Consider the following 230686-nt stretch of genomic DNA (forward strand, 5'->3'; position numbering starts at 1 on the left):
GTGGCTGCCCGACCCCGGGCCAACAGGCCGTCGGTCATTATTATGGTGGGCGTCAACGGCACCGGCAAGACCACCACGGCGGGCAAGCTGGCCAGGCTTTTCGTGGCCGATGGCAAGTCAGTGGTCATGGGTGCCGCCGATACCTTCCGCGCCGCCGCCGCTGACCAGCTGGAAACCTGGGGCGGCAAGGTGGGTGTGCCCGTGGTCCGCAGCGACCGTGACGGTGCTGACCCTGCCTCCGTGGCCTTCGAAGCCGCCGAACGAGCCAAAAATGATCAGGCAGATGTTCTCATTGTGGATACGGCCGGCCGTCTACAGAACAAGGCCAATCTGATGGACCAACTGGGCAAGATCCGGCGGGTGATCGAGAAGAACCTGCCCGTGGACGAGGTCCTGCTGGTTTTGGATGCTACCACCGGGCAGAACGGGATGATCCAGGCCCAGGTTTTCGCCCAGGCCATCGGGGTCACGGGCATTGTCCTGACCAAGCTGGACGGCTCGGCCAAGGGCGGCATTGTCATATCTGTCCAGCGGGAGCTGGGTGTGCCAGTCAAGCTGGTCGGGCTGGGTGAGGGCCCTGACGATCTGGCCGTTTTCGACCCCGAGTCCTTTGTCGACGGCATTCTGGGAGACGAGTAGTCCGGTCCGTTGGTCATAAGGTGGTCATCCAATAGTCACCCGGAGGTAATGCGACGGTGACCTGACCGTCATCCTCTTCCTGTTTGATGAATCGGGAAGTGGAAGAGAATCTGACGTAGGCTGTCCGGAGGGGAGTCCCCTTTATCGGGGATTGCTCGCCCGGATGGGGAAAAGAGAGGTGTAGGCATGGATTCTGGAAATGCTGCCTGGATGCTGATAGCGGCATCCTTGGTTTTCCTGATGACTCCAGCAGTGGCTTTCTTCTATGGGGGTATGGTCCGAGCCAAGGCTGTGCTCAACATGATGATGATGTCCACGCTGGCCATTGCTGTGACCGGGTTCATTTGGACCCTCTGGGGATGGTCGATTTCCTTTGCAGGCAAGGATATCGGAGGTGTCTTCGGCGACCCTATCACCGGTTTCCTGCTCAAGGACACGGTCACAGCCAAGGATGGGGTCTTCACCTCGCTTGATTCTGCAAACGCTGCCTACCCGCATACGATAGACATCGCCTTCCAGGCCGCCTTTGCCATGATCTGCGTGGCTCTGATCTCGGGAGCCCTGGCAGAGCGAGTCAAGATCAGCACCTGGATGATCTTCGTGGCCCTCTGGATCACCTTGGATTACGCGCCCATGGCCCACATGGTCTGGAATCACGGGCTTTTGGCTGCCGATGGACCCATCTCCAACGCCATCGGAGCTCAGGCGCACGACTTCGCAGGCGGTACGGTCATTCACATCAACGCTGCAGTGGCAGCCCTGGTCATTGTGCTCATCATCGGCAGGCGAATCGGCTTCCCCAAGGAGTCAATACGCCCCCACAATGTGCCCATGGTCATGCTGGGTGCCTTCCTGCTCTGGTTCGGCTGGTTCGGCTTCAATGCCGGGTCTGCCTTCGCCGCCAACGGCACGGCTGGATATGCCTGGGTTTCCACGACCATAGCCGCCAGCGGCGCCACCTTGGGCTGGCTCTTTACTGAACGGATTCGCAGCGGGCACTACACCGCCATGGGTGCCGCATCCGGCATGGTCGCCGGTCTGGTGGCCATCACTCCGGCAGCTGACGTGGTTTCCCCGCTCTGGGCCATGGTCATCGGCCTCTTGGCTGGTTTCGTCTGCTGCCTGGCCTGCGGGCTCAAGTTCCGTTTCGCCTATGACGACTCCTTGGATGTGGTAGGCATCCACGGTGTGGGTGGTTTCTTGGGCACTGTGCTGATAGGCTTCTTTGGTACCGGCACGGGCTTCCTGGCCGGCGGCAATTTCCGGCAGCTGCTGGTTCAGTTCCTGGTCGCGGTGATTGCGATCATCTACGCAGCGGTAGTCACTGGTGTGATCGCCTTTGCACTGGAGAAGACCATTGGTTGGCGGGTCAGCAAGGATCAGGAGGTCATCGGCGTCGATCAGAGCGATCAGGGTGAGAGCGCCTACGACTTCGGGTCCATTCTGAACTGATCAGAAAGGAAGGCAGCATGAAACTCATTACCGCCATCATTCAGCCTGGGCGGCTGGATCAGATTAAACAGGCCCTGAGTGAGGTCGGCGTGCACGGCATGACCGTCTCGTCAGCCCAGGGCTATGGTCGGCAAGGCGGCCATAAGGAGGTCTACCGGGGCAGCACTGTCAAGGTGGATCTGGTTCCCAAGGTGCGCCTGGAGGTGCTGACCGAGGATCAACGGGTCGACGAGCTGGTCGACACCATCGTCCAAGCCGCCGCCACCAACACCGTGGGTGACGGCAAGGTCTGGGTGCAGACCCTGGACTCGGTTATCAGGGTTCGTACTGGGGAGACCGGCGTAGACGCCATCTAAGACAGCCACCTGCTGCCGTCTGTATGGTCGTTTTCCTGTGCTGACCAGTTTCGCAGGATCTCGTCGCTGTGGCCAATTTCATGGTCTAGCTGTCGGGATCCTGCTTTTTCTATGTCTGGGATTTCCTTGTCTGAGTCGTTGAGAATGGCTCTTCACGCTTGGCTGGTCTGGTCGATTGTCCCCATCCAGACATCAGTGCGCGTTCTCAAGCCATTGCAGATGGCCCTGACGCCGATGAAGAGGACATTGAGAACGGCCCAGAGCATGGCTATCCGCCAGGTGGGTATCCAGTTCATGGCCAGAGTCGTCATGCCCAGCAGTCCGATCACATAGATCACAGCCGTCAGGGAGCAGGTGGCTGCCAGGTAGCGATAGTCCCCGGCCCCGATCAGAATCCCGTCCAGTGCCCACATCCATCCGGCGACGGGCATGAAGACCCCTTGGACGATCATCCCTACGGTGATCAGCGACCTGATGGCTGGCGTTGGACTAAACAGTGGAGCGGCGAAGAGGCCCAGAGCGATCATGACCAGTCCGACCAGCACTCCCATGGCCATGCCGGCCTTGGCTGACAGATCGGTCATGACCCGTGCCCGTGACCGCTGTCCGGCACCCAGCTCGGTGGCTACCAGTGACTGACCGGCGATGCCCACGGCATCCAACATGTTCAGTCCGAAGTTCCAGGCTGAGTTGACCCCCTGGTAGGCAGCCAATACCTGCTCGCCCAGGTGGGCTGCAGCCACCACGGTCATGAAGAGGCAGACCCGCAGGGCCAGGGTCCGCAGGAAGAGCGGGAAACCGTCGCCCATGCTGGCCGCCATTCCTGAGAGCCGAGGCCGCAGTTGGGCGCCTTCCCGACGGGCCCAGACCAGGGCGGGGATGGTCAGGAAGAGCCCCATGGCCCACTCGGCGATCAGGGTGGCCAGGCCGGAGCCCAGAATGTCCATGTGCAGGCCGAAGACCAGAAGGACCTCCAAGGCGGTGTTGAGGATGGCGCCTGATACAGCGGCCACCAGGGTGATCTTTACCTTTTGCAGTCCCCGGAAGATGCCGTTGGCCGCATAGACCATAAGCATGGCCGGAAGACCGAAGACCAGGGCATTCAGGTAGGTCTGCGCTGCCTGCAGGACCGGCCCGCGGGCTCCCATCAGGCTGCAGATGGGCCGGCTCAGAGCCAGGAGCAGGGCGCAGACGACCAGGCCGATGACGAAGGCCAGCCACATGCCGTCCACGCCGGCCTGCATGCCCTCCCTGCGGCGGCCTGCGCCCATGAGTCGGGCCACCTGGGAGGTGGTCCCGTAGGCCAGAAAGATGCACAGGCCCACGGTGGTCAGCACCACAGTGGATCCGATGGAGAGCCCGGCCAGGGCCGAGTCGCTGATGTGGCCCACGATGGCGGTGTCGATCATGACGAAGAGCGGGGAGGCGATCAGCTGGCCGAAGGTGGGTATGGCCAGTCCGGCAATGGTCCGGTAGGTCGCCCGCCGCTCTTCCGGCGTGATTGATCCGGTCTTGGTTTCGGTGATGTTCCTGTGGCTGCGCATGGACGCCATGCTAGTGCTCTGGACTGAAGACACAACCCCTGAAAGCCAGTCCATGGACGCCCTGCCGGCAGATGACGTATCACCAAACAGCCCTGAGTGCAAGCTGGATTGATGATGTGGAAGACTGTCCCCAAGTTTTGCACAGAGTTATACCCATGAGGTGGATAAGTTGCACACATGTCCTCTAGGACACGCCTTGAATGTGGATAACTTATTTTTCTGTACACATACAGGAGCAGCCCTGTGCCCGTCCAGTACGGTCGGCGCGTCCTGGTGAATGCCTTGGGTGAAATACGTTTCTTAGAGCTGTCAAGGACGGTCCTCTTCGTAGAATCGTGGCTATGGCTTCCGACGACTACACCGACTACACCCATCCCGAACAGCGTCCAACCGATCATGCCCAGACCGGCCGTGACATGCTCTTCGATCGGGTGCCCCCGCATGACGACGATGCGGAGATGGCTGTGCTGGGCGGCATGCTCATGAGCAAGGACGCCATCGGCGAGGTCAGCCAGATGATCGAAATATCCGACTTCTATCAGCCCAAGCATCAGACCATCTACGAGGCCATCGTCACCCTCTTTTCGGCCTCTCAGCCGGTGGACGCGGTCCTGGTGGCCAACGAGCTGCTCAAGTCCGGCGACCTGGAGAAGGTGGGGGGCACCGATTATCTGCACTCCCTGGTGGCTTCGGTCCCCACGGCCGCCAACGCCACCTACTATGCCGAGATCGTCCACCAGCGGGCCATCCTGCGCAATGTGATTGCGGCCGGCACCAAGATCGCCCAGCTGGGCTATTCGGCCGAGGGCTCCCAGGCGGAGGACATCGTCAACCTGGCCCAGGCCGAGGTCTACGAGATGAGCGTGGGCAGGGTCCGCCAGGATTACGAGGCCATCGGTCCAGTCGTCCATGACACCCTGGATCAGCTGGACAAGCTGCAGAACGGCGACTTGGAGCGGGGCGTGCCCACCGGTTTCAAGAGCATCGACGACGTGACCCAGGGCCTGCAGCCCGGGCAGATGATTGTGGTGGCAGGCCGCCCGGCCATGGGCAAGTCCACCCTGGGCATCGACTTCGCACGCGCCGCAGCCCTCCACAACAACATGACCACGGTGGTCTTCTCCCTGGAGATGAGCAAGACCGAGCTGGCCCAGCGCATCATCTCGGCCGAGACCGACATTCCTCTGGTGGCCCTGCGCCGGGCGGATGACATCACCCCTGAGCGCTGGAACACCCTGAACACCTTCTGGAGCAGACTCCAGGACGCCCCGCTCTTCCTGGACGATTCGCCCAACATGAGTCTGATGGAGATCCGCGCCAAGTGCCGCCGGCTCAAGCAGACCAACGATCTGAAGCTGGTGGTCATCGACTACCTGCAGCTGATGACCTCGGGCAAGCGGGTCGAATCCCGCCAGCAGGAGGTCTCCGACTTCTCGCGCGCACTGAAGCTGCTGGCCAAGGAGCTGGAGGTTCCGGTGGTGGCGCTGAGCCAGCTCAACCGTGGTCCTGAGATGCGCAACGACAAGAAGCCCATGCTCTCCGACCTGCGCGAGTCCGGTTCCATCGAGCAGGATGCCGACGTGGTCTTCCTGGTCCACCGACCGGACTTCTACGACAAGGAGGACCGTCCGGGCGAGGCCGACATCATCCTGGCCAAGCACCGCAACGGCCCCACCGACACCTTCAAGCTGGCCTTCCTGGGCGAGAAGTCCAAGTTCAAGGACATGCCCCAGGACTACCAGCAGGGAGGGGTCTGATCATGAGGTCCACGACTTCCAAGGCGCAGCCTGCCGATCAGCCTGATCGTCCCCGTCGGCCTTGGCGTTCGCTCCTGGCGCTTCTGGTCGGCAAGGCGGTGCGCCTCGTTTCACGGCTATCCCATCATGGCGGTTCGGCCCTGCCTGGCAAGGTGGTGGAGCGGATCGACCCGGGCTTCCTGGCCAGGACCCTGTCGGGGCTGCCCCGTGGTGTGGTTTTGGTATCGGGGACCAATGGCAAGACCACCACCACCAGGATGGTGGCCTCCATGTTGGAGTCCCTGGGCCTCAAGGTCTTCACCAATCCGACCGGGTCCAACTTCACCCGGGGCGTGGTCTCGGCCTTGGTTTCCACTCTGGGGCTCTCCGGCCGGCTGCATGCCGATATTGCCGTCCTGGAGTTGGACGAGGCCTATGCGGTCCACTTTGTGCGGCAGGTCAAGCCCCGCTACGCCCTCCTGCTCAATGTCATGCGTGACCAGCTGGACCGGTTTGGGGAAATCGATACTACTGCCCAGTTGCTGGGTCAGGTGGCCCAGGCCACCACGGGCACGGTGGTCCTCAACCGGGAGGATCCGCGCGTCGCAAGCCTGGCCGCCCAGACGCCGGCCCAGACCGGTGTGGCCTACTTTGGTCTGTCGGACGATCTGCTGAGGTATTTCCCCACCGATGACGATATGCATGCCTCGGATCGGGATGCTGATGGCGCCCGTGCGGACAGCGCTCCCCGTCCGGTCCGCCATGGTCACCGGCTGCCAGCCGAGGTGACCCTGGAACGGGTCATGGACCACAGGGCTGCCTTTCGCCTGGACGGACGGATCCTGGAGACCGACCTGCGTCTTGAAGGTGTCTATAACCTCTACAATGCGGCTGCTGCTTTGGCGCTGGTGAGAGTCGTTCTGGAGGACAGGGAACCTGATGATGCAGCGCTCATGGATGCCCTGTCCAAAGTGACGCCCGCCTTCGGCCGCGGGGAGGTCATCACTTATCAGGGCGCGCCGGTTGAGCTGGTCCTTGTCAAGAACCCCATGGGCTTCCGACTGGCCCTGTCCTCCTTCGACCCCTCCGGCCAGGACACCATGATCGCCATCCGGGACGAGTATGCGGACGGGCGTGACATGAGCTGGCTCTGGGATGTGGACTTCACCTCGCTCAGGGATACCGGCGTAGCTATGGTTTCCGGCACCCGGGCCTATGACATGGCCCTGCGTCTGGCCTATGACCAGGTGCCCACGGATGCGATTGAGACCGACCTGGATCGGGCGCTGACGGCCTTCCTTGAGGTGCACCCAGGGCGGCCCAAGCGAATCTACTGCACTTACACCTCCATGCTCCGGCTTCGATCAGCCCTCGGCAGGATCACTAGCGTTGACGATGCCGGGGTGGGCGCATGAGCGAGCGAACCGGAAGGAGCGCAGGAATGCCGCAGACTCAGGATAGGGCCAAGGTCGAGGCCCTGGGAGACCATCCGCCGCTGCAAATCCTCTCCCTCTACCATCGTGACATGAACATCTATGGGGATTCGGGCAACATTCTCAGCGTGACCCGTAGGGCTGAGCTGTATGGGTTCCGCCCCATGGTCCGCTATTACGATCCTGGCGATGCCTGGCCGGAGCGGATTGATGTGATTCTGGGCGGCGGCGGTCAGGACCATGGCCAGGAGCGCATTATCGACGACCTGCGTGGGCGGGGCGGGCTTCTGCGCGATCTGGCCGACCAGGATGTGCCGATGCTGATGATCTGCGGACTCTATCAGCTTTTCGGCCATTATTTTGAGACCTCAGACCATGAGCGCCTGGAGGGGGTCGGCATCCTTGACGTGCATACCATTGCCAAGTCCGAGCGGATGATTGGCAACCTGGTGGAGCAGGCAGAGGACTTCGGCAGGGTGGTCGGGTATGAGAACCACTCTGGTCTGACCTACCTGGGGGAGGGGGCCCATCCACTGGGCATGGTGACTGAGGAAGGCCGCGGCAACAACGGCAGGGACCACACCGAGGGTGCCCGATGGAAGAAGGTCATCGGCACCTACATGCATGGGTCGCTGCTGCCGAAGAACCCGGCCATTACGGATTTCCTCATCGAGGGTGCAGCCGACAGGCGGTACGGCCAGGGCACCTTCGTCCAGATGAAGACTGCCATGGACGAGAAGAGCCGGAGCGAACTGGAGCGTCTGGATTCCCTGGCTGATCAGGCCAGCCGTATCGCTGCCTCCAGGCCCAGATAAAGAGGAACCTGCGGTTCCGTCTGCGGGTCCTGCACAGATTTTGATGAGCGATCGTAGGGTAATGCCAGGGGAAAGGCGTTGCGGTTCCTCTTGCCACGGTGTCGAATCGGATTGGTCAATGATAACCAGCTAGACTGTAAAGAGAGACGGCCGCTCGTCTCTTGGCGGTCTAAAGGGCCCGGTACTTCAAGGGCGTATGAATGCTGGGAGGCATATCATGTCGGATTTGCATATCGGTGATGGATTGCACAAGGTACTTCTGGCTGGCATCGGAGCGCTGGCCACAGGCGTGGAGAAGGGCCAGGAGGTCATTGACAACCTGGTCAAGAAGGGCGAGCTGACGGTCGAGCAGGGGAAGATTCTCAATACTGAGCTCAAGCGCAACAAGCAAAACCGTCCCGCTCCAGCACCTGCACCTGCACCTGCTGACAGTACACCTGCTGCTCCGGCCCCAGCTGCCGGAGCGCCCAGGCCTGCGACTCATGTTGCTCCTGATTCCCGCCGTCCCGACCACGAGCCCCTGGCGCCAATGCCGAATCGTCGGTCCGGGTCCATCCCCATCACCTCCAATGATCCCATCGCAGGTCAGCAGGGCTGAAAGCAGTCGATTACTGTCAGCGTCGGTCGTCTGCGTCGGAATGTCTGCCGCTGGTCGGTCATGCGGATAAAGGACGCAGGTGAGTGGTGAGTATGGATGCCATGAACGGACATGATGCCCCGGTACAGACCATTGGCCTCTTCGGGGTCGGCACGGGAGAGCAGCAGGGGGCAGCGGGAAGGATTCGTCACAGGCGTGGCAGGGCTCGCCGACTGGCCGAGATGATCCGCATCGCCAACCGGTTCGACATCATCCACGGCCTGACCCCGGTCACCATGCGCCGCATGTTCGAGGCGCTCGGGCCCACTTTCGTCAAGGTGGGCCAGATTCTCTCCATGCGTTCGGAAATCCTGCCGGAGGCCTTCTGCCGTGAGCTCTCCAAGCTGCGCGCCGACGCGGATCCCATCCCTTATTCGGTGGTGACCGGAACCCTGGCCGCCGAGTATGGCCGTCCACTCGACCAGATCTTCTCCTCCATAGACCCTGTTCCGCTGGGGTCGGCTTCCCTGGCACAGGTACACCGGGCCCGCCTGGTCAGCGGTGAGGACGTGGCCGTCAAGGTTCAGCGTCCAGGGATTCAAGAGACCATGGCCCAGGACATTGACATTATGCGCAGCATTGTCAAGTGGGCATCCCGGTTCATCCGCAGCACCCAGGTGATTGACATTCGCGGGGTGGTCGAGGAGCTCTGGGAGACCTTCCAATCCGAAGTCGATTTCCAGCAGGAGGCTGAGAATCTGGCGGAGTTCAAGGATTTCTGTGCCTCATACGCCTACATCGACTGCCCGAAGCCCTATCCCGAACTGTGCACCAGGCATGTGGTGGTGATGGAGTACATCGACGGGATATCCCTCTCACGGCCTGCCCAGCTGGTGGCCCAGGGCTATGACCTGAAGGAGATCGGCACCAAGCTGGTCGACAACTATGCCACCCAGATCATGGATCGGGGCTTCTTTCACGCCGATCCTCACCCCGGCAACATCATCATCCGCGATGGCTGCATAGTCCTGATCGACCTGGGGATGGTCGGTCGCCTGGACAAGGTGACCAAATCTGCCCTTAAGGACATGATTTTTGCAGTAGGCCGTGAGGATTCACCAGCCCTGGCCCAGGGGCTGCTCCGCTTCGCCGGCACGGGAGAGGCCCGGGCCGAGGATTACCCCTATCTCCTGGCCGACCTGGATGCGGTCGTCCAGCGGTTCGGCAAGCTGGACCTGGCCGATTTGGACATCGCCGAATACGTCAATGCCGTGATGAAGCTGGCCGCCCGGCATGGCATCAAGGTGCCGGGGTCGGTGACCATGGTGGCGCGGTGCCTGGTCACCCTTGAAGGACTCTTGGATGAGTTCCTGCCCGAGGCCAATATCGTGCAGATCATCACCGATCATGTCGTCTATAGCATGGGCACGGGATCCATCCTCAAGGAGGAGGCCCGGAAGCTTGGCATCCAGAGTGACCTGGCTCTGCATGGCCTTTTGGGCGCCCTGGCTGAGTCCCAGACCGCAACCAAGATGCTGACACGGGGGCAGCTTCGGGCCAATGTGCAGCTGGTAGGCTCCGAGGAGCCCTTGCAGCAGCTGTCCGACATGGTCAACAGGCTGACCATGGCCCTGATCGTCGTCGGCCTCTATGTGGGCTCTTCAATCGTCTACTTCGCCCGCATCAAGCCGGTGGTCTTCGGTATCCCGGTGGTCAGCATGCTGGGCTATGTGGTGGCTTTCATTCTTTCGGTCTGGATAGTCCTGGACATCCTGATCAAGCACCGGGCCCTCAAGCGTCGGCGACGCAACGGCGAAGCCTAGGCTGAGAGCCCGTCCATCCTGCACAGATATGGATATAGAACTGTCTGATGCTGAATCAGCCGGCGAAGTCCTCCACGGTTTCAGGTGATTCGTGGTTCATGAAGGCGGATTTGCCGGTGTCCATGGCCCGCAGCCGGTCCATCTCCTGGTCGCTGAGCTGGAGGTCCCAGATGTCGAGGTTCTCGCGCATGCGCTCGCGGTGGGTGGTCTTGGGGATGACGATGACCCCGTCCTGAACCAGGAAGCGCAGGGCCACCTGGGCTGCGGTCCGGCCGTGCGCCTGCCCGATCTCGGTCAGGGTCGGGTTGGTGAACATCCCCTGGCGGCCTTCGGCGAAGGGTCCCCAGGATTCGATCCGGGTGCCGTACTTATCCATGTAGGCGCGCTCCCGGGGACGCTGGTGGAAGACGTGGGTCTCCAGCTGGTTGACAGCCGGGACGATTCTATTGAACTTGACCAGGTCCACATACCGGTCGGCATAGAAGTTAGAGACGCCGATGGCTCGCAGGACCCCCTGGTCGTAGAGGTCCTCAAGGGCGTGCCAGGCTGCGTAGTAGTCGTTGAAGGGCTGGTGGAGGAGGACCAGGTCCAGGTGGTCAGTGCCCAGCTTCTTCATGGACTCCTCGACCGAGGCCTTGGTTTTGTCGTATCCGTAGTTGGTGATCCAGACCTTGGTGGTCAGGAAGACCTGGTCGCGGTCGAGGCCGCTCTGGGCCAGGGCCTCTCCGACGGCCTGCTCGTTTCCATAGGCCTGGGCCGTGTCGATGGCCCGGTATCCGGTCTCCAGGGCATCCAGGACTGAGCGGCGGCATTCGTCCAGGTCGGCGATCTGGTAGACGCCGAAGCCCTCCATGGGCATGAGGACGCCGTTGTTGAGCTTGACGGACGGGACGGAAGTGGATGAATCATTCTGCATGGTATTGTGCTTCTTTCTTGTCAGATTGCTTGGCTGAACTGGCTGAGGGGCAGAGAATGCCTTTGTGGTCTGCTGGTTCAAGGATAGGGCCTTGAAGCAGTCTGAAGTCAAGCCGGCAAAGCGCGTCCAGCCTCCTGCGATGCTAGCGTGGGTAGTGGAATAGCTGATGGCTGGAGGCGATGATGGGGTCCAAAGTACGATTGGCCGGCAAGGTCGCGCTGGGTCTGGGATTGGGGGTTTTGGGGGCCTGGTGCTGGGCCCTGGCTCCTGGCCTTTCGGTGGTCGCTGGCAGGAGAAAGCCTGTCGGACTGTCGCTGCATCCATATGCTCATAGGGGTCTGCATGATGCTGGCTCTGGGATGGAGACGACCAATCCCAATCCTGGCCAGTCCGCCTACCTGCACCGTATTCATGAATGCCTGAAGGTTGCGTCCGGCAGGCCCTTGGGCAGGCATGCCTCGGCTCCGGCCAACCCACGTCGGGTGGTGGCGCCCGAAAATTCGCTGGCTGCCTTCGAAGCGGCCTGCAGGGCCGGCTATGGAATCGAGTTGGACGTTCATCTCAGCCGGGACGGCCAGGTGGTGGTCATCCACGATGGGGACCTGCGGCGGGTGGCTGGCGTCAACCGAGCAGTGGCGGACCTGACCTGCGATCAGCTGCGGAGGATCCCCCTGTCCCCAAGCCCTGCCCAGGCTCTTGAGTCCGGGGAAGGAATTCCTGGCTCTGCCGACCACGATGGCGGTCCCGAAACGGAGGGCGGGGACGGGGGCCTCAACGATCCCGAGGCGCAGCATGTGCCTCTTCTGTCCGAGGTGCTCGCTCTGGTGGATGGCCGGGTGCCCTTGGTCGTCGAGATCAAGATGGACAGGGGCTTGGATCGGGAGCTCATGCGTCGGACCGATGCCCTCCTGTCCAGGTACCAGGGCCCCTATGTAATTGAGTCCTTCAACGTCCTGGCCCTTGCCTGGTATCGGGTTCACCACCCAGGCGTCACCAGGGGGCAACTGGTCGTCCCCTACCATGGCCGGGTGGACTCCCGCTCATCGGCCCTGCGCTGGATGGCCGGGTCCCTCCTCTTCAACTGGTTGGGGCGGCCGGACTTCGTGGCCTGCGAGTGGCACAGCGGGCACTCACTGCCCATGCGTCTCTATCGGTTCCTAGGTGGAACGCCCATTGCCTGGACCGTCCGCTCCGAGCATGCGCAGGAGGAGGCCAGTCCGGACTTTGATGGGATTATCTTCGAGTCGTATCTGCCCGAGAGCTGAACCAGCTATACAGGCCTGAGGCCGCAGCGGCCAGGCCTATCGCCCAGAGGGCCATGATTAGGAAGTAGCCGTAGGGGAGAGGCACGGCGCTCATGTCTATCTGGTCGGACAACTGGTGAAAGATGACGGCCAGTACCCCCGCCATGGCCAGGGCCGAAAGAAGGATGGCCGAAAGGGCATCGATTACTGACTCCCAAATCGAAGAGCAGACCAATGTTCCACGTGAAACACCAGCAGCCTGCATTCTCCGATTCTCCTGGCGACGCTCATTGACTGCGATGGTACATGCCTGGATCAGGAATATGGCCGTCAGGACGATGGCACCGTTCGCTATCTGGGGCATGGCCCGTTGCACCTTCTGTGACCTTTGGATGTTGGAACGAATGTACTCCTTCTTGGTGCAGGCCTTGATGCCCTTCCTGTCCCATGAAGCATTGAGTTGACTGATCAGATTGCCTGTCCGAACTCCTGGGGCGGTCCTGGCTAGGGTGGTCGATCCACTGTTGTCGGGCGCCAGTTGCGACAGGTCTGCATCCGTCATCAGGTATTCGCCCGTCTGCCCTGTCGGGGTCATATCGACTACGGCGGTGATGGTCAGCGTATGGCCTTTGTCGTACCTGTCGATCAGAGTCAGCTTGCGACCAATAGGGTTTTTCTCCTGGGTGCGGCCACTTGCAATAACGGCGATCTTGCCCGGCCCCAGGTCAGCAGCGGAGCCCTTGATGAAGATCGGACTAATGGTATTGACGCTCTTGCCTGCTTTGTTGACGTGCATAGCCATGACGGAAGGTTCGTCATTGCCGCCATTATCTTCCTTGTCCGCAGTTGTCCAGGATCCCTCGCTATAGGTGACTGCGGATTCGATGTCTACAATGGACCGAAGTCGGCGATCCAGGTCTCTTGGATCATTGGTCTCTGCGTTGATCATGGTTTCGGCAGCGATCGGCTTATACCGGCTTATGGCTTCTTGTGCCCAGCCGGATCGTCCCAGGGCTATAAATCCGGTTACGATGACCAGCATCAGTATGATCGGCACTGCTACGGCGGTGGAGCTCCGGTTTTCCTTCCGCGCCCTTTGCCGCGCCAGGAGACCGGCGCCTCGGAAGGCCAGTTGGAAGGGGATGCCGATCAGGTTGGCACAGGCCGGAACCAGGACAGGGGCCAGGGCGCCGATGATGACGAGCAGACAGCCGGTCGAGGCCATGATCTGGATTTCAATGTCCATGCCCTTGAAGCGATGATAGACCATGGCCAGTCCTCCAGCCAGGCCGGCCAGGGCGATTATCAGGCGAAGAGGACCGATTGACTTGGTCCCTGACCGATTTCCCGAGTCCTGCAGGGCCTCGATGGGAGAGATCGCGGTAATCCTCCTGGCAGCGAACCAGGTTCCCAAGAGGCCTGCCAGGAGTATCCCTACGAAAGTGAAGAAAATTCCCATGGGGTGGGGATGCGCGGTCATTTCCAGCGCTTCAAAGCCTGAGTTGATTAGGGACTTGGCGAATGCGGGCACCAGCAGGCATCCCGCCAAACTGCCCAGGAGGGCGGCCAAACCTACCGGAATCATGAATTCCAGTAGGGAGATGAATCTCACGGTCCTGGGAGAGGCGCCTGAAAGCCGCATCATGGCATACTCGCGACGACGGCGCTCGATCAGGAACCCCACAGAAGTGATGACCAGGAAGATGGAGACGAACCCGCATATGCAGGCGTACCCTATGGATATCAGTGCAGCGCCGTCTTGGAAGGACAGGGTCATAGCGCGGTCGTAGGAATTCATTGCGCGTGTATCCGGCATTCCGTCGCCCTTCCGAGCGGCAATGGCTACCTGGACCCAGGCGCTGGTAAGGACCGAAGCGGCCATGACCGCCAGGACCATGACCGTGTAGGAGGACCGATGCTCATGCAGGAAGGAACGCACCAGGGAGGCTAGGCCAGGAGTGCGTGCCTCGGTTCGACCTGCGGTTTGCGAGCCGCCCCCGCCCACCGGTCCTGAGGCACCGGTTCCTGTGATTGATCCACCCAGGGAAAGGGACTTGCCCTCCATGGTGTGCTCCTTTCTCGCCCTTGAATGCTGCTGTTCTTATTGCAACACCGGGAGATAGCCCACTCAGGGTGTTTTCAGGGTCAGACCAGGGGGAGAACCAGGGTGGCGATCAGCGACTAGGTATTCTCGTGCGAAAGGTAAGTGCAAGTGGCAAGAAAAAGAAGGCGGGAGGATTGCAGATGTGATGACTGATTCACTAAGCTCCATGGCATTGCAGAGCCGGCAGTTTCTATAGCGACGACTTCATAGCGAACCTATCCTCGCTTACGGGGTAGGGGAGGGAAGCCTAGTCCATTTTGCACAGCATCCGCCGGGACGGCCATCGAACACCGTTGAAAAAAGGACCCGAATCGTGCAGATTCGGGTCCTAGTCAGGTATGGGGTTCGTGCCCCGTCAGTTCGTTGGATCAGTCGATGACGCCGTAAAGGCGGTCGCCGGCATCGCCCAGGCCAGGCACGATGTAGGCGTGCTCGTTCAGCTTCTGATCGACTGCGCAGACCACCACCTTGAGGTTGATGGAGGGGTCCATCTCCTCCTTGAGGCGGTTCAGGCCCTCGGGAGCGGCCAGAATGTTGATGGAGGTCACGTCCTTGGCGCCGCGCTCGGCAAGGTATTTGGTGGCGGCGATCAGGGTGCCGCCGGTGGCCAGCATGGGATCCAGCAGGAAACACTGACGCCCGGAGAGGTCCTCCGGCAGGCGGTTGGCGTAGGTGATGATGTCCAGAGTGTTCTCGTCGCGCTTGAGACCAAGGAATCCGACCTCGGCGGTTGGCAGCAGCCGGGTCATGCCGTCAAGCATGCCCAGTCCGGCGCGCAGAATGGGGACCACCATGGGGCGTGGGGAGCAGAGCTTCTTGCCCACCATGGGAGCGACAGGGGTCTCGATGGGGTGATCTTCGATGTCCAGATTGCGGGTGGCCTCGTAGGCCTCAAGCATGACCAGTTCGCTGATCAGCTCGCGGAAGGTGTTGGAAGGGGTGTTTTTGTCCCGCAGTACGGTCAGCTTGTGCTCGATCAGCGGGTGTTCCAGTACGTGAAGTTCCATACCTCTCAGCGTAGCTCAGCGGGTCGGCTTCTGGTAGCGACCGGCAAGCCATGCTGCCTTTGATTTGGGAATGGAAATGAAAACGCCGAACCATGCAAGCGCCTGTCGGCGCAAACGCCGCTCGCAGCGGCAACAAACGGAGCCCGGGGCTTAACCATGATCCGGCGCAGTCCCCATTGTAGGGCATGCCGGGGTCTGATCTGTGTTCACGGCGCGCTTACGCTTCCGGCTTGAAAGGGTGGCGGGTTCTACTCCAGCCGTCCCCGCCGCCAGAGTGAGGCGCCACGCATGAAGTCGCGGGCCGTCTGATTGAGGGAATTGACGGTGCGCTGCGCCGCATCCACCTCCTTGGCCTCCTGGTCGTCCAGCTGTCGGTTTTGGGCATCCCGGATGGTGGTCTTGATGCCGCGGGTGATTACGTCGCAGAAGGCTCCGGCCCGTTCCAGGGCTATGGCGAAGTCGCCGGTGAAAGCTCCGGAGAGGATGGAGTCGGCGGTTCGGATGATGTCATCGGCCTCCGGGGCCTGATCCACGCCGGCGATGGCTGATGCTGCGGTGTCTGTGGGTTCGCCCAGCCGCCACAGGCGGCTGATTCCATCAGCGTCCTTACGCATCCAGCTGCGAAGCATGTAGAGCCGCCAAAGAATGCCAGGCAGAGAGTCGGGGTCACTGTCGCTCCAGAGCTCGGCCACTATATCCACGCCCTCTCGGTCGACCAGGGTCAGGACTCGTTTGACGATGGCCGGGTCGGCGCTGTGGTGGACCCGGTCCAGCAGGGAGGCTGCTGACACATGGCTCATCTCGCTGATCTGCTGCGGGTCCATACCTCCGGAGAGCTGGTCGGCGATGGCCGGATCCAGCTGGCCAGGGCGTGAAGGACGCGATGCTCCGGTGCCGGAGGCTACGAATCCCGTGCGGGAGGAGCGGATTGAGGATGAACCGATTCTGGAGTTGCTGTCAGTAGACAATGGGAGTCACCTTCTGTATGTCGATGATGGTCGGATGATTGGGGTCGCCGGTCAGACTGAGGACGACGGCGTTGCCGGTGGGCATGAAGGGGGAGTCATCGGGCAGCCGTTTGGACAGCGATCCGCTGGAGCATAGCCCGCGCAGCTTCTCGAAGACTCCTCCCAGGACAGGGCGATGCATGCAGATCATGATGGTTCTGTTACCTGTCAGCAGGTCGGCCATCTGCCCGTCCAGCCAGGTGTGGGCCTGGTCTGGGCGTCGGTGGTAGGAGGACTCCGTCAGACAGGTCACCATCTCTATGGGCAGGCCTACCTCGTCGGCGTAGGGTCGCAATGTCTGCACACAGCGGATCCAGGGGGAGGACAGGAGGTTGTCGGGCGCGAAGCAGGCCAGCTCACGAGCCAGGGCATAGGAGGTGCCGGCACCCCTGGGGGTCAGGGGACGATTCGCGTCCTTGCCTGTCCACTCCTTCCGGGCCACAGCCTTGCCGTGGCGGACGATGATCAACTGACGAGCCCGGATGCCTCCCTGCTCCACCCGATCCACGAAGGCGTCCAGTATGGTTCTGTCGCTGGGGTGGGTCAATAGTTTGCGGGCTTCTGAGGCTCCAACCCATCGTATCTGGTCGACTTCCCTGGAATCAGGCCGGTGGATAGGTCCCAGTAGTGCACTTTGACCGGCGGCGTGCTCCGAGTCGGTCGGCGTGGCCATCCAGTAGCAGATGTGTTTGAGCCTGCCGCCTTTGCCGCCCCGACTCCGGCCCTCGTTGTTCAGCGGATATTCGGCATCTCCCAGGTATGGCCCCAGCCGGACAAGACAGCCGGTCTCCTCGCCCACCTCGCGCACGGCCGCCCGCATGTGGGTCTCACGGTTCTCCAGCTTGCCCTTGGGCCAGCTCCAGTCGTCGTACTTGGGACGATGGACCAGGCAGAGCTCCAGCTCATCGAGGTCGGAGCGTGGGCTGGCTCCTGGTGCTGCTCGGCCGTCGTCGCTGAATTTCATCCATCCCTGGAAGCTTGTGCGCCACCGGTAGAGGATGGCTCCGGCTGCCTCGACCGTCCTGCTCATGGCCGGGCGCCATCCCAATCGTCCGCATTGGCGGCGGACCGGCCGGTCGGGAGGCGCATCATCATCTCCTGGCCCTGGGGGTTCGGGTGTGACGGTCGATCAGGTACTCCTGGGAGTCGACCAGAGGCCGGCCCTGATCATCGCGGCTGTGCCGCACATAGGTGCCGTCGGGCTGCATGTGCCAGGAGCTGGTGGTGTCGGCCATCTGCAGATCGACGTAGTCGATCAGTCCCTGCACCTGCTCGGGCGCAGTGATGCGGACAAGCGCCTCCACGCGGCGGTCCAGGTTGCGATGCATCAGGTCGGCGGAACCTATCCAGACCTCTGGCCCGGCCAGAGGACCCTCGCCGATCTGGGGGCCCTGGGAGTTGGCGAAGGCGAAGATGCGGCTGTGCTCCAGGAACCGGCCCAGGATGGAGTGGACTCGGATGTTCTCGCTCAGTCCGGGCACGCCAGGTTTCAGGGAGCAGATGCCACGCTCCACGATGTCGATGCGGACCCCCGCCTGGCTGGCCCGGTAGAGGGCGTCGATGATCTTTTCATCCACCAGGGAGTTGACCTTGATTCGTATCCATGCAGGCTTGCCGTTCAGGGCGGTCTCTTCCTCGCGGGCGATCCGCTGCAGCAGCCCGGAGCGGACTGTGCGTGGGGCTACCAGCAGGCGGTGGAAGGAGGACTTGGGCGCATAGCCTGACAGCTGGTTGAAGAGCCTGGTCAGGTCCTGTCCCACCACTGGGTCACAGGTCAGCAGACCAAGGTCGGTATACTGGCGGGCGGTCTTAGGGTTGTAGTTGCCGGTGCCTACGTGGCAGTAACGACGCAGGCCGTCCTGCTCCTGACGGACCACCAGGGAGAGCTTGCAGTGGGTTTTCAGGCCCACAATCCCGTAGACCACATGGACACCGGCCCGTTCCAGCTGACGAGCCCAGGCGATGTTGGCCTCCTCATCGAACCGGGCCTTGATCTCGACCAGGGCCAGGACCTGCTTGCCGGCGTGCGCGGCATCCACCAGGGCATTGATGATGGGCGAGTTGCCCGAGGTCCGGTAGAGGGTCTGCTTGATGGCCAGCACTCGCGGATCGGCTGCCGCCTGCTCCAGGAAGGCCTGAACTGAAGTGGAGAAGGAGTCATAGGGGTGGTGAAGGAGGATGTCATGCTCGCGGATGGCGGCGAAGATGTCCTGGGCCTGGCTGGATTCCACCTCGGCTATCTGCCGGTTGGTGGTGGGAATGAATGGGCGAAACTTGAGGTCGGCACGATCGATGGACTGCAGTTCGAACAGGACGGTGCAATCCAAGGGGGCGGGTAGCCGATATACCTCCTCCTGATTGACTCTAAGCTTGCTGGCCAGCAGCTGGGAGAGGAAGGGAGAGGCGGAGTCGGAAATTTCCAGGCGGATGGGCGGTCCGAACCGCCGTTGCAGCAGCTCCTTCTCCATGGCGTTGAGCAGGTTTTCGGCGTCGTCCTCCTCGACGTCAATATCCTCGTTGCGGGTGACGCGGAAGGAGCGGGCCTCCTTGATGATCATGCCTGGGAAGAGGTATTCCAAATGGGCGATGATCAGGTTCTCCATGGTGATGAACCCGTAGCGTTCCTCCCGGCCCTCTTCGTCGGTCAGATCGTCCACAGGAACCAGGCGGGAGAGATTGTCGGGAATCTTGACGCGGGCGAAGTGGGTCTTGCCCGAGGTGGGGTTCTCCACCAGGACCGCCAGGTTCAGGGAGTTGCCTGAGATATAGGGGAAGGGGTGGGCCGGGTCGACGGCCAGCGGGGTCAGGACCGGAAAGACCTGGTTGCGGAAGAAGTTGGTGAGCCGTTCCTGCTCCTGACTGCTCAGCTGTGTCCAGCTCAGAAGGATGATGCTTTCGGCCGCGAGATCAGGCAGGATGTGGTCGATGACATAGTGGGCATGCTCGTCCTGAAGCTTGTGCGCCTGCTCGGAAATGGCCCTCAGTTGCTGACGGGGGCTCATTCCGCTGGCTGCCGTCACAGCGATGCCGGTGTCTACGCGACGCTTCAGACCAGCCACGCGAACCATGAAGAACTCATCGAGATTGCTGGCGAAGATGGCGGCGAAGTTGGCGCGCTCCAACAGGGGCACGCTCTCATCTTCGGCCAGTTCAAGCACGCGTTTGTTGAACTTGAGCCAGCTCAGCTCCCGGTCGAAATAGCGATCCTCAGGCAAGGGCGAGACCGGGTGATCCGAGTGCCTGGATACGTGCCGTGCCTGGCCGTCGGTCTCGGCAATATGCTCCGCGATCTGGCTGCGTAGCAAGGCCTTGGAGGGTGCGTCAAATTTCTGAACCATACCATAGCACTCTATTCGCAGGTGCCGTCCTCTGCAATCATTGATAGAGCTTGTGGATAAATAGGGACGGCCCCCCGCAGGAGGCCGTCCCTACAAGGTCGGTCCAGATGGAATCTCTGCACAACATCATCGTTGCAACGGTCAAGTCCTATACACCCGTCCAACGTATCGGTCCTGGTGGCCATACACTTTGTGGGCTTCCGTGCTCTTGAACCGTCCTTGTATATGCCATTATGCCAGTTTTGTGGCCGATGGCAAGATATTCATGGGGTTAGAGCCGAGAAGGTTGCTGGCTTGAACTTTTGTGCGGTTGCGTGCATTGAGCTAGGTAGAAAGTGCCGGTTTTGGAGGAATCTGTCGCTTCCCTGTGAGCATCTGTGGCATTCCATGGACATGGGCTTAAAAATGGTGCAATTTCAGGCGTGTCGTGGGTTTGACGCATGTGTTCACACAGAGGGTGAAGCGATGTGGAGGCATAGGGTCATTCGACCACATCGGTTCCGGATACTGGTGCTGACGTCAAAAGGTGGATGTACTGGTAGCCATGACTGGAATGAGTGCAGGCAGACCGCCGACGATGATAAAAGGCGGCATGAAAGGGCGGGAACCCGAATGGACTCCTCACTCCTTTGATTCGTTCGGGTTGTCTTCGGAACGTCGGCCAGGGAGGGTGACTGGCGAAGATACCGGCATCGGGCAAGGTGGCTCAGAAGTCAAATACGGGTCCGCTGTGACGGGGCTGGTCTTTCTCTCGGCTTCTGGAGGAATTGGGCTGACAACCATGACGGCCCTGATGGCCAAACAGCTTCGGAACATGGCCCTGTCATGCGCTCTGGTGGATTTGGACCTGGATGGAGGAGGGATGGATGTCCTGGTCGGCATCGAGGGGGCGCCTGGCATGCGATTGGGGCGGATTCGTGCTCCCCTGGGCCGGGTGGATCCTCAGGCCCTTCGTGAAGAGCTGCCGGTCTGGGATGGCATCCCGCTGCTCAGCAACGATCCCTGGAGTGCTCCGCCACAGGGCTGGTGGGACATGGACGCAGCTGTCAGCGCGATGGCAGGATTTGCCGATTTCCTGCTGATTGATGCCGGTCGGGGCCAGGGTCTGGGTAATTTGCGCTCGCTGAAGGGACTGCCTTCGCTGTTGATGGTGGACATGACCGTGCTGGGCCTTGCACGGGCGAAGGCACTTCTCCATGCCCTGAATGCCCACAGGGATGCTGATGATCGAACTCAAGACAGCCCATTGATCTCGTGTAGGCCTCCTATGGCTCTGATTGGGATGATGCCCACTCGGCACCGGGTCAGTCATGGTGTCGACCCGGAGCAGGCGGAGGAGTTTCTGGGCCGATCGGTGGACGTGGTTCTCAAGCCACAACCGAGACTGTCGGCATCCGTCCTGGACGGGCGCGGCCTGGAACGGGTGCCGCGCACTTACGCCCGGGCCCTTCATCCCCTGGCAGAGCGGATCGCGGGGATGGTCGTCGTCGGCGCAAAAAAGGAAGAGCGGGTCTCTTCTGGCGGATTGGCTCGGTCCGAGGCTGTCAAATGATCACGGGGAACGGGAAAAGCCTTGAAGGTTCATTCCCTGACGACTGTTCGTCTCAACCGCCCACTTTCGGCTACCTGGATGGGCTGGTGAGTGATCCTGCGGTGACTGACATCGCGGTGACCGGGCAGGGCGATGTATGGATCGACCGGGGCGCGGGGATGGAGGAGGTTCTGCTTCGGCCCGGGTTCACCGGACCTCGGGCAGTAAGGGACTTTGCTGTGCAGTTATGCGCTCAACTGGGGCGTCGCCTGGACGATGCCCGGCCCATGGCTGATGCTTCCAGCAGGGAGGGGATCAGAGTCCACGCCGTGCTTGCCCCGCTCGTGCCCGAGGGCGCAGCCATTTCCATCAGACTGCCCAACAGACACCCGCCAGGGCTGGAGGAGCTGGCTGCTGCTGGGCTGTGTCCCGCCAGCTGGCTCTTCATCCTTCGGGCGCTGGTGGTCAATCGGGCCAGCATTCTGGTGACTGGCGGCACGGGTGCCGGCAAGACCACACTTCTGCGGGCCCTGCTGCGCATGTGTCCACAGGAGCAACGGCTGGTCGTCGTGGAGGAAGTCCGTGAGCTTGGTCGTATCGACGGTCACAGGAATATGGTTTCCCTGGCTGTCAGAGAGTCCAACATTGAAGGGGCAGGAGGTGTGGGGTTGGTCGATCTGGTCAAGGCCACACTGCGTATGCGGCCCGATCGGATCATCCTGGGCGAGTGCCGGGGTGAGGAGATAGCTGATCTGTTGCGGGCTTTCAATTCCGGTCATCGGGGCGGGATGGCCACGCTGCATGCCGACAACGTGGAACGAGTTCCAGCCAGACTGGCGACTCTGGGGCTGCTGGCGGGGCTGCAGCCGAGGGCACTGGCAGCTCTGGCCCAGGGGGCGTTTGACGCTGTTGTCCATCTGGAACGTTCAGGCGGTCATAGACATATCGCTCAGATTGGTCGACTGACGACGGCCGCTGACGGCCGGCTTTTGGGGGAGGCTGTCTGTACTTGGCCGGGCCGAGGGACCGCTACGTATGGAACAGCTTGGTCGAAGTTTGCCAGGCGGTGGGGCATTGTGACCAGCGCCCCGGCGGGCGTTCCGTAGTTCGAGGTGGATTATGAATGACGAGACTGCAGCCTGGTTGGCTGCGATGATGACGGCTTTTGCCTGTCTGGCCCTGCTTCCGTTGAGAGGCGACACGGCCGCAAGGCTGAAGGCCATGTCGGTCAAGCCCTCCGCACAGTCGGATCGGCCCGGACTGGCGGTGCTGATCGCTTCCCTGCTTGCTTATGTCGACAATGGAGGCGGTCTGGTAGAGGCTTTCGAAGAGGCATCCGGACGGCGATTCGCCACCCGTGAGGTCACGCGGGAACGTGTCATGGTCATGTTGGAGAACCGGTGCTTGCCCCAGGAACGAGGGCCGACTCTGACGATTATGGCACAGGCTCTGATGGCCTGTTATGGGCTCAGCGCCATCCTGGGGTGCCGGGCTTCGGATGGGCTGCGCACCGTGGCAGCCATGCAGACGCGGCGGGCGGCTCTGGATGAGGCCCGGGAAAAAGCTTTTGCTGTGCCCAAGGCCACGATTCGCCTCCTGTCGACCCTGCCAGCGTTGACAATCATCATGGGGGAGTTCATGGGAGCGCGACCGTTGGCTTTCCTGTGTCGCTCAGGACCGGGAACCATCTGTCTGATCCTTGGAGCGGCCTTCTATGTTCTTGGTCTGGTTTGGATGCATCTGCTGATGAATGATCTGGGCAGGGAGAATCCATGGATCTGAAACCACTGATTGCCGCTCTGTCGACCATAATGGCCTTTCTGCTTATGAAATTTGACGGCTCGGATGAGCGATTGGCTGATGAGCAGGTCTCCACGCCGCCCTTGAGTCTGGTATTGGCTTTGCTGGGAGTCGCTGTTCGTCAGGGAGCTTCACTGCCCAGGGCTTTGAGCGTGGTTGGCGGGCTGCTGCCAGGCCCTTATGGGCTTCGGATGGTTCGCGTGGCTCACCTGCTCAGACGTGGTAATGGATGGGATCTGTCCTGGTCGGGAGCAATCGGTGATCCTGGTTACGGACGGTCCATGCAGGTCCTGGCTGACTGTCTGGAGCCGTCCTGGCGTTTGGGATCATCGCCTCTGACGCGTATCGGGACGACCATGCGCCAGCTGGATCACCATGCCCGCAGCATGCTGGCCCGGGCCACAGCGACGATAACCGTCAGGCTGTTGGTGCCGACAGGACTGTGCATTCTGCCGGCCTTCGTCCTGATTGGAGTCATCCCCTGCATTGCGGCTTTTGCGGGTGGGATGTCCTGAGGATATGGAGCTCTTACGGGCACAGTTTTCCACAGGTCGACGATTTGGCTCCGCTCGTCCACATGTATCTGACAAGGCAACCGAGACGGACTGGAACGGGCACAGTGAAAGGTACCGGATGCCGGATTCCTCAGGAACGGTCATTCGCCGGGGCGGGGAAGACAAGGAAAGGCAAGGGTGAGAACGATGACATACTCACAGCAGATTGCGACGGTTTTCCATCTGCGGACCAGGCAGGCAGGAGGCCAATTGGTGCCGGTTACGACACGGTCTGCTGCAGGTGTCGGTTCCGGGTGGTTGCAAAGAATAAGACAGCGTTCCAACCGGTTCATGACAGCTTTGTACGTTCGAATCAGTCAGGCTATGGATTCTGGAGTGCGTGCCCTGCATGCGCGGCTGAGCGTGGTGCTGGCTAGGCCTGAATCAGGGGCCATCACTGCAGAATATGCCGTGATCATGGTGGCGGCCGCCACGCTGGCCGGCGTACTGCTGGCCATTGTCAAATCCTCTTCCACACGCACTTTGCTGATGGGGCTGGTGAAGAAGGCGCTCAGTGCTGTCGGCTGAAAGGCGGTCCGGGTGTGGAAGACGGTGGCGATCCGATAAGGGCACGATAACGGCCGAGTTCGCCATCGTGCTTCCCGCAGTCATGACCCTGGCTCTCATACTGCTGACGCTGACCCAGACAATCAGGATTGGCATGGTCTGTCAGGATGCGGCCAACGCGGCAGCAAGAGACCTGATCGTCACCCGGGGCAAGGGCGATTCCCAAAAACTGGTGCGCCGGATGGCCGGGCCGCATGCCCAAGCGAGGTTGAGTCCATCAGCAGGACAGACGGCAGTCAGGGTGTCGTGCCCAGTGGTTTCCGGCCCAATGGGTGTGCTGCCTGCACAGGTCCATGGCGATGCTGTAGCCATATTGGAGGAATGAGTCATGCCCGGACATGCCAGGAGGACGCACGTGGAGCGTACCGGTTCATGGATAAGGGGTTCGGATACGGGCTCCGGCACGGTTCTGGGCATCATGCTGATGACTCTGGTTGGTCTGGGTCTGGTTCTGGCGGCATTGCTGGGCAATCTCATGATCTGCCGGACCCGTGCACGCACCGGCGCCGATGTTTCGGCGCTGGCTGCAGCTTCTGCCCTGGACGAAGGACCGGCGCAGCCCTGTACTCTGGCCTCCCGGGTCGCCCGTCTAAACCGTGGCGTCCTGACGGACTGCCAGGTGGATGAAGGCGACGTAAAGGTCTCGGTGGGGGTAGACACCGGAGTCCCGATGATGCCCCGCCTGGTCCAGTCTGCCCGGGCAGGCCCCGAACCCTGTGGATGAGAGGAGAAAGCGGGGCAAAAGCCTTAGGAAGGAAAGCGGACGTGTCTAAAGAAATGGATAGCCTTGAACCATGGCACTAGCACTCTATCGGCGGTATCGGCCTGACACTTTTGACGGCATCATCGGTCAGAAGCAGGTCACGGTGCCCCTTACCCGAGCTCTGGATGAGAATCGGCTGACCCATGCCTATCTCTTCTCCGGTCCTAGGGGATGTGGAAAGACCAGCAGTGCCAGGATTTTCGCCCGCTGTATTAACTGTGCCAAGGGACCGACCAGCCATCCCTGCGGCGAATGCGACAGCTGCAGGGATCTGGCCACCGGAGGCCCCGGTTCCATTGATGTGGTGGAGATTGACGCCGCCAGCCATAATGGCGTTGACGATGCGAGGGAACTCAGGGAGCGAGCAGGTTTCGCCCCCGTGCGCGACCGGTACAAGATCTTTATTTTGGATGAGGCTCATATGGTCACCCAGCAAGGATTCAATGCCCTGCTGAAGATCGTCGAGGAGCCGCCGGAACACGTCATGTTCATCTTCGCCACCACAGAGCCGGAGAAGGTGATCGGCACCATCCGCTCCCGCACCCACCATTACCCCTTCCGTCTGGTGCCCCAGGAAGTCATGGGGCCTTACTTGGAGGATATTTGCGAAAAGGAGGGCATCAAGGCCGAGCCTGGTGTGCTCAAGCTGGCCATGCGGGCTGGAGGCGGTTCTGTGCGTGACACCCTTTCCGTGTTGGACCAGCTCATGGTAGGCGCCGACGAGCACACCATCACCTATGGTGCGGCTGTAGCTCTGCTGGGGTTCACTCCTGCCACACTGATCACCGACGCCGTGGATGCGCTGATCGCCCACGATGGAGCTGACCTCTACGGGGTCATTCAAAAGGTTGTCGTCGGCGGGTTCGAGCCCCAGCGCTTCGTCGAGGATCTGCTAGCCCATGTCCGCGACCTGCTGGTTCTCAAACTGGCGGGAGACCGGGCTGAAAGCGTGCTTAGCGAGGATGCCGACGACGACCAGGTGGCCGATCTGCATCGGCAGGCGGATGCATTGGACCTGCAGGTCCTGACCAGAATGGCTGACATCATCAATGATGCGCTGGCGGGAATGAATGGAGCCACCTCGCCCAGGATGCGCTTGGAGCTGCTGGCTGCCAGGCTGCTGGCAATTGGTTGCGAGCATATGGAGCAGGCACCGGCCGCAGGGGCAACTTCCACCGTTGGTCCGACCCCAGCGCCAGCCCGCAGCGGGTTCATCGGCGCTGACAGGTCTCAGCAGAACGGTCGGCCGTCCAGAGCATCTCAGCCTGGTAGTGCTGACAGCGTTGATCGCCCTGAACAACCTGGCAGAACAGGATCGTCGTCTGCAGCAGCGCCCGCTTCCTTTGCCGGACCACAGAACATAGCAGGTTCCCATTCCGATTCCTCAGCCGGCGGAAAGCGAGAGGGCGAAGGACGGCGCACCCATTCAGGCTCAGGCTCTATCCAACCCGAGCACAAGCAAGCCCCCTCCTCGCCGACTGGGCAGACGGCGGGGCAGGTCGGATCATCCAATCCTTCCGGACCCGCCCGGTCTCCGGAACCGCTTCGGTCTGTACAACCGCAGGCTATGCGAGGACAGGAAGCAGAGATTCCAACTGGTACGGAACTGGATAAGCGCTGGGATGCCCTGGTGGCTGCCCTGCCGGATGAGGTCCGCCAATATGTGGTGCGGGACCGTGTGCCTACTGTGGCCATGAAAGCAGATCCCTCAGGCCGCAAGCGACTGTCCATGACCTTCGACCGTCCGCTCAGCCAGCATGCTTTCGCCATGGCCGTGGCTGCGCAGTCGGTTGACGGGGAGACCAAAGTTCCGCGTATTGTCATGGTCCGCGCTCGCCAGGAGTTTGGACAGGCCACCATGATCGCCCCATCAGGGACGGCTGCCAACGGCGAAACGGTAGAGTCTGTCAACAAGATGTCTCCTCAGCGTCGAGCAGAGGTCAAGAAGGAAGTGGCTCTGGCACGGGCCGGCTTGGCCACCATGAACCTTGGAGCGGCGGTCATGCCTCATGCAGCTACGGAACAGGGGCATGCCCCTAGGGAGATGACAGCCTCGGCTGGTCATGAGGGTGAGACTGGAGCATCGGCACCTGAGGAGAGGTCCACCCCTGGAGAAGCTTCAGGTGATGGGAACTCCGACGACGCCCACCACCCGGTCGGCGGTCCGGTCCAGTCGTCTTCGGAACCCCTGCCGGCGGCGGGCTTTGGCTCAACTGCTTCTACGGTATTGCCGGACGATGATCCCTGGGCACATCCCATGCCAGCGACGCATACGCCGCAAAGGGTCTGGCGGTCCGGTGAGGGTAGCGACGGATCCGATGGTCAGAAAGACCATGAGTCCAAAAAGGTAGCTCTGCCCGACATGAGCGATGACACGGATCCTTGGGCCGTGCCCGATTCCGGGGCCAGTGCCGCAGCCCCTGCAGAGTCCTCTGGCAGTCAAGGCCATGAGACTTCGAATCAGAGGCTTGAAGTTTCGAAGTCGGTTGATTCATCTGGTCAGGGAAGCGTCTCGAGTGCAATCTCGGCTCCGACATTGGAGACCGGATCGGTTTCCGATGAAGGGGCCATGGCGACTGGCATATCAACCTCGTCGGACGTGCAGAGCGACGATCACGGCTCTGATGCCGCCGGCGGCTTGGTTGGCATCCAGGCAGCGGCAAAGGTCCCTGGAGCTGAGGACAGGAGAATGCCCGCAGGCTTCGCTGGTCCGGCTTCCGGTGGCCCCAGTCAGGATGGAGCCTCGTCCGCTGCTGTTTCCTCCCAGGCTCCAAGGCCGTCCGTGGATCCCGAGGACGACGTCTATTCCATGGACGATGCCAGGCTTGGGGCGGACAATGCCATGAACCAGGATGAACTGACCAAAATGTTCGACGTGACCAAGGTAGAGGATTTTGCTGCTGACGACCCCCAGAATCCGATCAACGTCCAAAAGCGCCGGCAGGAACAGGCGCAGCGACAGGGAGGTGAATGATGGCTGCTACCTATGATGGGGCCATTCAAGAGCTGATCGATGCCTTTGCCCAGCTGCCTGGCATCGGTCCCAAGGGTGCACAGCGCATCGCCTTTTACATTCTGGGGGCCGATCGGCGCAGCGCTCAGGATCTGGCCGATGCCATTGTCGCCGCCAAGGAGAAGGTTCGGTTTTGCGAGATCTGTGGCAATGTCTGCGAGACCAGCCCATGCCCCATCTGTCAGGATCCGCGTCGTGACCGCAGCATCATCTGCGTAGTCGAGGAGCCCAAGGACGTGATGAGCATCGAACGTACCGGAGAATACCGGGGTCTATATCATGTGCTGGGTGGGGCCATCGACCCCATGTCCAACGTCGGGCCAGGCGATCTGCGCATTCCCGAGCTCTTGAAACGGTTGGGCACGGATCAGGTCAAGGAGGTCATGCTGGCACTGGATCCCAACATCGAAGGCGAAGCCACCACCACCTACCTGGGACGGTTGCTGGGTCCTCTGGATCTGCGGGTCACCAGGCTGGCCAGCGGCCTGCCTGTCGGCAGCGATTTGGAATATGCTGACGAGATCACCCTTGGCCGTGCAATATCCGGTCGCCGCGATCTGTAAGGTCCGCGCTCATTGTTTCGCATGTTGGTGGAGGGGGTCTGATAGAACGGTGTCGTTCGTATAATCCGTGTAATCAATATGTTGCAGATGATGGTCTAGTGGCTTAACCGTCGCGGGATGGAACAGCAGTGGCACTTATCGTTCAGAAGTATGGCGGGTCCTCGGTGGCGGACTCGGACTCCATCAAGCGTGTGGCCAAGCGTATCATTGATACCAAGCGCGCCGGCAATGACATCGCAGTGGTGGTTTCCGCCATGGGCGACACCACTGATGACCTGATCGATCAGGCCATGGATGTGGATTCCAATCCTCCTGCCCGTGAGATGGACATGCTCATGACGGCGGGGGAGCGTATCTCCATGAGCCTGCTGGCCATGAGTATCCATGCGCAAGGCGAGCACGCCCACTCCTTCACAGGTTCGCAGGCTGGATTCATGACTGATGCACGCTACGGCGCAGCCCACATCCGTCATGTCCGACCCCAGCGAGTCATGAAGGCCTTGGACCGAGGCGAAGTGGGAATCGTAGCAGGCTTCCAGGGGGTCAACGCCGACGGCGATGCCACCACCCTGGGCCGAGGCGGCTCTGACACCTCGGCTGTGGCTCTGGCTGTGGCGCTCAATGCGGATGTCTGCGAGATTTATACCGACGTGGACGGCGTATTTACAGCCGATCCGCGCATTGTGCCCACCGCTCGAAGAATTGCCCGCATCTCATACGAGGAGATGCTGGAGATGGCCGCCGCCGGATCCAAGGTGCTGGCCCTGCGCTGCGTGGAGTATGCGCAGCGCTTCCGCATGCCCATCCATGTGCGCAGTTCCTTTTCCCACCGTCCGGGCACGCTGATCATGCCCGACGATGTCGATGTCGACAAGATTCCCAATCTGGAGACCGGCCAGTTGCCGGATCGCCCCGCTGCACATACCGACAGGCAACGGGATATGACGGAAGGAAGGTCATGACCAACGGCGAATCCATGGGCGACTTGTTCCCGGACCTGAACGGTCCCGAGTCACCCATCATCTCAGGGGTTGCCCACGACCGTAGCGAGACCCAGGTCAGCCTGCGGGCAGTGCCTGATCGACCTGGCGTAGCCGCACAGCTCTTCACCATACTTGCCGAGGGCGGCATCAACATCGATATGATCGTCCAGGCTGGGGCGGCCACCGGAACCGTGGACATTTCCTTCACTCTGCCGTCCGCTCAGGCTGACCAGGTGGTCCCCATGCTGGATGACTCCCGCGAGCAATTGGGGTTCCGCTCGGTCGACATCAATCCCGAGGTGGGTAAGGTGACCCTGGTAGGGGTGGGCATGAAGACCCATTCGGGTATCACGGCCACCTTCTTCCGCGCCTTGAGCGACCGGCATATCAACGTGCTTATGATTTCGACCTCCGAGATTCGCATCTCTGCCCTGGTGCCTATCCAGGACCTGGATGAGGCGGTGCGGGCCATCCATACGGCCTTCCATTTGGATGCCGACCAGGTCGAGGCGGTCGTTTATGGCGGCACGGGTCGCTGAGCGGAGAGGAGAGAGCAATGACGGATAAGGCTGATTTAGCGAACAACGGTCGCCGTGGCATCAATGTAGCCGTTCTGGGTGCCACCGGTCAGGTAGGCATGGTCATGCGCCGCATGCTGGACGAGCGGGACTTTCCTGTCGCCGACCTGCGATTCATGGCCTCGTCTCGTTCTGCCGGAGAGCAGCTGCGCTGGCGTGACAGGACCATTACGGTCGAAGATGTGGAGCAGGCCGACCTGAGCGGGATTGATCTGGCCATCTTCTCCGCCGGCGGTTCGACCTCAGGAACCTGGGCCCCACGCTTTGCCGAGGCCGGAGCCTACGTGGTCGACAACTCCTCCCATTGGCGGATGGATCCCGAGGTTCCCCTGGTGGTGTCTGAGGTCAACCCCGAAGACCTGGATCTTATCCCCCGGAGGATCGTGGCCAATCCCAATTGCACCACCATGGCCTGCATGCCCGTGCTGAGTCCCTTGGCCAAAACATACGGTCTGCGCCGCCTGATCGTCTCCTCCTACCAGGCTGTGTCGGGGGCTGGTCGTGCCGGTGTCCTCCAGCTGCGCGACGAGGCCAAAACAGCCGTGGAGCAGGGTGCTGATCGTTTGGTCTTCGACGGATTGGCCATTGAGTTTCCCCCGCCCACCAAGGTGGTGCGCACTATAGCCTTCAACGCCGTTCCTTTTATAGGCGACTTGGTCGATGACGGCAGCGGGGAGACCGACGAGGAGCAGAAGCTGCGCAATGAGAGTCGCAAGATTCTCCACCTGCCTAATCTGGCTGCCTCCTGCACATGCGTGCGGGTAGGAGTCTTCACAGCCCACGGCATGAGCATCAATGCTGAGTTTGATCACGATGTCACTCCTGATCAGGCCCGCGACCTGCTGTCCAAGGCCCCCGGGGTAAGTCTGGCGGAAATACCCACTCCTCTGGACGCAGCCGGCAGGGACCCCAGCTTCGTGGGCCGCATTCGCCAGGACCAGGCCGTGGAAGGCAAGAAGGGGTTGTCCATGTTCGTGGCCAATGACAACCTGCGCAAGGGAGCCGCCCTCAACGCCGTGCAGATCGCCGAGCTGATCGCCCGCAAGCACTTTGCTGACAGGATTTGATGGTGCATCTGGGCTGATCGGCTCTACCAGGCCCCGTCTGCCTGATGGCCTTCATGCAGGGTCAGCCCTGCTTGGCCTCTGCTCGGCTCGAGGCTCGTGAGACTTGTCTGCCTGCTTTTCTCTGCTGTTGATCCAGCTCAAGTATCCCCTCGGCCGTGTCGCGGTCGGTGGCTAGTGCAGAGATAAGTCCGGCCCGCAGACAGGCAAGGATGCTGGCAACTTTTTGCGGCCCCCAGGCCACGCCTATGACCAGGGGGATCCGCTTCAGGCGTTCGAATTCAATCGAAATAGTGCGTTCGCACAGGCTGGTTTGGATGTGGCGACCCTGGGCGTCGATGTGGTGCCCGCAGATGTGTCCCACAGCTTTGAGCTCGGTCACCTCTTTGATGAAAGCCGCATTCTCGTAGTCTTTGAAAATGTGCCCTGATCTTCCCTCCTTGACAGACCCGACTCCTACCACCGCAACATCGGCATGTCCGCCCAGGGTCAGAGTGTCGGCGATCTGGCGTTCTTTGCGCATGGCTTCAGCCACGGGGGTTGAAGAAAGGATCATGGGCACTGGCAACGTCGAATAGCTGCCGCTCAGACGTTGGGCCAGCATGCGGCATATCTCGGGGGAATCCGTCATGGGATTGGTTGGCGACAGGGAACCGATCATCTGCACGACCTTGGACTTTGCCCAGTTTTGCAGGGGAACTTCTCGAACCGTGTAGGCGACTGCGTTGCCATTGGAGACGGTTATCAAAGAGTCGGGCCTGGTCTGCTCAACCAGGAGAGATGCTGCGCTTCGGGGTACGACGTCATATCCGGTGCATCCCTGTGGCGGTTCCGAGACCCGAGCGCAACGAAGGTTGAATTGTCGGATCAGCCTGGACTCCAGTTCCTCCAGCCGCTCTAATGGATTCTCAATGGAGATCTTCACCAGTCCTCGCTCCTGGGCCTCTTTCAGCATCCGGGAGACGGAGGGGCGGGAATAGCCTGTCACTGTGGCAATCTGGGACTGCAGCATGTGATCCTGGTAGTACATGCGGGCTATGCGAAGAAGCAGCTGAACCCGCTTGCGGGCATCCGAAGTGGTCATCATCTGTAGATCACTGAACATATGTACATATTATCAGACTCAGTAAAAAACCGTTTATCCACTTTCCTAGGTCTGAAAATACAGGTTTTCTAAGGTAAAAAATGAAATTTACGTAGATCTATAACCATCGATAAAGTACATATGTTCATCAAAGTCCTTGTTGTTCTGTAATTGCTCACATAGGCTGTCTCCTGTCAAAGGCACCGGGAGGAAGAGTCTGAAGACCGGTGCCGCGAAGTCGCAGAGCACAAACAACAAAGGAGTTCACATGGCATTCGCACGAACCATTCTGGGAGATGTCGATCCGAGCACGCTTGGCGTAGTCAACAGTCACGACCATCTGATCCGGGTGGGAGCCGGTGAGGTCTATCTGGACAAGGACCATCAGCTGGATTCAGTCGAAAAGGCAGAGACCGAGGCCGGCTATTTCGCCAAGGCCTCGCTGAAGTGGAGCAAGCAGGGCGGCACCGTAGTGGATATGTGCCCCATCAACTGCGGCCGTGACATCGAGAAGCTGGCCGAGGTGGCCCGCTCGGTGGAGAATCTGCAGATCATAGGGGCCACCGGCTTCCATCGTGAGCATGTCTACCTGGAGACCCAGTCCCACTGGATCAACCGCTACAGCGTGGATCAGATCGCCGATCTGGTCATTGCTGATATCCGCGAGGGCATCGACCGCAACGATTACACCGGTCCTCTGGTAGATCGCAGCCCTTATAAGGCAGGCGTCATCAAGATCGGCACTGCTTACGGAGAGATCACGCCCTTCGAGCACAAGTGCATGGAGGCTGCTGCCAAGGCGGCCATCGAGACCGGCGCTCCCATCAACACGCACACCACGTATGGAACATGTGGTCTGGAACAGGCCCAGACCCTGATCGGACTGGGGGTTCCCGCCGACCAGATCGCCATCGGCCACATCCAGCGCAACGCTGACGTCTACTACCTGGAGGAGATCCTGGATCTGGGCGTCTATCTGGAGATCGACGGCACCAACAGGATCAAGTATCAGCCCGATTCCAACAGGATGATGGAGCTCAAGGCTTTCAAGAAAGACGGCTATGAGGACCGTATCCTCCTGGGCACGGACTCCGGCAAGCGCTCCTACCAGAAGGTCTACGGGTCTGTGAGCGGCGTGGACTACAACCCGGCAGTGGACGGTCCCCGCATGATCGCCGAAGGCTTCGATCCCGACTACGTGGACAAGCTGCTCATCCGCAACGCCCACACCTTCTTCACCTTCCGTAAGGAGGCCTGAACGCAATGGCAGCCGACAAGACCCTGGAGCGCCCCCAGCTCCAGATCGCTCTGGACACCTTTGACATGCCTTCGGCTTTGAGGCCTCTGAACGCGGCCATCAGCCAGGTCGATGTCATCGAGTGCGGAACCGTCCTGATCATCGCCGAAGGACTAAGGGCCGTGCGCGAGATTCGTGCCCTCTATCCCGATAAGACCATCCTGGCGGATGTCAGGATCGCCGAGGCCGGAGCGGTCATCTCCCGCGCCTGCTTCGAGGCGGGTGCCAGCTGGGTCTCGGTGGTAGCCGGTGCCAGCATGACCACGGTCGAGCAGGTGGTGAAGGTGGCCCAGGAGTTTGGCGGCGAGGTCCAGATTGAGCTTGGCGAGACCTACGATCCCGAACAGGCGAGCGAATGGCGGCGGCTTGGAGCCACCCAGGTCATCGTCCACCGTTCTCGCGATGCCGAAGTGGCTGGAAGGCTGACCTGGGGGGAGGACGACAAGGACCGTATCCGTCAGCTGCATCAGATGGGCTTCAAGGTCACCGTGACCGGCGGGGTCACGGCCAAGGACTTGCCCTTCTTCCAAGGAGTTCCCGTCGGAGTGGTGATTTCGGGTCGTGGCATCGTCAAGGCTGATGACCCCCTGGCCGCTGCTACCGAATTGCGGGAGACCATCGGCAGGGTGTGGCCGCAATGAGTGGCAGCGTCACCCTGGGCATCTATGAGAAGGCCCTGAAGTCCCCCGCCGAGCCGGATGACTGGGATGCATTCATGACCCAGGTGGCGGCTGATGGATTCACCTTCATGGATTTGTCCATTGACGAAAGCGACAAGCGGATGGCCCGCCTGGACTGGACGGCTGCCCAGGCTTCCGCATTCCGCCAGGCTGCTGACCGCCAGGGCGTCCAGGTCGGAGGAATCTGCCTGAGCTGCCACCGCAAGGTCGGCCCCGGTTCGGCCGATCCTGCTATCCGCCGTCGGGCCTACGAGATCTTCCGCAAGGCGATTGATCTGGCTCATGAGGCGGGTATCCCCCTGATCCAGGTCGCCGGTTACTACGCCTACTACGAGGACCCTGATCCCGATCAGCGTGCCAGGTACGTGGAGGTTCTGGCCAGGGCTGCTGAGTATGCGGCCCAAGCCGGCGTCATGCTGGGCATAGAGAATGTGGACGGCAATGACATCACCTCCATCACCAAGGGTCTGTCCATCTGTGATGAGGTCGGGTCCTCCTGGTTGAGCATGTACCCGGATATCGGCAACCTTTACGAGCAGGAGCTGGATGCCGTGTCTGAGCTCAGGGCTGGAGCTGGCAGAATGCTGGCCATCCACGTCAAGGATGTGCTCCCGGGGCAACCGCGTCGCATCACCATGGGCGAGGGCTGCGCCGACTTTCCCGCGGCTTTCGCCGAGCTGGCCCGGCAGTCCTGGTCGGGGCGGATCATGCTGGAGATGTGGAATGATGATTCGGACCAGGCCGATCAGATAGTCGTGAATGCAAGGAAGAAAGTGGAAACCTGGCTGCGTGGAGCCGGCATGGAAGTGCTTGACCCTAGAGGCTGAGGCAAAGGTCGGCAGCCGTCACGGCTGCCGATTCGGGGGGTGGTTGCGCCGGTCCTCCACCCCCTTGGCATCGGCAGGGAGGCTATGATGCCAGCGGTCGTCCCTGGAGGGTCGACCCGATCGGTGCGAGTTTAGATGTGACAGGTCGTAATACGGACTGAAGCGGACGTCGTGGTCCATGCTGAAAAACGACCGTGTAGACAAGGAGCAAGTGATGGCAGAACATGCATATGACCTTTCGACCATAGGAGAGGGGCAGATCAGGCTCACGGTCAGGAGGGGGGAGCGGCTGCTGAACGCCCGGTCAATCCTGATGAATCCCGCCTGTTCAGAGGCGAATGTGGCTGGAGTTTTGGCCCAGCTTCAGCGCAGGACCCTGTGGACCTCTTCGCTGCCGGAGGGGGACTTGGGCGAATACGTCCTGAGCGAGTACAGGTCCGTGGGCGTTGATCTGAGCACCATGGTCCGCAAGCCGGCCAGCCGAATCGCCCTCTACTTCATGGAGCCGGGCGAGCCGCCGATGCCGGCCAACGTCATCTACGACCGTGAGTACACCCCCTTCAGGTCGACGGGGATTGAGGATTACGACTGGGATCGGATGCTGGACACCCGCCTGCTCTTCCTGACCGGCATCACCGCGGCCCTGACCGATACCACGGCCGGGGTGGTGACCTACGCAGCCGAGCAGGCGGAGAAGCGCGGCATCGACATTGCCCTTGACGTGAACTTCCGCAGCAAGCTCTGGACCGGTGACCAGGCCAGAAAGGTTCTGGAGCCCATTGCTCATAAGGCCCGCATTCTCTTCTGCTCCATCAAGGATGCCAAAAGCGTCTTCGGAATCGAGGGGACTGGCGAGGAGGTATGCGAACAGCTCTATCAGCACTTCGGCAATGAGTACATCGTTTCCACCAATCACCTGGATGGTCCTTACCTGAGAACCTCCAAAGGAATCAAGAAGTACGTCACCACCACGGTTCCGGTGGTGGACCGCCCCGGTGCCGGGGATTCCTTCGTGGCCGCCACCCTCCATGGCTTCCTCTCCGATGATGTGGAGTGCGGTGTCAGGTGGGGACAGCGGGCCGCCGAATACGCCCTGACACATATGGGCGATCTGACCCGTATCCGCGCCCAGGAACTGGATATTCCCTTGGGCGGGGACATCAATCGCTGACATCTCCTTCATGATCCAGGCCCGTCACAGCATTCTCCAAGGACGGAGAAGGCGGCCCGGACCATCCGGCCCGACCCATACCGGGGTCGGGACACCATCATCATGATCATCCGAGAAAGAAAAGCAACCCATTATGAGTGATACACATGTCACACAGGCCGGGGACGCACTGACCGCTTACGAGCAGATAGACGCTCGTCCCCTGACCGGACATCAGAAAAGCATCATCGGCCTGGCCATAGCCGGCAACATATCCGAATTCTTCGATATGTTCCTGATTGGTTTTGTGGTCTCCCTCCTGACTTCGGCCTGGCACCTGACCGGGGTTTCCGCTGGAATCATCCTGGCCTGCTCCGGGCTGGGCACAGTCATCGGTTCCATTCTCTGGGGACGTTTGGCCGATCGCTTCGGCCGCAAGCATGCCTTCCAGTGGTGTGTTCTTTGCTTCGTGGTCTTTACGGCCCTGTCGGTATTCCTGCCTGACGGTGCCTGGATCCTGCTGGCCATCCTGCGCATCGGCGTGGGTGTCGGCGTAGGCGGTCTTAACATCATCTCCATCCCCTATGTCCAGGAATTTGTCCCGGCCAGGCAGCGCGGCATGCTCTCCGGCCTGGCTTCGGTCTTCATTCCTATGGGACTGCTCCTGGGATCCGTCTCGCAGAGCCTGATCGGCGACAATTGGCGCGTGCTGGTGGCCCTGGGCGTTATCCCCGTCCTTCTTCTCTTCTGGTTGGCGACGGTGCCTGAGTCCCCCCGTTTCTACCAGAGCGTGGGACGTGACGATGATGCCCGCAAGGCCTTGGCGTGGGCTCTCGAGCTCCCCGTGGACCAGGTCGGCGCCCTGCCCAAGGTCGAGCAGGAGCAGAAGGCCAGCTACCGTCTGCTTTTGTCCAAGCATCTAAAGCCGCTGGTCATCATTTCGGTCGGGTCCTTCTGCTTCATTCTGGGTTCCTTCGCCATTCAATCCTGGGGTCAGACGCTGATGAAGGATGCCTTCGGCTTTTCAACGCAGATGGTGGCCTACCTGTTCATGGGCGTCTCCGTGGCCGACTGCATAGGCAGATTCGGCTCTGCCTGGCTAGCTGACATCATCGGCAGGCGTTGGACCATGTTCTCCTTCGGCATCATCGGGGCCTTGGGATGCTTCTATGCAGCCTTCTTCCACAATTCCGGCTGGCAGTTCTACATCGCCGTCCTGGTCATCATGACCTTCGCTGACGGTGTCTTCGGCATTCTCAATGCCTTCGGCGGCGAGCAGTTCCCCAACGATGTTCGCTCTACCGGACTGGGACTAGGATACGGCATCGGCGCCACGGCCAAAATCGTAGGCCCTATATTTATGGGGCTGCTGGTGGGCGGCGACTATGTCTCCCAGCACATCAACATCGGCGTTGTCACCACGGCATTCACCTTCTTCGGTGTCTGCCTGGTCATCGGTGCTGTCATATACCTCTTTGCCCAGGAGACCAAGGGCAAGGATCTGGAAAGCCTGTGAGGATGCGCAGCTTGGTCTGCACACGCAGGTAAGCAAACCGGGCCGGCTTTTCGCAGGAAAGGTCGGCCCCATATCGGGAATGGTGGTGGTTCTTATGACGTCCTTGGCTGATTTTCCTGACGAGGTACGTGTCGAGGTAGATCTGGTCCGCGAGCATGTTGCCGCCCTGCACGAGCAGCTGATCAAGTGGGGGCTGGTGGTGTGGACGGCGGGGAATGTCTCACAGCGTCTGCATTCGGCCGACTTGCTGGTGATCAAGCCATCCGGGGTGCGCTATGAACAATTGACGCCGGAATCAATGGTGGTCACGGATCTTGAGGGGCATGTGGTGGACGGATCTGCAGCCCCCTCCTCGGATGTGTTTTCACATGCCTACATCTATCGGCACATGCCTGAAGTGTTTGGCGTGGTGCATACGCATTCCACTTTTGCGACGGCCTTTGCCGCAGTGGGCCGGCCAATTCCATGCGTATTGACGATGATGGGTGACGAGTTCGGCGGCCCAGTGCCGGTGGGTCCCTTCGCCTTGATCGGGTCAGATCAGATAGGTCGTGGGGTGGTCGAGACCTTGGCGAAGCAGCCGGGCTGCCCCGCAGTGCTCATGCGCAATCATGGCCCCTTCACGGTTGGTGTGGATGCTGAAGCTGCGGTAAAGGCGGCGGCGATGACGGAGGAAGTGGCGCGTACGGTATGGGCTGCTGAGCAGATCGGTACGCCTGTGCCCCTGTCCGACGAGGATGTGGCCAGTCTGAACGACCGATACCAGCACGTGTACGGCCAGCACTGAATCTGAATACGGTGCCTCGCCCCGGCATGCAGGTGTCGACAGTGCAGGTGCTCGCCGCAGCAGATTCGAATTAGACTGGAGGCCATGACCAGATCTTCCCAAGAAGTGCAGCGGCAACTTGATCGGATCGTGGCCCTGGGCTATCCGGATGTGGCGGACATCAGCGCCGCCGCTTTCAGAGCCTTGGCCCAGCCCCTGATCTCCGCGCTGGAGTCCACTGAGCTGGGTGAGCAGATTCTGCTCATCCCTACCAGGGAGCTGGTCTCGCCCGAGTCGCTGATCGCCCGGACCAGCATCAATCGCATGGCCGGTTTTACCACTATGCCGCCGCGCGACATCGCCAGCTTCCTGCCTCAGAACGGATTCGAGCCGCCTGAGGGACCTTTCTACATCGTCCTGGATCCGCATACCGGCACCTGCTACACCAACCGCGAGCCGGACGTGGCCCGCAAGCTGATCGACTCCGACGACCGGCTCCCTCTGACCTTGGAGGAGGGCCTGGCCATCGCCACCCAGCATCCCGACTGGTTGGCGGTCAAGAACGGTTTCAACCTCCTGGGTTCCCACAGCGCCGATGGGCGCGTGCCCAGCATCTGGATGAGCCAGAACGCCCCCCGTCTGGGCTCGGTCTGGCCTAACTCGCGCCATACCTGGCTGGGCAACGCCTACTGCGAGGGCCGTCGCGGTGTCTCACTCTTCCAGTGAATCCCTTCAACTGAATCTTATGCGGTGAGCACTCTGTAAGTGCTTGCACGGTCTGGAGCTTGCAACTTGGGTAACCTTGCGAATCATGCCAGACCCTGTTCCCTCGCCTTCCCCTGCGTCGTAATGCGGACCCGGACCGCATGTCCCGGCTCTCCTCCGGTAAAATAATGGCACCCCCGGTACGGTTTCGGCCTGCCCGAACACCCATGGCCGGGTGATATTGCGGTTTCCGACGAACGAAAGAAGGAGGAGAGATGGATCAGGATCGTGCATCCGTGTTTGATCTTGCGGCCCAGGCCGCGGCGTCCAATGGAGGGAACAACGACCTGCTGCTGCCTCCCCCCAGGTTTGTGGGTTCGCCGCAAAAGCCGAGCGCCATGCCCTACAACAAATATGTGGCCTACAACAAGCAGGTGCCATTTGACTATCCACAGCGCACCTGGCCGGGCAAGACCCTGAAGCGGGCGCCCCGCTGGTGCTCGGTCGATCTTCGCGACGGCAATCAGGCCCTGGTCGACCCCATGGATTCCGAGCGCAAGCTGAGATTCTGGAATCTGCTGATTTCCATGGGCTTCAAGGAGATTGAGGTGGGCTTCCCCTCGGCATCCGAGACCGATTACGACTTCATCCGCCTCCTGATAGAGCGCGAGCTGATTCCCGACGATGTGACCATCGTGGTCCTGACCCAGGCTCGCGAGCACCTGATTCGCCGTACCTACGAGGCCCTGCGTGGAGCCAAGCGGGCCGTGGTTCACTTCTACAATTCGGTTTCGGTCCTGCAGCGGGAGGTGGTCTTCCACAAGGACAAGGCCGGGATCAAGAAGCTGGCCACCGATGCAGCCGAACTTTGCCGCTCCCTGGAGGCCGATGCCGGAGGCACTGATCTCTCCTATGAGTATTCGCCCGAGTCCTTCTCCGGCGCGGAACCCGAGTATTCCCTGGAGGTCTGCAACGCGGTCATCGACGTGATCCGGCCTACGCCGGAGCATCCCATGATCATCAACCTGCCCAACACCGTGGAGATGACCACCCCCAACGTCTTCGCTGACGAGGTGGAGTACATATCCACCAACCTCAAGGACCGGGATGCGGTGGTGCTCTCTCTGCATCCTCACAACGACGAGGGCATGGCCGTAGCCGCCACTGAACTCAGCCTGCTGGCTGGGGCTGACCGGGTGGAGGGCTGCCTGCTGGGCAATGGCGAGCGCACAGGCAATGTCGACATTTGTACGGTGGGGCTGAATCTGCTGGTCCAGGGAATCGATCCCCAGCTGGACTTCTCCGACATGCCCGGCATCCGTCGGACGGTGGAGTACTGCAATCAGATCGCCGTCTCCGAGCGGCATCCCTACGTCGGCAACTTCGTCTTCACGGCCTTCTCCGGCTCCCATCAGGATGCCATCAAGAAGGGGTTGGACGCCCGGCAGCAGGCGGCTTTGCGCGCCAACGCCAATCCTGACGACTTCCTCTGGCTGGTGCCCTACCTGCCCATCGATCCCAAGGATGTGGGCGGCAACTACGAGGCCATCATCCGGGTCAACTCCCAGTCGGGCAAGGGCGGCATGGCCTACCTGCTCAAGGCAAACCATCATCTGGATCTGCCTAAGCGCCTCCAGGTTGAGTTTGAACGGCTGGTCCAGGGCTATGCCGACAGGACCAAGCGCGAGGTCAAGGATGCCGACATCTGGCGCCTCTTCAAGGATGAGTACCTGCCCGTGGAGGCTGGTGGAAGCGTGGTCGGCGGCGAGTCCATGGCCGATCAGTGCGACGAGACTCTGCGCCAGTGGGGTCGTTTCAAGCTGCTGAATGTGGCAGTCACCTCCGGTGAGGACGGCTCCGACACCGCCCTGGATGCCACACTGCTGGACCGGGGGCTCGCCCCAGGCGACCCTGAGGAGCGTCGGCGTGTCCAGGGGCATGGGAACGGGCCTATTGCGGCCTTCCTGGATGCGCTCAAGTCCTTGGACCAGACCGTCTCGGTCCTGGATTACGCCGAGCACGCCATGACCGCCGGCACGGATGCTCTGGCAGCTTCCTACGTGGAATGCCGGGTGGGCGAACCGGCCAGGTCCCGGGTCATCTGGGGCGTGGGCATCGACTCGTCCATCTCTACCAGCTCCCTCAAGGCCATCATCTCGGCCCTCAACCGTTTCCAACGAGGCTAGAAGTCATAGAGTGGGCGCAGCTCCCGTCAGCCTCACGGCCCGATCCGAACGCAGCTGATTGGGCCGGATCGGGCCTGGTTGTCCAACGTGCCAGGTTGTCCACACTGGTTTACTGCTGGGATGACTCTGACTCGGAGTTGCCCCCAGTGGTTCCGCTCTTGCTGTCCTCGGTACCACCTCCATTGCCTGAACCGCCTCCATTGCCTGAACCTGAACCGTTGCCGGCTCCTGACTCCTGCTGGGGAGCTGTGTGCTGTTGGCTGCGTTGCTGAGGCACATATCCATAGTTGTAGCTGCGCTTGGGCGTATAGGAGTAGCTCTGCCTATATCCGGTGCCCCAGCTGCCATCCGGCCCGCCGATCTTGCCATGGTCTTCGGCCGCAGGGAAGCGCTCCACTGGGCTGTTGCCCAAGGCCGACTTCATGTACTGGGTGAACAGCGGGACCGGTAGAAACTCATTCTGATAGACCTCGGGCACCTTGAGTGCGCTGCCGTCCTGCCCTTGGTTCCAGACAGCGAAGGTGGTCAGAACCGAGGGGGTGAATCCGACGAAGGATATGGCTGTCTGGTCGTTGGCCGTGCCTGTCTTGCCGGCGATGGGCCTGCCCAGGGAACGCGCATAGGTGGCGGTGCCGTATTGAACTGTGGTGCTCATGGCTTTCTGCAGCAGGGCCACCTGGTCGGCGTTGAAGACCTGATCCGACTGGATCGCGGCCGTGTAGAGCTCCTGATCCTTGGCATCCTTGACCTGGGCCACCAGATGCAGCTGTGGCCGCTTGCCTCCATTGGCCAGAGTGGCATACCCCTGTGTCACATCATAGACCGAGAGGGCATCCAGGCCCAGGGTGTCGAAGGTGGTCGTGTCGTCGATCTTGCCGGTGATGCCAGCTGTGTGGGCCACCTGGGCGATTTTTTGTGAGGTCACGTGTTCGCCCAGGTCCATGAAGACCGTGTTGACCGATCTGGCGAAGGCCGAATAGAGATTGATGTATCCGTAGCTGACGTTTCCGTCGTTGGCGACGGACTTGCCTACGCTGGAGAAGGTGCGCGGTGAATTGCCGTTGAAGACCGTGTTCAGGTTGACTCCATCCTGGATGGCGGCCAGGAGCGTGTAGGCCTTCATGGTCGAACCCACCTGGTAGGTCGCCTGATCCACGTTGTTGAGCGGGTGGGTCAGGTAGTCGTCACCGGCATACAGGGAGATGATGGCCCCGGTCCTGGGATCGACCGAGAGCCCACCGGTCTGCAGGGTGGGTGGCTGACGCTTGTTGCCTGTGGATGGGCTTGCCACCTGGAACATCAGATCCTGCTTGTCCTTTTGGATGGTGGTGATGATTCGGTAGCCGCCAGTATCCAGATCGTCCGCGGTAAAGGGGGCCTTTTTGCCGGAGGCCAGCTCGTTGCGGACCATACGCAGCAGATAGCCGTTGGGCCCCTGATAGACGTTCTGCGGCGAGTACTTGATGGTCTGGGGCATCTGGGCGCCGACCCGGTCCTGGCGGCTGATGTAGTGGTCCTCCTCCATTATGCCCAGCACCCTGTGGAAGCGCGATTCGGCCTGCTTGGGGTTGATCGCCGGATCCCAGGAGGCCGGGGCGGGGATGATGCCGGCCAGCATGGCCGACTCGGGCATGGTCAGGTCCTTGGCGTCCTTGCCGAAGTAATTCTGGGCGGCGGCCTGGATCCCGTAGGCGCCGCGGCCGAAGTAGATGGTGTTCATATAGTTGCACAGGACCGCGTCCTTGCTCTCGGTCCTGGAAATCTTCAAAGAGAGGATGGCCTCGCGCAGCTTGCCCTTGTAGGAGGTGGTCTCGCCCAGATAGTAGCGCTCAGCGTACTGCTGGGTGATGGTGGATCCACCCTGCCGGGTGCCCTTGGTCACGTTGTTGAGCAGGGCACGGCCGATGCCTTTGAGGTCGATGCCGTTGTCCTTATAGAAGGAGCGGTTCTCCGAGGCGACGACCGCATTGCCCACATACTTGGGCAGGACAGCGCAGTCGATGATTTCCCGGTTCTGATCGGCGTAGGTTCCGATGGGTGTTGTGCCGTCCGCATAGTAGACCGTGGTTTTTTGTGCCAGGGCCTGCTTCTCCGGTGGGATGATTTCAGTGGTCAGATACAGGTATGCGAAAGCCGCCGCCCCGGCGACCAGCACCAGTCCCAGCAGGGCCAGGGTCCACTTAAGCACACGATGTGACTTCTTGTGGGGCCGCCTGCGACGAGGTCCGCCGCCCCGGGGATTCCGGTCGGCATGCCGCGAGGTGAGCCTGTCGGCGCGATTCCTGCCCCCACTCGCTCCGGACTGGATCCTGCGTGTGGGCGAGGTCGAACTGACTGAACGAGTCTGATTGGCCATGCCAACCACGCTATCCGGCAGGGCTGAAAACTGTTCGACCTAGGGCTGAACGTTCATCATTTTCGTACGTTTGCACCATCCTTTGGGGTCTATACTGCCAGCGGGCGCGCATATGAAGCCCGATTCCACCATGCCATCCATCGGGAGAAGGTATGCTTAGGTTGGAATAACTCAGTAAATCAGAGGAGTTTGTATGAGCATCCGTGTAGCTATAGCGGGCGTGGGTAACTGCGCTTCCTCGCTGGTACAGGGAGTCGAGTATTACAAGGACGCCAAGGATGATGACAAGATCCCCGGCATCATGCACGCCAATTTCGGTGGCTACCGCATTCGTGACGTGGAGTTCGTGACCGCTTTCGATGTGGATTCACTCAAGGTCGGCAAGGATCTGAGCGAGGCCATCTTCGCCTCGCAAAACAACACCTACAAGTTCTGCGACGTTCCCAACAAGGGCGTGGAGGTCCTGCGCGGGCCGACCGGCGACGGGCTGGGCGAGTACTACCGCAAGATGATCACCGAGTCGGATGCCGAGCCCGTGGATGTGGCCCAGGTTCTGCGCGACAAGAAGGTCGATGTGCTGGTCTCCTACCTGCCCGTCGGCTCTGAGCAGGCCGACAAGGCCTACGCCACCGCCGCCATCGAGGCCGGTTGCGCCTTCGTCAACTGTCTGCCCGTCTTCATCGCCTCCGACCCCGAGTGGGCTCAGAAGTTCCGCGATGCCGGGCTGCCCATCGTGGGTGACGACATCAAGAGCCAGGTGGGTGCCACCATTACGCACAGGGTCATGGCCCGTCTCTTCGAGGACCGCGGTGTGCGCCTGGACCGCACCTATCAGCTGAACGTGGGCGGCAACATGGACTTCATGAACATGCTGCAGCGTACCCGTCTGGAGTCCAAGAAGGTTTCCAAGACCCGTGCGGTCACATCCATTGTTCCTCACGACATGGATCCCCACAACGTCCACATCGGTCCCTCGGACTATGTGGCCTGGCTGGATGACCGCAAGTTCGCCTTCGTGCGTCTGGAGGGCACCACTTTTGGAGATGTCCCGCTGAATCTGGAGTACAAGCTGGAAGTCTGGGATTCACCCAACTCGGCCGGTATCGTCATCGATGCCCTGCGCGCCGCCAAGATCGCCCTGGACCGCCACCTGGCCGGTCCGGTGCTGGCGCCCAGCTCCTACTTCATGAAGTCGCCCGCTGTCCAGCATGAGGACAACGAGGCCCGCCAGCTGGTCGAGGATTACATCACCGGCAAGGTGGAGGGCGACGAGAGCGCCCTGGATGCCGATGTCAAGGCCGCCAAGGAGAACGGCAAGGACGTCTGGCACGCCTGAGTAGAGTCAGTCGGGCGCTGTCAGGCGCCTGATAAAGCATGTGGCCGACCTCTTTCGGAGGGTCGGCCACATGCTGTTTTATATGTTTGAACGGCGGATTGCGGGCATGGTGCCCAACCTGCCGGTTGATGCTTTCCGCTGTCAGACCATGGCCAGGTCGAGCACATTCACTGAGGCCGGATCCAGGCGGACCGTAATTTCACGTCCTTCGGGGATGTCCGAGACATCGACCCGGCGAGCCCTGACCTGGTTCGGGTCCGATCGGGTATTGCAGGCATGTGGATCCTGCGTTGAAAGGCTTTGCATGCCTACAGGACGCACAGGCTCAGGCAGGGTCAGCCTCGCTTCGGTGGCGGAGGCCATGTCGGTGTTGACCAGGTCCACCATGATGTGTCCGTTCTTGACCGAGGCAAAGACCTTCAGGGACGGGTTGTCGGCTTCCGGCAGGCTTTGGATTGCGCGGGCCCCCTGGTGGCACCGGTACATCATGAAGACGTCGTAGTTGGGGGTCAGGATGGTGGCTTCGTCCTCGGTCAGGATCAGCGAGTTGAGGACGTTCAGGGTCTGTGCGTTGCAGGCCATGGAGACCTTGTCGCACCTGGACTGAAGGATATCCAGCGTCAGGGCCGAGGTGACCGCGTCGCGCATGGTCACCTGCTGCCGGAGCGCCGGACGTGCAGTGAAGGCATCGCCATGCCAGTTGCCCCATTCACCCATGACCAGATCGACCTTTGTCAGCCTGGAATCCATGGTGCTCTCAGGGTGGGGCATGGCGGCCAGGCAGGCCTGCATCAGATTCCACTGCTGGTCGATGACCTCACCGAGCTCGAGGGCGCCTCGAATCACACGATCCCAGCCATCCTGATCGAATCGGGTGGAAGTGTCGTCGGGGTGGTCGATGTTCCAGTTGTAGAAGTGCAGGTCGTAGGCGGCGATGGGCGGCTGGCGGTACTGGGCCAAAGCCTGGAAGAAGTCCCTGGTCCAGCGCACTCGTTCCATAGGCTTGTTTCCGTCTGGACCGCAGGCGATGGGCCGGATCATCGGGGGCTGGTCCGCGTTCTCGGCGAAGGAGGGCATGGCCGAGGCGAACATCCGATAGCGGTCCGCGTACATGGACGGGGTCATCGTCCCCCCGCCGGACCAAGGCTCGTTCCCCAGACCCCAGAACTTCACGCCGTATGGGGAGGGGTGGCCGTTGGCGGCACGCATGGCTGACATGGCCGTGCCCGATGGACGGTTGCAGTACTCCATCCAGTCGCGCATCTCGGCCACGGATCCACTCAGCATGTTCACGTTGATCCAGGGTTCGGCCCCAATGGCCTGGCACAGGCGGAGGAATTCGTCAGTGCCGAAACCGTGTCCGTCAGGTTGGTAGGTGCCGAAGTTCTCGTTGTATCCCACCGGACGCTGATTGCGGGGCCCGACTCCCTGACGCCAGTGGTAGGTGTCGGCATAGCAGCCGCCGGGCCAGCGCAGCAGGGGAGGCTTCAGTGCTTTCAAGGCCTTGAGGGCGTCCGTGCGGATGCCATTGGTGTTGGGGATGGATGAATCCGTGCCCACCCATAGTCCCTGATCTATGCACTCGCCGAGGAATTCAATGAACTGGCCGTGCAGGTAGGGGCTGATGGTGCCGGTGGTCAGGCGCGGGTCGATGTGGATGCTCAATGTCTGGACTCCTTACTTGATGGTGCGGATTCGGCTGATGAAGATGCAGGCCAGCAGCACCAGGACGATGGCGGTGGGGAAGACCAGCTGGTAGGACTTGGTCACCGAGACGATCAGCGAGGTCACCATGGGCCCCACCATCTGACCCAGGGTGGTGGCGATGTTGAGGATGCCCAGATCCTTGCCGGCCTCCTCGGCATTGGGCAGAACGTCCACGTTGAGTGCCTGGTCGACCGACCCATACATTCCGTAGCCGAAGCCGCCGATGGCGGTGAACAGGATCATGCCCACGGGGCTATGGATGATCCAGGGCATGGCGTAGCCCAGGGCCAGAAGCAGGCTGGCAATGACCACGGGCATCTTCCTGCGGCCGATTCTGTCGGAGATCGGCCCTGCTCCCAGGGCCGCGATCATGGAGACCACAATCAGCACCAGGGACATGGTCGACATGGTGGCCGCCGAGTCCTTGACGGACTGGCCCATGTAGTCCTGGAGGATGAAGAGCTGGTAGTTGAGAATCATGTAGTAGCTGAACAGGAGCAGGGACCGCCCCGCAAAGGCCAGCCAGAAGTCGGGTGCGTGGCGAGGCGGGCGGAAGGATTCCAGGATGGAGCGCAGGCTGCTGCTCAGAGCGGGCATGTCCTTGGAAGAGGGTTCCTTGGGCCAAATGACCACTGTGACAAGGCCGGCCACGCCCATTACCAGGCCGGACATGATCCAGCCGGGGATTTGCATAGTGATGAACCGGGCGCCGACCAAGGTGCCCAGGGAGTTGCCCACCAGATTGCCCGCCGATATAAATGCCGACATGGTGGCCCGTTGTGATTCGGGAACACGGTCGGACAGGGAGGCGACTACTGGCGAGATCATCATGTTCAGGCCGACCATGGCCAGGCAGTAGAAGATGCCGATGATCCAGACGTTGGCAATGATACCCATGAGGAAGAGTGAGATGCCGGCTATAAGGCCGCCGGAAACGACCCAGGGGGTTCTGCGGCCGAAGATGGAACGGGTCCTGTCGGACAGGTTGCCCACGATCAGGTTGGATACCAGGGAGGTTAGAGCCGTGGTGGCGTTGAAGACCCCGGATATGGCAACCTTGGATCCCGGAGCGATGTCGGTCAGGCGTTGGGGCAGCAAGACCGAGGCGACGATGGACAGGGCCATCATCCAGAACAGATTGAAAATGAAGAAGGCAATGCAGTATCGGCTTTTGGCTGCGGTGCCGAGCTCCTGCCCGCCTGCTGAATCGGCTTGTGTCATTATCCGACTCCCTTTCTTTTGGTGCGTCTGTGCACAGTGGGGAAGCGCCGTGCTTCCCATATTGTTTTATATCTTAAATATATAAAACAAGCAAGAGAGCAGGTAAGCATGGGCGGTTCCCATTTTGGGAACGGGGTAGAGAAAGGGGCTATGCACGGCCTAGGACGGTCTGTCGGCCAACGGTATGATGATTCTGATGAGTGATGCGAACAGGAAGACCAGCAACAGGGCGGGCGGCGATCAGGTCGGACGCCTTCCAGGGCGCCCGATCGGGGCTCGTCGGCGGATGCCCCCTGATGAACGTCGCAGACAGATAGCCCGGGTCGCCGCCCAGATGATCGCCTACTACGGTACCTACGGCGTCTCCATGCAGGCCATTGCGGATGCAGTGGGTCTGACCTTGCCGGGATTGCGTCATTATGCCCGCACGCGCGAGGAACTGCTCTCTTTGGTTATCCAGGTCTACTACGATCAGGGTTCTTTCACTTTTGGATCAAAGCCCGGCGAGCGCGATGAACTGGCCATTGGTCGAGACCAGGAGGGGCATTCCCTCTATTCGTTGCCTGGTTACCTGCGTCGTCTGGTCAAGGAGAACGCCGAGCGTATGGTCCTGGTCATGCTCTTCATGCATTTGGCTGTGGAGGCTCACGATCCTGCTCATCCCGCACACGAGTACTACCGTGATCGCCATGCCCGGATGATTGACTTCATGGACGGGATCCGCTGGAAGTTGCCTGAGCCCTATCGGGATCGGTCGGCCTTCCACCGGTTGATCAGAACCGTTTATTGTACCATGGATGGGGTGCAGATTCAGGCGCTGACCAATCCTGACGACGACATGATCGCCCTGTGGGCAAAGGCGGAACCCATTCTCTTCCCGTCACCCCAGTGGGATGATTGCCGCTAAAGTGTCGGCACGAATCGGGTTCGGTCTCAGTCCTTGACAGGGCCTACCAGTGGAGCGATCCGCTTGTCCCAGGCATCCAGGGCCGAGTTGATGACCTGGTGCATGTCGTAGTAAGCGTAGGTGCCCAGGCGGCCGCCGAAGACCACCTTCGGCTGCTGGGTGGCCAGTTGTTTGTACTGGGTATAGAGGGTCCGGTCGTCGCTGGTGTTGATGGGGTAGTAGGGTTCGTCGCCCTTGCCGGCGAATCGACTGTATTCCTCCCAGACCACGGTCCGCTCATGGTTCTGCCGGTCGTAGCGTTCGGGGTTGAAGTTCTTGAACTCGATGGCGCGGGTGTAGGGCACATCAGGATCGGAGAAGTTCATGACCGGGCAGCCAAAGTGGTCGTCCTCGTCGTAACGGCGCTCCTTGAAGTCCACGGTCCGCCACTTGAGCTCGCCCAGGCGGTAGTCGAAGTAGCGGTCGACCGGGCCGGTGTAGACCACGGGGACCTGGCCCACCAGAGCATCCCGGTTCCAGGGCTGTGAGTTGTCGAAGAAGTCGGTTTTCAGGCTCACCTGGATGCGCGGATCGTCGATCATCCTCTCGAACCAGGCTGTGTAGCCGTCCTTGGGCAGGCCCTCCCAGGTGTCTTTGAAGTAGTGGTTGTCGTAGTTGAACCGCACAGGCAGCCGCTTGATGATTGAGGCGGGTAGCTGTGAAGGGTCGGTCTGCCATTGCTTGGCCGTGTAGTTCTTGATGAAGGCCTCGTACAGGGGTCGGCCGATCAGAGAGATACCTTGGTCATTCAGGTTGCCCGGGTCGGTCCCGGCCAGCTCGCCGGCCTGCTCCCGGATCAGTTCCCGGGCCTGTTGGGGGGTGTAGTGGGCGTGGAAGAACTGGTTGATGGTGCCTAGATTGATGGGCAGGGGGTAGACCTCGTCCTTGTGGGTGGTGTAGACCCGGTGGGTGTAGTCGGTGAATTCGGTGAAGCGATTGACGTACTCCCAGACCTTGCGGTTGGAGGTGTGGAAGAGGTGGGCCCCGTACTTGTGGATTTCGGCCCCGGTCTCCTCGTCCATGTAGGAGTAAGCATTGCCGCCGATGTGGTCGCGCACGTCGATGATCCGCACCCGGGCCCCGCTGTGCTCGACCGCCTGCTGGGCCACGGTCAAACCGAACAGGCCAGCGCCCACAATCACCAAATCAGCATCCATATCAGCCATTCGTCTTCAGCCATCCATCCCTTGTCGCTATGATGCCGGGTCGTCTGCTGTCTATTGCCAGGGTCCGGCATGATTCCGTGATCAACCGCTGGAGTACGGCGATCCTGTTGTCTACATGCTAGCGGACAGGTCTGGTCAGGGAAGCAGCGGGCGGCAATATCGACCGAATAGGCACCTGGCATGGATGGGTTGGCGCTTTCCAATGGACAAGTGGAGCCTGTCTGCTATCATGGTGACTTGCTCTCACGTGGCGTTATGTCACCCAATCCCCCCAGGGCAGGAATGCAGCAAGGGTAAGTGGCCTCTGGCGGGTGCGTGGGAGTTTTCCATATTTGCACCGCCTGGGCTGGCTGAAGTCGTGAAAACAACGCATTCGTCGGACAGGGTGTCGGCTGTCGACCCAGGGATTGGATAGAGTCTTGAGGTATGACCAACAAGCGCAAGCAGGGCGAAGCACAGCAGACCTGGTACCGGAGTCCGAATGAGCAGACCGAGGCGGACGGCAGCCATGTCGACCAGGATTCCCTGACGTCTCGCCCCCGGATTTCAGCCCTGGTTCTGTGCCTGGTCGTCGGCCTGGCCTGCCTGGGTCTGGCGGCTTTGGTCTGGTGGGCGGCCGTCTGGACTGTTCCCGGGCAGACCTATGACGACATGGCCCTGACCAACTTCCGAGGATTTCTTGACCAGGCGCCCCTGGTCAAGGCTTATCTGGGGCTGTTCACCATTCCCTATGTGACTGTGGTGATCTGCGTGGTGCTGGGTCTTGCGGCCCTGGTGGTTGTTCTGGCTCGGCACCGGTGGTGGCTGCTCGGCCAGGTTGCGGTTTATGCTCTGGTGGTCTACGTGGCGGCGCGCATTCTCAAACGCATCCTGCCCCGCCCTGTGCTGATCCATGCTCAGGCCTCCACAGCCAACTCAGCCCCCTCGGGACACACCATCCTGGCTCTTGCGGTGGTACTGGCCCTGCTCTGTGTGGTGCCCCGCATTTGGAGGGCCCCGGTCGCCTTGGTGGGGTTTGCCTTTGACCTGTCCGTGGGCTGCTCGCTGGTGCAGGGTGGCTGGCACCGCCCCTCGGACGTGGTCATGGGCATTCTTATTCCGGCCGGTCTCTGTCTTATTGCTCTGGCCGCCACTCGGGGAAGCGGGATGGATGTCCCTGGGACCAGAATGTCCTCGGCTTCTATTCAGATTGTCTCCACCCTGATGTTGGTAGCGGGGTTTCTGGGGGTTCTCTACGCTTGCTATGTCATCTGGCAGATCAGCCCTGGTCTGGAGATCGGCGCCCGGTGGACGGCCTACGGGGTTCACTGCTCGGCTGTCATAATGATGGCCTCTGTTCTGTCGCTGACCCTGGGGCTGGTTCTGGCGATGAGGCAGATCACGGCCTCGCCTCTGACCAGGATGGGACTTGTAGGTCGGCCTCCGGCTCCGCCCCAAAATGACTGAAGTCGATCTCTGGACGTACTGAACATCTCTGATTCATACCCCCACCTGACCCAGGGATTCACATCCATGCACATGGCCCCTTGATTTGCATGGTGACGGAACCTCGTGAGTAAGATGGCGTGCGAAAGACCACAATATAAGGAGAGGCCATGGCATCCGGCAATAAGCTCGTCATTGTTGAGTCGCCAACCAAGGCAAAGAAGATCGGCGGGTACCTGGGCAAGGGCTACACGGTCATGGCCTCGGTGGGCCATATCCGCGACCTGGCCCAGCCATCGCAGATCCCGGCCTCCCAGAAGAAGGCCTATGGCAAGTTCGGCGTAGACGTGAACGATGGCTTCAAGCCCTACTACATCGTGGACGATAAGAAGAAGCATACGGTGTCCGAGCTCAAGAAGGCACTGAAGAACGCCGACGAGCTCTACCTGGCCACTGATGAGGATCGGGAGGGGGAGGCCATCGCCTGGCATCTGGTCCAGACCCTCAAACCGAAAGTGCCGGTAAAGCGCATGGTCTTTCATGAGATCACCCCCGAGGCCATCAAGAATTCGCTCAAGCACACCAGGGACGTGGATGCCCACATGGTCGATGCCCAGGAGACCCGCAGGGTTTTGGATCGTCTCTATGGCTACGAGCTTTCACCGGTACTCTGGCGCAAGGTGGGTCCGGGGCTGAGCGCCGGGCGCGTCCAGTCTGTGGCGACCCGGCTGATTGTGGAGCGCGAGCGTGAGCGCATGGCCTTCGTCAAAGCCTCCTACTGGGATCTGCTGGTGCGTCTGGTGCAGGAGGATACCGGGGAATCGTCGTTGTCAGGCGGTTTTCAGGCGCGGATGATCAGCCTGGGGGAGCAGCGGCTGGCTGTCTCCAAGGACTTCACATCCAAGGGTCGGCTGACGGAAACGGCCGCCAAAGAGCAGGTCCTGCAGCTGGATGAAAAGCATGCCCGGAACCTGGCTGAGACGTTGAAGGATCAGGACTTCACGGTGACGGGTATGGAGACCAAGCCCTATCGGCGGCGTCCTCAGCCCCCATTCACTACGTCTACCCTGCAGCAGACGGCTGGCAACCGGCTGGGCATGAGTTCGCGGGCCACCATGCGTGCCGCCCAAGGGCTCTATGAGAACGGGTTCATCACCTACATGCGTACGGATTCGGTCACCCTCTCCCAGGAGGCCATTGCCGCTGCCCGAAAGGGGGTCGAGCGTGAATACGGGGCGGAATACCTTTCGACCGAGTCCAAGCAGTATGTGACCAAGACTGCCGGCGCCCAGGAGGCCCACGAATGCATCCGGCCCGCAGGCTCCACCTTCCATAGGCCCCAGGATCTGGCCGACCGTCTGGCTCCTGACCAGCTCAAGCTCTATACCCTGATCTGGCGGCGCACCCTGGCTTCGCAGATGGCCGACGCCACCGGGTCCACAGCCACCATCCGCCTGTCGGCGCAGGCGGGCAAGGAGGGTACGGCCCTCTTCCAGGCTTCAGGTACCGTCATCAAGTTCCCTGGCTTCCTCAAGGCCATGGACGCAGGCTCTGAGCAGACCGATGAGGGTTCTTCCCTGCCCCCGCTCCAGCAGGGGGACGTGCTTCGTGCTGCCTCCGTCGATCCCGAGGGTCATGAGACCCAGCCGCCGGCCCGTTATACAGAGGCCTCTCTGGTCAAGACCCTGGAGGCCAAGGAGATAGGCAGGCCTTCCACCTATGCCAGCATCATCTCGACCATCATCGATCGCGGATACGTCTATGAGCGCGGTCGTGCACTGATCCCCTCCTGGCTGGCATTTTCGGTAGTCGGATTGTTGGAGACCAATTTCCCCAAGTATGTGGACTACCAATTCACGGCACAGATGGAGAATGGCCTGGACATGATCGCCCATGGCAAGGAGCGAGGCAAGGACTGGTTGACCCGGTTCTACTTCGGCTCGGGCCCGGGCGCTGCTCAAAACGCTGACGAGGCTCATCAGGGCCTGCAGGAGCAGGTGGCACAGCTGGGAGACATCGACGCCCGCAAGATCAACACCATCGAGATTGGTGATGGCCTGCAGGTAAGGGTCGGTCGTTACGGTCCTTATCTTGAGGATACGGCCGACCTGGATGCCGACGGCAACCCCAAGCGGGCCTCCTTGCCGCCCACCATGGCTCCGGACGAGCTGACTGTGGCAGCGGGACATGAACTGATTGCAGCCAATGCCGGCGGTCCCCGTCAGCTGGGCAAGGATCCGCAGACCGGCGGTCGGGTCGAGGTGCGTAAGGGTAGATTCGGGCCCTATGTGGCCCTGATCAGCCCCGAGGAGGAAGCGGCCGAGCAGAAAAAGCCGGCCGGTAAGACTGCACGAACAACCAAGCAGACCGGCCCTAAGCCCAAGATGGCCTCGCTCTTCAAAACCATGGATCCGGACACGGTCACCTTGGAGGATGCTCTGAAGCTGCTCAGCCTGCCCAGGACGGTGGGCAGTATCGAGCTGACCGATGCCAAGACGGGAGAAACCGACCAGGCCACCGTCACTGCCAGCAACGGCCGTTATGGCCCCTACCTGACGGCCACCAAGGCCGACGGCGGCACCGAGACACGCTCGCTGACCGACGAGGGGCAGATTTTCACCATCGATCAGGCCGGGGCCAAAGCCCTCTTTGACCAGCCCAAGTACGGACGGCGTTCCCGGAGCGCGGCCAAGCCTCCTCTTCGTGAGCTGGGTACGGACCCTGACAGCGGCAAACCCGTCACCATCAAGGACGGGTTCTACGGTGTCTACATCACCGACGGGCAGACCAACAGGACCCTGCCCAAGCAGTACACGGCCCAGTCCATCGAACCAGAGGTGGCCTTCCGCCTGCTGGCAGAGAAGCGCGCGGCCGGACCTGCCAAGCGGCGTGGTCGGACCACCCGCAAGTCTGCTGCACGAAAGTCCACTGCTCGCAAGTCGGCATCCGGCAAATCCACAGCTGGAAAGTCGGCCACTCGCGCCCGCAAAACCACAAAGAAGACTAAAACCACCAAGATTTCCAAGACTACGGAGTATCAGGCATGAGCGATGGGTTGTTCATTTCCTTCGAGGGCGTGGATGGTGCAGGCAAAACCACCCAAGTCCAACAAGCACACAACTATCTGCAGGAGCGTGGACTACGATCTTTGGTTACCCGCGAGCCAGGCGGAACCCCTGTCGGATTGACCATCCGGGAACTCGTCCTTCACGGCTTGGCCGCTTTTCCCTCGGTGGCTGTGACCGGAGGTACCGACGTGGTTGATGCCTCCGACGATCTGGCCCCCAGGACCGAGGCCCTGCTCTATGCGGCGGATCGGGCAGAGCACGTGGCACAGGTAGTTCGTCCGGCTCTGGATCGTGGAGACATTGTGCTCTGCGACCGTTACCTGGATTCCTCAGTGGCCTATCAGGCCGGAGGCCGTGATCTGTCGGCGGATGTGATTCGTCGGTTGAGTCTGTGGGCCAGTCAGGGCCTTCTGCCCAAACGTACCTACCTGCTGGATGCAGATCCGTCTCAGTCCAAGTCACGTCTGGACCATGAGCCCGATAGACTGGAGTCGGCTGGCGACGACTTCCAGCAACATGTGCGTCAGGCATTTCTGCAGTTGGCTCAGAAGGAGCCCGACCGGTTCCTGGTTATCGATGCCACCCAATCCATCGACCAGGTCTGGCAGATCATCCAAGACGATTTGGACAAGTTGGTCGAAGGGCGCGAGCCGGATCTGCCACAGGTCGATGACGATCTCCCGGATGCAGATGATGAGAATGGCGACGCTGACGGTCAGGACGATGCCGACGAGGATGAATCGGCAGCAGGCTATGAGGACGATGAGCAGGGTGCAGAGCCGGACTGGATTGAAGCTACGGATACGTCCGATCAGGCATCGGAGGCTGAAGTTGACCAGGATGACCAGCCCATGGAGACAGGAACAGTAGGCGGGGATGCTGATGATGATTCGGTTCCTGTGGGTTCCCGCGCTCGCTGGCTGCTCCGGTCCCGGCTCCTGCGGAAGACCCGATGAGCGTCTGGGATGCCATTGTGGGCCAGCAGCCCACGGTCGAGCTACTTGAGCGGACGGTGGCGGCCCAGGCGCAGGGACATGACGAGGTGGCGCAGTCCTGGCTGATCTGCGGCCCTCCTGGATCGGGGCGTTCCAATCTGGCACGGGCTTTCGCGGCGGCCCTGATCAGCCCTGACCAGGGATTGAACGACCAACCCACCCGCGTCACTCAGCAGGTTCTGGCCGGAACCCATCCGGATGTGACCATACTATCCACCAACAAGGTCACCATCGGCATCAACGAGGTCAGGGAGTTGATCATGACCTCGGAACAGATGCCTTCGACCTCGCGATGGCGGGTCATCATCATCGAAGACGTGGATCGGATGCTGGAGCGGACCACCAATGTGCTGCTCAAGGAGATCGAGGAGCCGGCCGAACATACCGTCTGGCTTTTGTGCGCACCCAGCGCTCAGGATGTGCTGCCTACCATCCGTTCACGGACCAGGGTGCTCAACTTGGCGGTGCCGTCCAACACCGCAGTGGCCGATTTCCTGACTGACCAGGTGGGGGTGGACCGGGCCCTTGCCGCCAAGGCCGCCCGTCTGGCCCAGGGGCACATCGGCATCGCCCGTCTCTATGCCACCAGGGATCAGGTCCTGGCCGACCGTGATGAGCTGGTGGTGGGCCTGCTGGGACTTAGACGCGCTTCGGATGCCGTGATTCTGGCTGGCCGGGTGGTGGACGCGGCTCGGGATCAGGCCACCGCCACCGTGGACGATGAGGTGGCCAAGGACGAGCGGGAGTTTCGGCAGATTAACGGGCTTAGGGACAAGGAACGCATTCCCCGGCAGTTGCGTGGGGCCTATCATGCCTTGGGGGGCAAGGATCAGGTTCGCCGACGGGTCACCAGACTGACCCGGGATGTGCTGGACCGTAACCTGAGCACCTTGTCCAGCGTCTACCGAGATGTGGGCGTCCTACAGAACGGTGCCGAGGAGAAGGCCGGCTTGGTCAATTTGGAGAATCGGGCGGCAATTGCTGATTTGTCCGTCAGACTCTCCAGACAGGGGGCAATTGATCGCATTCAGCTGATTGGCCGGGCTCGCAGGAGACTGGCTGCCAACGGTTCGCCGCTCCTGGTCTTCGAGGCCCTCTTCTGCACCCTGCTGGTCTGAGTACGAATTAATTTCTGGTCAAGAACGAGCTTGACCTCGTCGGCTGGGCGGGCGAGAATCGAATCATGAGGATTATCACTGATTTCGGCACTATTCCCGATCGGTACGCCAAGCGCGCCCCTCAGTCCCTTACCCGCAAGGGACGTCCTGTTGTTTCCTTCCCATTCCGGCTTGAAGGGGTGCCCCAGGAGGCCCGGTACCTGCACTGGATGCTGGTGGATCCGGACTCCGTGCCCGTGTGCGGCTTCCCTTGGATCCACTGGTCCCTGGCCAACCTGCCCATCGAGGCTTTGCTCGCCTTGCAGCCTGACGGGACCGAAAGCTCCGTTCTGGCGATTCCGGAGGACTTCTCCAGAAATCTGTCTAATCTGATTCCCGGCGTGCCCCAAGGGCGCACCTCGGCGGCCTCGCCTCTGGTCATGGAAGAGGAGATCGCCGACGACCCTGGCGTACTTATGCGTTACAACGGCCCCACGCCTCCGGACCAGGTCCATGATTATGTGCTGTCGGTCTGGGCCACACAAGGGGCCTTGCCCGGACTGGAGGAGGGGTTCTGGCTCAATGCCCTGGCCCATGCCATCCATTCCGCCCAGCCGGTGGCCGCAGCGGCTCGGGCCTGGTTGCCGGCTGATGCCTGACCTGGTATTGGGACGGTCTAGCACTAGAGTGAGGCCGTGCCCCAAGTGCGCAGGCAGCCGTCATCCCTGCCTGCCCACGCAGTCGGGTGTAAAGGCATCCCCCGACTTCCGGACTGGTGATGACAGTTGACCGCGACCAGACAAAGGAAGACGCTTATATGCCCTGCACCACGCTTCTGATAGGCAAGAATGCCAGTTACGACGGGTCCACCATCATCGCTCGGAATGAGGATTCAGCCAACGGGGAGTTCCGTCCCAAGCGTTTCGTATTAGTCGCTCCTGACCAGCAGCCCCGGCACTACCGTAGCGTGATCAGTCACTTGGAGATGGATCTGCCCGAGGATCCCATGCGCTATACCTCGGTGCCCAACGCCGTGCTCGATCAGGGGCTCTGGGCCGAAGCAGGCGTTAACAGCGACAACGTGGCCATGTCAGCCACCGAGACCATCACTACCAACGAGCGCGTTCTGGGTGCCGATCCGCTGGTGGAGCCCACCCCTGCTCAGGGCCGCCCCGGCGATGAAGGCTATCTGGCCGAGGTGCCTGGAGGTATCGGCGAGGAGGACTTGGTCACCATCGTCCTGCCCTACATCCATTCGGCTCGGGAGGGCGTCCAGCGGCTGGGTTCCCTGCTCGAGCGCTACGGCACGTACGAGATGAATGGCATTGCCTTCAGTGACGTGGACGAGATCTGGTGGATGGAGACTGTTGGTGGCCATCACTGGATCGCCAAGCGCGTGCCTGATGATTCCTACGTGACCATGCCCAACCAGCTGGGCATTGACGAGTTCGATCTGGACGACGCCTTCGGAGACCAGACCGACCACCTTTGCTCGGCCGACCTGCGGGAGTTCATTACCGATAACTTCCTGGACCTGGCCGTGGAGTCGGCTTCACCCTTCAACCCCCGTGATGCCTTTGGTTCCCACAGTGATTCGGACCATGTATACAACACGCCTCGGGCCTGGTACATGCAGCGTTTCCTCAATCCCTATGACGAAATCTGGGACGGGCCGGACGCCGACCACACTCCCACCAGCGACAACATTCCCTGGTGCCGTCAGCCTGAGCGCCTGATTACCGTGGAGGATGTCAAGTATCTGCTCAGCTCCCACTACCAGGGCACACCCTACGATCCCTATGGGCGGATCGGCGACGAGCACACCAAGGGGCTCTACCGGCCCATCGGCATCAACCGCAACGACCAGCTGGCCCTGATCCAGCTGCGCCCCTACCGGCCTGAATCCTGCCGGGCCATCCAGTGGATGTCCTACGGGTCCAACGCTTTCAATGCCCTGGTTCCCTTCTATGCCAATGTGGGACGGATGCCTGATTATCTCGCTAATGCTACGGATCGTGTCTCCACCGACAGCCTCTACTGGTCCGATCGGTTGATCGCTGCACTGTGCGACTCGGCCTTCGCCGGCACTTCAGCTGCAGTTGAACGCTACCAGCAGAGCGTTGGAGGCGTGGGCCATCGTCTGATCGCCGCTGCAGACGAACAGGTGGCCAGGCTGGAAGGCGCCGATAAGGGCACGGATAACCCCGAGGTCCGCCAGGTTCTGGAGGCTGCAAACCAGGACATGGCCGACCGTCTGCGCAAGGAGACCGATGACCTGCTGGGCCAGGTGCTTTATACGGTCAGCATGGGCATGCGCAACGGCTACCACCTGTCCGACAACTGAGCCATCCGATTGACAAGGATCATAAAGGAGGAGAGCCTCATGACGGGCTTCGACGATTACGTCAGGCCATACGGCCTGTTTGACAAGATTGATGCCTTCGGCTACCTGAAGGATCTGCAGGATCATCCGGATATGCCGCGCAAGCACGGCCGGGTACTGTTGGTCACCGCAGACACCCCGCTGAAGGCCTCGCGTGGCGAGGGCAAGACAACCACCACCATCGCCCTGATCGACGCCCTGCGTGCCCGGGGGGTGGACGCCGCGGCAGTCCTGCGTCAGCCCAGCATGGGCATCACCGCTGCCGGATCCAAGGGTGGCGCTTCCGGCGGCGGCAAGTCCTCGCTGACTCATCCTGAGCTGGTGGACTGGGGTCTGTGCGGGGAGATGGCGGCCATCGAATCCGCCCAGAACCTGCTGGTTTCCTTTGCGGAGAAGGCTGTGGACGAGGGTCGATTGGACACCGTTCTGGTGCCCCGGGTCAGCGAGGTGCCCTCGCGGTCTCTGAGGCAGATCACTGTGGACCGAGGCAAGGGCGATCTGCCTGAGCGGACCGTGCTGACGCCCACCTGCGAGCTCATGCAGATTGTGGTGCTCTCCCGGAGCATGGAGGAGATCGAACGGCGCGTGGCCGCCATGGTCGCGGGAACCCTGGATGGCCGTCCGGTCACCTTCGGGGAGTTCGTGGACCTGTGGCGGATCACCGGCATCCTGACCGATGCGGTCAAGCCCGCTTTTACACAGACCTTGGAGGGCTCTCCGGTCTACGTGCATGGCGGGCCGTTCGCCAACGTCTCCATCGGCATTCCCAGCCTGGTGTCCGTGGAGATGGCCTGCGCCCGGCATGACGTGGTCGTCGTCGAGGCGGGCTACGGAGCCGATGCCGGTGCCCAGAAGTGGCTGGACATCGCCGCCCGCGAGTATGGAGCCCAGTGGCCGGCCGCCGCCGTGGTCGTTACACGTGCCACCACCTGGCGGGACGATCCCAAGTTGAGCTGGCGTTACCCCTTCCACGTGCATCGTCTGGAGGGACTGGGCATCCCCACCTTCCCGCTGATCAACCTCTGGGAGGGCGAGGACGACCAGGTGGATTCCTTGCGGGAGACCGCCGACGGTCTGGGCTTCCGCAGACCCATAGCGGGCAACCTCTTCCGAGACGGGGGCAAGGCCCTTGAGCCTCAGCTGGACGATCTGATCAAGGCCCTGCAGGAGCCCGTGAAAGCCGAGGCGGATACAGCCAGCCTGCATGATATGTCCGTGCCGGATCGGATTCGCTGGATCGCCCAGAGCGCTTACGGTGTGCCGGCTGATCGGGTCGTCGAGCGTGAGGGATTCCAGGACAGTCTCCAGGCGGCCTCCGACCTGTGCAGCAAGGCGGGCATTTCCCTCGAGGATCTGGTTGTAGTTGCGGTCAAGTCGCCGGCTACCATGACCGACGATGACCGGGCCGACCAGGACAGGCGCACAGTCACTCTGAAGAAGGTCGAGGCTCATACGGGTGCCGGCCTCCTGCAGGTGAACCTGACCACCTCCCTGACTACTCCCATGCCCAAGATCGTCTGAGCAGGCCATGCTTGGATTCTGCAGACCTGTGACGCGCCGTGTTGCGGGCCTGCCGAAACCGTGTATAGTATCTACTTGGCTCTTGAAAGTGCCCTGCCCCTATAGCTCAGTTGGCTAGAGCAGCTGACTCTTAATCAGCGTGTCCGGGGTTCGAGCCCCCGTGGGGGCACAGAGTCAAAGCCCTACAGTCGCAAAGGCTGCGGGGCTTTTCCTTTGTCTGCTGCCACCGCCACGATTTCGGTTTTGTTGGATATTCGTTGGATAAAAGTGTCCACAAAAGAAAAGCTCCGCCGAAGCGGGGGTGCAAAACCTGTCTATCACCAGAAGTGTCGCTTTCGTCGCGTTGGTCTCGAGCCCAGAGAACAGCGTGAACTGTCAGAATACAGGGGCTCGGCGTCTGAAGACACCGAGCCCGAGACCACATAGAGCCTAAATCAAGAGAACACCCGCTAGTTTTGATAAAAACCCAGCGGCAAAGATATTTTCTCTGATTACTAGTCGTCCCTATGCTTTCCCCCCCCCCCCCCCCCCACACACACACACAGATAGCCCAGCAAGCTACCTAGGAGGGTTCCGATGAAGACAATCCACCCCATGCTAATTCCCTTTTAATAGTATTTACTTTGAGGACCTCTTCATGGTCGCCCCTTCCCTTATGAGACTTCACAACTTCGTGGAATCTACACTCATGTTGTTGAAAACTACGTAGCAGGCAATATTAACCTACTAATTTGAATACGATAATAATTCTGAATTAGTTAAAATTCAATGATTGTAACTTATGGAGAAAAGAGCCGCTGCCCGAAGGCATCGGCCACCTAGGGAGAAGACAGCGTGCGACTATCTCCTTGCATTGGACCAACCGGTCAGGTACTTGCGATGCACCTTCAGCCCAAGCAGCGGCCCAAGCTCGGACTCGATCGGCTTAAGCACGTATCTGTTCAATTCGCTAGACCTGTATGACTTCAGCGCTTCGAGCAGTCGGCGGAAGTCCTCAAGGCCGGCTTTCCACACGCCGGTCTTTCTGAATTGCTTCAGCCCCCTGTAGCGCTCTTGGCGTAGCTGGAACACAGTCCGGTGAACTCGGCCAGCTCGTTGAACAGAAACGCGTAACGCTGGTTGACCGCTAATCAACGGACGGGTTTCTCAAGTCTTCTGTCTCTTGCTTTCCTCGGACAACGATCTCATCCTTAGTGCAGCTTTCCGCGCGCATACTCGGCACGGATGCCTGCAAAAACAACAACCGGTCATTCCAAACCAGTAGAAGATTATGTGAGCCCTGTGCCCGCCAGTTAAGCGGGCGCATGCGTAAATGGGCGTGAGCTGCTTCGATGATCTGCCGAGAGTATGAAATCCACCCGGGACACGGATGGTGGTGCATGGTTCTCAATGCGTCAAAATCAGCAGTGGCTGGCATAGAATATTTATGCCGGTTTAAGTGCGGTCGTGTTGATGGTGACACGCGGTTGGGGCTGGCGCGATATCGGATTTCAACGAATCACTTGAATCAATGGAGATCATGAGCGCTTCTCGGCTTAGTGTCATCACCTGTTTTTATTGAATGATGCCCGTGCCTTGACCCCTGTATGACCGGTTGGGAGGAGGGGGCTCCAAGACGGCATTAAGAGAGGGGTGAAGGGCTGAATGGAATATTCGCTCATGACCAAGCTGGCCGCTGAATGTGTCGGCACTGCCATATTGATGATCTTCGGCAACGGCGCGGTCGCCGATGTGGATCTGGAGGGCACCAAGGGTCACCATTCCGGCTGGCTCACCATCGCCATGGGATATGGCTTCGGAGTCATGTTTCCTGTGCTCATGTTCGGTGGTGTGTCCGGGGCCCATATCAACCCGGCCATGACTCTGGGGCAGGCCGTCATCGGCATCTTCCCCTGGAGCCAGGTTCTGCCTTATATTCTTGCGCAGTTGATTGGAGCAGCTCTGGGCCAGCTGGTCGTCTATGCCTGCTATTTCCCGCACTACCGCATGACCAAGGAGCCGGCACCGATTCTGGGCACCTTCTGCACTACCGATGCCTCGGGATCACCGGTCAATTATTTTATCAATGAGTTCTTCGGCACGCTGGTGCTGGTCCTCGGAGCCCTTTGCTGCCTACAAGGTCCGTGGGGGTCTAAGGGGTTGGCTGCCGCCTCCATAGTTGTCGGCTTGATCGTTTGGGGGCTGGTCACCTCTCTGGGCGGTCCCACCGGCCCTGGCCTGAACCCCGCACGTGACCTGGTACCGCGCTTCCTGCACTGGATTTTGCCCGTGCCCAATAAGGGGGACTCACGCTGGAACGAGGCTTGGATTCCGGTGGTGGCCCCCATCATTGGTGCCATCGTCGGAGCTGTGATTTTCAAGAGTCTTTTCGCTGCCTGATCGGCTGCTCGGTGAGAACAAGGTCCCGGATCCCATCTTGGAGGCTCAAAACCTTATCTATCGCGTTGCCACGCTTGAATGGTTCGTCCTGCCATGGATATGATTGACCATATATGCCCGATTCCTCGCAATGAGTGCATCGGAGATGGGAAGGCAGGTACGACCATGGGGCGTCTTCAAGGTAGGAAAGAGCGCGAGCCGTTTGTGCTCGAGCATGCCAGCATCGCGACCGGTGATGAAAAAGGCACGGTCCAGAAGGATATGTCTGTTCTGGTGTCCGCGGACGGTCGGATAGAGCAGGTCTGCCCGACTCCGCTGGCTTACGTGCCTTCCGGATATCACCGGATCAACGCTACGGGCAAGTTTGTGGCCCCTGGACTCATCAATGCCCATACCCATCTCTTCGCCGATGGCAAGCCCTTGTCTGGCGGTACGGATCTGTCACCGCGTGTGGTCGATGCCGGTTTGAAGGTGGTGCACAGCCCCGCCGGCAAAGTCCTGATGGATGCCAGGATCAAGGGCAATGTCTCCACGCTGCTGAACTCGGGAGTAACGACCATTCGTACCCTGGGCGATGTGGGCTATGAGGCGGTTCGCCTGCGTGACAAGATTGATGCCGACGAGCTGACCGGCCCGCGCATGCTGGCTGCCGGTCCCCTCCTGGCGATTCCCGGGGGGCATGGCGATCCCTTCATCGCCCTGTCCTGCTCCTCTCCCGAAGAGGCCAGACGTCGGACCAGGGAGAACCTGGATCATGGTGTCAATGCCATCAAGGTGGCTGCGACCGGCGGTGTGACCGATGCCACCAAGCTTGGCGAGGCCGGCAGCCCACAGATGACCGAAGAAGAAATGGCCGCTGTCTGCGATGAGGCCCACGAGTTTGGTGTGCTGGTTGCAGCACACGCCCAGAGCCCCGAAGGAGTCAAGGCCGCTCTCAAGGCGGGCGTGGACACCATCGAGCATGGCAGTGCTCTCGACGACGAGATGATCGGGCTCTTCCTCGACAATCCGCGCTCGCTTCGTGGTTTCTCTGCCCTGGACCCCACCCTGTCCGCCGGATTGCCGCTGGTCAAGATCAGCCAGCAGGAGCTGGGAATCAACGACATAGTCCGTGGCAATTCCGAGCTGGTAGTCGACGGCATGGTCAAGAGCGCCAAGCAGGCTCATGAGAACGGTATTGCCGTCGGCGTCGGCACCGACACCGGCATGACCTTTGTGCCCCAGTACGGCACTTGGCGAGAACTCGACTATCTGGTGCGGTACGCTGACTTCACCCCGGCTCAGGCCTTCCACGCTGCCACACAGGTCAATGCCCGAAACCTGGGCTTCGACAATGTCACTGGTTCGGTCGACACGGGCAAGGATGCGGATCTGATCGTCCTTGACGAGGACCCTGCCAAGAATGTGCGGACCCTGTCTGATCCCAAGCTGGTCATCGTCCGCGGTAAGCCGGTCTGGCGGCCCGAGGTCAAGCATTTCGAGGAGATTGATCGCCTGCTCGATAGCTTCTGATCCTCCGGGGCCCCGTGGATAGCACCATAGGGATTTGATGATCACACCCTGATCAGCTATGCCTGTATCTTAGCTGGCCTGATCGGGGTGCAACTTTTCTTTGCATTAGCCAGCCTTCCTATCGAGAAGTTGGATTTTCAGGATGGACTGCCTTTGGCGTTTGTTGTGCGTATTAGCCTGGTCAGTTGAGCGGTAACTGAGCGGGAGCCTTTATTGTCATCGCCAATCAACCCTGCTGTTTTCGCGGCTCATTGTTTTGAGAGATTCAACCTTTGGCAACAGACTATGCACCAATGTGCATAATATGAATGCGCATTCATCTATCACGAGATGCTCAATTCTTGACATTATGCTTATTTCTTCGTATGGTGATAATGCAATCGCAACCACTTTAAAGCGCGTTGCTATAAAATCCGGATGGAGGACTCAATGATGAGTAGCAGACAAAAGGGAACTACTGCAATTGCAGCAGTTCTTTCAGTATTAACACTTACAACCATGTCGGCTTGCGGTAAAGTCGACAGCTCAAAAGCGAGTGGAAACGTATCTATCGCATGTTCCCAGCAGGAGGATTTCTGCCAGGCAATCACCAAAGCATTTGCCAAGTCAAGCGGTATAAAGACCACGTATGTGCGCTTGGGTGCTGGTGAAGTACTGGCCAGGTTGGCAACGAATCCTGGTGAGTTCGATGTCTGGGCGGGCGGTCAGGCTGAAAATCACCTGTTGGCCGACGACAAGGGTTGGATCGAGCACTATGTGCCGAAAAACACCACCACCCTCCCTGCCGAATACAAAGATGCCAAAGGAGCATGGACTGGTTTCTATACTGATTCAATCGCCTTTTGTTCCAATACTTCCGAACTCAAAAAGAAAGGCACAAAGGCTCCTACCTCTTGGAATGATCTGTTGACCGATAATCTGAAAAGCAGTGTGGCCATGCCTCATCCGGCTACTGCAGGCGTGGGTTATATGGCTATGTACACTCAGGCCCTTCTGCACGGCGGGGATCGGCAGGCAGCTGTCGACTACTTCAAGAAGCTTAACGGCAATGTGATGCAGTATTCCAAGTCCGCAGCCACAGGAACCGAGCAGGCCGGTCGTGGGGAAGTGACAGTGGCAATCGCTCTTGATTCCGACTGCCAGAAAGCCATCAAGGCAGGGTACTCGGATCTTAAGACCACATATCCTGCCGAAGGAACTGGTTATGAGGTCGGTGCCCTCTCCGTTTTGAAGAATGCGCGGAACAAGGCCAGCGCCCATACTTTTGCTGACTGGCTGATGTCGACCGATGCGCAGAACCTCTACGCAGGTGTGCCTTCTTTTGCGGCCCCCACGAACCCCAAGGCGAAGATCAGCAAGGATGTGCTCAAGCAGGACACTGTCAACAAGGTGAATTGGGACGTCCGCAAAGCAGCAGATGCCCGTGATGCCTTTATCAAGTCCTTCGAGAGTGAAGTTGCATCCTCCAAGGACGCCAAGTGATGAAAGTGATGAATAGACGAGACAAGCGACCTCGGGAGAGTGTCTCTGTCTGGGTCATTCTTGCCTGCGTCCTGGTTGTTCTGATTCTGATTTTGGGCATTCCGGTCATCAGATTGCTAACGGCTGCCTTCGGGGTCACCGGGCGTGCTGCCATGGTTGGAGCCTTTGCCAATCATGGCGAAACCTTCGTGCATAGTATCGTTCTGGGACTTTTGGTTGGTGTCTGTGGGACTTTTCTGGGCTTTGTCTGTGCCTATGTTCAGACTTTCGTCAAGATACCAGGCAAAAAAGTATTGCACTGGTTGACCTTGCTCCCCACAATCTCACCTCCTTTTGCTGCAGCCACAGCCATCATCACACTTTTCGGCAAGCGGGGTATGGTGACTAACGGGCTTTTTGGCTTGGAAGTGAATATCTATGGCCTACCCGGACTCGTCATGGTCCTCACCATGACTTTTACCCCGGTTGCCTATCTGAACATCAAAGGCATGTTTGAGAATCTGGATCCTGCCACCTTCGAGGCAGCATCAAGCCTGGGTGCTTCAGAGTTCCAAACCTTGTTCAAGGTCACCATACCCATGGTCCTCCCTTCGATGTTGTCGTCATTCTTGGTCCTGTTCGTGGAGGGTATCGCTGACCTGGCCAATCCTCTTGTCATCGGTGGCGATTACCGGGTGTTGGCTAGCCAGATCTACTTCGCAGTCGCAGGGTCCGGCGACGTGGCAGGTGCAGCCGGTGTTGCTTTGGTGCTCCTTGTGCCGGCTTTGACGGTATTCTTCATACAGAAGTACTGGGCCAACAAGAAGTCAGTCGTGACTGTAACAGGCAAGCCGGCCGGCTCATTGAAGCCGGTCAGGTCCAAAACCGTGCTGACACCCATGTTGTTGTTCAACTTCTTGTGGATACTCCTGGTAGCCATGGTGTATCTGACTCTTCTGGTCGGAGGCTTCGTCAAGATACTGGGAGTGGATAATACGTTCACCTGGGATCATTTCACCTTCGTTCATTCTTTGGGTGCTGATGCCATCGGAACAACTCTCATCCTGACGCTTATCGCGGCGCCTCTGGCTGCCTTGTTGGCCCTTGCTATTGGCTGGTTGGTGGTTCGCCATCTGCCCAGGTTCGGACGTTTGCTTGATTTGTGGGGAATGCTGGGTGTTGCCATTCCTGGAACCGTTTTGGGTCTGGGATTTGCTTTGGCCTATTCCCAGAGCACGGTCCTGTTTGACTATGAGATACTGCCGCCATTGGCTGGAGGGCTCGCAGTCGGGGGTGGAGCTATCGCCATTATTATGGTCTTCGTTGCTCGTGGTGATCCTACGGGACAGCAGGCATTCATCTCGGCTCTGCAGCAGATCAATCCACAAGTGGAGGAAGCGGCCACCTCGCTCGGGGCCAGCCCGCTCACCGTAGTCCGCAAGGTCACGCTTCCTCTGATGAGTTCAGCCTTGGTCACGGCCATAACCTACGGCATTACCAAGTCCATGACGACTATAACGGCGATCATCTTCATAACGACCCCTGAAACCAAGGTCATGACCTCTCAGATTCTCGATGAAGTGGATGCAGGGCGATTCGGCAATGCATTCGCCTATTCCAGTCTGTTGATCGTCCTGGTGCTGGTCGTACTGGGTATAGCCAATATTGCTCTTCGTCAACTCAACCATTCAACGAGGTCTGTATCATGACAAGTTCAGAAAAAACTATTCGGAAAGGCAGCGCGCAACTGTCCGAAAGCAATAACAAGGTCGGAACCTTGGTGCTCAAAGGCATTTCAAAGGTGTATGCGTCGAAAAAGGGAGGTTTCCGGGCAGTTGATCACACGGATTTGACGATTGATCCAGGGACTTTTGTCACTCTTTTGGGCCCTTCTGGCTGCGGCAAGACCACAACGCTGCGTATGATCGCTGGATTCGAACAGCCGACCGAGGGCGACATACTTCTAGACGGTAAAAGCATCCTGGATATAAGCGCTGACAAACGGCCCATGTCCATGGTCTTCCAGTCATATGCGCTTTTCCCTCATTTGACCGTTCGTGGCAATGTGGAGTTCGGGCTGAAACTGAAGCGGATGGACAAACAAGCTCGTCGAGTCAAGGTCGACGGAGTGCTCGACATGATGGGCATCAAGCACTACGCTGAGCGCTATCCCGATCAGCTCTCGGGGGGACAGCAACAACGTGTGGCTCTGGCTAGAGCACTGGTCATGGAGCCTAAGATCATTCTCTTCGACGAGCCCCTCTCCAATCTGGATGCCAAGCTTAGGGTCAAGATGCGCGCGGAAATCCGCGATCTTCAGCGTCGTCTTGGCTTAACAGCCATCTTTGTCACCCACGATCAATCCGAGGCATTGACCATGTCAGATGTGATTGTTGTCATGAGCGCCGGAAAAGTCGAACAGGTGGGCACTCCTTGGGGGATTTACCATAGGCCTGCCAACAGATTCGTTGCCTCATTCCTGGGGACCGGCAACTTCATTCCCGGTATTGTTCAGGAGGTTCTGGATACCGGTCAGGTTGATGATGGGAACGTCGCTCAGGGTCTGCCTCCGGCCGCTTGCTATAGGTTAGATACGGATTTAGGGACCATGGAAGTTAGCGGCGTCCCAGGATTCGCTCCTGGTGACCAAGTCGAGGTCATAATCAGGGCTGAGAATTTGCTGGTAGGTGCGCAGTCCGAGGGAGATGGCGTAAAGATACCTGGGGCTGTCGTATCTTCGGCTTTCGACGGTGAGGTGGTTCATTATCAGGTCAAGACCCAGGCTGGTGAGTTGACGGGTAGCGCGTCTGGTGCTGATATACCGGTCTCCGCCGGGACCAAGCTCCCCTGTGTTGTTGAAACACGCGCACTGTGGGCTGTAGCTGACCAAAGGAGTGGTCAGAAGCAATGAAGCGGTTTTTCGATCGGCCTGATACCAAGTGGCGCAATTTGTCCGGGGCATTGCATCTTTATGCGTTACCGGATGAGACCGATCCCGTGCTATCCAGGCTGAGCCAGGAGGATGCACGGATCGGCCAGTGGCCTGGTCTGTCCCTGCAGCCCCCTCGCTTCATACATATGACCATGCAACGTTTGGATCTGTATCGTGAAGACCTAGATCAAGTCGCTTGGGAGCGTATGCTCGAATCTTTGGGAAGAGCCAGCTCCAATATTGACCCCTTTGTCATCCATTTCGCCCGACCCTGTATCAGGGATACGGCAGTTGAAGCTCTGGGGGAGCCTGTCGCACAATGGCAGAAGGCCGTTGCTGCTATACGAGGTGCCTTATGTTCCGCTGGACTCGAGAGTGCATTGACCGATGAACCGTTCGGTCCTCATTACACCTTCGCCTACTGTCGGAAAGATACCTCGACTGGTCAGGATGCACAGTTGGCGGAGAAGCTGGAACGTAATTGCGAGCCCCATACTTGGCAGGTTAATACTATATATTTAGTGGCTGTGGAGCAGTATCTAGATGAAGGCGTCTTCCGCTTTGAACGGCTTCATTGCTGGCCATTGGGCATATGATTATGAAATAAGGGCGAAAAGCAGGGGGAGCGCAGTGGAGCATCAGCACCGTGTGAGTATGGCGGATATAGCCCGTGTGGCCAAGGTGTCGCCATCCACGGTGTCGCGGGCTCTAAGCGGCCATCCGAAAGTCAGTGATACGGCTAGGAAGCTGGTATTGGAAACCGCGGATCGGCTGGGGTATGTTCGCAATTTGGGTGCCGCCTCCTTGGCCTCTTCCAAGTGTGATGCCATTGGTCTGCTGATTCGTGATGTGGGCAATGAATTCTATGGCGGCCTGGCTTCCTGCGTGCAGTACGAGACTGACGACACTGGTCTTAGCTTGCTTCTGGCGCTGAGTGAGGACAGTCTGGAGAGTCAATTGGCCGCTGTGCGCAACCTTCTTGGACATGGCGTGGGAGGTATCATCATTGCTTCCGGCCGTATCTCCTCGCAGACAGCGGATTATGCTGCAAAATTCGTGCCTACTGTCGTACTGGCGACTGGTTATGATATGCCATCTTTTAGCTCCGTTCGTATAGATCCCAGGTGCGAGGGGAGTCTTGCCAGGCGTGTTGTGGAGCAGGGCCATAAAAAGGTGGCCGTGACGGCTTCGGCCGATGTTCTCGCTTCGGCCCTGCACGCCAGGACGGCTAATTTCTTGACTGGATTGGTGGTTGCTGGCGCGCAAGCCACGATCCTTTCCCTGCCTTCGCATGTCGAAGATGTAATTGGTGCAGAGGTGGACAAGGCCATTGATTCCGGTGTGACTGCCATTATGGCCGGTAATGATTCCATTGCGCTCTCCATCCTGGAGCATCTTGATGCAATTGGGGTCAGTTGCCCCGGGTATGTATCGGTCACAGGATTTGATGGAGTAGGCACGTACCGATCCCCGTTATTGGGGCTGACGACCATGGAGCAGCCGGTTGGTGAGCTGGCTCGGGCTGCGGTATCCCTGATGAAGGATCTTCTGGACAACGATTCTGGACAACCTCATCAGGTGTTGGTTGACGGCAAATTTGTTGTTGGAAGGACGCTAGGTCCCGTGAGGAGCGAGCAATAGCCGATCTGTCTGATGGTTCCCCGATGACCGGATGGTATGTAAGCATGTCTGTATGCACAAGGGAGAACCGAGAACGGACCAGATCGACAAAGCCATGGTCGTAGGAAGGTTGGCACCTTCGCCGACTGGACGGATGCATCTGGGCAATGTCTATGCATGTCTGGCGGCCTGGCTGGGTGTCAGGTCGCAAGGGTCTGGCGGGGTCCTGTGGCTTCGCATCGAAGACATAGATACGCCGCGGGTGGTCAAGGACGCTGATCGTTGGATCATGGATGACCTGGTCTGGCTGGGATTGGATTGGGATGGCGAGGTGGTCTACCAGTCCCAGCGCGCCGATGCCTACAGCCAGGCATTGAAGTTGTTGGAAGCGCAGCAATTGGTCGGCGGGCAGCCCCTGATCTATCCCTGCTTCTGCTCCCGTGCCGACATCCGCGCGGCATCGGCACCCAATGAAGGCGACGGGTTCATCGTCTATCCAGGCACCTGCCGAGGACTTTCCCCTCAGGTGGTCAGTGAGAGGCTGGCTCGGGCGCAGAGGCACAGCCTCCGGATTGCAGTCCCTGATCAGCCCGACGAGTCGGATGCCGTCTGTCGCTTCGACGATCTGATTTTTGGCCCGCAGTCCTTCAACTTGCCCGGGCAGGTCGGTGATGTGGTCGTCAGACGTTCGGACGGCTTGGTTTCCTACCAGTTGGCGGTGACGGTGGATGACCTGGCCATGGGCGTCAATCAGATTGTGCGTGGACGGGACCTGCTGAGGTCCACGGCCATTCAGATGTGGATCCGGAATCATCTTCAGCCGCAGGCTCCTGGTGTTCAGTACGCGCATTTGCCGCTGATCGACGGCGTGGACGGCAGGAGGATGTCCAAGCGCTTCGGATCGCCGGACCTGGGGTCACTCAGGAGGGAAGGCTGGTCGCCCAGGCAGGTATTGGGGGTCTGTGGCTGGCTCATGGGGCTCTTGGACCGTCCTAGACCTGCAAGCGCGCAGGAACTGCTGGATGGTTTCACGTGGAACACCCTGGCCGCTGACCGCAAGGACCGACAGCTAAACCTGAGCGAGCTGAACGTTTCTGATGTAAAGCCGAGTCTGTAAGCTCTTCAATCCTGAATTTCGTTCCTCCTCTCTGGCATCTGCATTCTCCCGGGCTTGTGGACTGGCCGGTATGAGCCACTGGCTACCATGGCCTCAGTCAAAGCTTCCGGATTTTTAAGGAGGTAGCGGGACATGGTCGCCTATATGGACCACAAGGATCTGGGCAATCGGCGGATTAGCAGGGAACGGGCCGTGCAGATCGCGGATGGGGTCAAGCGAGTGGCTGAAAGGATCGCCAAGGCGGAGGACTCCGCCGGTCGAAAAGAGGGTTCGGTGACTCTGCTGGCGGCCACCAAGACACGCGATGTGGGCGAGATCATGGCAGCCATTGATGCCGGGGTGCGTCGGATTGGCGAGAACCGTCCACAGGAGGTGACCGCCAAGGCCCAGGGATTGCTGGAACTCTGTCGGGACAGGGGGTTGGCCCTTGGTGTTGATGTGACAGACAATGATTCATCCAGCCTGGGCTTCCATCTTATTGGGCAGCTCCAATCCAACAAGATCAATAAGATCCTGCCATATGTCGATACGGTCGAGTCGGTCGATGGGCCCTCGCTGGCCCGAAAGCTGGCCGCGCGGGCACAGGCTGCCGACAGAACCGTGGGCATACTTCTGGAGGTCAACGAGTCCGGCGAGCAGGCCAAGTCGGGATGTGCCCCCGACCAGGCTCTGGATCTGGCCTATGAGCTGGCCGCTGTGGAGGGAATCCGGCTTAAGGGTCTGATGACCGTCGGTGCACATGTGGACGATGAGGCCGTCATCAGGCGCGGATTCGCCCATTTGCGCGGCCTGCGCGACCGCATCAGGGATTCTGGGGAGTCGGGCACTGACACCTGCACCATGCTGTCCATGGGAATGACCGGAGACATGGAGTATGCGGTGGCTGAGGGATCGACCGAGGTCCGTGTAGGCACAGCCATCTTCGGCCCGCGGGCTTTTATCTGAGCAGACACTGTCTGTTTCGGAACCCGATCCTGTCAAGAGGCCCCGCCTGGGGCTAGACTGTGCCCTATGAGAATCGCGCGTTTTTCCTACAAGGACACCCCACGATATGCTTTCGTCCAAACTGACAAGCAGGACGGCAAGGACTACCTGGTAGAGCTAAGCGGCTACCCCCTGACCGGTCAGCAGGTCGAACCCACCGGCAAGCGCTACCCTCTGGACGACGAGGATGTGCGGCTGCTGGCCCCGGTCATCCCCTCCAAGATCTACGGAGCAGCCAAGAACTACCGCGCTCACGCCGCCTACATGGCCGAACATGGCCAGTCCTCGAATCCGGAGCCTCCAGAGAAGCTCATGCTCTTCATGAAGCCTTCCACCTCGGTCATTGGTCCTGACGACCCCATCGTCAAGCCCTCTTATAGCAAGGACATGAACTACGAGCCCGAGGTTGCCGTCGTCATAGGCAGGATGGCGCGGAAGGTGAGCGTCAACGAGGCCATGGATTATGTGCTGGGCTACACCTGCGTCAACGATGTGACCCTGCGCGATCTGCAGAAGAACGATCCTATGTGGACCCGTTGCAAGGGTTTTGACACCGCCTGCCCCCTCGGGCCTTGGATCGAAACCGACCTGGATTATCGGGATGCGAAGATATCCTTCAAGCTCAACGGGGAAGAGGTGCCCGAGGCCAGTGGCACCACCGCCAACCTGATCCACTCCATTCCCGAGCAGATTGCCTTCATTTCCAGCTTTGCAACCCTGTTGCCCGGCGATGTCATCATGACCGGTACCCCGCACGCCACGGGTTCCTTGAAAAACCGGGACGAGGCCACGGTCCAGGTAGAGGGAATCGGCTACCTGCGCAATGTGGTCATCGACGAGTAGCAAGTAGCAGGAAAACAAATAAGGTAAAAAACTTGAGTCGAATGGGCTCAAGTTTGGGAATAGGTGTCCTCCTTCTGCTGTTGTAGAAGACAGATGAACCCGTGACGGGGTCTGATTGAGTAATTCGGCTGGCCCCGCCGAAGAATGTTGGAGGATGCTCTATGAACGAAAACTTCACCACCATGGCTCAGCAGGCCATCGGCGATGCTATCCAGTCGGCCTCGGCGGCCGGCAACCCCCAGGTGGATGTGCTCCACCTGCTGGACTCTCTGCTGCGTCAGCAGTCCGGCGTGGTGCCTGGACTGATTCAGGCCGCAGGCGGTGACAGCCAACGAGTGGGCGCCGAGGTCCGTCAGGCCTTGGTGGCTCTTCCGTCAGCCAGCGGATCCACGGCCTCGCAGCCTGATGCCAGCCGTCAGCTCAGCATGGCCCTGGCCCAGGCCGAGAAGGAAATGCAGGCCATGGGGGACGAATACGTTTCAACCGAGCATCTGCTCATCGCCATAGCCCAGGGTCCTTCGCAGGCTGCCGATATTCTGAATCGGAACGGTCTGCAGGCCGATACCCTGCGCAAGGCCGTGCCCCAGGTGCGCGGTGGCGCCAAGGTGACCAGCCCCGATGCCGAAGGCACCTACAAGGCCCTGGAGAAGTACTCCACCGATCTGACCGCCCAGGCCAAGGAGGGCAAGCTGGACCCGGTCATCGGCAGGGACCAGGAGATTCGTCGTGTCATGCAGATCCTGTCCCGGCGGACCAAGAACAACCCTGTCCTCATCGGCGAGCCCGGTGTGGGCAAGACCGCCGTGGTCGAGGGTCTGGCCGAGCGTATCGTAGCGGGGGATGTGCCCACCACGCTACAGGGCAAGAGGCTGATCTCACTGGACCTGAGCTCCATGGTGGCCGGCAGCAAGTACCGCGGTGAATTCGAGGAACGACTCAAGTCTGTCCTCAACGAGATCAAGAGCGCCAACGGTCAGATCATCACCTTCATCGACGAGATCCATACCATCGTCGGTGCTGGTGCAGCCGAGGGATCCATGGATGCGGGCAACATGCTCAAGCCCATGCTGGCCAGGGGTGAACTTCGCCTGATTGGCGCCACTACCTTGGACGAGTACAGGGAGAACATCGAGAAGGACCCGGCTCTGGAGCGCCGCTTCCAGCAGGTCTTCGTGGGTGAACCCTCTGTGGAGGACACCGTGGCCATCCTGCGCGGTCTCAAGCAGCGTTACGAGGCCCACCACAAGGTGACCATCGGGGATGATGCCCTGGTGGCTGCGGCCACCCTGTCCAACAGGTACATCTCAGGTCGTCAGTTGCCCGACAAGGCCATCGACCTGGTTGACGAGGCCGCTGCCCACCTGCGGATGGAGTTGGACTCACAGCCGGAGGAAATCGACGAGCTTCAACGTCGCGTCACCCGTCTGGAGATGGAGGAGATGCAGCTGAAGAAGGCCGATGATCTGGCCTCCAAGGACCGTCTGAGTAAGCTGCAGGCCGAGCTGGCGGACTCCCGCGAGAAGTTGGGTGGTCTCAAGGCCCGTTGGGAGAACGAGAAGGCCGGCCACAACAAGGTCGGCGACCTGCGTGCCCAGCTGGATGCCAAGCGGGTCGAGGCTGACAAGGCCACCCGTGAGGGGGATCTGGAGAAGGCCTCCCGCATCCTCTACGGGGAGATTCCCGGCATTCGCAAGCAGCTGGCCCAGGCGGAGAACGCGGCCGAGCAGGCCAAGAACGCTTCCAATGACGCTGGTCCCGATGGAGCCGACATTGCCGGAGGTCCGGCCCAGGAGCCCATGGTTCCTGACCATGTTGATGCGGATTCCGTGGCGGAGATCGTCTCCGACTGGACCGGCATCCCTGTGGGACGGCTCATGGAGGGCGAGAACGAGAAGCTCCTGCATATGGAGGACTACCTGGGCAAGCGGGTGGTCGGCCAGCAGGAGGCCATCCATGCAGTCTCCGACGCTGTTCGGCGCTCGCGTGCCGGCATCGCCGACCCTGACAGGCCCACTGGATCCTTCATGTTCCTGGGTCCCACCGGCGTTGGCAAGACTGAGCTGGCCAAGGCCCTGGCTGACTTCCTCTTCGACGACGAGAAGGCCATGGTCCGCATCGATATGTCGGAGTATATGGAGAAGGCCTCGGTCTCTCGCCTGATCGGCGCTGCTCCAGGCTACGTGGGCTACGAAGAGGGTGGCCAGCTGACCGAAGCCGTGCGTAGGCGGCCCTACTCGGTGGTCCTCTTCGACGAGGTGGAGAAGGCCAACCCTGAAGTCTTCGATCTGCTCCTGCAGGTTCTGGACGACGGAAGGCTGACCGATGGCCAGGGCAGGACGGTGGATTTCAAGAACACCATCCTGATCATGACCTCCAACCTGGGCTCGCAGTTCCTGGTCCGGGACGACCTGGACGAGGAAGGCAAGCGCAAGGCCGTCATGGATGCTGTACAGGCCAACTTCAAGCCCGAGTTCATTAACCGGCTGGACGATCTGGTCATCTTCCATCCGCTGACCCGCGACGAGCTGGGCTCCATTGTGGACATCCAGGTCAAGCAGGTGGCCCAGCGGCTGACCGACCGGCGCATCACCCTGGATGTCACCGACTCCGCTCGGGAGTGGCTGGCCAACATGGGCTATGACCCGGCCTTCGGCGCCCGACCTCTACGTAGGCTGGTGCAGACCGAGGTCGGTGATCAGCTGGCCAGGATGCTGCTGGCTGGCAAGGTCCACGACGGCGACACGGTTCTGGTGGACCAGACCGGCGGCGACCATCTGGAGCTGACCGCTTGGCCCACCGAGAATCTGGTCGACGACTCGGTCACGGTCGACGATGTGACGGCCGATGGCGATGCCGATGCTGATGCCGGCGATGGCGGACGTGATGGTGGTCGTGGCCGTCATGCCGCACGGGGCGACGATCAGGGTCAGTCCCAGTCTCGCTGAGATCGATTAGGGCCGGTACCCGGATAATTTCCGGGTGCCGGCCCTTTTTGTATCATGTATTGTGCTCTGTGGATTCAGTCCATAGCGGCCGCTGGATCCCTGCCCTCTTGTATGGACTCCCACTGGCTGTCAACGATGACCTGGGGGCGACGCGCCGCGACTGTCGGAAGCTGGTCCGTGTCGATCAGGGCCAGGTGCAGCCAGCGACGGCGCAGGTGCCGCAGCCGGTGCAGACGGCGAACGTTGATCATGGCCAGGATAGTGGATAGGGCCCCTGTTACTGCCGCAATCATTGGATTGAGCATCCAGCCTAAGAAGGGTTGGCAGATTCCGGTGGCAATCACCAGGGCGATGATGTTGTAGACAGTGGACCAGGTCAGGTTCTGCCTGATGACCCGGGTGGTGGCTCGGCTCAGTTCTATGGCCCTGCTGGTCCCGTCCAGGTCGCCCTGGTGCAGGATCAGGTCCAGCTGCGGCAGGTCGATGTCGTCCGAGGCATCGTCCGTGTCGGTCTGGAGTTTTGGACCCAAAGTGATACCTACCTGAGCCTTGGTCATCAGTTTGGGATCCGCTGTGGTCCCAGCCGCCAGAGCCACCAGGCTGGTTCGGCCCTGCCTCCCGGCGGATTCGGTGTCTTGACCGGTTCGATCCGCTGGAACGCCCCTGCTGGTCCGGGTCAGGTCGTGATTGAGCCGATCCATGCACTCGCGCTTGCGCTCGGGGGTCAACCGGGTGATCAGCATATCTACGCCCGCCTGACGGGCGGCCCGTTCAATCCTGTCGTCCGGCTGGCGGCTCCCATCCAGGATCAGGCTGCTTACTCGCAGGGAGCGTAGATGGGTGGCGGTCCGGGTCAGGGATTCCGTGTGGACACCTTGGCCCTCCGAATCGTCAGGATCCAGCAGAGAGGAGTCGTCCAGAATCAGCGTGCGCACCCGGCCCAGGTGGTTCATGGCTCGTGGCGAGGTGAAGAGCAGACCGTGGGCCAGGCCGGTCTCCAGACTGGTTCGGAAGGCCATGGGGATGGTCATGGCTGCGACGGCAGGACAGGCGATGGTCAGTACACAGACGGCATTGCCTACAGCATGGGCCAGGTGGGGCTGCGGACCCAGCATGAGCCAGACCATGAATGTCCATATGGCCACAATCATGATCAGGGCGATGGCTGTGTGGACGATCCGATCCATCCTGCGCATGTCGGGGGAGCGTTCGACCAGGGCCTGGGGGATGATCTTGACGAGCCTGTCTGCATAGGTGTTGTCGCCGGCGGCATCCACGCGGATGGACAGTCGACCTTCCAGAATCTTGCTGGAGGCCAGGATCCGGTCGCCGGGTCCACATGGCCGGGGTCGGTCGCCGCCGGTCAGCTCGCTGTCGTCCACCAGGGCCGATCCTGACTCTACAACACCATCGGCGGCCGGGCGCTCTCCCGTGCGCACCAGGAGTAGATCGCCTGGGTGAATCCGGTCACGTGCAAGGATCTGGGCGGGGACTGTCTGCGGATGCTCGGAATCGGCCACCAGCCCTGAAGCTGGCCGTATCTCCGTCAGATGGTTCAAGGAGGCCACTAAGGATGCTTCCATTCTGGTCCCGATGACCCGGGCCAGCAAGAGGAGGGTGATGACCACGCCTATCAGATCGAAGTATGGGGATCGGGAGCCCTCCGGCAGCAGGGATCCGGCCAGACAGGTGGCCAGGCTGTACAGGTAGGCCAGGCTTGTGGCCAGCATGGCCAGGAGATCGGGGCTGCAGCGGTGCTGGGTCATGGCCTTCCACCCGTCCATGAGTATTCTGCGGCCGCAGTAAAAGATGACCGGGGTTATCAGAATAGCCTGGACCCAGGGGCTGGTCAGCCAGGAGGGAATCAGATCGGGGCCGAAACGATCGAACAGATCCAGAACCAGAACAGGCGCGGTCAGCAGGGCGCTTACGATGGTCGGCCTGAGCAGGCGGTGGCTGCGAGAGTCCAGATCGGCCCCCCATTTGCCCCAATCCTCGGGATCACGCCAGGGACGGTTGGCCGTGGAGTCTACGGCTGCATTCTGGTCGCTGACATGAGCCGACGGCATAAGGAAGTACCAGATGATCAGCCAGGTGACCGCACAGGCCACGACCAGATCGGCTATCGCCAGGAAGATATCGATACCCACGGATCTCCTTCGGTCTTGCTCCAACCCCTCAATATTTCCTATTCTGCCCGTCACTGCGGCCCGACACCGGACTTAAGGCCGATTCCTTGCGGAAAAAACGAATTCTCGAATTATCGCCGACTGGTCACCGTGTCGACTTGGCTTTCGGGTCCAGTACTGGAGGTTTACTAGAACATATGTTCGATTCTACGTCATCAGTGGTCATGGTGGTGCTTCTCCTGCTGATTGGTATTTTTTTGGGAGGACTGGCCGGGTATGTGCTGGGTCGCGCCCGGGGTCGGAGGGCCGTCGGCACGGGGTCTGACAGCCAGGTGGATGAGCTGCGCTCGCAGCTGGACCAGGCTCAGGAACGGCTTCACGGATCCGATGCGGCTCTGGTGGAGGCGCGGACCAAGGTGGACGGTCTGAACCGCGAGCTCTCCTTTGTCAAGTCCCAGCTGGCCCAGGCCCAGCAGGCCGAGCAGATCAGAATCGAGCAGGAGCGCCGCCGTGCACAGGCTCAGGAAGAGGAGAAGAGACGTAGGCAGGCTCAGAGCATGGAGGAGGAGAGCAAGGTGCTCTCGGCCCTGGCCCCCGTGCAGAAGAATTTGGACGCCCTCCAACACAAGGTGGCCCAGATCGAAGAGGGCCGCAAGCAGGAGATGGGCTCCCTTGGACAGCAGCTGAAGAGCCTGGGCGAGCAGCAGGGGAGGCTGGACAAGGAAACCAGCTCTCTGGCTTCGGCCCTGCGCAACAACAAGGTGCGCGGCGCCTGGGGCGAGGCTCAGCTCAGGAATATCGTCGAGTCCGCTGGTCTCTTGGAGCATGTGGACTTTGACACCCAGGTTGTGGTCACCGCCTCGGATGGCCGCGTCCTGCGCCCCGATATGGTGGTCCACCTGCCAGGCGGCAAGACCATTCCCATCGATGCCAAGGCCCCTTATTCCGACTACCAGCGGGCCTGCGAGATTCCCGACACCGCTTCGGATGATGAGCTGCGCCGCCGGGACGAACTGCTCAAGGCGCATGCCCGGGCCCTGCGAGAGCACGTCAAGGCCCTGGCCGACAAGGAGTACTGGAACGCCTTCGAAACAGCCCCGGACTTCGTGGTGGCCTTCATACCCAACGACTCCCTTCTACAGGCCGCACTGGAGGTGGACCCCACCCTGATGGACGATGCTTTTGCCCAAAAGGTGGCTCTGACCTCGCCGGTGACCCTTTGGGCTGTGCTCAAGTCGGTGGCCTACGCCTGGCAGCAGCAGAACCTGTCTGAAGACGCCCGCACCCTCTTTACGTTGGCCCATGAGCTCTATGACCGCTTTGTGGTCCTGGGTGATCGGGCCAACAAACTGGGCCGTTCCATCACTGCCACGGTGACCGCCTACAACAAGTTCGCCTCCTCTTTGGAGTCGCGCGTTCTGGTTACCGCCCGCAAGCTGCAGCAGATGGACCCCTCCAAGGTCATCGATTCGGTCGACATGATCGATTCAGACAAGGGCAATATCAGGGAGCTGACCGCGCCGGAAGTTTTGTCCGACCAAGGGCAGTGAGTGCCGCTTAGGGGCCTCCGGCGCTAGTCTGATAAGCATGAACGAGGCAACGAAGAGACAAGAGGGTTCATTCTTCAGACCCACTGGATCACCAGATCTCGTCGGGCGCAGATCCGACATGGATCTGCCCGAGCCGGTCGATCAGCTGCGTGAACTCCTGGCCCGGGAGATCGGCGGGCGTCCCTTCACCGAGCTGAGCGGGGTCACCTTCCATCACCGCGGGGCCGAACTTGCCGGTCATGTTCTTCTGGACACCCTGGAGGATGCAGGCTATTCAGTCGACGACTTCGATGCGGTCGGGGCCCTGACCGCCGCTGCCGTGCCACTGGCTGATGCCATGCTCCATGCCGCAGCCTCGCGTGGGCAGGATCTGGACGCTTTCGTCATGGACTTCGTCTACCCCTCCATCAAGGGTCCGTCCATCGAGGGCAGGAGGGTCATCCTGCTGGATGCCTGGCTGGGCCGAAAATCCTACGTGCAGACCTCGTCCTTGGTTACCTTGGGCAAGAATAACGAGCTCAATCTTGACTGCGGGATTATTCAGCGTCAGGGCGCGAAGACGCTGGCCATCGCCTCGCTGGTGGGTGGTCGGACGGACGGCAGCATTCAGGTGGTGGATCCGGTGGACGGGTCCCGGCAAAGGCTGCCTTTCATCTGTGCCTACCAGGAGGATCAGTTCGTCGGCACGACCGACGATTCCCCGGAGCGATCATGAGGGAGCCTGATCCAGTGACCCGAGCGGCCATGGCCTCGGATGAGCCGGTCTTCCGCGAGGTGGGGGTCGGCCCCTGGCAGGAGGAGCATCCTGAGCTGCCCATGCCGACGGACCCGCGCTATGACTCTGAACTGCTGGAGCAGGGGGATCGCCGCAACGTCCTGGATCGGTACCGCTACTGGAAGGTTGAGGCCATTCGGGACGACCTGGATCGCCGGGGCCGTCATGATTTCGAGGTGGCTGTGGAGAACTGGACCCACGACTTCAATATCGGATCCATGGTCCGTACAGCCAACGCCTTTGCCGCACGCCGCGTCCACATAGTCGGTCCTCACAAATGGAACCGTAAGGGCTCGTTGATGACCGAGCTTTACCAGCACGTGGTTCACGACCCCGACATAGCAACCATGACGGCCAACCTGCGAGAAGAGACAGCTGGGCTGGGGGAATCCATGCCCCGTATGATCGCCATCGACAACGTGTCCGGGGCCGTCCCAATGGAGACCTACCGCTTTCCTCGTCACTGCCTGCTCATGTTCGGTGCCGAGGGGCCTGGCCTGTCTGAGAAGGCCTTGGAGCTGGCGGACGATGTGGTCTACATCTCCCAGTTCGGATCGGTCCGCTCCATCAACGCCGGTGCCGCGGCTGCCGTGGCCATGCACTCCTGGATCTGCCAGCATGCCGGGGTGGCGGGTCAGTCAGAGCAGGGGACCCTGCCATGATTGTCGTCGACTCGCTCACCAAGCGCTTTGGCTCCCGCAAGGCACTGAACCGTGTCTCCTTCACGGCCAGGGACGGTCGGGTGACCGGGTTTGTGGGGCCTAAAGGCGCCGGCAAGTCGACCACACTGCGCATTGCACTGGGGCTGGTTCGTCCTGATTCGGGCAAGGTCCTGTTCGATGGCCAGCCCTTCGTCCGGCTCTCATCGCCCATGCGGACAGCGGGAGCGGTACTGAATCCACGCAACGCCCATCCTGCCTGCAAGGCCAGGGAACACCTGATGGCACTGGCTGCGGTCAATGGCATTGATCACCACCGGGTGGACCGGGTGGTGGAGATGGTTGGCCTGCAATCGGTCGCCGACAGGCCGGCGGGTTCCTTCTCTCTGGGGATGAGTCAGCGACTGGCCCTGGCCGCAGCCCTTCTGGGTGACCCACACAACCTGGTTCTGGATGAGCCCCTTGATGGGCTGGACCCGGAGGGAGCCGAGCGGATGAGGGGCATCTGGCGCGGTCTTGCCTCACGGGGCAGGGCAGTCCTCCTAAGCTCCCGTAAGATAGACGAGATGGCTCAAATCGCCGATGATCTGGTCATCGTCGCCAAGGGACGGATCCTGGAGAGAACGACGGTGGCCCGGTTCATTGGTGAGCACTCCTGTGACTCTCTCTATGCGGTGACGCCGCAGCCCGACCAATTAAAGGCCGCCCTGGCCACGGCGGCCGGAATCAGCATCACCCGTCTGCCGCCAGACGAGAGCTGTCCGCCGGATGCCGCCCGCTTCCGCATCCAGGGTGCGCCCCTGGCTTCCACAGCCTCGATTCTGGCCCAGGAGGGTGTGGTGCTCTATGAGTTTCAGCAGGAGGAGGTTTCCCTGGAACAGGCCTACAAGGAAGTCATCCATGGCAGAGGGGATGCGCGGCCATGAGTGCCGACAACGGTCGCCAAGTCCGCCGGAGCCGACGAGAGGTACCCACGGGACCTGATAAAGCAACCCCACGGCATGGCTCCGCCTTTACCCGGTTGCGTCGGACCTCGCGGCTGTCCCTCCTGGATTTGCGTCGGCCCTCCGGTCAGTTGACCCTTTCAGGGGCGGTTCGAGGGGAGCTGCGCAAGATGTTCTCCCTGCGATCGACCCGGGTTCTGCTCCTGATTGTCATGTTCCTGCAGCCGTTGAGCACCGGTCTGATGGCTGGCCTGGATCGGCAGACCGATCACCTCCTGGCTCACCTCCTGCCTGCCTCCAGTGGCCTTTTCTGGACGTCAGCCGTTTTCGGCCTGTTTCCGGGCATGTTTGTGGCGGGCATTCTGGGGGTTTTGGTCCTTACGCGTGAGTTTTCCGGCGCCACCATTGAGAGCACGCTGACGGCCAATCCTCGTCGGGGCATGGTTCTGATGGCCAAGGGCTTTGCCTTGGCCTTGCTGACTTGGTTAGCGGCACAAGCGGGCCTGCTGCTCAGCTGGATCCTGGCAACACTGCTTCTGTCAGGCAGATCTGTTGCCTTGACCGTCTCCAAGCCCGGGCTCGCTCTGATTGATCTGCTGGGGGGACCGCTCATGCTGGTCCTCTTTGCTTTGATGGGCCTGGGTCTGGGTGCCTTGAGCCGATCCAAGGTCGGCGGAATCGGCCTGTTCCTGGGGCTGACCTTGATCCTGCCACTGATTCTGGGCCTCCTGCGGGGTTTGAGCCTTCCTGTCGGCTGGCTGCGGATCCCCTTCAGGCTGACCCCAGCCAGCCTGCTGGGCACCTTCCTCTCGGGCATGGGCCGGGTGTCAGGGACAGGCATCGGATGGTGGCCGACATGGTGGCAGGCGGGCCTCATTATGATGGTCTGGACGGCTCTATCCTGTGCTTTGGGAACCCTGGTCTTCCGGCGCGTAGACATCGGTTGAGCCTGCCTTTTGCGTGTCATAGAGCACCCATATGATAAGAGGTATGCCAACTTTTACACGTGAAGAGATCAAGCACTTGGGCGATCTGGCCCGTATTGCTTTGACCGATCAGGAGGCTGACCGCCTCAAGGGCGAACTCAACGTGATCGCCGATTCCATCACCAAGGTTCAGGAGGTGGCCGGCGACGACGTGCCCCCCACCGCCAATCCCATTCCTCTGGAGGCCTATCTGCGCCCTGATGAGGCTGAGGAACCGCTGACCCAGGAGGCTGCACTTTCAGGGGCTCCGGTCACCGAGTCGGGCATGTTCGTGGCCCCGCGCATTCTGGGTGAGGAGTGAGACGATGAGCGCACAGGAAGAATTGGTCAAGCAATCCGCCTCCGATATGGCCGCACAGTTGCGGTCGGGGCAGGTCTCCAGCCGTGAACTGGTTCAGGCTCATCTGGATGTGATCGAGGCTGCCGAGCCCAGCATTGATGCATTTCTGCACGTCAGCGCCGATCAGGCCCTGGAGCAGGCTGACGCCTTCGACCAGCGCCTGGCTCATGATGGGGCCGAGGGGCTGCCGGAACTGGCCGGCGTTCCCATTGCCATCAAGGATATGATCGTCACCAAGGGCATTCCCACCACGGCTGCCTCCAAGATCCTCGAGGGATGGGTGCCGCCTTACGACGCTACTGTCATCAAAAAACTCAAGGCCGCGGGCATGCCTATTCTGGGCAAGACCAACTTGGATGAGTTCGCCCAGGGGTCTTCCACTGAGCACTCGGCCTTCAAGCCCACACACAACCCCTGGGACACCGAACGGGTCCCAGGCGGTTCTGGTGGCGGCTCGGCCTCGGCTGTCGGCGCTTTTGAGGCTCCGCTGGCCCTGGGTACCGACACCGGCGGGTCCATCCGCCAGCCCGGATCTCTGACCGGCACCGTGGGGGTCAAACCCACCTACGGTGGTGTCTCCAGATTTGGGGCCATAGCCATGGCCTCCTCCCTTGATCAGATTGGTCCGGTTTCCCGGTCAGTGCTGGATGCGGCACTGCTGCAGGAGGTCATCGGTGGCTATGATCGTCGTGACTCCACATCCATTCCCAAGCCGGTTCCCCCTCTGGCCCAGGCCGCGCGGCAGGGTCAAAAGCGTGACCTGAAGGGCCTCAAGGTGGGTCTTGTCAAGGAGCTGGGTGGCGAGGGCTACCAGCCAGGCGTCGAGGCCCGCTTCAACGAGGCTGTCTCGCTACTGGAATCCATGGGCGCTCAGGTGGTTCAGGTCTCCTGCCCGCACTTCCCCTACGCGCTGGCTGCTTACTACATCATCATGCCCTCCGAGGTCTCCTCCAACCTGGCACGTTACGACGGCATGCGCTACGGCCTGCGGGTCATGCCCCCCGAGGGCGTCCCCCAGACGGCCGCCAACATGATGGCCGCTACACGCGAGGCCGGGTTCGGCGACGAGGTCAAGCGCAGGATCATCCTGGGTATCTACGCCCTGTCCGCCGGGTACTACGACGCCTGGTACGGCTCGGCCCAGAAGGTCCGCACCCTGGTCATCCGCGACTTCGAAAAAGCCTTCGAGCAAGCCGATGTCCTGGTATCGCCGACTTCGCCGACCACGGCCTTCCGTTTCGGCGAGAAGATGGACGATCCGCTGGCCATGTACCTGAACGACGTGGCCACCATTCCGGCCAACCTGGCCGGAACCCCCGCCATGTCGATTCCCGCCGGGCTCAGCGACGACGGGCTGCCTGTCGGCTTCCAGTTCTTCGCCCCCCAGATGCGCGACGAGGTCATGTACAGGCCTGCCGCTGCACTTGAGGCGGCCCTGGAGGAGCAGTGGGGAGGGCCCATCTCCCGGAAGCTGTCCACCCCCTGGCTGGATGGCCTGGATCAGGGATCGACCAAGTAGGCATCGGAAGGAAACGGAATCATAATGGCTGAAAAACTGATGAAGTACGCCGATGCCGTGGCCAAGTATGACCCGGTGTTCGGTCTGGAGGTCCATGTCGAGCTCTGCACCAACACCAAGCTCTTCTGCCCGGCCCATATCGAGTTCGGCGGCGAGCCCAACACCCAGCTGACCCCGGTCTCCCTGGGCCTGCCTGGCAGCCTGCCCGTGGTCAACAAGACCGCCATCGACTATGCGGTCAAGCTGGGTCTGGCCCTGCACTGCCAGATCAACGAGTGGAGCCAGTTCGCCCGGAAGAACTACTTCTACCCGGACATGCCCCGTGACTATCAGATTTCCCAGTACGACAAGCCCCTGAACGGCGAGGGCTATCTGGACGTGGAGCTGGACGACGGCAGCATCTTCCGTGTGCCCATTGAGCGGGCCCATGTGGAGGACGACGCCGGCAAGAACACCCACGTGGGTGGGGCCGACGGCCGTATTGAGGGCGCCGACCACTCCCTGGTGGACTACAACCGTGCCGGTGTTCCTCTGGTTGAGATCGTGACCAAGCCCATCGAGGGCGCCGGGGCGCGCACCCCCGAGGTGGCCGGGGCCTACGTCCGGGCCATCCGCGACATCGTCCGGGCCCTGGGCATCTCCCACGCCCGAATGGAGCAGGGCAACATGCGCGCCGACGTCAACGTCTCCCTGCACGCCGGGCCGGACGCCCCTCTGGGAACCCGGTCGGAGACCAAGAACGTCAACACCTTCAAGGGCATCGAGAAGACGCTGACCTACGAAATCCGCCGTCAGGCGGCCCTGCTGGAGTCCGGCGGGGAGGTGCTGCAGGAGACCCGTCACTGGGATGAGTCCACGCAGACCACGGCAGGCGGCCGTGTCAAGACCGATGCCAACGATTACCGGTACTTCCCTGACCCTGATCTGGTCATGGTCCATGTGACCAAGGACCATATCGAGGAACTCAAGGCCCAGATGCCTGAGATGCCGCGTGAGCGCCGCGCCCGTCTCAAGAAGGAATGGGACTTCACCGACCGGCAGATGCAGGACGCGGTCAATGCGGATGCCGTGGATCTGATCGAGGATACAGTCAAGGCCGGCGCCACGGCTGCCGGAGCCCGCAAGTGGTGGCTGGGCGAGATCTCCCGCGAAGCCAACGCCCGTGGGGTCAGCCTGCAGGAGCTGTCTATCTCGGCTCAGGATGTCGCCGATGTGGAACAGCTGATCGCTGACGGAAAGCTCAATGACAAGTTGGCCAAGCAGACCGTCTCCGGTGTGTTGGCCGGCGAGGGCAAGCCTGCCGAGGTCGTCAAGAAGCACGGCTACCAGGTGGTTTCGGACGATGGGGCTCTGGATGCCGCCGTCGATCAGGCCCTAAAGGACAACCCGGACATCGTGGCCAAGCTCAAAGGCGGCAACATGAAGCCCATGGGCGCCATTATCGGAGCGGTCATGCGGGCCACCAAGGGCCAAGCCGATGCCAAGGCGGTCAGCAAGATTGTCATGGAGCGCATCGCTAAGTCCTGACCGCGCCCGGTCCGCCGGCCTTGTCCCATCGGGTTCGGACCGGCGGACCCGCCCGGCCTCTCATGGTTTTCCCAGGGGCGAGGGATTACAATTGATTGCCATCGCAGGGTGGCGATCATGGAGGTGACGTGATGTCTATGAGCGGCAGGGGCAATGACCGACCGCAAACGCAAAGCGAGGAATCTGACGATGTGGCGAGCAGGCAGCTGCCCGACCGGATTGAGATTCCCTACATCCGGGGCGAGATGTTGCACCTGCGTCCTGCGGTCATCGCCGACTTGACGGCAATGGATCAGCTGGAGGCCTTCTACAATTCCACCGGAATCACCGGCAAGGGGCCTAGCGCCGAACGGGCCGTGGTCAACGCCTGGGTGCGTCGGTCGGTGGCCTGGTCCAAGGGTCTGGCCGCCCGTGATTCGGGCGTGGGCGATCCAGAGTCCCGCCGTACCCTGGCCTGGGCCATGGTCACTGATGCGGACACCGACCAGGACGGCTCGCCCGATGCCGATGCCACCAAGGGGGTCATCGGCATGATCTTCCTGATTGATGTGGACGGCTGGTCCCGCTCGGCCAGGATTCAGGTGGTCCTGGGCAGGCATTTCCGCGGGCGCGGCTACTCCCGTGATGCCATGCCCAGAATCATGACCTACGGGTACGCGGCTGCTCCTACGGGTCTGGGCCTGCACCGGATCTGGGTGGCTGTGCCAGAGAAAAACACACGTTCCATCTCCGTCTATCAGTCCCTGGGCTTCATGATCTCGGGTACCTCGCGTGATGCGCTCTGGGATGCCGAGAACGGCAAGTATCAGGATCAGATTGTCATGGACGCCCTGGTCGACGAGTATGATCCCATCCGTTCTTTGAATGCGTTTGGCATGCATGTCATCCGCGAAAATCCTGGTGTGGCAGAAGCCCTTGTTGCACATGGATACGCCGCGGATGAGGATGGTGGTATCAGCGAAGCCGGGTCCAAGGAGGCCACCCCGGCATCGCATGACACGCAGGCATCAGGTGACAAGGCCAATCAGGCCCCGAAGGATGGTCCGCGTTCAGGAGAAGTTGCTGAAGGCCATGCAGGATCCGGCGGATGGAGTGATGAGAAGACGGGCTCTGGTCAGACGGACGCCAAGGATGCGGAGGAGTCTGGTTCCAGGGGGTCGACCGCCGAGCAGCCTGGCGAGGAGCATACGGCATCGGATTGGGCCTATGGGTCGTCTGAGTCCAAGCGCTCCAAGCGCGCCTGGTGGCGTACGCTTGGCCATGGCCGTGATCGCGCGAATGGAGGTAGTCGATGAGTGCCGAGGATCTCGACAATTACGAGACCAACGCCGAACTGGCCTTGTATCGCGAGTATAGGGACGTGATCAAGCTATTCACCTACGTGGTCGAGACCGAGCGGCGGTTCTACCTGGCCAACAAGGTGGACTTCAACGTCCGATCCGCCGGGCAGGACGTCTACTTCGACGTCCGGCTGACCGATGCCTGGGTCTGGGACGTCTACCGGTCCAGCCGGTTCGTCAAGAACGTCCGCATCGTCACCTTCAAAGATGTCAATGTGGAGGAAGTGCAGAAGACGGACATCGACATCCCCGATTCGTTGGGCTAAGCGGTGAAAAGAATGGTTCTCATTACGTTTACTCCACGCAATGGCGGGAATTCGTGTGGGAAGTCGATTGGAAACCTGGGTTTATGGAAGGCCTGGATACAGTAATAATGATTTTATTTGTCTTCAGGAGGATGGCATGGAACACAAACAGTCTGTAGTCGTCATCGGCGGTGGTCCTGCCGGTTTGACGGCGGCATGGGAACTGGTCAAGGATGGCGGTGATAAGCAATATGATGTCACCGTTTTGGAAGCCACTGAGCAATTCGGCGGCATCTCCCGCACGGTTCGACACAACGGCAACCGCATGGACATCGGTGGCCACAGGTTCTTCTCCAAGGATGACCGGATCATGGACTGGTGGAAGGATGTCCTGCCTCTGCAGGGGGCACCCTCCTATGACGACAAAAAACTTGGTCGCCACCACGACCTGGAGCCTGGTGGCCCTGATCCGGAGAAGACCGACCGGGTCATGCTCAAGCGTCACCGAGTCTCCAGGATCTACTGGAACCACCACTTCTTCGACTATCCCATTTCCCTGACGCTCAACACCCTCAAGGCCATGGGCTTCAAGCTGACCATGCAGGCCGGGTTCAGTTACCTGAAGTCCGTCGTCCACAAGCTGCCCGAGGACAATCTGGAGAACTTCTATATCAACCGCTTCGGCCGCAAACTCTACTCCATGTTCTTCGAGGGATACACCGAAAAGCTCTGGGGTCGCCATCCCCGCGAGATCAGCGCCGACTGGGGCGCCCAGCGGGTCAAAGGGCTCAGCATCATGGGCGTACTCAAGAACGCCTTCCAGAAGCTGCTGCCCAAGAAGCGTGATGCCCATCAGGTCGAAACCAGCCTGATCGAGGAGTTCTGGTATCCCAAGCTGGGTCCAGGGCAGCTTTGGGAGACCGTGGAGCGGCGCAATGTGGAGCATGGGGTCCACGTGATCACCGATGCCCGCGTAATCGGACTGAACCAGAGCGATGGCCACATGACCGGTGTGATCTATCGCAACGCTGATGGCAAAGAGGTGACCCTGAAGGCTGATCAGATCATCTCTTCCATGCCCATCAAGGACCTGGTGGAGGCCATTGCCCACGAGGAGCCCTCCACCGATAAGGAAATGGTCAGAGTGGCTCAGGGTCTGCCCTACCGCGACTTCGTGACCGTTGGCCTGCTGGTCCGCCACCTGCGCATCCGCAACACCACCTCCATCAAGACCCTGGGCGATCCGCCCATCGTTCCTGACTGCTGGATCTATGTGCAGGACCCCGGCTACAAGATGGGCCGCATCCAGATCTTCAACAACTGGAGCCCCTACATGGTCAAGAATGTGGACGGCACTGTCTGGATCGGTCTGGAGTACTTCTGCAAGGAGGGCGATGACTTCTGGAGCATGAGCGATCAGGAGACCACTGACTTCGCCATCAAGGAGCTGACCCGGATGGGCATCATCAACGGCCCTACCGACGTGCTGGACTCGCACCGGGAGCGGGTGGTCAAGGCCTACCCGGCCTACTTCGACACCTACGCCCAGATGCCGGAGCTGGTCAAATGGCTGGACTCCTTCGGCAACCTCTACTGTGTAGGCCGCAACGGGCAGCACCACTACAACAACCAGGACCACTCCATGGCCACATCCATGGAAGCCGTGGCCAACATCAAATCGGGGCGTACTGACAAGACCAACGTCTGGAACGTCAACACCGAGAAGTCCTATCACGAGGAGAAGTAGACAGACCTCTGCCTTCGTTTCCTTTCAAGCCTCCGACTGCAGGGTCGGGGGCTTTGTCATTTACGACAGGGCGATGGCCGGTGCCTTCAGGGGCAGGCCCAACAGCTGCGAGAAGAAGGCCACACTCTCGCGAACACGTTGACGGACCACCTCTCTGATCTGCGGGTGGCCTGCCGCTCCTCTGCCGTTGCTGACGATGGACGAGAGCCCGTCGGCCATCAGCCAGGCCACAGTACGGGTGCCGGCTGTTTGGATCAGCTGGGTCCGCGGCAGGTCGCCCCGATCCAGCCATCGGTCCAGGGCCCTGGTCAAAGGGTCGATGATCTGCCTGACGAAGCCCTCCATCACATTGCTGTTGGTGCTCAGGTAGTTGTACCAGTTGGCCTTGTCCGCGAAGATGACATCCATCTTCCAGATGGCCCTTATCAGATGCGGGCAGATGTCATCCAGCGCCTCTTGAACGCTCAGGTCAGGATTCTGCAGGATGTCGACTACATGCTCCACGTAGGAGGCCAGGTAGGTACGCACACAGGCATCTACCAGGTCGTCCTTGGATTTGAAGTAGTAATAAAAAACGCTCATGCCCACGCCCTTACCGTGGTTCATGGCATGGATTACGTCGCGCAGGGATGTGTTCGCAGCGCCTTTCCGGTCGAAGACCCGCATGGCGGTGGTTACGAATTCGCTCCGCCGCTGTTCACGCAGAGATGATCGATCATTCATATGCCCAGTCTAGAGGTTTACCTGTGATTTCTGGACACGCAGGCCGGTTCTTGCACCCGTCGGCCGCACGTTGTAGGCTTATGGAAGTTCGATAAGCCGAGTCGGCATCGAATTTTCATGAGCGGTACCCCCGCACTATTCTCAAGCTATTTGCCTAGCTAATTAGGTATAGCGAAGGAAAGGCATTACAACAGTGGCAACAAGCCAAGATATTCATTCCATGAAGCTGCCCGAACTCAAGGAATTGGCCAGGCAGCTGGGGTTGCGCGGTATTTCCGGCATGCGCAAGCCAGTCCTGATCGAGACGATCGAGGCGGCACGCTCGGGCGGCAAGGCCCCTGAGGGAGTAACCGTTGGTAAGCCCAAGGCTGCGGCCGCCGTGGCCAAGGGGAGCCATGACGCCAGTCAGCAGCCGGCAGGGCAGGCGACGAAGTCCTCCGCGGAAGGTGGACAGGAGTCCACCGAAACCGAAGAATCTAAGGAATCCAAGGATGAGCGTCCTGTCGGAGACCTCTTCGACGTTTTGGGCATTGACGCTCATAAGAGCGGCCATACCGAGCACAGGAACCGCTTCCCCCATACCGTTGCCGACGAGGAGAACGTGGTCATATCCCGTCGCCGTCACCGCAACACGGATTCATCCCGAGGCTCCCACACCAACCGTGGCCGGAGCGAGCGTGAGCATGGTGAGGAGCGCGAAGGTTCCGGCTCCGGTTCAGTGCGTAACTTGGACGACATTCTGGCAGCACTGCCCTCACGAAATGACCGGCCCCGTCGGCGCAGCTATGAGGATCATAGCGAGGATGGGCGTGACTACCGTCACAACGGCTATGATCGCCGGAACCGTGGCGATCGCAATGACCGTAACGATCGCAATGACCGCAATGATCGACGCAACCGCAACAATCACCGTAATGCCGTCCGTGATCGCGACTATGAGCCCAGGGAGAATTTCAAGCCCGAGGATCTGGTTCCTGTAGCAGGCATTGTGGATGTGCTGGACTCCTACGCCTTTGTGCGCACCTCCGGCTACCTGCCTGGTCCCAACGATGTCTACATCTCCATGGGCCAGGTCAAGAAGTACGGCCTGCGCAAGGGCGATGCCGTGCATGGCTCCATCCGTCCTCCGCGCGAGGGCGAGCACCGCAATCAGCGGCAGAAGTTCGTCCCCCTGCAGGCCATTGACACCATCAACGGCATGAGCGTGGAGGACGCTGCAGGGCGGCCCCACTTCAACAAGCTGACCCCCCTCTACCCGCAGGAGCGCATGCGGATGGAGACCCAACCCAAGAACATCACCGGTCGTCTGATCGACATCGTCGCCCCCATTGGCAAGGGCCAGCGCGGCCTGATTGTGTCACCACCCAAGGCCGGCAAGACTCTGACCCTGCAGTCCATCGCCAACTCCATCACCGCCAACAACCCCGAGGTGCACCTGATGGTGGTCCTGGTGGACGAGCGGCCCGAGGAGGTCACTGACATGGAGCGCACGGTCCAGGGTGAGGTCATCTCCTCCACCTTCGACCGTCCCGCCAGCGATCACACCACTGTGGCCGAGTTGGCCATCGAACGGGCCAAGCGCCTGGTGGAGCTGGGGCAGGATGTGGTGGTCCTTCTGGATTCCATGACCCGCCTGGCCCGCGCCTACAACATCTCGGCTCCCGCCTCCGGCCGCATCCTCTCCGGCGGTGTGGATGCGCAGGCACTCTATCCGCCCAAGCGTTTCTTCGGTGCAGCCCGCAACATCGAGAACGGCGGCTCCCTGACCATCATCTCATCGGCCCTGGTGGAGACCGGGTCCAAGATGGATGAGGTCATCTTCGAGGAGTTCAAGGGCACCGGCAACATGGAGCTTAGGCTGACCAGGGATCTTGCCGACAAGCGCATGTTCCCCGCCATCGACATCAACGCTTCCGGCACCCGGCGCGAGGAGCTGATCACCGCGCCCGAGGAGTTGGCTGTGGTCTACCGTCTGCGTCGCCTTCTGGGCGGTATGGAAACCGAGCAGGCCTACCAGACCTTGGTGCCCAGGCTGAAGAAGACCGCCACCAACCGGGACTTCCTGGCGGCCATCAACCAGTCCATGCTGGCTCAGAAGTGACTCGGGCCTGATATCTGGCCCGCTTATTGGGTCCCATCCGCGATTCAGTTCGCGGATGGGACCCAATGCATAGGCAGCGACGAAACAATACGGCCGTTTAGGGCGATGATCTGTTCGAAGCCTTAGCCTTTGTTTTTCATAGTGTCGTCGCCTCTCTGTCATGCTGCCATCCTGCTCTCCCGCCACTGAAATCTGCAGGCGCGTCCTTGGATTCGGCCAAGAATGCAGGATTTGCGCCTTCTGTGGTATTGCTCCAGTTTAGGATGCACCGGTACCGACGCTGATCTGCCTGACAGCAAACCCCGTCGGCAGTCCGTTGGGAAAGGCCAATAGGGCTGGGACTTTCTTGCTCTCATGCTTGACCTGTCCCCAGGTCCAGATGCGTTGCCGGGAATCCAGGGCCAGAGCCTGATGGTCTCCAGCGCTGATTGACCAATCTGCAGGCCAATCATGCTGAAGGCGACCAAGACGTAGCATAGACTGACGAGTACTGTGGCGCCACGACTACGTACCATCTTCATGTGAAGGCATCCTCACCCATGCGTCCGGCACTTGCATAGGTAGGTGTAGGCGAACGAGACTCTCACCAAGAGTCAATAATCCCATCCATTCCAATAACACCAGTGTCAAGGTGGAGAGGAGCCCGGCATAGTCGCCTAGGACGCTTGATTAGACTGGTATTTTATGAGCGATGCGAAGATGGAAACAGTGATCGATGACCAGGTGCAGAGCGGGGGTCCACAGGCCCAGGCTGCCCGCCAGGTGGAGGAACTGCGTGCCGATGTGGACACCATCGATGCCGCCATTGTCGCCATGCTGGCCGAACGGTTCAGGGTGACCCACCGCATCGGGCTGCTCAAGGCCCAGGCAGGATTCGCCTCGGCGGATATGCGCCGGGAGAGCACACAAATAGCTACCTTGCGAGACAAGGCTGATGATTACGGGCTGGACCCGGATCTGGCTGAGGCCTATCTGCATCTCGTGGCCGATGCCGCCAAGCGCGACCACGAACGGCTGGCCGATCAGGCCAACTCACACTGAGGAAATCCATCGTATGGTCATGGCCGACGGCTCGGATCAATTCCTATGCCATCGGCCACAAGGTATCAGCGAGTGCTGGTTAGAGTCTGACGAGCCATTTCCAAGTAATGCTGTCTTGCTGCCAGGACAGTCACCGTTATGAAAAGTCCGACAAGCAGCACGATGAGCAGACCCTGGCTACCGGTCAGAGGCAGAATATCCTTGTAGGTAAAGGGCAGATTCTCGGTTTGAGGGTTGCCTTGGCCCACATTCCAGGTGACGTTGACTGTTGTCCGGCCCGCCTTGAAGGCTGGGGTATAGAAGGTCCAGGTATTCCATGATCCCCATGCGTCGGCTGTGCCGCTCCGGGTCAGTTCAAGAACTGCGGCAGTATCCGGATCCGTGCCGACTGTGACCGAGCTGATGGTCAATTGCGGCGGGCAGACCAAGGTGGCTGCCTTGACGGAAGTGCTGTCCAAATTGGTTCCTAGCTGTCTGCTGCTGTTGTCGCCCCAGCCATAGGCCATGTCGTTGGAGTCGATGACCAGGACTTGGCGCTCGCCTGCACTGATCTGTATGGTGCTGCCGTCTTTGCTCACCAGAACGGGGGATGCGCTGATGGATCCCGTGACGGAGATATTGCCCAGGGCGTTTTGACCGTTGTTTCCCCAGGTGTATATCTTCCCTTTGTCGTCGATTCCTGCGCAGAACCATCCTCCGGCGCTGATCTCGGTGGGTTTGAATCCATCGCTGCCTCCGTCGGGATCGGCCACCAAGGTTGGTATTGCGGCATCATTGGTGTCTCCGGTGCCCAGTCGTCCGTCGGTATTCGCACCCCAGGCGTACGCTTTGCCGTCTCTGCCGATGGCCAGGGAGTGCGAGCCTCCTGCGCTGACCTGGGTGGCGAAGAATCCTGTCGATCCGTCCTCGTATTTCACGGGTGACGACACCGACACAGGAGTGGCCTGTGAGGATTTGGCATTGTTGCCCAGTCTGCCGCTGTCGCCGTATCCCCAGGCGTAGGTTTGTCCGCTTATGCCGATGATCAGAGAGTGCTGGTATCCCGCACTGACCTGCCTGACTTGGAACCCAGGACTGGTGGCGCTTGCGTTGACGGCTACAGGAGCAGGGGCGTTCCCGGTCGTGTTACCGTCGCCCACCTGTCCGCCGTTGCTCCTGTCCCCCCAGGCATAGGCCTGATGATCCTTGCCGACGGCCAGGGAATGATAGCCTCCTGCGCTTACCTGGGTGTAGGCGAAGTCAGTGCCTGCGCCGGAGGGCTTTTTCACTTGGACGGGCGTCGTATTGGTGCCGTCTGCAGCGCCCTTGCCAAGCTGCCCCCTGCCGTTGTCTCCCCAGGCGTAGGCATTACCGTCACTTCCGAGGGCCAACGAGAATCCATATCCTGCGCTTACCTGGGTGTAGGCGAAGTCGGTACCTGCACCGGATGGCTTCTTCACTTGGACGGGCGTCTTGCTGCTATCCTTGCTGCCGTTGCCGAGCTGTCCCGTGCTGTTGTTTCCCCAGGCGTAGGCGTTGCCGTCGCTGCCGATGGCCAGGGTATGGTTTTTGCCTGTACTGACCTGGGCGAAGCGGATGCCGCGCTGCGAGGGCGGAGTGATGGTGACCTGGTATCCGCCAGTAGATGGACTGACGGTTGGGTCGACAGTAGTTGGAGCCGAAGGCGTCCAGTGTGCGACCAGGGTCAACGGGTCCGTGACTGGCTTGCCGAAGTCGTAGGCCACATTGGAGCTGCCGTCATCCGCTTTGACGAACCACCCGTCAAAGAGGAACCCCGTCTTGGCCAGGGTCTGTCGGGGTACCAATTCACCTTCCTCGATGTCTTTGCTTGTCCATGCGGCTCCAGTACCTCCCTCAGGGTCAAGCGTTATGCGCTTCTTGGTTCGATCGAAGGTGTAGTCGAACTGCTGCCTCTGCCTTGAGTCTCCGGTATCGTCGGCAATAGTCCATGTGATGGTGAAACTGGAGGGGCCGTACGGGTACGCGGGTGTGACGAAGGTCCAATCCCGGTTTGCATCCCAGGTGTCTTTGCCTGTCTGGGTCAGGTTTGTGGCTGGCTTGGTGCTGCTGGCCATGGTGCCGAAGATGACCTTAATCAGGGTGATCTGCGGCGACTGTGTAGTGCCAGGCACTGAGGTCGCTCCGGTTCGTCCGAGCTGGTTGTAGTAGCTGTATCCCCAGGTGTAGAGCAATCCGTCAGACCCAATGGCCGTCTGGTGATGGCCGGAGGTGGACACTGCGGAAGCCTTTACCGACTGGGCCAGGGTGATGGCTTTCGGATTGGTCTGCCATGCCGTATTGTCGTTCACGCCATTGCCCAGCTGGCCGTAGCCCTCCTTGCCCCAGGTATATATCCTTCCGCTATCGTCTATGGCTTCCGATCCATCATCGCCCGCGCTGATGGAGGTGATGTTGACAGGCTCGTCTCCAAAGCTAATCGCGGTGGATCCTCTCGTACTGACATTGGTATCTGTAGTGGAGCCGATGGCGGTGCCGGAACCCCATCCATAGAGGTCATGATCCGTATCCAGCGCCAGCACGTGCTGGTAGCCCGCGCTAATGGCGATATAGAACCGGGTATCAGGCTGTCCGGTGCCCAGGTCTTGAACACGTGTCGGAGTCGGATTGTCAGCAGGGGCGCCGTTGCCGAGCTGCCCCTTGTCGTTCTTGCCCCAAGTCCAGACATGGCCTTGACTGTCCAAGGCCGTGCCTGTGGTGAACCCTGCGCTGATGGCGGTGATGTCGGACAACGCCGTGACCTTGGCGGGGGAGGAATGGCTGCCCTTGTCTGAACTGCCGATGCCGAGCTGGCCTTCGACGTTGCTGCCCCAGGTGTAGACCGTGCCGTCCGAGGCCAAGGCCATGGCGTATGCCCGTCCTGCGCTGATGGCGGTGATTTTGGCATTGCCTGTCTGTGCCTTTACTGGTTCGCTGGAATAGCTTCCGGCAGTGCCGTTGCCGAGCTGGCCTTTGTCGTTGCTGCCCCAGGTGTAGACCGTCCCGTCGGAGGCCAGGGCCATAGAGTAAGTGTCGCCGGCGCTGACGGCTATGAAGATCTTTCCTTTTATGGCATCATTTTCGGCTATTCGCACCGGAGTTGTTGCCGTGCCTGAGTCTTTGCTGTTTCCCAGTCCGCCGCTGGCCTGATTCCCCCAGGCGTAGACGTGTCCGTCAGAACCCACAGCCAGGGTGTGGTAGCGCCCGGCGCTGGCCTGGGCAAACCTCACTGCTCTGGGTTTGGGGGGAGTCAGGGTGATTTTGGAGCCTCCGGTGTCGTCGCCATGGAGGGCATCCGAGGTCTTCCATTTCATATCTGACGAAGACCAATGCGCTTTCAGATTCAGTGGCCCGGTGACCGGACTGCTGAAGTCGTAGGCCACATTGGAGCTGCCGTCCGCCTCCTTGATGAACCAGCCGTCGAAGAGGAAACCTGCCTTGGTGACGGTGGGAGGTGAAGCCTGCTTGCCTGCGGTGACGAACTGGTCCGAGGCTGATGAGCCTCCGTCCGAATCAAAGGTGATCTTCTGGGCAGTGGGTGTGAATGTATAGTTGCCGATGCTTTGCCCCTGCTGTGCGGCGCCGCCAATGGACCATTGACCGTCGTTGATTCTGATCTTGGTGGTTCCGTAAGTGTGGTGCGGGGTAGTGACCGTCCATGGGGTATTTGAACTCCAGGTGTCGTCGCCTGCTGAAGTTCGGCTGATTGGGCTGTTGCTGTCGGTCTTGGCTACATCCGTCCTGCCGAAGGTCACCTTGGCCAGATCTGTCTGGGGTGGGCTGACCGCTGCAGGCTTGGTCTGCGAACCGCTTTGAGGCCCGCTGCTGCCCTGTCCCAGCTTGCCGCTTTTCGCTTCCCCCCAGCTGTAGGGGAGCCCGTCCGAGCCGATGGCCAGACTGTGCCGGCAGACATCGAATGCGGCGACTGTGACGCCTGTCAGGCTCACCTTGGTCATGATTGATTTAGGTTTTGTGGTTCCGTCGCCCAGCTGGCCGCTGGAATTGCTGCCGAACATGTACAGGCTGCCCGCAGAGTCGACCACCGCAGAGGAGTAGTCCCCGGCGCTGACTGAAACAGGCGTCGCCGCTCCCGGTTGCAGGCTTACCAGACTGGGATAGAAGGAGTGAACGCTGTCGGCATTGGGGTCATCTCCTTTGGTCAGGGGATAACCCCAGTAATATACCTTGCCTGAATTGCTCAGTGCCAGGACGTGCAGGTACCCTGCATCGATGTCGGTGTAGACTGTGCTGTCTGGGTTGCCGGTCGAGTCGCCGTAAATGCGCGATGGAGTGTAGACATTGGAACCACTGCTGGTGCCGTCCATGGTGCCGATGCTGAGCTGGCCGCCCTGGTTGCGTCCCCAGGCGTAGGCATGTCCTTGGCTGTCCAGCGCCGTTTGAAAATCGTATCCGGCGCTGATGGTGGTGAAGGTGACGCCGGATGAAGAGACCGCTGCTGGTGAAGCGTTGACGTTGACACCCGTGTGCCCGTTGCCGAGCTGGCCGTATTCGTTGTCTCCCCATGTGTAGATCGTCCCGCTCGAGGACAGGGCCATGGCATGCCAGTATCCGGCGCTGATGGCGGTGATGGTGGCGTTGAGATTCGCCTTTACCGGTACTGAAGAATTCGTGGTGGACCTGTTGCCGAGTTCGCCGCGACTGTTGTCGCCCCAGGTGTAGACGGTGCCGTCCGAGGCTAGGGCCATGGAGAATGTGGTTCCCGCGCTGACGGATATGAAGGTCTTTCCCTTGATGGCCTCGTTTTCGGTAATGCGCACTGGCGTGTTTTTGTTGATTGTGGTGCTGTCGCCAAGCTCGCCCTTGCTGTTGTCGCCCCAGGCGTAGACGTGGCCGTCCGAACCTACGGCCAGGGTGTGGTCGTGGCCGGCGCTGACCTGTGCGAATCTGACCCCTCTGGGTTTGGGGGGAGTCAGGGTGATTGCAGAGCCCCCGGTGTCGTCACCGCTGACGTCGGCTGTCGTCCACTGGGCGTCGTTGACCGACGACCAATGGGCCGTCAGCGACTGCGTGCTGGTGACCGGCTTGCCGAAGTCATAGGCTACATCGGAGCCCTTCAGGAACCATCCGTCAAACAGGTAGCCTGATTTGGTGACGGTAGGAGGAGATGCCAGATGACCTGAGGTTACTGTCTGGCTCAGGGCTGGCGAGCCGGATACCAGCGAGCCCCCGTCAGGCTCGAAAGTGAGGGTATATGAGGATGAATCCCTGGTCTGTGGCGACTTGGCTCTCGGTGAGCTGTTCCTGATGGGTTTGTCTGTCTTTTTCTCGTTGAACGGTAGGATGGACTTGAAAGGCGAGGGATTGTTGCTGGCCAGCGGTGATGGTGTGGCGGTCGGAGCAGCGGCCCCGGCCTGTGCTTCGCCGCCCGTCCTGAGCAATGGACTCACGCTGCTGTACGGGCTGGGAGAGGGCGTTTCCGTGGTAGGCGAAGGCGCCGTATCGCCTGTGGTTGCGTATGCTCCTGTTGATGCGCCGATCAGTGCCAACCCAACCATGGCTGTCAGCGTCATCAGTCTGCGGATGCCATGAGCATTCCCCATTCGATTCTTCCTCCCCAAGCGTGCCGATTCCCCGGGTCGTAACCCCAAAATCTGCGTCGGTGCACACTAAAATAAAGTCCCTCTATAACTTCTACTGTAGCATTGCAATCTTCGAGCAGTTCATAGTGTCGTGATCAGGCCCTTGCAGGACAAATTCGTTGCAAGAGGCCATGCCGTTGATTGTGGAGGCTGCACTTTTTGCATGAGCGCCGAAGGTTCGATTGGCATTGCGGATTGCCACGATGGTTGCACTGATAACGGCCTTGTCACCAGTGACGCCGATAAAAAACCGGGGCGGTGCCTATGGCTGAACCGCCCCGGTTGCATTGGGAATTGTGAAGCCTACTTGCGAGGCTTCTTGGCGGGGGGCTCGCCCAGCTGGCTGGCGGTCACCCGGATGCCCGCTTCATCCTCGCCGGCTCGCGCCGCCTCGGACTGAGCGGGCTCCTCGACCAGATCCAGATCTCCGGTGACCCTGCCTGCTTCCGCTATATCGTCCAGGGCGGCCTTGACGGCTTCCAGGCCCTCCGGCGCCACGCTCAAGGATGCGGAGAGGATGGGGGTCTTCATGGAGACCTTGGCCTCGGACTTGATCCGCCGCAGTGATGCCAAGGCCATGCCTGCCCAGGCCAAAAGAGCTGGATCCTGGCCCTGGGCAGCTGCCCGGTAGGATTCTGGACGTGGCCAGGAGGCCCGGTGAACCGATCCGTCTCCCTGGTGCATCCACTGCCATGCTTCCTCGGTGGCGAAAGGCAGGAAGGGGGCCAGGAGACGGTCGAGAGCGTCCAGGACCAGTCCCAGGGTCGTGCGGGCGCTGAGCACCTGGGCCTCATCAGGGGTCCTGCCGGTGGCATCCGCAGTTCCGTAGGCTCGGTTCTTGGCCAGTTCGATGTAGTTGTCGCAGAAGTCCCAGAAGAAGGACTCAGTCACCTCCAGGGCCTTGGAGTGCTCGTATGATTCCAGGGCCTTGGTGGCCTGGTCGATCACCTGGGCAAGGCCGGCCAGGACCGCCCGGTCCAGCGGGACCGTGACGTCAGCGGGGTTCCAGGTGGCCTCCGCTGCCTGAGTGACCTTATGATTCTCATCCTCCCGCCCGATGGCCAGGGCGAACTTGACGGCGTTGAGAAGCTTTACGGCCAGGCGGCGGCCGATCTTCATCTGCCCCTCATCGTAGGTGGCGTCCAGACCCAGCCGGGCGCAGGATGCCCAGTAGCGCACGGCATCGGCTCCATACTTCTTGATGGGTTCGTCCGGCACCACCACATTGCCCTTGGACTTGCTCATCTTCTTATGGTCCGGGTCCAGGATCCACCCCGACAGGGTGGTGTCGCTCCAGGGTAGGCAGCCGTTCTCCAGGTGGGCGCGATCCATGGAGCTGAAGAGCCAGGTGCGGATGATGTCCTGGCCCTGGGGACGCAGATCCATGGGGAAGGTGGCCTTAAAGAGGGCCTGGTCCTGCTCGCCCGGCTCGGCCCAGTGGGTCACGATCTGGGGGGTCAGGGAACTGGTGGCCCAGGTATCCATGATGTCCCTCTCGGCCGTGAAGCCGCCGGGCTGGTCGCGTTGTGACTCTTCGAAGCCCTCGGGTACGTCGCTGCTGGGATCGATGGGGAGCCTGTCCTCGGCCGGGGTGATGGGATGGGCGTAGTCGGTCTCGCCGTTCTCCTTGACCGGGTACCAGAGAGGGAAGGGAACTCCGAAGAAGCGCTGGCGGGAGATCAGCCAGTCACCGTTTAGGCCTTCGACCCAGTTGTTGTAGCGCACCCGCATGAAGTCCGGGTGGAAGTTGAGCTCCTTGCCACGCTCCAGCAGCTCCTGGTTCAGTTTCTGATCGGTGCCGCCATTGCGCAGGTACCACTGACGGGAAGTGACGATCTCCAGGGGCTTGTCGCCCTTCTCGTAGAAGTTGGTCATGCGCTTGGTGGGCTTGGGCTCGCCGTCCAGGTCGCCGGACTCGCGCAGGGCGTCCACGATGATCTTGCGGGCGGAGAAGGTGGTCTTGCCCTCGGTCTGCTTGAAGATTCGCCGTCCGCCTTCGTCGGTGATCCAATCCGGCACGTCCATCACGATTCGTCCATTGCGCTGGATGATGGACCTGGTGGGCAGGTTCAGATCCCGCCACCACTGCACGTCGGTCACGTCGCCAAAGGTGCAGCACATGGCGATGCCGGCGCCTTTGTCCATTTCTGCGGCGGGGTGGGCCAGAATGGGCACCTCCACCTTGAACAGGGGGGAGTAGACCTTCTGCCCGAAGTACTTCTGGTAGCGCTTGTCGTCCGGATGGGCGATCAGGGCGCCGCAGGCCGCCAGCAGCTCAGGCCTGGTGGTCTCGATGTATATTGGCGTGCCGTCCGCAAACCGGAAGGCCACACGATGGTAGAAGCCGTCGTACTCGCGCGACTCCAGCTCGGCCTGGGCCACGGCGGTCTGGAAGGTCACGTCCCAGAGCCCGGGGGCCTCCTTCTGGTAGGCCTCGCCCCTGGCCAGGTTCCGCAGGAAAGCCTTCTGCGCCACCCGGCGGGGATGCTCGCCGATGGTGTGGTAGGTCTGCGACCAGTCCACCGACAGGCCCAGCGACCGCCAGAGCTGTTCGAAGAGCTTCTCGTCCTCGGCGGTCAGTTCCTCGCAAAGTTCGATGAAATTCTGCCGAGAGACCGGCACCTGGTCCTTGGCGCTGATCTTCCTGCCCTTGGTTCCGTGGAAGGGGGGTTTGAAGTCCGGATCATACTTGAGCGAGGTATCCACGCGAACCCCGTAATAGTTCTGGACCCGTCGCTCGGTGGGCAGGCCGTTGTCGTCCCAGCCCATGGGGTAGAAGACGTCATAGCCCTGCATCCGCTTGAACCGGGCGATCACGTCGGTATGGGTATATGAGAAGACGTGTCCCACATGCAAATGCCCGGAGACCGTGGGCGGCGGGGTGTCGATGGAGTAGACGCCGGAGCGCTCGCGGGTGTTGCGGAAGCGATAGACGCCGGACTCGTCCCAGTCGCGGCACCACTTTTCCTCCAGGCCATCCACGCCCACCCTGTCGGGCAGGGGGGTCAGATGGGCATTGACGATTCCTTGGTGTTCAGCAGACATACCAGCATTTTATGGACGAACAGTGACAAGGGGCACCGGCCTCCTTACCCCTGGACGCGCAGGTTCCACAGGGGCAGGTAGCGGTCCAACAGAGAGCTGGGCATGCCCTGGAGGCGAGGGGCGGTGAGGACCAGGGGCATACGCTGATAAAGCCAGTCGCTGGGGGAGAGGTCGCTGACCTGTCGGGCAAAGGCCCGCAGTCGCTCGGCATAGGTGTTCTGGTCGGTGCAGTCCGTCACCTGCTTCCAGGAATTCTGAATATCGACGTTGTCGAAGAGCATGGTGGAGGCGGGGTCGGCGAAGCGGTCGATTTCATCATTGTCCATGACCAGCAGGGCCATGTCATAGTCGTGGTGGTTGAGCACCTGGTCGCGGAATGCAGCCTGGTCCACCATGGAGACCTGGCTGGGGATGCCCACCGCCTTCAGCTGCGTGCGGATCAGATCACCCGCCTGGCTACCGAATTCCTGGGGGTAGACCAGGCGCAGACCACCGTGATAGTAGGACTGGGCGTAGTAAGAGGTTCGACGGGCCGCCTGGGTTCGGTCGAAGGGGAAGGCCTGCAGACCGGGATCATAGCCGGGGCTCAGCGGGTTGAGCGGCCCGCCCAGAGCTTTGGCTTCGCCGCCTTCCAGATCGGCCAGCGCCTGGCGGTCCAGGGCATAGCGGACGGCCTCGCGCACATGCTGGTCGGACAGCAGGCTGGATGCCTCGTTGTTGAAGGCCAGGACCACATTGTCTGTGCTGGGCGTGGCGGTCGGTGCCTTGCGTCCCTTGGCTGAGGATGTTTTGCGGGCCTGGTCGGCGGTGGCCGGGTCCATGTCCACCACAGCGTCCAGGCGTCCCTGGTCCAAATCCTTGATGGTCTGCTCGGGGCCGCCGGCGTAGCTGAAGATCACCTTGCGAATAGCGGCCTTGTCCGGGCCTCGGTAGGACTTGTTGGCGGTCAGGGTCAGGCTGGTGCCCGGCTGCCAGTCATCCACTTGGTAGGGGCCTGAACCAGCTGATCGAGTGGAATAGTTTACCCGGGCCTGGCGGTCGTAGACTATGCCCGCCCGACCGCTCAGGGCTGTCAGCAGTCTGGCGTTCGGGCTCTTCAGACCGATTACCAGTGTGGCATCATCGGGGTTGGTGACCCTGGCCAGTCCGTCCAGGTCCCGATGGCCCTGGTACTGGTGGTCGATGATTTGCTGCAGGGACCAGAGGGCATCCTCCGAGGTCAGGCGGCGTCCGTCAGCGAAACGGGCGTCATCGCGCAGATGAAAGGTATAGAGCAGCCCGTTTGCGGAGACCTCCCAGTTCTGAGCCAGGCCGGGTGTCGGACGACCTTTTGCATCAGGCCTGGTCAGGGTCTGGTAGACGTTGCCCATCAGGGCCTGGTCGGTGGCGTGTCCGGGTTCGGTACGAATATCCAGGGATACAGGGGCCTGGCGGGCGCGGATGCGCACGATTTGGCCCGAACCGCCCTGGGCCCAGGGCAGCTGCCAACCTCCTTGTCCTGTCACAACTGGCCAGGCTATGTAGGTGCCCGCGGTCAGGACCGCCAGTACCAGGAGAAAGATGACTCCGGATTTGATCTGTTTGTGTCTGCCGTGTGCCATGGTCTTGATTCTACCGAGAGGCCGGTCCGGCCAGGAGCTCGGCGCTGGGACATGTTTCGGCCAGGGGGCAGTGGAGACAGTCGGGCTTGCGGGCGTGGCAGGTGGCCCGGCCGTGGAGGATCAGCCTGTGTGACAGATTGGTCCAGTCCTCGGGCGGGAAGCAATCGCAGATCTCATGCTCGATCTTTACCGGATCGGGGTGGGCGCTTCGCCAGTCGGTTCGCCAGCGCAGGCGTCCGGTGACCCGGGTGACGTGGGTGTCCACCGGAAATCCGGGAATGTTGAAGGCGTTGCCCAGGACCACGTTGGCCGTCTTGCGCCCCACGCCGGGCAGGCTGGTCAGCTCCTCCATGGTCTGGGGGACCTTGCCGCCGTAGTCTTCGGTCAGCATCAGGGAGAGCCCCAAGAGGTGGCGGGCCTTGGCATGGTAGAAGCCCACCGGGTGGATGATGGCCTCCAGTTCGGCAGGCTGGGCCTGGGCCATGGTCGCGGGGTCGGGGTAGCGCTCGAAGAGTTCGGGGGTCACCGAGTTGACCCGCTTGTCGGTCGTCTGGGCGCTCAGGACCGTGGCAACCAGCAGTTCAAAGGGGTTGCGGAAGTGCAGGGCGCAGACCGCCTCGGGAAAGACCTGGCAGAGGATGCGGTACTCCTCGTGCATGCGGGCCAGGCGTCGGGCCTTGCTTTCCCTGCCCTGAGGGTGCTTTCGATTTGATGATGCATCAGTCACTATGATTGGTTTTCTTCTTCTGGGAATCCTGGGATTGTTCCGACTTGCTGTCCTTTTGCTCGGCTGGGTCTGGGCCGGTCTCGGCATCCGGCTCGGACTTGGGGACTGAGGCCGTCCGTGCCGACGAGGGCGGATCGAATCGGTAGCCCACGTTGCGGACCGTGCCGATCAGGTGCTCATACTCGCTGCCCAGCTTGGCCCTGAGCCGCCGCACGTGCACATCCACCGTTCTGGTGCCGCCGTAGTAGTCATAGCCCCAGACCTCCTGGAGGAGCTGGGCTCTGGTGAAGACCCTGCCTGGATGCTGAACCAGGTATTTGAGCAGCTCGAACTCCTTGTAGGCCAGGTTGATGGGCTGACCGTGGATCCGGGCCGTGTAGCTCTCGGTGTCCACAACCAGGTCACCCGAGCGGACCTGACCGGTGGGCACCTGGTCCTCCACCTCTTCTGGCTGGACATCCGGCTTGCGTGTCGGTGTCACGCGCTGGCAGACCAGACGCAGCCGGGCCTCGACCTCCGCGGGGGATGCGGACTGAATGATAATATCGGCCACGCACCAGCCGGCATTGACCACGGTGAAGCCGCCTTCGCTCAGAATCAGGATGATGGGTGTGGACAGGCCCGAGGCTCGGGTCAGGCTGCAAAGGGTCTTGGCCTCGGCCAGGTCGTCGCTGGCATCAATCAGCAGCACCGTATCCTCCGGCATTCTTACCAGGGAGGCGGCATCCAGGGGCAGAACGCGCACTCGATGGGAGAGCAGGGCCAAGGCTGGCAGAACCGATGCCGGGTCCTCGGCGCAGGTCATCAAGGTCAGATCCGTCACGGGGGTACCTTCTTCCCTGTCCGTTCGTCCATAGCGGGGGTGGATTCGTTGAACAGTGGTCATCATTGTACAATCGGCCCGTCACAAGGGCTCCGAGTTCACAGGATGGCCTTGCCCTAGGATGTGACGTATGGCTCCCCGACGGGGACAGGCAGGAGGACCCATGGCGCAGACCGTAAAAGAAACCCGGGATGGGCACGCACCCGCTCTGACGCAGCTGCTGGCCCTGACGGCCCTGGTTCTGCCGGGCGTGGTGACGGGTTTGCTGATCGAGCCCCGGGTCGCTCGATGGGTGCAGGCTGTTCTGGTTCTGGTGCTGGTCCTGGCCCTGTTGGCCTCTTGGCCCTTGGTGGGCCGGGGCATCCGATCAGGTCCTGACCGAGCCGTGTCCGGCCTGCTTGCCTTGGCCTGCCTGGTGCCGACCCTGGTTGTGCAGGGGCCTGGTGCCCTTTGGGCCTGGCTGTCGACTGCGGCATTCCTGCTGGCCCTCCTGGCCGTGTTCATGTTCGTCCGGCAGATGCTGCGTCGGGACCGACGGATGGTCATCCGTGGTATTTCTGCAACCGCCATGGGCGGGGTGACCGCCGTCGCCGCCTCGGGATGGGTCTTCCTGCCAGAGTTGATTGGAGGCCTGTACCCTGACCTGATGCCGATCCTGGTGGTGCTTGTGGCCCTGCTGCTGCTGGTCGGGCTCATGACCTCGGGCCATCGCTGGGCACAAGAGGCAGTTGATCGGCGTGGAGCCATTGGCCTGGCGCTGATGTCGGTTCTTCTGGCCGGATCCATTGTGGTTCTGGCTGCCATGGTCTTGCTCACGACGTTCTGAGTCAGGCATTCATCAGATGATCCAGAAGAATCTGGATGCCCATGACGATCAGAATGATGCCGCCGGCGATTCTTGCAGGCTTGCGCCAGCGGGACCCGACAGCGTATCCGATGCGCAGCCCCAGAATGGAGGCCGCAGCCGTCACCAGTCCGATGACCAGTGCGGACAGCCAGATGTTGATACCCAGCAGGGCCAGGCCTGCGCCCACGCCGAATGAGTCAATGCTTGTGGCGATGGCTGCAGGGAGCATCTGCCGCCAGGAGAAGCTCTCTTCGCTGTTCGATTCCTCTTCCTCGCCGTAGACGCCCTCTCGGATCATGTTGACCCCGATGGCTGAAAGGATGCCGAAGATAATCCAGTGATCCACGGCGGCCAGAGAGTCCTGCAGCATGGAGGCGGCGAAGTATCCCAGCAGGGGCAGCAGAGTCTGGAATCCGCCGAACCAAAGTCCCACCAGCCAATGATGGCGCGCCCGCAGTCTGTCCACGGACAGTCCCTTGCTGATGGAGACAGCGAAAGCGTCAGAAGATACACCTAAAGCGATAAACAACAGTCTTAAGAACACGGCATTCCTTGAAAGGGTTCATCCCCGGCGGGATGGGCCTCGACCAGGTCTCCTCAAACCCGCCTACGCCTCGGGAGCGTCGAGCGCGGAACTGCCGATTGGAGTCGGCTTTGAATTCGTTGAATGCCGTTCACATGCTACGCCATAACAATATGGACATGGATTTTACCTGTCAGCGCCGGAACAATCAAGCATGGCAAACTATTGAATCGGCCCGTTAATGAGCCATAGTCACCGTCAGGCTGCCTCCTGCTGCATGGATGGCGCTACTTGTCCTGGTAGGTGACGGCGTAGAACTCGCCGTTCTGGTATCGGGCCATGTACACATCGCTGACCTTGTGTATGCCCTGCTTGGCCAGCTGCCCGTCGAGCCAGTCCTCGTCCCGTCCCATGGTGTCAAGAACGTCGGGATTGACCCGCCCGTCCATGACCACCGGATAGCGCACGTCCTTGTCGCCTTCGGAGATGATGGTCAGACTGCCGTTCTGCTCAACGATGCCCCGCTTGACGTCGCGGATGTCGTTGATGCCCTTGGTGCGCAGTTTGAAGTCCACTTCCTTGGCGGTCAGGTTGACCTTGAGGCAGTTCTGGACCAGCAGTTTGCCGTTCTTGATGATGGTGACCGGTTCGCCGTCGATGTACTTGCCCACGGCGTGGATGTGGGTCTTGGCATACCTGGTGATGAGAATCAGCGCCGCCCATATCAGCAGGATGACAATGTACTGGGCCATGGAGATGCTGTCGCTGTAGATGACCCCGCCGATGATGCCGCCCAGGACGTAGTTCTGCAACTGGTCCATGGGCGAGGTGGGTGCCAGGTTCCCCTTGCCGGTCACGTTGATGAGCAGGGTGATGAAGAGCAGTCCGACGATCAGCTTCAGGGCCACGTTGACGTAGAAATTGATATCCATGGGTCACTCTCCGATCACGGTGATGTCTGGGTGGTACAGATCGGCACGCTGCAGCAGGAATTCGGAGCCGGAGCTGTTGAATACCAGGGTGTAGTAGCCCTTGGGGGTCTTGATGATCATGTCGTTGTTGCGCGAGGTGTCGTTGATGCTGATCTGCTCAGGATTGACCTTGAGCTTGGCGGCGGATTTGTCGATGACCGTGGTCAGCTGTCCGCTCTGCAGGCTGGCCGTACGCAGATTGGTGTAGTCACTGTACTGGATGGCCGCAGCCAGCAGAAGCAGGGTGGCCAGGATGATGGACAGATCCTTGTACTTATGGTTCCAGCGGTGGCGGGAGTACATGAACAGGAAGAAAAGGAAGGCCAGGGCCAGAACGACGACCACGATGATTCTGATCATGGTCCAGTTGGTCTGTCCACCCTTGAGATATTGGTACGTATAGAAAGTCATAGCCGCTCCTGCCCTTGCGCGCGCGCACCCGCAATTGGCAATCGTAGACGGCCGGACGCGTTTTGGGAGGATTTGGGCATGCAAAACCCCGGTTCAGGCGCTCCATTGGTCCCTTGCCGGGGTGGTTATGACCGGTGGTCGTTCTTGAGAGGTCAGTGCTGGGCGGCCAAGCGCTCGCGTGCAGCCTTGATCTGGGTCTCGGCGGCCTCAGCATTGGTCCAGTAGTCGCCGGGCATGACCTCCTTGCCTGGCTCCAGAGCCTTGTACTGCTCGAAGAAGTGCTTGATCTCCTGCTTGTGGAAGTCGGAGACATCGTCGATGTCCTTGATGGCGTCGAAGCGAACGTCGGCGGGCACGCACAGGACCTTGTCATCCCCGCCGGCCTCGTCGACCATGTGGTAGAGGCCCACGGCGCGGCATTCGACGATGCAACCCGGGAAGACCGAATCGGGAATCATCACCAGAGCGTCCAAGGGATCCCCGTCCTCGCCCAGGGTGCCGTCGATGTACCCGTAGTCATCGGGGTAGCCCATGGAGGTGAAGAGGGTGCGGTCCAGCCTGATATGGCCGCTGTTGTGGTCCATCTCGTACTTGTTGCGGGAGCCCCGGGGAATCTCGACCAGCACGTCGAATGTCTCTGCCATTGTCCTGTCTCCTTTTCGGTCTGGACGGCATAGGTATGTCTCATACACAGCATAACCGTCCCGCAGCACATTCGACCACAGTCGCTCGCTCGCGCACCCATATGCCCTGCGGTCACTCATACTCAAGGCATGGAGCGGGCGAAGAGTGAGGACGAGTATGAACAAGCATAGATGGATCGGCCTGTTGACGGCTCTGGCTGCCTTGGCGGCCCTTGCCGGTCCGGCGGCTCCTGCCATAGCTGGGGGAGGATCAGGCCATGCCGGCGGCAGACCAGTGGCCCCGGGCGACGAAAACATTCAGATCTGGCAGGGTTGGGCCTACAAGGATGATGAACAAGGCGCCTTTGGCGGCTATGCTATAGGCAGCATCGACAAGGCGTTCTCCCAGTTGGGGGTTGTGGACAAGGGCAATGCCAATACGGCCCGGGTCAAGCGGCAGGCTCTAGACGAGGCCAATGGCAACTGTCAGGCGCGCTTTAATGAGGCCCACGCCGACCAATCCGGACAGGGTCACTGTCGGGTGACCGGCGTGGGAGTGGTTGCCACCTACCGTGGATCCCAACGTATCTTTGACGGAATCTCCGTGGCTATTCACAAGTATTGGATGGATAACTGGCGCAGCCAGGTGGCCAACACCACCTTCAGCAACCGTGGAGTGACCTATCGGACCAGCGACTCCTTCTGGGATCAGTCCAACGACAATCTGGACAAGTTCGCTGACGAGTATGCAGGCAACGAGAAGGGCATCTCCCTGGTGGTGATCATGCTCAACGACTACGAGCCCAAGCCGGCCGATCTGCCACCGGATCCACCCGATAAGCAAGTAGGTCGTGGCACTAGCGCGGATGGGATGACCAATCGCACCCATATCGTCACTGGAACCGGTCGGGGTGGGCGCGAACTGACTTTTAGTGATGTCTTCAATCCTCAGGGCAAGCAGTACCGTATCAGTGGTCAGCATGTCAGGGACCAGACCAGCGGCGAAGACCTGACCGACAAATTCGTTTTCAACACCGCCGAAGGGGATAGGCCACCTGGGGACCGGGCCACAGCCACCTGGAAGGGTGGGGCTCTTCCTGAGGAACATCGCTGGGCGTGGCAGCTGGACGTGACTGTCGAGCAACCGGAGACCGGACTGATTCTGGACCAGGGTGCAGTCCATTGGAAGGGCGCTGCCCGGCAGGTTGACCAGTCGACCCCGGAGCGTCGTACACCCACCTGGAAGCCCAGGCCGGACAAATCCTGGATCCTGCGGGATGCCGCCACGGGGGTGTGGAAGAGCGTCGTAGACCCCCAATGGAGTAACAAGACTGGTGCTGACGGACATGTCTTTTTGGACGGCGACCGGGTGGGGTCGGTGGTCAACGCCACTGTCGAAGCCCATCTGGCCGAGGCTCCTAAGGTTTTCGCCCTGACTGACGACTGGAGTGCCGCCGATTATCTGGTTGATCAGGACGGGGCTGGGGCAATTCGCATATTCGTTGCCAAAGCCAAGGCTGATGCAGACGGGCACTACCGCCACAGCAGCGTCGGAGACATCGTGGCCATGGGCAGGGACGTGACCGACCGTTTCCAAGTCAGCGTGAGCGGCACTCGGGCGCGGGCTCAGGCCAAGAGCGGGTGGTTGAACGGCCTCAAGGGGATGGAGGACCCCATGCAGGTCACCATGCTGGTACCATTCACGGTTCGCTTTGCCAATGGCGGTGGTGCGTCCCAGGTCCGCAAGGACCTGGGCGGAACACCGGATCAGGAGCTGACCTTCTGCAAGGCGCCGGACGGCCATGGCCACCAGGGCGAGGCTCTGACCAACTCGGGCTCCCAAACGGTCAACACGCAGAGTGTACAGACCAATAAGCCAGGCATCTGTGGATACCTGCCTCCGGTGCGTAAGGATGTCATCTCTGAGGCTGGCCAGGGCGGGGAGCAGGCCAGCGTTGACGGCAAGGTGGTCTTCCCTGGTCAGCGGCTGGAGTATCAGCTGGATACCCAGCCCAGTCTGCCTGACAATCTGGCTTATCCTGTCAAATCAATCATTCTGACGGATGTATATGACCGCTGGTTTTTGCCTGACAAACAGACCCTTGAGGTGACTGACCTGCAGAGTGGTGATGTCATCGCCAAGACCGGATATGCCACAAAGTGGAAGGACAAGGACCATGGCCTGCGGGTGACCATTACCGACTCCGCCCGTATCAGCCAGTGGCGTGCCGGGAGCAACCCCAGAATCCGTCTGCGCTTCGAGGGCAGGGTTGATTCCAAGGCCCCGACGGATCATCAGGTGGACAATCAGTGGGTGTTGACGTTGAACAATTCACTGACCCCCTCCAACCAGGTAAGCAATCCGCCCGCCGACTTCCATCCTTCTAAGAGCGATGTCAGCGCGCATGATCCAGGTATCAGCATCGACGGCAAGGTGCTCTTCGTGGGCGACCGTGGAGTTTATCGAATCAGTCTGGACGCCCGCCGCAGAAATACCGCCTATCCGGTCTGGCGACTGGGCATGACGGATGCCTACGACGCTCGTCATCTGGATATCGATCCCAAGAGCATCGAGGTTCTGGGCTCCGACGGTCGCGATTACACCAAGGCTTTCAATATTCAGGTCGCTGATGGTGTTGTCCTCGTCTTCGCCAAAACCGTGGATACCTATGTTCCTGCTACAGGCGTGACTCTCGAAGGGGATCCCCAGCCTGCGGATCTGGTTGCCTATGCCGCTGACCGAGGCCATAATCCCCTCAGAGAGCCGGCTATTGACCAAGGGCTGCTGGGGCGTACCTACGATCTGGTCCTGCCCTACACGGTCATCCGCGCAGAACCCGGTCACGTGGTGCGTAACCAGGCGACCCAGATCGTCAACGACCTGCACATAGCGACCAACGTGGTCGCCAATCCGGTCAAGCCGCTCAATCCCGCCAAGGATGTGGTAGTCGCTGTGGGCGGGGGAAGTGCACATGGCGGCAGCATCTACCGTGACCGACTCTTCCTTTATCGTCTGGACTCCAGTCTGCTGCCGGCCGGACGTGCCTATCCACAGGTGAAGACATGGCGGATCGAGGATCGGCTAGATCCCACGGTGGATCGGTTTACTGGCCATTGGGCCGTCTACGCCACCCAGGACCTCTACGAGAATGGGCGCATCCTGATTCATCATGGACGGATCATGGCTGGTTCGGACATGTCCGCAGATATCCATGGCGGCCCTTTGTTTACGATGACTGAAGACCCTGCAGGTCTGGTCAAAGTGGAGGCTACACCACGGTATCTGGCCCTGGTCAGCGCTTCAGGTGACCGTCCGGTCGGCTGGAGGGCCTACCTGCAATGCAGACGGCTGAAGAAGGTGGAACGTCACGAGAACCGATTCACTGAGTTCTATCAGGACAAGACCCTGGTCTCCAACACGGTCTGGACCAGAACGCCCGATATGACACCGGCTCTACACATTGAGAAGTTTGATCAGGCTGGCGGTATGCCCAAGGGTGATCGGGATCAGCCGGAACAGGCCCTCCGGACTCGTGACGACGTTCCCATTGTCTTCCGGATCACCAATGATTCGCCACGGGATCCCGGCGATGGGACGGGAGCTGTTTTCCTGGCTCGCCAACTGCATTTGGAAGATCGGACAGTCGTCGGTCAGGGGCGGGTGACCGGGATTCGCTATCCCGACAACTGGTCGACCCTGATGCTACGACCTGGCCAGTCTGTGGACGTGCATGCCACGGTGACGGGCATATCAGGTCGGCACACCGACAGGGCCAGGGTCATCGGCAGTCCTTTGGTGCCCTGTCCGGTAGATGATGCGGCGGCCCTTCCTGAGCGGGAAGATGCCGACAGGGCTTCTCTACAGCCAAATTCCCAGGGCGTGATGGTCGACGGCCGTCTGTTGTGCTCGGATCGGGCTGTCCGTTCAAATAGCGACGATTGGAACGCACTGGAGGAAGCGCTGCCCAAAACCGGGGCAGCAGTGGCTCTTCCTCTGGCCATCCTTGCAGCGGCAGTCATGACCGGCTCGCTTCTCTCCGGCCTGATCAGGCGGGTGTCCAAGAGCCCTAAGGGACGGCGATGACCGTTGACCTCAGGTTTCCAGCCCACACGTGTCCACTGGTCTGTCGTCTTTCTAACGGGGCCACTGCCCATCCAAGGGCGGCCGTGATCCGTCACAGGCCAGGTAGACACGTGCGATGCGCATGCCGGCCCGTTCCGGCTCCAAGGTCAGGACGTGCCGACCGCCGGTCAGCTGGACGGCGGTCATCTCCGACCATCCCCAGACATGCTCGGTGGCAAAGGTCATCAGTCTTCCCCTTCGGGGGAAGAGTTGGGCAGGGGCCAACGGCTGGCCGTCCAGAATCAAATGGCAGGAGTCCTCCAGCTCGGAGGCGAACTGGGCCAGGAGCCAGATTCCATAGTTGCCTGACCTGCCAACCGGGAAGGCCAGGTTCATGCCGGGAGCCCGACCAGGATCGGGCCAGAGCTGTTGCCTTGGCTCGGCCCGCATGGCCAGGCCCCGGCCCCCGTAAATGGGGGCGTCGGTGGGGACCCAGCAGCCTTTCCGAGGCTTGCCATTCTGTGGCCCAGACTGTGAAAACCAGGCATTTTCGTCCTGTCTTAGGCAATCGGCGGTCTCAAGGTAGATGCGCTCTGAAGTCTTGCTGGCGTCATTGTTCTGGCTGAGCTCCTGCTCGTGCTGGTGTCCGGCAGGCCAGACCAGCTTCGGTCGCGTATACAAACCGCCGTGAAGCCAGTAGTCCCGGTCAAAGTAGGGTACAGGTTCGTCCGGGGTATGGCCCGGATCGATTCCGTAGTCTTCGATGGCCAGGTTCCGCAGGGGGCGGTCCAAGGCATCGGTCGTGGGCGTTGGCTGATGGTCTGTAATCTGATTGCTGGTCTGATCTATGTCTATGTGAGATGTGTGAGAGTTTCCGTTATCAGCCCCTTTGGAGGTCCGGCCATCTGCCACCCAGGTACTGAAGGCCGGTCCCAGCCGGCTGGGCCGTTCCCGACCGGTGTTGATCACGACTTTGTCGATGCCGAAGGAGTCGTCCACGGCAATAAGTTGCAGCTGGTGGGGTCCTGCCTTCAAATAAGGCGGGATCATGGTTAGTTGCTCGGCGTTGTATACGATGGTCTCCTGCCAGTTGCCACGGAATTCGTCAGTGGTGGGCGATTCCAGGATTTCGCCTCGGTTGCCATCCAGGCTGACACGCAGGCGTATTCGCCCACGTGAGTTCAGGGTGGGCATCCGGTGAACCTCTAGATGGTGGCGGCCGGGGGTCTTCAGCCAGAAGTCCAGACTCAGACAGGCCCCGCTTCCTGAATCCGGGTCGCTCCAGCCCCTGGTCTGCATCAGGTCCGAGCCGAAACGCCCAAGGTCTTGGGTCGCCAGCCAAGTGGTGGCCTTCGTGAGGTCGGGGTTGACGCGTCCGCGTGAGGGGTCCATGCTGATGTGACCATCCGCCTCGACGTAGCCGGTGAATCCTTCTTCGAGGCGAGGATCCTTGCCTACTAGAACATCGACCCTGATCGGGGTCGACCAGACTTTTTCGGTTGCCTCCGGCTTACAGGGGCGGGTGATGATGGTCAGCATACCCTGACGACCAGCATGGGCTGAGGCGTTATCGACCTGTACATGGATTCGCCACTCGTCCTTGACGACCCGCTCCTTCTCCGGCAGGCGGATCCAGTCCTGATCGGCGCAGATGCGCACTTCCTGTGCAGGGCTGCCCTTAAGGTCCAGGTCAAACCACTGGTCGGAGATGCCGTAGGGATCAAAGACCAGCCTGGCGTGATTGTTATCGCCGGGAACCTTAATGCTCTCCTCTGCTCCCTGTGGCGTAAGGATCAGCCCCTGGTCCGGTTGGACCTTCACCGGTCTGCAAGCCGGGTACTGAGGCAGCGTAGGAGGAGGGAACCTGTTAGGAGTGAGAATGCCGTCCCAATCGCCTTGCGCCAGCTTCCTGTTGTACCAATGGAGCAGAGCCCGGATCATCCCCTGGAAAAGATGAGAGATTCTCATCTGCCTGTCGGCGGCCGGCAAGGCGCCTCGGGCGGCCTCGAGTCGGCTGCGGTCCGCATGGTAGAACTGGGCGTTAACGTAGTAGGTCATGGCGATCTTCAGGTCCACCAGCGATCGGTATGCTTCACGAAACTCTGGCTTCATGCTCCTGCCAAGATTGTGTGAGCGCTCAGCCAGCTCCCGTAAGGCTGCCAGGCGGCCGCCGGCCTCGTCGTCGTAGCCTGTCTGGGTGAAGGAGTCCTCGTGCAGGTGTTCGATTTTGGTCTGATTGTTGATCCGGTAGTAGCTCATGCACAGGTCGGCAGCTTCAGAGCCACGCTTGTCAGCGAAGGTCTGGTCGAACCAAGAGGCTATGAAGTCCCGGGCCGACAGACTGTGGTGATCCTTGTCTGCATTCCAGGCCAGGTGGAGGAAGTAGGATCCCTCCAGCTCCAGGCGCTTGATGGCCCCCAGATTATCCACCCACACCCGGCGGATGCCCCGATCCCAGCACTTGCCCAGCTGGTCGTTCATCAGAGCCAGGGGAGTGGATGAGGTGCAGCGGTAACTGGTCCTCGGTGGCGCCCAGTAGGAGCTGTGGTAGTAGACCCCATTGCCTCCCCTGCGTGCCCGTTCGGCCTGATTGGGGAAGCGACGCATATACCCGTAGTTGTCGTTGACCCACATGATGGTCACGTCTTCGGGCAGGTCCAGGCCCGCGTCATAGAGGGGCAGCACCTCCTTGTAGGGAATGAAGAGCTGGGGTACCTCCTGTGGAGGTCGACCCAGGTGCTGACGCAGGATGTCCCTCTGGTCGCGAATGACCCGACCGAGCAGATCGACCCGCGCTCGCAGACGACCCTCCTGGTCCAGGTTCGGATCCTCGTCGATGGCGCGCGTGGTCAGGCCCGTGTCGTGTATACCGCGCATGCCCAGGGTCCAGGTGACCTCGTAGTTCCGGTTCATGTCCACGCTCTGCGACCAGTAGCGCCGAATCATATCCCGGTTGTGTCCGGGCAACGAATAGTCATAGTCCACATGTCCGCCCTGCGAGGCCACCCAGGGGTCCCACTCATGCTGGTTGCTCCGCAGGAGCATGTCACAGTGGCTGCTTCCGATGACAATCCCCATGCTCTGGGCAAGCCTGCCGTTACGCGGATCGGCATTGAAGGCGTTGACGTGCATGGCCGGCCACAGATAGTTGCCGCCCAGCCGCAGAATCAGGTCAAAGACCTTTTCGTAGGTCGTTGGTCCGATGGTTCCGTCCGGGGTATGCAGGCGGGCCCAGTCGTCCAGCTCCTCCTCGTCGTTGATGAAGAGGCCCCGGTATTTGACCGAGGGCCAGTCGAAGACGCGCAGGTCGCCGGGCAGGCATATCCGTTCATGGTGACGTGCCGGCACGTTCCCCCACCAGTGCAAGGGTGAGATGCCGATGGCCCGGCTGAGAGCGTAGATCCCGTAGATGGTTCCGCGCCGATCAGCCCCGGCGATATAGAGGGTGCCGTCGATGACCTGCAAGGTGAAGCCTTCCCAGCGATACTCTCCCTGGGGGTCCTTGAGCGGGGTCAGATCGAGCTGGTCGGAGCAGACAGCCGAATCGATCCAACTTGAATGGCCCAGGGTGCCCAGGCAGATGGTCAGGCTATTCTCGTCGATCAGGTTGGTCGGTCTCTGGGTCCGGCCGGTGACGGTCGCAAAATCCCTCATCAGATTGCTTGCCGCAATTTGCACAGCCGAATCCTCACCATGATCCAGCAGCCAATTGGGCCGGACCCTTGAATCGGCCAGAACTGCGCCCGACCCGGCGGTCACTGGGATGGTTCCGGGCTGGGGATGAAACAAGGTGACCATGGTGGCGCTCCCACTGTCTGCTGATCTGGCGGATGCTCTGCCGCCTGTGTTCGGACACCCATAGGCTAACACCTGATTAGGAAAATTTTCAATGAGAAAAAAATGAATACGACTGACAGGGTTCGATGGCCGTCTCACTCCATTACCATAGTTGGAGACGCTCACAGTCCAGCAGAGCCGGGAGGCGATCCGATGAGCAAGAAAGTGACGCTGGCCGACGTGGCTGCCAAGGCGGGGGTTGCGGTGTCCACAGCCTCCAAGGCGCTACGCAACAGCGCACAGGTCAGCGGTCCGACAAGGGCCAAGGTGTTCAAGGCCGCGGCAGAGCTCTCCTTTTCGCTCAATGAGCGTCAGAAACAGTCCCAGCCTCCCAGCCTGCCCAAGTCGGTGGGGCTGGTCACTTCGGACCTGGACGGTCAGTTCTCCATGCCCATCCTGATCGGTGCGGAAAGCTACTTCGGGGTCGAGTCCATTCCTGTTTTTCTCTGCAACGCCGGCAGGGACCCGGCTCTTGAACAGCACCATATAGATAATCTGCTGGCCTACGGCGTCAAAGGTCTGCTCATGGTCGGATGGCGCACCGATCCGCGGCCTGCGCTGGCCAGCTGTCCGGTGCCGGTTGTCTATGCCAACCAGGCGTCCCTGGATCCCCATGACTGCTCGGTCGTCACCGACAACGAGGATATCGGGCGGCTGATGGTCCGGCATCTGGTCGAGGGAGGATCCAAAAAAATCGTGCTGATCGCCGGCGATCCAGCCTTCCAGTCCTCGATCAGGCGACTTAAGGGCGAGATGGCCGAACTGGACAGCCGTGGTTTGGCTGCCGTGCGTACCGTTCGGTATGGGGGCTGGAACGAAGAGACCGGGCGTCGCACCATGATTAGCTTGCTGGATGAAGGAGTCGACTTCGACGGGGTGGCTTGCGGCAACGACGAGATAGCCCGGGGGTGCCTGGATATTCTGCATGACCGGCATGTTTCCGTGCCGGATAGGGTATCGGTGGTCGGGGTTGACAATCGGTCGGTCATTGTCGGCAATTCGCGTCCTCCGCTGACCAGTGTCGACCTGAATCTGAAGGCCATCGGCACCAGGGCGGCCAGCTGCCTTGCTGACATGCTGGACGGCCGGGGTCACCAAGGTATCGAATGCGTCAAGGGCACGCTGGTCCAGCGCGCCTCTACCAGAATGCCCTTGTAAGGCCGTTCGTCGGCAGATTTCCGAAGGTCGTACAATCCAGATCTCACTGACACAAGCGAAGCTTTCGTCCTCTAACTTTCAGTAACTTTTTTGCTCGAAAAACTTTCTCTTATCATGACCAGTGTCGGAGTGGTCGCTAGGAATCAGGGCCGCCGGCCATCTGGTCCGGTTTCCGGTGTGGACGAGGTCATTCCTTTCAACGCCTGCATATCCCACTCAATGGAGAAGGGGCATTTCATGACCTTGCATCGCACACGGATGCCTTGGGTGGAGACCGCGGCTCATCCCGGTACCGGGGGAATCGGCCCTTTGGCAGGCGTCGGCGCCGTTGTCAGAGCATCGGTGAATATGCTCTGCTCATCGTTGCTGGCCCTTGTGGGCGATGGTGCTGCCTGCAGTCGTCTTTGTGGCCAAGCACCCTCTGACGTAGAAGATGGCCCAAGAAGGCCTGGCCTGTGTAGGTTGAGAAGGGGCGCGGCTGCCGAATCAACTGGCAGGAGGAGAGCTCCGACTGGGATCAGTACCTGGATACCCCAAGAAAGCCTATCTGGACCAGAACATCGGGTTGAAGCAGGAGGCCTACGACGAGTACTACAACAAAGTGAACCCTCAAGTAAGCAAATGATTGAGCTGTTAGTACCTCACAGAAAGCATCCAACGGTTGAGGTGGACGATCCCTTAGCGGGGCATCCGTCCCGTGCTTGGCCTACTGATGTCAGTTCTGCAGCGCCTCTGATCTCCGCACGACTGGGAAAGTCGGCCTCGGAGTGTCTGCTGTAGAAAGTCCTGATGCGTGGGTGGAGGTGGTGGTTGATGGTGTCAATTCTCCTCCGCGTCCAGCAGTACTACACCCTGGGGCGGATTGCTGTCGATGGCTCCCACGGTCTCATGTGGCAGGTAGGGCTCCTCCATGGATGCGATCTCCTCAGGCGTCAGCTCCAAATCCAGCGCAGCCACTGCGTCGTCAAGATGCCGGGCCTTGGTGGCTCCGATGATTGGTGAGGCAACGCCTTTGGCCCACTGCCAGGCTATGGCTACCCGGGCCATGGGAACATTGTGTCGTTCTGCCACTTTTTGCACGCGGCCGATGATGGCCAGGTCATTGTCTTCGGCCCGGTCGTACTTGCCGCGCGAGACCTTGTCGGTGGCGCTGCGCAGGGAGTCGGCGGTCCAGGTGGGCCGTGTCAGATGGCCGGCAGCCAGAGGGCTGTAAGGCATGAGTGAGACGCCCGTCTTTCTGCAGAAGGGGATCAGGTCCTTCTCGTCCTCCCGGTAGAGCAGGTTGTAGTGGTTCTCCATGGCGCTGAAGGGGGTCCAGCCGTTGTCTTGGGCGACTTTCTGCATGTCCTGAAATTGGCCGGCATACATGGCCGAGGCACCCAGCGCTCGCACCTTGCCGACCTGGACCAGATCGTTCAGCGCTTCCATGGTCTCCTCGATTGGCGTTTCATAGTCGAACCTGTGGATGATGTAGAGGTCCAGGTAGTCGGTGCCAAGTCGCTTGAGCGTCCCATCAATCTCCCGATGGATGGCCTTGGATGAAAGTCGCCCCTCATTGAAATAGACCTTGGATGCAATGACCACCCGGTCGCGGCTTGTATGCTTTCTCAGCGCCTTTCCCAGATATTCCTCACTGGTCCCGGCGGAGTAGCCGTTGGCCGTATCGAAGAAGGTGATGCCCAGATCCAGTGCGTGCGCAACGACCGCGTCGGTTCCTTCTTCGTCCAGTGTCCAGTCGTGCATGGTGCCTGGTTTGCCGAAGCTCATGCATCCCACGCAGATCTTCGATATGTTGATGCCTGTTTTTCCCAGTTGTGTGTATTGCATGATGAGCCCCCTTGGCCTTCCTTGGTGCGGATGCAATCATGCTAGCAAGTTCGAGTCGGTGGAAGTCTACTTACGAGATAGTCGCGGTGTTTAAATCACTGAGCGGAAGATGTTCTATGTTTGATGGACGCTGAAGCCTACTCTGATGTGCTCCGAGCCAGTTCAATTTGAAAATTACATTTGTGCATTATTGATATCAACCATGTTGATGTACTTCCATTAAAGTTCAAGCGAGCTTTTCAAAATGCACGTTAAAAAGAGTAATGGAAGTACATCGTTGAACTTCTACAGTGCTTCGGTCATTGCTGCATCATTCAATAGCCCTTGACCATAAAGACAGATATACGGGAATGTTCCCGCTTATGGATAGCTTAGTTCCATTAAGCGAGGAAGTACTCTGGTCAATGGACAAAGTGGATTTGAATTCCTTCACCAGGGTATAGATTCCACGGTATAACCAATAGATATGATGATTTTCAGGACAGACGTAATAAGAGAATAAGTGCACTCTGCTTTCTGCAATTGTATCCAAATAGGGAAGAGACTGACTAATGAAATAGCTGGTTTTAGAAGTATCGGGATTATTGGAAGTGGAGGAACAAACTGTATTGTCCTTTCCTGGGAACAGCACAAAACATGTCTCGTTTTTAGCCGGACCATGTATTCGCCAAACTACATCACACATACCAGAATCATAAAGTGGTGATTCATTCGTAATTAACTTGTCGGCCTCTTTGTTTTCAGTCATGAAATCGATAGCAAGCGACGGCTTTGTATAAGGCTGATTAATGGGTGGCACATTTATTTCCACTTGTGCATCGACGGAGAGTAGTTGCATCGCTTTGCCCCTTCTTTATCATTATGATTTACTGCATTCATTCGAGTGTTTTTGTAGCATCACTATGAATCATCGTGATGGTGCAACGCTGCCAATTCAATTATATCGTATCTATATCGCTCGGGAACGCATGATAACGGTGTCTGAATATTTATATTATTAAGCTTAAGTGAGCTACTGCTGTTTTCGTCTAGGGTTCATTATCCATCAACCATGGGTTCGATGCGTATTTCCGACGCTCAGGCGATCTTGATAGCGATTTAAAAGATGTGCATCTACCAAGAAGTGGTTTTATAGGAAAAACCGCTTCGAAATTAAAGATCAGCTCAGCAGTCACGCGATCAGTCAATATCAAAAAGGCTAGAGCGAAGAAAACTCCTAAAGCTCTACCTATGTCGATGGTCCAGCATGCCAGACTCGCGAAAGCATATGCTGCTCTTTTCAGGATGAGTTTGTAGGCGCAATGCAATGTGCGGGCTGAGGGTACTGTATCGACCAGACACCTACAAGAGCCACGGCAAGTGGGCCCAGAGTATTTTCCTTTGCATGGTGTTTTATGGTGACACTGGTGAAAATGCCGGGGACCCAAGCGCACCCGGTTGGAAATCAGGTAGTAGGCACAAACCCATCTCCCAGTCTCATGGATGTGGCCTGAGCAATGCCTTCGGACTAATTGCCGACTGCGCATGCCATTATTTCCCGCTGATACAATTAACGTAAAAGTTGAAGTTAACCTTTAATGAGGAAGGCTCACGTGGCAAGTGGAAACGATATGAGCTGTGCTGCTTTTTCGCATTTGTCGCGTTTCAAGCGTTCGCATTATCCGTATTCCGATAGGTACCTTAGCGAGGTGCAGAATTCGCCGGATACGCATGCAAGAACAAAAAAACAGCATATGGTGCAGTGGTTTGCAGATAATGCAACCCATGGATTGGGCGCCTATTCCCGGCAGAGGCCGAATAACAGTGCTAAAAATTGTTATAACAAATTGGAGAACACTGCGTCGCTGCTGTGGATTGCCGAGGCGGCTGGCCTTGAAGAGTCCGTCGTAGCAGCAGCTTTTGAGGCTGCAAGGCAGGCGGGAGACCATCGCCGAGCTTGCGGCGCAATCCGCAGGATCGTCACCTGGTCCATGATTATTGAATCCTTGTAATGGCATTAACGTAAATCAAATATAGTTTTAATAAGTGTCTAAGTGTCGTAGGTACTCGGCTTTCAGTGGAGACTGTTTAGAGCAAGGGTAGTTTTTTACACAGGTTCGTAAAGAAAGGGTTGCATATGCCCGAGATTATTTGTCCCAAATGCGGAACCGCATTCACCATTGACGAGGCCGGATATGCCGATATCCTGAAGCAGGTTCGTGACAAGGACTTTGACAGGCAGCTTCATGAACGGCTTGAGCAGGCCAAAAGGGAGAATAGCAAGATCCGCGAACTTGACCAGGCGCAGGCCGAGCAAACCCTGCAAAAGACCAAAAGTGCAAAGGATGCCCAGATACAGGAGCTGCAGGCAAAGCTGGAATCCGAGCAAGCCGCTAAGAAACTGGCTGTTTCGGAAGCCTTGAGGAAGGTCGAGAAGGAGAAAGACGATCTGAGTGCCAAGCTGGACAAGGCCGAGTCGGAGAAGCAACGGGCGCTCGATCTGGCAGAGGCCAATTCGAAAAGCGAGCTGCAGAAGGCGGCTGCGGACAAAGATGCCGAGATCGTCAAATTGCAGAATCAACTGGATGCTTTTGATTTGCAGAAGAAGCAGGAGCTTGCCCAGGCTCTGGGTCCGGTGGAGAAGGAGAGGGATGATTTCAAGGGCAGGCTTGAGAGGCTGCAGCTTCAGAAGGAGTCGGAGGAGAAGCTCTCCAAGGAGCAGCTGAAGTCGCAGCTGCAGGAGGTCGTCGCGGACAAGGATTCCGAGATAGCGGAGCTGAGGAGCAGTCTGGACAAGGCGGAGCTGCAGAGCAAGGTCGAGGCCAGGTCCCTCAAGGAGCGTTATGAGGTCCAGATCCAGGATCGCGACGAGCAGATTGAGCGGCTGCGTGATCTGAAGGCGAAGCTGTCCACCAAGATGGTGGGGGAGACGCTTGAGCAGCATTGCCAGATCGAATTCAACAAGCTGCGGTCCACGGCCTTCCCCAATGCCTACTTCGAGAAGGACAACGATGCCAGGACGGGCAGCAAGGGCGACTTCATCTTCCGCGACGAGGATGATTCCGGCACGGAGATCGTGTCCATCATGTTCGAGATGAAGAATGAGACGGACACCACCTCCACCAAGCACAAGAACGAGGACTTTTTCAAGGAGCTCGACAAGGACAGGCGGGAGAAGCACTGCGAGTACGCCATCATGGTCTCCCTGCTGGAGCCTGACAGCGACCTGTACAACACGGGTATCGTGGATGTCTCCTATCGCTACCCGAAAATGTATGTCGTACGTCCACAGTTCTTCATACCGATAATCACCCTGCTTCGTGATGCCGCCAAGAACTCTTTGCAATACAAGAACGAACTTGAAGAGTTGAAGGCACAGAACATCGATATAACGCATTTTGAGGACGAGTTGGAGTCTTTCAAGAGTGCTTTTGGCCGCAATTATGATATCGCCTCGAAAAAGTTCAAGACCGCAGTGGAGGAGATTGACAAATCCATCAACCACCTGAACAAGATCAAGGATGCCCTGCTGGGCTCCGAGAACCAGCTTCGTCTGGCCAACAACAAGGCGCAGGACGTGACCATACGAAGACTGACCAGAAACAATGAGACCATGAAGGCCAAGTTCGACGAAGTAAAGAAGTCCAAAGCCATAGGAGACTGAGACCAGGAACGGTGCAGCCATGTGAGGGGTTGGATGCAGACGGTTTCTCCGATTTTGCAGTAGGGATGTCCAACCATAACTGGCTGCACCATGTCAGTAACTGTTCTGATCTTCCGCGAATATGCTGAGATAGAAAAACAAAAGACTCGGAATCCAAACGGTTCCGAGCCTTACTGGTAGCGGGGTCAGGATTTGAACCTGAGACCTCTGGGTTATGAGCCCAGCGAGCTACCGAACTGCTCCACCCCGCGTCGGCTGTTCAACACAGCAATTATCTATGTTACGGATTCCAGCGCACTTGTCAAGTCCGTGTGTGGGAAGGCCTACGCTGGGCCATAATGGAATCATGCCTATCACCATCCCCACTGGATTGCCAGCCAGATCCATCCTCGATTCGGAGCGCATCTTCGCCCTGGAAAGCCACGAGGCGGAGCGCCAGGAGATGCGTCCGCTCAGGCTGGTCATCCTCAACCTGATGCCTACCAAGGTGGAGACCGAGACACAGTTGCTGCGGCTGATCTCCAAGTCACCGCTTCAGGTGGAGATTGACTTCATGAAGACTTCCACCCATCAGGCCGCGCACACCAGCATGGATCACCTGGTTAAGTTCTACGAGAATCTGGATTCCTTCAAGGACAACTGTTATGACGGTCTTGTCGTGACGGGCGCGCCGGTGGAGCAAATGGACTTCGAGCAGGTCGACTACTGGGAGGAGCTGACCCGCATTTTGGATTGGGCGTCTACCCACGTCTTCTCCACTATGTATCTGTGCTGGGGGGCCATGGCCGGGCTCTACTACCGCCACGGCATCGCCAAGCGCAACCTGGATCGCAAGGTCTTCGGGGTCTTTCCTCAGTATCTGCAGGACGAGTACTGCTTCATCACCAACGGCTTCGACGAGATCGCCCTGCAACCCCACTCCCGCTGGGCCGGGATGGACGAGGACCAGGTGCGGGCCTGTCCTGATCTGCAGGTGCTGACCTGGGGTCCCCAGTCGGGTTCAGGGCTTATCTGCACCCAGGATTTCTCGGAGATCTTCGTGCTGGGCCACTGGGAGTACGACCGTGACACACTGGCCCACGAGTATCAGCGTGACATGGCCAAGGGCCTGGATCAGGTGCCTTTTCCGGTCAACTACTATCCTCACGACGATCCGACATTGGAGCCGGTCTTCTCCTGGCGGGCCCACGCCAACCTGCTCTGGCGCAACTGGTTGAACTGGGTATACGAGACCACCCCTTATGATCTGGACCAGGTGCCGACTCTACGGGCGGCGGGTCAACTAGGCACCGACCGATCCATCAGACACACTCCTGGATGTCCACGCGCTGATGGGTATCGTCCCTTGTCTGGTGACGGGTACGGGCTTATTCCCGGCGTTGTTAATAGTTAATGACGTTTGGATTAAATTCGTTATCAACCTGTCCACACCGCGGGGCGGATTCGACGTGTGGCCACTATCTGTGACACACTGGATGAATCCATGGTTACCGTGGCTCTTGGTGTGGGCTACACTACCCATACGGTGCAGCCATGAGTCGCGTGCGCGCTATAGTGTTCACTGTGTCGTTCAGGAGGCGATAGATGCTAGAGGCAATGGGAAGTGAAGCTTTCAGTCTGGCCATGGCCAAGCCGAGCGAGCTACCCACCATCGAAGATTTCCTGCCTCCTGAGATTCTTTTCCAGGGAACGCCCTTTGCCATGAACCGGATCATCCTGATCAGGTTCGTGGCCATGGTCATTATCCTTCTGGTGCTGGGAATCACGGCGGCAAGGGCCAAGCTGATTCCCTCCCGCTGGCAGGGGGCCATCGAGTGGGTCATTGAGTTCATCCGTGACTCGGTCGTCTATGACACCCTGGGCGAAATTCGTGGCAAGCGCTACGTGCCCATGATCACGACAATTTTCTTGACCATCCTGGTCTTCAATCTCTGTGGCATCGTGCCAGGCATGAACATAGCGGCCACGGCCACTATCACCATGCCTCTGGTCTTCGCCATCTGGACTTTCTGCCAGTACATGGTAACGGGATTCCGGGAGCAGGGCGTCTGGGGCTACTTCAAGTCGGAGCTCTTCCCAGCGGGTGTGCCATGGCCTCTCTATATTATTCTGACGCCCATCCAGTTGCTGGAGATGGTCATCGTCAAGCCGGCCTCCCTGACCATCCGACTCTTCGCCAACATGATCGCCGGCCATCTGCTGGTGGCGGTCAGTCTGGCCTTCACCCAGTTCTACATCATCGAGGCCAGCAACAAGCTCTTGGCCCTGGCTGGCGTGGGCTGGTTCGTTCTGGGCTTCGCCCTGACAGCCTTTGAAATTTTCGTGGCGGCCCTTCAGGCCTATATCTTCGCCATCCTGACCACGGTTTACATCTCCATGAGTTACCCTGAAGAAGGTTGAGCGAAAAGTAAAAAGCCGCGGTCGGCGCTTCAGGCGGTCGCAGCCCACATATTCGTCGGTTCCGACCGGTAGACGGGGGTCGGGGCCGAACCACAATCCAAGAACCGGCAACGGTGGAGGAAAGGAAAATAAATGGACATCATCACACTTGCTGAGGTCTCCGGCAATCTGAGCATCCTGGGATACGGCATTGCAGCTCTCGGCCCCGCGCTGGGTCTGGGCATCGCCGTCGGCAAGACCGTTGAGAGCATGGCTCGCCAGCCTGAGATCAGCGGACAGCTGCGCACCACCATGTTCATCGGCCTGGCTCTGATCGAGGTGCTGGCCCTGCTGGGCTTTGTGGCACTCTTCATCGCCTGAGCCGTGTGATTCTTGCATGATCCGGCTTCGATAAAGGAAAGGAGGAGCCAATGTACGCTCTAGCGGTAGGCAAAGGGATCAAGCTGTTTATTCCTCCGATTTACGACATCTTCTGGTCGCTGGTCATCCTGGTCATCCTGGCCGTCTTCTTCTACAAGTTCTTCATGCCCAAGTTCCAGGCCATCTTCGATGAGCGCTCGTCCAAGATCGAGGGCAACATCCAGAAGGCCGCCAAGGCTCGTGAAGAGGCGGATCAGGCCCGTAAGCAGTATCAGGATCAGCTGGGCAAGGCTCGTGTTGAGGCTTCCCAGATCCGGGATGACGCCCGCGCCGAGGCCTCCAGGATCGTGGCCGATGCCAGGACCCGGGCAGAGACTGAGGCCAACCAGATCACCGAGAACGCCCAGAGATCCCTCAAGTCCCAGCAGCAGCAGGCGCTGGTCTCGCTCAAGGGCGAGGTGGGCACGCTGGCTACGGCTCTTGCCGGTAAAATTCTGGGCTCGCAGCTTCAGGATGATGCCGTGCAGTCCTCCATGATCGACTCGATCATTGCGGACCAGGGTGGCCAGTCCTCGGACAAGCGGCAGGCATGATGACTGATTGGCGGACGATGGGTACGTTGATTCCGCGAAAGGGGAGGTGACATGCGAGGAGAGACTTCGCTGAGCTCCGACAAGGAGACCAGGGCCAAGTATGCCCCTTTGCTCAAGAGCAAGGGGAAGGATGCCCTCCGCGTGGCCATGGAGCTCTATACCTTCGTGACCCTGCTCGATGCCAACAGGCCCCTGGAGCGTGCGCTGACCGACCCTTCCCGTCCGGCTGAGGACAAGTGGCGGGTGATCGACACCATCCTGGCCGACAAAGCCGATCCGCTGACCGTAGACATCCTCCATGACCTGACCAATCATCAGTGGAGCCGTGTAGTGCACATCGCCAATGCGGCCGAGGATATGTCCGTGGATGCCACCGCCTATTACGGCGATGCTTTGGGCATCACCAACCAGGTAGCCGGCGAGCTGGCTGAGATTCACTCGGCCCTGCTCGGGATGCCTCTGGTGCTCTTCCGGCTCTCGGACGAATACAGCGATTCAAGGGCTCGAGCCGAGTTGCTCAGGGCTCTCCTGGCTGGGCAGCATATGCATCCGGTCACCGAGCAGATGGCCCTGAATGCCACCATCGATCTGCGTGGACGTCGCTTCCCTGACACCATCGTTTGGCTGGTGGATCGTTTCTCGGAACACATGGACCAGGTCATGGTCACCGTCACCACGGCGGTCTCCATGAAGGACGAGCAGATCAGCCGCCTGCAGGAGGTCTACGGGCGCAAGCTGGGCAAGCCGGTCCACATCAACTCGGTGGTTGACCCCTCGGTCATAGGCGGCATGAAGGTCCAGTACGGCTCGGTCTCCACCGACGGCACGGTGGCCACCCAGCTCAAGCACCTGAAGCGGCGGATGGCCGTGGCAGGATGAGCGGAGAACCGACAGACTTGAACAAGAACAGAAATAAGGAGTGATCATGGCAGAAATGACCATTGATCCCGCCGTGGTGCGCAAGGCGCTCGACCAGTTCGTCGAGTCCTACAAGCCGACGGACACCCCCACCCAGGAGGTGGGCTACGTTCGTACGGCCGGTGACGGCATTGCGCATGTGGAGGGACTGCCTGGTTGCATGGCCAACGAGCTGCTGACTTTCGAAGACGGCACGCTGGGACTGGCCTTCAACCTGGACGCCCGAGAGATTGGCGTGGTCATCCTGGGCGACTTCGCAGGTGTCGAAGAGGGCCAGGAAGTCCACAGGACCGGTGAGGTGCTTTCAGTGCCCGTCGGCGACGGCTATCTGGGGCGTACGGTCAACCCTCTGGGCGAGCCCATTGACGGCCTGGGCGAAATCAAGAGCGAGGGCCGCAGAATCCTGGAGGCTCAGGCCCCCGATGTCATGCACCGGCATCCCGTCGACGAGCCGCTGGCCACCGGCATCAAGGCCATCGACGCCATGACACCCATCGGACGCGGTCAGCGTCAGCTGATCATCGGCGACCGTCAGACCGGCAAGACGGCCATCGCCATCGATACCATCATCAATCAGAAGCGCAACTGGGAGTCCGGAGACCCCAAGAAGCAGGTGCGGTGCATCTATGTGGCCATCGGCCAGAAGGGCACCACCATCGCCTCGGTCCGTTCCTCTCTGGAAGAGGCCGGCGCCATGGAGTACACCACCATCGTGGCCTCCCCGGCTTCCGACTCCGCAGGCTTCAAGTACATTGCCCCCTACACCGGTTCGGCCATCGGCCAGCACTGGATGTACGGCGGCAAGCACGTCCTGATCGTCTTCGACGACCTGAGCAAGCAGGCCGAGGCCTACCGGTCCATCTCCCTGCTGCTGCGCCGTCCGCCGGGGCGTGAGGCTTACCCAGGCGACGTCTTCTACCTGCATTCGCGTCTGCTGGAGCGTTGCGCGAAGCTCTCCGATGACCTGGGCGGCGGATCTATGACCGGTCTGCCCATCATCGAGACCAAGGCCAACGACGTTTCGGCCTACATTCCGACCAACGTGATCTCCATCACCGACGGCCAGATCTTCCTGCAGTCCGATCTGTTCAACGCCAACCAGCGTCCCGCCGTGGACGTGGGCATCTCGGTCTCCCGCGTGGGCGGTGCCGCACAGACCAAGGCTCTGAAGAAGGTCTCCTCAACCCTGAAGATCTCCCTGGCCCAGTACCGCTCCCTGCAGTCCTTCGCCATGTTCGCCTCGGATCTGGATGCCGCCTCCAAGGCACAGCTGACCCGTGGCGCCAGGCTGACCGAGCTGCTCAAGCAGCCCCAGTTCACGCCCTACTCCATGGAGAAGCAGGTCGTCTCGGTCTGGGTGGGCACCCATGGCAAGCTGGATGATCTGGACCTGGAGGACGTGCTGCCCTTCGAGTCAGGGCTCCTGGACTACCTGGACCACAACACCGACATCCTCAAGACCATCCGTGACACGGAGGACTTCACCGACGACACCGAGAAGGCCCTGGACAAGGCCGTTGACGAGTTCGCCAAGACCTTCGTGACCCACAAGGGCCAGACCCTGGACGGTCACAAGGCCGATCAGGATCAGGAGCAGCCGGTGGACGTCCAGCAGGAGAAGCTGGTGGCCGATGGCAAGAGCGGCAGCAAGGCCGGGAAGCGGTAGACCATGGCCTCACAACTCGCATTCAAGTCAAGGATCGCCTCCACTTCGGCATTGGAGAAGATCTTCAATGCCCAGGAGATGATAGCCTCCTCGCATATCGCCAAGGCCAGGACCGTGGCCCTGGAAGCGAAGCCTTACTCCGATGCGATCTTCGATGCAGTCCAGGCCCTGGTGGCCCACACGGACGACATCCGCCATCCCATTGTCAGGAAGGACGAGAAGAACCCGCGCGTGGCTGTGCTGGCGCTGACGGCCGACCGTGGCATGGCCGGGGCCTACACCTCCTCGGTCATCCGCGAGACGGAGTCCCTGCTGGCCCGACTGGATCAGCAGGGCCGACAGCCCCAGCTCTTCGTCTACGGTCGTCGCGGCGTCTCTTACTACCGCTACCGCAACCGCAGCATAGTCAAGACATGGGAGGGCGACAGCGATCGGCCCGGCGTGGATGTGGCCAGGGAGATCTCCCAGGCACTGCTGGAAACCTATATGACTCCAGCGGCCAAGGGGGGCGTCTCCGAGCTCTACATCGTCTACACCGAATTCATCAACATGGTGGTGCAGAAGGTCCGGGTGCTGCGCATGCTGCCTCTGGAGCTGATCAGGCCGGACCAGGAGCAGCCTGAGGAGGCCATTGATGCCCCCGTGCCGGACGACGAACATGGGCGCCAGGGTGACCGCTATGCGGCCCTCTACGACTTTGAGCCCAACTCCCAGGAGGTGCTGGATGCCGTCCTGCCCAAGTACATTCAGTCGCGCATCCATGAATGCCTGCTCACTTCGGCCGCCTCGGAGACAGCCAGCAGGCAGAACGCCATGCACACCGCCACTGATAACGCCAAGGGGCTGATCGACGACCTGACCCGCAGGCTCAATGCCAGCCGCCAGGCGGCCATCACGCAGGAACTTACCGAGATCGTCGGCAGCGCCGATGCGCTCAACAAAGAGGAAGAGTAGGAACGCCAATGGTTGCACAGCAAGAACAGCCGACCACAGCGAGCCGCAAGCCGGATTCGGCCTCCATGGGGCGCGTCACCCGAGTCCAGGGTTCGGTCATCGATGTGGAGTTCCCGGCAGGTCACCTGCCGGACATCTACAATGCCCTGACCGTGAATCTGAGCCAGTCCTCGAACACCGAGGGCGAGTCGCTGACCACCATCATGCTGGAGGTGGAGCAGCACCTGGGCGATTCCACGGTTCGCACCGTGGCTTTGAAGCCCACCGACGGCCTGGTCCGCGGCGCCACCGTCACCGATACGGGCGGGCCCATCATGGTGCCCGTGGGTGACGTGACCAAGGGGCACGTCTTCGACGTGGCCGGCAACATCCTCAACAAGAAGGAGGGTGAGCAGATCAAGGTCACCGAGCGGTGGCCCATCCACCGCAACCCGCCTGCTTTCGACCAACTGGAGTCCAAGACCCAGATGTTCGAAACCGGCATCAAGGTCATCGACCTGCTTACCCCCTATGTGGAGGGTGGCAAGATCGGCCTGTTCGGAGGCGCAGGCGTGGGCAAGACCGTGCTCATCCAGGAGATGATCCAGCGCGTGGCGCAGAACCACGGCGGCGTCTCCGTCTTCGCTGGTGTGGGCGAACGCACCCGTGAGGGCAACGACCTGATCGGTGAGATGGACGAGGCCGGCGTGCTGGAGAAGACCGCACTGGTCTTCGGCCAGATGGACGAGCCCCCGGGGACCCGTCTGCGCGTGCCTCTGACCGCCCTGACCATGTCGGAGTATTTCCGCGACGTGGAGAACCAGGATGTGTTGCTCTTCATCGACAACATCTTCCGGTTCACCCAGGCCGGCTCCGAGGTCTCCACCCTGTTGGGCCGCATGCCCTCGGCCGTGGGCTACCAGCCCAATCTGGCCGACGAGATGGGCGCCCTGCAGGAGAGGATCACCTCCACCAGGGGCCACTCCATCACCTCCCTGCAGGCCATCTACGTGCCGGCCGATGATTACACCGACCCGGCTCCTGCGACCACCTTCGCCCACTTGGACGCCACCACCGAGCTCAGCCGTGACATCGCCTCCCAGGGCATCTACCCGGCTGTGGATCCGCTGGCGTCCACCTCCAGGATTCTGGACCCACGCTACGTGGGACAGGCCCACTACGACTGCGCCAACCGTGTCAAGGCCATCCTGCAGAGGAACAAGGAGCTCCAGGACATCATCGCTCTGATCGGCATCGACGAGCTGGGCGAGGAGGACAAGACCACCGTCAACCGCGCCCGCAAGATCGAGCAGTTCCTGGGCCAGAACTTCTATGTGGCCGAAAAGTTCACCGGTCGCAAGGGCTCCTACGTGCCTGCGGACGAGACCATCGAGGCCTTCACCCGCATCTGCGACGGCGCCTATGACGACGTGCCCGAGCAGGCTTTCTCCGGCATCGGCGGCATCGACGATCTTGAGCACAAGTGGCACGACATGCAGAAGGAATACCGGTAGTCATGGCGGACACAGGCAAGGCCTCCATGCAGGTCAACATCGTCTCGGCGGACAGGCCGATCTGGTCGGGCCAGGCGCGGTCGGTCACCGTGCCCGGCACCCAGGGGTCCATGGGCATCATGCCCGACCACGAGCCGGTGCTGGCCCTGCTGCAGGAGGGCAACATCCGGGTTCAGGCCACCGATGGCGGTCGTCAGTCCTTCCATGTGGACAGCGGATTCGCCTCTTTCGACAGCAATAAGCTGACTGTGGCCGTGGATCACTACCTGGAGGATGCTGATCAGGGTCAAAAGTCCTGATTTCCTCTCTCTCTTCCGCCCGGCTGGTGCACTTGCATCGGCCGGGCTTTTTTCTGCTTCGCCCGGAACTGCGACTGATATATTGGCATCTGTGCGAATCATTGTTTCCGACTGCTCCGCCGAATACTCCGGGCGTCTCAATGCCAGCCTGCCGCCGGCCAGACGTGTCCTGCTGATCAAGGCTGACATGAGCTGCCTGATTTTCTCGGAGCTGGGCTCCTACAAGCCCCTGAACTGGATGTGCGCCCCCTGTACCATCAGGGAGATCGAACCCGAGGAGGCAAGCCAGGGCGGCGCGGGCGTCAAGGCTGGTTCCGTGGCTGGGGCCGGGCCGGACGAGGTAGCCAAAGCTGCCGCGCCCGATGCGCTGATCGCCCAGGAGCAGGATCAGGACCAGGATCGGCCTGTCCGTAAGGTTCTGCGTGTTTCGGCCGTGAAATCCAGCGACGTGCTGACCATCAGGCTTTACCAGGTCTATGCCGACGACAGCTATGACCTTGGAGTGGACCCCGGATTGGACAAGGACGGTGTGGAAGCACACCTGCAGCGCTATCTGGCTGAACAGATCGACCGGATCGGCCCGGGAGCCACCCTGGTGCGCCGGGAGTATCCCACGCCCATCGGCCCGGTGGACATCATGGCCTTGGACGGCCAGGGACGGCATGTAGCCATCGAGATTAAGCGGCATGGCGGCATTGACGGGGTGGAACAGCTGACCCGCTACTGCCGCCTGCTCAACCGCGACCCCTTGCTGGCCCCGGTCCGCGGGATCTTCGCGGCCCAGACCATCACCCCCCAGGCCAGGGTTCTTGCCGAGGACAGAGGATTCGAGTGCCTGATCCTGGACTACGAGGCCATGAAGGGCGCTGACAGCGACGAACTGACCCTCTTCTAGCCAGTTTTCGGTCTTAAATAACATGTATGTAAGATAGCTCACATATATCCTCTCTTAGGCCTGAAAGACTTGAAAGGCTACTAGATATTGGGGTTGGTGGCCTGACACGCCACTACAGGTGGTATTGTGCCAGCGCCTGGGAGTGTGTAGAGTGCAATCATCAGGTTCCGAGCAGAGGGCTATAGAGCTCGGAACATCACGGCTGCATTTAAGGGAGAGGCGATCATGTCCATCACGGTCTACACCAAGGCGCACTGTCCCCAGTGTGATGCCACCAAGCGTCAGCTGACCAAGCAGGGGCTGGAGTTCGAGCAGGTGGATTTGACCGAGGATCAGACCTTGATCGACCAGTTCATCGCCCAGGGATTCAAGCAGACCCCAATCGTAGTCACTGACCAGGAGACGTGGAGCGGGTATCGCCCCGATCTGATCAGGAAGGTAGCACAGAGCGCCAAGGTTTTTGCCTGATCAAAGCACTCGGAGCCCGGTTCACGAATATGTGAATCGGGCTTTTTTGATGGCTTGGTGAGCAGTCGGGTTCATAAAAACCCGGTGCGCGCCTACAAGTTTTCGGCAGGTACGATCTGCAGGTGTCGGTCAGCCTTGCCGACCTGGGCCATCTCGTTCGTACCGTCCAGTTGCTGTATGAATTGCCGGCAGCCCGGAAGGCTTCAGCATGATTGCGAATCGCCGTCCAGGTTGCTGTGAGAGCGGATGATAACGCGGTATCCGGTATTCGTATATCCAAAAGCAGAGAAAAGCGGCTCGTCTTCTCTAGGATTGTCGACCATGTGCCACAGTCAGCGGGAAGCGGGCGAGAAGCAGTGAAGAGGAAACGATGAACAGGACGCGAGCAAGTAGGGAGGTGAGGGCATGAATTGGACCTTCATGGCGCAGAATCTGCACTTCTTCGTCAACGCGGCCTATGTAACTGTCTTCATCTCCTTCTTTGGCGTGGTGTTTTCCATGCTGATCGGGCTGGTCTGTGCCGGGCTGGAGGTCTTCAGGATCCCCCTGCTCTCGCAGGTGGCCAGGATATACATCGAGCTGTCAAGAAACACCCCGCTCCTGGTTCAGCTCTACTTTCTCTATTTCGGGTTGCCCAAGCTTGGGGTCAACTGGAGCGCCCAGACCTGCGCCATCGTCGGGCTGGCCTTCCTGGGTGGCTCCTACATGGCCGAGGCCATGCGTGGCGGGCTGGAAGCGGTGCCTCAGGTGCAGATCGAGTCAGCCCGCGTCCTGGGATTCACGCGAGCTCAGACCCTGTCCAGGATCGTGTTGCCCCAGGCCCTGAGCAGCGCCATACCGGGCGTGGTGGCCAACATCATCTTCCTTATCAAGGAATCCTCGGTGGTCTCGGCCATAGCTCTGGCCGATGTCATGTATGTCACCAAGGATCTGATGGGCACCTCCTACGACACCTACGAGTCGCTGACCCTGCTCATCGTCACCTATCTGGTCATCCTGCTGCCCATCTCCGTCATCGGCACCGTTCTTGAACGGAGGTTCGACTATGCACGGCGTTGAGGTGCTCTTCCAGCCAGGGGTCATGCCCAGGCTCTTCCAGGGTCTCTGGGTGACCGTCTGGATAGCCGGCGTCTCGGTCCTGCTCTCCCTGCCCCTGGGGTTGGTGGTCGGATGGCTGATGACCCTGCGCAACCCCCTGATTCGCTTCCTGATGAGGATCTATCTGGACTTCATCCGCATCATGCCCCAGCTGGCTCTGCTCTTCATCGCCTTCTACGGGCTGTCCAGGGCATGGAACCTGAATCTGGATGCCACCGGCGCCTGCCTGCTGGTCTTTGTGCTCTGGGGCGGGGCCGAGCTGGGCGATCTGGTTCGCGGGGCCCTGGAGTCCATTCCCCGCACCCAGGTGGAGTCGGCCTACGTGCTGGGACTGGGGTCCTGGCAGACCTTCTCCAGGATCATCCTTCCCCAGGCCCTGCGCCGGCTGTTGCCGGCAAGCGTCAACCTGGCCACCAGGATTGTCAAGACCACCTCCCTGGCCGCCCTGCTGGGCGTCATCGAGGTCATCAAGGTCGGTCAGCAGATCATCGACGCCAACCGTTTCGCCTATCCCCAGGCGACCCTCTGGATCTACGGGGTGATCTTCTTCATGTATTTCTTCATCTGCTGGCCCCTGTCCCTGGTGGCCCGGCATCTGGAAAAGAGGTGGGCCCATGACTGAGGGGCAAACGACGGCGAACCAGCCACAGGACAAAGAGGAGGAGCGGGCGGTGCTGACCGTCGAGCATCTGGTCAAGCAGTATCCGCAGGCGCAGAGCCCTGTGCTCAATGACATCTCCTTCCAGGTGCCCAAGGGCAAGGTCTTTGTGGTCCTGGGACCCTCTGGCTCAGGCAAGTCCACCCTGCTGCGGACCATTGCCGGACTGGAGCCCATACAGGGCGGCCGGATCCTTCTGGACGGTCAAGTGGTGGAGACCGGTCACCCCCTGGGCGAGCACAGGGGAGGTGCTGGAGGCCTGATGTCGGGCAGCCGCAGCTCCGACCTGCGTACCAGGATCGGTATGGTCTTTCAGAGCTACGACCTCTTCCCCAACAGGACCGTGCTGGACAACGTGACCCTGGCGCCCGTCCTGGTCCAGAAGCGCAAGCGGGACCAGGCACGTCAGGAGGCACTGGAGCTGCTGGATCGGGTGGGTCTGGCCGACCGCCGGGATGCCTGGCCCAGCCAGCTTTCGGGAGGTCAGCGGCAAAGGGTGGCCATCTGCCGGGCCCTCATCCTCCACCCCGAGATCATGCTCTTCGACGAGGTGACCGCGGCTCTGGACCCTGAGATGGTACGCGAGGTCCTCCAGGTCATTCTGGAGTTGGCCGACCAGGGGCTGACCATGATGATCGTCACCCACGAGATGGCCTTCGCCAGGGGCATCGCCGACCACATCGTCCTTCTTGATGGAGGCGCCTTGGTTGAGCAGTCCGACGACCCGGAGGCCTTCTTCACCCACCCGGCCACTGACCGGGCGCAGCGCTTCCTGTCCACCTTCACCTACGAGCGCAGGCGGGATCAGGACCAGGATCAGGAGTCCCAATGAGGACTGCGCATATTCGTCCGGCGGCCTTCGCCGGAACCGTCCCCAGGGGCGGCCATAGGAAAGAGAACAGGAAAAGAGGGATCATGACCGCAAGGGTAATGAACCGATTGATACGGACGGCGCTGGCCACGGGGGCGACGATTGCGATGATGGCTTCCATGGCGGCCTGCGGCCCTTCGGCGGCCACCCCCAGTGACGCTGGAAGCGGCTCGGCAAGCAGTTCCGGCTCTTCGGCGGCATCCGGGTCCGCGCGCACCCCGGAGCAGATCACCAAGTCCGGCAAGCTCAAGGTGGCGGTCTTCACCGACAAGGCCCCCTTCGGCTACGTGGACAAGGACGGCAAGAACCAGGGCTACGACGTGGTCCTGGCCGAGCGCCTGGCCAAGGACCTGGGCGTCAAGCCCGAATACACATCGGTGGATCCGGCCGCCCGGGTGGACGTGCTGTCCAGCAACAAGGTGGACGTGGTTCTGGCCAATTTCACCGTCACCGATGATCGCGCTCGCAAGGTGGACTTCGCCAAGCCCTATATGAAGGTCTTCCTGGGCGTGGTCTCCCCGGATTCGGCGCCGATCAAAGATGTCAAGGAGCTGAACGGCAAGACCCTGATCATCGCCAAGGGGACCACGGCTGAGCCCTACTTCGAGCAGCACTACCCGGAAGTCAAGCTGCAGAAGTATGACCAGTACGCCGATGCCTACAACGCTCTGCTGGACCACCGCGGCGATGCCATGAGCACCGACAACACCGAGGTGCTGGCATGGGCCAAGGCCAACAAGGGCTTCTCGGTGGGCATCACCAAGCTTGGGGACGAGGCGGTCATCGCCCCGGCCGTGCGCAAGGGGAACAAGCCCCTGCTGGACTACATCAACAAGGAGCTGGTCAAGCTGGGCCAGGAGCGGTTCTTCCATGAGGACTACCGCAAGACCCTGGAGCCGGTCTACGGCAGCGCGGCCAACCCCGACGAGATTGTGGTCGAGGGCGGCAAGGACTGACCCGACCGTCTGGTTTATGACAGGGGCCCGTACCCATCCGAATGCGACTGGATGGATGCGGGCCCCTGTCTGTCTGAGTTGTGGGATTGCCGGATCAGTAGGCGGCCAGTATATCGACCACGAAAATCAGGGTCGAATTGGCTGGGATGCTCTGCTGTTTCTGGCTGCCGTAGCCCAGCTCGGGCGGAATGACCAGAAGGACCTGAGAGCCTACCGTCTGGCCGGCCAGACCCTGCTGCCAGCCCTTGACCACCTGATCCAGGCTGAAGTCGCTGGCCTGCCCCCGGTCCCAGGAGGAGTCGAACTGCTTGCCGTCGGATGCCAGCCAGCCGGTATAGTTGGCGCTGACGCTCTGATGTTCGCCGACCTTGGCCCCCTCGCCCTTGATCAGGGTCTGGACGACCAGTCCTCCCTTGGGCTGGTAGCCGTTGAGGTCCAGGGAGGGCTTGCCCTTGTCGTCAAGGCTTATCTTGGGCAGGTCGCTGGGCAGGTCGGTCACCTTCTGACCCTGGGCACGGGTCAGGTTCTTGGACCGGGAGACGAAGGTCAGGGCCATGATATAGGAGTCGGTCGCCTGGCTGCTGCCGGAGCCCGACTCATCTATGCCCACGGCCACGGTGGAGTTGACCTTGAGGCCCTTGAAGGTGTCATAGTAGGCCGGGATGGCTTTCTTGCTGACGACGATGGAGCACTCCGGGCTGCTTTTGTCCCAGGTGGAGTTGATCACCTTGCCGGTCTTGGCGTCCAGGGCCAGGCTCCTTGTGCATACGCGATCCCCATCGCGGATGACCTCGCCATTGCCCTCCTGGATGACCTGATGGGTCTGGTTCTCGACCTTAAAAGGCGTCTTGAAGCTGATGTCGGGCTTGCTGCCGGGTTTGCCACTGGCTGATACGCCCTGCATGGTGTCGCCCGAGTGCCCGCCTCCGTCGGCTTTACCGCTACAGGCCGACAGTCCAAGACATAGAGTCAGAGCGGTTATGGCGCCCAACAGACGCTTGCTGCCTGATTTTCTTGCGATGATGGTCATGGAAGACCAGTTTAGGGCTTATGGGTGATTTCCCGGTGCTGGAAACCATCTCATAGGGTGCCGACGGTAGAATGTCGATAATATGGAGCAAGTACCCGAGGAAAAAGATGAGATGACGCGGCCTGACAAGCCATCGCGTCACAGCATGATCATGCGCGGCATCGTCACCCCCATCTTCGGGCTGCTGGCTGTAACGGCCATTGTGCTGGGTATTCTCAACGGTACGGTCTGGAAGCCTTCGGCTCATGTTGATGCGCATGCGCGTACGAAGGCAGCCTACGTAGTGACCGATCCAGGTGTGCTTCCCCTGGTGGACAACAGAGTGACCATGCGTGTGGATGCGGCGTCGACTGGAACCGCCGCGGCCGCAGATCGGAATTCGCAGAAGCCTACCGTCTGTATGGCCCTGACCACTGCCAAGGATGCGGCTGGTTGGACAGCCGGACATGATGTGGCCCGGGTGCGCGGTCTGGATGATTGGCAGACCCTGTCCGTCGGCAGGGACACCAGCCCTGGCAAGGCCGTCAAAAGTGATCCGGGCGTGGCTTTTCAGGATTCGGACATGTGGAAGCAGGTCACCTGCTCCGACAGCAGCGTTTCCATGTCCCTGAAGACCGATGATCCGCAGGCAGTTCTGCTGGTGGCAGTTTCCCAGGGTTCCCCCTCCCTTGGGCTGGAGATGCTTTGGGAGCGGGACAAGCTGCCCAACTTCGCCATGCCTTTCTACTTCGCCGGCGGGCTTCTGGCCCTGCTGGCCGTTCTTTCAGCCACGGTCTTCGCCATGGATCCGGTCAAGCGCCGCAAACAAACCGAACCTGAACAGGAGACTGAGGAGCCTCCTGAGGTCAGTGTGATCCAGGCCCTGGGCAGCGCCATTCTGCCTGGTCTCGGAAATCGGCATAGTCCGGCTTCAGGGCGACGTCTTCGTCACGCTCGTGGCCAGGCGCGGCAGGGGGATCCAGGACCCCCGCCCAGGCCGCCGGTGGTGATTGATCCGCGCAACCGGAATCTGGTCGCTGACCAACAGGAAGATGGCGATCGGAGAGCCGACGATGAGTCGTCCACCAGGGTCATCAGCAGTCAGGAGATGGCCTCCTACCTGGCCAGGCTTGCCCACGAGGGGGAGGAGGAGCGCCCATGAGTATGAACAAGCCGATGAACAGGGTAGGGGTTGCAGCGGCACTGGCCTTGTCCCTGGTCCTTTTGCCGGGGCTGTCCGCCTGCGAAGGGCAGGTTCCGCAAACCAGCCGGACCGAACCTCAGAGCACTGCAACCACAGCTCCCGCGCCCAACCTGACCCCGGCCCAGGAAGCCCGTATCCGTAAGAACATCGGAGCTGTTCTGGATCAGGCCAACGAGGCCAAAGACCCGGCCGGGTTGGACCAGCGGGTCAGCGGCCCCCAGTTGGAGATCCGCACCAGCGAGCTGACCATAGCCCGGGCCACCGGGCAGTTGGATCCCAAGACGACCATCCCCACCACCATCGCCCAGACGGTCATTCCCGGCGATCCGGGCTGGCCACGTTCGGTTTTCTCGATTACCACCACCACACAGGATCAGCAGTCCAAGCGCCTCCTGGTTCTGGACCAGGAGTCCGCCCATGAGAACTACAAGCTCTGGGGTGTGGCACGGCTCTTCCAAGGAGCCCAGCTGCCCAAGTTCCCGGTGGCCACCATCGGTGCCAGGATGGGGCAGGGCGACGATCAGGGTCTCAAGGCCACGCCGGTGGAGGCCGTGCGCCGCTATGCCGACCTCCTGCAGAATCCCCAGGGCAGCAAGTATGCCAAAGAGTTCGCCCAGGATGACTTCCGCAATTCCCTGGGTACGCTGACTCAGGTGGTCCAGCAGGGGATTCAAGCCAACAAGGGCAGCCAGTCGCAGACCTTCACGCCGGCGCAGGGACAGCTGCGGGTCATGCACTCCTCCGATGGAGGCGACCTGGTTGTGGCCCGGATCGATTCGGTTTGGATCAGGCAGGCGGGTGAGGGCCGCGAGTCCTCGCCCGCATCGGATGCCGAGAAGGCCCTCTTTGGACAGGGCAAGCCCACCAGCACCATGAAGGTCACCTATGTCAACGTGATCGCCCTCTACGTGCCCTCGGCGGACTCGCATGAGCCCATCAGGGCCGTGGGCGCCGAGCGTGAGCCCATTAAGGTGGAAGCGGTCTGAACGGCGGGATTGCGCTGGGTGAAAGCCCGGACTTTAGACTAGATTGGCTTCCAGGAGTTTGCATTCGAGGGCGGACCGAAGCTGCAGTCGGCGGCCGCCAGGTTAAGGAGGACTGACATGGCGAACAAAAACGGGCAGGGGCAGCCGGGCGTCTCGCTGGCAGGAGCAGTCGACCTGGGCGCACTCAAGCACCAGGTTGATGCCGAGCCAGGCCAGCAGGGAGGGGCGCCCGCTGCCGGCGGCTACGTTATCGATACAACCGAGGCCAGTTTCCAGGCCATGGTTCAGACCTCTGCCACCTTCCCCATTCTGATTCTGCTCTGGGTACCCACCGATGACCGCCTCTTCCCCCTGGCTACACGCCTGGCCCAGGCCGTCAACGCCCTGGAGGGGCGCATTCAGCTCTCCCGTATCGACATCGCGACCAATCCGCAGATCGCCCAGACCTTCCAGGTGCAGGATGCCCCGGCCCTCTTTGCCCTGTTGGCCGGCAGGCCCATGCCCATCCTGCAAGGACTGCCCACCGATGAGGAAATGAACCAGATCACCGATCAGCTCATCCCACAGGTGGTCCAGATGGCGCAGAAGGCCGGCATCACCGGCAGCGCCCCCTACCAGGAGACCAACGACCAGGCACAGGACCAGCAGGCTGGTCAGGCAGCGGCCGATGCCATCCCGCCTGCCCATCAAGAGGCCCACCGGCTGGCCCAGGAGGGCGACTATGCAGCTGCAGCCAAGGCTTACGGCAAGCTGGTCCAGGCAGATTCGACCGACGATCTGGCCAAGCGTGAACAGGCCAAGTGCCTGCTGATGGCCCGGTCAGCCCAGGCCGATGTTCGCAAGGTTCGTCAGGCGGCTGCCGATGCCCCTGACGACTTGCAGGCTCAGTTGGATGTGGCCGATGTGGACATGATCGGCGGCCAGATCCAGGACGCCTTCGATCGCCTGCTCGATTTTCTGGCCGGGCATCGGGATCAGACCGATCCCATCCGCCGCCGTCTGCTGGAGTACTTCGTCATTCCTGAACCGACCGATCCTCGGCTGGCCAAGGCCCGTCGTCGTCTGTCCACGCTGATGTACTGATCAGGCTACCGGGTACTGGCATTGGCCGGTAGCCTGATCAGGATTCTCGGTTCCCGTCGAAGTTGGTAAGGAAGCGTGGTCCGCTGGCCTTTAGCTCCCGGTCGAAATCAGCCGCCCAGTTGCCGAAGGGGTGGTCAGCCAGTCCGTCGTTGGAGAACCGCGGGTCGTCGGTGATTTCCGTGGCGCAAAAATCAGGGATGGTCAGGTCGGTCACCGGCCCGGTCCGCTCCACCTCGGCCACCACCAGGGGGGCGTTCCCATCCCCGAAGACATCCAGGTTCCACCAATCCTCATCCAGCCAGACCCCATACCGGTTCTTGACGATGGGAATGCCGCCCCGCAGGATCAGCTCCAGGGCGATTCCCGGATCGATGGCCCGTTCAGCCTCGTAGCGGGTGCCGCCGACGGAGGGCCCCTTGGCCGTCATTGAGGCAGCGTCGAAGTGGTCGCCTTCCTCAAGCAGGGTGTGGAGGGCATCGGTCCGGGCCGTCATGGGCACCACCGGATCCACCTGGCCCTGCAGACGCACACGAAGAGCGAAGTTGTCCTCATGCACGTAGTAGCTCTGCACAATCAGGGTCGGTCGGCTCTCCCCGAGCAGCTCCCGGGGAAGGTCCCGGCAGAAGAATCTGCGCTCGAACTCGAAATCGTCCTCGTCTTCATTCACGCCCATGCATCCCATGGTACGGTAGGCCGGGCGCGGCCACCATCTGCTGTTCATGACCCATTCGGGTTGTCCAGGTATGTGAAGGCCGCTTGTGATGGCTGGGTGAAGGAACTACAGTGGAGTCTATCCCGAGAGAAGATCATCCGGGAATGTTGGCGGCTTCGCGCCACCGCATGAGGATGCAATGGCGCAACCGGGGCGGTGGCACGAAGCCTTGCCATCACGATACCCACGAAACGCCTGAAATCCTGGGGTAACACGCCGATGTCGGCATGAGCTTAACCGACACGTGAAGACGCGCATGGGTGCGAAACTGTGCAAAATGTCCTAGTATGGTCTCTGTTGTCCACTGGAAAGTGGTTGTCGGGTTCGTAGCTCAGCGGATAGAGCGTCTGTCTCCGGAACAGAAGGTCGAGGGTTCGAATCCCTTCGAGCCCACCAGGATACAATCCCTGCAGCAGGGAGAGCGCAGGAATTTTTCTTTAGACGATGTTGTCTGTCACAATGACCGAGATTGCGGCATCTACTGGATGACGTAAGCGCACTCCTGGCGTCACGATATGTGTGGTGAATCACTAAGCTTTTGAGGAACATGGCCCTCGGCCCGCTTGTGTCTTCGTTTCCAGGTGCCATAGTGAAAGGGTAAGACCGAACGTCGGGAAGGATCGACGCTTCCGCGTTGTGGCGGAGGCTCCTTTCCGCGGCGAAGCAAAGGAGTTCACATGGCCAATCGAATCAATGCAGGGGATGCTGTCCTTCACGTCCTGGAGCAGTGGGGGGTGCCGCGCATCTATGGCCTGCCCGGCGGTTCCTTCGACTCCATGATGAACGCCATCCACAATGAGCGCGAGCGCATCGATTTCATCCAGGTTCGTCATGAGGAGGCCGGAGCCCTGGCAGCCGCCGGCGAGGCCAAGCTGACCGGCCGGATCGGTGTCTGCTTCGGATCGTCGGGTCCCGGTGCCGTCCACCTGCTCAACGGCCTCTATGATGCCCGTGAGGACGGCGTACCGGTGCTGGCTCTGGTGGGTGAGGTGCCCCAGGCCTTTATGAACATGGACTTCTTCCAGGCCATGGACGAGGTGCCTATCTTTACCGATGTGGCCGTATTCGCCCGGGCCGCCACCAACGCCCAAGGTCTGCCGGCCCTGGTGGACGAGGCCATACGCCGCGCCTATGCCAGCCACGGGGTCTCCGTGGTCATCATCCCCAAGGATCTGGCCTGGGCCGAGATCGACGACCGCCCGGTGGCATCTGCGCCTAACTTCCGCAAGCCGGAGCCGCTGAAGCCTGCGGCCGACCAGGTCAGCAAGGCGGTTGAGATCATTCAGTCCGCCAAGGCGCCGCTGCTCTACTTCGGCCAGGGCGCTGCCGGGGCCCGCGATGAACTGGTCGCCATGTCCGAGCGTTTCAAGATGCCCATGGTTTCCACATTCCCGGCCAAGGGGATCGTGGAGGACACCTATCCTGCCTACCTGCAGTCGGCCGGCCGTGTGGCCACCAAGACCGCCACGGAGGCCATCTACACCTCGGATCTGACGGTCTGGGTGGGTTCGGACAACCCCTTCGGGTCCATGTTCGTCACTCCCAACACCAAGGTCATCCAGATCGACCTGAACCCGGTCAAGCTGGGCAAGCGCTTCCAGGCCAACGTGGTCCTTGCCATCCAGGCCGACGCCCGCGAGGCCCTCAAGGCAATAACCGCCGCCGGCCAGGACCAGGAGGAGTCCGTCTTCTACCGGGCCTGCCTGCGCAGCAAGGAGAACTGGGACCAGTGGCTGGCCTCCTTCAACGAAGACACCCGCACGCCCTTGAGGCCCGAGCCCGTCTACCACATCATCGATCAGCAGCTTGAGGACAATGACATTGTCATCCCCGACGTGGGCAATGTGGACATCGACTTCCTGCGTCTGCTGCATCTGAAGCCCACCAACCGCTGGACAGTCTCCGGCAAGCACGCCACCATGGGCTACGCCGTGCCGGCCGCCTTGGCCGCCAAGCTGGAGCATCCGGAATCGACCGTCTACTCCCTGAGCGGCGACGGCGGATTCGCCATGCTCGGCGAGGAGGTGCTGGCCCAGCTCAAGTATCATGCCCCGGTCATCAATGTGGTCTTCTCCAATCAGTCCTTGGGCTACATCGAGGCCGAGCAGCGCGACGACAGCCATCAGCCCCTGAGCGGAGTGGACCTGCCCGACACCGACTGGGCCAAGGTCGGCGAGGGCATGGGCGCCCTGGGCTTCACCGTGCGCACGGTGGCCGATGCCCGTCATGCCTTCTCAGAGGCTCGCAAGGCCGACAGGTCCTCGGTCATTGACATCAAGCTGACAGGAGCCAGCCCTCTGGATACCCGCTACATGCGGTTCCCGGAGACCTGCTCGGATCCGGACCAGGTCGAGAAATTCGTCAAGACCTACGAGGCCGGCGACCTGCGCTCCCTGGCCTACTGGATGGGTCAGGAGGCTCGCAAGGGCTGAGACTGGTACCGCTTCTGCTGGGCGGGCACTCCTATAGTGGACGGTGTCCGCCCGGGGCTTCGGCCCGGCATGGGTGCGGCGGACCTGTAGAAAGGACGGACTCATGGAAGATGGACCGGAAGAGATCGGCACGCCATATGCACCCCAGGCCTTGGGAGCCTATAGTCAGGCTGTGAAGGCCGGGGGCTTTGTTTTTGTCTCCGGACAGTTGGGCATTGACCCGGAGACCGGCGAGCTGGTGGAGGGCACTGCGGCCGACCAGGCCACCCAGGCCCTGAAGAACGTCAAGAACATCCTGGATGCAGCCGGTAGCGGCATGGAAAAGGTGGTCAAGGCCACCATCCTTATGCGGCGGGTGGAGGATTTCACCCAGGTGGACCAGGCCTACTCCCAGGTTTTCATCGGTTCGGTGCGGCCGGCCCGCGTGGCTTTCGGCGGCGCGGACATCCCCAAGGGGGCCCTGGTCGAGATCGAGGTCGTGGCTCTGGCCTGAGACAGGCCGGATACTGGTCCCCGCCGTCGCTAGACTTGAGGGCATGAGTCCTGAAGCACTTGCCCGTATCATCTCTTCGACCGCCGTCCAGATGGCCCAGTCAGGCCGCCTGGGAAGTCTGGAGCCCGACATGGTTCCTGACGCCGACCATCTGGCGGTCATGCGCCCCAAGGACCGCTCCCACGGGGACTGGTCCACCAACATCGCCATGCAGCTGGCCAAGAAGGCTGGCATGAGGCCTGTCGAACTGGGGCAGGCCTTGGCTGAAGACCTGCGAGAGGCAGACGGGATCGCCCAGGTGGATGTGGCCGGGCCTGGCTTCATCAACATAACCTTGGATTCGGCCTCGGCGGCCGCTGTGGTCGATGCGGTCCTGGAGGCGGGATCCGCCTTCGGAAGCAACGATCACCTGAGCGGGCGCACGCTCAATCTGGAATTCGTCTCGGCCAACCCCACGGGTCCCATCCACATCGGCGGCACACGGTGGGCGGCTGTGGGCGATTCCATGGCCCGCGTCCTGGAGGCAAACGGTGCCAAGGTGGTCAGGGAATACTACTTCAACGATCACGGCACGCAGATCGACCGCTTCTCCCGATCGTTGGTGGCGGCGGCCCATGGCGAGCCCGTGCCCGCCGACGGCTACAAGGGCTCCTACATTGATGAGATTGCCTCCCGGGTGGTCAAGGAGGCTGCAGGTGAAGGGCAGGACATCCTGGCCATGCCCAGGGTGCGCGACGAGGACGGCGCCGAGGGTGACAGCCCCCAGCGCGAGGCCTTCCGCACTCGGGCTGTGCCCATGATGTTCGCGGAGATCCAGCAGTCCATGCGTGACTTCCGGGTCAACTTCGATGTCTGGTTCCACGAGAATAGCCTGTATGAGTCCGGCCAGGTGGACCGGGCCATTGACGAGCTGAGGGCCAAGGGCGACATCTTCGAGAAGGATGGGGCTACCTGGTTCCGCTCCACCACCTACGGCGACGACAAGGATCGGGTGATCATCAAGTCCGACGGCCACGCAGCCTATGTGGCCGCCGACATCGCCTACTATCTGAACAAGCGGCGCAGGCCCAATGATCCCTGCGACGAGGCCATCTACATGCTGGGTGCCGACCATCACGGCTACATCGGCCGGATGATGGCCATCTGCGCGGCCTTCGGGGACACTCCCGGAGTGAACATGCAGATTCTGATCGGCCAGATGGTCAACGTCATCAAGGACGGCCAGGCCGTGCGCATGAGCAAGCGGGCAGGCAACGTGGTCACCATCGACGATCTGGTGGATGCCGTGGGCGTGGATGCCGCCCGGTATTCCCTGGCCCGCACCGACTACAACCAGAGTGTTGACATCGACCTGGACCTGCTGGCCTCGCATACCAACGACAACCCCGTCTACTACGTGCAGTACGCGCACGCCCGCTCCAAAAACGTGGATCGGAACGCGGCCCAGGCGGGCATCGACCGCTCAGGGGCCGATCTGTCCCTGTTGGACACTGCCGCCGACAACGAAGTTCTGGGCGTCCTGGCCCTCTATCCCAATGTGGTTCAGACTGCCGGCGATCAGAAGGCCCCCCACCGGGTGGCCCACTACCTGGAACAGCTGGCCGGGGTCTATCACCGCTGGTACAACCTGGAGCGCGTGGTGCCCATGGAGCCGACCGGCCGGACGGATCTGGACCAGGACGAGGACAGGAATCCACAGCCGGCTCGGGCGGCGGCGCGTCTGCGGCTCAATGACGCCGTGCAGCAGGTCATCGCCAACGGTCTGGAGCTGCTGGGCGTCCAGGCCCCGGACCGTATGTAAGCCTGAAGGTCGCCGGGAGGTCGTTGATGGAAACAGGGATGTGCGGGCTGGGGTCCGATGGGTTCTGGCCCGGGGCTATGCAGCGGGATCACCAGGGCATGATGATCATGCATGGATGCTCCATGGGGGATCTGGCCAAGCGTTATGGCACCCCTTTGTATCTGATGGACACCGCGATGATGGCGGAACGGGCCTCGGCCTTCCGTCAGGCGGCCCTGCAAGACCTGGGCGGTGCGACAACCAGGGTCAGCTACGCCGGTAAGGCCTTCCTCAGCAAGGAGACCGTGCGGATCATGCTGCGCCAGGGGCTGGATATCGACACCTGTTCCCTGGGCGAGATGCTGATTGCCCGGGCCGCCGGTGCCCCCGGCCGCCGTCTGGTCCTGCACGGCAACAACAAGTCCGACCAGGAGATCGAACTGGCTGTGAGGGAGGGCTACAGGGCCATCGTCATCGATGCGCCTGACGAGCCGGCCCGTATCGCCGCTGCTGCAAGGGCACAAGGGCGTCGTGCCAGGGTCATGCTCCGGGTGACCGTGGGCGTGCACGCCGGCGGCCACGAGTACATCTCCACGGCACATGAGGATCAGAAGTTCGGCATCCCCCTGCTGCCCCAGGGCACCGACGTGGGCCTGCTGGACCTTGGGCCTGAGCCTGGAACCTCAGAGCAGGCCGGGGCAGCGGCTTCGGCGGCCACAAAGGGTGACATCTCCTCGGCTTTTGGCGATTCCCTGGTCTCACCGTCCTCCTCGGCCCTTTATTCGGCTGCCAACGGGCCCGCTGAGCAGGCTGATCCCGCCCGGATCAAAGCCATGTCCGCTCTGGCCGACGGCCCGGCCATTGCCCTGCTCAAGGAGATTCGTTCCTACGAGAAGGAACTGGAACTGGTAGGCATCCATACCCATATCGGCTCTCAGATCCATGACTCTTCGGCCTTCATCGAGGCCGCCCGGCGCATGATGCTGCTGCGGCATACCTTCTGGGCCACCGACGGATACCTGATGCCTGAGGTTGATCTGGGGGGCGGCTTCTCCGTGCCCTACACTCCAGATGAGGATCGGATGGACCTGGACGAGACCTTGACCAGCCTGGGGGCTGACATGGCCGCCATCAACCGCCGCTTGGGCATGCCCATGCCGGTCATCGCCTTCGAGCCCGGCCGCTGGATCGTGGCCCCATGCGGCATGAGCCTGTACCGGGTGGGCACCGTCAAGCCCGTCCCCCTGTCTGACGGAAGCGTGCGCACCTACGTTTCAGTTGACGGCGGCATGAGCGACAACATCCGTCCGGCCCTTTACGGAGCTGAATACACGGCTGTTCTGGCCGACCGACATGGCAGCGCGGACCGGATCCAGGCCCGTGTGGTGGGCAAGCACTGTGAATCGGGGGATATCCTGGTGCAGGATGTGCCTCTGCCTGCGGACATTCGCCGGGGTGACCTGCTCCTTGTGCCGGTGACGGGTGCCTACGGGCGGACCATGGCCAGCAACTACAACCAGGCTCTGATCCCTCCTGTGGTGGGTCTGGACCAGTCCGGTGCCCAGCTGATGCTACGGCGGCAGACCATGGATGATCTGCTGGCCCTGGACCAGGGATGAGCCTCGCCCTCGGATGGAACCAGCCGCTGGGGGTAGGGGTGTCGGATTGGCTTTCTAAGATGGAGCAACACCCGGTGACAGGCCCCGTTGGGGCGGATGGAGGACCATATGCCTGAACGCATGCAGCAACAGGAGGCCGTCAGGCCCATCCGCGTAGCACTTCTGGGGGCCGGGACCGTGGGCTCCCAGACTGCCCGCCTCCTGGTGGAGCAGAGCCGGGATTTGGCCAGTCGAGTGGGCCGTCCCATGGAGCTGGTAGGTATCGCCGTCCTCCACCCTGACCAGGTCAAGGCTGATTGGATTGATTCCTCCCTGCTGACCACAGACTCAGACGGTCTGGTCACCCGGGCGGACATCGTCATCGAACTGATCGGCGGCATCGAGCCGGCCCGCACCCTGCTGCTCAAGGCCATCGAGTCCGGTGCCAGCGTGGTCACCGCCAACAAGGCCCTTCTGGCCCAGCATGGCCCTGAGCTCTACCGGGCCGCCGAAGAGCGTGGAGTCGACATCTACTTCGAGGCGGCCGTGGGCGGGGCCATCCCCATCGTGCGGCCCCTACGCGAATCTCTGGTGGGCGACGGCATCACCAGCCTGGTGGGCATTGTCAACGGGACCACCAACTACATTCTGGATGAGATGACCACCAAGGGTCTTCAATTCGACCAGGCCCTGCGCGACGCCCAGGCCAAGGGCTTCGCTGAGGCGGATCCCACCGCCGATGTGGACGGGCTGGATGCAGCCGCCAAGGCCGCCATCATGGCCACACTGGCCTTCCACACCGATGTGCGTCTGGATGATGTCCCCGTGGAGGGCATCCGCGCCATCACCGCCGACGATATCGCGGCCGCACAGACCGAGCACCGGGTCATAAAGCTTCTGGCCGTTGCTGAACGTGGCGAGCAGGGCATCTCCGCCCGGGTCTACCCGGCGCTGATCCCCGACAGCCACCCCCTGGCCTCGGTCCATGGCAGCTTCAACGCGGTCTTCGTCACCGCCAAGGCCGCCGACGACCTCATGTTCTACGGTCGGGGTGCCGGCGGAGCGCCCACAGCGTCGGCCGTTGTGGGGGACGTAGTCACCGAGGCCCGCCACATCGTCCAGCATGGCATGGGTCCGGTGATTCCCATGTACGCCAACATTCCCATGGCTCCGCTGGATGCATCTCGGGCTGCCTTTGCCGTCCGTTTCCTGATTCACGACAAGCCTGGCGTGTTGACGGCCATCGCCCAGGTCTTCTCCGAGGCGGGCATCTCCATTAACGGAGTCAACCAGGACATCAAGCCCACCCTGCATGACCCGGGCTACAGCGGTGAGATTCAGCAGCTGCGCGTGGTCACCCACCTGTGCGACGAGGTGACCCTGCGACAGGTAGTCAAGCGGATCTCCACCTTCGATTCGGTCACCGGGCAGGCCTCCATCCTGCGCGTCTTCGATCGGCAGGCCCAATGATGACGTCTGCCACAGAGAGTCCGTCCACCGTGCGGGTGCGTGTGCCGGCCACCAGCGCCAACCTGGGTTCGGGGTTCGATGCGGTCGGCCTGGCACTGGACTACCACGACGAGATCGTCTTCACCCGTTCCGTGGACCCCGGCGACACCACCGCCTATGTGGTCATCAAAGGGGAGGGGGAGCGGACCCTGCCCCGAGACGAGACCCACTTGGTCGTCTCCGCCTTCCGACGTGCCTGCCAGGTCTTTGGTCTGCCAAAGTTCGGCTTCATCATGCGCGCCGTCAATCGTATTCCCCAGGCAAGGGGGTTGGGATCCAGCGCTGAGGCCATCGTGGCCGGGATTGCGGCGGCTGCGGCCTTCGCCCACGCCGGCCCTCTGCGCCGTGATGCCGTCTTCGCGCTGGCCGCCCAGATCGAGGGACATCCCGACAATGTGGCGCCTGCAGTCTATGGGGGACTGACCGTCTCCTATGATCTGGCCACTGGCGAAGGGGTGGGTTCCCTGCCCATAGCCGGGGGCGCACCCCTGGAGGGCGGTTACCATACCCTGCGCTACAAGGTGGATCCGGCCATCAAAGCCACAGTCTTCGTCCCTGGTGCTCATCTGTCCACACAGAAGGCCCGACAGGCCCTGCCCAACCGGGTGCCTTACGCGGATGCCGTTCATAACCTCTCGCGGGCTGCCCTGATTCCCGGCGCTCTGAACCCCGGCTCACTGGATGACCTGGGGACCGAGGCCGTCGGGCAGGCTGCCAGGGCCAACGCCCTGCTCTTCGTAGCCACCCAGGATCGGCTCCATCAGCCATACCGGGCCGGGCTCATGCCCTCATCGACCAAGCTCCTGCAGCTCCTGCGCCGTCAGGGTTACGCGGCGGCCGTCTCAGGGGCTGGACCGTGCATTATCGTCCTGCACTACGGGGATGCTGAAAATCAGCTGCGGACCCTTGCCAAGGACTATCTGGATTCCGGTCGCTGGCGGATTCTGCCCCTGGATGTGGACTGCCAGGGGGTTCAGGTGGAACGGGACCAGGAAGGCAATCGTGAACACTGAAGACAGGCATATCCCGCTCATCCTGGCCTCATCCTCCCCCTCCAGGCGTCGGCTTCTGGTCCAGGCAGGCATTGACCCCATCATTCGACCTTCAAAGGTGGATGAGCCAGCAGTCCTGGCTGAACAGGCCGGAAAATCAGGTCGTCACCTGGATGACCTGGATGCGTGCGAACGGGTCGGTGTCTTGGCTGAGGCCAAGGCCTCGGCTGTCCAAGCGACAATGGATGCCGTCAAGGATGCCGAAAGGCGCTCGCGGGGCGAACTGGTCACGTTCAGGCCTCTGAACCAGAGCGATTCCGGTGCATCCTCCCGGAATCCCATGAGCCAGGTCCTTGGGGCCTGGGGCGGGATGATAGATGCCGAGCGCGGACCCCTCCTGCTGGGATGTGATTCGCTATTCAGTATGGACGGGGTCGTCATGGGCAAGCCTCACAAGCCGGAGCGTGCTCTGGAGCGGCTTATGGCCATGCGTGGCCGAACCGGCACCCTGGTCACCGGCCACTGCCTGATCGATTTGGCCACCGGACATCGGGCCCGGGCGGTCAGCAGTGCTCAAGTGATCTTCGGAGACTACGACCGGGCCACCATGCAGGCCTATGTAGCCACCGGCGAACCCTTGGAGGTGGCCGGATCCTTCACCTTGGAGGGGTTGGGCAGCGCTTTCATTCAGGGCGTCGAAGGCGACCCCAGCGGGGTGATGGGATTGAGCATGCCCGCCCTGCGCGCCCTGGCCCAGGAGCTGGGTGTCTCCTGGTCTGACCTTTGGGCCGAACGGGTCATGCCCGAGCGTCAGCCGGCCGACGGATCGACGCATGGTCCTGAAGGACTGGCCGCCCCCGCGGAGAACGTCCATCAGCCTGGCGACGGATGGGTGGACTGCGCCTGCGGCAAGCGGCACTGGGGGCTCAATGGGGCTGCCGGTGTCTTGCTGGCCCGGCGTGATGTCCGCAGCGGCGCGCCGGTCAGTGTGCTTCTGCAGCATCGGGCACGTTGGAGCGCTGAGGGCGGCACCTGGGGTGTGCCGGGCGGTGCCATCTCCGACGGGGAGAACCCCCTGGAGGGCGGTCTGCGCGAGAGTTATGAGGAGGCCAACATCCGCCCGGAGGACATTCAGGTGGTGGGGTCCTACCTGGAGGACCATGGTCCCTGGGGTTACACGACCATCCTGGCCTTCGAGCGTCCCGGCCACCATGTCGACCCCCGCATGAATGACGACGAGAGCATTGCCCTGGAATGGGTGGACCTGGACAAGGTCTCGGGCCTACCTCTTCTGAAGGCTTTCGGACAGGACTGGCCGCACTTCCGGCAACGCTTGGAGACCCTGGCGGCCGAAGGCTGAGCGGGAAGCCTGTTCGGGCGTATCAGCTCAGCAGCAAGGCGACCAGGGCGATGATCACGGGCGAGCTGATCGTGCTCAGCAGGATGGCGTCCCTGGCGAAAGTGGTTCCCACCCCGTAGCGGGCTGCGTAGTTGTAGACGTTCTGGCCGGTGGGCAGGGCCGCCAGAACCACGCACCCGTACAGCTCCGCCCCGCTGAAGCCCATCATGAACCGGGCCAGCAGGTAGGCGATTATGGGCATGACCAGATTCTTCAGAATGACCGCGCAGAGGGTGGCCCGGCGGTCCGTCCCCCGGCCCATGGGCCGTGAACCCCGCAGGGACATGCCGAAGGCCATGAGGATCATGGGCACTGCCGACTGCCCGATCATGTCGATGGGCTTGTAGACGAAGTCGGGGATGACGAAATGGCCGGCCTGGGCGCTGATGGCCGAGATCACTATGCCGCCCAGGGAGCCGATGAGGATGGGCTGCTTCAGAGGCTGTTTGAGGATGGTCTTGACTGAGAGCCTGCCGCTGGTGGTCGCGTCCAGAACGGTCAGCCCGATAGGGGTGAACAGGGCCTGTTGCATGACCAGGATGGGCGCCACCAATGTGGGATTGCCCAGAATATAGGTGGCGACAGGCAGCCCGATGTTGTTGGAGTTCAGATACAGGGCGTCAAGAGCGCCGATGGTGGCTTCGGCGGCCGGCAGGTGGAAGCTGGTTGCGTTAAGGGCCACGAAGAGCAGACCCACGGCCGCCGCCGACAGGAAGGCCACGATGATGCTGGGGTGGAAGATGACCGACAGCTTCTGCTTGGAGAGGATGGCGAACATCAGGCAGGGCGTTGATACAAAGAAAGAGTATTTGTTGAGCACCAGCTGGGCCGTGGGACCGCCTACGTGGAAGCGTGCGGCCACATAGCCCACGGCGATGACCACGCCGATGATGAAGAACCCTTCCATGGCACTGAGCAGTCCAGGCACTCCGGCATCCTCCTCGTCTCGCATGGTGGACGGCGGCTTTCCAGGCGGAGTGCCACCGCTTCCGTCGTCCCCATTGTGCCACCCGGACCTCATGCTTGCGGCTGTAGTTCCATCCGCGCTCCCTCGGCCCGCTAGCATGGCACTATGGCCAAGAACACACAGACGGATATTAATCTTCTTTCCGGCGTCCGGGGGACTGAACCTGCCCAGGACATGGCAAGGATACTGGAGGCCATGACCGCCCTGCCCTCGGTCAGCGGCCAGGAGGGCGCCCTGGCTGATGCCGTCCAGAGGGCCCTGTCCTCACGGGCCGACCTCTTGGTCCGACGGCTGGGCGACACGGTCGTGGCCTCCACCCGGCTGGGCCGTCCCCATCGCATCGTCCTTGCCGGGCATCTGGACACCGTGCCCGTGGATGGGAACATGCCTCCGCGCTGGCTGGAGCCCGGCGACCCGGACATTCGGGCCGACCTGTCCGCCGCCCACCCCGGATCCCGGGTGCTCTACGGCAGGGGCACCGCCGATATGAAGGCTTCGGATACCGTCTTTCTCCACCTGGCGCTCACCCTTCGGGAGCCGGTCTATGACCTGACCTTCGTCTTCTATGACCATGAGGAGGTCCAGGCCGATCTGAACGGGCTGGGTCGGGTGGTGGCTGCCCACCCTGACTGGGTTCAGGGGGATTTCGCCATCATCGGCGAGCCCACGGACTGCGCCATCGAAGCCGGTTGCAATGGAACCATGCGTTTTGACCTGATCACCCACGGCACGACGGCCCACTCTGCCCGGGCCTGGATGGGCAGCAACGCCATCCACGCTGCCGCGCCCATTCTGGACCGGCTGGAGCAGTACCGTCCGGCCACGGTGCGGGTGGATGGTCTGGACTACCGGGAGGGGCTCAACGCCACCATGATCGAGGGCGGCCTGGGCACTAACGTCATCCCCGACCGCTGCCGGGTGCATGTCAACTACCGGTTCGCCCCCGACAAGAGCCTGGCCCAGGCCAAGGAGCTCATGATGGGTCAGGGGACAGGTGCAGAGCTGGGCAATGGCGAGCATATGGCCTGCGGCGGGGTCTTCCAGGGATTCTCGGTGCGCATGTGCGACGAATCGCCCGCAGCCAGTCCGGGTCTGGACTCGCCTTGGGCCCGTTCGCTGGCGGATCTGGTCGCTCGGACCACGGGCCAACAGCCTCGCGCCAAGCTTGGGTGGACCGATGTGGCGCGGTTTTCAGCCCTTGGCCTACCGGCCGTCAACCTGGGCGCAGGGAACCCCCTGCTGGCCCACAAGGCCGACGAACAGGTGCCCCTGGATGACCTGGTCCGGCTGGAAGCAATACTGGTCGAGTGGCTCAATGGACCTGACGGCCGCTGATCTGTGCCATACTAGAGGACGGTGGTTCTGCCTGACCACTTGCAGCGTAGGCGTTGATCCCCCCGTATGGAGACCCAGTGATTCGTACGGGCGTCGGTGTCCGCCTGCGTCAGGAAGACTTTTTGCCAAGGCGTTTCGATCAGGCGCACGCAGGTGCGCGGCTGCAGTGAGAGTGCAGCGTGAGGACGGATCGGAACCGTGAGAGCGGCACGAGGCGGCGTGCCGCAAGGAGCATTGTGCCCGAAAAAACGAATAATGAGGATACCCAGGATAATAGGTCAGCCAGTGGGAATGGGCAGGAGCGGCAGGTCCAGGAGACCGCCGGTTCCGGTACCCGTCGCCGTGCTGGACGGCGTGTGGTCAGGGTGGCCGGCGCAGCTGGTGCCGACGTGCCCGTGAAAGTCGAGGCCGAGAAGCGCAAGACCTCCCGCAGGGCCAAGGAGGAGGACGATGAGTCCGAGCCCTCCTCCACCCGTCGCCGTCGCACCCGCAAGTCCAAGGAGGATCAGACGGCCGATCAGAGCGTGCAGGACCACTCCGGCCAGGATGCCCAAGATGATGGGAGCGAGTCCAAGCCAACCAGGACGACCACTCGTCGTCGCACCAGAACTGCTACCCGTCGACGCACCGAGGAGCATGCCCAGGAGGGCGAACCTGATCAAGACCGTCAGGAGCGTGCCCTTGAGGCTGTGGAGGCTCTGACCTCAGGCCGCAGCCAGAGGACCGGCCGGAAGGCCCAGGAGCAGGATGAGCGTCCACGCGCATCCCGTCCCCGTCCTATGACATCCCTGCTCTTCCAGGAGCCGGTCATACCCGCCTCACGGCCTGAGCAGGATGAGCGCCAGGAACGGGATGATGAGGATGAGGAAGTCGAGCAATCGTCCAAGACCTCCCGTCGCGGCAGGTCCAGGAACGCTTCGGAGGGCGGCTCGCGCCGTTCCCGCAGGCTCAACGCCGAGGAGCGCAGGGCCGCCGACGAGGTGGAACGCATCGAGGAGGATCTGGATCACGAGGGTATCACCTTCGTGGTCGACGATGATCAGGAGCAGGACGAGGATCAGCAGGAATCCGGCACCCGCACCCGTCGCCGTCGCCGTGCCAAGAGCGATGATGAGGACACTGAGAAGACCGTTTCCACTCGTCGTCGCCGTCGCGGGCACGAGCAGGAGAAAGACAAGGATGACGAGGACGAGGCCCCGCTGACCCGTCGCCGTCGCCGTCGCAGGGGCTCCAAGTCCGCTGAGGGCGAGCCAGAGGAGTCCAGCACCCGCCGTTCACGCAAGCAGCAGTATATTGACGAGATCACCGACGTGGAGGGCTCCACCCGCCTGGAGGCCAAGAAGCAGCGCCGACGGGACAACCGCCGCGAGCGCTCCCGCCAGTCCCAGCTGGTCGAGCAGGACTTCCTTGCCCGCCGCGAAAACGTCAACCGTCTGATGGTGGTGCGCGAGAAGGAGCACCACACCCAGATCTCGGTCATCGAGGACGACATCCTGGTCGAGCACTACGTCTCCGACATCCAGGAGGTCTCCACTGTCGGCAACATCTACCTGGGCCGGGTCCAGAACGTCCTTCCCAGCATGGAGGCCGCCTTCGTGGACATAGGCCAGGCCCGCAACGGCGTGCTCTACGCCGGCGAGGTCAACTGGGACTCCACCCGTCTGGAGGGCCAGCCCCGCCGGATCGAACTGGCCTTCAAATCCGGCGATCCCGTGCTGGTCCAGGTCACCAAGGATCCCATCGGCCACAAGGGCGCCCGCCTGACCTCGCAGGTCACGCTGGCCGGCCGTTTCCTGGTCCTGGTCCCCTCGGGCGGCATGACCGGCGTCAGCCGTAAGCTGCCCGACCGCGAGCGTTCCCGCCTCAAGAGCATCGTCTCCAGGGTGGCTCCCAAGGACATGGGGGTCATCATCCGCACCGCGGCCGAGGGGGCCAGCGAGCAGGCCCTGACCAAGGACCTGGAGAACCTGCAGCGTCAGTGGAGCAAGATCGAGGACAAGCGCAAGGAGTTCCTGCACGGCAAGCGTCCCAAGCTTCTGCAGGGCGAGCCGGACGTGGCCATCCGCGTGGTCCGCGACATCTTCAACGACGACTTCGCCAAGCTGGTGGTCCAGGGCGAGGGGGTCTACGAGAGGGTCCGCAACTACCTGGAGACCATGGCCCCCGACCTGGAGGAGAAGCTTGAGCATTGGGATCCGGCCGAGCACCAGGGCAAGGATGTCTTCGACCGTTGGAGCATCGACAGCCAGCTGCGCAAGGGCATGGAGCGTCAGGTCTACCTGCCATCCGGCGGCTCCCTGGTCATCGACCGCACCGAGGCCATGACCACCATCGATGTGAACACCGGCCGCTTCATAGGCAAGGGCAAGTCCCTGGAGGAGACGGTGACCCGTTGCAACCTGGAGGCCTCCGAGGAGATCGCCCGGCAGTTGCGTCTGCGCGACATCGGCGGCATGATCATGATTGACTATGTGGATATGGTCATGCCGGCCAACCGCGACCTGGTCCTGCGCCGTCTGGTGGAGTGCCTGGCCCGGGATCGCACCAAGCATCAGGTGGCCGAGGTCACCTCCCTGGGTCTGGTCCAGATGACCCGCAAGCGGGTGGGCCAGGGGCTGGTCGAGGCCTTCTCCGAGGAGTGCCCCACCTGCCATGGCCGAGGCTTCATCCTCCACGACAAGCCGACCATCTCCGCCTCCTATGCCGACCCCTATGCGGTCAAGGGCGGCGACCCCTTCGTCAAGACCAACAAGCATGGTCATGGCTCCTCTGCCAAGGAGACCCTGTCCACCGGCTCGACGCCTGCAGTCAAGGCCAAGCTGGCGAGGATCGCTGCGGCGGCCCAGGCGGCATCGGATGAGGATGAAGCCCAGGCTGAGACGGCGGATGTCGCCAAGGAGTCATAAACTGAATTTTGTTTTGTCGGCGGGGCAGGCACATTTGACGACGCGGTGTGTTTGCTTCTATACTGGTTAGCTGGTGTCTGGACGGGTTCGTCAATTGCATGGCGAGACCCGGATGCCGGGCGCATACAGCTTTGGACAACAGGCAAGGTAGGGCTATGTACGCGATTGTGAAGGCCGGAGGCCATCAGGAGAAGGTCGAGGTCGGTGACCAGATCACGGTCAACCGTCTGGCTGCCAGGAAGGGCGAGTCGGTCGAGTTTCCGGTCGCGCTGGTCGTCGATGGATCCAAGGTGACCATGGCCGCCAAGGATCTGGCCAAGATCTCCGTCAAGGGCGAGGTCGTGGACGACGAGGCCAAGGGCCCCAAGATCAACATCCAGAAGTTCAAGAACAAGACCGGCGTGGCGCGCCGCAAGGGCCACCGCCAGAAGCAGACCGTGGTCAGGATCACGGCCATCGCCTGAGGGCCTAGGTCGAGGTAGGAAAGGAACCAGACATGGCACATAAGAAGGGCGCGTCCAGCTCACGCAACGGGCGCGATTCGAATGCACAGTACCTGGGCGTCAAGAAGTTCGGCGGCGAGGCTGTAGTGGCCGGCAACATCATCGTTCGCCAGCGTGGCAGCAAGTTCCATCCCGGCCAGAACGTCGGCCTGGGCAAGGACCACACCCTCTTCGCCCTGACGGACGGAACAGTTCGGTTCGCCAACCGGCGTGACCGCAAGGTCGTTGACGTGCTTACAGCCTGATTGCCCTTTATCGGCATCGGCCAAAGGCCATCCCTGTTCATGGGGTGGCCTTTTTCGATATGTATGGAGATGCCGGGCATTCAGCTCTCAGGGGCCGCATGTCAGGCCGGATTGAGTACCATGGGCCCCTATGAGCGCATTTGTGGATCAGGTCACCGTCCATGTCAAGGGTGGCGACGGCGGCAATGGGGCTTCCTCCATCCGCCGCGAGAAGTACAAGCCCCTGGCCGGGCCCGATGGGGGCGATGGTGGCCAGGGCGGTTCGGTCATTCTTCAGGCCGATGCCAACGCCACCAGCCTGCTGGACTACCGCTTCCTGCCACACCGCCAGGCCGAATCAGGCACTATGGGTCTGGGCGGCGACAAGGATGGCAGCCGTGGCCGGGATCTGATCTTGCCGGTGCCTGTGGGCACTGTGGTCTTTACCGCCAAGGGGGGTCAAGGCGAGCGCAAACAGCCGGGCGAGCGTCTGGCCGACCTGGCTCATGTGGGGGACCGGTTCGTGGCGGCCCAGGGAGGCGTGGGCGGCCTGGGCAACCGCTCCCTGGCCACCAAGGCCAGGCGGGCTCCCGGCTTCGCACTGCTGGGGGACCCCGGGCAGGAGCGCGACCTGGTACTGGAGCTCAAATCCATCGCCGACGTGGCCCTGGTGGGTTTTCCCAGCTCTGGCAAGTCCAGCCTGGTGGCGGCCATGAGCGCGGCCCGGCCCAAGATCGCCGACTATCCATTTACCACCCTGGTGCCCAACCTGGGCGTGGTCCAGGCAGGGGAGAGCCGCTTCACCATGGCCGACGTGCCAGGGCTGATTCCGGGGGCCTCCCAGGGCAAGGGCCTGGGGCTGGAGTTCCTGAGACACATCGAGCGCACTGAGATCATCGCCCATGTCATCGACTGCGCAACCTTGGAGCCAGATCGTGACCCCATGAGCGACTATCAAGCCCTGGAAGAGGAGCTTTCCCGCTATGCCGACCGCCTGGAGCTTCCGCTGGGGGTCATCCCTATGGCCGAGCGGCCCAGGGTGATCATCCTCAACAAGGCTGACCTGCCGGAGGCTCGCGAGCTGGCTGAATTCGTCAGGCCCGACTTTGAGGCTCTGGGCCTCAAGGTCTTTGTGGTCTCCACAGCCTCGCATCAGGGACTCAAGGAGCTGGGCTATTACCTTGCCGGTCTGGTGGACCGCCTGCGCAGGCAGTTGCATGAGCAGCAGGAGGCCAGCCAGGAGGAGCGCGTGGTCATCCGCCCCCTGGAGCGGCGGCGCAGGAATGGGGACCAGTCCGCCGACTTCACTCTTGAGCGGCATCAGACCCGTTCCGGACAGACCTGGTTCAGGGTCTGCGGAGCCAAGCCCGAGCGCTGGGTGCGTCAGACCAACTTTGACAACGAGGAGGCCGTGGGCTATCTGGCCGACTGCCTGGCCAGGATGGGTGTGGAGGATGCCCTGCGCAAGGCCGGAGCCAGGCCAGGTGACGAGGTCCGCATCGGTCCTGGCGACGATGCGGTGGCCTTCGACTGGGATCCGAGCGTGGCGGCCGGTGCCGAAATGCTGGACGGCACCCCCCAGGTGGCCCGGGGCCGTGACCTGCGTCTGGAGGAGAGCCAGGGGCTCAACCGCCGCCGCACCAACAGCGAACGCCGCCGCCGGTACCACCAGATGATGGACGCCCGGCAGGCGGTGCGTCAGGTCATGGAGCAGGAGCGGCGCCAGGGGCACTGGGCCGACCCCTCCGTGGATGACGATCCCCACGACAGGCAGGGCCTGCTGGGGCGCGGGGATACGGATCCGGCCAGTTCGGAGGAGGCCGGGCAATGACCGGTCGGGAGGAATCCGACGAGGCTGAGGTTCGCTCCCGGGTGGCCCAGGCCCGCACCATGGTGGTCAAGGTGGGCACCAGTTCTTTGACTGATTCCCATGGGCGCCTGGACCAGGATCGCCTTCGCTCGCTGGTGGGTGCCCTGGCCTCGGCGGCTGTGGATGGCGCCCGTCTGGTACTGGTCACCTCCGGGGCCATAGCTGCCGGCTTCGGCACACTGGGTTTTGACCAACGTCCTGATGACGTGGCCACCCAGCAGGCAACGGCCTCAGTGGGCCAGGGTCTGCTCATGGCCCAGTACGAGGCTGCCTTCGCCCGCTATGCTCTGCGTGTTGGCCAGATCCTGATCACCGCCCGTGACACCACCCATGCCGTCCAGTACCGCAACGCCCGGCGCACCCTCTGCCGTCTGTTGGATCTGGGGGTCATCCCCATCGTCAATGAGAACGATGCCCTGGCCAGCAACGAGATCCGCTTCGGCGACAACGACCACCTTTCGGCACTGATCGCCAACATCGTCAGCGCCGATGCCCTGGTCCTGCTGACTGACGTGGATGCCCTCTACACCGAGCCCCCGTCCCGCCCAGGGGCGCGCAGGATCGGCTTTGTGCCCGATGTGGCGGCCATCATGGACCAGGTGGATGCCCAAGGGTCCGTCTCCGGGCTGGGAACCGGGGGCATGGCCACCAAGCTGGAGGCGGCGCGGATTGCTGCGGCCTCCGGCATGCCCGTGGTCCTGGCCCGTGCCGATCTCGCCGGCCCTGCCCTGGCCGGCGACCAGGTGGGCACCCTCTTCGCCCCCATCCGTCCACGAGGCTCCTCGCACCGGCTCTGGATCAAGTTCGCCTCCCGTCCCCGGGGCGGCTATCTGGTGGATCAGGGGGCTGTCAAGGCTTTGCGCGGCGGTCGTGCCAGCCTGCTGGCAGCTGGTGCCAAATCGGTCCAGGGTGAGTTCTCGGCCGGGGATCCGGTCTGGATTCACGATGAGTCTGGCCACCAGGTGGCCAAGGGCCTGTCCGGCTATGACTCCGAGGAGGCCCAGGACATGCTGGGCCTAAACACCAAGGAACTCCGCCGCCGACTGGGTGCCCACTATGCCCACCCGCTGGTGCATCGGGACTCTCTGGTCCTGGTCTGAACACAGCCCTGGGGGTGCTGGGCGGTAGCATGGCTACATGACTATGGCGCAATGGCAGACCCTGAGCAGACGCATAGATGCGGTGGCCCCCAGTGCCACTCTGGCCGTGGATTCAAAAGCCAAGGCCATGAAGGCCCAGGGCATGAATGTGATCAGCTTCGGTGCCGGCGAACCCAACTTTCCCACGCCTGACCACATCGTGCAGGTGGCTGCCCGCGCCTGCCTGGATCCGCGTAACCACCGCTATACGCCCACAGCGGGCCTGCCCCAACTGAAGCAGGCCATCGCCGACAAGACCCTGCGCGACTCGGGTTACCAGATTGACCCGGATCAGATTGTGGTCACCAACGGCGGCAAGCAGGCCGTCTATGAGACCTTCCAGATCCTCTTGAACCCCGGTGATGAGGTCATCATTCCCGCACCCTACTGGACCAGCTATCCCCAGATGGTTCTGCTGGCTGGCGGTCGGCCGGTTCCGGTGCTCAGCGGAGCCGACCAGGGCTATATCCCCAGCCTGGAGCAGCTGGAGGCGGCCCGGACCGAGCGCACCCGTGCCATCATCCTCAATCTGCCTGCCAATCCGACCGGGGCAATCTGGGATGCCGACCTGGTGGCTGCCGTGGACCGTTGGGCCATGGAGCACCAAATCTGGGTGATCAGTGACGAAATCTATGAGCACCTGACCTACCAGGGGGCGCGCACGCCCTATCCAGGCGCTCTGGTGCCCCAGGTACGCGATCAGCTGATCGTGGTCAATGGTGTGGCCAAGACCTATGCCATGACCGGCTGGCGGGTGGGCTGGCTGATTGCCCCCGTGCCGGTGGCCAAGGCGGCCGCCAAGCTTCAGGGGCATATGACCTCCAACGTGGCCAATGTCTCCCAGCAGGCGGCCTTGGCTGCCTTGACCGGCGGTCTGAAAGATGTGGAGGCCATGCGGTCGGCTTTCGCCCTGCGTCGGCGGGCCATTGTGGATGCCTTGAATGCCGTGGATGGGGTGAGCTGCCCTGAACCCCTGGGTGCCTTCTATGCCTTTGCCGACGTGACCGGCCTGCTGAATCGGCCAGTGGGTCCGCAAGGCACAGTCTGCGCTACCTCGGGTGAGCTGGCCGAGGTCATCCTGGAACAGATCCAGGTGGCGGCCGTGCCAGGCGAGGCCTTCGGCGCGCCCGGCTGCCTGCGTTTTTCCTACGCGCTGGCTGACGACGACCTGGCCGAGGGCATGCGGCGCCTTGGGGGCTGGGTCAGCGCCTGATCCTGCTCCTGAGCGAAATGCTGTCAGGGCAACACGGTTGGACGCAATCCACCCTTTGGGCTAGACTTGCGATTTGGCGGTTTTTCCTCCCTGCCGAGTAGGCTGGTAGGAAGTTCCGATAGGGAAGTGGCGCAATTGGTAGCGCAACGGTCTCCAAAACCGTAGGTTGTGGGTTCGAGTCCCGCCTTCCCTGCCAAGGCTTGCAGCAGATGATGCAGAACAAACGAAGGACGGATGACCATGGCACAGAAGGATGGGGCTGAGGAAGCCAGGCCGAACTTCTTCATGCGTATCGGGCTCTTCATCAAGCAGGTCATCGACGAGATTCGCAAGGTCGTGACCCCCACAGGCAAGGAGCTGGTGGGCTGGTCCGTGGCCGTCTTCATCTTTGTGCTGCTGCTGATGGTCTTCGTGACCGTGATGGACTTCGGGCTGGGTAAACTGGCCTTCCTGATATTTGGCTGAGCCGTGACAAGGTAGAAGGTGGAGTGATCCATGAGTGATGATCTGACCAGAGAGGGACTGGACCCCGATCAGGCCGCTGAGTCGGTCCCGTCGGCGTCCGAGGATGTCCCCACCCAGGAGGATGCCCAGGTCCAGGATCAGCAGCTCGGAACCTCTTCGGAGCAGGCCGAGCAGGACAGCACACCCGCCGAATCCGCCCAGGCCAAGGGCGCCCAGGTCGATTCTTCCGATTCCGAAGGCTCCTCTGACGATGACCAGGCTGATCAGGACGATCCCGGTCAGCGTGCCGTGGACGAGTTCTCCAAGAAGCTGCGCACCCTTGAGGGCAAGTGGTACGTTCTGCACACCTACTCCGGCTACGAGAAGCGCGTCAAGGCCAACGTGGAGTCCCGCGTGGCCTCCTTCGGCTTGGAGGACAAGGTCTTCCAGGTGGAGATTCCCATGGAGGAGGTCGAGAAGCACACCGACAAGGGTAAGAAGGTCGTCACCCGTGTGCGTGTGCCTGGTTATGTGCTGATTCGCATGTGGCCCGATGAGAATGCCCGCCGCATCATCCGCGACACCGAAGGCGTCACCGGGTTTGTCGGCCCCAGCAAGGAGCCGGCTCCGCTGACCCGCAAGGAGGTCGTTCAGATGATGGCCCCCATGATCGCCTCCGAGGCCCTGAAGGCCGCTGGGGACAGGCCCGAGGCCGCCAAGAAGCGCACGGTGGAGGTCTCCTACGCCGTCGGCGATCAGGTCACCGTTACCGAAGGACCTTTCGCCACCATGGCCGCCGTGGTTTCCGACGTGGAGCCCACCACGCAGAAGCTGACCGTTCTGGTCTCCATCTTCGGCAGGGACACTCCTGTGGAGCTGGGCTTCGACCAGGTCGAAAAGATCGCCTGAGCGCCGTCGGCCGGTCCCTGGTCGATGCGATAATCGTCAAGCTTGTGCTCCCCTGTGGAGCGCATTTGGAAAGAACAGGTTGCGGGAGGGGACCTATGGTCTCCGACATCACCGCTTCGTAGAAAGAAGAACCAGCATATGGCTGCAAAGAAGAAAGTCACCGCGCTGATCAAGGTGCAGATAGAGGCCGGCAAGGCCAATCCTGCGCCCCCGCTGGGCCCTGCACTGGGTTCCCACGGCGTGAACATCATGGACTTCTGCAAGCAGTACAACGATGCCACCAAGGACAAGATGGGCCAGGTCATCCCCTGCATCATCACCGTCTACGAGGATCGTTCCTTCACTTTCATCACCAAGACTCCGCCGGCAGCCGACCTGCTGCGCAAGGCGGCCGGTGTCTCCAAGGGTGCCGGCAACCCGCTGACCACCAAGGTGGGATCCGTCACCAAGGCCCAGGTCCGCGAGATTGCCCAGACCAAGATGGAGGATCTGTCGGCCCGTGACGTCGAGGCCGGGATGAAGATCATCGAAGGCACCGCCCGTTCCATGGGCATCACCGTCACCGACTGAAATTTTCGTTGTGAGCGGTAGGGCATACGCTTGCCCGCACCGCGACTGCTGATAGGAGAAGCAGATGACCAAGCGTTCCAAGAAGTACCGCGAGGCGGCCGAGAAGGTCGATCGCACCAACCTGTACACCCCCGAGGAGGGCATCGCCCTGCTCAAGAGCATGCCCAAGCGCGGGTTTGACGAGACCGTTGAGGCCGTCTACCGCCTGAACGTGGATCCCCGCAAGGCCGACCAGCTGGTCCGCGGCACCGTCAGCCTGCCCAACGGCACCGGCAAGACCGTGCGCGTCCTGGTCTTCGCCCGCGGTCCCCAGGCGACTGCAGCCGCCGAGGCCGGAGCCGACGAGGTGGGCGATGACGAGCTGGTGACCAAGGTTGCCGGCGGCTACCTGGACTTCGACGCCGTGGTGGCCACCCCCGACATGATGGGCAAGGTCGGCCGTCTGGGCCGCGTGCTGGGTCCCCGTGGCCTCATGCCCAACCCCAAGACCGGCACCGTGACCATGGATGTGGCCAAGGCGGTCACCGAAATCAAGGCTGGACGTATCGAGTTCCGTGTGGACAAGAACGGCAACCTGAGCTTCCCCGTGGGCAAGGTCTCCTTCGAGCAGCAGGCTCTGGAGGAGAACTTCCACGCGGTCGACGAGGAGATCAAGCGTCTGAAGCCGGCCACGGTCAAGGGTCGCTACATCACCAAGGCCACCGTCACCACCACCATGGGTCCGGGCGTCCCCCTGGACATCGCGGTGCTCTGAGCCGGTTCGGCTGTATACTTCCAGGGCGGGAGACCTTCGGGTTCCCGCCCTTTTTGTATCTTGATCAGGCAGCACTCGTCCCGGCACCAGTTGGCCCGGTGGCAGTCAGTCGGGGCCCGGGTGTGACCTGCGGATTCTGCCGATGATCAGGGCCGCCTGCAGGACGAAGGATTCTCGTGGGTCCATGGCATCCCAGCCGGTTACCTCTACGCAGCGCCTGAGCCGGTAGCGTACGGTGTTGGGATGGATGCCCAGCTTCTTGGCAGTGACCTCCAGCGAGTTGCCCGAGCGCAGGAAGGTGAGCAGGGTGGTCGGCAGGGGCCCATCCGGGTCCTGTCCGGCCAGGCTCAGATAGACTTCCTGGTAGAGCTGGTCGGCTGCGTCCGTGTTTCCGTTGAGGGCCCGTTCAGGCAGCAGGTCGTCGGCGTGCAGTGGTCTGGGCAGCGCGGCGGTGATGGGATCGGCCACTGCTGGAGCTGCAGCGTACGTGCTCAGGGCGGCTCGGATGGAGGATCCCGCACCGGGGATTCCATGGTGGAGAGGTCCCAGACAGACAGCTGACTCGTCGGCGAAGAAGCGCAGGGTGGATGCGCAGAAGTCCGCCGGAGTGCCCGACCGGTTGGGGTCGATCAGGGCCACCATGAGTCCTTCATTCTCGCCCACTAGGGCTCTGCCGCCTTGACGGGCCACCGTGGTGTGGATGGGTTGACGGGCGTTCTCCATACCCTGTCCGTCATCGTTGCCCCGTGCCTCGCCGACGACGGCGAAGCAATCGAATTCGGTCGGCCAGCCCAGCCGGGCCAGATCGTCAACAGTGCGTGTATCTGCTGTGTTCTCAATCAAATGCCGGATGATTCTCGACTCCGCTGCGGTCTTGCGCCCGTTCCTCGCCTCGGCCAGGTCGGCGTAGAGAGCGGCTGCTGCGGTGGCTGCATGACGGGTGTAGACCAGCGTGGACCGTTCCCCCTCGGCTCCCATGGTCCGGCCAGCCTCCTCAAGCATGTCCAGAATGACCCGGGTCAGCTCCATGGCCCGGTGCGGTCCCAGGCTCCGGGAGAGCTCGGCTGGGACGGGGGAGGGGACTTCGCTGTCTTCCGAACCCTGGGCGTCAAGTCGGGACAACAGGTCGTCCATGGCTGTTCGAATGGCCCCCTCCAAGGTTCTGCGCCCATCGGCAGGCGCGGATCTGGTCCAGGGCAGTGCCTCCTCCAGATGATCCAGTGTCTTCAGAAGAATCTGCTCCATGGCGGCATCGGACGCATGAGGTGCCAGGTGAACCTGCTGCGCTTCGGCAGGGTCGTCGCCCTTCGGCCCGGACCGCTTCGACTTGCCAATCATGTCGGCCGGTCCATCAGGTTTTCGGCACGGGCACGGCGGCTCTGTCGGACCATGTCCAGGATCAGGAAGGGCACCACCATGTCCACCGGCAGCATGTGCCGTTCGAAGTTGTTGGCTGGGGCGGTGATCATGACCCCCATGATCAGCAGGAGGGGGAACCAGCACAGGGCCCCACGCCAGTGACCGGCTGCCAGGCGGGCGACGATCAGCAGCAGGGTGACCACCACCCAGAAGTTGGCCCGTGCCACAAGGCCGAGGAGGGGGGTATCGGCCCAGGTTCTGACGAATCCGGTAACCCCGTTGCGCCAGTCGTGGCACCAGGCCGCCAGCCAGGAGCCCGAGTTCTGTACGTAGCCGTTGTTGAGGTAGTAGGACATGGCCACGTAGGCAGGGTCGCCGGGGTCGAAGTAGCCGTAGGACTCGGCCATGAAGGCATCCAGGTAGATCGCCGGGTTATGCAGTCCCACCTGGAGCCAGGCCCGATTCAGCCGGGACAGCTGCTCGGGCGTGACGGTCCTCCAGCGATAGACGATCAGTTTGGGCTGGTTGCCCGAGGACTTGACCCTGTCGGCCTCCCAGGGGGTGTACTGGATGGCGGCATTGTCCAGGTCCATGATGGGTTCAAGGTCGGCTCTCGCCTGGGCCGGAATCCCCCGGGGGTTGCGCTGGGCCACCCGGGCGATCTGCTGCAGCTGGATGCTGCGGCTCTCCACCGGGTCACCCTGGATGACCGTCCCCGTGGCCGTCAGGGCCCCGGTCACCCCGGTGAACAGGATCAGAGGCAGCAGGAGCCCTATCAGGATGGTGGCCCACTGGCGACGGTGGATGATCAGTGCCAGGACCAGCTGGGCCAGAACGATGTAGAGGGCGTACTTGGCGCTGATCAGCATGATCAGGGTGCTCAGGGCGAGGGCGGGCCGCTGTCGGGCCGCCTGGCTGGCGTAGAGCGGCGAGTTCCTGTCCGCTGACTCCAGCTGGTGCCAGATGCCGAACCACCAGATGAAGGCGAAGGCGAAGAGGGGGGACTTGGTCAGGCTGAAGGTGCTGAAGACCACGAAGGGGGAGAGGAGGAAGAAGAGCATGACCAGGGTGCGGGCCAGGGCTCCAACCTGTTCAGTTCCGCTGTCGCGTAGGAAGCGGTCGGCGGTGACGGCGCAGCAGAAGGCTGCGAAGATCACCTGCAGCCCTGCCAGGAGTACGATGCCCGCGTCATAGGATCCCGTCAGATGGTTGGAGGCCATGATCGTCATCCCGTAGAACAAGGTCAGCACCATGTTGTGCTGGTCGGTCAGGAATGTGGGGTGGTCCGGCCATAGGTAATGACCGATGGGGTAGACGTCCATCTGTGTGAAGGTATTGCCGCCGTAGGGGGGCTGATCGCCCTGCAGCTGAGCCAGGAAGTTGGCACACTCCTGGGCCTGTGCGTACAGGTCGGCCCCATAGGCGGCCAGCAGGGTAAGAAAGGCCCAGGCCCAGCCCAGCAAAAGCAGGCGCATGATGGGCCGCCAGCCGCTGGTTTGCCGGGTTATGAAGGCCGCGTAGGTACGCATCCGTGGACGCTGTGCCAGGGCGGTCAAGCGCTGTGGCATCCTAAAGGGCTCGCGACCCAGCAGAATCCGGCGGCAGACCAGGACCACAGTCAGACAGACGGCCAGGGTGCCCAGCATGATTAGGAGCTGGGACAAACCCACTTGCGTAAGCGATCCCTGCTGACGGTAGATGGGGCCCAGGCCAGTGCAGAAGGCGATCCAGAGGCAGGCCAGCAGGGCCAGGACCAGGCCGACGGTCCGGGATGCACGAGACCCGGGTCTCCCGGTCTGCAAGGCCGATGTCTGCACAGGTTGTTCGCCCGCCTCTCTCGCTTGCGCCCTTCCGCTGTCTGCGCTCAAAAGAACCCCTTTCGCGGGTCATGCCTGGTCTACGGCTTCCCCATTTTATCCAGTGCCCATCCGAGGATGCGCTCTGAGCTATCCAAGGGTCCCCTGTGAAAAGATACAAAAACCGGCCGCCGCTTTTGTGTGTGGTTCGCTACCGGGGCTGACCCCTTGTGCCGTATAGTGGAACGCGTGCCTCATCAGAATATCAAGTGGCAGCCATCGGCATCGCTGGACAGTGGCGTAATCTCCTCGATCGTGGTGCTCGACACCGTCGATTCGACCAATACGCTCGTGGCTCATGCTCTGGAAGCCTCGACCTATTCGGATGCGCGCGACCGGGTCGAGCGGCTGTTTGGGGGCGGTGAATCGACAACGAGCTCGGAGACCGTGAAGGGATTGGTCTCTGGCACAAGGGGAAAAGCCGAAGATACGCCTCGAAAAAATGCCCGTCAGGGTATTTCTACGACTACACGATACGAGGGAAGAGTCGCAAGTAAAGGTATTCGGCGATGGCCGGGCGCCGGGGGGAGCACCATGCCGCTGAGCGTAGCGGTTGCCGATGCGCAGTCCCGGTGCCGCGGTCGTCTTGCCCGAACCTGGGTCAATCAGCCCCGATGCTCCCTGCTGGCCACTTGGGCCCTGCCGCTGCCCACCAGCCTGCTGACAGGATCCTTCGGTGGATGGATGCCCATGGTGGCGGGACTGGCTGCCTTGGAAGGCCTGCAGGACGTGCTTGAGTATCACGGCTGCACTCTGAGCGACGGTGGCGACCCTGAACGAGTCATGACGCTCAAGTGGCCCAACGATCTGTTCTGCCGCGGGGCCAAGCTGGGGGGCATCCTCTGCGAACTGGTCCGGGTGGATCAGGACTGGTCGGCACTGGCTGTCGGCATCGGCATCAACCTCTTCCTGCCCCGGCAGGCGCTGCCTATCGCTGAGTCCACCTCCCTGCAGCTCCACTACCGGAATCTGCCCGACTATCAGACCCTGCGCGACGACCTGGTCGATGCCATCAGCTGGCACCTGAGCGGGGAGATGGCCCCCCTTGGCCTTGACGGGTCGCTGGACCGGGTCCTGAACGGGCCCCAGGGAGTGCGCTCGAGGATTGCCGGACTCAGCTGGACGCTGGGCCGGCGGGTCAGGGTCGTCCCCGTAGCCGGTGAGCCCGTGGAGGGACGTGCCCTGCAGATCAATCCGGACGCCTCCCTGCGGGTACGGCTGCCCGACGGCGACCAGGTTGACGTGTCTACGGCAGATGTGGGCGTCCTGCCTGAAGTGGCCGCTGTGGGGGCCTAAATTCCCACCCTGTTCATGCTTTCCGTCAGTCCGATCACCCTTGAGCAACCAGTGAGGAGAGGGGAATGAAAAAACTGCTGATCGCCAACCGCGGCGAGATAGCCCTGCGGGTTGTACGCACCGCCCAGGAGATGGGCATTGCCACGGTGGCCGTCTATGCCGACCAGGATCGGGATGCCCCCTATGCCCAGATGGCGGACGAGGCCTACCTCTTGCCTGGGGACACCAACATTGAGACCTATCTGAACGAGGATCTGATCGTTTCCATCGCCCGCAGGTCAGGCGCTGACGCCCTTCACCCGGGCTATGGCTTCCTGTCCGAGTTCTCCTCCTTCGCGCGGAAGGTGATCGAGGCGGGCATCACCTGGGTGGGGCCGGATCCGGAGGTCCTGGACGAGCTGGGCGACAAGATCACAGCCTGCAAGGTGGCCGAGCGGGCCCGGGTGCCCGTGGTGCCCGGACTGAGCGAGCCCGTCACCGACATGCGCCCCCTGCTGGACTTCGCCGACGAGCACGGCTATCCGGTCATGATGAAGAAGGCTGACGGCGGTGGCGGCCGGGGGATAACCCTGATCAACGACAGCGACGAGCTGCGCACCTTCTACATGAACCATGATGCCCTTCAGGGAGGCGACCTGGGCGACTACTTCATCGAGAAGTTCGTGGATCGGGCCCGGCACGTGGAGACCCAGTCCGGCAGGGACAGCCATGGCCAGTTCACCGTCTACTCCACCAGGGACTGCTCGGTCCAGCGCCGCAACCAGAAGCTGGTGGAAGAGGCCCCGGCCCCCTTCCTGTCCGACGATGTGATCGCCCAGCTGGAGGGATTCTCCCGCCGCCTGTTCGATACGGTGGGCTATGTGGGCCTGGGCACCTGCGAGTTTCTGGTCACCCCCAGGGACGACGTCTACTTCATGGAGGTCAACCCCCGGCTGCAGGTGGAGCACACGGTCAGCGAGCAGGTCTGCGGACTGGACCTTGTCCGCGAGCAGCTGCGGATCGCCGACGGTGGATCCCTGAATGTGGCGCCCCCGCCCCGCGGCCACAGTTTCGAGTTGCGCATCACCAGCGAGGACCCGGCCACCAACCTGACCCCCAGCTCAGGGACCATCGAGTCGATTCAGTGGCCTTCCGGCCCCGGCATCCGCGTGGACTCGGGCGTCGAGGTGGGTGACACGGTCTCGCCCAGGGACGACTCCATGATGGGCAAGCTGATCGTGACCGCCCAGGACCGTCCGGCGGCCGTGGCCAGGGTTCGTCGGGCCCTGCGCGAGATGAGCATCAGCGGGGTCCCCACCCCGGCCGGCCTCTTCCAGAAGATCTTCACCAACCCCGAGTTCACCGCCGAGGGCGGGCACTCCTTCGACGTGTCCACCAAGTGGCTTGAACGGGTCTACCTGAACGTGGAGCCTGCCTCCAACGGCAGTGGCCAGCCCGCCTCGGTCTCCGGCGCCTCCGCCCAGGAACAGGACCGGGACAGCGATCCCATGGAGACCTACAACGTGGAGATCGACGACAAGCGGGTCAGGTTGGCCCTGCCCCAGTCATTGCTGGGAGGCATGGGCGGCGTCGGCGGCCATGGCGGCATTTCCCGGCCCCGGCAGCCCCTGCGCGGGCGCGGGCTGCGCGATCAGGAGCCTGGCGCACCCCGGCAGGATGCGGCCCGGTCCGGCATCATCGTAGCCACCATGCAGGCGGTGGTCACCCGCATCAACGTGGCCCCCGACCAGGAGGTGGACAAGGGCGACCTGCTGGTGGTTCTGGAGTCCATGAAGATGGAGAACTACGTCTATGCCCCGGCCAAGGGCCGTGTGAAGACCATCGATGTGTCCGTGGCACAGGGGGTGGATCCGGGCCAGACCCTGGTCACCCTGGATCTGGGCGGGGAGGAGCAGGCATGAGCGTCACCGAATCCGCCTTGGGCTCCCAGCCGGTGCGCCAGGGCATCCATCGGGCAGCCGCCCTGGCCAAGCAGGCCGAGGAGCACGCCCGTGACCGTCAGCATGCCAAGGGCAAGCAGACCGCCCGTGAGCGGCTGGATCTGCTCTTCGACAAGGACACCTTCGAAGAGGTGGGGCGCTTTGCGGGCGGCGACATCGCCGGGGACCGGGCGGGCTCTGCGGTCGTCACCGGCTTCGGCCTGGTCTACGGGCGCAAGGTCGGCGTCTATGCCCAGGACTTCTCCGTCAGGGGCGGCACCCTGGGACGGGCAGAGGGCGAAAAGATCTGCCGTCTCATGGACATGGCCCTGCGGATCAAGGTCCCCATCGTGGCCATGATCGACTCGGGCGGCGCCCGCATCCAGGAGGGTGTGGCCGCCCTCACCCAGTACGGCCGCATCTTCCGCAAGACCTGCCAGGCCAGCGGCTTCGTCCCGCAGATCTCCCTGATTCTGGGACCCTGCGCAGGCGGTGCCGTCTACTGCCCGGCCCTGACCGACCTGATCATCATGACCAAGGAGAACTCGGACATGTTCGTCACCGGTCCTGACGTGGTCAAAGCGGCGACCGGCGAGACCATCAGCATGGACCAGCTGGGCGGCGGTTACGTGCACAACACCCGTTCCGGCGTGGCCCACTACCTGGGAGAGGATGAGGCCGATGCCATCGACTATGCCAGGACCGTCCTGGCCTACCTGCCTGCCAACAGCGGTCAGGAGCCTCCCCGATACGCCTTCATCTCCGGCCATGCAGAGCGCCAGGCCGCCAAACGCCTGGCCGCGGTCATCCCCGAGAACGACCGGCAGCCCTACGACGTGCTGGACGTCATCCATGCCATCGTCGACTACGGCGAGCTGGTTCAGGTCCAGGAGCTCTACGCCCGGTCCATCGTTGTGGGCTTCGCCTGCTTGGAGGGTCGGCCGGTGGGAATCGTGGCCAACCAGCCCATGGTGGATGCGGGCAGCCTGGATGTGGAGTCCTCCGAGAAACTGGCCCGCTTCGTCCGCCTCTGCGACGCCTTCAACCTGCCGGTCATCACCCTGGTGGACACCCCCGGCTACAAGCCGGGTTCGGACCAGGAGCACGCCGGCATCATCCGCCGGGGTGCCAAGGTCATCTACGCCTATGCCAACGCCCAGGTGCCCATGGTCACCATTGTGCTGCGCAAGGCTTTTGGCGGCTCCTACATCGTCATGGGCTCCAAGGCCATCGGCGCGGACCTCAACTATGCCTGGCCCTCCTCGCAGATCGCCGTGCTGGGAGCCCAGGGCGCGGTCAACATCATCCACCGGCGCGACCTGCAGGAGGCCAAGGAGGCCGGCCGGGACGTGGATGAGCTGCGAAACAGGCTGGCCCAGGAGTACGAAACCAGCACCGTCAACGCCAATCTCTCCCTGGAGATGGGCGAGCTGGACGGCATGATCGACCCCGAGCAGACCAGGCCGGTCCTGGTCCAGGCCATGGACCTCCTGGCAGACAAGCAACGTGTCAGGGTCAACGACAAGCACCACGGCAACCAGCCTCTATGAGCTTCCCCTCGTCATTATCAGCAATCCCCAACTCTCTATGAATAGGACATCATGACCAATACATTCTTCATCAACCGTCTCGCCGAGCAGCCGCACGCGCTCATGTTCGCCGGCCAGTCCAACCCCTGGACCGTGGCCCTGGCCGATCTGCAGGGCGATCCCGACATCGACAAGGCCCTGAAGGAGCGCATGGCGGCGGCCACCGACCTGCTCAGGGCGGTCAAGCCCGACCTGCTGGCCACCAACGGTCGTCAGCTGGATATGTTCGGCTACAGGCCCGACCCGGTCAGGCTGGGGCCGGCCGCCGACGCGGCGGTCAGCGTGCCCGGCATCGCCCTGGTGCAGCTGGGCGCCCTCATGGACATGGACCAGCTGGGCTACGACGCGGCCCAGGCCCGTCCGGTGGCCCTGCTGGGGCACTCCCAGGGCATCATCGGCGTTCACATGGTTCAGGAGATTCAGGCTGCCGGATCCCTCAAGGCTGCTCAGGGTGCCATTGACCAGATTCTGGCCACCGCCATGCTGATCGGCACGGCTGGCACTCGTCAGGCCCGTCGTCTGGGTATCCACCGCCAGGGTGAGGCCACCCCTATGCTTTCGGTGCGCGGGGCCACCCGCCATCAGGTGGAGGTTCTGGTCGACCGGGTGCCTGGCGCTCGCGGCCCCATCAGCGTGGCCGTGACCAATTCGAATCGCAACCTGGTCCTGTCCGGCTATCCGGAGGATCTGGCCGCCTTTGCCATCGAGGCGGGCAAGGAGAGCGAGCACCAGCGCCAACTGCGCGAGGACAAGGTCCGCGGCGGAACCGCCTTCTCGCCGGTTCTGGAGTACCTGGATGTGACCCTGCCCTTCCACTCCCCGCTCATGAAGGAAGCCGTGGATCTGAGCGTGGACTGGGCCTCCCATTGCGGTCTGGACACCGAGCGTGCTCAGGTTCTCGGCGAAGAGGTTCTGCTCAACCATGCCGACTGGGCTGGCCGGATCGCCGAGGTCATGGACCAGCAGGATGCCGCCTCCCTCTGGCTGGTGGATCTGGGCCCGGGCGAGACCCTGGGCAAGCTGGTGGACAACCTGGTCCAGGGCACCGGTGTCGGCGTGGTCGAGGCCTCCAACCAGGCCCGGCGCGCGCAGCTGTCCACCATGGAGGAGGATCCGGCCCGAACCCAGGACTGGTCCAAGCTGGCCCCCCGTCTGCTTGAGACCCCTGCCGGTCCCAGGGTGGAGACTGCTTTCAGCCGCTTGACCGGCAAGCCCCCGGTCATGCTGGCCGGCATGACCCCGACCACTGTGGAGCCTGAGATCGTGGCTGCAGCCGCCAACGCCGGTTACTGGGCCGAACTGGCCGGCGGCGGCCAGGTGACCGCCGAGGTCTTCGACCGCCATGTGTCCCAGCTGGAGGACCAGCTGCAGGAGGGCCGCACGGTCGAGTTCAACGCCATGTTCATGGACCGCTACCTGTGGAACCTCCAGTTCGGCAGCCAGCACATCGTGCCCAAGAAGCGCGCCTCCGGCACCCCCATCGACGGGGTGGTCATCTCTGCCGGCATCCCCGAGCTGGACGAGGCCGTGACCCTGATCCGTCAGCTCAACGAGGAGGGCTTCCCCTACGTGGCCTTCAAGCCCGGTACGGTGGACCAGATCCGTCAGGTCGTGGCCATCGCCCGCAAGGTCGCACCCACCCACATTTTGATGGAGGTCGAGGGCGGGGCCGCAGGAGGCCACCACTCCTGGGAGTCCCTGGACGACCTGCTTTCGACCACCTATGCCGAGGTCCGCGCCTGCCCCAACATCGTGCTCGTGGCTGGCGGCGGCATCGGCACCCCTGAGCGGGCGGCCGACTATATCAGCGGCCAGTGGTCCCGCGCCTACAACCTGCCGGACATGCCCGTGGACGGCGTCATGATCGGCACAGCGGCCATGACCGCCAAGGAGGCCCACACCAATCCCGAGATCAAGCGGGCTCTGGTGGCAACCCCTGGCATCGACAGCTCCACCCCCGATCCGGACCCCTTCGCCCCCATGGGTGAGAAGTGGGTGCCCAGCGGCAAATCCGTGGGAGGCGTGGGCTCCGGCCTGAGCCATCTGCACGCCGACATCTACGAGATGGAGAACTCCTCCGCCGAGTGCGGCCGCCTGCTGGTCCGGGTCATGAAGCACCCCGAGGAGCTGGAGACCCGCCGCGCAGAGATCATCGAGGCCCTGAACAAGACCGCCAAGCCCTACTTCGGCGATCTGGAGACCATGACCTACCAGGACTGGGCCCAACGTTTCGCCGACCTGGCCTACCCCTGGGCCGATGACACCTACATCGACCGTTTCCTGCACCTGCTGCGGCGCATTGAGGCCCGTGTCTGCGAGCGTCAGAGCGGCGAGTTCGACTCCATCTTCGCCTCCAGGCAGGATGTGGCTGAGCCCGAGCAGGCGCTTCGACGGCTGCACGAGGCCTATCCCCAGGCAGCCGAGCTCAAGGTGGTGCCCACCGACGTGGCCTGGTTCCCCGTCCTGGTGCGCGAGTACCCCAAGCCCATGCCCTTCGTGCCGGTCATCGACAACGATCTGCTGCGCTGGTGGGGCCAGGATCAGCTCTGGCAGTCAGAGGACCCCCGCTACGGCGCCGACTCGGTCAGGGCCATCCCCGGACCCATCTCCGTGGCCGGCATCACCACGGTGGACGAGCCGGTGGCCTCCATCCTGGGACGGTTCGAGCGGGCGGCCATCGACCGGGTGCGCGACCTGGACAGTAGTCCCGCCAAGGCCTACAGCCAGCTGGCAGGCGCCGCTGACGCGCAGGAGTTCATCCGCCGCAGCCCCAACATCTCCTGGGTGGGCCACCTGATGGCCAATCCGGCTTACGGCACGGCCATGGACGACCACAACTACACCATCACCGCCACCGGCCAGGACGCCCAGGGCGAGCACTACGACCTGGACATCCACCTGGACACTTACTGGGACGACGATCCCGACGGCGGCCTGGACCGGCATGCGGTGCGTGACATCGTCGTGCCGCTGACCCTCAAGAGCGACCAGGTCGGTCTCTTCCCGGTGGTCGACCGTAGCCGCCTGCCCAAGGACGTCTACGCCCTGCTGGCCGATACAGCCGGCATCGGCAACACCACCATCACCGGCGACAAGCTGGAGGCCATGCCTGTCATCGAGAAGGACGATGGCGACCAGGAACACCCCTTCGGCCTGGCCCACAGCGGCTACACCCTGGCAGCCAACCTGGGCTTCGACCATGAGGCGGCAACCGGTGGCGCCCTGCCTGATGCGCTGATCCCCTCCGGCTTCGCCCCAGACGCCCTGGTGGGTCCGGCCTGGCCGGCCATCTACGCAGCCCTGGGATCCGTCTATGTGAATGGCTTCCCCATCATCGAGGGACTGCTCAACGCGGTCCATCTGGACCATCTGATTGAGCTGGAGGTCCCCGAGAAGCGCCTGCTGGAGCATACCGGCCAGCGGATCGGACTGACCAGCTGGGCCGAGCCCTACCAGGAGTCCGCCTCCGGCCGGGTGGTGACCATCCATGTGGTCCACGCCGCCCAGGACGGAACCGTGCTGGCCCGCGAGGTCGAGCGCTTCGCCATCCGTGGCCGCGCCTACAGCGACCAGTTGCCCCAGGAGGCTCCCGAGTACGGCGGCATCCGCGCCGACACGGTGGACACACCCCGCAGGCTGCTGCGCCGCGTCACCGTCACCGCCCCCAAGGACATGACCGCCTTTGCACGCACCTCCGGGGACTTCAACCCAATCCACACCTCCAAGCGAGGCGCTGCGGTCTCCGGACTGTCTGCGCCGCTGGTGCACGGCATGTGGCTGTCGGCCACCGCCCAGTACGCGGCCCAGGCCACCGACGAGCAGGGCGTCCACTATGAGATCGCCGGATGGACCTACAACATGTACGGCATGGTCCAGCTGGGCGACAAGGTGGAGATCAGCCTGGAGCGTGTGGGCAAGGTCCGCCATGGCGGCCTGGTCCTGGAGGTCACCTGCAGGATCGACGGACAGCTGGTCTCCCGCGGCACGGCAATCGCCCGCGCCCCGAGGACCGCCTACGTCTACCCCGGCCAGGGGATCCAGCAGCAGGGCATGGTCCTGGACGAGCGGGCCAAGTCGCCTGCCGCCCGTGAGACCTGGGAACGGGCCGATGCCCTGACCCGCAGCAAGCTTGGGTTCTCCATCCTGGCCGTGGTGCGTGACAACCCGCACACCCTTACAGCCAAGGGGGTCACCTACCACCATCCTGAGGGTCTGCTCAACCTGACCCAGTTCACCCAGGTGGCCCTGGCCACCGTGGCCTTCGCCCAGACCGCCCGCCTGCGCGAGTCCGGCATGGACATCTGGCCCGCCTACTTCGCCGGCCACTCCCTGGGCGAGTACAACGCCCTGAGCTCCTTCGCCGGGGTCATGTCCCTGGAGACGGTCCTGGAGCTGGTCTTCCACCGTGGATCCACCATGCACTCCCTGATCGAACGCGACGAGCAGGGGCGCAGCAACTACCGGATGGGCGCCCTGCGTCCCAACCAGTTCGGCGTGGGCGACTCCGGCGTCAAGCAGTATGTGGAGTCCATATCCAAGGAATGCGGCGAATTCCTGGAGATCGTCAACTACAACCTGGCCGGCCAGCAGTACGCCGTGGCCGGAACCATCGCCGGTCTGGAGTATCTGCGAGCCGACGCCAACCGTCGGGCCAAGGAGGCGGGCGGCAAGCCGGCCTTCATGTACGTGCCTGGCATTGACGTGCCCTTCCACTCCACCCTGCTGCGCAAGGGGGTGCCCGAGTTCCGCGACACCCTGGATGCCCTGCTGCCCGAGCACATCGACTACTCCCGCCTGGAGGGTCGCTACATACCCAACCTGGTTGCACGGCCCTTCCGGATGACCAAGGAGTTCGCGGCCTCCATCCTGGAGGTGGTTCCTTCCGAACGCATCAAGCAGGCTCTGGATGATCCCCGGGTCTGGGACCAGTATGCGGCCGACGACCAGAAGTTGGGCCGTCTGCTGCTGACCGAGCTGCTCTCCTGGCAGTTCGCCTCCCCGGTGCGCTGGATCGAGACCCAGGCAATCATGTTCGATGCGCCCGAGCAGGGCGGCCTGGGCGTGGAGCAGCTGATCGAGGTAGGGCTGGGACACTCGCCCACCTTGGCCAACCTGGGTGCCAAGACCCTGAAGCTGCCCGACTTCCGCGAGCGTCACGTGAGCGTCTACAACCTGGGCAGGGACGAGAGCCGGGTCTATCTGACCGACACCGATCCCATGGCCCCGGTGGTGGAGGAGGAGTCCGCGGCTCCGGTCCAGGACTCCAGGCCTGAGTCTGCTCCGGCTGCTGCTCCTGCCCCAGCCCCTGCATCGGTTCCCGCTCCGGCTCCGGCGGCAGCCGAGGACTCGGTTCCTGCTCCAGCTCCGGCTCCGACTACCGGCGGCCCATCGGGTGCCGAGGTGGCCGACCTGCCCTTCAAGGCCTCGGACGCCATCGCCGTCCTGCTGGCCTACTCCACCAAGATCCGCCCCGAGCAGATCGGGCAGACCGACACCACCGACACCCTGACCAACGGCGTCTCCTCCAGGCGCAACCAGCTGCTGATGGACATCAGTTCCGAGCTGGGCGTGGCCAGTGTGGACGGCGCCGCCGAGGCCAGCATGACCGACCTGAGCGCCTTGGTGAACAAGGTGGCCCCCAACTATCGGCCCTTCGGCCCGGTGCTCTCCGACATCGTTCGTGAACGCATCCGCGACCTCTTCGGCCCCTCCGGCCTCAAGCTGCAGCAGGTTGAACAGCGGGTCTCCGACGTCTGGCAGCTGGGTGCTGGCTGGGTCTCGGCCACCGTGGCCAGCCTGGTCCTGGACACCCGTGAGGGTGCCTCCTCGCGCGGCGGCGACCTGGCGATTCTGCCCACTGAAGCCGTCTCCACTGTGCCTGCGGCCAACGCTCTGATCGACCAGGCCGTTCAGCAGGTGGCCCAGCGTCACGGTGTCACTGTCTCCATGCCCTCTGCAGGCGGTACTGCTGGCGGTGCCGTGGTCGACTCCGCCGCCCTGGATGCCTTCGCAGCCCAGGTGACCGGCTCTGAGGGTGTACTGGCTTCCACCGCACGCTTCCTTCTGGACAAGCTGGGGCTTGAACCCCCGGCCGTCCAGCCTGGCGAGAATGAGGATGCTGCAGTCGTGGCTGCCGTCAATGCCGAGCTGGGCAGCGACTGGCCCGAGCAGGTGGCGCCACGGTTCGAGGCCTCGCGCGCCGTCCTCTTCGACGACCGCTGGGCCAGTGCCCGAGAAGATCTGGCTCATATCTACCACGAGCATGATGATGACCGCAGCCGCCTGAGCTTCGTAGGAGCCGGACGCGAGGTGCACGATCAGGCCGTCTGGTACGCCGAGCAGGCAGGCAAACGCGGCGAGCAGGATCTGGCCCGGGTCTTCAGCGGCATCGCCGACCAGGCCATGACTCCTGCCGACTCGGACCAGACCGCCGCACGATTCGCCAAGGACGTGGCCGTGGTCACCGGCGTGGCCCCCAAGTCCATCGCAGGATCTCTGACTGCAGGCCTCCTGGAGGGTGGGGCGACGGTCATCGCTGTCTTCCACTCCTTGAAGCCGCAGACTGTCATCTGGGCCCGCGACCTCTACCGTCGCCATGCCGTGGGCGGTGCCCGTCTCTGGATCGTGCCCGCCAACCTGTCCAGCTACCGGGATGTGGATGCCCTGGTCGACTGGGTCGGCAATGAGCAGCGCAAGACCACGGGGGCCACGACCACCGTGCTCAAGCCCGCCTACGAGCCCACCCTGCTGCTGCCCTTCGCAGCCCCCGCCATGCACGGGACCATGGCCGACTCGGGCCGGCTCTTCGAGTCCCAGGCCCGGCTCATGCTCTGGAGCCTGGAACGCCAGATCGCCGGGTTCGCTGGCATCGGGGCGGACACAGACGTCGACCACCGTCTGCATGTGGTCCTGCCAGGCTCGCCCAACCGTGGCATGTTCGGCGGCGACGGAGCCTACGGGGAGGTCAAGGCCGCCCTGGATGCCATCGTCAACCGGTCCCGCCCCGAACAGGACTGGTCCGGCCGGGTCACCTTCGCCCATCCGCTGATCGGCTGGGTCCGAGGCACCGGGCTCATGGGCGGCAACGATCCGCTGGTCCAGGTGGTGGAGCGTCACGGCATTCACACATACTCAACCAGGCAGATGGCCGATTCCCTGCTGGAGTTGTGCACTGTGCAGGCCCGCCAGCAGGCTCTCCAGGCCCCGCTTAAGGCCGACCTGACCGGTGGCCTGGGCTCCAGCCCGCTGGACCTCAAGGCCCTGAAGGCCGAGGCTGCCCAGGACGGCGATTCGTCGACACCGGCTCCAGCCGGAAAGCCCGGGGATGCGCCCGCAGATGCCGACAAGGATCCGGGCCGGGTCATCAAGGCCCTGCCCACACCCCGGGTGCCCGCCCAGGCCCCGGTGGATCTGCAGGATTGGCAGGGCGTAACCGCCAGGCCAGAGGATGAGATCGTCATCGTCTCCATCGGCGAGATGGGTCCCTGGGGCTCCGGCCGCACCCGCTTCGAGGCCGAGATGGGCATCCACTCGGACGGCCAGGTCGACCTGAGTGCCGCCGCCGTGCTCGAACTGGCCTGGAACATGGGTCTGGTCGAGTGGCAGGACAGCCCCAAGCCGGGCTGGTACGACACCGACGGTGAGCTGGTCCCCGAGCAGGACATCGCCGAGCGCTACCACGACCAGGTGGTGGCCCGCTCCGGCATCCGTCCCTTCGACGATGGTATGGGCTCCGACTACCGCCAAGGCACCAATGAAGAGGAGGTGGATGTCTTCCTGGATCACGATGTGGCCTTCTCGGTGCCCACCAAGGACATGGCCGAGGAGTACGTGGCACAGGATCCTGACCACACCAGCATCGCCCGAGACGAGCAGTCGGGCGAGTGGACCGTCACCCGCCTGCCGGGCTCCCGTATCCGTGTGCCGCGTCGGGCCACCATGTCCAGGACAGTGGGCGGCCAGTTCCCCAAGGGCTTCGATCCGGTCAAGTGGGGCATTCCCGCCTCCATGGTCGGGGACGTGGACGAAATCGCCCTCTGGAACATCGTGACCACCGTGGACGCCTACCTGTCGGCCGGCTTCACACCGGTGGAGATCCTGCAGGCCGTGCATCCCTCCAAGGTGGCCTCCACCCAGGGGACCGGCTTTGGCGGCATGGCTTCCATGCGCAAACTCTACCTGGACCGATTCCTGGGCAAGGAGATCCCCACGGACATCCTCCAGGAGGCTCTGCCCAACGTGGTGGCCGCACACGTCATGCAGTCCTACATCGGCGGATACGGCAACATGGTCCAGCCGGTCTCGGCCTGCGCCACGGCTGCGGTCTCCCTTGAGGAGGGCGCTGACAAGATTGCACTGGGCAAAGCGGACTTCGTGGTCACGGGTGCCATCGACGACATCGGCGTGGAGTCGGTCATCGGCTTCGGCAACATGAATGCCACCGCCGATTCCGCCGAGATGTATGCCAAGGGCATTCAGCCTCGGTTCTTCTCCCGGGCCAACGACCGTCGGCGCGGCGGCTTCCTGGAGTCCCAGGGCGGCGGGACCATCCTGCTGACCCGCGGTGACATCGCCCTGCGCATGGGTCTGCCCGTGGCTGGCGTGGTCGGGTACATCCACTCCTTCGCGGACGGTGCCCACACCTCTATCCCCGCACCCGGGCTTGGGGCTCTGGCCGCCGGCATGGGCGGCAGGGACTCGGACCTGGTGCGCTCGCTGGCCAAGCTGGGCGTGGACCCCGACGACATCGCCGTGGTCTCCAAGCATGACACCTCCACCAACGCCAACGACCCCAACGAGTCCGAGCTGCACAACACCCTGGCCCATGCCATCGGGCGGACGGACGGCAACCCGCTCTACGTCATCTCCCAGAAGAGCCTGACGGGCCATGCCAAGGGCGGCGCCTGCATCTTCCAGATCAACGGGCTCACCCAGCTCTTCCGGTCCGGGGTCATCCCGGCCAATGCCTCCCTGGACTGCGTGGATCCGGTCCTGAGGCGTGACGACCATCTGGTCTGGCTGGAGCAGCCTCTGAAGGTCGGCAGGATTAAGGCCGGACTGGTCACCTCCCTGGGCTTCGGCCATGTCTCCGGCATCGGGGTCATCGTCAGCCCTGGAGCCTTCGAAGCGGCCGTGCTCCAGACCTCCGGCCGGGAGGCCCTGGACCAGTGGCGTCGCCGGGCCAACGACCGTCTGGCCGCTGGCCAGCGTCGCCTGGAGGAGGGCCGCATGGGTCGGGCCCCGCTCTATGAGTCCATCGACAACCGTCGCTTCCATGAGGACGGACACGGGTATGTGGGCCATGAGGTCGAGAAGGCCATGCTGCTGGATCCCCAGGCCCGTCTGGGCGCCGACGGTTATTACAACCGGGGCTGAGAGCAGCGTGAGTTGGTCGGTTTCCTATTCTCTGTAGCGGGAAATGGGAAATCGGTAAGAGCTCAATCATCGCGCTGATCAGGGAGGTGGGCCAAACGGCTCACCTCCCCTTTGTTATGGGGTGGATGCTCATCAGCTGCTCATACTCGGGTGATCGCTTCCTTCACGGGAGAGTGGGTGAAATGTCCCTGGGCACGTCAGGCTCGGCTATGGCTATCCCTTGTCTTGCTTCAATGCTGTTTGAGGGGCAGGCGGCCTTTACGACCTGACGGTGTTCGGCTCCTGTTCAAGAAAAGGTATAAAAAAGTAGATGGGTGGCCCAGGTTTTACTTGGGGTTATTGCTGGGCCACCCGAATGGCCGGACTTGTCTTTGGGGAGTCGTCCGACCGCTTACTCGTACGAAGTGTTAGTGTTAGTGGCCGCTGTTATGGAATTCCTGCGGCTGCGGTTTGTTGTCATAATACTCATGGCGAGAAGCCTGATCACCATAGCCACGCCGATATTTTCCCCTTCAACTGTGGGCGGGTCTCCATGTTGTACAAGGCTCTGCCCAGTGATGCCTACATAGGTTTATCGCTGAGTAAAACCACGCAATGATTAATTGACCGCATGTTCCGGCTGGCCCATGTGCTATGCTGTTTACCGAGCCAACGGCTTCGCGGGCGTAGCTCAATGGTAGAGCCTCAGTCTTCCAAACTGATTACGCGGGTTCGATTCCCGCCGCCCGCTCCACTTAGACGCAGGATTCGATAAGTCGGCGTTTGCATTAGCGTGTTGGAATTCAACGGTAGCCTGTATCGCATTTTTTCTTAGTGAATTGTGCGTTCTGTATTGAATGCATCCTGATCGCTGGCAGAGCTATCAGCCATAGTTGGTGATGCATTGGAGGTTACCATCATTGCCGCTGATGTGGCAGTAATCAACCTAATGGATTTTTCCTGGCTCTTATGTTCATGCAACAAGGTGTCTTCGCGTCATTCCGAGCATCCCTATTGTTTGCTGGTTACGGTTGTTCCCATGATCTTATCGGCAAAGGTCTGCCCCCTGCCGTCCCATAAAGGCCAGAGAAAACCAATGAGGAGTGATGCGAAATCAGCAAGATGCGCCATCTCTCGCACGCCCATTCTCAGACTGGATATAGGCAGATTGGAATCCTGATCGCATACCTGAAGTTTGAGAAGACGGTGCGCCCAGGACTGTCCATTGCGTGTAGACCATGCAGAAATGACACACACAACAGCCACAGAAACGCAATCAATCCAGGATTGAGCAAATCCGCCTGGTGAAGATCTTCCAAATACAATGCTCCCCATCAACTGCGATAGCAACGACGCTGGCAATACTATGCGAAGCAGGTATGACGCCACTCTGCGCCACCATAAAGCTGACATTCTTGCCTCCTCTCAATACAGTATGACAAGCGTATCCCTGCACTGCCTTTGATGATGTCCCCTCGGCCGCGCGTCAAGAACGAAAAACTCAAGCAACTCCACTCCGAACGGGAGAAGGTCGCAGAACTCCTCGAAAACACCCAGGCGTGAACCATTCTGATCGAGATTCACACATAGGCATGAAAGCAAGGTCGAGTGTTCTGAACTTCTGATCGATGTCTAGCTGCTCATGATTCTTTCGCAACTGCTTACTGAATTTCCGTTCGCAAGTGTGCAACAAGCCAGGGAAATCGTGTAGACATTGCCGCTTGGGCTGGACTTCTGCGGCTTCCAGTCCTGCGAAGACTTCGGGGCCGCTGCGCTGAATGTTCTCAAATGATATTTATCTACAGTTGGCCTCGCCCGCTGCCCTCCGAGCAGGTTGTAGGAATTCAGGGCCACGGGTGTGCTCGGACATGCAGCAGGTCAAAGATATCGAGCAGATAGCCGTTCACCAACCCTCTCCCGGAGTAGTGGCTAAAATGCTAACATCAAAGACAATATCAATGAACTACTCAAGGATGAGTCCCATGAAGAAACGATCTTTAACCGTGGTTATCTTCGTGACGTTCTTGGGCCCGTTGCTGTTGATGGGGCTTATAGTCTCCGCAGATCAAGCTTCCGTGCAGCCTGCATCGGGAAAGGCTGCAGCAGGCCAGCCAGTCTCAATTGATGCAGCTACCGTTTCTTCTTCACAATCATCATCTCAAGACATCGACACAACAGAATACTGGACGGAAGAGAGGATGCGCTCTGCTCGTCCTGCGGAAGAACTGGTATCTGAGCCGGATCAAAGTGATCAAATTCGACCAGCCGAGCAATCTAGCAAGATGAAAGTTACAGAAAGCTTCTCACATCCTGTCCGCCCCAAGCCATTGCTGGGTCATCAGACCGGGAATGCAGTTGTTCCTGAGATGACTGGGACGGTGCTCTTTAATTACGATGGGGAAGGGGTTGGTACATGGTCCTTCTTACACGATGGATGGAAGGGCACTGACTACGCTCCGTAAGATATGGCAGAATCTCACCCTATCTGTTCTCTTTCGTGCCTTCCCGCCTTGCTAGCCTCTTGTTCTTTCTGATTTGATTCCTTTTTGGGGCTATTTGTGCAAGATTACAGGGATCGTTGATTATGCCTATAGGTTGTGGGCCTCCGAATTTCTGATCGGATGATTTGCTGCAGGGGCTGATGAGGGGGATACTCGGGCCTATGAATGATGTCAGGTTTGGACAAGTGCTGGGGTTGGGACATGACTTGGTCGATCTGAAGGAGTTCGGCCGGCAGCTGACTATGCCAGGCACACGCATGACAAGCTTGTTCTCGCCTCGGGAGCGGCGGCAGGCCCAGCAGCGGGCCCTGCTCAAGCATGACGACACGGCGGCGCACTTGGCCGTGCGCTGGGCCGGCAAGGAATCGGTGCTTAAGGCCTGGTCGCAGGCGCTGGGACCTGAGCCATCGCCCTATGGTTTGGATGATTTTCCCTGGAGCGGTGTGGAGATCTTGGATGATGGCCGGGGTCGGCCGAGCGTCAATCTAGAGTCCTCCGTGGTAGCCAGGCTTTACGATTCCTTGCCTCTGACCGGTGGTCAGGTCAATCGAGTGCAGTTATGCTGGCACATTGCCCTCAGCCATGACGGACCGATGGCTTCGGCGGTCGTGCTTTTGTGCAGGTGTGTTTGAAATCAGGCTAGGACATGTGACGCATGTGGCGTTAATTCCTAGTTATCGCCCTGGGCAGCCGAATAGAAGTCTTCGGCATGTGGGGCGATGCCCTGACTGTGTCGAAGCCGAATTCGACCTACAAGGCTTCAGATGCAGTCAGCGCTATGTATTACCTGCGTCGTTCTAAGGGTTGACCGAGGCTCCCGTGTAGACTACATACAGCCTCTTCTTGAGGCCTGTTCCCTGCTTACGTAGGGATGATCCGTTGTGTCATTAGGATTTTATATGTTCCCTGAATAGTCAGGGTATATTAAACAACTTGTGACATTAAGAGATGATAAATTTGGTAAGTTCTAATTCTCTGTGCTATGCTTAAAAATTGTTACAACGAAGTTGTCCAATTGGCAGAGTCGCTGAGCTGAGAACGGGGGAACAATGAGCGGAGCGATACCAACAGACTTGGGTCTGGACGCTAAAGCCATGTCCCTGTGGGGCAAGACAAATCTGCAAGACGAGAATGATTGGCAGGGAGTTTTCGCGCATCTGAGTGATTCCGCTGCAGTGGCTGGGTACTTATGGCGCGACTGGGTGCCCAGGGGTACTCGGGAGATCATCATCCGCGATGTTGGTGATCCGGAATTGGCTCGCAAAGTCTGCATGTTCATCACTGGTGCCCATGATATCGGTAAGGCAACCCCGGTTTTCCAAAGCAAGCCGTTGACACATGCACCGGGCATGCAGGAGCTCTCCTTGCAATGGAAGCCAAGACAGGCCGGCCTGCGGTTCCCTGATGTTCCGATTACGAATACGAATTATCCAACCCATCCCATAGCGGGCCAACGGATTCTGGAGTCTTACCTGACTCAGGTACAGCATTGGAGCAAGTCAGTGGCCGAATCCTATGCTTGCATCGTCGGTGGGCATCATGGTCAGCCTCCTACCCGTCAGGCCCTGAGCAAGTCCGATGAGGATGTACGAATGGGCACTGCTCAGGGTTATGAGGACTGGGCTGAAGTCCAGCGCCAACTGATTGAATTCGTGGCCAAGCAATGTGGGCTTAATGATGATGACTTCGCTCAGCTCAGTGGAAGGCGGCTAAACATATATGCCGAATCGGTGCTGGAGGGGCTGGTCATCATGGCCGACTGGATTGCCAGCAACAGCGACGACGATCTTTTTCCCTTGGTGCCGCTCAACCCCCCGAGCTACGACGAACAGACCTGGAACCGGATGAATTCAGTACGTACACGAGCCGGTCTTAAGGCCCGTCAGGAGCGCGGATGGCGTAATCTCGACCTGCCTCCGAAGTGGCAGCCTATTCATGAACAAATCAGCATAGGGGAGCGCTTCGCTTCCAGATTTGATCTGCCGACGGGGGCCAATCCCAGGCCAGTCCAGGAGCAGGCTGCGCATTTGGCGGAAACGACTAAGGATCCGGGCATTATGGTCATCGAAGCGCCCATGGGCGAAGGCAAGACCGAAGCAGCCCTGGCCTGTGCGGAAATTCTGGCGGAACGAACAGGCAGGGGAGGGGTCTGTGTGGCCCTGCCGACAATGGCCACCACCGATGCCATGTTCTCGCGTTGCAAGAGCTGGATCGATAGATTACCTCAGCCGGAAGGACGCTCTGAGAAATCCACCTCACTCAGACATGGCAAAGCTGCTCTCAACAGGGAATTCATGTCAATGATGGCTTCAGCTAAGAATTCGGCCACATCGTCAGTCTTCGATGAAGATGTCCCGCAAGGCTCGGCTGCGCAAAAGGCTGCCTATCCGGAGGCAGTAGCGAATGACTGGCTGCGAGGCAGAAAGAAAGGGGTGTTGGCTAACTTCCTGATCTGTACTATTGATCAGGTGCTCATGGCCGCTTTGCAGATGAAGCACGTCAGTCTGCGGCAATTGGCTCTAGCCAACAAAGTTGTCATTATCGATGAATGTCATGCTTACGACACCTACATGCGTGAATACCTCAAGCGGACCTTGGAATGGTTGGGAGGATTCCACAATCCAGTCATCCTCCTGTCGGCAACCCTGCCTGCATCACTGCGACATGAGTTAGTTGACGCTTATATCACAGGGTATTCCTCAGTGCTCGGTGAATCAGGTAGCCAGACGGGGCAGCTCTCCGAAGTTGCACCGCGTAGTTTTGCAAGCATGGAAGCATTTACTGATCGTTACTCCAAGCCACGCATTGATCAGATCTCTACCTCTTTACAACCAGGTGACGAGCAGTTCTCTAATGAGGAGCGGGACTCTGACGACCTGCATGCTTATCCGTTGATTACTTATACGTCTGGAACGACCTGCCGGACTAGCTCGGTGGAGCCTTCAGGTCGTGCAGTGGAAATCGATTGTCAAGTCATTGACGACGATCTTGAGCATCTGTCAGACCTGCTGCAAGAGCGTCTGGCTGAAGGCGGCTGCGCCGCTGTGATTTGCGACACTGTAGACCGTGCCCAGCAAACCGCTGCAGCTTTGACAAATGTATTTGGCTCGGACCAGGTCAGACTGACACATTCACGCTTCATCGACCTGGATCGTATGGACAACGAACGAGAACTCCGAGAACGTCTTGGTCCGGATGCAACCTTGGACAATGGGGGGCGCCCTCACCGGCTGATTGTCGTGGGCACGCAGGTTCTGGAGCAATCCCTGGACATTGACTTCGATCTTATGGTCACCGATATAGCTCCGGTCGATCTGTTGTTGCAACGCATGGGTCGTCTGCATCGCCATCGCCGTGGACATGGTGAGAGCGACCGTCCAGCTGGTCTGCGGAAAGCCTTCTGTTATCTGCGGGGCATAGCCTCCTGGAACGCAGATGGTCCAGCATTTCCTGACTATTTAGACAGCGTCTATCCGCCGGCATCCCTGCTTGAAGCCCTTGCTGTGCTTCGTCTGCAAGGAGACGGCACCCACCGCTTGCTACAGCTTCCTGATGACATCGCTCCCCTTGTCCGCACTGCTTATGACTCTGATGCAGTTGCACAGCTGATACCCAAAGCCTGGCAAGAACGGTATCGGCTGGATGCGCACAAGCGTGCTGAAAAGGATGCGGAAGAGATCGATAAGGCCCAAGTCTATTTGATGAAAGATTCGGCGCATCTGCTGCGCCAGTCTCACACCTTGGTGGACCTATTCACGAGCACCGTGGACGCCAGGTCGGAAGCCAAAGCCAGACAGGCCGTCAGAGATACTCATGATTCGGTGGAGGTGGTGCTTCTGCGCCGGTGCGGCGACGAGTATGCGCTTCTACCATGGATCGGAGGCGATACAGTACCTTGCGGAGCTTCTGTGCCCACAAACACCGAGCCTGAGAACCAGCTGGCGCAAGTGGTGTTGCGTTGCTCGGTAAATCTGCCGGATCGCATCTGTCATGACATTGATGCTCTGATCAATGAACTCGAGATTCGAGCTGGTGATTGCGTTGATGCATGGCATCAATCTCCTTGGCTGGATGGCTGTTTGCCGCTGGTCTTGGATGAGGAGGAATCCGATTCGAATCGCCAGAGATTCGTCACCACTGTACTTGGTTACCGTATCGGATACACCCGTGAGGATGGGCTGACTTGTGTGAAAGCCGACAAGGGCGGGGAGAGTTGAATTTGCGGTGCCTTGCTAGTTGCAGGCATTTTCCACTTATGAAAAACCGAACAAGCAGAAAGGACAATGATAATGAATGATATTGGAGCGACCGGCGGAGGTCGGCCGTCGTTCAATCTCTTGGAGCAGCCTTGGATCAGGGTTACCTATCTGGAAGGACGTGTCGACCTGGTCTCCCTGCGCGACCTTTTGGTTGAGGCCCATCGAATCCGTGAAATTTCCAGTGACATGCCTCAACAGACCCTGCCCATACTGAGGATGACCGAAGCTGTGCTCTACCAGGCATACGCTCAACGGTATCGCCCCATGATAGGGGATGATAATCCGACGGCCTTGCTGCAGCTGTGGTGGACGCTCTGGCAGACTGGGCAGTTCGACCCTCAAGTAATTGACGATTATCTTGAGCGCTATCACGACAGGTTCGATTTGTTCAACCCTGGGCATCCCTTTTATCAGACGCCGGGATTGACCTACTCGTCCGATGATAAAGAGTATGACAGCATTGGCGAGCTTCAGGCTGACGTGCCTAAGCCCAAGAAGTTTCTCTTCACCATGCGCGCCAAGAACGACCTGGACTCGCTGACCTTGCCAGAGGCAGCTCGATGGCTGGTCTTTCTCCAGGCCTATGACCCTGCAGGCATCAAATCACCGGTAGACGGAGAGACCCATGTGCGGAACAATAAGGTTTATCCGCCCAAATCCAAGGTGGGAACTGGCTGGCTGGGTGCCTTGGGCAACGTCTATCTTGAACAAGACAACCTGTTTGCCACCCTGATGCTCAACTGGTGCTTGATTAATCCCCGAAGTCGTGGGGATGATGATGCCTGGTTTGGCAAGCCTGGTGATTTGGCGCCCTGGGAACGCGAGCCGGCCGGCCCTGACATGAATCCAGACTATCACCCTGCAGGCATTGTGGACATGCTCACTTTGCAATCACGCAGGGTGAGGCTGATACCCGATAGTTCAGGCTCCCGTGTGATCGGCATTATCGTCTGCTACGGCGATGTCATCAGCGCTGACAACATGGACGCTTATGAGCCTATGACGGCCTGGCGTTACGGCAGCGAGAACCTGCGGAAGAAATTGGGACTGCCGACGGCTCCTCGCATGCCTGTCACATTCACTTCTGACAAGGCCATCTGGAGGCAACTGCAGCCTTTGATTAGCGCGGGAAGCAACGGTGCAGGTCAGACTGACGACACCCGTCCTGGTGTTATTCGGTGGGTCGAGACTCTATTGAATTGGAATCAGGATGATGCCGGATCCGGAAAAGTGATGCAAATGGCTCGCATCCATACCCAGAGCATGATTTATGGCCCGCAGAACAGCTTCTTTTCGGATGCCATTGATGATTCGCTTGATGCAAATCTCCAACTGCTTCATTTGGATGCTGCCGCCGTGGATGTGGTGGTTCAGGTTGTTGAGCGTACTGAGGATTCCGTCAAGGCATTGGATTCCATGGTTGCCCAGTTGAACCAATCCGCAGGCGACAAAGCGCAGAAGGACCGCTTCTATGCCGCAGTAGCCCGCGTCAAGGAACGTGCATATGCTTCCCTGGATCAGCTGTTCAGACAGAGGATTGCGGAGTTCGGTCCTTCAGAAGACATCGAACATTACCGGAATGACTGGTTCCAGGCCATTCATCGGGATCTGATCGGCATAGCTGGTGAATACCGCGATCAGTCTCCGGCGCCATCTTTCCTGCCCAAGGCCAACGGCGCCCGATCTGCTGAGCCAATCTTCGACAGATTCTTATACCAACTGAATAAATATCTAGGTCCCCTTCCCTCTCGTGAGGGCGAGACCGCAAATGAAAAGGAGGTTCAATGATGACTGCAGCCACTATGACGAACGATCATGTCTTGTCAGTCGACGACCGCAAACAGGCCGTCGGGCGATATGCCAACTACCGGATCGGGAAATTGCAGTACGCCTACACGGGTCAGGCCAGCAGCGTGGCCAGGGCTCATCTGGCTCTGCTGCGTCGGGGCATTGATGACGGTAGGGTGCGGTGGATGAATGTCGGGTTTGATCTATATGAGGATTGGCCACAGGATACCTTGGGAAACCCAGCCCTCGACAACGACCCCAATATCGTCACGGAAACACGGGCTATTGCCACTGCCCTGCAGATGTATGCGCTTCATCAGCAGTCAAAATCTAAAGGTATGGCCTGGATGCCTGATCATAAGGGTACAGGGAATAACACCGAAGCTAAGCAGCTGGCGCGATCCGAGCGCTCCCGCTACAGTTTCGGCCACGCATGCCGCATGATTGACGCCAACCAGGACGGTTCCAAGGCCACCCCAGTTCTTCGAAGACTGCAAATCATGGAGGATGTTCCTGATTTCGATGGCATCCGGCATCAGCTGTATTCGTTGATAAGGATGATGAGGAATCAGGATGTGAAGCTGGACTATCAGGCTTTCGCCCAGGATCTTTATTTGCTGCAGCTGCCTGGTCGGAGGGCCTCTGTCTTTCACCGTTGGGCTCGTCAGTATTACGCCGTGCACAAGGCCGCGGAGGCGAAAGAGGGCGAGGAAGCCAATAGAACAGCTGAGGTCTAGCAGCACGGTCAATGATGACAGGTCGTCTCGAATGATTCGCCATCTAGCAGATACACATACACAAGATCACCGATTTTTCAAAAATAAATATTAAGGAGAAAAGCCATGTTTATGGATATTTATGCAGTTCAGAACGTCCCGCCGAGCAACATCAATCGTGACGAGACGGGCAATCCCAAGACCGCTCAGTATGGCGGTGTCTTGCGCTCGCGTGTCTCCAGCCAGGCCTGGAAGCGGGCCATGCGTGAGACCTTCAAGTCGTTGCTGGACAAGAAGCAGCTGGGGGTGCGGACGAAGAACGCAGTCGAGCTGATCGTGAAGGCCATGGTCGACCGACGGCCTGAATCGACGGACCAGGCTGAAAGCTACGCCTCCTTGGTTTTGCAGGCTACTGGTGTCAAGGTTGTCGCTTCCACTCGTGCAGGGGCGGCCAGTGGCAAACCAGTCACTCAGTACCTGATCTTCATCGGCAACACCGAAATCGGGAAGCTGGCCAATACTGCTCTGGAATGGATGGATCAGGGAAAGGATCCGGCCAAGGCACCAGATTCGGCTATGAAGAAGGAAGTGTCGGGGGTCTTCCACGGTGAGCAGGCGGTCGACATCGCCCTGTTCGGCCGTATGCTGGCTGATGCCCCTGACCTGAATACGGATGCCAGCGCTCAGGTGGCTCACGCTATCTCCGTGGATGCCATTAAGCCTGAGTACGACTATTTCACCGCCGCTGACGACTTCACGGAAGCGGACAACGCCGGTGCAGCCATGATCGACTCCGTAGGTTTCAACTCATCCACGCTCTATCGCTACGCGACCGTGAACCTGGATGCCTTGCAGGAGCAGATTGGCAATGTGGAGGCGACTGCGAGAGTGGCTTCGGTCTTCGTAGAGGCTTTCATCCGATCCATGCCGACCGGTAAGCAGAATTCCTACGCCAACAGGACTCTGCCCGAGACCTGCATTGTGGCCTTCCGTGACAGCCAGCCTATTAATGCCGTGGAAGCCTTTGAGCGTCCGGTTGTGGCTGAACATGACCGGCCTATCTCGCAAGTAGCTGGCCGCAGGCTGGTTGAGGAGTTGCGCAGGATTCAGGATGCCTATGATGAGCGGCCTGTGCGAGCTTGGGCGATCAGCACGGATTTGTCGACGCAGGACCTGGCTCCGGTGGCTGAGTCTGTCGGTCTGAAGGATCTGACCAGCCAGGTGGATGCTGAGACTATGCGCGTGCTGGGTCAGCAGGAGTAGTCATGAGCATACTGCTGTTGCGATTGTCGGGTCCTTTGCAGTCCTGGGGAAGCTCCTCGCGTTTTACGATTCGCACCACACAACGGGAGCCCACCAAGAGCGCGGTGATTGGTCTGCTTGCTTCGGCGCAAGGCCGTCAACGCGGTGACGACATTGAGGACCTGCTGCATCTAAGCTTCGGAGTCCGCATCGACCAACCGGGCATCTTGGTCAATGACATGCAGACAGAGCATGGTGCCAATGTCAAAGCCATGCCATTGACCAATCGGTACTACTTATCCGATGCGAAATTCCTGGTGGCTTTAGGTGCTGATTCTGCGCTTCTGGAAGGTCTGGACCAGGCTCTGCGTCATCCCCGGTGGCCCTTATATTTGGGTCGACGGGCTTGCCCGCCAGATTATCCGGTTTCGCTTGGGTTGGTTCAGGAGGACCGTGTGGATCAGGCTCTGCGCACTCATCCCTGGATGGCTGCTTCCTGGTACAAGAGACGCCATCAGGGCTGCCGACTGGAGGTGATCTGTGATGCGGACTGCGCCAAGGACGAAGACAACGGGATTGTCTCTTCTCAGGCAGATGTTCCGCTGAGTTTCGGTGCAGCTCGCAGATACGCGGTCAGAACGGTTAGCCGATACAGAATTCCCAATCCTGATGGTTCTGGTCCTGATAAGCAGTGGACTAAAGCCGTTCCGGATCATGATCCAATGTCGTTTTTTTAGGAGGCAGGCATGTATATATCCAGAATGCCGTTGAACACTGCGCGGTATGCAGCCAAGCAACTGATTGCCTCGCCTTATCGGCTTCATGCCGCTGTGGAGAAGTCCTTCCCGCCGGGTGCCGTACGCAGTGGCGATGGGGGACGTATCTTGTGGAGATTGGATTTCTCCCGTGAAGGAGACTCGACCTGGCTGTATGTGGTGAGTCCCGAGCGTCCTGACTTCACCCATATTGTCGAGCAGGCCGGTTGGCCAACCCATGCTGAGTGGGAGGTGAAGGATTACGAGCCTTTGATCACTCATATGGCCAAGGGACAGGAGTGGGCCTTCAGACTTCGGGCCAATCCCGCCAGACAGGTCTATGAGGATAAAGGGCGGCGGTCCAATCATGCAGTAGTCGGCAAGGTGATGGGGCATATCACTGTGGATTATCAGCTATCTTGGCTGGAGACGCACAGTGAACGCAACGGGTTTGCCCTCCTGGGCAGCTCGGATGAGAGTCATGGGCCGTCCTGCCTTGTTTCCCAGCGCCGCAAGGAGCAGTTCGCTCACGGGAGCAGCAAGGTCACCTTGGTTACAGCCCAGTTCGATGGACAGCTCCGTGTAACCGATGCGCAAGCTTTTCAGCGTTGCCTACGGCAGGGCATCGGCAGAGCCAAGAGTTTCGGCTGCGGATTGCTGACGGTGGCTCCGATCCGATGACTGGGGATCATCAGTCTATGGGGTCTGCCGGGAGAACCGATATTCCCGGCAGTCCCCCTCCTGAATTGGGTGATTTGGTGCGGGCCGAGGATAGGCTCTCGTTCGCTTATTTCGAGCACTGTGTTATCACCCGCGAGGACAATGCCATCGCGGTCACCAGGGATACCGGGACTATACGGTTGCCTGCAGCCAATCTGGGTGTGCTCATGCTGGGTCCCGGCACCACCGTCAGTCATCAGGCCATGGTGGTTATTGGCGACAACGGTGCCAGCGTGGTATGGGTGGGGGAGCGCGGTGTGAGGATGTATGCCTTCGGTCGTCCTCTGACGCATTCGGCTGCCCTTCTGCAAAGGCAGGCGGCGCTGGTCTCCAACACCCGCAAGCGGTTAGCTGTGGCGAGGGCTATGTACCAGATGCGCTTCCTCAACGAAGATGTCAGTTCTTGTACCATGCAGCAGCTGCGTGGGCGTGAGGGTGCCCGAGTTCGACAGGTCTACCGTCACTGGTCTGAACTGACTGGTGTCCCGTGGGACAAGCGAACCTATGATCATGAGGATTTCGATGCAGGCAACGAGATCAACAAGGCCCTGTCGGCTGCTCATACCTGCTTGTACGGAATCGCTCACTCTGTGATCGTAGCCCTTGGGTGTTCACCAGGCTTGGGATTCGTCCATGTGGGCCATGAGCGCTCCTTTGTCTATGATGTGGCCGATCTGTATAAGGCCGAGATATCGATTCCTGTAGCTTTCAAGACTGCTGCAAAGCAGCCCGACGACATCGGGTCGGCTACCCGGCATGCCATGCGTGATGCTGTCTATGACCTCTCGCTCATGCGACGGATGGCTCGCGATATTCCCCGACTGCTTGGAGCACCTGTTTCTTCCTCTTCTGATGTAGAGGGTGGGACCTTGGCGCTCTGGGATGAGAAGGTCGGTGCGGTTCCTGCTGGGAGATCCTATGCAGATGAAGAGGAGGGGATGGGCTGATGGTAGTCGTCGTTTTGACAGCATGCCCAGTGGGCCTGCGCGGGGATTTGACTCGATGGCTTCTAGAGATAGCATCTGGGGTTTTCGTCGGCCACATCACCGCTAGGGTTCGGGACCGGCTCTGGGAACGCATCACAGGGCAGATCCGAACCGGCAAGGCCATTATGGTCTATTCCGCCCGCAATGAGCAGCATCTGAGTTTCAAAGTGCATCGCTCAGATTGGAACCCGGTAGATTGTGAAGGATTGACTCTTATGGAGAGGCCTACGGATGGCGGCGATGGCAGATCTGCGGGTGGTAGAAACCGATACCGCCGGACTGGTTGGAGCAATGCCAGCAAGTACAGACGTGCGGCGAGATTCCGGCGCTCGCAATCCGGCTGAGCCCAAGCGGGTCTGCACTTTTCAGATGAGTTTTGCCGATGAGTGCTGAGTACTGATTATTAAGCCAGTGCATTGATAAGGAGTTTGGTGTATATGGTCTGAATTGTAATGGCTGAGACGGGAAATAGAGGGGGGGGGCTCGAAATGCAAACTCATTAAAAATCAGAAATCTTGGTTATTGTATTGTTGGGATTGCAAGGATTTCTAAGTGTGTTCCCCGCATCCGCGGGGATGATCCGGCGGGGACGCCAGCGAAAAACTCGTCGACATGGTGTTCCCCGCATCCGCGGGGATGATCCCACCATCCGCGCTCTCCAGGCCCCCAACCAGGTGTGTTCCCCGCATCCGCGGGGATGATCCGTCCTCGGCGGCATTGGCACTGGTTTTCATCCAGTGTTCCCCGCATCCGCGGGGATGATCCCCGCATCCAGGTCGGAGAGGTGCTCCACTACTGGTGTTCCCCGCATCCGCGGGGATGATCCCATGCACCGCATTGACGCGCAGACCTCCGACAAGTGTTCCCCGCATCCGCGGGGATGATCCTCCGTCATCCCAAACCTTGGAAACATGATCTATGTGTTCCCCGCATCCGCGGGGATGATCCTCACCGATGCTCCTGGCCGTGTTGGACAGCCAGGTGTTCCCCGCATCCGCGGGGATGATCCTACCAGGTCGCATCGAGCACCGCTGCGGCCCCCGTGTTCCCCGCATCCGCGGGGATGATCCGGCCAAGAGCCTGATTTCCAGCATGTCCAGCGCGTGTTCCCCGCATCCGCGGGGATGATCCCGGCCCGGAGAACCACTTGCCGACATTCTCCCCGTGTTCCCCGCATCCGCGGGGATGATCCCAAGAATATTTTCCAAGGCTTTCTTGACGATTTGTGTTCCCCGCATCCGCGGGGATGATCCGCCCTGGGAGCCAACTTCACGGACCGCAGCCTGGTGTTCCCCGCATCCGCGGGGATGATCCGTGGTGAGCGTGTCACGATAGGTGAAAGGCTGTGTGTTCCCCGCATCCGCGGGGATGATCCTACATATGAAGCAATTGCATTATATCCAACGGGGTGTTCCCCGCATCCGCGGGGATGATCCTAGCACTATTACCACTCCGGTAATAATGCTATTGTGTTCCCCGCATCCGCGGGGATGATCCCGCCTGGCCGATGGCATGGATGGCATCCCGGAAGTGTTCCCCGCATCCGCGGGGATGATCCTTCATCACATCAGCGGAATCAATGTAGAAGGTGGTGTTCCCCGCATCCGCGGGGATGATCCCTGAACAAAGCAAGCTCCGACCTTACAAGTCTGGTGTTCCCCGCATCCGCGGGGATGATCCCCGATGGAGGCATCAGCTTCGGCGATGGGCCGAGTGTTCCCCGCATCCGCGGGGATGATCCCAACCCCGACGACGGTTTGAGGGAACTCAAACGGTGTTCCCCGCATCCGCGGGGATGATCCCGCCCCCAGCAGAGGCAGGAATGCCAATCCTACGTGTTCCCCGCATCCGCGGGGATGATCCGCCTACAGCAAGGAAACGACATTGCCGCGCAACGTGTTCCCCGCATCCGCGGGGATGATCCCCTTACGGACGGGCGTATCCCTTCCAGGGACATGTGTTCCCCGCATCCGCGGGGATGATCCCGGGTTCCAGTGCATTCTGACAACACGGGAATTGTGTTCCCCGCATCCGCGGGGATGATCCTTGTCGAACATCGCGGGGATCACGATGATCCTGGTGTTCCCCGCATCCGCGGGGATGATCCTTCGGCAAGAGGGTTATGCCAGGAAAGCTGATTGTGTTCCCCGCATCCGCGGGGATGATCCTGGTCCGACACGCTCAACGACGCTGGATCCCTGGTGTTCCCCGCATCCGCGGGGATGATCCCCGCGAGGAATGGTGTCGGGTGCCTCCGAGAACGTGTTCCCCGCATCCGCGGGGATGATCCTCGGCATGATCATGCGGAAAAGACTTGCGACACGTGTTCCCCGCATCCGCGGGGATGATCCGGCCGTGACCGGCATGCCGCTGAAGGCCCGGCTGTGTTCCCCGCATCCGCGGGGATGATCCTGTTACTTTCATATCGAAGAAAGCTACAGACTCGTGTTCCCCGCATCCGCGGGGATGATCCTTCAAATCAATGCATTACTTCACAACATCATGAGTGTTCCCCGCATCCGCGGGGATGATCCCCGCGGGCAGGCCAGCACCCTGCTGCACACGGCGTGTTCCCCGCATCCGCGGGGATGATCCCGCTTAAGAAGACCCAACCGCCACAGAAAGAAGGTGTTCCCCGCATCCGCGGGGATGATCCTTAGCCCCAAAGATAGACCATAGCGTATCACCAGTGTTCCCCGCATCCGCGGGGATGATCCCTGCTTCATATCCTGAAACGACTCAAAATTATGGTGTTCCCCGCATCCGCGGGGATGATCCGCAGGGGCTGGCCAGCAAGACCGGCTCGGGGGAGTGTTCCCCGCATCCGCGGGGATGATCCCCCTCCTGCATGGCGAGCCGCTGACAGATGGGCGTGTTCCCCGCATCCGCGGGGATGATCCCCATTGGGCACCGTCAACGGAAAACTGCAAACAGTGTTCCCCGCATCCGCGGGGATGATCCTGCCAAGGACCTAGACCTGTATGGTGCCGGTTTGTGTTCCCCGCATCCGCGGGGATGATCCTGCGGGGACGACAAAAAAGCATACCCGTCCTCTGTGTTCCCCGCATCCGCGGGGATGATCCACGGGGAACAATCCCGCCCGATGAGAAGCCCATGTGTTCCCCGCATCCGCGGGGATGATCCCCAAATGAGCAGAAGAAATAAAGGAAATAGAGGGTGTTCCCCGCATCCGCGGGGATGATCCTGTTTTCAGTCATTTTCTGCAACGTCTGATAGCGTGTTCCCCGCATCCGCGGGGATGATCCCATAATTCACGGTTTCGTCAAGACCAACACGTAGTGTTCCCCGCATCCGCGGGGATGATCCTGCAAATGTCACCCGTTTTCATATTATGCTTGAGTGTTCCCCGCATCCGCGGGGATGATCCTCATCAGAGATGGTATCTTCTAACTGAATCATAGTGTTCCCCGCATCCGCGGGGATGATCCCCAGACCCAAGACCCTGAGCTGGTGCTGACCGGGTGTTCCCCGCATCCGCGGGGATGATCCTGAGCGAGATCATGCCCTACTATAATCAGCTGTGTGTTCCCCGCATCCGCGGGGATGATCCGCCAAATCAACGCACACCCCGCCTGATCCAAGAGTGTTCCCCGCATCCGCGGGGATGATCCTGATCCAAATTTTTTTGCATCAGCTTTGCCCGGGTGTTCCCCGCATCCGCGGGGATGATCCCCTCTCCGTCATGCCGATCTTCAAGGACGCTCTGTGTTCCCCGCATCCGCGGGGATGATCCTGCTCGGGATAGTACATGCTCCTGGGCCCGGGTGTGTTCCCCGCATCCGCGGGGATGATCCGCAGAAACTGAGCATGGAAAACGTCATGCAACAGTGTTCCCCGCATCCGCGGGGATGATCCCGACGCCGGATCCCTCAGCATAGATGTGGACTAGTGTTCCCCGCATCCGCGGGGATGATCCCAGCCGGTGAGCGGCAGCGCAGCACCAGGAAGAGTGTTCCCCGCATCCGCGGGGATGATCCTAATTCCTGGCAGATAAGGCGGTATTTGTAATGGTGTTCCCCGCATCCGCGGGGATGATCCTTCCTCCGGGCACGTCGATGATCTGATATACAGGTGTTCCCCGCATCCGCGGGGATGATCCCATTCATCCCAAGGACGCTTTGGCGAAAACCTAGTGTTCCCCGCATCCGCGGGGATGATCCCGGCCGCGATTGAGCAGTCCGTATGCGCGTACGGTGTTCCCCGCATCCGCGGGGATGATCCCGCTATGGTGCCGACTATGCCGATGGGCAACCAGTGTTCCCCGCATCCGCGGGGATGATCCTCTACCTGGAGCCGGCGGACATGGGTCGGTGCCGTGTTCCCCGCATCCGCGGGGATGATCCCAATACCCCTCTCTATATACTTAGCCATATAATGTGTTCCCCGCATCCGCGGGGATGATCCCGATTTGGACACCATCGCTCCGATGCTGGGGCTGTGTTCCCCGCATCCGCGGGGATGATCCTCGATGCACAGACCTCCGACAATCTTCAAAATAGTGTTCCCCGCATCCGCGGGGATGATCCCTGGATGGTCGACTCCGAGGAGCCCTACCCCGAGTGTTCCCCGCATCCGCGGGGATGATCCGCATTGGCACCCAATAGATCAGGTCTCTATGGAGTGTTCCCCGCATCCGCGGGGATGATCCTTGATCCTCAAAATACGCCAGGTCGTTCTCAACGTGTTCCCCGCATCCGCGGGGATGATCCTTTTGACAGTTGGATGCTTGACGAATGTCGGAGGTGTTCCCCGCATCCGCGGGGATGATCCCTTCCAGGTCGTCCATCTGGGACCCGTCCACGGGGTGTTCCCCGCATCCGCGGGGATGATCCCACCTGGGCGATCCCCTGCCCGATCGTCTTGAGGTGTTCCCCGCATCCGCGGGGATGATCCTGAACAGCAGACCGCAACACGGAACGCCAATCTGTGTTCCCCGCATCCGCGGGGATGATCCTGGAACGCAGTAGCGTCTGAATCGGATGATGATGTGTTCCCCGCATCCGCGGGGATGATCCTTTTTATGAAATCGATCCCGTCCTTGATTAGGGGTGTTCCCCGCATCCGCGGGGATGATCCTGAGCAGAATAAGACGACTGGCGGCCATCATCCGTGTTCCCCGCATCCGCGGGGATGATCCTACAAAAATCGTTATAATACTGCATACGATCTGGTGTTCCCCGCATCCGCGGGGATGATCCTGACTCCAAGATTGATAAAAAGAATGCAGAACAGTGTTCCCCGCATCCGCGGGGATGATCCTCCATGTCACGCCGCCAGCCCGCTGTCGGCAAGGTGTTCCCCGCATCCGCGGGGATGATCCTGCCTGCTGGTGGTCGTCACGACGGACTCGGTTGTGTTCCCCGCATCCGCGGGGATGATCCTCCCTCCACATGTTCAAAGATGGGGGGTTTCCGTGTTCCCCGCATCCGCGGGGATGATCCTTCGCGAACTCTCCACTGCTCTAACCGGGCTTGGTGTTCCCCGCATCCGCGGGGATGATCCTGCCGATCTTCAAGGACGCGCTTGGGTACGACGGTGTTCCCCGCATCCGCGGGGATGATCCGCTGCAGCCCAGATCGTCGAAAACCGACTCGAAGTGTTCCCCGCATCCGCGGGCATGATCCCTAAGGATGCATCTGTATCGCGATGAAGAAAACGTGTTCCCCGCATCCGCGGGGATGATACGACCGACCCACCGGCAGAGGAATCCGAGCCCACGTGTTCCCCGCATCCGCGGGGATGATCCCAATGCGACAACAGCAGACCGTACACAGTCACAGTGTTCCCCGCATCCGCGGGGATGATCCTGAGTTGACGATGTAATGGAACCCTTGCAGAGTGTGTTCCCCGCATCCGCGGGGATGATATGGTCCGGGCCTGCGGACGGGATGGCCCTCGAGTGTGTTCCCCGCATCCGCGGGGATGATCCCCCCGTCAAAGGCGTCAAGGTCAGGGGGCAGAGGTGTTCCCCGCATCCGCGGGGATGATCCTATTGATTCCGTAAGTATTATCAAAACCCCAATGTGTTCCCCGCATCCGCGGGGATGATCCTATGATAGAAAAACTGGCAGACGAAAAAGGAAGGTGTTCCCCGCATCCGCGGGGATGATCCGCGGCTCGACCAGATCATCGACCAGGAGCAGCAGTGTTCCCCGCATCCGCGGGGATGATCCCAGTATATCGTCCATCCATTTTTCCTTGGCCCCGTGTTCCCCGCATCCGCGGGGATGATCCCGAATGTCTTCATGGCACCTATCAGCCAATCGAGTGTTCCCCGCATCCGCGGGGATGATCCCGAGTCCAAGAACTCGGTGGGCGACCTGCTGGGGTGTTCCCCGCATCCGCGGGGATGATCCGCTGCGTCCGAACCATTTGTAATCGATAGGCAGGTGTTCCCCGCATCCGCGGGGATGATCCGGACGGCCGCTACATCGCCGCCCAGCCTTATAAGTGTTCCCCGCATCCGCGGGGATGATCCTCAACCACGTCCAAAAAATCGTAAAGCCAGCCGGTGTTCCCCGCATCCGCGGGGATGATCCGTGGCTGGTGGCGCTTATGGTATCAGTATCACCGTGTTCCCCGCATCCGCGGGGATGATCCTTTTCAGATGTAGCGAACAGGTAGTGTGAATGTGTGTTCCCCGCATCCGCGGGGATGATCCCCAAGGCCGCTATACTCTCGAATCTCGCCATTGGTGTTCCCCGCATCCGCGGGGATGATCCTTTGAACTAATAGTAAATTCATTATTATGCGTAGTGTTCCCCGCATCCGCGGGGATGATCCTGCACTTTCCATTTGCTCAGAGCGTATAGGAAAGTGTTCCCCGCATCCGCGGGGATGATCCTTTTTGAACACATTGATAAGTGGCGTGTTCTTGGTGTTCCCCGCATCCGCGGGGATGATCCTTCACGGCCACTGGTCTGAATTTTGTTGGATTAGTGTTCCCCGCATCCGCGGGGATGATCCTATGAGTCCCCAATAAAGGCGATCTCGGTCTGAGTGTTCCCCGCATCCGCGGGGATGATCCCGGGCAACGTGACCTGTATTGGAAAGCGGCATAGTGTTCCCCGCATCCGCGGGGATGATCCTCCTCGGCAAGCGTTGTACTGGCTAGGGTCAAAGTGTTCCCCGCATCCGCGGGGATGATCCTGCAGCCGAGAGCACCTTGACCATCATGTTGGCGTGTTCCCCGCATCCGCGGGGATGATCCGCTCGAGGTCAAGCCAACCACATACATCATGTAGTGTTCCCCGCATCCGCGGGGATGATCCTAATACGGGTCATGGGGAAAATGGAGCTGCTAAGTGTTCCCCGCATCCGCGGGGATGATCCGTTTGATTTCCTGAATATCCTTGGCCGCAACGGGTGTTCCCCGCATCCGCGGGGATGATCCCGGTGCCTCACCCTCTACGGCAATGCAGTCATAGTGTTCCCCGCATCCGCGGGGATGATCCCCAGCCGTCCCGTTCCTTGTCGCTTTTCCAGGCGTGTTCCCCGCATCCGCGGGGATGATCCGTGGGTTGGCGGCATGGGTGGACCACGGCTGGAGTGTTCCCCGCATCCGCGGGGATGATCCTACCACTATGGATATAAGCGGGACAAAAGTACAGTGTTCCCCGCATCCGCGGGGATGATCCGTCGGCCGCATGGTCGGGCATGGCGAGATCACTGTGTTCCCCGCATCCGCGGGGATGATCCCGCCCGCGAGGACAGGCCACGGCTCTGATCCACGTGTTCCCCGCATCCGCGGGGATGATCCCTGGAGGCCGGCCGGCGCAAGCTCATCCAGATCGTGTTCCCCGCATCCGCGGGGATGATCTTTCAGACCAGTGGCCGTAAATTACACTTACAGGGTGTTCCCCGCATCCGCGGGGATGATCCCCGAAATACCATCAACGGCGATGACAAAACGATGTGTTCCCCGCATCCGCGGGGATGATCCTACGGTGCATGTGATGGTGGCGGTGGGCAAGCCGTGTTCCCCGCATCCGCGGGGATGATCCTATGCACCGCATCGACGCACAGACTTCAGATAAGTGTTCCCCGCATCCGCGGGGATGATCCCGAGGCGCTCCGCCCGCTGGGGGTGGGTGTCACGTGTTCCCCGCATCCGCGGGGATGATCCTTTACGCCACTTCTCCATATGTTAATCCATCTGGTGTTCCCCGCATCCGCGGGGATGATCCTTCAATTGGATAGACTGAACGCAAGGAACGATTGTGTTCCCCGCATCCGCGGGGATGATCCGTCGGGCAGCCAGGTCTTGACCAGCTGGCCTCCGTGTTCCCCGCATCCGCGGGGATGATCCGTTGCCCATGGCGGCCTGCACGCGCTGCACGGGGTGTTCCCCGCATCCGCGGGGATGATCCTTTGGGTAGGGGTTGCCTAATTGGCTGATCGCAGTGTTCCCCGCATCCGCGGGGATGATCCTAGGTCAGGAAACCGTGGAACAATTCGTGTTCTGTGTTCCCCGCATCCGCGGGGATGATCCCTTCAAACCATCAGAATTTGTGTATGTCGCGTGGTGTTCCCCGCATCCGCGGGGATGATCCATGGTGATTCACTCGCCGGATAAGATTCTGAAGGTGTTCCCCGCATCCGCGGGGATGATCCCTGGTCGGCCGTCAATTTCTCCGACCCGATCACGTCGGCGTGTTCCCCGCATCCGCGGGGATGATCCCCTGAACCTTGATAGGCTTTTTCCAAGTATTGGGTGTTCCCCGCATCCGCGGGGATGATCCCTTCTGACCCAAATGTCACCCCCGACCATACCTGTGTTCCCCGCATCCGCGGGGATGATCCTGGGACGTCACGACCGACCATATCCGTATCAGCGTGTTCCCCGCATCCGCGGGGATGATCCCAAAGGCATTGGTCGGCAGCTATGAGGTCAACTGTGTTCCCCGCATCCGTGGGGATGATCCTCCCACTCGGGCCACGAGACCAGGCACAGCGTGGTGTTCCCCGCATCCGCGGGGATGATCCGTCAGGCAACGTAGCCTACAGGCGCGTGCGAATGTGTTCCCCGCATCCGCGGGGATGATGCCAGCGGTCGTGTCCCGTGGTCGTGGTCTCGCCTGTGTTCCCCGCATCCGCGGGGATGATCCCTGGGACAGCAACGCGGCCATGGGTCAGCCTTCGTGTTCCCCGCATCCGCGGGGATGATAGGGGGAACCGGGCGACACGACAAAATTTCGGCTCGTGTTCCCCGCATCCGCGGGGATGATTCGGACTAGAAAATGTTGAAAGATACCCGTTTTGAGTGTTCCCCGCATCCGCGGGGATGATCCCCCCGATGGGGTCAGCATCGAGCCTTCGGTGTTGTGTTCCCCGCATCCGCGGGGATGATCCATTCGCAACATTGGATCAGGTGAATTCCAAGGCGTGTTCCCCGCATCCGCGGGGATGATCCGGCAAGCCACCCGAACGCGACCTCTATCCGATTGTGTTCCCCGCATCCGCGGGGATGATCCTCAGTATCCAATCAGAAGCTGAACGGATAGTATGTGTTCCCCGCATCCGCGGGGATGATGTTGACAAAAGCACAGAAACATCTCTTGCATAGATGTGTTCCCCGCATCCGCGGGGATGATCCCCCTATTTCCTCGTCTATCACCTTGTCGTTGTTGTGTTCCCCGCATCCGCGGGGATGATCCGGATGTGGGGTTGGTATCGGGCTTTGCCCCGTGGTGTTCCCCGCATCCGCGGGGATGATCCCTACCGGGGGCACGGCAAGCTCTATATACGTGGGTGTTCCCCGCATCCGCGGGGATGATCCTGCCCCTTGTTGGGGATGGGCATGAAGCAGGGGGTGTTCCCCGCATCCGCGGGGATGATCCTCATGGACAACATCCACAAAACAGGGGGACAAAGTGTTCCCCGCATCCGCGGGGATGATCCGGTCGCATATGGCCTTGATGTCGATTTCGCCGCGTGTTCCCCGCATCCGTGGGGATGATCCCATCTGGAGGACGGGCTAGTCCAGGCGGGCGTCGTGTTCCCCGCATCCGCGGGGATGATCCTGATTCGAAAATTGATAAGAAGAACGCAGAACAGTGTTCCCCGCATCCGCGGGGATGATCCTGTCAAGATAATTCAGACCGTAATCATCGTTCTGTGTTCCCCGCATCCGCGGGGATGATCCCTACGCAAAGAAATGTTGATACTAGTAATACAAAGTGTTCCCCGCATCCGAGGGGATGATCCCATGCCTTTCCGAATCTACGTGGTCAACCCCGAGTGTTCCCCGCATCCGCGGGGATGATCCTGGCTTCTGGAGACCCGTGGTGTGGACAGGTTCGTGTTCCCCGCATCCGCGGGGATGATCCCCCACTCCACCGGGTACGGCACCTGCTCCACGCGTGTTCCCCGCATCCGCGGGGATGATCCCGTATTTTTACCACCCGTATGCTTTGGCCGGAAGTGTTCCCCGCATCCGCGGGGATGATCCTGCCGGGTCTTCCGAACTGCCGCTCCCGTTTTAGTGTTCCCCGCATCCGCGGGGATGATCCCAGCGGGCGACGGTGAGCGGGCTGATAGGCAGGGTGTTCCCCGCATCCGCGGGGATGATCCTCAGGCCTGCACAAAGTCAGGTCCATCTCGCCGGTGTTCCCCGCATCCGCGGGGATGATCCTCTCTAGGCCATTGAGGATTACCAAAAGCCGGAGTGTTCCCCGCATCCGCGGGGATGATCCTCAGCATCGACATGGCATTGGCCAACGGCGTGAGTGTTCCCCGCATCCGCGGGGATGATCCTGTGACGGTCAGGAGCGTCGTGGACGCCGACCAGTGTTCCCCGCATCCGCGGGGATGATCCTCATCCAGGGTGACCGGCACCAGTGACACAAAAGTGTTCCCCGCATCCGCGGGGATGATCCTCAGAGCGTACCGCTTATCATCCAATGTGACGAGTGTTCCCCGCATCCGCGGTGATGATCCGGCCCTAGGTATCTGACTTTCACAATCCATCCAGTGTTCCCCGCATCCGCGGGGATGATCCTACGGGCTGGCTTTGACCGGCGAGGACATCCATGTGTTCCCCGCATCCGCGGAGATGATCCCTGGCGGGAAGGTCTGGCTAAAGGATTCCGCGAGTGTTCCCCGCATCCGCGGGGATGATCCCGGGGGCGGCGTCTATGTGGTGCGATCCGGCGAGTGTTCCCCGCATCCGCGGGGATGATCCAATGTCTATGATAGTGCACAAAAGGCAATAAATGTGTTCCCCGCATCCGCGGGGATGATCCTGCATCCATTCCGCTTTGTGCCCGAACGGGATGGTGTTCCCCGCATTCGCGGGGATGATCCCATTTCAATCCCACTCCCCGGCGAACCGGGGAGGTGTTTTCCGCATCCGCGGGGATGATCCGTTGGGAAGATTGTATGTGGTGCCTTGTCCCGTGTGTTCCCCGCATTCGCGGGGATGATCCCCGATCACCGGATTGCGTGACAACTGGTAGGTAGTGTTCTCCGCATTCGCGAGGATGACCCTAAAGGACATCTAATGGATGCCCTCAGGTTCACCATTATGAGAGGAGACGACCAGAAAATGCATAAGGCTTTAATAAGCGAAATGGCATCCAGGGATTGTGCCTGCACCCGTCATGACAGCATTCCTGAGGATCTGATTGACGGCTATCCGCCGAGACACGCATAATCGAGAAAATGGGTGAAACTAAGCGCCTGGTCTGGAATTGGCTGGATGATGCGGACAAGAGAATGATCCAATCGGATTGCGTATACTACGGTACAGGCTGCGGCGGCGAAACAGAGGTGGGTTTCTACGACGTTATCCGCATAATGCGATTCGACTGGTTCATTCACGTGCTCCCACATGCTGTTTCAATCAGCAAAAGAATCGCTATAGGAGCGTCGGCGGAGAATCCATAACAACATTATGGTTTGAACATGGGTATGATTTAAACCTGAGCGTTTGATTCTCTGGGGATGATCCGGCCGTCTATTCGATCAAGAACGAGAATACCGTGTGCTCCCCGCATTCGCGGGGATAATCCCATTGGCGGTGTGGCCTGGCGTGGCAGTAGGAACGTGCTCTCAGCATCCGCGGGAATGATTCTGCAGGACATCGGATGGATGCCCTGCAGGTTCACAAAGATGAGAGGAGATGAATGGCTATGGATGAGGATTTCATGAGAAAAATGGCATCCAAGGATAAGGCCTGTACCACTTATGACCATATTCCCCAGAAGAGGATCGATGACTATGTGTCAGAGCATCCTATTACTGACGACATGGATGATGTAGAGCGCCGGGTCTGGGATTCGCTGGATGATGAGGATAGGCGAATGATCCAGTCGGATCGTACATACTATGGGACAAACTATGGTGCTGGTTTCGGCGGCGATACCAAGGTGAGTTTCTACGATGTCCTCGGTATCAGGCAGTTCGATTGATGCATCCCCGGATTCCCATGTGCTGTTTCAATCAGTAAAGGGATTGCTGTAGGAGTGCCGGAGAGAAGCCATAACCACTTTATGGTTTGAACATGGGTATGGTTTGAAGATGAGCGCTTGATTCTCTGGGGATGATTCGGCCGTTTGCTCGGCCAAGAACGAGAATGCTGTGTGCTCCCCGCATCCGCTGGGATTATTCTATAGGACATCGGATGGATGCCCTATAAGTTCGCAAAGATGGGAGAAGACGAATGGCTCTGGATGAGGATTTCATGAGAAAAATGGCATCCAAGGATAAGGCCTGTACCACTCATGACCATATTCCCCAGGATCTGATCGACGGTTATGCGTCAAGGCATCCCATCACCGAGAAAATGGACGAGATCGAACGCAGGGTCTGGGATTCGCTGGATGATGAGGACAGGCGGATGATCCAGTCGGATCGCGTATACTACGGTACGAACTATGGTACAGGCTGCGGTCCCGGTGACGAGTATGTGACTTTCCGTGATGTCATTGGCATAAGGCAGTTCGACTGATGCATCCCCGGGCTCCCATAAGCTGTTTCAGTCAGTAAAGGGATCGCTGTAGGGGCGCCGGGTAGAATCCATGACCGCTTCATAGCTCAAACATGAGTGTTTGATTCTCCTCCGGCCGTAGTAATCGCATCAGTGTGCCCTATTGAAGGTTCTGTCTGCATTTCAAGGCATCCATTACCGCTTTGCAGATGACTGGCAGGGTGTTTGAACACGGATTGTCATGGTTTAAGATGCGTATGATCGACTGGCCAGAAGACACAGCCCGGGTACTCCTCGGATACCTGCTGGATGATTTTGGGTCTGCAGCATTTTCGGTCGCAGAGATCAGCCCCCCCCCCCCCCCCGTTTGCGGGAATGGACTATATCGCTTGCAGTATGGTTCTATTTATCCGCTACCACCTGGATGCCGAGTATTTTGCGAATTGTGCTTTCCGCTCCTAAGCGCGGGTGTGCCGCCCGGTATAAGCTTGTAGGCGATGTGTCCACGAGCAGCGGACTTGGAGGTGTGGTCGCCGATGGAGCAATTCGACGATGCGGATGGTGCGGAATCCGGCGGAAGCGATTCAGCTGGTTCCGCAGCCGTACCATCGCACGCGGATGAAGCGACTGCGGTGAACAAGGTTTCGGCCCATCCTGAGGCGACTATTCCGGATTCTGAATACTCGTTGGCTGAGATCGAGCAGCGACGTGCCCGCCCGGTCCGCTGGGTTGTCTTCGCGCTGGCGGTCCTCCTGGCCATCGTCATTCCTTATGGATACGGGCGCTCGCTGGCCATCAACCATACCCAGGGTGTGCTCCACTATGCTTCGGTCCTGGATCCGCGAGGCATAGCCCTGATAGCTTGGACGGTGACCGTGCTGACCTTTATGGGCATAGGCATGTCCATCATCGAGTCGTCCTCCTGGTTCTGGCGGGTGGTCTTCGTGCTGGGCCTGGCCGCCGAGCAGCTCATCGCCGGTCTCTGCCTGCTCAAGATGAACTTCTGGTACAGCACCTTCGTCGTCTACCAGCATCAGGCCATTCTGGCCAACGCGGCCAACCTGGGCATCATCGCCGCCGGTCTGGGAGTGGCGGTCTTTGCTGTCGTCTTCGTGGCCATCCTGGTCTGTGTACGCAAGGATTCCCCCTGGAACACGCTGACCCACAGCTGGTCAGCCCTCTCCCTATTCTTCATCATCGAGCTGGCGGCCATCGCCATCGTCCTCTTCGGCGGCCTGATCACCGCGGCATGACCGCATCGACAAGCCTGTCGGGGGATAGATCTGTTCCTCCTCCCATTCCCGCATCCGGTCCCATCGCTGTGTATAATGGACTTTTGGCGTGTTTCGCCCGCGGATCGAGAGCGCTTCAGCATAGGGCTGGTGCACCGCGTAACGGAAGAATGCAAGAGGAGGAGCCGTGGCTCTTACGAGTGAGCAGAAGCAGGCAATCGTCAAGGAATACGCGACCCACGAGGGCGACACTGGTTCCCCCGAGGTCCAGGTGGCTCTGCTGAGCAAGCGCATTACCGACCTGACCGAGCACCTCAAGCAGCACCAGCACGACCATCATTCGCGTCGCGGTCTGCTGCTCATGGTCGGCCATCGTCGCCGGTTGCTGGATTACCTCAAGAAGGTGGACATCAACCGCTACCGTTCCCTGGTGGAGCGTCTTGGACTGCGCCACTGATATGCATGCTTTCGCCCGGGCCTAGCGCTCGGGCGCTTTTGCATGACTGAACCAGGTACCGTCGACCCCGGGATGGGGTTGCAGAAGATGGTGCCGAATTCAAATGCAAGGCTGGTCCGCAAGGAATGAAGATAACCGGACATGGGGTTCGGCAGGACCAGACCGAAGTAGAAGGATCTCCGGCAGCCAATTGATGCCGAGCATCCTGACATCAGGTAGTAAACAAGCAGTAAACAAAAGGAGGAACCCTATGGAGGGTCCCGAAATCACGGCTGTAGAAGCCACGATCGATAACGGATCATATGGCAAGCGCACGGTGCGCTTCGAGACGGGTCGTCTCGCCCAGCAGGCGGATGGGGCAGTAGCCGCCTATCTTGATGACGATTCCATGGTGCTGTCCACCACCACCGCTGGATCCAGCCCCAAGGAGAACTACGACTTCTTCCCGCTGACCGTCGATGTGGAAGAGAAGATGTATGCCGCAGGTAAGATTCCTGGCTCCTTCTTCCGTCGCGAGGGTCGGCCCTCCAACGAGGCCATCCTGGCCTGCCGGTTGATTGACCGTCCCCTGCGTCCCCTCTTCCCGCACACCCTGCGCAACGAGGTCCAGGTTGTGGAGACCATCCTGGCAGTCAACCCCGAGGATGCCTACGACGTACTGGCCCTGAACGCGGCCTCCGCTTCCACCCTGATTTCAGGTCTGCCCTTCGAGGGCCCGGTCTCGGGTCTGCGTCTGGCCCTGATCGATGGCCAGTGGGTGGCCTTCCCCCGTTGGAGCGAGCGCGAGCGCGCCGTCTTCGAGCTGGTTGTGGCCGGTCGTGTGGTCGAGGGCGGGGACGTCGCCATTGCCATGATCGAGGCAGGTGCCGGAAAGAACGCCTGGAGCTTGATCTATGACGAGGGCCAGATCAAGCCCGATGAAGAGGTTGTCGCCCAGGGTCTTGAGGCCGCCAAGCCCTTCATCAAGGTTCTGTGCGAGGCCCAGAGCGAGCTCAAGGCCAAGGCCGCCAAGCCCACCAAGGACTTCCAGCTCTTCCCCGAGTACACCGACGAGCTCTATGAGCGCATCGACCAGGTGGCTCATGCCGACCTGGACCAGGCCCTGTCCATCGCGGAGAAGCTGCCCCGTCAGGATCGCATCCACGAGATCAAGGAGAAGGTCCGCGAGGCTCTGGCCGACGAGTTCACCGACATGGACGAGACCGAGAAGGACAAGGAGCTGGGCAACGCCTTCAAGGAGCTTCAGCGCCAGATCGTCCGCCGCCGCATCCTGACCCAGGACTACCGCATCGACGGTCGTGGCCTGCGCGATATCCGCACCCTGTCCGCCGAGGTGGACGTGGTGCCCCGCGTGCATGGCTCCGCTCTCTTCCAGCGCGGCGAGACCCAGGTGCTGGGCGTCACCACCCTGAACATGCTGAAGATGGAGCAGACCATCGACGCCCTGTCCGGCCCCACAACCAAGCGCTACATGCACAACTACGAGATGCCCCCCTATTCGACCGGCGAGACCGGCCGCGTGGGTTCGCCCAAGCGTCGCGAAGTGGGCCATGGCAACCTGGCCGAGCGCGCTCTGATCCCGGTTCTGCCCAGCCGCGAGGAGTTCCCCTACGCCATCCGTCAGGTCTCCGAGGCCATCGGCTCCAACGGGTCCACCTCCATGGGCTCCGTCTGCGCCTCCACCCTGTCCCTGCTGGCTGCCGGCGTGCCCCTGAAGGCCCCTGTAGCGGGCATCGCCATGGGCCTGGTCACGGGTGAGGTCGACGGTCGGCCCACCTACAAGACCCTGACTGATATTTTGGGTGCCGAGGATGCCTTCGGTGACATGGACTTCAAGGTCGCTGGCACATCCGACTTCATCACCTCCCTCCAGTTGGATACCAAGCTGGACGGCATCCCCGCAGACATCCTGGCAGCCGCCCTGCAGCAGGCCAAGGAAGCACGGGCCACCATCCTGGACGTGATCAACGAGTGCATCGACGGGCCTGCCGAGATGAGCCCCTATGCGCCACGCATCATCACCACCCAGGTTCCGGTCGACAAGATCGGCGAGGTCATCGGCCCCAAGGGCAAGATGATCAACCAGATCCAGGAGGACACCGGTGCCGACGTCTCCATCGAGGACGACGGCACGGTCTACATCGCCTCCGAGGGCGGCGAGGCTGCAGCCAAGGCCAAGGAGGTCATCGACCAGATCGCCAACCCGCACGTGCCCGAGGCGGGGGAGACCTTCAACGGCAAGGTGGTCAAGATCACCAGCTTCGGCGCTTTCGTCAACCTGACACCGGGCACCGACGGACTGCTGCACATCTCGCAGATCCGCAACCTGGCCAACGGCGAGCGCATCGACTCCGTGGAGGACGTCCTCAAGGAGGGCGACACCGTCGAGGTCATCGTCCAGGGTGTGGACGACCGTGGCAAGATCTCCCTGGCCATTCCCGGCTTCGAGGACCAGGAGTCCGCAGGAGGCCGTGATCGCGGTGGCCGCACAGACCGTCGTGACCGTGGCGGTGATCGTCGTGAGCGCAGTGGTCGTGGCGACCGTGATCATCGTGATCGCCGCAGCCGTTCCTCCGACCGTGAGGATCGGTATGAGGCTCCGCGCCGCTCTCGTTCAGAGCATGAGGATCGCTACTACGACGATGAGGACCAGGAGAATCGTCCCCGGCACCGTCGTCAGAGCCGCGACCGTGACTATGAGGATGGCGGAGACTGGTTCGAGGACGAGGACCGTGGCTCCCGTCGTGACCGTCGTCGGGTCTCCCGCGATGATGACGAGGATCGTGGCGGCCGGGGCCGTGGCGAGCGTCGCGGCCGTGGCAGCCGTGCCGAGCGTGATGACCGCGGTGATCGTGGTGGCCGTCATGAGCGTCGCTCCTCCGGACGTGGCGGCTATCGTGGTCGCAGGGAGAACCCGCGCTATGCGGCCGACGAGCACTACGACGAGTACCGGGCCGACCGGGAGGAGCGTTCCGAGCGTCCCCGTCGTCGCGTGCGCAGGGACTTCGACCCCTTCGACAGTGAGGACTGATTCCCGCTGATGCCGGATGTTGATTGATTCGGTGTCTTCCGACAGGACCCCGTTCTAATGGGCGGGGTCCTGTTTTGTCTGCAGACCCTTCCGTGAGAGAATTGGGGACATGTCCGTATCACTGATCGTGCTTATTGTCATTGTCCTGCTGGTCGTGTTGCTGGTCATTTGGGGCATCGGGGCCTACAACGGTTTGGTCAATCTGCGCAACCGGGTGGCCAATGGCTGGGCCCAGATTGACGTCCAGCTCAAGCAGCGTGCCGACCTGGTGCCCAATCTGGTCCAGACGGTCAAGGGCTACGCTTCACACGAGTCCACCGTCCTGGAGGAGGTGACCAAGGCCCGCGCCGACGTGGCTCAGGCCCAGACGGCTGGCGGGGACCAGATGCAGGCCCGTGCCGATGCCGAGCAGCGGCTGGGTCGATCCCTGGTCACCCTGATGGCTCGGGCGGAGGCCTACCCTGAGCTCAAGGCCAACCAGAACTTCCTGGACTTGCAGCGCCAGCTCAAGGACCTGGAGGACAAGATCGCCTACGCCAGGCAGTTCTACAATGATGTGGTCCAGAAGTTCAACACCCGCATCGAGACGGTCCCCTCAAACATCATCGCATCACTCTTCCACTTCCGTCAGGCCCAGTACTTCCAGGCCGACGAGGGCAGCCGCCAGGCGCCCGTTGTGGACTTCGGACAGTGAACGCCCCGGCGGCCTCCTCCGGGAAGGCGGGCTCGAAACATCCCTCCTCGGGTCATCCCTCCTGGAGCACCTCCCGTTTCTTCCGAGCCCTGGCGCTGGCCCTGGTGGCAGGCTTGGTGACGTGCTTAGTCACCGCCCTGCTGGTCTTCAATAGGAATCGGCCCGACCTGGTGTACGATTCAGTCGATTACGATGTCCAGGTCCTGGATAATGGCGATTTGCGTATCAGTCAGACCCTGACCGTCACCATGAATTCCCGCGAGGATGACAACGGCGACGAACGCCCTTGGCGGGAGCTCTACCAGCGCTATCAGATCAAGCCTGACCGCCTGACCGGCATAAGCGACGTAAGCGTGACTGACCTGACTAATGGCTCCACATATAGGCAGGCTGACCCGCCGAAGGATCCTGATAACCTCGATCAAGTTCCCGATTGGGACAAGACCATGGCTGGCACCTGGTATATGGGCACCGTCTCGGATGCGGGGCTGGAATCCTACAATCCGGGCGATGCGGGTCAGGGTTCTGCCTGCGGCGATCAAGGAAACCAGTGCCAGGTGGAGCTGGGCTGGAACATTCCACAGACTGCCAAGGATTCAGGTCGGCGCTTCCGCATCGACATGACCTTCCACGGGGTCACCACTGCCCATTCTGATGTGGCCGAATTCCAATGGGAGCCCGTGGGCGACACCAACCAGATTCCCGTTGAGCATGTGAGCGCCAATGTCAAGCTGCCCAAGCAGATAGGAACGGAGAAGGACAAGGACGCCAAGGCTTGGCTGCACTTCGCTGGCAGGGGTTCCTACGAGGTGGTGGATGACAGCCGTGTCCGATTCTCCGCAGACCGCATCGAGCCAGGCCAGCATCTGGATTTGGTGGTGCTCTTCGATGCGGGGAGGATTTCCTCGGTGGTCAGGACCGACTCCCAGCCGGCACGTGACCGCATCGTTCAGCAGGAGCGCCAGCAGTATGAGCGCTGGCATACCGAGCAGACCAGACGGGCGCGAATCGGACTCTTGACGGGCGTCTTGGCACTCTTGGCTGCTATCGCGCTGATTGCGGTCATGCTCTGGCAGGCTTTCCACAATTATAGAGACTCCCAGTACCGAGGCGATATCATTTACTACCGGCAGCCTTCGGATCTGTCGCCCGCAGTGGCCGCCGTTATTAACGATGTGATGCTGACCCGAGAAACCCCCACTGGCAGGCAATTGTCAGCAACCATCCTCTCCCTGGCCTCCAAACGGGCCATCGCTCTGATTCCCGTCAAGTATAAGGACCGGACGAATTCCGGCGAAGGACCCGTGACCAAGGTGATGCGCTCACTGCTCAAGGGCAAACAGCAGTCCATGGAGGTGGTCATCAATCCGGTCTGCAGTCAGGATCGAGCATCCCTGGCCCTGTCCTACAGTGAGGAAGCCTGCCTGACCATGCTGGAAGGTGCCTCCGATATCATGGGTGCCGAGGATAAACGCTTCGACCTGTATGAGATGGTTGCTCTCTTCTCCAGCACTGAAGCCGGTCCTGGCAAGGTCTACATGGAGGCTTTCGACAAGGCCATCAAGTATGAGACCAACGATGCCGACCTGCTCGCCTATCGTCATGGTCTGGGGGTCTTGGCCTTCCTGGCCGTACTCTTGGCTGCCTTCATTCTGTTGGCCGGATTCCTGCCGGGCACCGTACTGGTACGTGCGCCCTTGGCCGTGCTTCTGGTGGCTGTGGCAGCATTCTCCATGCGCTATGGCTGTTCGCAGGTGCTGAGCAGGAATGGGCAGCCCATGGCCGGCCAGGTGTCGGGGCTTCGTCGCTACCTGCTGGACTTCAGCGATTTTAGCCACCGGGGCGTGGAGGATCTGGTGCTCTGGGATCGTTACCTGGTTTATGCTACGGCCTTCGGCATAAGCGACCGGGTTGTCACTCAGCTGGCACAGGCCAGCCCTGAACTGACCGACTCCGAGTGGCTGAATGACAATGCGCGCGGCAGCCTGCTCTACTGGACCTTCCTGCCCTACAGCCAGAATGTTACGGCGGCTTCCTCCCTGGGCGGCCCTGAAGCATTGGCTGCCAATTCAGCGCTCGGCCAGGGTGGCGTGATTGATCTGGGTACTCAATTGACCCAGGGACTCGACCAGATCGGCGGCCTGATTGGCATGGCCAGCGGCAACAGCTCTGGCAGTGCTGTTGGTGGGTTTGGCGACGGTGGTGGTTCTTTCGGCGGTTCCGGTGGTGGGTCCGGTGGTGGTTCCTTCGGCGGCCGCTGAGACCGGGCCGTCAGCTAAGCTCGATGGGAAGCCGGCGGCGTCGAAGCCGGCCTCAATCTACAAGACGGGAGTAGATGCATGGCATTGTCGATGCGGGCCTTGGGGCCCTTTACTACGACAGCGGTCGGACTGGGTTGCATGGGATTGTCCATTGAGGGCAAGCCGGACCAGGCAACGGCCATCGACATCATCCATCAGGCCCTGGATGCCGGCTGCCGGCATCTGGATACCGCCTGGTCATACTACGAATCGGGCGGCCCTGAGCAGACCAATGAACGACTGGTTCGCCAGGCTTTGGAATCCTGGAAGGGACCCCGTCAGGATGTGCTGGTGGCCACCAAGGTGGGACACTACCGCAACTTCACCGATGGTCGGCCAACCTGGGCTGTGGACGGTCGACCGGAGAGCCTGATCCGGCACGCCAAGGAGTCTGCTCAGGCCTTGGGCGTGGACACCATCGACCTGCTCTACCTGCACCGGCCCGATCCCCAGGTGCCCTATCAGGAGTCCCTGGAGGCCATGGCCGAGCTGGTCAAGCAGGGCGTGGCCCGGACACTGGGCGTCTCCAACGTAGACATTGACCGGATGGACCTGGCTCGCAGGATTCTGGGCAATGACCTCGTAGCCGTGCAGAACCAGTTCTCGCCCACCTTCACCAGCTCCCGCCAGGAATTGGACCATGCAGCCGAATTGGATCTGGCCTTTGTCTGCTGGAGCCCCCTGGGAGGCTTCCGAGCGCCCAAGGATGAAACTCGTTATGATGCCTTCCGGCAGGTGGCCCAGGAGCACGGCGTCTCCCACCAGCGCGTGGTCCTGGCCTGGGAGCTGTCCCAGAACCGCAACGTCTTCGTGGTTCCCGGGGCTCACAGGGCGGCCACCATTCTGGACTCCCTGCAGGCGGCCGATATGGAGCTGAGCGAGGAGGAGTTGGAGCGTCTGAACCAGGCGGCGGCTGCATGAGTCTCAAGACTCTGTCAAGCGAGCAGGACTCGCAGAGCGTTCAGGGTAAAGCCTGGAATCAGGAACGGATCCTGTTGGACAGCAGCCCCCTATCGGCGCTGGATGATCAAGGTCGTCCAATCCCCGTCACCATTCCCATAGCCTTGGCGCCAGGGATCAAGGTGGTCTACACCACCAGACTGGGCGGGGTCTCCTCAGGCGATTACGCCCAGCTGAATCTAGGCGGCAAGGGTGGCGATGATCCGCAGGCGGTTGCTGCCAACCGTCAGGCCCTGGGCCACCAGCTGGACCGTCCCATAGTCCTGGTGGACCAGGTTCACTCAGCCCGGGTCTGGGATGCCGACCAGGGTCAGCCCCAGGGGCGTTGCGAGTCCGATGCTCAGGTGACCACCCGTCGTGACTTGGCTTTGGGCATCTTCGCCGCTGATTGCCTTCCCGTGCTTCTGGCCGACCCACAGGCCGGCGTGATGGGGGCGGCCCACTGCGGCCGTCGTGGTCTGGTGGCCGGCGTCATTCCGTCAACAGTCCAGGCCATGGCCGACAAGGGTGCTGACCCATCCAGGATCGTGGCAACCCTGGGACCTCGGATCTGCGCGGATTGCTATCAGGTGGGCTCGGACCTGGCCGATGATTTCGAGAAGCGTTTCCCCGGCGCATCCGGACCATGCAGGTTCGGCGGAATCGCCATCGACATCGCCACTGCTGCCAGGATGGAACTTAAGGCGGCAGGAGTGACCAATATCGTAGACTCCGCCCCCCGGGTCGGTGCCGCCACCAGTTACCTGCGTCAGGACCCGGACCTGATAGAGCTGTGCAGCCAGGACAGTGAGGGTCCCTCCTTGTCGAAGCGTCTTGAGGATCTGCGCCGCCCCCTGTGCACACTGGAGAATCCGCTCTGGTACTCCCACCGCCGGGCCTCGCTGGCCAGCAAGGCGGGGGAGGGGCGCATGCTGGCGCTTATCCTGGCCGACGACTGATGTTGTGAGATTGATTGCAGCCTGCTCCTGGCAGCTGGAGCAGGTCTCGGGTGCAGATGTTCGGTGCAGATAGCGCCGGGTCCGCACCTTTCTCTGTTTCCGTATGAGTACCGTTGAGTCTATGAGTGAGAGCAGAGCATCAGCAGCCCCGTCCGGGGTAGGTCAGGTCAACGCAGAGCCGGAGGAGCAGATTCAGCCGGTGGTGGCAGTGATTCTGGCGGCCGGGCTGGGCGTTCGGTTCGACGAGAGCAACCCCAAGCAGCTGGTGCAGGTGGGCGGCAAACCGATCATCACCTGGTCAATTGACGCCTTCCAGTCCAATGCCCGGGTCACGGACATCCTGGTCGTGGTCAACGATCGGGTTCGGGAGTCTGTCGAGGCCATCGTGGGCGCTGACACCTACGACAAGGTCCGCATGGTCATCCAGGGTGGCATCGAGCGCATGGACAGCACCGAGGCAGCCCTGCAGACCTTGGCTGAGGCGGAGATCCCCCAGGATGCCAAGCTGCTCATCCACGATGCGGTGCGGCCCTTCGTCAGCCAGGAGTCAATCGACGGCTGCATCGATGCCTTGGATACATTCAACGCCGCAACCGTGGCCGTGGCCTCGACCGACACCATGCTGATGGCCGGGGACCTGGGCGAGCGCAAGGTTGTGCGCCAGGTGCCCGACCGTGACAACATGTTCAGGGCTCAGACCCCGCAGGCCTTCCGTTTCAGCACCCTCCGTAAGGCCTACGATCTGGCCGCTGCGGATCCGGACTTCCATCCCACGGATGACACACGGGTCGTGGTGGACCACCTGCCTGAGGAGCCGGTGGCCATCGTGGCCGGCAGCGTGACCAACATGAAGATCACCCTGCCCTCGGACGTGCCCGTGGCTGAATGGATAGCGGGCTCCCTGGCCGGGTGAAGCCCTGTGTACCATGGGGCACATGGAGCAGATCAAGGTCATCGTCGCCGGATACGACTATTACCAGGGTGTTGACGTCAACCCCTCCTATCAGGTCTCACAGGCTCTGGCCGAGCATGGTATGGAGGGTATGCGCCCTCTCGGCCCCACCGAGGAGGATCCCTTGGAGGGCGTGGACCTGGCTATTTCCGCCGTCACCATGCCTGTCAGCTTCGCCAAGGCCTGGCCCATACTGCATGAAGCCATAGAGCGGGTGCACCCCGATATCATCATCGCCACAGGGCTCAAGCGTCGGGCTCGTGGCATCGCCATGGAGCGATGTGCCGTCAACCTCAAGGAGGACGACGCAGACGATCGTGACGACTTAGTGGAGCAGGAGTATCAGGATGCTGCCCGCGAGGTCAATCGCCAGCCCATCGATCCCCAGGGTCCGGCCGCCTACTGGACCCGTCTGCCGCTGAGGGCCATCCTGCACGACTTCGGCACCTGCGGCATTCCCGCCACGCTGAGCTCGGACGCGGGTACCTATGTCTGCAACGCGCTCTTCTACAATCTGCTGGCATGGGCTGCAGGACACAAGGATGTCCTGGCCGGGTTCGTCAGTCTCCCCCTGGTCAACGATAGCGGCGGACAGGAGCGTGGCCTGCCCCTGAATCAGCAGATACAGGCTGTGCGCGAGGTGGTCAATGAGACCATTCGCTACTACCGCAGGCCCTCCTCCAGCCCTATTCTTATTGCCTGAGCCCCGTATGTAAGGTCAATGTGTCGGCAGCTTGTCAGACGGCGAATTTCGGCCTGTCATGGGGTAGAGTCGAGGTAAATCCACCGGACCGAAGACATCCTTGTCACGGGCCGGCATGTCCTGGTGGCGAAGAGGAGTGTTTCCATGGCCGAAGATCAGTTTCCCGTTGTCCTGCGAGGCTATGACAAGGAGCGGGTCGACCAGGCTCTGGCGGCCTCGCGGAGCAATCTAGCCCGGTTGCGTCAGCAGATCAAGGCCGACGATGATCGCATTCTGAAGCTGGAGGCGGAACTCCAGGAGGCTAAGTCGCGCAAGGTCGAGCAGCCGCGCAACTCCTTCGCCTCCCTTGGAGCCAACGCCCAGCAGCTGCTTGCCTCGGCCGAGCAGACCAGTACCGAGCTGCTCAACCGCGCCAAGCAGGATGCGGCATCAACCAAAACCTCCGCCCAGGAGAAGGCGACGACCCTGGTCAACGAGGCCCGGCTTGAAGCCAAGCACATCGTGGATGAGGCCAACGCCAAGGCCAAGTCCATCGTCGAGGCCGCCAATGACGAAGCCAGGACCGTCACCACCACCGCCAAGCAGCAGAGCGAACAGAGCAAGTCCGCGGCCGACAAGGTCGTGGCGGAACGTCGTCAGGCCCTGGATCTGGAGCTGCAGAACTCCCGCGAGGAGCATGAGAAGCGACTGGCCACCAGCAAGGCCACCCAGGACAAGGAGCTGTCCGAGCAGAAGGCCAAGGCCGCCAAGGAGATTGCCGACAAGCGGCGCAAGAGCGACGAGGAGATCGCCAAGCTCAAGAAGGATGCCAACGATCAGATTCAGAAGGCCCTGGCCGAGGCCAACAAGAAGCTGGCCGATGTGCGTGAGCAGGTCTCCAAGAGCCTGAATGACGCCCGCAGGCAGGCTTCGGAGATCACTGACAAGGCCAAGTCTGAGGCCCAGCAGATTGTGGACGAGTCCAAGGTTACCAGTGCTGAGACCATGGCCAAGGTCAACGCCGAGGCAGAGCAGGTCCGCTCCGATATAGCAGCCCAGCAGGAGGATGCCACCAAGAAGGTGGGCGAACTGCTCAAGAGCCTGGAGGAGCGGCGGGTCAAGACCGAGAAGGAGACCCAGGAGCTCATTGAGCAGGCCAAGGCCACCCGCAAGGATGCCGATTCGTTCGCCTCATTCAAGCGTGAGGAGTCCGAGCGCAAGGCCAGCCAGCTGCTGGAAGAGGCCAAGCAGCGCGCACAGGCCGAGGTCGAGGCTCAACGCAAGGCCGCCCAAGCTGAGCTGGACGGGCTCAGGGATCATATCACCAAGCTGCAGCACCGGGAAGCCACCATTACCGCTCGGGTCGATGAGTTGCGGAACATCTTCTCAAAGTCCTTCGGCAACTTCGACGGCTTCCACGACGAGACTGTGGTCAATGACCAGGACGAGGGGCAGGCCCCCAGCGTGCCCGTGGTCAATGCTGTGCCTGCCGCTGATCCGCTGCCGACTCCAGCCCCGAAGGCCGAGAGCGAGGATGAGAGCGTCAGCCAGTCCCTTGCCGACCCCCAGGAAGAAGCCCCTAAGACATCGGACGATCCGGTCCTGGCGAGTCAACCAGCCGATGACCTGGCAACTGATGACGTGGCAGCTGATTCCGCCAGCAATTCCGAAGATGAGACCAGCGAAGCTGCGACTCTCCGGTCCTCAGCCAATATGCCGACTCAGGTCCTGCCCTCACCGGCGCCGAGCGTCCTGCCCGATGCACCCAGCCAGGCCGATGATGTGCCGGCCCAGGCCAAGGATGAACAGGAGGAGAAGGCGGTCACTGACCAGGAGACTACCGTCATTCCGCCCGTCAACGATGACATGACCCCGACCGGTAGCGACTGATCGGCGAACGTCGATTATTCGTCAGGGCCGGGTTGCAGACATGGCCTGCGACCCGGCCTCTGTTTTGTTCGGGAGTCGTCTGAACATATGCCGAAACAGGCATGGGCGTCAATCTCAATCCGGGCCCTTGCTGAGGCCTAGAGTCAATGGTGAAGGGGTGCAGGCCAGGGGTCGTAGGGTTGGGAGGGCATCATGCAGCAAGCACATCACGCATCATCAGATTCGAGCGCCACAGATCCAATCGAGGCGGATGCGGGCAGACAGGAAGGATTGAGCCCATCTCCAGGGTCCTTACGTTCATGGAGCGCCCAGGTGCGTCGTGGGGTGGACCTGCAATCCCTCTACGCTCTGGTGTACTTGGTGGTGGCCAACCTGATCGCAGGTGTCCTGAATCTACCCTCGGTGGCCGCGGCCCTGGGCATTGCCCGTCAGCCAGGGCTGGGCGATCTGCTGGGAGATCTGGTCATGCTGGTCTTTCTCTTTGGCACCCGCGGCCAGGATCTGCTCGGCCGCGGCTCCAACCCGGTACGGTACAAGGCTCAGACCAATCCCGGCCCGGCCGTGCTGATCGGGGCCATCCTACTGATCATGCTGGCCAGCAGCATTGAGACCGGCTTCACCTGGGTGGTCAACCAGGGATCCCAGGCACTGGGGCTGGTCTACCATTCCACCACCTCCCAGATCGCAGCGGGTCAGCATGGGTTCCTGTCGCCCCTGGACACGGCAATCCTGGTCCCTGTCGTCGAGGAGTTCCTGCTGCGCGGCGTGGTCATGGGCAGGCTCAGACCCTTTGGACGGACCTTCGCCATCGTCACCTCCTCCTTCATTTTCGCCTGCCTGCACGGGGACATCACCCAGAGTCTGTTCACCTTCCTGCTGGGTCTGGTTCTGGGTTTCATCGCCATGGAATACTCCATCCTCTGGTCCATGGCTCTGCATATCTTCAACAACCTGGTCCTGGCTGACGCCATGATGTGGTTGACCCAGACGGTGCCGGCCCGCACCGGCACGATGATCAATCAGGGAATGACCCTTCTGGGCCTGGTTGGGGGGCTGGTCGTCCTCTGGCTGATTCGGGGGCAGCTGGCAGACCACCTGCGCGCCGATCGCTCACCCTCCGGCACCTATAAGGGCTGGATCTCCCTTGGGTTGGCCGTCCTGGTGGTCCTGGCTGTGGTCAATGCGGCCCAGCGCTTCTCTCTGGCTTGATGACAGGCACAGTTGTCCACATCCTCCGCCAGACGAACCCCCGATGACTGATTCCCGCTATGCTGGATGCAGGGATGCAGATACATCCGCATGAAAGGAAACAAGGACAGACCGTATGACATCAGCACTGACACCACTGGATCAGACCCGTTTGGAGGACTTGTGCACCGCCTTCGATGAGCGCGAGGCCAACCACGCCGCCATGAACGCCGTCACCCAGGTAGGCATTGACGAAGTGGCCCACAACTATAATCGCTCCCGCCTGCTCCAGCACCGATTTTCGGTCAGCATCGACAATGGCACGGTCACCTCGCAGGCGCATTCCGGCCGCTGCTGGCTCTTCAGCTCGTTGAACGTGGCACGCTTCGTGGCCCGCAAGGCTCTGAACATTGATGACGAAAGCACCGCCAACCCCATGGGTGACTTCGAGCTGTCCCAGAACTACGCCATGTACTATGACAAGCTTGAGCGCGTCAACTACTTCCTGCGCGACGTAGCGGCTCTGGTACGTGCCGGTGAGCCTGTCGACTCCCAGCTCATGCGCTTCCTGATGGGCGATGTCATGGGCGATGGTGGCCAGTGGATCATGGCCATGAACATCTATAAGAAGTACGGCGCCGTGCCCAAGCAGTTCTATCCTGAGACGGCCTCATCCCAGGACACCAGCCAGATGAACACTCAGCTGCGTCGTCTGCTCCATCAGGCCACGGCTCACATGGTGGCCGACCCGGACGGGATTGACGAGATCATCGATAGGACCCTGGAGGCCGGCCACCGTATGCTGACCATTCATCTGGGTACCCCGCCCACCAGCTTCGACTGGGAGTGGACCGACAAGGATGGCGTCTTCCACCGGGATGGGCGGATCACCCCGCAGGAGTTCTGGAAGCGCTACGTGAATGCCGGACTTGAGGACTACGTCTGCCTGGTCGACGACCCGCGCCCCGAGCACCCCAAGGGCCGCAAGATCGGCATCGAGCACCTGGGCAACGTGGCTGGCGGCGATTCCACCGAGTACCTGAACGTTCCGGTGGAGGTCATGAAGGACTGTGCCCGTCGTCTGATGAGCGAACAGGGCCTGCCGGTATGGTTCGGCGCCGACTGCCATCCCATGATGGACCGCAAGGCCGGTCAGTGGGCCACTGACCTGTTTGAGTATGGCCGGGTCTACGGGGTGGACTTCGACATGGATAAGGAGCAGCGGGTGCGCTTCGGCGACTCGGCCCAGAACCACGCCATGGCATTCGTTGGCGTGGACGTGGCCGATGACGGCCGGACCACCAACCGCTGGCGGGTAGAGAACTCCTGGGGCGGGGACATCGCCAACAATGGCTACTTCACCATGAGCGACGACTGGTTCAGCCAGTATGTCTACGAGGTGGCTGTACCCAAGTCCATGCTGTCCGAGGAGTATCGCCGGGCCTTTGACCAGGAGGCCATCATGCTGCCCGCCTGGGATCCCATGGGTGCCTTGGCCTGAGCAACAGCACTAATTCATCCACTTTTACCCAACAAACTGTTCGTTCCCGTGGTCTATAAGGGTCGCGGGAAAGGACTGTCCACATTGGCCCGGATGTGGGCGGTTATAAGAAATGCGGGCATGATTGTCGAAGTACGACAGAGAGGAGAGAGACCGTGGCATTCGTCAAGGAACCGGATATCATCCCGGAAGAGGAGCGGCAGTATTTTGCCGATACGGCCGTCTTTCCCGAAACAGTGGATGTCAACATTCGTCAGCTGGATCCAATCCCGGCTCCCAGGGTCTTTCTGCGCTCGCGGCCCCTTGATCCGGAACGGGTGAATCTGGTCCGGGACTCTCGTCAGGCCATCCGGGATGTTTTGCATGGGCGGGACGACCGGCTCCTGGTCATCACCGGCCCCTGCTCCATCCACGATCCGAAGGCTGCCCTGGAATACGCCCGTCGCCTGTCGGCCGTCAATGAGCGGTTGAAGGATCGTCTGCTGATCGTCATGCGGGTCTATTTCGAAAAACCCCGGACCACGGTCGGTTGGAAGGGCCTGATCAACGACCCCGACCTGGATGGGACGTTCAACATTCGCAAGGGGATTCGCCTGGCCCGACAGGTGCTTTGGCAGGTCCTGGGTCAGGGGATTCCGGCGGCCACAGAATGGCTGGATCCCATCACCCCACAGTATCTTTCTGATGCGGTCAGCTGGGGGGCCATCGGTGCCCGGAACACGGAGAGCCAGGTCCACAGGGAGCTGGCCAGCGGCATGTCCATGCCCATGGGCTTCAAGAACTCGACCGATGGCAGCGTAGAGGCTGCGGTCGATTCCTGCCTGGCTGCGGCATCCGAACATCACTTCCTATCCATCAACCTCGACGGTCATGTCATCGCTGCCGAGACCCGGGGCAATCCCGACTGCCACATAATTCTGCGCGGTTCCGGTCATGGTCCCAATTACGATCCGGAATCCGTCCGATCCGCTCTGGAGGCCATACATCAGGCGCCGTTGGGTCCTGGCGCCTGCCGAGGACTGATCGTGGATGCAGCCCACGGCAACTGTGGCAAGGACCCCGTACGTGAGGCCCAGGTGGTCGAGGACCTGGCAGACCGTCTCGCCAAGGGCGAGCAGGGCCTGTCAGGCATCATGATGGAGAGCTTTCTTGAGGGCGGTCACCAGAAACCGGCTCCACTGGATCAGCTGGTGTTCGGCAAATCCGTCACTGATGCCTGCATCTCCTGGGACAGGACCGAGGAGCTGTTGCAGATCCTGGCGGATGCCGTGCAATCCCGTCGGGAAAGGATGAGGGCATGAGTCGGATGAAGGATGAGCCGCAGGAGCCTCTGCCCCGACCCAGCAAGGCCTACGAGGTTGAACTGGTGCACAAGGCGCTGGCGGCCGGTGTCAACCCCCTGCAGACCGGGAATGTGCCCAGGTGGGAGGACGAGGTAGGCATAGGGCGGATCGTCAACAGGCGGGTCTTTGAGCTTGACCGCCTGCCTTCGCCCGCGCAGATGCTGACCCGATACCCCTTGGATGGACCGGCCAAGGACCTGGTCATCCGCTCCCGGCAGGAAATAGTGGACTGTCTGCATGGGCGGGACGACCGGTTGCTGGTCATTGTGGGCCCCTGCTCCATCCACGACCCCGATGCCGCACTGGACTACGCTCGCCGTCTGTCGGCCGTCAATGAGCGGTTGAAGGATTGCCTGTTGATCGTCATGCGGGTCTATTTCGAGAAGCCCCGGACCACGGTCGGCTGGAAAGGCCTGATCAACGACCCCGACCTGGATGGCAGCCACAACATCCAGAAGGGCCTGGTCCTGGCACGGCGGATTCTTCTGGGTGTGCTGGAGACCGGGCTTCCAGCGGCCACGGAATTTCTGGAACCTACATCGCCCCAGTACATTTCTGACGCGGTCAGCTGGGGGGCCATCGGTGCCCGGAACACGGAGAGCCAGGTCCATCGCCAGCTGGCCAGCGGCATGTCCATGCCCATCGGCTTCAAGAACGCCACGGATGGCAGCGTGGATGTGGCCATCGACTCCTGCTATGCGGCCTCTCAGCGCCACACTTTCTTCGGAATAGACCACGAGGGTCAGGCCGCAGCCGTCGCGACCATGGGCAACCCCGACTGCCATCTGGTTCTTCGCGGCTCCAAGTCAGGCCCCAACTACGATCAGGACTCGGTGCGGGCGGCCCTTGCCGTGCTACGCCAGCGCATGCCCAAGGACAGCGCGGCTTCCCACGGACTGATCATCGATGCCTCCCACGGCAATTCCGGCAAGGACGAGCGGCGCCAGATCCAGGTTGTCCATGAGTTGGCCCAGCGGATAGGCGACGGCGAGGAGGGCTTTACCGGGCTGATGATGGAGAGCTTCATACGTGGAGGCAATCAGAAGCCGGCCCCGCTGGATCAACTGGTTTACGGGTGTTCGATCACTGACCGCTGCATCTCCTGGCCTGATACTCAGGATCTGTTGGGGGAGCTGGCTGAGGCAGTGGACCGTCGCCGTAGCACGGCTCGTTGACTTACGAGCCGCAGTAGGCTGGTCGGGCCGCATCAGCTGGTGAAATCATGGATAAGGAGTCAGGCATGAGTGAAACAGGCGATTCCCTGGAGGGCCAAGATCAAGGACCGGTTGCCGTCATAGGTGCCATGGATGAGGAGGTGGCCCTGATCGGCCAAGGCCTGAAGCAGGCGGATCAGGATTCCCATGCCGGCGATGCCGGATTAAAAGTCATATCCGGTACTCTTGATGGGCCGCACGGCCCGGTTGGGCTGGCTGCCACTGTTGGCGGCATGGGCACCGTCAACATCGCCGCCACCACACAGTATCTGATCGATGCCTTCCATCCCAGGGCCGTCATCTTCTCCGGCATCGCCGGCAACCTGAACAAGGACCTGCATATCAACGATGTGGTCCTTGGAGGTACCCTGCGCTATCTGGACACGGATATGCGATTGGTGGCTCAGTCGGCCCCCGGCACCGAGGAGTTTCATTCGGACCCTCACCTGCTGGATCTGGCGAGCCGGACTCTGGACTCCATGGGGATCAAGCACATCGTCGGCACCATTGCGACGGGTAATTACTTTGTGGACAGCCCGGAGAAGATTGCCCAAGTCAAGGAGCAGACCGGGGCCGATGCGGTCGAGATGGAAGGGGCGGCTGTCTGCCACGTGGCTGCCCGCAACAAGGTGCCGGCCCTGGTCATCCGCGCTCTGAGCGACAATGCCGACACCGACTATGAGGTCTTCCGGGAGTTCGACATCTCCGAATATGCCGACACGGCCGCCAGGCTGGTCCTGGGTATCGTGCGTGAGCTTTAATTGCTGACCGGCAAGAGATCGCCGCTCGAGCGCCTTTTGCCTGTTGAAGGCTGTTGACCCTGGGTTGACGGCCTTCTCTTGTTATTGCGGCCACTCTGGTCCTGACCGGTTCATGGACCAGCCGGAGGTCGGTTGTGCCATGCAGGCCCTGATCAGACGCTGTCTACTCGTCAGCCATATCGGCCACCGATCCTCTGTCAATGAGCTCCGGCTCTATGTAGAGGTGCTCGATGCGCTGGTCCGGGTCTTGTATCCGCCGCACTTGGAGGCGTAGGGCGGCGGTCGCCAGGTCCTGGGCCGAGGATCGCAGGACCGTCAGGCGCTTGGTGTAGCCGTCGATGGTGATCATGGATAGATCGTTGGGAATGTGGCACCCCCTTCTTTCCAGAGCCTGGACCAGAGCGATGGACAGGTAGTCTGGATGAACCAGGACAGCTGTGGTGTGTGTCTCCAGAATCGTCTGGACGATCTGCTCGACATCCTCGGCCGCATATGGCTGCTTGTCCTTGAGCAGGAAGGTCTGTTCAAGCCCGCCTCCTTCTTTCATCATCAGCTGCCAGCCCAGCTCGATATCGCCTGCGGTGGGGGTGCTGCCCAGAGCCAGTCCCACCCGGTGGTGGCCATGCTGACGGAAATGCTGCAGTCCTCGGCGGACTCCGGCTGGATGGTCGGTATGAACCGAGTCGAAGAATCCGGGCAGCCACTGTGGCGGATGGCGTTCCAGAATGGTTACAGGCAGTTGGCACTCGGTCAGCCACTGCCAGGTTTCCGGTGCGACATCCGGTTCAATACTGGGGGCCATGATCAGTCCAAGCATCTGTGGATCAGTAGCCAAATCATCCAGAATATCTATCTCGGGAAAGGTCTCATAGGAGGTTTCCTTGGCAACGATCTCCAGGCCGAATTTTTCGGCCGCCATACGCCTGATGGCATCGGTCACTGAGGGCCAGATGAAGCTGGGCTCGGGCAGGGCTACCCCGATCCGGCTTCTACGAACGACAGTTGCCCTATCCCGGCTGGAAGCTTCATCCATGGCGAGGCTTGACACGCCGGCATTGGTTTTGCCGTTGGTGCCTCCGGCGCTGCTGGTTCGATCTGGATTGCCCTTTCTTCCGGCTTTCTTTTTCGAAGTGACATTCGTTCTCACTGATGGCTTTGGCATATCAGCCAAGGCAGGGTCAGAGGTGTAGGAGGAAGTGACTGTGAACGATTCGGCAGATTGGCCTTGGAAATCCAAGGATTTGACGGCCAGGGCACCCCCGCGCACACGTCTGACGAGACCAGCTCTGGCCAGATTGTTCAAATCCCTTCGGACGGTTATTTCTGTGGTGCCCATCATCCGTGCCAGGTAGGGCACTCTGACTACGCTCTCTCTGAGAAGTGCGTTGAGGATCAGCTCTCGTCTCTGAGCTGGGAGCCATCCTGCTGCCGGGGGATTGGGGAAGGACGCGTCAGCCGGATCCTGTCTTTTGCTTCCTGCCCCTGATTCTCTCTGATCCATGCTCTGGCCTCGATGCTTTACTCTGATGCTGATGAGGGCAGTCGCGACGGCCAACATCCCTAGCTTTTCTAACTTTTCAAGTGTATACCAGGGTTGTGGCCCAAGAGTGATGGAAACAGACTGCAACAAACTCTTCAGGTCATTTTCAGACCAGTTAATCTGGATTTATTCGCTCGGAGTTATCATGGGCAGGTAAGCCAGCAAGGGTTTACCTGGGGACTGTGATAAGTCTGCAGCGAGAGAGGGGTCGGCCTTATCCGGCCTCTTCCGCGGCATTGTCGCCGAAGGAAAGGGATGACCATGAACGTGAAAACTGTAACCAAGGCTCTGGCGGTGACGGCTGCGGGCGTCATGCTGCTGGCTGGCTGTGGAGGTGGCGGCTCAAGCAAGCAGGCCTCCTCAGGAAGTGACGGATTCGACAGCAAGGCCAACACGACCATCACTTTCGCTGGATGGTCTTTGGACATGACCCCCGAGTTCAAGACTCTGGCTAACGGCTTCCATAAAGCCCACCCCAACGTGACTGTCAACGTCAAGCAGTACTCCGCTGATGACTATGACAAGCAGCTGACGGCGGACATCTCCTCTGGCGCCCAGCCCGATGTCTTCCCCATCAAGAACATGCTCAAGTACGTCACCTATTCAGACTCACAGGGACTGGCGGATATCTCCGACATCGCCAAGGGCTACCAGGGCAACAAGCACATTGATCTGAACGGCTATGAGCACAATGGCAAGTACTTCGCCCTGCCCTACCGCAGTGATACCTGGGTCCTCTTCTATAACAAGGACATGTTCAAGAAGGCCGGGGTTGAAGAGCCGAACGCCAAGTGGACCTGGGATGATTACACCAAGGCTGCCAAGGAACTCAAGGAGAAGCTGCCGGCAGCAGGTTACGATGCCAACAGCGTCTACCCCATGTACATGCACAATTGGCAGTCCGTGGTGCAGTCCTTCGCTCTGGCACAGTGCGGCAAGTCGGCAGACAGCACCTTCCTCAAGGCCGACTTCTCATACATGGAGCCCTTCTACAAGAGGGCCTTGGAGTGGCAGAAGGACAAGTATACGATCGACTGGAACACCTCATTCACCAACAAGGTTCAGTATCAGGCGCAGTTCGGCACTCAGAAGGCCGCTAT

At 60.9% G+C, this 230686-nt stretch carries 167 protein-coding genes, 5 tRNA genes, 1 other RNA gene, 5 pseudogenes and 1 CRISPR repeat array (2 of these 179 running past the window's edge); of the genes and pseudogenes, 142 read left to right on the forward strand and 36 right to left on the reverse strand.

The genetic code is table 11. The features are described from left to right. The 3 genes from ftsY to ACUIAF_RS06970 all read left to right on the forward strand — a co-directional run. Window positions 1-639, forward strand: the 3' portion of a protein-coding gene (gene ftsY, locus ACUIAF_RS06960) for a signal recognition particle-docking protein FtsY (RefSeq protein WP_445339182.1). The gene continues 528 nt to the left of window position 1, outside the view; only the last 639 of its 1167 coding nucleotides appear in the window; its start codon lies beyond the left edge, outside the window; it ends in the stop codon at window positions 637-639. Between the two features lie 186 nt (window positions 640-825). Then, window positions 826-2091, forward strand: a complete 1266-nt coding sequence (locus tag ACUIAF_RS06965) for an ammonium transporter (protein ID WP_110417747.1) — start codon at window positions 826-828, stop codon at window positions 2089-2091. A 17-nt stretch (window positions 2092-2108) separates the two neighbouring features. Beyond that, window positions 2109-2447 (forward strand): P-II family nitrogen regulator, encoded by a 339-nt coding sequence (locus ACUIAF_RS06970; protein ID WP_110417746.1) that lies wholly within the window; start codon window positions 2109-2111, stop codon window positions 2445-2447. Window positions 2448-2599: 152 nt separating this feature from the next. Here ACUIAF_RS06970 and ACUIAF_RS06975 read toward each other — a convergent pair whose 3' ends face one another. Beyond that, a complete protein-coding gene (locus tag ACUIAF_RS06975) occupies window positions 2600-3991 on the reverse strand; it encodes an MATE family efflux transporter (RefSeq protein ID WP_445339183.1) in 1392 nt (463 codons plus the stop codon). Window positions 3992-4407: 416 nt separating this feature from the next. Between ACUIAF_RS06975 and dnaB the strand changes: the two genes are divergently transcribed. The 5 genes and pseudogenes from dnaB (at window position 4408) to ACUIAF_RS07000 (ending at window position 10375) form a co-directional block, all read left to right on the forward strand. Continuing rightward, window positions 4408-5748 carry a replicative DNA helicase gene (dnaB, locus tag ACUIAF_RS06980; protein ID WP_445339184.1) on the forward strand — a complete coding sequence of 447 codons (1341 nt, stop codon included), beginning with the start codon at window positions 4408-4410 and terminating at the stop codon, window positions 5746-5748. Between the two features lie 2 nt (window positions 5749-5750). Beyond that, window positions 5751-7142, forward strand: a complete 1392-nt coding sequence (locus ACUIAF_RS06985) for a MurT ligase domain-containing protein (protein WP_445338345.1) — start codon at window positions 5751-5753, stop codon at window positions 7140-7142. Between the two features lie 26 nt (window positions 7143-7168). Beyond that, window positions 7169-7975 (forward strand): type 1 glutamine amidotransferase, encoded by an 807-nt coding sequence (locus ACUIAF_RS06990; RefSeq protein WP_445338346.1) that lies wholly within the window; start codon window positions 7169-7171, stop codon window positions 7973-7975. A 217-nt stretch (window positions 7976-8192) separates the two neighbouring features. Beyond that, a pseudogene (locus ACUIAF_RS06995) lies at window positions 8193-8453 on the forward strand (phasin family protein); the annotation flags it as partial. 212 nt (window positions 8454-8665) lie between these two features. Beyond that, a complete protein-coding gene (locus ACUIAF_RS07000; protein WP_198216367.1) occupies window positions 8666-10375 on the forward strand; it encodes an ABC1 kinase family protein in 1710 nt (569 codons plus the stop codon). A gap of 55 nt (window positions 10376-10430) precedes the next feature. Here the strand turns inward: ACUIAF_RS07000 and ACUIAF_RS07005 are convergent, their stop codons facing one another. Further along, window positions 10431-11291, reverse strand: a complete 861-nt coding sequence (locus ACUIAF_RS07005) for an aldo/keto reductase (RefSeq protein ID WP_445338347.1) — start codon at window positions 11289-11291, stop codon at window positions 10431-10433. 182 nt (window positions 11292-11473) lie between these two features. Here ACUIAF_RS07005 and ACUIAF_RS07010 point away from each other — a divergent pair, with 182 nt between their 5' ends. Next, window positions 11474-12556, forward strand: coding sequence for a glycerophosphodiester phosphodiesterase family protein (locus ACUIAF_RS07010; RefSeq protein WP_445338348.1), 1083 nt, complete (start codon window positions 11474-11476; stop codon window positions 12554-12556). On the opposite strand, the gene ACUIAF_RS07015 is transcribed toward ACUIAF_RS07010, so the two are convergent. The 5 genes from ACUIAF_RS07015 to ACUIAF_RS07035 all read right to left on the reverse strand — a co-directional run bounded on the left by ACUIAF_RS07015 (window position 12525) and on the right by ACUIAF_RS07035 (window position 19991). Beyond that, window positions 12525-14600 (reverse strand): FtsX-like permease family protein, encoded by a 2076-nt coding sequence (locus tag ACUIAF_RS07015; protein ID WP_445338350.1) that lies wholly within the window; start codon window positions 14598-14600, stop codon window positions 12525-12527. The two genes, ACUIAF_RS07010 and ACUIAF_RS07015, sit on opposite strands and share 32 nt — an antisense overlap. A 407-nt stretch (window positions 14601-15007) precedes the next feature. Beyond that, complete coding sequence (gene upp, locus ACUIAF_RS07020; RefSeq protein WP_015022561.1) at window positions 15008-15646, reverse strand: uracil phosphoribosyltransferase; 639 nt, start codon at window positions 15644-15646, stop codon at window positions 15008-15010. Window positions 15647-15894: 248 nt separating this feature from the next. Next, entirely contained in the window at window positions 15895-16590 is a 696-nt protein-coding gene (locus tag ACUIAF_RS07025; RefSeq protein ID WP_445339185.1) for a thymidine phosphorylase, read from the reverse strand. A gap of 13 nt (window positions 16591-16603) precedes the next feature. Beyond that, window positions 16604-17683 (reverse strand): NUDIX hydrolase, encoded by a 1080-nt coding sequence (locus ACUIAF_RS07030; protein WP_198217298.1) that lies wholly within the window; start codon window positions 17681-17683, stop codon window positions 16604-16606. Between the two features lie 61 nt (window positions 17684-17744). Beyond that, window positions 17745-19991 (reverse strand): RNA degradosome polyphosphate kinase, encoded by a 2247-nt coding sequence (locus ACUIAF_RS07035; RefSeq protein WP_110417735.1) that lies wholly within the window; start codon window positions 19989-19991, stop codon window positions 17745-17747. 670 nt (window positions 19992-20661) lie between these two features. On the opposite strand from ACUIAF_RS07035, the gene ACUIAF_RS07040 reads away from it, so the two are divergent. The 12 genes from ACUIAF_RS07040 (at window position 20662) to ACUIAF_RS07095 (ending at window position 31410) form a co-directional block, all read left to right on the forward strand. After that, window positions 20662-21543 carry a hypothetical protein gene (locus ACUIAF_RS07040; RefSeq protein ID WP_227028582.1) on the forward strand — a complete coding sequence of 294 codons (882 nt, stop codon included), beginning with the start codon at window positions 20662-20664 and terminating at the stop codon, window positions 21541-21543. Continuing rightward, window positions 21540-22628 (forward strand): CpaF family protein, encoded by a 1089-nt coding sequence (locus tag ACUIAF_RS07045; RefSeq protein ID WP_445338352.1) that lies wholly within the window; start codon window positions 21540-21542, stop codon window positions 22626-22628. Before ACUIAF_RS07040 ends, ACUIAF_RS07045 begins: the two co-directional genes overlap by 4 nt. 13 nt (window positions 22629-22641) lie before the next feature. Then, window positions 22642-23304: a Flp pilus assembly protein TadB gene (locus tag ACUIAF_RS07050; RefSeq protein WP_445338353.1), complete on the forward strand. Its 663-nt coding sequence runs from the start codon at window positions 22642-22644 to the stop codon at window positions 23302-23304. Next, entirely contained in the window at window positions 23295-23837 is a 543-nt protein-coding gene (locus ACUIAF_RS07055; RefSeq protein ID WP_015022554.1) for a type II secretion system F family protein, read from the forward strand. Before ACUIAF_RS07050 ends, ACUIAF_RS07055 begins: the two co-directional genes overlap by 10 nt. A gap of 363 nt (window positions 23838-24200) precedes the next feature. Continuing rightward, on the forward strand, window positions 24201-24404 hold the full coding sequence (locus tag ACUIAF_RS07060) for a DUF4244 domain-containing protein (protein ID WP_227028581.1): 204 nt from the start codon (window positions 24201-24203) through the stop codon (window positions 24402-24404). Further along, window positions 24391-24768 (forward strand): TadE/TadG family type IV pilus assembly protein, encoded by a 378-nt coding sequence (locus tag ACUIAF_RS07065; protein ID WP_445338354.1) that lies wholly within the window; start codon window positions 24391-24393, stop codon window positions 24766-24768. Before ACUIAF_RS07060 ends, ACUIAF_RS07065 begins: the two co-directional genes overlap by 14 nt. Window positions 24769-24771: 3 nt before the next feature. Beyond that, entirely contained in the window at window positions 24772-25167 is a 396-nt protein-coding gene (locus ACUIAF_RS07070) for an Rv3654c family TadE-like protein (protein WP_044090941.1), read from the forward strand. Between the two features lie 70 nt (window positions 25168-25237). Continuing rightward, the gene (gene dnaX, locus ACUIAF_RS07075) at window positions 25238-28180 is read left to right on the forward strand and encodes a DNA polymerase III subunit gamma/tau (RefSeq protein ID WP_445338355.1); all 2943 of its coding nucleotides are present in this window, start codon (window positions 25238-25240) and stop codon (window positions 28178-28180) included. Then, window positions 28180-28782, forward strand: coding sequence for a recombination mediator RecR (gene recR, locus ACUIAF_RS07080; RefSeq protein ID WP_015022549.1), 603 nt, complete (start codon window positions 28180-28182; stop codon window positions 28780-28782). The genes dnaX and recR overlap by 1 nt, the downstream gene beginning before the upstream one ends. Window positions 28783-28910: 128 nt before the next feature. Then, a complete protein-coding gene (locus tag ACUIAF_RS07085; protein WP_015022548.1) occupies window positions 28911-29744 on the forward strand; it encodes an aspartate kinase in 834 nt (277 codons plus the stop codon). Next, complete coding sequence (locus tag ACUIAF_RS07090) at window positions 29741-30304, forward strand: ACT domain-containing protein (protein ID WP_015022547.1); 564 nt, start codon at window positions 29741-29743, stop codon at window positions 30302-30304. The genes ACUIAF_RS07085 and ACUIAF_RS07090 overlap by 4 nt, the downstream gene beginning before the upstream one ends. Window positions 30305-30321: 17 nt before the next feature. Next, window positions 30322-31410 carry an aspartate-semialdehyde dehydrogenase gene (locus ACUIAF_RS07095; protein WP_445338357.1) on the forward strand — a complete coding sequence of 363 codons (1089 nt, stop codon included), beginning with the start codon at window positions 30322-30324 and terminating at the stop codon, window positions 31408-31410. A 61-nt stretch (window positions 31411-31471) separates the two neighbouring features. On the opposite strand, the gene ACUIAF_RS07100 is transcribed toward ACUIAF_RS07095, so the two are convergent. Further along, complete coding sequence (locus tag ACUIAF_RS07100; protein WP_445338359.1) at window positions 31472-32512, reverse strand: sugar-binding transcriptional regulator; 1041 nt, start codon at window positions 32510-32512, stop codon at window positions 31472-31474. A 247-nt stretch (window positions 32513-32759) separates the two neighbouring features. Here ACUIAF_RS07100 and ACUIAF_RS07105 point away from each other — a divergent pair, with 247 nt between their 5' ends. From ACUIAF_RS07105 to leuA, 8 genes are all read left to right on the forward strand, one after another. Continuing rightward, window positions 32760-33749 (forward strand): phosphotriesterase family protein, encoded by a 990-nt coding sequence (locus ACUIAF_RS07105; RefSeq protein WP_046323459.1) that lies wholly within the window; start codon window positions 32760-32762, stop codon window positions 33747-33749. Between the two features lie 5 nt (window positions 33750-33754). Further along, a complete protein-coding gene (locus ACUIAF_RS07110) occupies window positions 33755-34429 on the forward strand; it encodes a 3-dehydro-L-gulonate-6-phosphate decarboxylase (RefSeq protein ID WP_046323458.1) in 675 nt (224 codons plus the stop codon). Continuing rightward, complete coding sequence (locus ACUIAF_RS07115; RefSeq protein ID WP_445338361.1) at window positions 34426-35295, forward strand: L-ribulose-5-phosphate 3-epimerase; 870 nt, start codon at window positions 34426-34428, stop codon at window positions 35293-35295. The genes ACUIAF_RS07110 and ACUIAF_RS07115 overlap by 4 nt, the downstream gene beginning before the upstream one ends. Before the next feature lie 214 nt (window positions 35296-35509). Next, window positions 35510-36466 (forward strand): sugar kinase, encoded by a 957-nt coding sequence (locus ACUIAF_RS07120; protein WP_445338363.1) that lies wholly within the window; start codon window positions 35510-35512, stop codon window positions 36464-36466. A 133-nt stretch (window positions 36467-36599) separates the two neighbouring features. After that, window positions 36600-37961, forward strand: a complete 1362-nt coding sequence (locus ACUIAF_RS07125) for an MFS transporter (RefSeq protein ID WP_046323455.1) — start codon at window positions 36600-36602, stop codon at window positions 37959-37961. Window positions 37962-38055: 94 nt separating this feature from the next. Then, on the forward strand, window positions 38056-38748 hold the full coding sequence (locus ACUIAF_RS07130; RefSeq protein ID WP_046323911.1) for an L-ribulose-5-phosphate 4-epimerase: 693 nt from the start codon (window positions 38056-38058) through the stop codon (window positions 38746-38748). A gap of 84 nt (window positions 38749-38832) precedes the next feature. Next, window positions 38833-39453 (forward strand): DUF5701 family protein, encoded by a 621-nt coding sequence (locus ACUIAF_RS07135; RefSeq protein ID WP_015022545.1) that lies wholly within the window; start codon window positions 38833-38835, stop codon window positions 39451-39453. A 254-nt stretch (window positions 39454-39707) separates the two neighbouring features. Next, entirely contained in the window at window positions 39708-41618 is a 1911-nt protein-coding gene (gene leuA / locus ACUIAF_RS07140) for a 2-isopropylmalate synthase (RefSeq protein ID WP_445338364.1), read from the forward strand. Between the two features lie 109 nt (window positions 41619-41727). On the opposite strand, the gene ACUIAF_RS07145 is transcribed toward leuA, so the two are convergent. Further along, on the reverse strand, window positions 41728-43974 hold the full coding sequence (locus tag ACUIAF_RS07145; RefSeq protein ID WP_198217282.1) for a transglycosylase domain-containing protein: 2247 nt from the start codon (window positions 43972-43974) through the stop codon (window positions 41728-41730). Window positions 43975-44167: 193 nt separating this feature from the next. Here ACUIAF_RS07145 and ACUIAF_RS07150 point away from each other — a divergent pair, with 193 nt between their 5' ends. After that, the gene (locus ACUIAF_RS07150; protein WP_198203201.1) at window positions 44168-45310 is read left to right on the forward strand and encodes an inositol-3-phosphate synthase; all 1143 of its coding nucleotides are present in this window, start codon (window positions 44168-44170) and stop codon (window positions 45308-45310) included. 141 nt (window positions 45311-45451) lie between these two features. On the opposite strand, the gene ACUIAF_RS07155 is transcribed toward ACUIAF_RS07150, so the two are convergent. Both ACUIAF_RS07155 and ACUIAF_RS07160 read right to left on the reverse strand, forming a co-directional pair. Next, the gene (locus tag ACUIAF_RS07155; RefSeq protein ID WP_445338366.1) at window positions 45452-46975 is read right to left on the reverse strand and encodes an alpha-L-arabinofuranosidase C-terminal domain-containing protein; all 1524 of its coding nucleotides are present in this window, start codon (window positions 46973-46975) and stop codon (window positions 45452-45454) included. Between the two features lie 12 nt (window positions 46976-46987). After that, the gene (locus ACUIAF_RS07160) at window positions 46988-48238 is read right to left on the reverse strand and encodes an MFS transporter (protein ID WP_110417726.1); all 1251 of its coding nucleotides are present in this window, start codon (window positions 48236-48238) and stop codon (window positions 46988-46990) included. Window positions 48239-48434: 196 nt separating this feature from the next. Here ACUIAF_RS07160 and ACUIAF_RS07165 point away from each other — a divergent pair, with 196 nt between their 5' ends. Beyond that, complete coding sequence (locus ACUIAF_RS07165) at window positions 48435-49145, forward strand: TetR/AcrR family transcriptional regulator (protein ID WP_015022539.1); 711 nt, start codon at window positions 48435-48437, stop codon at window positions 49143-49145. 26 nt (window positions 49146-49171) lie between these two features. Here ACUIAF_RS07165 and glf read toward each other — a convergent pair whose 3' ends face one another. Continuing rightward, on the reverse strand, window positions 49172-50350 hold the full coding sequence (gene glf, locus ACUIAF_RS07170; RefSeq protein WP_445338369.1) for a UDP-galactopyranose mutase: 1179 nt from the start codon (window positions 50348-50350) through the stop codon (window positions 49172-49174). A gap of 237 nt (window positions 50351-50587) precedes the next feature. Here glf and ffs point away from each other — a divergent pair. The 9 genes and pseudogenes from ffs to ACUIAF_RS07215 all read left to right on the forward strand — a co-directional run bounded on the left by ffs (window position 50588) and on the right by ACUIAF_RS07215 (window position 61008). Next, an RNA gene (gene ffs, locus ACUIAF_RS07175) (signal recognition particle sRNA small type) lies at window positions 50588-50678 on the forward strand. 98 nt (window positions 50679-50776) lie between these two features. Then, window positions 50777-51796 carry a phosphatase PAP2 family protein gene (locus tag ACUIAF_RS07180; RefSeq protein WP_015022537.1) on the forward strand — a complete coding sequence of 340 codons (1020 nt, stop codon included), beginning with the start codon at window positions 50777-50779 and terminating at the stop codon, window positions 51794-51796. 149 nt (window positions 51797-51945) lie between these two features. Next, entirely contained in the window at window positions 51946-54822 is a 2877-nt protein-coding gene (gene topA / locus ACUIAF_RS07185) for a type I DNA topoisomerase (RefSeq protein ID WP_445338370.1), read from the forward strand. Then, window positions 54819-55472 (forward strand): annotated as a pseudogene (tmk, locus tag ACUIAF_RS07190) (dTMP kinase); the annotation flags it as partial. The gene topA and the pseudogene tmk, both read left to right, overlap by 4 nt. 323 nt (window positions 55473-55795) lie before the next feature. Then, window positions 55796-56956, forward strand: a complete 1161-nt coding sequence (locus ACUIAF_RS07195) for a DNA polymerase III subunit delta' (protein WP_445338372.1) — start codon at window positions 55796-55798, stop codon at window positions 56954-56956. 65 nt (window positions 56957-57021) lie between these two features. After that, window positions 57022-57594, forward strand: a complete 573-nt coding sequence (locus ACUIAF_RS07200; protein ID WP_445338374.1) for a YbhB/YbcL family Raf kinase inhibitor-like protein — start codon at window positions 57022-57024, stop codon at window positions 57592-57594. A gap of 158 nt (window positions 57595-57752) precedes the next feature. Beyond that, window positions 57753-59279, forward strand: coding sequence for a C69 family dipeptidase (locus tag ACUIAF_RS07205; RefSeq protein WP_445338376.1), 1527 nt, complete (start codon window positions 57753-57755; stop codon window positions 59277-59279). A gap of 39 nt (window positions 59280-59318) precedes the next feature. Next, window positions 59319-60839, forward strand: coding sequence for a formate--tetrahydrofolate ligase (locus ACUIAF_RS07210; RefSeq protein WP_445338378.1), 1521 nt, complete (start codon window positions 59319-59321; stop codon window positions 60837-60839). A gap of 95 nt (window positions 60840-60934) precedes the next feature. Then, window positions 60935-61008: transfer RNA gene (locus ACUIAF_RS07215), tRNA-Lys, on the forward strand. Window positions 61009-61679: 671 nt separating this feature from the next. Here the strand turns inward: ACUIAF_RS07215 and ACUIAF_RS07220 are convergent. Next, on the reverse strand, window positions 61680-61910 hold the full coding sequence (locus ACUIAF_RS07220; protein WP_445338380.1) for a replication initiation protein: 231 nt from the start codon (window positions 61908-61910) through the stop codon (window positions 61680-61682). 573 nt (window positions 61911-62483) lie between these two features. Here ACUIAF_RS07220 and ACUIAF_RS07225 point away from each other — a divergent pair. The 11 genes from ACUIAF_RS07225 (at window position 62484) to clpB (ending at window position 76632) form a co-directional block, all read left to right on the forward strand. After that, the gene (locus tag ACUIAF_RS07225; RefSeq protein ID WP_015022527.1) at window positions 62484-63218 is read left to right on the forward strand and encodes an MIP/aquaporin family protein; all 735 of its coding nucleotides are present in this window, start codon (window positions 62484-62486) and stop codon (window positions 63216-63218) included. Window positions 63219-63383: 165 nt separating this feature from the next. Beyond that, a complete protein-coding gene (locus ACUIAF_RS07230) occupies window positions 63384-64730 on the forward strand; it encodes a metal-dependent hydrolase family protein (protein WP_015022526.1) in 1347 nt (448 codons plus the stop codon). A gap of 429 nt (window positions 64731-65159) precedes the next feature. Then, on the forward strand, window positions 65160-66212 hold the full coding sequence (locus tag ACUIAF_RS07235) for an extracellular solute-binding protein (protein ID WP_445338382.1): 1053 nt from the start codon (window positions 65160-65162) through the stop codon (window positions 66210-66212). Then, a complete protein-coding gene (locus ACUIAF_RS07240) occupies window positions 66212-67900 on the forward strand; it encodes an ABC transporter permease (RefSeq protein ID WP_198203514.1) in 1689 nt (562 codons plus the stop codon). The genes ACUIAF_RS07235 and ACUIAF_RS07240 overlap by 1 nt, the downstream gene beginning before the upstream one ends. Then, complete coding sequence (locus ACUIAF_RS07245) at window positions 67897-69102, forward strand: ABC transporter ATP-binding protein (RefSeq protein WP_445338384.1); 1206 nt, start codon at window positions 67897-67899, stop codon at window positions 69100-69102. The genes ACUIAF_RS07240 and ACUIAF_RS07245 overlap by 4 nt, the downstream gene beginning before the upstream one ends. Then, window positions 69099-69719: a 2'-5' RNA ligase family protein gene (locus ACUIAF_RS07250; RefSeq protein WP_445338386.1), complete on the forward strand. Its 621-nt coding sequence runs from the start codon at window positions 69099-69101 to the stop codon at window positions 69717-69719. Before ACUIAF_RS07245 ends, ACUIAF_RS07250 begins: the two co-directional genes overlap by 4 nt. Continuing rightward, on the forward strand, window positions 69667-70764 hold the full coding sequence (locus ACUIAF_RS07255; RefSeq protein WP_198203214.1) for a LacI family DNA-binding transcriptional regulator: 1098 nt from the start codon (window positions 69667-69669) through the stop codon (window positions 70762-70764). Before ACUIAF_RS07250 ends, ACUIAF_RS07255 begins: the two co-directional genes overlap by 53 nt. A 133-nt stretch (window positions 70765-70897) precedes the next feature. Continuing rightward, entirely contained in the window at window positions 70898-71860 is a 963-nt protein-coding gene (locus ACUIAF_RS07260; RefSeq protein ID WP_445339186.1) for a glutamate--tRNA ligase family protein, read from the forward strand. A gap of 132 nt (window positions 71861-71992) precedes the next feature. After that, a complete protein-coding gene (locus tag ACUIAF_RS07265; RefSeq protein WP_445338388.1) occupies window positions 71993-72805 on the forward strand; it encodes a YggS family pyridoxal phosphate-dependent enzyme in 813 nt (270 codons plus the stop codon). Window positions 72806-72871: 66 nt separating this feature from the next. After that, window positions 72872-73687, forward strand: a complete 816-nt coding sequence (locus ACUIAF_RS07270) for a fumarylacetoacetate hydrolase family protein (RefSeq protein ID WP_110417715.1) — start codon at window positions 72872-72874, stop codon at window positions 73685-73687. 161 nt (window positions 73688-73848) lie between these two features. After that, on the forward strand, window positions 73849-76632 hold the full coding sequence (gene clpB / locus ACUIAF_RS07275; RefSeq protein ID WP_445338389.1) for an ATP-dependent chaperone ClpB: 2784 nt from the start codon (window positions 73849-73851) through the stop codon (window positions 76630-76632). A 74-nt stretch (window positions 76633-76706) separates the two neighbouring features. Here clpB and ACUIAF_RS07280 read toward each other — a convergent pair whose 3' ends face one another. Then, the gene (locus tag ACUIAF_RS07280; RefSeq protein ID WP_445338391.1) at window positions 76707-78782 is read right to left on the reverse strand and encodes a P-type ATPase; all 2076 of its coding nucleotides are present in this window, start codon (window positions 78780-78782) and stop codon (window positions 76707-76709) included. Between the two features lie 176 nt (window positions 78783-78958). Here ACUIAF_RS07280 and rmuC point away from each other — a divergent pair, with 176 nt between their 5' ends. The 11 genes from rmuC to ACUIAF_RS07335 all read left to right on the forward strand — a co-directional run bounded on the left by rmuC (window position 78959) and on the right by ACUIAF_RS07335 (window position 90393). Continuing rightward, the gene (gene rmuC, locus ACUIAF_RS07285) at window positions 78959-80311 is read left to right on the forward strand and encodes a DNA recombination protein RmuC (protein WP_445338392.1); all 1353 of its coding nucleotides are present in this window, start codon (window positions 78959-78961) and stop codon (window positions 80309-80311) included. A gap of 118 nt (window positions 80312-80429) precedes the next feature. After that, a complete protein-coding gene (locus tag ACUIAF_RS07290; protein WP_015022519.1) occupies window positions 80430-81026 on the forward strand; it encodes an orotate phosphoribosyltransferase in 597 nt (198 codons plus the stop codon). Next, window positions 81023-81748 carry a TrmH family RNA methyltransferase gene (locus ACUIAF_RS07295; protein WP_110417710.1) on the forward strand — a complete coding sequence of 242 codons (726 nt, stop codon included), beginning with the start codon at window positions 81023-81025 and terminating at the stop codon, window positions 81746-81748. Before ACUIAF_RS07290 ends, ACUIAF_RS07295 begins: the two co-directional genes overlap by 4 nt. Continuing rightward, on the forward strand, window positions 81745-82671 hold the full coding sequence (locus ACUIAF_RS07300) for an ATP-binding cassette domain-containing protein (RefSeq protein ID WP_445338394.1): 927 nt from the start codon (window positions 81745-81747) through the stop codon (window positions 82669-82671). The genes ACUIAF_RS07295 and ACUIAF_RS07300 overlap by 4 nt, the downstream gene beginning before the upstream one ends. After that, window positions 82668-83636: a hypothetical protein gene (locus ACUIAF_RS07305; protein ID WP_445338396.1), complete on the forward strand. Its 969-nt coding sequence runs from the start codon at window positions 82668-82670 to the stop codon at window positions 83634-83636. The genes ACUIAF_RS07300 and ACUIAF_RS07305 overlap by 4 nt, the downstream gene beginning before the upstream one ends. Before the next feature lie 43 nt (window positions 83637-83679). Then, window positions 83680-83976 (forward strand): Asp-tRNA(Asn)/Glu-tRNA(Gln) amidotransferase subunit GatC, encoded by a 297-nt coding sequence (gene gatC / locus ACUIAF_RS07310; protein ID WP_015022515.1) that lies wholly within the window; start codon window positions 83680-83682, stop codon window positions 83974-83976. A 4-nt stretch (window positions 83977-83980) separates the two neighbouring features. After that, on the forward strand, window positions 83981-85534 hold the full coding sequence (gene gatA / locus ACUIAF_RS07315) for an Asp-tRNA(Asn)/Glu-tRNA(Gln) amidotransferase subunit GatA (RefSeq protein WP_015022514.1): 1554 nt from the start codon (window positions 83981-83983) through the stop codon (window positions 85532-85534). Between the two features lie 24 nt (window positions 85535-85558). Further along, window positions 85559-87061 (forward strand): Asp-tRNA(Asn)/Glu-tRNA(Gln) amidotransferase subunit GatB, encoded by a 1503-nt coding sequence (gene gatB, locus ACUIAF_RS07320; RefSeq protein WP_445338398.1) that lies wholly within the window; start codon window positions 85559-85561, stop codon window positions 87059-87061. 131 nt (window positions 87062-87192) lie between these two features. Next, the gene (locus ACUIAF_RS07325; RefSeq protein ID WP_110417705.1) at window positions 87193-88356 is read left to right on the forward strand and encodes a GNAT family N-acetyltransferase; all 1164 of its coding nucleotides are present in this window, start codon (window positions 87193-87195) and stop codon (window positions 88354-88356) included. Then, a complete protein-coding gene (locus ACUIAF_RS07330) occupies window positions 88353-88667 on the forward strand; it encodes a DUF2469 domain-containing protein (RefSeq protein ID WP_015022511.1) in 315 nt (104 codons plus the stop codon). Before ACUIAF_RS07325 ends, ACUIAF_RS07330 begins: the two co-directional genes overlap by 4 nt. Window positions 88668-88803: 136 nt before the next feature. After that, the gene (locus ACUIAF_RS07335) at window positions 88804-90393 is read left to right on the forward strand and encodes an NAD(P)/FAD-dependent oxidoreductase (protein WP_445338400.1); all 1590 of its coding nucleotides are present in this window, start codon (window positions 88804-88806) and stop codon (window positions 90391-90393) included. A gap of 60 nt (window positions 90394-90453) precedes the next feature. Here the strand turns inward: ACUIAF_RS07335 and ACUIAF_RS07340 are convergent, their stop codons facing one another. Then, window positions 90454-91116 carry a TetR/AcrR family transcriptional regulator gene (locus ACUIAF_RS07340; protein ID WP_445338401.1) on the reverse strand — a complete coding sequence of 221 codons (663 nt, stop codon included), beginning with the start codon at window positions 91114-91116 and terminating at the stop codon, window positions 90454-90456. Between the two features lie 220 nt (window positions 91117-91336). On the opposite strand from ACUIAF_RS07340, the gene rho reads away from it, so the two are divergent. Beyond that, window positions 91337-93217 carry a transcription termination factor Rho gene (gene rho / locus ACUIAF_RS07345; protein ID WP_445339187.1) on the forward strand — a complete coding sequence of 627 codons (1881 nt, stop codon included), beginning with the start codon at window positions 91337-91339 and terminating at the stop codon, window positions 93215-93217. A 258-nt stretch (window positions 93218-93475) separates the two neighbouring features. Here rho and ACUIAF_RS07350 read toward each other — a convergent pair whose 3' ends face one another. Continuing rightward, entirely contained in the window at window positions 93476-93694 is a 219-nt protein-coding gene (locus tag ACUIAF_RS07350) for a hypothetical protein (protein ID WP_445338402.1), read from the reverse strand. A gap of 207 nt (window positions 93695-93901) precedes the next feature. Here ACUIAF_RS07350 and ACUIAF_RS07355 point away from each other — a divergent pair, with 207 nt between their 5' ends. Further along, on the forward strand, window positions 93902-94258 hold the full coding sequence (locus ACUIAF_RS07355) for a chorismate mutase (protein ID WP_445338404.1): 357 nt from the start codon (window positions 93902-93904) through the stop codon (window positions 94256-94258). A gap of 65 nt (window positions 94259-94323) precedes the next feature. Here ACUIAF_RS07355 and ACUIAF_RS07360 read toward each other — a convergent pair whose 3' ends face one another. From ACUIAF_RS07360 to ACUIAF_RS07380, 5 genes are all read right to left on the reverse strand, one after another. Further along, window positions 94324-99816, reverse strand: coding sequence for an RCC1 domain-containing protein (locus tag ACUIAF_RS07360; RefSeq protein WP_445338406.1), 5493 nt, complete (start codon window positions 99814-99816; stop codon window positions 94324-94326). A 342-nt stretch (window positions 99817-100158) separates the two neighbouring features. Next, the gene (valS, locus tag ACUIAF_RS07365) at window positions 100159-102900 is read right to left on the reverse strand and encodes a valine--tRNA ligase (protein ID WP_445338408.1); all 2742 of its coding nucleotides are present in this window, start codon (window positions 102898-102900) and stop codon (window positions 100159-100161) included. Window positions 102901-102944: 44 nt separating this feature from the next. Continuing rightward, window positions 102945-104501, reverse strand: a complete 1557-nt coding sequence (locus tag ACUIAF_RS07370; protein ID WP_445338410.1) for an ABC transporter substrate-binding protein — start codon at window positions 104499-104501, stop codon at window positions 102945-102947. A gap of 10 nt (window positions 104502-104511) precedes the next feature. After that, complete coding sequence (gene nth, locus ACUIAF_RS07375; protein WP_110417862.1) at window positions 104512-105159, reverse strand: endonuclease III; 648 nt, start codon at window positions 105157-105159, stop codon at window positions 104512-104514. A gap of 61 nt (window positions 105160-105220) precedes the next feature. Then, entirely contained in the window at window positions 105221-106051 is an 831-nt protein-coding gene (locus ACUIAF_RS07380; protein ID WP_445338411.1) for a winged helix-turn-helix transcriptional regulator, read from the reverse strand. A gap of 163 nt (window positions 106052-106214) precedes the next feature. Between ACUIAF_RS07380 and ACUIAF_RS07385 the strand changes: the two genes are divergently transcribed. Next, complete coding sequence (locus ACUIAF_RS07385) at window positions 106215-106877, forward strand: hypothetical protein (protein WP_015022501.1); 663 nt, start codon at window positions 106215-106217, stop codon at window positions 106875-106877. 1 nt (window position 106878) lies between these two features. Here ACUIAF_RS07385 and ACUIAF_RS07390 read toward each other — a convergent pair whose 3' ends face one another. From ACUIAF_RS07390 to ACUIAF_RS07405, 4 genes are all read right to left on the reverse strand, one after another. Next, window positions 106879-107442, reverse strand: a complete 564-nt coding sequence (locus tag ACUIAF_RS07390) for a manganese efflux pump MntP (RefSeq protein ID WP_110417696.1) — start codon at window positions 107440-107442, stop codon at window positions 106879-106881. Between the two features lie 266 nt (window positions 107443-107708). Then, window positions 107709-108353 (reverse strand): DUF421 domain-containing protein, encoded by a 645-nt coding sequence (locus ACUIAF_RS07395; protein ID WP_015022499.1) that lies wholly within the window; start codon window positions 108351-108353, stop codon window positions 107709-107711. A gap of 3 nt (window positions 108354-108356) precedes the next feature. Beyond that, complete coding sequence (locus ACUIAF_RS07400) at window positions 108357-108803, reverse strand: DUF3290 family protein (protein ID WP_015022498.1); 447 nt, start codon at window positions 108801-108803, stop codon at window positions 108357-108359. Between the two features lie 152 nt (window positions 108804-108955). Then, window positions 108956-109447, reverse strand: coding sequence for an inorganic diphosphatase (locus ACUIAF_RS07405; RefSeq protein WP_445338413.1), 492 nt, complete (start codon window positions 109445-109447; stop codon window positions 108956-108958). A gap of 157 nt (window positions 109448-109604) precedes the next feature. Between ACUIAF_RS07405 and ACUIAF_RS07410 the strand changes: the two genes are divergently transcribed. After that, window positions 109605-113510, forward strand: coding sequence for an LPXTG cell wall anchor domain-containing protein (locus tag ACUIAF_RS07410; protein ID WP_445338415.1), 3906 nt, complete (start codon window positions 109605-109607; stop codon window positions 113508-113510). A gap of 51 nt (window positions 113511-113561) precedes the next feature. Here ACUIAF_RS07410 and ACUIAF_RS07415 read toward each other — a convergent pair whose 3' ends face one another. Beyond that, the gene (locus ACUIAF_RS07415) at window positions 113562-117287 is read right to left on the reverse strand and encodes a glycosyl hydrolase 115 family protein (RefSeq protein ID WP_445338417.1); all 3726 of its coding nucleotides are present in this window, start codon (window positions 117285-117287) and stop codon (window positions 113562-113564) included. A 192-nt stretch (window positions 117288-117479) separates the two neighbouring features. Between ACUIAF_RS07415 and ACUIAF_RS07420 the strand changes: the two genes are divergently transcribed. Next, window positions 117480-118484, forward strand: coding sequence for a LacI family DNA-binding transcriptional regulator (locus ACUIAF_RS07420; RefSeq protein WP_445338418.1), 1005 nt, complete (start codon window positions 117480-117482; stop codon window positions 118482-118484). 819 nt (window positions 118485-119303) lie between these two features. Here the strand turns inward: ACUIAF_RS07420 and ACUIAF_RS07425 are convergent. Both ACUIAF_RS07425 and ACUIAF_RS07430 read right to left on the reverse strand, forming a co-directional pair. Beyond that, on the reverse strand, window positions 119304-120311 hold the full coding sequence (locus tag ACUIAF_RS07425; RefSeq protein WP_445338419.1) for an aldo/keto reductase: 1008 nt from the start codon (window positions 120309-120311) through the stop codon (window positions 119304-119306). A gap of 310 nt (window positions 120312-120621) precedes the next feature. Continuing rightward, window positions 120622-121149, reverse strand: coding sequence for a hypothetical protein (locus ACUIAF_RS07430; RefSeq protein WP_445338421.1), 528 nt, complete (start codon window positions 121147-121149; stop codon window positions 120622-120624). 754 nt (window positions 121150-121903) lie between these two features. Here ACUIAF_RS07430 and ACUIAF_RS07435 point away from each other — a divergent pair. After that, a complete protein-coding gene (locus tag ACUIAF_RS07435; protein WP_445338423.1) occupies window positions 121904-122302 on the forward strand; it encodes a hypothetical protein in 399 nt (132 codons plus the stop codon). A gap of 125 nt (window positions 122303-122427) precedes the next feature. Further along, on the forward strand, window positions 122428-123954 hold the full coding sequence (locus tag ACUIAF_RS07440; protein WP_445338425.1) for a DUF2130 domain-containing protein: 1527 nt from the start codon (window positions 122428-122430) through the stop codon (window positions 123952-123954). A 174-nt stretch (window positions 123955-124128) separates the two neighbouring features. On the opposite strand, the gene ACUIAF_RS07445 is transcribed toward ACUIAF_RS07440, so the two are convergent. After that, window positions 124129-124205, reverse strand: a tRNA-Met gene (locus tag ACUIAF_RS07445). A 95-nt stretch (window positions 124206-124300) separates the two neighbouring features. On the opposite strand from ACUIAF_RS07445, the gene ACUIAF_RS07450 reads away from it, so the two are divergent. The 15 genes from ACUIAF_RS07450 (at window position 124301) to ACUIAF_RS07520 (ending at window position 137583) form a co-directional block, all read left to right on the forward strand. After that, on the forward strand, window positions 124301-125347 hold the full coding sequence (locus ACUIAF_RS07450) for a homoserine O-succinyltransferase (RefSeq protein WP_445338427.1): 1047 nt from the start codon (window positions 124301-124303) through the stop codon (window positions 125345-125347). A gap of 191 nt (window positions 125348-125538) precedes the next feature. Beyond that, window positions 125539-126354 (forward strand): F0F1 ATP synthase subunit A, encoded by an 816-nt coding sequence (gene atpB / locus ACUIAF_RS07455; RefSeq protein WP_015022487.1) that lies wholly within the window; start codon window positions 125539-125541, stop codon window positions 126352-126354. A gap of 132 nt (window positions 126355-126486) precedes the next feature. Further along, window positions 126487-126714, forward strand: a complete 228-nt coding sequence (gene atpE, locus ACUIAF_RS07460; protein WP_015022486.1) for an ATP synthase F0 subunit C — start codon at window positions 126487-126489, stop codon at window positions 126712-126714. A gap of 50 nt (window positions 126715-126764) precedes the next feature. Next, on the forward strand, window positions 126765-127307 hold the full coding sequence (locus ACUIAF_RS07465) for a F0F1 ATP synthase subunit B (RefSeq protein WP_110417688.1): 543 nt from the start codon (window positions 126765-126767) through the stop codon (window positions 127305-127307). A 51-nt stretch (window positions 127308-127358) separates the two neighbouring features. After that, window positions 127359-128186 (forward strand): F0F1 ATP synthase subunit delta, encoded by an 828-nt coding sequence (locus ACUIAF_RS07470; RefSeq protein WP_110417687.1) that lies wholly within the window; start codon window positions 127359-127361, stop codon window positions 128184-128186. A 46-nt stretch (window positions 128187-128232) separates the two neighbouring features. Then, window positions 128233-129891 carry a F0F1 ATP synthase subunit alpha gene (gene atpA, locus ACUIAF_RS07475; protein WP_015022483.1) on the forward strand — a complete coding sequence of 553 codons (1659 nt, stop codon included), beginning with the start codon at window positions 128233-128235 and terminating at the stop codon, window positions 129889-129891. 3 nt (window positions 129892-129894) lie between these two features. Further along, on the forward strand, window positions 129895-130845 hold the full coding sequence (locus ACUIAF_RS07480) for a F0F1 ATP synthase subunit gamma (RefSeq protein WP_045935799.1): 951 nt from the start codon (window positions 129895-129897) through the stop codon (window positions 130843-130845). 8 nt (window positions 130846-130853) lie between these two features. After that, window positions 130854-132338 carry a F0F1 ATP synthase subunit beta gene (gene atpD, locus ACUIAF_RS07485; RefSeq protein ID WP_045935798.1) on the forward strand — a complete coding sequence of 495 codons (1485 nt, stop codon included), beginning with the start codon at window positions 130854-130856 and terminating at the stop codon, window positions 132336-132338. 2 nt (window positions 132339-132340) lie between these two features. Beyond that, entirely contained in the window at window positions 132341-132637 is a 297-nt protein-coding gene (locus ACUIAF_RS07490) for a F0F1 ATP synthase subunit epsilon (RefSeq protein WP_046323383.1), read from the forward strand. Between the two features lie 91 nt (window positions 132638-132728). Then, window positions 132729-133532, forward strand: coding sequence for an endonuclease NucS (nucS, locus tag ACUIAF_RS07495; RefSeq protein ID WP_445338428.1), 804 nt, complete (start codon window positions 132729-132731; stop codon window positions 133530-133532). 225 nt (window positions 133533-133757) lie between these two features. Next, window positions 133758-134000 (forward strand): glutaredoxin-like protein NrdH, encoded by a 243-nt coding sequence (gene nrdH / locus ACUIAF_RS07500; protein ID WP_015022478.1) that lies wholly within the window; start codon window positions 133758-133760, stop codon window positions 133998-134000. 405 nt (window positions 134001-134405) lie between these two features. Next, window positions 134406-135059: an amino acid ABC transporter permease gene (locus ACUIAF_RS07505; RefSeq protein ID WP_110417682.1), complete on the forward strand. Its 654-nt coding sequence runs from the start codon at window positions 134406-134408 to the stop codon at window positions 135057-135059. Further along, complete coding sequence (locus ACUIAF_RS07510; RefSeq protein WP_015022476.1) at window positions 135046-135720, forward strand: amino acid ABC transporter permease; 675 nt, start codon at window positions 135046-135048, stop codon at window positions 135718-135720. The genes ACUIAF_RS07505 and ACUIAF_RS07510 overlap by 14 nt, the downstream gene beginning before the upstream one ends. Further along, window positions 135713-136588, forward strand: coding sequence for an amino acid ABC transporter ATP-binding protein (locus tag ACUIAF_RS07515; protein WP_445338431.1), 876 nt, complete (start codon window positions 135713-135715; stop codon window positions 136586-136588). Before ACUIAF_RS07510 ends, ACUIAF_RS07515 begins: the two co-directional genes overlap by 8 nt. A 98-nt stretch (window positions 136589-136686) precedes the next feature. After that, window positions 136687-137583 (forward strand): cysteine ABC transporter substrate-binding protein, encoded by an 897-nt coding sequence (locus ACUIAF_RS07520; RefSeq protein WP_415873467.1) that lies wholly within the window; start codon window positions 136687-136689, stop codon window positions 137581-137583. Window positions 137584-137677: 94 nt separating this feature from the next. On the opposite strand, the gene ACUIAF_RS07525 is transcribed toward ACUIAF_RS07520, so the two are convergent. After that, window positions 137678-138613 carry an FKBP-type peptidyl-prolyl cis-trans isomerase gene (locus ACUIAF_RS07525; protein ID WP_445338432.1) on the reverse strand — a complete coding sequence of 312 codons (936 nt, stop codon included), beginning with the start codon at window positions 138611-138613 and terminating at the stop codon, window positions 137678-137680. A gap of 82 nt (window positions 138614-138695) precedes the next feature. Here ACUIAF_RS07525 and ACUIAF_RS07530 point away from each other — a divergent pair, with 82 nt between their 5' ends. From ACUIAF_RS07530 to ACUIAF_RS07540, 3 genes are all read left to right on the forward strand, one after another. Continuing rightward, a complete protein-coding gene (locus ACUIAF_RS07530) occupies window positions 138696-139754 on the forward strand; it encodes a hypothetical protein (protein WP_445338434.1) in 1059 nt (352 codons plus the stop codon). Window positions 139755-139756: 2 nt separating this feature from the next. After that, the gene (locus tag ACUIAF_RS07535; RefSeq protein WP_110417678.1) at window positions 139757-140782 is read left to right on the forward strand and encodes a hypothetical protein; all 1026 of its coding nucleotides are present in this window, start codon (window positions 139757-139759) and stop codon (window positions 140780-140782) included. 117 nt (window positions 140783-140899) lie between these two features. After that, window positions 140900-141865: a co-chaperone YbbN gene (locus ACUIAF_RS07540; protein ID WP_015022470.1), complete on the forward strand. Its 966-nt coding sequence runs from the start codon at window positions 140900-140902 to the stop codon at window positions 141863-141865. Window positions 141866-141902: 37 nt separating this feature from the next. Here the strand turns inward: ACUIAF_RS07540 and ACUIAF_RS07545 are convergent, their stop codons facing one another. Continuing rightward, window positions 141903-142532, reverse strand: coding sequence for a hypothetical protein (locus ACUIAF_RS07545; protein WP_033510829.1), 630 nt, complete (start codon window positions 142530-142532; stop codon window positions 141903-141905). Between the two features lie 365 nt (window positions 142533-142897). Here ACUIAF_RS07545 and ACUIAF_RS07550 point away from each other — a divergent pair. From ACUIAF_RS07550 to ACUIAF_RS07585, 8 genes are all read left to right on the forward strand, one after another. Beyond that, window positions 142898-142973: transfer RNA gene (locus tag ACUIAF_RS07550), tRNA-Arg, on the forward strand. Between the two features lie 281 nt (window positions 142974-143254). Then, window positions 143255-145009: a pyruvate oxidase gene (gene spxB / locus ACUIAF_RS07555; RefSeq protein WP_110425807.1), complete on the forward strand. Its 1755-nt coding sequence runs from the start codon at window positions 143255-143257 to the stop codon at window positions 145007-145009. 103 nt (window positions 145010-145112) lie between these two features. Beyond that, window positions 145113-145502, forward strand: a complete 390-nt coding sequence (locus ACUIAF_RS07560) for a Rid family detoxifying hydrolase (protein ID WP_198203241.1) — start codon at window positions 145113-145115, stop codon at window positions 145500-145502. A 43-nt stretch (window positions 145503-145545) separates the two neighbouring features. Next, window positions 145546-147303 carry an arginine--tRNA ligase gene (argS, locus tag ACUIAF_RS07565; protein WP_445338436.1) on the forward strand — a complete coding sequence of 586 codons (1758 nt, stop codon included), beginning with the start codon at window positions 145546-145548 and terminating at the stop codon, window positions 147301-147303. 26 nt (window positions 147304-147329) lie between these two features. After that, entirely contained in the window at window positions 147330-148901 is a 1572-nt protein-coding gene (locus ACUIAF_RS07570) for a diaminopimelate decarboxylase family protein (protein ID WP_445338438.1), read from the forward strand. Window positions 148902-149009: 108 nt separating this feature from the next. Next, window positions 149010-150350: a homoserine dehydrogenase gene (locus ACUIAF_RS07575; protein ID WP_445338439.1), complete on the forward strand. Its 1341-nt coding sequence runs from the start codon at window positions 149010-149012 to the stop codon at window positions 150348-150350. Further along, window positions 150350-151402: a homoserine kinase gene (gene thrB / locus ACUIAF_RS07580; protein WP_445338440.1), complete on the forward strand. Its 1053-nt coding sequence runs from the start codon at window positions 150350-150352 to the stop codon at window positions 151400-151402. Before ACUIAF_RS07575 ends, thrB begins: the two co-directional genes overlap by 1 nt. Then, window positions 151392-152741, forward strand: coding sequence for a Maf family nucleotide pyrophosphatase (locus ACUIAF_RS07585; RefSeq protein ID WP_198203245.1), 1350 nt, complete (start codon window positions 151392-151394; stop codon window positions 152739-152741). The genes thrB and ACUIAF_RS07585 overlap by 11 nt, the downstream gene beginning before the upstream one ends. A gap of 22 nt (window positions 152742-152763) precedes the next feature. On the opposite strand, the gene ACUIAF_RS07590 is transcribed toward ACUIAF_RS07585, so the two are convergent. Continuing rightward, a complete protein-coding gene (locus tag ACUIAF_RS07590; RefSeq protein ID WP_015022461.1) occupies window positions 152764-153708 on the reverse strand; it encodes an AEC family transporter in 945 nt (314 codons plus the stop codon). A gap of 213 nt (window positions 153709-153921) precedes the next feature. Between ACUIAF_RS07590 and dapE the strand changes: the two genes are divergently transcribed. The 12 genes from dapE (at window position 153922) to rplA (ending at window position 165614) form a co-directional block, all read left to right on the forward strand. After that, window positions 153922-155082 (forward strand): succinyl-diaminopimelate desuccinylase, encoded by a 1161-nt coding sequence (gene dapE / locus ACUIAF_RS07595; RefSeq protein ID WP_227028629.1) that lies wholly within the window; start codon window positions 153922-153924, stop codon window positions 155080-155082. 179 nt (window positions 155083-155261) lie between these two features. Then, complete coding sequence (locus ACUIAF_RS07600) at window positions 155262-157988, forward strand: Rne/Rng family ribonuclease (RefSeq protein ID WP_445338441.1); 2727 nt, start codon at window positions 155262-155264, stop codon at window positions 157986-157988. 155 nt (window positions 157989-158143) lie between these two features. Continuing rightward, window positions 158144-158452, forward strand: a complete 309-nt coding sequence (rplU, locus tag ACUIAF_RS07605; protein ID WP_015022458.1) for a 50S ribosomal protein L21 — start codon at window positions 158144-158146, stop codon at window positions 158450-158452. 32 nt (window positions 158453-158484) lie between these two features. Further along, the gene (gene rpmA, locus ACUIAF_RS07610; RefSeq protein WP_445338443.1) at window positions 158485-158736 is read left to right on the forward strand and encodes a 50S ribosomal protein L27; all 252 of its coding nucleotides are present in this window, start codon (window positions 158485-158487) and stop codon (window positions 158734-158736) included. 130 nt (window positions 158737-158866) lie between these two features. Next, a complete protein-coding gene (gene obgE / locus ACUIAF_RS07615) occupies window positions 158867-160546 on the forward strand; it encodes a GTPase ObgE (RefSeq protein ID WP_198203247.1) in 1680 nt (559 codons plus the stop codon). Further along, window positions 160543-161685 (forward strand): glutamate 5-kinase, encoded by a 1143-nt coding sequence (gene proB / locus ACUIAF_RS07620; protein ID WP_445338445.1) that lies wholly within the window; start codon window positions 160543-160545, stop codon window positions 161683-161685. The genes obgE and proB overlap by 4 nt, the downstream gene beginning before the upstream one ends. A gap of 43 nt (window positions 161686-161728) precedes the next feature. Then, complete coding sequence (locus ACUIAF_RS07625; protein WP_445339189.1) at window positions 161729-162937, forward strand: pyridoxal phosphate-dependent aminotransferase; 1209 nt, start codon at window positions 161729-161731, stop codon at window positions 162935-162937. Between the two features lie 120 nt (window positions 162938-163057). After that, window positions 163058-163133, forward strand: a tRNA-Trp gene (locus ACUIAF_RS07630). A 44-nt stretch (window positions 163134-163177) separates the two neighbouring features. Then, window positions 163178-163402: a preprotein translocase subunit SecE gene (gene secE, locus ACUIAF_RS07635; RefSeq protein ID WP_015022453.1), complete on the forward strand. Its 225-nt coding sequence runs from the start codon at window positions 163178-163180 to the stop codon at window positions 163400-163402. 30 nt (window positions 163403-163432) lie between these two features. Then, window positions 163433-164290, forward strand: coding sequence for a transcription termination/antitermination protein NusG (gene nusG / locus ACUIAF_RS07640; protein WP_445338447.1), 858 nt, complete (start codon window positions 163433-163435; stop codon window positions 164288-164290). A 138-nt stretch (window positions 164291-164428) separates the two neighbouring features. Further along, the gene (gene rplK, locus ACUIAF_RS07645) at window positions 164429-164860 is read left to right on the forward strand and encodes a 50S ribosomal protein L11 (RefSeq protein WP_015022451.1); all 432 of its coding nucleotides are present in this window, start codon (window positions 164429-164431) and stop codon (window positions 164858-164860) included. 64 nt (window positions 164861-164924) lie between these two features. Next, entirely contained in the window at window positions 164925-165614 is a 690-nt protein-coding gene (rplA, locus tag ACUIAF_RS07650) for a 50S ribosomal protein L1 (protein WP_015022450.1), read from the forward strand. A gap of 105 nt (window positions 165615-165719) precedes the next feature. Here rplA and ACUIAF_RS07655 read toward each other — a convergent pair whose 3' ends face one another. Both ACUIAF_RS07655 and ACUIAF_RS07660 read right to left on the reverse strand, forming a co-directional pair. Next, window positions 165720-166952, reverse strand: a complete 1233-nt coding sequence (locus ACUIAF_RS07655) for a PucR family transcriptional regulator (RefSeq protein ID WP_445338449.1) — start codon at window positions 166950-166952, stop codon at window positions 165720-165722. Continuing rightward, a complete protein-coding gene (locus ACUIAF_RS07660) occupies window positions 166949-168841 on the reverse strand; it encodes a DUF6020 family protein (RefSeq protein WP_445338451.1) in 1893 nt (630 codons plus the stop codon). The genes ACUIAF_RS07655 and ACUIAF_RS07660 overlap by 4 nt, the downstream gene beginning before the upstream one ends. Before the next feature lie 522 nt (window positions 168842-169363). Between ACUIAF_RS07660 and ACUIAF_RS07665 the strand changes: the two genes are divergently transcribed. The 6 genes and pseudogenes from ACUIAF_RS07665 (at window position 169364) to ACUIAF_RS07690 (ending at window position 183741) form a co-directional block, all read left to right on the forward strand. Further along, window positions 169364-170125, forward strand: coding sequence for a biotin--[acetyl-CoA-carboxylase] ligase (locus tag ACUIAF_RS07665; protein ID WP_198203252.1), 762 nt, complete (start codon window positions 169364-169366; stop codon window positions 170123-170125). A gap of 65 nt (window positions 170126-170190) precedes the next feature. Next, a complete protein-coding gene (locus ACUIAF_RS07670; protein WP_445338453.1) occupies window positions 170191-172026 on the forward strand; it encodes an acetyl/propionyl/methylcrotonyl-CoA carboxylase subunit alpha in 1836 nt (611 codons plus the stop codon). Further along, the gene (locus tag ACUIAF_RS07675) at window positions 172023-173594 is read left to right on the forward strand and encodes an acyl-CoA carboxylase subunit beta (RefSeq protein ID WP_445338455.1); all 1572 of its coding nucleotides are present in this window, start codon (window positions 172023-172025) and stop codon (window positions 173592-173594) included. Before ACUIAF_RS07670 ends, ACUIAF_RS07675 begins: the two co-directional genes overlap by 4 nt. 51 nt (window positions 173595-173645) lie before the next feature. Beyond that, window positions 173646-179889 (forward strand): annotated as a pseudogene (locus ACUIAF_RS07680) (fatty acid synthase subunit beta domain-containing protein); the annotation flags it as partial. Between the two features lie 176 nt (window positions 179890-180065). Continuing rightward, window positions 180066-183008 (forward strand): annotated as a pseudogene (locus tag ACUIAF_RS07685) (beta-ketoacyl synthase N-terminal-like domain-containing protein); the annotation flags it as partial. Window positions 183009-183667: 659 nt separating this feature from the next. Beyond that, window positions 183668-183741, forward strand: a tRNA-Gly gene (locus tag ACUIAF_RS07690). 257 nt (window positions 183742-183998) lie between these two features. Here ACUIAF_RS07690 and ACUIAF_RS07695 read toward each other — a convergent pair. Next, window positions 183999-184400, reverse strand: a complete 402-nt coding sequence (locus ACUIAF_RS07695; RefSeq protein WP_445338457.1) for an RDD family protein — start codon at window positions 184398-184400, stop codon at window positions 183999-184001. A 569-nt stretch (window positions 184401-184969) separates the two neighbouring features. On the opposite strand from ACUIAF_RS07695, the gene ACUIAF_RS07700 reads away from it, so the two are divergent. The 28 genes and pseudogenes from ACUIAF_RS07700 to mtnN all read left to right on the forward strand — a co-directional run bounded on the left by ACUIAF_RS07700 (window position 184970) and on the right by mtnN (window position 228046). Beyond that, on the forward strand, window positions 184970-185449 hold the full coding sequence (locus ACUIAF_RS07700) for a hypothetical protein (protein WP_143740787.1): 480 nt from the start codon (window positions 184970-184972) through the stop codon (window positions 185447-185449). Window positions 185450-185730: 281 nt separating this feature from the next. Beyond that, window positions 185731-186120 carry a holo-ACP synthase gene (locus ACUIAF_RS07705; RefSeq protein ID WP_445339190.1) on the forward strand — a complete coding sequence of 130 codons (390 nt, stop codon included), beginning with the start codon at window positions 185731-185733 and terminating at the stop codon, window positions 186118-186120. A 417-nt stretch (window positions 186121-186537) separates the two neighbouring features. Then, window positions 186538-189705, forward strand: a complete 3168-nt coding sequence (cas3, locus tag ACUIAF_RS07710) for a CRISPR-associated helicase Cas3' (protein ID WP_445338459.1) — start codon at window positions 186538-186540, stop codon at window positions 189703-189705. 72 nt (window positions 189706-189777) lie between these two features. After that, the gene (gene casA, locus ACUIAF_RS07715; RefSeq protein ID WP_198217197.1) at window positions 189778-191535 is read left to right on the forward strand and encodes a type I-E CRISPR-associated protein Cse1/CasA; all 1758 of its coding nucleotides are present in this window, start codon (window positions 189778-189780) and stop codon (window positions 191533-191535) included. Beyond that, a complete protein-coding gene (gene casB / locus ACUIAF_RS07720) occupies window positions 191532-192272 on the forward strand; it encodes a type I-E CRISPR-associated protein Cse2/CasB (RefSeq protein ID WP_445338461.1) in 741 nt (246 codons plus the stop codon). Before casA ends, casB begins: the two co-directional genes overlap by 4 nt. A 105-nt stretch (window positions 192273-192377) precedes the next feature. Continuing rightward, window positions 192378-193514: a type I-E CRISPR-associated protein Cas7/Cse4/CasC gene (gene cas7e, locus ACUIAF_RS07725; protein WP_445338463.1), complete on the forward strand. Its 1137-nt coding sequence runs from the start codon at window positions 192378-192380 to the stop codon at window positions 193512-193514. Window positions 193515-193516: 2 nt separating this feature from the next. After that, window positions 193517-194230 (forward strand): type I-E CRISPR-associated protein Cas5/CasD, encoded by a 714-nt coding sequence (cas5e, locus tag ACUIAF_RS07730; RefSeq protein WP_445338465.1) that lies wholly within the window; start codon window positions 193517-193519, stop codon window positions 194228-194230. Between the two features lie 9 nt (window positions 194231-194239). Beyond that, window positions 194240-194929: a type I-E CRISPR-associated protein Cas6/Cse3/CasE gene (gene cas6e, locus ACUIAF_RS07735; protein WP_445338467.1), complete on the forward strand. Its 690-nt coding sequence runs from the start codon at window positions 194240-194242 to the stop codon at window positions 194927-194929. 17 nt (window positions 194930-194946) lie between these two features. Continuing rightward, window positions 194947-195915 (forward strand): type I-E CRISPR-associated endonuclease Cas1e, encoded by a 969-nt coding sequence (gene cas1e / locus ACUIAF_RS07740; RefSeq protein WP_445338468.1) that lies wholly within the window; start codon window positions 194947-194949, stop codon window positions 195913-195915. Beyond that, window positions 195915-196109: pseudogene (gene cas2e, locus ACUIAF_RS07745) on the forward strand (type I-E CRISPR-associated endoribonuclease Cas2e); the annotation flags it as partial. The gene cas1e and the pseudogene cas2e, both read left to right, overlap by 1 nt. 76 nt (window positions 196110-196185) lie before the next feature. Continuing rightward, the gene (locus ACUIAF_RS07750; RefSeq protein ID WP_445339204.1) at window positions 196186-196347 is read left to right on the forward strand and encodes a hypothetical protein; all 162 of its coding nucleotides are present in this window, start codon (window positions 196186-196188) and stop codon (window positions 196345-196347) included. 161 nt (window positions 196348-196508) lie between these two features. Beyond that, window positions 196509-207462: direct repeats of the CRISPR family, unit length 28 nt; unit sequence GTGTTCCCCGCATCCGCGGGGATGATCC. A 638-nt stretch (window positions 207463-208100) separates the two neighbouring features. Continuing rightward, a complete protein-coding gene (locus ACUIAF_RS07755) occupies window positions 208101-208385 on the forward strand; it encodes a hypothetical protein (protein WP_445338470.1) in 285 nt (94 codons plus the stop codon). 281 nt (window positions 208386-208666) lie between these two features. Further along, complete coding sequence (locus ACUIAF_RS07760; protein WP_445338472.1) at window positions 208667-208924, forward strand: hypothetical protein; 258 nt, start codon at window positions 208667-208669, stop codon at window positions 208922-208924. Window positions 208925-209439: 515 nt separating this feature from the next. Beyond that, window positions 209440-210156, forward strand: a complete 717-nt coding sequence (locus ACUIAF_RS07765) for a hypothetical protein (RefSeq protein ID WP_198203270.1) — start codon at window positions 209440-209442, stop codon at window positions 210154-210156. A 166-nt stretch (window positions 210157-210322) separates the two neighbouring features. After that, window positions 210323-210592, forward strand: coding sequence for a 30S ribosomal protein S15 (rpsO, locus tag ACUIAF_RS07770; RefSeq protein WP_015022424.1), 270 nt, complete (start codon window positions 210323-210325; stop codon window positions 210590-210592). Window positions 210593-210842: 250 nt separating this feature from the next. Then, window positions 210843-213623 (forward strand): polyribonucleotide nucleotidyltransferase, encoded by a 2781-nt coding sequence (locus ACUIAF_RS07775; RefSeq protein ID WP_445338475.1) that lies wholly within the window; start codon window positions 210843-210845, stop codon window positions 213621-213623. A 109-nt stretch (window positions 213624-213732) separates the two neighbouring features. After that, on the forward strand, window positions 213733-214317 hold the full coding sequence (locus tag ACUIAF_RS07780) for a LemA family protein (RefSeq protein WP_110417652.1): 585 nt from the start codon (window positions 213733-213735) through the stop codon (window positions 214315-214317). Beyond that, on the forward strand, window positions 214314-216578 hold the full coding sequence (locus ACUIAF_RS07785; protein ID WP_445338477.1) for a DUF2207 family protein: 2265 nt from the start codon (window positions 214314-214316) through the stop codon (window positions 216576-216578). Before ACUIAF_RS07780 ends, ACUIAF_RS07785 begins: the two co-directional genes overlap by 4 nt. A 78-nt stretch (window positions 216579-216656) precedes the next feature. Further along, window positions 216657-217538, forward strand: coding sequence for an aldo/keto reductase (locus tag ACUIAF_RS07790; protein ID WP_445338479.1), 882 nt, complete (start codon window positions 216657-216659; stop codon window positions 217536-217538). Continuing rightward, complete coding sequence (locus ACUIAF_RS07795; protein ID WP_445338480.1) at window positions 217535-218515, forward strand: polyphenol oxidase family protein; 981 nt, start codon at window positions 217535-217537, stop codon at window positions 218513-218515. The genes ACUIAF_RS07790 and ACUIAF_RS07795 overlap by 4 nt, the downstream gene beginning before the upstream one ends. A gap of 121 nt (window positions 218516-218636) precedes the next feature. Further along, entirely contained in the window at window positions 218637-219428 is a 792-nt protein-coding gene (locus tag ACUIAF_RS07800) for an IspD/TarI family cytidylyltransferase (RefSeq protein ID WP_445338482.1), read from the forward strand. A gap of 22 nt (window positions 219429-219450) precedes the next feature. After that, on the forward strand, window positions 219451-220170 hold the full coding sequence (locus tag ACUIAF_RS07805; RefSeq protein ID WP_445338484.1) for a pyroglutamyl-peptidase I family protein: 720 nt from the start codon (window positions 219451-219453) through the stop codon (window positions 220168-220170). A gap of 144 nt (window positions 220171-220314) precedes the next feature. After that, window positions 220315-222039 (forward strand): cell division protein, encoded by a 1725-nt coding sequence (locus tag ACUIAF_RS07810; RefSeq protein WP_445338486.1) that lies wholly within the window; start codon window positions 220315-220317, stop codon window positions 222037-222039. Window positions 222040-222231: 192 nt separating this feature from the next. Beyond that, window positions 222232-223248 (forward strand): lysostaphin resistance A-like protein, encoded by a 1017-nt coding sequence (locus ACUIAF_RS07815; RefSeq protein ID WP_445338487.1) that lies wholly within the window; start codon window positions 222232-222234, stop codon window positions 223246-223248. A 115-nt stretch (window positions 223249-223363) separates the two neighbouring features. Next, on the forward strand, window positions 223364-224728 hold the full coding sequence (locus ACUIAF_RS07820; RefSeq protein ID WP_110417644.1) for a C1 family peptidase: 1365 nt from the start codon (window positions 223364-223366) through the stop codon (window positions 224726-224728). Between the two features lie 155 nt (window positions 224729-224883). Beyond that, window positions 224884-226029, forward strand: a complete 1146-nt coding sequence (locus tag ACUIAF_RS07825; protein WP_445338489.1) for a 3-deoxy-7-phosphoheptulonate synthase — start codon at window positions 224884-224886, stop codon at window positions 226027-226029. Between the two features lie 77 nt (window positions 226030-226106). Continuing rightward, a complete protein-coding gene (locus ACUIAF_RS07830; RefSeq protein ID WP_445339191.1) occupies window positions 226107-227246 on the forward strand; it encodes a 3-deoxy-7-phosphoheptulonate synthase in 1140 nt (379 codons plus the stop codon). 65 nt (window positions 227247-227311) lie between these two features. Then, a complete protein-coding gene (gene mtnN / locus ACUIAF_RS07835) occupies window positions 227312-228046 on the forward strand; it encodes a 5'-methylthioadenosine/S-adenosylhomocysteine nucleosidase (protein WP_015022411.1) in 735 nt (244 codons plus the stop codon). 163 nt (window positions 228047-228209) lie between these two features. Here the strand turns inward: mtnN and ACUIAF_RS07840 are convergent, their stop codons facing one another. Then, window positions 228210-229547 carry a substrate-binding domain-containing protein gene (locus ACUIAF_RS07840; RefSeq protein ID WP_445338491.1) on the reverse strand — a complete coding sequence of 446 codons (1338 nt, stop codon included), beginning with the start codon at window positions 229545-229547 and terminating at the stop codon, window positions 228210-228212. Window positions 229548-229847: 300 nt separating this feature from the next. Here ACUIAF_RS07840 and ACUIAF_RS07845 point away from each other — a divergent pair, with 300 nt between their 5' ends. After that, window positions 229848-230686: the 5' portion of an ABC transporter substrate-binding protein gene (locus ACUIAF_RS07845; RefSeq protein ID WP_181415649.1), read on the forward strand. Its footprint extends 514 nt past the window's final position; only the first 839 of its 1353 coding nucleotides appear in the window; its start codon is at window positions 229848-229850; its stop codon lies off the right edge, out of view.

The organism is Bifidobacterium sp. ESL0822 (assembly GCF_052606675.1).

Coding starts and splice junctions, on each gene's coding strand:
- ACUIAF_RS07515 (WP_445338431.1), top strand. CDS start 135,713: ATGACTGAGGGGCAAACGACGGCGAACCAGCCACAGGACAAAGAGGAG.
- cas5e (WP_445338465.1), top strand. CDS start 193,517: ATGAGCATACTGCTGTTGCGATTGTCGGGTCCTTTGCAGTCCTGGGGA.
- ACUIAF_RS07070 (WP_044090941.1), top strand. CDS start 24,772: ATGCCCGGACATGCCAGGAGGACGCACGTGGAGCGTACCGGTTCATGG.
- nrdH (WP_015022478.1), top strand. CDS start 133,758: ATGTCCATCACGGTCTACACCAAGGCGCACTGTCCCCAGTGTGATGCC.
- ACUIAF_RS07105 (WP_046323459.1), top strand. CDS start 32,760: ATGGCATTCGCACGAACCATTCTGGGAGATGTCGATCCGAGCACGCTT.
- ACUIAF_RS07570 (WP_445338438.1), top strand. CDS start 147,330: ATGGAAACAGGGATGTGCGGGCTGGGGTCCGATGGGTTCTGGCCCGGG.
- topA (WP_445338370.1), top strand. CDS start 51,946: ATGGCATCCGGCAATAAGCTCGTCATTGTTGAGTCGCCAACCAAGGCA.
- ACUIAF_RS07530 (WP_445338434.1), top strand. CDS start 138,696: ATGGAGCAAGTACCCGAGGAAAAAGATGAGATGACGCGGCCTGACAAG.
- rmuC (WP_445338392.1), top strand. CDS start 78,959: ATGTTCGATTCTACGTCATCAGTGGTCATGGTGGTGCTTCTCCTGCTG.
- clpB (WP_445338389.1), top strand. CDS start 73,849: ATGAACGAAAACTTCACCACCATGGCTCAGCAGGCCATCGGCGATGCT.
- ACUIAF_RS07780 (WP_110417652.1), top strand. CDS start 213,733: ATGTCCGTATCACTGATCGTGCTTATTGTCATTGTCCTGCTGGTCGTG.
- ACUIAF_RS07510 (WP_015022476.1), top strand. CDS start 135,046: ATGCACGGCGTTGAGGTGCTCTTCCAGCCAGGGGTCATGCCCAGGCTC.
- ACUIAF_RS07505 (WP_110417682.1), top strand. CDS start 134,406: ATGAATTGGACCTTCATGGCGCAGAATCTGCACTTCTTCGTCAACGCG.
- ACUIAF_RS07255 (WP_198203214.1), top strand. CDS start 69,667: ATGAAGGCGTCTTCCGCTTTGAACGGCTTCATTGCTGGCCATTGGGCA.
- ACUIAF_RS07340 (WP_445338401.1), bottom strand. CDS start 91,116: ATGAATGATCGATCATCTCTGCGTGAACAGCGGCGGAGCGAATTCGTA.
- ACUIAF_RS07145 (WP_198217282.1), bottom strand. CDS start 43,974: ATGGCCAATCAGACTCGTTCAGTCAGTTCGACCTCGCCCACACGCAGG.
- atpE (WP_015022486.1), top strand. CDS start 126,487: ATGGACATCATCACACTTGCTGAGGTCTCCGGCAATCTGAGCATCCTG.
- ACUIAF_RS07525 (WP_445338432.1), bottom strand. CDS start 138,613: ATGACCATCATCGCAAGAAAATCAGGCAGCAAGCGTCTGTTGGGCGCC.
- ACUIAF_RS07400 (WP_015022498.1), bottom strand. CDS start 108,803: ATGACTTTCTATACGTACCAATATCTCAAGGGTGGACAGACCAACTGG.
- ACUIAF_RS07760 (WP_445338472.1), top strand. CDS start 208,667: ATGGCATCCAAGGATAAGGCCTGTACCACTCATGACCATATTCCCCAG.
- gatA (WP_015022514.1), top strand. CDS start 83,981: ATGAGCGCACAGGAAGAATTGGTCAAGCAATCCGCCTCCGATATGGCC.
- nth (WP_110417862.1), bottom strand. CDS start 105,159: ATGCACGAGGAGTACCGCATCCTCTGCCAGGTCTTTCCCGAGGCGGTC.
- ACUIAF_RS07490 (WP_046323383.1), top strand. CDS start 132,341: ATGGCGGACACAGGCAAGGCCTCCATGCAGGTCAACATCGTCTCGGCG.
- thrB (WP_445338440.1), top strand. CDS start 150,350: ATGACGTCTGCCACAGAGAGTCCGTCCACCGTGCGGGTGCGTGTGCCG.
- ACUIAF_RS07030 (WP_198217298.1), bottom strand. CDS start 17,683: ATGAGCAGGACGGTCGAGGCAGCCGGAGCCATCCTCTACCGGTGGCGC.
- ACUIAF_RS07415 (WP_445338417.1), bottom strand. CDS start 117,287: ATGGTCACCTTGTTTCATCCCCAGCCCGGAACCATCCCAGTGACCGCC.
- ACUIAF_RS07450 (WP_445338427.1), top strand. CDS start 124,301: ATGCCTATCACCATCCCCACTGGATTGCCAGCCAGATCCATCCTCGAT.
- ACUIAF_RS07465 (WP_110417688.1), top strand. CDS start 126,765: ATGTACGCTCTAGCGGTAGGCAAAGGGATCAAGCTGTTTATTCCTCCG.
- rplU (WP_015022458.1), top strand. CDS start 158,144: ATGTACGCGATTGTGAAGGCCGGAGGCCATCAGGAGAAGGTCGAGGTC.
- ACUIAF_RS07330 (WP_015022511.1), top strand. CDS start 88,353: ATGAGTGCCGAGGATCTCGACAATTACGAGACCAACGCCGAACTGGCC.
- ACUIAF_RS07125 (WP_046323455.1), top strand. CDS start 36,600: ATGAGTGATACACATGTCACACAGGCCGGGGACGCACTGACCGCTTAC.
- secE (WP_015022453.1), top strand. CDS start 163,178: ATGGCACAGAAGGATGGGGCTGAGGAAGCCAGGCCGAACTTCTTCATG.
- ACUIAF_RS07355 (WP_445338404.1), top strand. CDS start 93,902: ATGAGCGATGCGAAGATGGAAACAGTGATCGATGACCAGGTGCAGAGC.
- recR (WP_015022549.1), top strand. CDS start 28,180: ATGGCTGCTACCTATGATGGGGCCATTCAAGAGCTGATCGATGCCTTT.
- dapE (WP_227028629.1), top strand. CDS start 153,922: ATGGCAAGGATACTGGAGGCCATGACCGCCCTGCCCTCGGTCAGCGGC.
- ACUIAF_RS07410 (WP_445338415.1), top strand. CDS start 109,605: ATGAACAAGCATAGATGGATCGGCCTGTTGACGGCTCTGGCTGCCTTG.
- ACUIAF_RS07235 (WP_445338382.1), top strand. CDS start 65,160: ATGATGAGTAGCAGACAAAAGGGAACTACTGCAATTGCAGCAGTTCTT.
- ACUIAF_RS07160 (WP_110417726.1), bottom strand. CDS start 48,238: ATGACACAAGCCGATTCAGCAGGCGGGCAGGAGCTCGGCACCGCAGCC.
- ACUIAF_RS07265 (WP_445338388.1), top strand. CDS start 71,993: ATGGTCGCCTATATGGACCACAAGGATCTGGGCAATCGGCGGATTAGC.
- ACUIAF_RS07370 (WP_445338410.1), bottom strand. CDS start 104,501: ATGGCACACGGCAGACACAAACAGATCAAATCCGGAGTCATCTTTCTC.
- ACUIAF_RS07015 (WP_445338350.1), bottom strand. CDS start 14,600: ATGGAGGGCAAGTCCCTTTCCCTGGGTGGATCAATCACAGGAACCGGT.
- ACUIAF_RS07260 (WP_445339186.1), top strand. CDS start 70,898: ATGCATCTGGGCAATGTCTATGCATGTCTGGCGGCCTGGCTGGGTGTC.
- gatB (WP_445338398.1), top strand. CDS start 85,559: ATGGCTGAAAAACTGATGAAGTACGCCGATGCCGTGGCCAAGTATGAC.
- ACUIAF_RS07165 (WP_015022539.1), top strand. CDS start 48,435: ATGAGTGATGCGAACAGGAAGACCAGCAACAGGGCGGGCGGCGATCAG.
- ACUIAF_RS07035 (WP_110417735.1), bottom strand. CDS start 19,991: ATGGTTCAGAAATTTGACGCACCCTCCAAGGCCTTGCTACGCAGCCAG.
- ACUIAF_RS07135 (WP_015022545.1), top strand. CDS start 38,833: ATGACCAGATCTTCCCAAGAAGTGCAGCGGCAACTTGATCGGATCGTG.
- casA (WP_198217197.1), top strand. CDS start 189,778: ATGAATGATATTGGAGCGACCGGCGGAGGTCGGCCGTCGTTCAATCTC.
- ACUIAF_RS06965 (WP_110417747.1), top strand. CDS start 826: ATGGATTCTGGAAATGCTGCCTGGATGCTGATAGCGGCATCCTTGGTT.
- ACUIAF_RS06970 (WP_110417746.1), top strand. CDS start 2,109: ATGAAACTCATTACCGCCATCATTCAGCCTGGGCGGCTGGATCAGATT.
- ACUIAF_RS07200 (WP_445338374.1), top strand. CDS start 57,022: ATGAGGATTATCACTGATTTCGGCACTATTCCCGATCGGTACGCCAAG.
- ACUIAF_RS07095 (WP_445338357.1), top strand. CDS start 30,322: ATGACGGATAAGGCTGATTTAGCGAACAACGGTCGCCGTGGCATCAAT.
- ACUIAF_RS07325 (WP_110417705.1), top strand. CDS start 87,193: ATGTCTATGAGCGGCAGGGGCAATGACCGACCGCAAACGCAAAGCGAG.
- ACUIAF_RS07335 (WP_445338400.1), top strand. CDS start 88,804: ATGGAACACAAACAGTCTGTAGTCGTCATCGGCGGTGGTCCTGCCGGT.
- ACUIAF_RS07250 (WP_445338386.1), top strand. CDS start 69,099: ATGAAGCGGTTTTTCGATCGGCCTGATACCAAGTGGCGCAATTTGTCC.
- ACUIAF_RS07425 (WP_445338419.1), bottom strand. CDS start 120,311: ATGCAATACACACAACTGGGAAAAACAGGCATCAACATATCGAAGATC.
- spxB (WP_110425807.1), top strand. CDS start 143,255: ATGGCCAATCGAATCAATGCAGGGGATGCTGTCCTTCACGTCCTGGAG.
- glf (WP_445338369.1), bottom strand. CDS start 50,350: ATGGCTGATATGGATGCTGATTTGGTGATTGTGGGCGCTGGCCTGTTC.
- proB (WP_445338445.1), top strand. CDS start 160,543: ATGACCGGTCGGGAGGAATCCGACGAGGCTGAGGTTCGCTCCCGGGTG.
- ACUIAF_RS07705 (WP_445339190.1), top strand. CDS start 185,731: ATGCCAGGCACACGCATGACAAGCTTGTTCTCGCCTCGGGAGCGGCGG.
- ACUIAF_RS07790 (WP_445338479.1), top strand. CDS start 216,657: ATGGCATTGTCGATGCGGGCCTTGGGGCCCTTTACTACGACAGCGGTC.
- ACUIAF_RS07695 (WP_445338457.1), bottom strand. CDS start 184,400: ATGTCAGCTTTATGGTGGCGCAGAGTGGCGTCATACCTGCTTCGCATA.
- ACUIAF_RS07270 (WP_110417715.1), top strand. CDS start 72,872: ATGAGAATCGCGCGTTTTTCCTACAAGGACACCCCACGATATGCTTTC.
- rplA (WP_015022450.1), top strand. CDS start 164,925: ATGACCAAGCGTTCCAAGAAGTACCGCGAGGCGGCCGAGAAGGTCGAT.
- ACUIAF_RS07480 (WP_045935799.1), top strand. CDS start 129,895: ATGGCCTCACAACTCGCATTCAAGTCAAGGATCGCCTCCACTTCGGCA.
- ACUIAF_RS07665 (WP_198203252.1), top strand. CDS start 169,364: ATGCCGCTGAGCGTAGCGGTTGCCGATGCGCAGTCCCGGTGCCGCGGT.
- atpD (WP_045935798.1), top strand. CDS start 130,854: ATGGTTGCACAGCAAGAACAGCCGACCACAGCGAGCCGCAAGCCGGAT.
- ACUIAF_RS07795 (WP_445338480.1), top strand. CDS start 217,535: ATGAGTCTCAAGACTCTGTCAAGCGAGCAGGACTCGCAGAGCGTTCAG.
- ACUIAF_RS07210 (WP_445338378.1), top strand. CDS start 59,319: ATGACGGGCTTCGACGATTACGTCAGGCCATACGGCCTGTTTGACAAG.
- ACUIAF_RS07100 (WP_445338359.1), bottom strand. CDS start 32,512: ATGTTCAGTGATCTACAGATGATGACCACTTCGGATGCCCGCAAGCGG.
- ACUIAF_RS07700 (WP_143740787.1), top strand. CDS start 184,970: ATGAAGAAACGATCTTTAACCGTGGTTATCTTCGTGACGTTCTTGGGC.
- nusG (WP_445338447.1), top strand. CDS start 163,433: ATGAGTGATGATCTGACCAGAGAGGGACTGGACCCCGATCAGGCCGCT.
- ACUIAF_RS07205 (WP_445338376.1), top strand. CDS start 57,753: ATGCCCTGCACCACGCTTCTGATAGGCAAGAATGCCAGTTACGACGGG.
- ACUIAF_RS07540 (WP_015022470.1), top strand. CDS start 140,900: ATGGCGAACAAAAACGGGCAGGGGCAGCCGGGCGTCTCGCTGGCAGGA.
- ACUIAF_RS07810 (WP_445338486.1), top strand. CDS start 220,315: ATGGCCGAAGATCAGTTTCCCGTTGTCCTGCGAGGCTATGACAAGGAG.
- ACUIAF_RS07820 (WP_110417644.1), top strand. CDS start 223,364: ATGACATCAGCACTGACACCACTGGATCAGACCCGTTTGGAGGACTTG.
- ACUIAF_RS07115 (WP_445338361.1), top strand. CDS start 34,426: ATGAGTGGCAGCGTCACCCTGGGCATCTATGAGAAGGCCCTGAAGTCC.
- ACUIAF_RS07765 (WP_198203270.1), top strand. CDS start 209,440: ATGGAGCAATTCGACGATGCGGATGGTGCGGAATCCGGCGGAAGCGAT.
- ACUIAF_RS07195 (WP_445338372.1), top strand. CDS start 55,796: ATGAGCGTCTGGGATGCCATTGTGGGCCAGCAGCCCACGGTCGAGCTA.
- ACUIAF_RS07755 (WP_445338470.1), top strand. CDS start 208,101: ATGGCTATGGATGAGGATTTCATGAGAAAAATGGCATCCAAGGATAAG.
- rplK (WP_015022451.1), top strand. CDS start 164,429: ATGGCTGCAAAGAAGAAAGTCACCGCGCTGATCAAGGTGCAGATAGAG.
- cas1e (WP_445338468.1), top strand. CDS start 194,947: ATGGGGTCTGCCGGGAGAACCGATATTCCCGGCAGTCCCCCTCCTGAA.
- cas7e (WP_445338463.1), top strand. CDS start 192,378: ATGTTTATGGATATTTATGCAGTTCAGAACGTCCCGCCGAGCAACATC.
- ACUIAF_RS07295 (WP_110417710.1), top strand. CDS start 81,023: ATGAGGGAGCCTGATCCAGTGACCCGAGCGGCCATGGCCTCGGATGAG.
- ACUIAF_RS06985 (WP_445338345.1), top strand. CDS start 5,751: ATGAGGTCCACGACTTCCAAGGCGCAGCCTGCCGATCAGCCTGATCGT.
- ACUIAF_RS07675 (WP_445338455.1), top strand. CDS start 172,023: ATGAGCGTCACCGAATCCGCCTTGGGCTCCCAGCCGGTGCGCCAGGGC.
- ACUIAF_RS07150 (WP_198203201.1), top strand. CDS start 44,168: ATGAGCATCCGTGTAGCTATAGCGGGCGTGGGTAACTGCGCTTCCTCG.
- ACUIAF_RS07430 (WP_445338421.1), bottom strand. CDS start 121,149: ATGCAACTACTCTCCGTCGATGCACAAGTGGAAATAAATGTGCCACCC.
- ACUIAF_RS07625 (WP_445339189.1), top strand. CDS start 161,729: ATGGCGCAATGGCAGACCCTGAGCAGACGCATAGATGCGGTGGCCCCC.
- ACUIAF_RS07060 (WP_227028581.1), top strand. CDS start 24,201: ATGGATTCTGGAGTGCGTGCCCTGCATGCGCGGCTGAGCGTGGTGCTG.
- obgE (WP_198203247.1), top strand. CDS start 158,867: ATGAGCGCATTTGTGGATCAGGTCACCGTCCATGTCAAGGGTGGCGAC.
- ACUIAF_RS07350 (WP_445338402.1), bottom strand. CDS start 93,694: ATGCTACGTCTTGGTCGCCTTCAGCATGATTGGCCTGCAGATTGGTCA.
- argS (WP_445338436.1), top strand. CDS start 145,546: ATGAGTCCTGAAGCACTTGCCCGTATCATCTCTTCGACCGCCGTCCAG.
- ACUIAF_RS07800 (WP_445338482.1), top strand. CDS start 218,637: ATGAGTGAGAGCAGAGCATCAGCAGCCCCGTCCGGGGTAGGTCAGGTC.
- mtnN (WP_015022411.1), top strand. CDS start 227,312: ATGAGTGAAACAGGCGATTCCCTGGAGGGCCAAGATCAAGGACCGGTT.
- dnaB (WP_445339184.1), top strand. CDS start 4,408: ATGCTCTTCGATCGGGTGCCCCCGCATGACGACGATGCGGAGATGGCT.
- ACUIAF_RS07405 (WP_445338413.1), bottom strand. CDS start 109,447: ATGGCAGAGACATTCGACGTGCTGGTCGAGATTCCCCGGGGCTCCCGC.
- ACUIAF_RS07470 (WP_110417687.1), top strand. CDS start 127,359: ATGCGAGGAGAGACTTCGCTGAGCTCCGACAAGGAGACCAGGGCCAAG.
- ACUIAF_RS07300 (WP_445338394.1), top strand. CDS start 81,745: ATGATTGTCGTCGACTCGCTCACCAAGCGCTTTGGCTCCCGCAAGGCA.
- atpB (WP_015022487.1), top strand. CDS start 125,539: ATGCTAGAGGCAATGGGAAGTGAAGCTTTCAGTCTGGCCATGGCCAAG.
- ACUIAF_RS07535 (WP_110417678.1), top strand. CDS start 139,757: ATGAACAAGCCGATGAACAGGGTAGGGGTTGCAGCGGCACTGGCCTTG.
- rho (WP_445339187.1), top strand. CDS start 91,337: ATGAAGCTGCCCGAACTCAAGGAATTGGCCAGGCAGCTGGGGTTGCGC.
- valS (WP_445338408.1), bottom strand. CDS start 102,900: ATGTCTGCTGAACACCAAGGAATCGTCAATGCCCATCTGACCCCCCTG.
- ACUIAF_RS07815 (WP_445338487.1), top strand. CDS start 222,232: ATGCAGCAAGCACATCACGCATCATCAGATTCGAGCGCCACAGATCCA.
- ACUIAF_RS07305 (WP_445338396.1), top strand. CDS start 82,668: ATGAGTGCCGACAACGGTCGCCAAGTCCGCCGGAGCCGACGAGAGGTA.
- ACUIAF_RS06975 (WP_445339183.1), bottom strand. CDS start 3,991: ATGCGCAGCCACAGGAACATCACCGAAACCAAGACCGGATCAATCACG.
- casB (WP_445338461.1), top strand. CDS start 191,532: ATGATGACTGCAGCCACTATGACGAACGATCATGTCTTGTCAGTCGAC.
- rpmA (WP_445338443.1), top strand. CDS start 158,485: ATGGCACATAAGAAGGGCGCGTCCAGCTCACGCAACGGGCGCGATTCG.
- dnaX (WP_445338355.1), top strand. CDS start 25,238: ATGGCACTAGCACTCTATCGGCGGTATCGGCCTGACACTTTTGACGGC.
- ACUIAF_RS07395 (WP_015022499.1), bottom strand. CDS start 108,353: ATGGATATCAATTTCTACGTCAACGTGGCCCTGAAGCTGATCGTCGGA.
- ACUIAF_RS07420 (WP_445338418.1), top strand. CDS start 117,480: ATGAGCAAGAAAGTGACGCTGGCCGACGTGGCTGCCAAGGCGGGGGTT.
- ACUIAF_RS07110 (WP_046323458.1), top strand. CDS start 33,755: ATGGCAGCCGACAAGACCCTGGAGCGCCCCCAGCTCCAGATCGCTCTG.
- cas6e (WP_445338467.1), top strand. CDS start 194,240: ATGTATATATCCAGAATGCCGTTGAACACTGCGCGGTATGCAGCCAAG.
- ACUIAF_RS07670 (WP_445338453.1), top strand. CDS start 170,191: ATGAAAAAACTGCTGATCGCCAACCGCGGCGAGATAGCCCTGCGGGTT.
- ACUIAF_RS07050 (WP_445338353.1), top strand. CDS start 22,642: ATGAATGACGAGACTGCAGCCTGGTTGGCTGCGATGATGACGGCTTTT.
- leuA (WP_445338364.1), top strand. CDS start 39,708: ATGGATCAGGATCGTGCATCCGTGTTTGATCTTGCGGCCCAGGCCGCG.
- ACUIAF_RS07225 (WP_015022527.1), top strand. CDS start 62,484: ATGGAATATTCGCTCATGACCAAGCTGGCCGCTGAATGTGTCGGCACT.
- ACUIAF_RS07045 (WP_445338352.1), top strand. CDS start 21,540: ATGATCACGGGGAACGGGAAAAGCCTTGAAGGTTCATTCCCTGACGAC.
- ACUIAF_RS07360 (WP_445338406.1), bottom strand. CDS start 99,816: ATGGGGAATGCTCATGGCATCCGCAGACTGATGACGCTGACAGCCATG.
- ACUIAF_RS07290 (WP_015022519.1), top strand. CDS start 80,430: ATGGATCTGCCCGAGCCGGTCGATCAGCTGCGTGAACTCCTGGCCCGG.
- cas3 (WP_445338459.1), top strand. CDS start 186,538: ATGAGCGGAGCGATACCAACAGACTTGGGTCTGGACGCTAAAGCCATG.
- ACUIAF_RS07120 (WP_445338363.1), top strand. CDS start 35,510: ATGGCAGAACATGCATATGACCTTTCGACCATAGGAGAGGGGCAGATC.
- ACUIAF_RS07230 (WP_015022526.1), top strand. CDS start 63,384: ATGGGGCGTCTTCAAGGTAGGAAAGAGCGCGAGCCGTTTGTGCTCGAG.
- upp (WP_015022561.1), bottom strand. CDS start 15,646: ATGGAACTTCACGTACTGGAACACCCGCTGATCGAGCACAAGCTGACC.
- ACUIAF_RS07385 (WP_015022501.1), top strand. CDS start 106,215: ATGGCGCAGACCGTAAAAGAAACCCGGGATGGGCACGCACCCGCTCTG.
- gatC (WP_015022515.1), top strand. CDS start 83,680: ATGCCAACTTTTACACGTGAAGAGATCAAGCACTTGGGCGATCTGGCC.
- ACUIAF_RS07840 (WP_445338491.1), bottom strand. CDS start 229,547: ATGGATCAGAGAGAATCAGGGGCAGGAAGCAAAAGACAGGATCCGGCT.
- ACUIAF_RS07005 (WP_445338347.1), bottom strand. CDS start 11,291: ATGCAGAATGATTCATCCACTTCCGTCCCGTCCGTCAAGCTCAACAAC.
- ACUIAF_RS07240 (WP_198203514.1), top strand. CDS start 66,212: ATGAAAGTGATGAATAGACGAGACAAGCGACCTCGGGAGAGTGTCTCT.
- ACUIAF_RS06990 (WP_445338346.1), top strand. CDS start 7,169: ATGCCGCAGACTCAGGATAGGGCCAAGGTCGAGGCCCTGGGAGACCAT.
- ACUIAF_RS07055 (WP_015022554.1), top strand. CDS start 23,295: ATGGATCTGAAACCACTGATTGCCGCTCTGTCGACCATAATGGCCTTT.
- ACUIAF_RS07090 (WP_015022547.1), top strand. CDS start 29,741: ATGACCAACGGCGAATCCATGGGCGACTTGTTCCCGGACCTGAACGGT.
- ACUIAF_RS07180 (WP_015022537.1), top strand. CDS start 50,777: ATGACCAACAAGCGCAAGCAGGGCGAAGCACAGCAGACCTGGTACCGG.
- ACUIAF_RS07560 (WP_198203241.1), top strand. CDS start 145,113: ATGGAAGATGGACCGGAAGAGATCGGCACGCCATATGCACCCCAGGCC.
- ACUIAF_RS07775 (WP_445338475.1), top strand. CDS start 210,843: ATGGAGGGTCCCGAAATCACGGCTGTAGAAGCCACGATCGATAACGGA.
- ACUIAF_RS07000 (WP_198216367.1), top strand. CDS start 8,666: ATGGATGCCATGAACGGACATGATGCCCCGGTACAGACCATTGGCCTC.
- ACUIAF_RS07750 (WP_445339204.1), top strand. CDS start 196,186: ATGGCGGCGATGGCAGATCTGCGGGTGGTAGAAACCGATACCGCCGGA.
- ACUIAF_RS07130 (WP_046323911.1), top strand. CDS start 38,056: ATGACGTCCTTGGCTGATTTTCCTGACGAGGTACGTGTCGAGGTAGAT.
- atpA (WP_015022483.1), top strand. CDS start 128,233: ATGGCAGAAATGACCATTGATCCCGCCGTGGTGCGCAAGGCGCTCGAC.
- ACUIAF_RS07010 (WP_445338348.1), top strand. CDS start 11,474: ATGGGGTCCAAAGTACGATTGGCCGGCAAGGTCGCGCTGGGTCTGGGA.
- ACUIAF_RS07245 (WP_445338384.1), top strand. CDS start 67,897: ATGACAAGTTCAGAAAAAACTATTCGGAAAGGCAGCGCGCAACTGTCC.
- ACUIAF_RS07575 (WP_445338439.1), top strand. CDS start 149,010: ATGCCTGAACGCATGCAGCAACAGGAGGCCGTCAGGCCCATCCGCGTA.
- ACUIAF_RS07805 (WP_445338484.1), top strand. CDS start 219,451: ATGGAGCAGATCAAGGTCATCGTCGCCGGATACGACTATTACCAGGGT.
- ACUIAF_RS07440 (WP_445338425.1), top strand. CDS start 122,428: ATGCCCGAGATTATTTGTCCCAAATGCGGAACCGCATTCACCATTGAC.
- ACUIAF_RS07520 (WP_415873467.1), top strand. CDS start 136,687: ATGAACCGATTGATACGGACGGCGCTGGCCACGGGGGCGACGATTGCG.
- ACUIAF_RS07655 (WP_445338449.1), bottom strand. CDS start 166,952: ATGATTGGCAAGTCGAAGCGGTCCGGGCCGAAGGGCGACGACCCTGCC.